The organism is Candidatus Kinetoplastibacterium galatii TCC219, assembly GCF_000340905.1.
In the GTDB taxonomy this organism is placed as follows: Bacteria; Pseudomonadota; Gammaproteobacteria; order Burkholderiales; family Burkholderiaceae_B; genus Kinetoplastidibacterium; species Kinetoplastidibacterium galati.
The window spans coordinates 288,358-519,043 of the sequence record NC_020284.1 but is presented as its reverse complement, the minus strand read 5'-3'; the positions used below and the strand labels follow the sequence as shown (position 1 = coordinate 519,043).

The 230,686-nt window shown below is 31.5% G+C and carries 208 protein-coding genes, 6 tRNA genes, 1 other RNA gene and 1 pseudogene (2 of these 216 running past the window's edge); 126 read left to right on the top strand and 90 right to left on the bottom strand.

All coding sequences use genetic code 11. The features are described 5' to 3' along the window. Nucleotides 1–1,275, bottom strand: partial view of an Rne/Rng family ribonuclease gene (locus ST1E_RS02410; protein WP_015389656.1) — the 5' portion only. 1,311 nt of this gene lie to the left of the window's left edge; only the first 1,275 of its 2,586 coding nucleotides appear in the window; it begins with the start codon at nucleotides 1,273–1,275; its stop codon lies off the left edge, out of view. A gap of 489 nt (nucleotides 1,276–1,764) precedes the next feature. Between ST1E_RS02410 and ST1E_RS02405 the strand changes: the two genes are divergently transcribed. Continuing rightward, on the top strand, nucleotides 1,765–2,688 hold the full coding sequence (locus ST1E_RS02405; RefSeq protein ID WP_015389655.1) for an RluA family pseudouridine synthase: 924 nt from the start codon (nucleotides 1,765–1,767) through the stop codon (nucleotides 2,686–2,688). Between the two features lie 4 nt (nucleotides 2,689–2,692). Here the strand turns inward: ST1E_RS02405 and ST1E_RS02400 are convergent, their stop codons facing one another. Both ST1E_RS02400 and ST1E_RS02395 read right to left on the bottom strand, forming a co-directional pair. Beyond that, entirely contained in the window at nucleotides 2,693–3,412 is a 720-nt protein-coding gene (locus tag ST1E_RS02400; RefSeq protein ID WP_015389654.1) for an SAM-dependent methyltransferase, read from the bottom strand. Further along, nucleotides 3,409–3,999 carry a Maf family nucleotide pyrophosphatase gene (locus ST1E_RS02395; RefSeq protein ID WP_015389653.1) on the bottom strand — a complete coding sequence of 197 codons (591 nt, stop codon included), beginning with the start codon at nucleotides 3,997–3,999 and terminating at the stop codon, nucleotides 3,409–3,411. Before ST1E_RS02395 ends, ST1E_RS02400 begins: the two co-directional genes overlap by 4 nt. A gap of 310 nt (nucleotides 4,000–4,309) precedes the next feature. Here ST1E_RS02395 and rpmF point away from each other — a divergent pair, with 310 nt between their 5' ends. The 13 genes from rpmF (at nucleotide 4,310) to recO (ending at nucleotide 16,511) form a co-directional block, all read left to right on the top strand. Next, nucleotides 4,310–4,492, top strand: a complete 183-nt coding sequence (gene rpmF / locus ST1E_RS02390; protein WP_015389652.1) for a 50S ribosomal protein L32 — start codon at nucleotides 4,310–4,312, stop codon at nucleotides 4,490–4,492. Nucleotides 4,493–4,536: 44 nt separating this feature from the next. Further along, entirely contained in the window at nucleotides 4,537–5,562 is a 1,026-nt protein-coding gene (gene plsX, locus ST1E_RS02385) for a phosphate acyltransferase PlsX (protein WP_015389651.1), read from the top strand. A 24-nt stretch (nucleotides 5,563–5,586) separates the two neighbouring features. Beyond that, nucleotides 5,587–6,561, top strand: a complete 975-nt coding sequence (locus ST1E_RS02380) for a beta-ketoacyl-ACP synthase III (RefSeq protein ID WP_041185969.1) — start codon at nucleotides 5,587–5,589, stop codon at nucleotides 6,559–6,561. Between the two features lie 32 nt (nucleotides 6,562–6,593). Further along, nucleotides 6,594–7,523 (top strand): ACP S-malonyltransferase, encoded by a 930-nt coding sequence (gene fabD, locus ST1E_RS02375; RefSeq protein ID WP_015389649.1) that lies wholly within the window; start codon nucleotides 6,594–6,596, stop codon nucleotides 7,521–7,523. Nucleotides 7,524–7,541: 18 nt separating this feature from the next. After that, on the top strand, nucleotides 7,542–8,276 hold the full coding sequence (gene fabG / locus ST1E_RS02370; protein WP_015389648.1) for a 3-oxoacyl-ACP reductase FabG: 735 nt from the start codon (nucleotides 7,542–7,544) through the stop codon (nucleotides 8,274–8,276). Between the two features lie 109 nt (nucleotides 8,277–8,385). Further along, a complete protein-coding gene (gene acpP, locus ST1E_RS02365; RefSeq protein WP_015389647.1) occupies nucleotides 8,386–8,619 on the top strand; it encodes an acyl carrier protein in 234 nt (77 codons plus the stop codon). Between the two features lie 118 nt (nucleotides 8,620–8,737). Next, a complete protein-coding gene (gene fabF / locus ST1E_RS02360; RefSeq protein WP_041185968.1) occupies nucleotides 8,738–9,967 on the top strand; it encodes a beta-ketoacyl-ACP synthase II in 1,230 nt (409 codons plus the stop codon). Nucleotides 9,968–10,123: 156 nt separating this feature from the next. Next, complete coding sequence (locus ST1E_RS02355) at nucleotides 10,124–11,602, top strand: Do family serine endopeptidase (protein ID WP_015389645.1); 1,479 nt, start codon at nucleotides 10,124–10,126, stop codon at nucleotides 11,600–11,602. A 54-nt stretch (nucleotides 11,603–11,656) separates the two neighbouring features. Next, nucleotides 11,657–13,450, top strand: coding sequence for a translation elongation factor 4 (lepA, locus tag ST1E_RS02350; protein ID WP_015389644.1), 1,794 nt, complete (start codon nucleotides 11,657–11,659; stop codon nucleotides 13,448–13,450). Nucleotides 13,451–13,464: 14 nt separating this feature from the next. After that, complete coding sequence (lepB, locus tag ST1E_RS02345) at nucleotides 13,465–14,286, top strand: signal peptidase I (protein ID WP_015389643.1); 822 nt, start codon at nucleotides 13,465–13,467, stop codon at nucleotides 14,284–14,286. A 5-nt stretch (nucleotides 14,287–14,291) separates the two neighbouring features. Beyond that, the gene (rnc, locus tag ST1E_RS02340) at nucleotides 14,292–15,014 is read left to right on the top strand and encodes a ribonuclease III (RefSeq protein ID WP_015389642.1); all 723 of its coding nucleotides are present in this window, start codon (nucleotides 14,292–14,294) and stop codon (nucleotides 15,012–15,014) included. Nucleotides 15,015–15,028: 14 nt separating this feature from the next. Further along, complete coding sequence (gene era / locus ST1E_RS02335) at nucleotides 15,029–15,925, top strand: GTPase Era (protein WP_015389641.1); 897 nt, start codon at nucleotides 15,029–15,031, stop codon at nucleotides 15,923–15,925. Further along, complete coding sequence (gene recO / locus ST1E_RS02330; RefSeq protein WP_015389640.1) at nucleotides 15,918–16,511, top strand: DNA repair protein RecO; 594 nt, start codon at nucleotides 15,918–15,920, stop codon at nucleotides 16,509–16,511. The genes era and recO overlap by 8 nt, the downstream gene beginning before the upstream one ends. 5 nt (nucleotides 16,512–16,516) lie before the next feature. Here the strand turns inward: recO and ST1E_RS02325 are convergent, their stop codons facing one another. From ST1E_RS02325 to ST1E_RS02315, 3 genes are all read right to left on the bottom strand, one after another. After that, nucleotides 16,517–17,227 (bottom strand): Bax inhibitor-1 family protein, encoded by a 711-nt coding sequence (locus ST1E_RS02325; protein ID WP_015389639.1) that lies wholly within the window; start codon nucleotides 17,225–17,227, stop codon nucleotides 16,517–16,519. A gap of 165 nt (nucleotides 17,228–17,392) precedes the next feature. After that, nucleotides 17,393–17,839, bottom strand: coding sequence for a DNA polymerase III subunit chi (locus ST1E_RS02320; RefSeq protein ID WP_015389638.1), 447 nt, complete (start codon nucleotides 17,837–17,839; stop codon nucleotides 17,393–17,395). After that, on the bottom strand, nucleotides 17,829–19,325 hold the full coding sequence (locus tag ST1E_RS02315) for a leucyl aminopeptidase (protein WP_015389637.1): 1,497 nt from the start codon (nucleotides 19,323–19,325) through the stop codon (nucleotides 17,829–17,831). Before ST1E_RS02315 ends, ST1E_RS02320 begins: the two co-directional genes overlap by 11 nt. Before the next feature lie 39 nt (nucleotides 19,326–19,364). Between ST1E_RS02315 and ST1E_RS02310 the strand changes: the two genes are divergently transcribed. Beyond that, nucleotides 19,365–20,477, top strand: coding sequence for an LptF/LptG family permease (locus ST1E_RS02310; protein ID WP_015389636.1), 1,113 nt, complete (start codon nucleotides 19,365–19,367; stop codon nucleotides 20,475–20,477). A 3-nt stretch (nucleotides 20,478–20,480) separates the two neighbouring features. On the opposite strand, the gene ST1E_RS02305 is transcribed toward ST1E_RS02310, so the two are convergent. After that, the gene (locus ST1E_RS02305) at nucleotides 20,481–21,092 is read right to left on the bottom strand and encodes a C40 family peptidase (RefSeq protein ID WP_015389635.1); all 612 of its coding nucleotides are present in this window, start codon (nucleotides 21,090–21,092) and stop codon (nucleotides 20,481–20,483) included. Between the two features lie 175 nt (nucleotides 21,093–21,267). On the opposite strand from ST1E_RS02305, the gene ST1E_RS02300 reads away from it, so the two are divergent. Together ST1E_RS02300 and acs are read left to right on the top strand one after the other, a co-directional pair. Next, nucleotides 21,268–21,678, top strand: coding sequence for a GlcG/HbpS family heme-binding protein (locus ST1E_RS02300; protein ID WP_041185967.1), 411 nt, complete (start codon nucleotides 21,268–21,270; stop codon nucleotides 21,676–21,678). 59 nt (nucleotides 21,679–21,737) lie between these two features. After that, nucleotides 21,738–23,714 (top strand): acetate--CoA ligase, encoded by a 1,977-nt coding sequence (gene acs / locus ST1E_RS02295; protein WP_015389633.1) that lies wholly within the window; start codon nucleotides 21,738–21,740, stop codon nucleotides 23,712–23,714. Nucleotides 23,715–23,719: 5 nt separating this feature from the next. Here acs and ST1E_RS02290 read toward each other — a convergent pair whose 3' ends face one another. Continuing rightward, complete coding sequence (locus ST1E_RS02290; RefSeq protein ID WP_015389632.1) at nucleotides 23,720–25,375, bottom strand: electron transfer flavoprotein-ubiquinone oxidoreductase; 1,656 nt, start codon at nucleotides 25,373–25,375, stop codon at nucleotides 23,720–23,722. A 369-nt stretch (nucleotides 25,376–25,744) separates the two neighbouring features. On the opposite strand from ST1E_RS02290, the gene pyrG reads away from it, so the two are divergent. From pyrG to eno, 3 genes are all read left to right on the top strand, one after another. Further along, entirely contained in the window at nucleotides 25,745–27,391 is a 1,647-nt protein-coding gene (gene pyrG / locus ST1E_RS02285) for a CTP synthase (RefSeq protein WP_015389631.1), read from the top strand. Next, on the top strand, nucleotides 27,392–28,234 hold the full coding sequence (kdsA, locus tag ST1E_RS02280) for a 3-deoxy-8-phosphooctulonate synthase (RefSeq protein WP_015389630.1): 843 nt from the start codon (nucleotides 27,392–27,394) through the stop codon (nucleotides 28,232–28,234). 106 nt (nucleotides 28,235–28,340) lie between these two features. Next, complete coding sequence (eno, locus tag ST1E_RS02275) at nucleotides 28,341–29,627, top strand: phosphopyruvate hydratase (RefSeq protein WP_015389629.1); 1,287 nt, start codon at nucleotides 28,341–28,343, stop codon at nucleotides 29,625–29,627. A gap of 26 nt (nucleotides 29,628–29,653) precedes the next feature. On the opposite strand, the gene ST1E_RS02270 is transcribed toward eno, so the two are convergent. Together ST1E_RS02270 and ST1E_RS02265 are read right to left on the bottom strand one after the other, a co-directional pair. Next, nucleotides 29,654–30,850: a THUMP domain-containing class I SAM-dependent RNA methyltransferase gene (locus tag ST1E_RS02270; RefSeq protein WP_015389628.1), complete on the bottom strand. Its 1,197-nt coding sequence runs from the start codon at nucleotides 30,848–30,850 to the stop codon at nucleotides 29,654–29,656. Nucleotides 30,851–31,023: 173 nt separating this feature from the next. Next, nucleotides 31,024–33,297, bottom strand: a complete 2,274-nt coding sequence (locus tag ST1E_RS02265) for an NADP-dependent malic enzyme (RefSeq protein WP_015389627.1) — start codon at nucleotides 33,295–33,297, stop codon at nucleotides 31,024–31,026. Nucleotides 33,298–33,919: 622 nt separating this feature from the next. On the opposite strand from ST1E_RS02265, the gene ST1E_RS02260 reads away from it, so the two are divergent. From ST1E_RS02260 to trpS, 4 genes are all read left to right on the top strand, one after another. Next, complete coding sequence (locus ST1E_RS02260) at nucleotides 33,920–36,787, top strand: 2-oxoglutarate dehydrogenase E1 component (RefSeq protein WP_015389626.1); 2,868 nt, start codon at nucleotides 33,920–33,922, stop codon at nucleotides 36,785–36,787. 45 nt (nucleotides 36,788–36,832) lie between these two features. Beyond that, nucleotides 36,833–38,035, top strand: coding sequence for a 2-oxoglutarate dehydrogenase complex dihydrolipoyllysine-residue succinyltransferase (odhB, locus tag ST1E_RS02255; RefSeq protein WP_015389625.1), 1,203 nt, complete (start codon nucleotides 36,833–36,835; stop codon nucleotides 38,033–38,035). Nucleotides 38,036–38,176: 141 nt separating this feature from the next. Beyond that, nucleotides 38,177–39,604 (top strand): dihydrolipoyl dehydrogenase, encoded by a 1,428-nt coding sequence (gene lpdA / locus ST1E_RS02250; protein WP_015389624.1) that lies wholly within the window; start codon nucleotides 38,177–38,179, stop codon nucleotides 39,602–39,604. Nucleotides 39,605–39,741: 137 nt separating this feature from the next. After that, nucleotides 39,742–41,100, top strand: coding sequence for a tryptophan--tRNA ligase (gene trpS / locus ST1E_RS02245; protein WP_015389623.1), 1,359 nt, complete (start codon nucleotides 39,742–39,744; stop codon nucleotides 41,098–41,100). A gap of 11 nt (nucleotides 41,101–41,111) precedes the next feature. Here the strand turns inward: trpS and bamD are convergent, their stop codons facing one another. Beyond that, entirely contained in the window at nucleotides 41,112–41,849 is a 738-nt protein-coding gene (gene bamD / locus ST1E_RS02240) for an outer membrane protein assembly factor BamD (RefSeq protein WP_148283598.1), read from the bottom strand. 20 nt (nucleotides 41,850–41,869) lie between these two features. Here bamD and ST1E_RS02235 point away from each other — a divergent pair, with 20 nt between their 5' ends. Continuing rightward, complete coding sequence (locus ST1E_RS02235) at nucleotides 41,870–42,835, top strand: RluA family pseudouridine synthase (protein WP_015389621.1); 966 nt, start codon at nucleotides 41,870–41,872, stop codon at nucleotides 42,833–42,835. On the opposite strand, the gene ssrA is transcribed toward ST1E_RS02235, so the two are convergent. The 3 genes from ssrA to ST1E_RS02225 form a co-directional block, all read right to left on the bottom strand. Then, nucleotides 42,814–43,180: a transfer-messenger RNA gene (ssrA, locus tag ST1E_RS03900) on the bottom strand. The two genes, ST1E_RS02235 and ssrA, sit on opposite strands and share 22 nt — an antisense overlap. A gap of 61 nt (nucleotides 43,181–43,241) precedes the next feature. Continuing rightward, nucleotides 43,242–43,907 (bottom strand): bifunctional 2-polyprenyl-6-hydroxyphenol methylase/3-demethylubiquinol 3-O-methyltransferase UbiG, encoded by a 666-nt coding sequence (ubiG, locus tag ST1E_RS02230; RefSeq protein WP_051026059.1) that lies wholly within the window; start codon nucleotides 43,905–43,907, stop codon nucleotides 43,242–43,244. A gap of 122 nt (nucleotides 43,908–44,029) precedes the next feature. After that, nucleotides 44,030–44,584, bottom strand: coding sequence for an OmpA family protein (locus ST1E_RS02225; protein ID WP_015389619.1), 555 nt, complete (start codon nucleotides 44,582–44,584; stop codon nucleotides 44,030–44,032). Nucleotides 44,585–44,955: 371 nt separating this feature from the next. Here ST1E_RS02225 and gyrA point away from each other — a divergent pair, with 371 nt between their 5' ends. The 13 genes from gyrA (at nucleotide 44,956) to rplS (ending at nucleotide 59,492) form a co-directional block, all read left to right on the top strand. Further along, nucleotides 44,956–47,520 (top strand): DNA gyrase subunit A, encoded by a 2,565-nt coding sequence (gene gyrA, locus ST1E_RS02220; RefSeq protein WP_015389618.1) that lies wholly within the window; start codon nucleotides 44,956–44,958, stop codon nucleotides 47,518–47,520. A gap of 69 nt (nucleotides 47,521–47,589) precedes the next feature. After that, nucleotides 47,590–48,720 (top strand): 3-phosphoserine/phosphohydroxythreonine transaminase, encoded by a 1,131-nt coding sequence (gene serC, locus ST1E_RS02215; protein ID WP_015389617.1) that lies wholly within the window; start codon nucleotides 47,590–47,592, stop codon nucleotides 48,718–48,720. Next, nucleotides 48,713–49,798 carry a prephenate dehydratase gene (gene pheA, locus ST1E_RS02210; protein WP_015389616.1) on the top strand — a complete coding sequence of 362 codons (1,086 nt, stop codon included), beginning with the start codon at nucleotides 48,713–48,715 and terminating at the stop codon, nucleotides 49,796–49,798. Before serC ends, pheA begins: the two co-directional genes overlap by 8 nt. An 8-nt stretch (nucleotides 49,799–49,806) precedes the next feature. Then, entirely contained in the window at nucleotides 49,807–50,922 is a 1,116-nt protein-coding gene (gene hisC / locus ST1E_RS02205) for a histidinol-phosphate transaminase (protein WP_015389615.1), read from the top strand. A 2-nt stretch (nucleotides 50,923–50,924) separates the two neighbouring features. Then, nucleotides 50,925–51,839 carry a prephenate dehydrogenase gene (locus ST1E_RS02200; RefSeq protein WP_015389614.1) on the top strand — a complete coding sequence of 305 codons (915 nt, stop codon included), beginning with the start codon at nucleotides 50,925–50,927 and terminating at the stop codon, nucleotides 51,837–51,839. Further along, nucleotides 51,832–53,169: a 3-phosphoshikimate 1-carboxyvinyltransferase gene (aroA, locus tag ST1E_RS02195; protein WP_015389613.1), complete on the top strand. Its 1,338-nt coding sequence runs from the start codon at nucleotides 51,832–51,834 to the stop codon at nucleotides 53,167–53,169. The genes ST1E_RS02200 and aroA overlap by 8 nt, the downstream gene beginning before the upstream one ends. 48 nt (nucleotides 53,170–53,217) lie before the next feature. Next, nucleotides 53,218–53,898: a (d)CMP kinase gene (gene cmk, locus ST1E_RS02190; RefSeq protein ID WP_015389612.1), complete on the top strand. Its 681-nt coding sequence runs from the start codon at nucleotides 53,218–53,220 to the stop codon at nucleotides 53,896–53,898. Between the two features lie 88 nt (nucleotides 53,899–53,986). Continuing rightward, nucleotides 53,987–55,699: a 30S ribosomal protein S1 gene (gene rpsA / locus ST1E_RS02185; RefSeq protein WP_015389611.1), complete on the top strand. Its 1,713-nt coding sequence runs from the start codon at nucleotides 53,987–53,989 to the stop codon at nucleotides 55,697–55,699. A gap of 18 nt (nucleotides 55,700–55,717) precedes the next feature. Continuing rightward, the gene (locus ST1E_RS02180; RefSeq protein WP_015389610.1) at nucleotides 55,718–55,990 is read left to right on the top strand and encodes an HU family DNA-binding protein; all 273 of its coding nucleotides are present in this window, start codon (nucleotides 55,718–55,720) and stop codon (nucleotides 55,988–55,990) included. A gap of 361 nt (nucleotides 55,991–56,351) precedes the next feature. Beyond that, on the top strand, nucleotides 56,352–57,278 hold the full coding sequence (locus ST1E_RS02175; RefSeq protein ID WP_015389609.1) for a histone deacetylase family protein: 927 nt from the start codon (nucleotides 56,352–56,354) through the stop codon (nucleotides 57,276–57,278). Between the two features lie 25 nt (nucleotides 57,279–57,303). Then, a complete protein-coding gene (locus tag ST1E_RS02170; RefSeq protein ID WP_015389608.1) occupies nucleotides 57,304–58,059 on the top strand; it encodes an electron transfer flavoprotein subunit beta/FixA family protein in 756 nt (251 codons plus the stop codon). Then, nucleotides 58,056–58,994, top strand: coding sequence for an electron transfer flavoprotein subunit alpha/FixB family protein (locus ST1E_RS02165; RefSeq protein ID WP_015389607.1), 939 nt, complete (start codon nucleotides 58,056–58,058; stop codon nucleotides 58,992–58,994). Before ST1E_RS02170 ends, ST1E_RS02165 begins: the two co-directional genes overlap by 4 nt. A 129-nt stretch (nucleotides 58,995–59,123) precedes the next feature. Then, nucleotides 59,124–59,492, top strand: a complete 369-nt coding sequence (rplS, locus tag ST1E_RS02160) for a 50S ribosomal protein L19 (protein WP_015389606.1) — start codon at nucleotides 59,124–59,126, stop codon at nucleotides 59,490–59,492. A gap of 9 nt (nucleotides 59,493–59,501) precedes the next feature. On the opposite strand, the gene rsgA is transcribed toward rplS, so the two are convergent. Beyond that, on the bottom strand, nucleotides 59,502–60,395 hold the full coding sequence (gene rsgA, locus ST1E_RS02155; protein WP_015389605.1) for a ribosome small subunit-dependent GTPase A: 894 nt from the start codon (nucleotides 60,393–60,395) through the stop codon (nucleotides 59,502–59,504). A 109-nt stretch (nucleotides 60,396–60,504) separates the two neighbouring features. Between rsgA and orn the strand changes: the two genes are divergently transcribed. After that, nucleotides 60,505–61,050: an oligoribonuclease gene (gene orn, locus ST1E_RS02150; protein ID WP_015389604.1), complete on the top strand. Its 546-nt coding sequence runs from the start codon at nucleotides 60,505–60,507 to the stop codon at nucleotides 61,048–61,050. Here the strand turns inward: orn and ST1E_RS02145 are convergent. Beyond that, on the bottom strand, nucleotides 61,045–62,430 hold the full coding sequence (locus tag ST1E_RS02145) for an MATE family efflux transporter (protein WP_015389603.1): 1,386 nt from the start codon (nucleotides 62,428–62,430) through the stop codon (nucleotides 61,045–61,047). The two genes, orn and ST1E_RS02145, sit on opposite strands and share 6 nt — an antisense overlap. Before the next feature lie 260 nt (nucleotides 62,431–62,690). After that, nucleotides 62,691–62,954, bottom strand: a complete 264-nt coding sequence (locus ST1E_RS02140; protein WP_015389602.1) for a type B 50S ribosomal protein L31 — start codon at nucleotides 62,952–62,954, stop codon at nucleotides 62,691–62,693. Nucleotides 62,955–63,201: 247 nt separating this feature from the next. Between ST1E_RS02140 and ispH the strand changes: the two genes are divergently transcribed. Then, entirely contained in the window at nucleotides 63,202–64,152 is a 951-nt protein-coding gene (gene ispH / locus ST1E_RS02135) for a 4-hydroxy-3-methylbut-2-enyl diphosphate reductase (RefSeq protein WP_015389601.1), read from the top strand. A gap of 7 nt (nucleotides 64,153–64,159) precedes the next feature. On the opposite strand, the gene ST1E_RS02130 is transcribed toward ispH, so the two are convergent. Beyond that, nucleotides 64,160–64,235 (bottom strand) — tRNA-Thr (locus ST1E_RS02130). A 599-nt stretch (nucleotides 64,236–64,834) separates the two neighbouring features. On the opposite strand from ST1E_RS02130, the gene ST1E_RS02125 reads away from it, so the two are divergent. From ST1E_RS02125 to ST1E_RS02085, 9 genes are all read left to right on the top strand, one after another. Beyond that, a complete protein-coding gene (locus ST1E_RS02125; protein WP_015389600.1) occupies nucleotides 64,835–66,112 on the top strand; it encodes a pseudouridine synthase in 1,278 nt (425 codons plus the stop codon). Between the two features lie 185 nt (nucleotides 66,113–66,297). Then, nucleotides 66,298–66,813, top strand: coding sequence for a ribosome maturation factor RimP (rimP, locus tag ST1E_RS02120; protein WP_015389599.1), 516 nt, complete (start codon nucleotides 66,298–66,300; stop codon nucleotides 66,811–66,813). Continuing rightward, nucleotides 66,810–68,282 (top strand): transcription termination factor NusA, encoded by a 1,473-nt coding sequence (nusA, locus tag ST1E_RS02115; RefSeq protein WP_041185966.1) that lies wholly within the window; start codon nucleotides 66,810–66,812, stop codon nucleotides 68,280–68,282. Before rimP ends, nusA begins: the two co-directional genes overlap by 4 nt. A 75-nt stretch (nucleotides 68,283–68,357) precedes the next feature. Beyond that, nucleotides 68,358–71,204, top strand: a complete 2,847-nt coding sequence (infB, locus tag ST1E_RS02110) for a translation initiation factor IF-2 (RefSeq protein WP_015389597.1) — start codon at nucleotides 68,358–68,360, stop codon at nucleotides 71,202–71,204. A gap of 19 nt (nucleotides 71,205–71,223) precedes the next feature. Then, nucleotides 71,224–71,592, top strand: a complete 369-nt coding sequence (gene rbfA, locus ST1E_RS02105) for a 30S ribosome-binding factor RbfA (protein WP_015389596.1) — start codon at nucleotides 71,224–71,226, stop codon at nucleotides 71,590–71,592. Between the two features lie 4 nt (nucleotides 71,593–71,596). Continuing rightward, nucleotides 71,597–72,310: a tRNA pseudouridine(55) synthase TruB gene (truB, locus tag ST1E_RS02100; protein WP_015389595.1), complete on the top strand. Its 714-nt coding sequence runs from the start codon at nucleotides 71,597–71,599 to the stop codon at nucleotides 72,308–72,310. A 27-nt stretch (nucleotides 72,311–72,337) separates the two neighbouring features. Beyond that, nucleotides 72,338–74,161: a translational GTPase TypA gene (gene typA / locus ST1E_RS02095; RefSeq protein ID WP_015389594.1), complete on the top strand. Its 1,824-nt coding sequence runs from the start codon at nucleotides 72,338–72,340 to the stop codon at nucleotides 74,159–74,161. A gap of 46 nt (nucleotides 74,162–74,207) precedes the next feature. Beyond that, on the top strand, nucleotides 74,208–76,916 hold the full coding sequence (gene polA, locus ST1E_RS02090) for a DNA polymerase I (RefSeq protein WP_015389593.1): 2,709 nt from the start codon (nucleotides 74,208–74,210) through the stop codon (nucleotides 76,914–76,916). Nucleotides 76,917–76,934: 18 nt separating this feature from the next. Beyond that, nucleotides 76,935–77,747, top strand: a complete 813-nt coding sequence (locus tag ST1E_RS02085) for a ZIP family metal transporter (protein ID WP_015389592.1) — start codon at nucleotides 76,935–76,937, stop codon at nucleotides 77,745–77,747. Between the two features lie 6 nt (nucleotides 77,748–77,753). Here ST1E_RS02085 and ST1E_RS02080 read toward each other — a convergent pair whose 3' ends face one another. Next, complete coding sequence (locus ST1E_RS02080) at nucleotides 77,754–78,431, bottom strand: epoxyqueuosine reductase QueH (RefSeq protein ID WP_015389591.1); 678 nt, start codon at nucleotides 78,429–78,431, stop codon at nucleotides 77,754–77,756. Nucleotides 78,432–78,485: 54 nt separating this feature from the next. Continuing rightward, the gene (gene rho, locus ST1E_RS02075) at nucleotides 78,486–79,742 is read right to left on the bottom strand and encodes a transcription termination factor Rho (protein WP_015389590.1); all 1,257 of its coding nucleotides are present in this window, start codon (nucleotides 79,740–79,742) and stop codon (nucleotides 78,486–78,488) included. A 639-nt stretch (nucleotides 79,743–80,381) separates the two neighbouring features. On the opposite strand from rho, the gene ST1E_RS02070 reads away from it, so the two are divergent. The 6 genes from ST1E_RS02070 to trmD all read left to right on the top strand — a co-directional run bounded on the left by ST1E_RS02070 (nucleotide 80,382) and on the right by trmD (nucleotide 86,350). Continuing rightward, nucleotides 80,382–81,380 (top strand): 2Fe-2S iron-sulfur cluster-binding protein, encoded by a 999-nt coding sequence (locus ST1E_RS02070; protein WP_015389589.1) that lies wholly within the window; start codon nucleotides 80,382–80,384, stop codon nucleotides 81,378–81,380. 357 nt (nucleotides 81,381–81,737) lie between these two features. After that, a complete protein-coding gene (gene alaS, locus ST1E_RS02065) occupies nucleotides 81,738–84,359 on the top strand; it encodes an alanine--tRNA ligase (RefSeq protein WP_015389588.1) in 2,622 nt (873 codons plus the stop codon). 7 nt (nucleotides 84,360–84,366) lie between these two features. Then, entirely contained in the window at nucleotides 84,367–84,651 is a 285-nt protein-coding gene (locus ST1E_RS02060) for a sulfurtransferase TusA family protein (RefSeq protein WP_015389587.1), read from the top strand. Nucleotides 84,652–84,727: 76 nt separating this feature from the next. Then, a complete protein-coding gene (gene rpsP, locus ST1E_RS02055) occupies nucleotides 84,728–84,985 on the top strand; it encodes a 30S ribosomal protein S16 (protein WP_015389586.1) in 258 nt (85 codons plus the stop codon). Beyond that, nucleotides 84,978–85,589, top strand: a complete 612-nt coding sequence (gene rimM / locus ST1E_RS02050; RefSeq protein WP_015389585.1) for a ribosome maturation factor RimM — start codon at nucleotides 84,978–84,980, stop codon at nucleotides 85,587–85,589. The genes rpsP and rimM overlap by 8 nt, the downstream gene beginning before the upstream one ends. Continuing rightward, complete coding sequence (gene trmD / locus ST1E_RS02045; protein ID WP_015389584.1) at nucleotides 85,589–86,350, top strand: tRNA (guanosine(37)-N1)-methyltransferase TrmD; 762 nt, start codon at nucleotides 85,589–85,591, stop codon at nucleotides 86,348–86,350. The genes rimM and trmD overlap by 1 nt, the downstream gene beginning before the upstream one ends. Nucleotides 86,351–86,398: 48 nt before the next feature. On the opposite strand, the gene ST1E_RS02040 is transcribed toward trmD, so the two are convergent. After that, nucleotides 86,399–89,272 carry a valine--tRNA ligase gene (locus ST1E_RS02040; RefSeq protein WP_015389583.1) on the bottom strand — a complete coding sequence of 958 codons (2,874 nt, stop codon included), beginning with the start codon at nucleotides 89,270–89,272 and terminating at the stop codon, nucleotides 86,399–86,401. 291 nt (nucleotides 89,273–89,563) lie between these two features. Between ST1E_RS02040 and ndk the strand changes: the two genes are divergently transcribed. The 26 genes from ndk (at nucleotide 89,564) to ST1E_RS01910 (ending at nucleotide 115,634) form a co-directional block, all read left to right on the top strand. Beyond that, nucleotides 89,564–89,998, top strand: coding sequence for a nucleoside-diphosphate kinase (ndk, locus tag ST1E_RS02035; RefSeq protein ID WP_015389582.1), 435 nt, complete (start codon nucleotides 89,564–89,566; stop codon nucleotides 89,996–89,998). Between the two features lie 23 nt (nucleotides 89,999–90,021). Further along, the gene (gene rlmN, locus ST1E_RS02030; RefSeq protein WP_015389581.1) at nucleotides 90,022–91,158 is read left to right on the top strand and encodes a dual-specificity RNA methyltransferase RlmN; all 1,137 of its coding nucleotides are present in this window, start codon (nucleotides 90,022–90,024) and stop codon (nucleotides 91,156–91,158) included. Nucleotides 91,159–91,279: 121 nt separating this feature from the next. Beyond that, nucleotides 91,280–92,545, top strand: a complete 1,266-nt coding sequence (gene ispG / locus ST1E_RS02025) for a flavodoxin-dependent (E)-4-hydroxy-3-methylbut-2-enyl-diphosphate synthase (RefSeq protein WP_015389580.1) — start codon at nucleotides 91,280–91,282, stop codon at nucleotides 92,543–92,545. Nucleotides 92,546–92,564: 19 nt separating this feature from the next. Continuing rightward, nucleotides 92,565–93,875: a histidine--tRNA ligase gene (gene hisS / locus ST1E_RS02020; protein WP_015389579.1), complete on the top strand. Its 1,311-nt coding sequence runs from the start codon at nucleotides 92,565–92,567 to the stop codon at nucleotides 93,873–93,875. Beyond that, the gene (locus ST1E_RS02015) at nucleotides 93,872–94,501 is read left to right on the top strand and encodes a YfgM family protein (protein ID WP_015389578.1); all 630 of its coding nucleotides are present in this window, start codon (nucleotides 93,872–93,874) and stop codon (nucleotides 94,499–94,501) included. Before hisS ends, ST1E_RS02015 begins: the two co-directional genes overlap by 4 nt. Nucleotides 94,502–94,588: 87 nt before the next feature. Further along, nucleotides 94,589–95,938 carry a ribosome biogenesis GTPase Der gene (gene der, locus ST1E_RS02010; protein ID WP_015389577.1) on the top strand — a complete coding sequence of 450 codons (1,350 nt, stop codon included), beginning with the start codon at nucleotides 94,589–94,591 and terminating at the stop codon, nucleotides 95,936–95,938. Between the two features lie 387 nt (nucleotides 95,939–96,325). After that, nucleotides 96,326–96,562, top strand: a complete 237-nt coding sequence (gene hfq / locus ST1E_RS02005) for an RNA chaperone Hfq (RefSeq protein ID WP_015389576.1) — start codon at nucleotides 96,326–96,328, stop codon at nucleotides 96,560–96,562. A 51-nt stretch (nucleotides 96,563–96,613) separates the two neighbouring features. After that, nucleotides 96,614–97,702: a GTPase HflX gene (gene hflX, locus ST1E_RS02000; RefSeq protein WP_015389575.1), complete on the top strand. Its 1,089-nt coding sequence runs from the start codon at nucleotides 96,614–96,616 to the stop codon at nucleotides 97,700–97,702. Further along, nucleotides 97,695–99,005: an FtsH protease activity modulator HflK gene (hflK, locus tag ST1E_RS01995; RefSeq protein WP_015389574.1), complete on the top strand. Its 1,311-nt coding sequence runs from the start codon at nucleotides 97,695–97,697 to the stop codon at nucleotides 99,003–99,005. The genes hflX and hflK overlap by 8 nt, the downstream gene beginning before the upstream one ends. 14 nt (nucleotides 99,006–99,019) lie before the next feature. Further along, on the top strand, nucleotides 99,020–99,961 hold the full coding sequence (gene hflC, locus ST1E_RS01990) for a protease modulator HflC (RefSeq protein WP_015389573.1): 942 nt from the start codon (nucleotides 99,020–99,022) through the stop codon (nucleotides 99,959–99,961). Between the two features lie 22 nt (nucleotides 99,962–99,983). Continuing rightward, nucleotides 99,984–101,141: an ATP phosphoribosyltransferase regulatory subunit gene (locus ST1E_RS01985; RefSeq protein WP_015389572.1), complete on the top strand. Its 1,158-nt coding sequence runs from the start codon at nucleotides 99,984–99,986 to the stop codon at nucleotides 101,139–101,141. Between the two features lie 44 nt (nucleotides 101,142–101,185). Next, nucleotides 101,186–102,478, top strand: a complete 1,293-nt coding sequence (locus tag ST1E_RS01980; protein WP_015389571.1) for an adenylosuccinate synthase — start codon at nucleotides 101,186–101,188, stop codon at nucleotides 102,476–102,478. A 348-nt stretch (nucleotides 102,479–102,826) separates the two neighbouring features. Next, nucleotides 102,827–103,039 (top strand): 30S ribosomal protein S21, encoded by a 213-nt coding sequence (gene rpsU / locus ST1E_RS01975; RefSeq protein ID WP_015238059.1) that lies wholly within the window; start codon nucleotides 102,827–102,829, stop codon nucleotides 103,037–103,039. Between the two features lie 22 nt (nucleotides 103,040–103,061). Next, entirely contained in the window at nucleotides 103,062–104,837 is a 1,776-nt protein-coding gene (dnaG, locus tag ST1E_RS01970) for a DNA primase (protein ID WP_015389570.1), read from the top strand. Nucleotides 104,838–104,970: 133 nt separating this feature from the next. Next, nucleotides 104,971–107,184, top strand: coding sequence for an RNA polymerase sigma factor RpoD (gene rpoD / locus ST1E_RS01965; RefSeq protein WP_015389569.1), 2,214 nt, complete (start codon nucleotides 104,971–104,973; stop codon nucleotides 107,182–107,184). A 48-nt stretch (nucleotides 107,185–107,232) separates the two neighbouring features. After that, nucleotides 107,233–107,311, top strand: a tRNA-Ile gene (locus ST1E_RS01960). Between the two features lie 208 nt (nucleotides 107,312–107,519). Beyond that, on the top strand, nucleotides 107,520–108,362 hold the full coding sequence (locus ST1E_RS01955) for a DMT family transporter (protein WP_015389568.1): 843 nt from the start codon (nucleotides 107,520–107,522) through the stop codon (nucleotides 108,360–108,362). A gap of 36 nt (nucleotides 108,363–108,398) precedes the next feature. Then, nucleotides 108,399–108,689, top strand: a complete 291-nt coding sequence (locus tag ST1E_RS01950; protein ID WP_015389567.1) for an exodeoxyribonuclease VII small subunit — start codon at nucleotides 108,399–108,401, stop codon at nucleotides 108,687–108,689. Then, entirely contained in the window at nucleotides 108,686–109,603 is a 918-nt protein-coding gene (locus ST1E_RS01945; RefSeq protein ID WP_015389566.1) for a polyprenyl synthetase family protein, read from the top strand. Before ST1E_RS01950 ends, ST1E_RS01945 begins: the two co-directional genes overlap by 4 nt. Nucleotides 109,604–109,635: 32 nt before the next feature. Next, the gene (dxs, locus tag ST1E_RS01940) at nucleotides 109,636–111,501 is read left to right on the top strand and encodes a 1-deoxy-D-xylulose-5-phosphate synthase (RefSeq protein ID WP_015389565.1); all 1,866 of its coding nucleotides are present in this window, start codon (nucleotides 109,636–109,638) and stop codon (nucleotides 111,499–111,501) included. A gap of 95 nt (nucleotides 111,502–111,596) precedes the next feature. After that, nucleotides 111,597–112,424 (top strand): GTP cyclohydrolase FolE2, encoded by an 828-nt coding sequence (gene folE2 / locus ST1E_RS01935; RefSeq protein WP_015389564.1) that lies wholly within the window; start codon nucleotides 111,597–111,599, stop codon nucleotides 112,422–112,424. Nucleotides 112,425–112,581: 157 nt separating this feature from the next. Then, complete coding sequence (rpsF, locus tag ST1E_RS01930) at nucleotides 112,582–112,956, top strand: 30S ribosomal protein S6 (RefSeq protein ID WP_015389563.1); 375 nt, start codon at nucleotides 112,582–112,584, stop codon at nucleotides 112,954–112,956. A gap of 14 nt (nucleotides 112,957–112,970) precedes the next feature. After that, nucleotides 112,971–113,261 carry a primosomal replication protein N gene (locus ST1E_RS01925; RefSeq protein WP_015389562.1) on the top strand — a complete coding sequence of 97 codons (291 nt, stop codon included), beginning with the start codon at nucleotides 112,971–112,973 and terminating at the stop codon, nucleotides 113,259–113,261. Nucleotides 113,262–113,383: 122 nt separating this feature from the next. After that, nucleotides 113,384–113,656, top strand: a complete 273-nt coding sequence (gene rpsR, locus ST1E_RS01920) for a 30S ribosomal protein S18 (protein WP_015389561.1) — start codon at nucleotides 113,384–113,386, stop codon at nucleotides 113,654–113,656. Between the two features lie 18 nt (nucleotides 113,657–113,674). Further along, entirely contained in the window at nucleotides 113,675–114,130 is a 456-nt protein-coding gene (gene rplI, locus ST1E_RS01915; RefSeq protein WP_015389560.1) for a 50S ribosomal protein L9, read from the top strand. Between the two features lie 142 nt (nucleotides 114,131–114,272). Beyond that, entirely contained in the window at nucleotides 114,273–115,634 is a 1,362-nt protein-coding gene (locus ST1E_RS01910; RefSeq protein WP_015389559.1) for a replicative DNA helicase, read from the top strand. Nucleotides 115,635–115,645: 11 nt separating this feature from the next. Here ST1E_RS01910 and pdxA read toward each other — a convergent pair whose 3' ends face one another. From pdxA to ST1E_RS01895, 3 genes are read right to left on the bottom strand one after another with little or no spacing between them, the layout of a single operon-like run. Beyond that, complete coding sequence (gene pdxA / locus ST1E_RS01905) at nucleotides 115,646–116,632, bottom strand: 4-hydroxythreonine-4-phosphate dehydrogenase PdxA (protein ID WP_015389558.1); 987 nt, start codon at nucleotides 116,630–116,632, stop codon at nucleotides 115,646–115,648. 31 nt (nucleotides 116,633–116,663) lie between these two features. Beyond that, complete coding sequence (locus tag ST1E_RS01900) at nucleotides 116,664–117,134, bottom strand: peroxiredoxin (protein WP_015389557.1); 471 nt, start codon at nucleotides 117,132–117,134, stop codon at nucleotides 116,664–116,666. Between the two features lie 4 nt (nucleotides 117,135–117,138). Beyond that, nucleotides 117,139–117,540: an Mth938-like domain-containing protein gene (locus ST1E_RS01895; RefSeq protein ID WP_015389556.1), complete on the bottom strand. Its 402-nt coding sequence runs from the start codon at nucleotides 117,538–117,540 to the stop codon at nucleotides 117,139–117,141. Between the two features lie 329 nt (nucleotides 117,541–117,869). Between ST1E_RS01895 and ST1E_RS01890 the strand changes: the two genes are divergently transcribed. After that, nucleotides 117,870–119,177 carry a homoserine dehydrogenase gene (locus tag ST1E_RS01890; protein ID WP_015389555.1) on the top strand — a complete coding sequence of 436 codons (1,308 nt, stop codon included), beginning with the start codon at nucleotides 117,870–117,872 and terminating at the stop codon, nucleotides 119,175–119,177. 30 nt (nucleotides 119,178–119,207) lie between these two features. Here ST1E_RS01890 and ST1E_RS01885 read toward each other — a convergent pair whose 3' ends face one another. Together ST1E_RS01885 and pepN are read right to left on the bottom strand one after the other, a co-directional pair. Continuing rightward, nucleotides 119,208–120,218, bottom strand: coding sequence for a class 1 fructose-bisphosphatase (locus ST1E_RS01885; protein WP_015389554.1), 1,011 nt, complete (start codon nucleotides 120,216–120,218; stop codon nucleotides 119,208–119,210). A gap of 10 nt (nucleotides 120,219–120,228) precedes the next feature. Continuing rightward, a complete protein-coding gene (gene pepN / locus ST1E_RS01880) occupies nucleotides 120,229–122,934 on the bottom strand; it encodes an aminopeptidase N (RefSeq protein WP_015389553.1) in 2,706 nt (901 codons plus the stop codon). 201 nt (nucleotides 122,935–123,135) lie between these two features. On the opposite strand from pepN, the gene tldD reads away from it, so the two are divergent. The 4 genes from tldD (at nucleotide 123,136) to purB (ending at nucleotide 128,538) form a co-directional block, all read left to right on the top strand. Beyond that, nucleotides 123,136–124,596 carry a metalloprotease TldD gene (gene tldD / locus ST1E_RS01875; protein WP_015389552.1) on the top strand — a complete coding sequence of 487 codons (1,461 nt, stop codon included), beginning with the start codon at nucleotides 123,136–123,138 and terminating at the stop codon, nucleotides 124,594–124,596. A gap of 100 nt (nucleotides 124,597–124,696) precedes the next feature. After that, a complete protein-coding gene (locus tag ST1E_RS01870) occupies nucleotides 124,697–125,770 on the top strand; it encodes a 3-deoxy-7-phosphoheptulonate synthase (RefSeq protein WP_015389551.1) in 1,074 nt (357 codons plus the stop codon). Between the two features lie 148 nt (nucleotides 125,771–125,918). Beyond that, a complete protein-coding gene (mnmA, locus tag ST1E_RS01865) occupies nucleotides 125,919–127,058 on the top strand; it encodes a tRNA 2-thiouridine(34) synthase MnmA (RefSeq protein ID WP_015389550.1) in 1,140 nt (379 codons plus the stop codon). 82 nt (nucleotides 127,059–127,140) lie between these two features. Continuing rightward, a complete protein-coding gene (gene purB, locus ST1E_RS01860) occupies nucleotides 127,141–128,538 on the top strand; it encodes an adenylosuccinate lyase (protein WP_015389549.1) in 1,398 nt (465 codons plus the stop codon). Between the two features lie 9 nt (nucleotides 128,539–128,547). On the opposite strand, the gene ST1E_RS01855 is transcribed toward purB, so the two are convergent. Both ST1E_RS01855 and ST1E_RS01850 read right to left on the bottom strand, forming a co-directional pair. Continuing rightward, nucleotides 128,548–128,624, bottom strand: a tRNA-Met gene (locus ST1E_RS01855). Nucleotides 128,625–128,725: 101 nt separating this feature from the next. Continuing rightward, a tRNA-Leu gene (locus ST1E_RS01850) sits at nucleotides 128,726–128,812 on the bottom strand. A gap of 69 nt (nucleotides 128,813–128,881) precedes the next feature. Here ST1E_RS01850 and rnr point away from each other — a divergent pair. The 4 genes from rnr to ST1E_RS01830 all read left to right on the top strand — a co-directional run bounded on the left by rnr (nucleotide 128,882) and on the right by ST1E_RS01830 (nucleotide 132,606). After that, nucleotides 128,882–131,134, top strand: coding sequence for a ribonuclease R (gene rnr / locus ST1E_RS01845; RefSeq protein WP_015389548.1), 2,253 nt, complete (start codon nucleotides 128,882–128,884; stop codon nucleotides 131,132–131,134). Nucleotides 131,135–131,216: 82 nt separating this feature from the next. Then, the gene (rlmB, locus tag ST1E_RS01840; RefSeq protein WP_041185965.1) at nucleotides 131,217–131,972 is read left to right on the top strand and encodes a 23S rRNA (guanosine(2251)-2'-O)-methyltransferase RlmB; all 756 of its coding nucleotides are present in this window, start codon (nucleotides 131,217–131,219) and stop codon (nucleotides 131,970–131,972) included. A 200-nt stretch (nucleotides 131,973–132,172) separates the two neighbouring features. Next, complete coding sequence (locus tag ST1E_RS01835; protein ID WP_015389546.1) at nucleotides 132,173–132,445, top strand: HU family DNA-binding protein; 273 nt, start codon at nucleotides 132,173–132,175, stop codon at nucleotides 132,443–132,445. An 85-nt stretch (nucleotides 132,446–132,530) separates the two neighbouring features. Further along, nucleotides 132,531–132,606 (top strand) — tRNA-Val (locus ST1E_RS01830). Between the two features lie 54 nt (nucleotides 132,607–132,660). On the opposite strand, the gene argF is transcribed toward ST1E_RS01830, so the two are convergent. Beyond that, the gene (argF, locus tag ST1E_RS01825; protein ID WP_015389545.1) at nucleotides 132,661–133,599 is read right to left on the bottom strand and encodes an ornithine carbamoyltransferase; all 939 of its coding nucleotides are present in this window, start codon (nucleotides 133,597–133,599) and stop codon (nucleotides 132,661–132,663) included. Between the two features lie 235 nt (nucleotides 133,600–133,834). Between argF and rdgB the strand changes: the two genes are divergently transcribed. From rdgB to ST1E_RS01770, 11 genes are all read left to right on the top strand, one after another. Continuing rightward, nucleotides 133,835–134,509: an RdgB/HAM1 family non-canonical purine NTP pyrophosphatase gene (gene rdgB, locus ST1E_RS01820; protein ID WP_326924009.1), complete on the top strand. Its 675-nt coding sequence runs from the start codon at nucleotides 133,835–133,837 to the stop codon at nucleotides 134,507–134,509. Between the two features lie 7 nt (nucleotides 134,510–134,516). Then, nucleotides 134,517–135,734 carry a radical SAM family heme chaperone HemW gene (hemW, locus tag ST1E_RS01815; protein WP_015389543.1) on the top strand — a complete coding sequence of 406 codons (1,218 nt, stop codon included), beginning with the start codon at nucleotides 134,517–134,519 and terminating at the stop codon, nucleotides 135,732–135,734. A gap of 90 nt (nucleotides 135,735–135,824) precedes the next feature. Continuing rightward, nucleotides 135,825–136,601, top strand: a complete 777-nt coding sequence (locus ST1E_RS01810) for a ferredoxin--NADP reductase (protein WP_041185963.1) — start codon at nucleotides 135,825–135,827, stop codon at nucleotides 136,599–136,601. A gap of 18 nt (nucleotides 136,602–136,619) precedes the next feature. After that, the gene (locus ST1E_RS01805) at nucleotides 136,620–137,006 is read left to right on the top strand and encodes a Rid family detoxifying hydrolase (RefSeq protein WP_015389541.1); all 387 of its coding nucleotides are present in this window, start codon (nucleotides 136,620–136,622) and stop codon (nucleotides 137,004–137,006) included. A 113-nt stretch (nucleotides 137,007–137,119) separates the two neighbouring features. Then, nucleotides 137,120–139,126, top strand: coding sequence for an ATP-dependent DNA helicase RecG (gene recG / locus ST1E_RS01800; RefSeq protein ID WP_015389540.1), 2,007 nt, complete (start codon nucleotides 137,120–137,122; stop codon nucleotides 139,124–139,126). Between the two features lie 302 nt (nucleotides 139,127–139,428). Continuing rightward, nucleotides 139,429–141,477 (top strand): carbon starvation CstA family protein, encoded by a 2,049-nt coding sequence (locus ST1E_RS01795; protein ID WP_015389539.1) that lies wholly within the window; start codon nucleotides 139,429–139,431, stop codon nucleotides 141,475–141,477. An 18-nt stretch (nucleotides 141,478–141,495) separates the two neighbouring features. Beyond that, nucleotides 141,496–141,705: a YbdD/YjiX family protein gene (locus ST1E_RS01790; protein WP_015389538.1), complete on the top strand. Its 210-nt coding sequence runs from the start codon at nucleotides 141,496–141,498 to the stop codon at nucleotides 141,703–141,705. A gap of 113 nt (nucleotides 141,706–141,818) precedes the next feature. Further along, nucleotides 141,819–143,276: an IMP dehydrogenase gene (guaB, locus tag ST1E_RS01785; RefSeq protein ID WP_015389537.1), complete on the top strand. Its 1,458-nt coding sequence runs from the start codon at nucleotides 141,819–141,821 to the stop codon at nucleotides 143,274–143,276. A gap of 29 nt (nucleotides 143,277–143,305) precedes the next feature. Then, a complete protein-coding gene (guaA, locus tag ST1E_RS01780; protein ID WP_015389536.1) occupies nucleotides 143,306–144,889 on the top strand; it encodes a glutamine-hydrolyzing GMP synthase in 1,584 nt (527 codons plus the stop codon). A 52-nt stretch (nucleotides 144,890–144,941) separates the two neighbouring features. Further along, nucleotides 144,942–145,223 carry a lipoate-protein ligase small subunit gene (lplB, locus tag ST1E_RS01775; RefSeq protein WP_015389535.1) on the top strand — a complete coding sequence of 94 codons (282 nt, stop codon included), beginning with the start codon at nucleotides 144,942–144,944 and terminating at the stop codon, nucleotides 145,221–145,223. Next, nucleotides 145,220–146,008 carry a lipoate--protein ligase family protein gene (locus tag ST1E_RS01770; protein WP_015389534.1) on the top strand — a complete coding sequence of 263 codons (789 nt, stop codon included), beginning with the start codon at nucleotides 145,220–145,222 and terminating at the stop codon, nucleotides 146,006–146,008. Before lplB ends, ST1E_RS01770 begins: the two co-directional genes overlap by 4 nt. A 9-nt stretch (nucleotides 146,009–146,017) precedes the next feature. Here the strand turns inward: ST1E_RS01770 and ST1E_RS01765 are convergent, their stop codons facing one another. From ST1E_RS01765 to ST1E_RS01735, 7 genes are read right to left on the bottom strand one after another with little or no spacing between them, the layout of a single operon-like run. Next, nucleotides 146,018–146,788 (bottom strand): TatD family hydrolase, encoded by a 771-nt coding sequence (locus ST1E_RS01765; RefSeq protein ID WP_015389533.1) that lies wholly within the window; start codon nucleotides 146,786–146,788, stop codon nucleotides 146,018–146,020. An 11-nt stretch (nucleotides 146,789–146,799) separates the two neighbouring features. Beyond that, on the bottom strand, nucleotides 146,800–147,855 hold the full coding sequence (locus ST1E_RS01760; protein ID WP_015389532.1) for a DNA polymerase III subunit delta': 1,056 nt from the start codon (nucleotides 147,853–147,855) through the stop codon (nucleotides 146,800–146,802). Between the two features lie 5 nt (nucleotides 147,856–147,860). Continuing rightward, a complete protein-coding gene (tmk, locus tag ST1E_RS01755) occupies nucleotides 147,861–148,478 on the bottom strand; it encodes a dTMP kinase (protein WP_015389531.1) in 618 nt (205 codons plus the stop codon). Next, nucleotides 148,468–149,559 carry an endolytic transglycosylase MltG gene (gene mltG / locus ST1E_RS01750; protein ID WP_015389530.1) on the bottom strand — a complete coding sequence of 364 codons (1,092 nt, stop codon included), beginning with the start codon at nucleotides 149,557–149,559 and terminating at the stop codon, nucleotides 148,468–148,470. Before mltG ends, tmk begins: the two co-directional genes overlap by 11 nt. 2 nt (nucleotides 149,560–149,561) lie before the next feature. Then, on the bottom strand, nucleotides 149,562–150,254 hold the full coding sequence (locus ST1E_RS01745) for a VIT1/CCC1 transporter family protein (RefSeq protein ID WP_015389529.1): 693 nt from the start codon (nucleotides 150,252–150,254) through the stop codon (nucleotides 149,562–149,564). A gap of 1 nt (nucleotide 150,255) precedes the next feature. Beyond that, entirely contained in the window at nucleotides 150,256–150,567 is a 312-nt protein-coding gene (locus tag ST1E_RS01740) for an RnfH family protein (RefSeq protein WP_015389528.1), read from the bottom strand. A gap of 1 nt (nucleotide 150,568) precedes the next feature. Next, complete coding sequence (locus ST1E_RS01735; RefSeq protein WP_015389527.1) at nucleotides 150,569–151,009, bottom strand: type II toxin-antitoxin system RatA family toxin; 441 nt, start codon at nucleotides 151,007–151,009, stop codon at nucleotides 150,569–150,571. A gap of 39 nt (nucleotides 151,010–151,048) precedes the next feature. Between ST1E_RS01735 and smpB the strand changes: the two genes are divergently transcribed. After that, nucleotides 151,049–151,498, top strand: coding sequence for an SsrA-binding protein SmpB (gene smpB, locus ST1E_RS01730; RefSeq protein WP_015389526.1), 450 nt, complete (start codon nucleotides 151,049–151,051; stop codon nucleotides 151,496–151,498). Between the two features lie 87 nt (nucleotides 151,499–151,585). Here smpB and ppsA read toward each other — a convergent pair whose 3' ends face one another. After that, entirely contained in the window at nucleotides 151,586–153,952 is a 2,367-nt protein-coding gene (gene ppsA, locus ST1E_RS01725; RefSeq protein ID WP_015389525.1) for a phosphoenolpyruvate synthase, read from the bottom strand. 169 nt (nucleotides 153,953–154,121) lie between these two features. Here ppsA and ppsR point away from each other — a divergent pair, with 169 nt between their 5' ends. Continuing rightward, on the top strand, nucleotides 154,122–154,958 hold the full coding sequence (gene ppsR / locus ST1E_RS01720; protein WP_015389524.1) for a posphoenolpyruvate synthetase regulatory kinase/phosphorylase PpsR: 837 nt from the start codon (nucleotides 154,122–154,124) through the stop codon (nucleotides 154,956–154,958). Here ppsR and rnhB read toward each other — a convergent pair. The 14 genes and pseudogenes from rnhB to rpsB form a co-directional block, all read right to left on the bottom strand. Further along, nucleotides 154,950–155,570: a ribonuclease HII gene (rnhB, locus tag ST1E_RS01715; protein WP_015389523.1), complete on the bottom strand. Its 621-nt coding sequence runs from the start codon at nucleotides 155,568–155,570 to the stop codon at nucleotides 154,950–154,952. The genes ppsR and rnhB overlap by 9 nt on opposite strands. Beyond that, nucleotides 155,567–156,751: a lipid-A-disaccharide synthase gene (gene lpxB / locus ST1E_RS01710; RefSeq protein ID WP_015389522.1), complete on the bottom strand. Its 1,185-nt coding sequence runs from the start codon at nucleotides 156,749–156,751 to the stop codon at nucleotides 155,567–155,569. Before lpxB ends, rnhB begins: the two co-directional genes overlap by 4 nt. 7 nt (nucleotides 156,752–156,758) lie before the next feature. Continuing rightward, complete coding sequence (gene lpxA / locus ST1E_RS01705) at nucleotides 156,759–157,550, bottom strand: acyl-ACP--UDP-N-acetylglucosamine O-acyltransferase (protein ID WP_015389521.1); 792 nt, start codon at nucleotides 157,548–157,550, stop codon at nucleotides 156,759–156,761. Beyond that, nucleotides 157,551–158,003 (bottom strand): 3-hydroxyacyl-ACP dehydratase FabZ, encoded by a 453-nt coding sequence (gene fabZ / locus ST1E_RS01700; protein ID WP_015389520.1) that lies wholly within the window; start codon nucleotides 158,001–158,003, stop codon nucleotides 157,551–157,553. Between the two features lie 49 nt (nucleotides 158,004–158,052). Further along, nucleotides 158,053–159,138, bottom strand: coding sequence for a UDP-3-O-(3-hydroxymyristoyl)glucosamine N-acyltransferase (gene lpxD / locus ST1E_RS01695; protein WP_015389519.1), 1,086 nt, complete (start codon nucleotides 159,136–159,138; stop codon nucleotides 158,053–158,055). 5 nt (nucleotides 159,139–159,143) lie between these two features. Next, entirely contained in the window at nucleotides 159,144–159,686 is a 543-nt protein-coding gene (locus ST1E_RS01690) for an OmpH/Skp family outer membrane protein (RefSeq protein WP_015389518.1), read from the bottom strand. A 34-nt stretch (nucleotides 159,687–159,720) separates the two neighbouring features. Continuing rightward, entirely contained in the window at nucleotides 159,721–162,012 is a 2,292-nt protein-coding gene (gene bamA, locus ST1E_RS01685) for an outer membrane protein assembly factor BamA (protein WP_015389517.1), read from the bottom strand. Between the two features lie 99 nt (nucleotides 162,013–162,111). Further along, on the bottom strand, nucleotides 162,112–163,320 hold the full coding sequence (gene dxr / locus ST1E_RS01680; protein ID WP_015389516.1) for a 1-deoxy-D-xylulose-5-phosphate reductoisomerase: 1,209 nt from the start codon (nucleotides 163,318–163,320) through the stop codon (nucleotides 162,112–162,114). Beyond that, complete coding sequence (locus ST1E_RS01675; protein ID WP_015389515.1) at nucleotides 163,317–164,159, bottom strand: phosphatidate cytidylyltransferase; 843 nt, start codon at nucleotides 164,157–164,159, stop codon at nucleotides 163,317–163,319. The genes dxr and ST1E_RS01675 overlap by 4 nt, the downstream gene beginning before the upstream one ends. Nucleotides 164,160–164,178: 19 nt before the next feature. Continuing rightward, nucleotides 164,179–164,919, bottom strand: coding sequence for a polyprenyl diphosphate synthase (gene uppS, locus ST1E_RS01670; RefSeq protein ID WP_015389514.1), 741 nt, complete (start codon nucleotides 164,917–164,919; stop codon nucleotides 164,179–164,181). A 72-nt stretch (nucleotides 164,920–164,991) separates the two neighbouring features. After that, nucleotides 164,992–165,552, bottom strand: a complete 561-nt coding sequence (frr, locus tag ST1E_RS01665) for a ribosome recycling factor (RefSeq protein WP_015389513.1) — start codon at nucleotides 165,550–165,552, stop codon at nucleotides 164,992–164,994. A gap of 16 nt (nucleotides 165,553–165,568) precedes the next feature. Beyond that, nucleotides 165,569–166,285: a UMP kinase gene (gene pyrH / locus ST1E_RS01660; RefSeq protein ID WP_015389512.1), complete on the bottom strand. Its 717-nt coding sequence runs from the start codon at nucleotides 166,283–166,285 to the stop codon at nucleotides 165,569–165,571. Between the two features lie 103 nt (nucleotides 166,286–166,388). Beyond that, nucleotides 166,389–167,260: pseudogene (tsf, locus tag ST1E_RS01655) on the bottom strand (translation elongation factor Ts). 60 nt (nucleotides 167,261–167,320) lie between these two features. Continuing rightward, nucleotides 167,321–168,061, bottom strand: coding sequence for a 30S ribosomal protein S2 (rpsB, locus tag ST1E_RS01650; protein ID WP_015389510.1), 741 nt, complete (start codon nucleotides 168,059–168,061; stop codon nucleotides 167,321–167,323). A 333-nt stretch (nucleotides 168,062–168,394) separates the two neighbouring features. Between rpsB and map the strand changes: the two genes are divergently transcribed. From map to ST1E_RS01635, 3 genes are all read left to right on the top strand, one after another. Then, nucleotides 168,395–169,207 (top strand): type I methionyl aminopeptidase, encoded by an 813-nt coding sequence (gene map / locus ST1E_RS01645; RefSeq protein WP_015389509.1) that lies wholly within the window; start codon nucleotides 168,395–168,397, stop codon nucleotides 169,205–169,207. A 181-nt stretch (nucleotides 169,208–169,388) separates the two neighbouring features. Beyond that, the gene (locus tag ST1E_RS01640) at nucleotides 169,389–170,069 is read left to right on the top strand and encodes a MarC family protein (RefSeq protein WP_015389508.1); all 681 of its coding nucleotides are present in this window, start codon (nucleotides 169,389–169,391) and stop codon (nucleotides 170,067–170,069) included. A gap of 60 nt (nucleotides 170,070–170,129) precedes the next feature. Next, nucleotides 170,130–170,612: a disulfide bond formation protein B gene (locus ST1E_RS01635; protein ID WP_015389507.1), complete on the top strand. Its 483-nt coding sequence runs from the start codon at nucleotides 170,130–170,132 to the stop codon at nucleotides 170,610–170,612. 94 nt (nucleotides 170,613–170,706) lie between these two features. Here ST1E_RS01635 and purF read toward each other — a convergent pair whose 3' ends face one another. The 8 genes from purF to ST1E_RS01595 all read right to left on the bottom strand — a co-directional run bounded on the left by purF (nucleotide 170,707) and on the right by ST1E_RS01595 (nucleotide 182,080). Further along, nucleotides 170,707–172,164: an amidophosphoribosyltransferase gene (purF, locus tag ST1E_RS01630; RefSeq protein WP_015389506.1), complete on the bottom strand. Its 1,458-nt coding sequence runs from the start codon at nucleotides 172,162–172,164 to the stop codon at nucleotides 170,707–170,709. Between the two features lie 42 nt (nucleotides 172,165–172,206). Continuing rightward, the gene (locus tag ST1E_RS01625; protein ID WP_015389505.1) at nucleotides 172,207–172,671 is read right to left on the bottom strand and encodes a CvpA family protein; all 465 of its coding nucleotides are present in this window, start codon (nucleotides 172,669–172,671) and stop codon (nucleotides 172,207–172,209) included. A gap of 253 nt (nucleotides 172,672–172,924) precedes the next feature. Continuing rightward, entirely contained in the window at nucleotides 172,925–174,196 is a 1,272-nt protein-coding gene (gene folC / locus ST1E_RS01620; RefSeq protein WP_015389504.1) for a bifunctional tetrahydrofolate synthase/dihydrofolate synthase, read from the bottom strand. 24 nt (nucleotides 174,197–174,220) lie between these two features. Continuing rightward, nucleotides 174,221–174,946, bottom strand: a complete 726-nt coding sequence (gene rph, locus ST1E_RS01615) for a ribonuclease PH (RefSeq protein WP_015389503.1) — start codon at nucleotides 174,944–174,946, stop codon at nucleotides 174,221–174,223. Nucleotides 174,947–175,014: 68 nt separating this feature from the next. Further along, nucleotides 175,015–179,007, bottom strand: a complete 3,993-nt coding sequence (gene purL, locus ST1E_RS01610; RefSeq protein WP_015389502.1) for a phosphoribosylformylglycinamidine synthase — start codon at nucleotides 179,005–179,007, stop codon at nucleotides 175,015–175,017. 253 nt (nucleotides 179,008–179,260) lie between these two features. Continuing rightward, on the bottom strand, nucleotides 179,261–180,076 hold the full coding sequence (locus ST1E_RS01605) for a TatD family hydrolase (RefSeq protein WP_041185958.1): 816 nt from the start codon (nucleotides 180,074–180,076) through the stop codon (nucleotides 179,261–179,263). 11 nt (nucleotides 180,077–180,087) lie between these two features. Then, nucleotides 180,088–180,777: an ABC transporter ATP-binding protein gene (locus tag ST1E_RS01600; protein ID WP_015389500.1), complete on the bottom strand. Its 690-nt coding sequence runs from the start codon at nucleotides 180,775–180,777 to the stop codon at nucleotides 180,088–180,090. After that, nucleotides 180,767–182,080, bottom strand: coding sequence for a lipoprotein-releasing ABC transporter permease subunit (locus ST1E_RS01595; protein ID WP_015389499.1), 1,314 nt, complete (start codon nucleotides 182,078–182,080; stop codon nucleotides 180,767–180,769). Before ST1E_RS01595 ends, ST1E_RS01600 begins: the two co-directional genes overlap by 11 nt. Before the next feature lie 65 nt (nucleotides 182,081–182,145). Here ST1E_RS01595 and ST1E_RS01590 point away from each other — a divergent pair, with 65 nt between their 5' ends. Together ST1E_RS01590 and recJ are read left to right on the top strand one after the other, a co-directional pair. Further along, the gene (locus ST1E_RS01590; RefSeq protein ID WP_015389498.1) at nucleotides 182,146–182,964 is read left to right on the top strand and encodes a hypothetical protein; all 819 of its coding nucleotides are present in this window, start codon (nucleotides 182,146–182,148) and stop codon (nucleotides 182,962–182,964) included. Between the two features lie 94 nt (nucleotides 182,965–183,058). Beyond that, a complete protein-coding gene (gene recJ, locus ST1E_RS01585; RefSeq protein WP_015389497.1) occupies nucleotides 183,059–184,768 on the top strand; it encodes a single-stranded-DNA-specific exonuclease RecJ in 1,710 nt (569 codons plus the stop codon). Between the two features lie 8 nt (nucleotides 184,769–184,776). Here the strand turns inward: recJ and ST1E_RS01580 are convergent, their stop codons facing one another. The 5 genes from ST1E_RS01580 to aceE are packed head-to-tail and all read right to left on the bottom strand — an operon-like array spanning nucleotide 184,777 to nucleotide 193,420. Next, nucleotides 184,777–186,393 (bottom strand): NAD+ synthase, encoded by a 1,617-nt coding sequence (locus ST1E_RS01580; protein ID WP_015389496.1) that lies wholly within the window; start codon nucleotides 186,391–186,393, stop codon nucleotides 184,777–184,779. A gap of 30 nt (nucleotides 186,394–186,423) precedes the next feature. Then, entirely contained in the window at nucleotides 186,424–187,626 is a 1,203-nt protein-coding gene (locus ST1E_RS01575) for a mechanosensitive ion channel family protein (RefSeq protein ID WP_015389495.1), read from the bottom strand. 52 nt (nucleotides 187,627–187,678) lie between these two features. Beyond that, complete coding sequence (gene lpdA, locus ST1E_RS01570) at nucleotides 187,679–189,403, bottom strand: dihydrolipoyl dehydrogenase (RefSeq protein ID WP_015389494.1); 1,725 nt, start codon at nucleotides 189,401–189,403, stop codon at nucleotides 187,679–187,681. Nucleotides 189,404–189,421: 18 nt separating this feature from the next. Next, nucleotides 189,422–190,708: a 2-oxo acid dehydrogenase subunit E2 gene (locus tag ST1E_RS01565; RefSeq protein WP_015389493.1), complete on the bottom strand. Its 1,287-nt coding sequence runs from the start codon at nucleotides 190,706–190,708 to the stop codon at nucleotides 189,422–189,424. Between the two features lie 9 nt (nucleotides 190,709–190,717). Next, on the bottom strand, nucleotides 190,718–193,420 hold the full coding sequence (gene aceE, locus ST1E_RS01560; protein ID WP_015389492.1) for a pyruvate dehydrogenase (acetyl-transferring), homodimeric type: 2,703 nt from the start codon (nucleotides 193,418–193,420) through the stop codon (nucleotides 190,718–190,720). Nucleotides 193,421–193,764: 344 nt separating this feature from the next. Here aceE and folD point away from each other — a divergent pair, with 344 nt between their 5' ends. Further along, entirely contained in the window at nucleotides 193,765–194,622 is an 858-nt protein-coding gene (gene folD / locus ST1E_RS01555; protein WP_015389491.1) for a bifunctional methylenetetrahydrofolate dehydrogenase/methenyltetrahydrofolate cyclohydrolase FolD, read from the top strand. Between the two features lie 169 nt (nucleotides 194,623–194,791). Here the strand turns inward: folD and ST1E_RS01550 are convergent, their stop codons facing one another. From ST1E_RS01550 to ST1E_RS01515, 8 genes are all read right to left on the bottom strand, one after another. Next, nucleotides 194,792–195,013: a hypothetical protein gene (locus ST1E_RS01550; RefSeq protein WP_015389490.1), complete on the bottom strand. Its 222-nt coding sequence runs from the start codon at nucleotides 195,011–195,013 to the stop codon at nucleotides 194,792–194,794. A gap of 78 nt (nucleotides 195,014–195,091) precedes the next feature. Next, nucleotides 195,092–195,472, bottom strand: a complete 381-nt coding sequence (locus ST1E_RS01545) for a MerR family transcriptional regulator (RefSeq protein ID WP_015389489.1) — start codon at nucleotides 195,470–195,472, stop codon at nucleotides 195,092–195,094. 55 nt (nucleotides 195,473–195,527) lie between these two features. After that, a complete protein-coding gene (locus tag ST1E_RS01540) occupies nucleotides 195,528–195,833 on the bottom strand; it encodes an integration host factor subunit alpha (RefSeq protein ID WP_015389488.1) in 306 nt (101 codons plus the stop codon). A 29-nt stretch (nucleotides 195,834–195,862) separates the two neighbouring features. Next, nucleotides 195,863–198,277 (bottom strand): phenylalanine--tRNA ligase subunit beta, encoded by a 2,415-nt coding sequence (gene pheT / locus ST1E_RS01535; RefSeq protein WP_015389487.1) that lies wholly within the window; start codon nucleotides 198,275–198,277, stop codon nucleotides 195,863–195,865. A 15-nt stretch (nucleotides 198,278–198,292) separates the two neighbouring features. Continuing rightward, nucleotides 198,293–199,315, bottom strand: coding sequence for a phenylalanine--tRNA ligase subunit alpha (pheS, locus tag ST1E_RS01530; protein ID WP_015389486.1), 1,023 nt, complete (start codon nucleotides 199,313–199,315; stop codon nucleotides 198,293–198,295). Nucleotides 199,316–199,375: 60 nt separating this feature from the next. Continuing rightward, nucleotides 199,376–199,729, bottom strand: coding sequence for a 50S ribosomal protein L20 (gene rplT / locus ST1E_RS01525; RefSeq protein WP_015389485.1), 354 nt, complete (start codon nucleotides 199,727–199,729; stop codon nucleotides 199,376–199,378). A gap of 17 nt (nucleotides 199,730–199,746) precedes the next feature. Beyond that, nucleotides 199,747–199,944, bottom strand: coding sequence for a 50S ribosomal protein L35 (rpmI, locus tag ST1E_RS01520; protein WP_041186010.1), 198 nt, complete (start codon nucleotides 199,942–199,944; stop codon nucleotides 199,747–199,749). Between the two features lie 192 nt (nucleotides 199,945–200,136). Further along, a complete protein-coding gene (locus ST1E_RS01515; RefSeq protein ID WP_015389483.1) occupies nucleotides 200,137–200,400 on the bottom strand; it encodes an accessory factor UbiK family protein in 264 nt (87 codons plus the stop codon). A gap of 289 nt (nucleotides 200,401–200,689) precedes the next feature. On the opposite strand from ST1E_RS01515, the gene ST1E_RS01510 reads away from it, so the two are divergent. Continuing rightward, a complete protein-coding gene (locus ST1E_RS01510) occupies nucleotides 200,690–200,938 on the top strand; it encodes a cold-shock protein (RefSeq protein WP_015389482.1) in 249 nt (82 codons plus the stop codon). Between the two features lie 145 nt (nucleotides 200,939–201,083). On the opposite strand, the gene ST1E_RS01505 is transcribed toward ST1E_RS01510, so the two are convergent. Together ST1E_RS01505 and xseA are read right to left on the bottom strand one after the other, a co-directional pair. Further along, nucleotides 201,084–201,665, bottom strand: a complete 582-nt coding sequence (locus ST1E_RS01505) for a superoxide dismutase (protein WP_015389481.1) — start codon at nucleotides 201,663–201,665, stop codon at nucleotides 201,084–201,086. Nucleotides 201,666–201,692: 27 nt separating this feature from the next. Beyond that, nucleotides 201,693–203,033 carry an exodeoxyribonuclease VII large subunit gene (gene xseA / locus ST1E_RS01500; protein ID WP_015389480.1) on the bottom strand — a complete coding sequence of 447 codons (1,341 nt, stop codon included), beginning with the start codon at nucleotides 203,031–203,033 and terminating at the stop codon, nucleotides 201,693–201,695. Nucleotides 203,034–203,374: 341 nt separating this feature from the next. Here xseA and lpxK point away from each other — a divergent pair, with 341 nt between their 5' ends. From lpxK to ST1E_RS01465, 8 genes are all read left to right on the top strand, one after another. Continuing rightward, nucleotides 203,375–204,451 (top strand): tetraacyldisaccharide 4'-kinase, encoded by a 1,077-nt coding sequence (gene lpxK / locus ST1E_RS01495; protein WP_015389479.1) that lies wholly within the window; start codon nucleotides 203,375–203,377, stop codon nucleotides 204,449–204,451. Nucleotides 204,452–204,492: 41 nt separating this feature from the next. Continuing rightward, nucleotides 204,493–204,663, top strand: a complete 171-nt coding sequence (locus ST1E_RS03895; protein ID WP_015389478.1) for a Trm112 family protein — start codon at nucleotides 204,493–204,495, stop codon at nucleotides 204,661–204,663. A 1-nt stretch (nucleotide 204,664) separates the two neighbouring features. Continuing rightward, on the top strand, nucleotides 204,665–205,468 hold the full coding sequence (gene kdsB, locus ST1E_RS01490; RefSeq protein ID WP_015389477.1) for a 3-deoxy-manno-octulosonate cytidylyltransferase: 804 nt from the start codon (nucleotides 204,665–204,667) through the stop codon (nucleotides 205,466–205,468). 44 nt (nucleotides 205,469–205,512) lie between these two features. Further along, entirely contained in the window at nucleotides 205,513–206,169 is a 657-nt protein-coding gene (gene adk / locus ST1E_RS01485; RefSeq protein ID WP_015389476.1) for an adenylate kinase, read from the top strand. A 133-nt stretch (nucleotides 206,170–206,302) separates the two neighbouring features. After that, a complete protein-coding gene (gene murJ / locus ST1E_RS01480; protein ID WP_015389475.1) occupies nucleotides 206,303–207,904 on the top strand; it encodes a murein biosynthesis integral membrane protein MurJ in 1,602 nt (533 codons plus the stop codon). 169 nt (nucleotides 207,905–208,073) lie between these two features. Then, nucleotides 208,074–208,343 (top strand): 30S ribosomal protein S20, encoded by a 270-nt coding sequence (gene rpsT / locus ST1E_RS01475; protein WP_015389474.1) that lies wholly within the window; start codon nucleotides 208,074–208,076, stop codon nucleotides 208,341–208,343. Nucleotides 208,344–208,426: 83 nt separating this feature from the next. Beyond that, nucleotides 208,427–209,218 carry an exodeoxyribonuclease III gene (gene xth / locus ST1E_RS01470; protein ID WP_015389473.1) on the top strand — a complete coding sequence of 264 codons (792 nt, stop codon included), beginning with the start codon at nucleotides 208,427–208,429 and terminating at the stop codon, nucleotides 209,216–209,218. Between the two features lie 3 nt (nucleotides 209,219–209,221). Beyond that, a tRNA-Ala gene (locus tag ST1E_RS01465) sits at nucleotides 209,222–209,297 on the top strand. A gap of 7 nt (nucleotides 209,298–209,304) precedes the next feature. Here the strand turns inward: ST1E_RS01465 and ST1E_RS01460 are convergent. Beyond that, nucleotides 209,305–210,819, bottom strand: coding sequence for an AMP nucleosidase (locus ST1E_RS01460; protein ID WP_015389472.1), 1,515 nt, complete (start codon nucleotides 210,817–210,819; stop codon nucleotides 209,305–209,307). 231 nt (nucleotides 210,820–211,050) lie between these two features. Here ST1E_RS01460 and gmk point away from each other — a divergent pair, with 231 nt between their 5' ends. The 4 genes from gmk to pyrF all read left to right on the top strand — a co-directional run bounded on the left by gmk (nucleotide 211,051) and on the right by pyrF (nucleotide 214,595). Further along, nucleotides 211,051–211,671 (top strand): guanylate kinase, encoded by a 621-nt coding sequence (gmk, locus tag ST1E_RS01455; protein WP_041186008.1) that lies wholly within the window; start codon nucleotides 211,051–211,053, stop codon nucleotides 211,669–211,671. 77 nt (nucleotides 211,672–211,748) lie between these two features. Next, complete coding sequence (gene rpoZ / locus ST1E_RS01450) at nucleotides 211,749–211,952, top strand: DNA-directed RNA polymerase subunit omega (protein ID WP_015389470.1); 204 nt, start codon at nucleotides 211,749–211,751, stop codon at nucleotides 211,950–211,952. Between the two features lie 15 nt (nucleotides 211,953–211,967). Beyond that, a complete protein-coding gene (locus ST1E_RS01445; protein ID WP_015389469.1) occupies nucleotides 211,968–213,545 on the top strand; it encodes a RelA/SpoT family protein in 1,578 nt (525 codons plus the stop codon). A gap of 183 nt (nucleotides 213,546–213,728) precedes the next feature. Next, entirely contained in the window at nucleotides 213,729–214,595 is an 867-nt protein-coding gene (gene pyrF / locus ST1E_RS01440; RefSeq protein WP_015389468.1) for an orotidine-5'-phosphate decarboxylase, read from the top strand. On the opposite strand, the gene ST1E_RS01435 is transcribed toward pyrF, so the two are convergent. The 5 genes from ST1E_RS01435 to ftsY form a co-directional block, all read right to left on the bottom strand. Beyond that, the gene (locus ST1E_RS01435; protein ID WP_015389467.1) at nucleotides 214,569–215,066 is read right to left on the bottom strand and encodes a phosphatidylglycerophosphatase A family protein; all 498 of its coding nucleotides are present in this window, start codon (nucleotides 215,064–215,066) and stop codon (nucleotides 214,569–214,571) included. The genes pyrF and ST1E_RS01435 overlap by 27 nt on opposite strands. Nucleotides 215,067–215,195: 129 nt before the next feature. Continuing rightward, nucleotides 215,196–215,630 carry a transcription antitermination factor NusB gene (gene nusB, locus ST1E_RS01430; RefSeq protein WP_015389466.1) on the bottom strand — a complete coding sequence of 145 codons (435 nt, stop codon included), beginning with the start codon at nucleotides 215,628–215,630 and terminating at the stop codon, nucleotides 215,196–215,198. A 30-nt stretch (nucleotides 215,631–215,660) separates the two neighbouring features. Then, nucleotides 215,661–216,143 carry a 6,7-dimethyl-8-ribityllumazine synthase gene (gene ribH, locus ST1E_RS01425; protein WP_015389465.1) on the bottom strand — a complete coding sequence of 161 codons (483 nt, stop codon included), beginning with the start codon at nucleotides 216,141–216,143 and terminating at the stop codon, nucleotides 215,661–215,663. Between the two features lie 95 nt (nucleotides 216,144–216,238). Then, complete coding sequence (ribB, locus tag ST1E_RS01420) at nucleotides 216,239–217,285, bottom strand: 3,4-dihydroxy-2-butanone-4-phosphate synthase (protein WP_041186007.1); 1,047 nt, start codon at nucleotides 217,283–217,285, stop codon at nucleotides 216,239–216,241. A gap of 99 nt (nucleotides 217,286–217,384) precedes the next feature. Then, on the bottom strand, nucleotides 217,385–218,488 hold the full coding sequence (ftsY, locus tag ST1E_RS01415; RefSeq protein ID WP_015389463.1) for a signal recognition particle-docking protein FtsY: 1,104 nt from the start codon (nucleotides 218,486–218,488) through the stop codon (nucleotides 217,385–217,387). Between ftsY and rsmD the strand changes: the two genes are divergently transcribed. Beyond that, nucleotides 218,487–219,044 carry a 16S rRNA (guanine(966)-N(2))-methyltransferase RsmD gene (gene rsmD, locus ST1E_RS01410; RefSeq protein WP_015389462.1) on the top strand — a complete coding sequence of 186 codons (558 nt, stop codon included), beginning with the start codon at nucleotides 218,487–218,489 and terminating at the stop codon, nucleotides 219,042–219,044. The two genes, ftsY and rsmD, sit on opposite strands and share 2 nt — an antisense overlap. A gap of 20 nt (nucleotides 219,045–219,064) precedes the next feature. On the opposite strand, the gene ST1E_RS01405 is transcribed toward rsmD, so the two are convergent. The 5 genes from ST1E_RS01405 to surE all read right to left on the bottom strand — a co-directional run bounded on the left by ST1E_RS01405 (nucleotide 219,065) and on the right by surE (nucleotide 224,771). Further along, the gene (locus ST1E_RS01405; protein ID WP_015389461.1) at nucleotides 219,065–220,996 is read right to left on the bottom strand and encodes a peptidylprolyl isomerase; all 1,932 of its coding nucleotides are present in this window, start codon (nucleotides 220,994–220,996) and stop codon (nucleotides 219,065–219,067) included. 84 nt (nucleotides 220,997–221,080) lie between these two features. Next, nucleotides 221,081–222,382: a 23S rRNA (uracil(1939)-C(5))-methyltransferase RlmD gene (gene rlmD, locus ST1E_RS01400; protein ID WP_015389460.1), complete on the bottom strand. Its 1,302-nt coding sequence runs from the start codon at nucleotides 222,380–222,382 to the stop codon at nucleotides 221,081–221,083. A 70-nt stretch (nucleotides 222,383–222,452) separates the two neighbouring features. After that, on the bottom strand, nucleotides 222,453–223,232 hold the full coding sequence (locus tag ST1E_RS01395) for a 3'-5' exonuclease (RefSeq protein WP_015389459.1): 780 nt from the start codon (nucleotides 223,230–223,232) through the stop codon (nucleotides 222,453–222,455). Next, on the bottom strand, nucleotides 223,229–223,978 hold the full coding sequence (locus ST1E_RS01390) for a peptidoglycan DD-metalloendopeptidase family protein (RefSeq protein WP_041185954.1): 750 nt from the start codon (nucleotides 223,976–223,978) through the stop codon (nucleotides 223,229–223,231). The genes ST1E_RS01395 and ST1E_RS01390 overlap by 4 nt, the downstream gene beginning before the upstream one ends. A 46-nt stretch (nucleotides 223,979–224,024) precedes the next feature. Further along, nucleotides 224,025–224,771 carry a 5'/3'-nucleotidase SurE gene (gene surE / locus ST1E_RS01385; protein WP_015389457.1) on the bottom strand — a complete coding sequence of 249 codons (747 nt, stop codon included), beginning with the start codon at nucleotides 224,769–224,771 and terminating at the stop codon, nucleotides 224,025–224,027. Nucleotides 224,772–224,870: 99 nt separating this feature from the next. Between surE and plsY the strand changes: the two genes are divergently transcribed. Beyond that, nucleotides 224,871–225,497: a glycerol-3-phosphate 1-O-acyltransferase PlsY gene (gene plsY / locus ST1E_RS01380; RefSeq protein ID WP_015389456.1), complete on the top strand. Its 627-nt coding sequence runs from the start codon at nucleotides 224,871–224,873 to the stop codon at nucleotides 225,495–225,497. Nucleotides 225,498–225,501: 4 nt separating this feature from the next. Here plsY and tsaD read toward each other — a convergent pair whose 3' ends face one another. Next, entirely contained in the window at nucleotides 225,502–226,536 is a 1,035-nt protein-coding gene (gene tsaD, locus ST1E_RS01375) for a tRNA (adenosine(37)-N6)-threonylcarbamoyltransferase complex transferase subunit TsaD (RefSeq protein ID WP_015389455.1), read from the bottom strand. A 192-nt stretch (nucleotides 226,537–226,728) separates the two neighbouring features. Here tsaD and trxA point away from each other — a divergent pair, with 192 nt between their 5' ends. Further along, nucleotides 226,729–227,055, top strand: a complete 327-nt coding sequence (trxA, locus tag ST1E_RS01370; protein ID WP_015389454.1) for a thioredoxin — start codon at nucleotides 226,729–226,731, stop codon at nucleotides 227,053–227,055. 65 nt (nucleotides 227,056–227,120) lie between these two features. On the opposite strand, the gene ST1E_RS01365 is transcribed toward trxA, so the two are convergent. From ST1E_RS01365 to queE, 4 genes are all read right to left on the bottom strand, one after another. Then, nucleotides 227,121–227,666, bottom strand: coding sequence for a YigZ family protein (locus ST1E_RS01365; protein ID WP_235043593.1), 546 nt, complete (start codon nucleotides 227,664–227,666; stop codon nucleotides 227,121–227,123). A gap of 68 nt (nucleotides 227,667–227,734) precedes the next feature. Continuing rightward, complete coding sequence (gene tadA, locus ST1E_RS01360; RefSeq protein WP_015389452.1) at nucleotides 227,735–228,214, bottom strand: tRNA adenosine(34) deaminase TadA; 480 nt, start codon at nucleotides 228,212–228,214, stop codon at nucleotides 227,735–227,737. A 17-nt stretch (nucleotides 228,215–228,231) separates the two neighbouring features. Then, on the bottom strand, nucleotides 228,232–228,675 hold the full coding sequence (locus tag ST1E_RS01355; RefSeq protein ID WP_015389451.1) for a 6-pyruvoyl trahydropterin synthase family protein: 444 nt from the start codon (nucleotides 228,673–228,675) through the stop codon (nucleotides 228,232–228,234). Further along, nucleotides 228,672–229,304, bottom strand: a complete 633-nt coding sequence (queE, locus tag ST1E_RS01350) for a 7-carboxy-7-deazaguanine synthase (protein WP_015389450.1) — start codon at nucleotides 229,302–229,304, stop codon at nucleotides 228,672–228,674. Before queE ends, ST1E_RS01355 begins: the two co-directional genes overlap by 4 nt. Before the next feature lie 331 nt (nucleotides 229,305–229,635). Here queE and prfB point away from each other — a divergent pair, with 331 nt between their 5' ends. Further along, nucleotides 229,636–230,686, top strand: partial view of a peptide chain release factor 2 gene (prfB, locus tag ST1E_RS01345; protein WP_015389449.1) — the 5' portion only. It continues 53 nt past the right edge of the window; the window shows 1,051 of its 1,104 coding nt (coding positions 1–1,051); it begins with the start codon at nucleotides 229,636–229,638; the stop codon falls past the right edge of the window.

The following is a 230,686-nucleotide window of genomic DNA, read 5'->3' as shown; positions in this document are numbered from 1 at the left end:
AATCAAACGTAGTATTTGTAATGCACTTGATTCTGTATCTCTAATTACTCCAGTTCCTGTACATCTTGGACACGTTTTATGAGAATCTTCATTTAATGCTGGACGTAATCTTTGACGAGATAGCTCTATTAAGCCAAATTTTGATATCTTGCCCATTTGTACTCTAGCTCTATCTACCCTTAAGGATTCTTTTAACCTTTGCTCTACTGATCTTTGATTTTTTGAATCATCCATATCAATAAAATCTATAACAATAAGTCCTCCAAGATCACGTAGTCTTAATTGCCTAGCTACTTCATCTGCTGCTTCCTGATTAGTTCGCAGTGCTGTTTCTTCAATATCAGCACCTCTCGTGGATTTTGCAGAATTTACATCTATCGCAACCAGTGCTTCTGTATGATCAATAACTATTGATCCTCCGGATGGCAGTTGTATCATACGAGAATATGCGGTCTCTATTTGATGTTCTATTTGAAATCTTGAAAATAATGGCACATCAGATTGATAATGTTTTACGCGTTGAATATTGTCAGGCATTACTATACTCATGAACGCAGTTACTTGTTTTACAATATCATCATTATCTATTAAAATTTCACTAATGTTAGGAGAGAAATAATCACGAATTGCCCTTATTACTAGACTTGACTCTAGATAAATAAGTACTGGAGATTGATTTTCTGATGATGCCTTATCTATCGCGCTCCATAGTTGTAATAAATAAGACAAGTCCCACTGAAGCTCATTTAAAGTACGTCCAATTCCAGCAGTACGAGCTATAATGCTCATTCCTTCAGGAACAGTTAATTGTTCCATGGTTTCTCGTAACTCTTGACGTTCCTCTCCTTCTATTCTACGAGATACTCCACCACCTCTCGGATTATTAGGCATAAGAACCAGATATCTTCCTGCTAAAGAAATGAAAGTAGTAAGTGCAGCTCCTTTATTACCCCGTTCCTCTTTTTCTACTTGTACTATTAATTCTAGACCTTCTGTTATAACATCCTGTATCCTTGCTCCTTTAATATCAACTCCTTCTTTGAAATAACTCTTAGTTATTTCTTTAAAGGGAAGAAATCCATGTTTGTCTTCTCCATAATTGATAAAGCATGCTTCTAATCCAGGTTCTACTCTTGTAATGACTCCTTTGTATATATTGCCTTTACGTTGTTCGCGACCAGCTGTTTCTATATCAATATCTATAAGTTTTTGTCCATCAACAATAGCAACGCGAAGTTCTTCTTGATGCGTTGCATTAAATAACATTCTTTTCATTATTGGTATTCTCCATTACCATATGCCCAAACAGGCTTTTAATTTCTATTTAATCTGATCTTTGCATTAAATATAGCTAGATAGGTATTCTGTGTATAGGTAGATTCAATTTACAAGTTACATCCAATCTTTTTAATATTTTGTAGGGTCCATTAGCCACTTTCAAAATTATGGTTACTAGTAACTGTTTAGATAAATACTACATTTAATCTGCCTTAAAATTTCTAGGAATGCTTTAGATCAGAAAAACTAACCGCTAACTATCTTACTACTAAAAGATAGAACTAGAATTTATAGCAAATCTAGGAATTAGTTATATATATAGTAAAATTTCAATATCATTTGATACTATAGAAACTTTAATTAATTTACACAATTCATTGTGCCTGTTATATTGAGATGCTCAATAACTAATTCATTAGATTATGTTGATTATATGTCGCTTTCTGATATGAGAAAAGAAACTTTATTAACTATGTCGGTTCTATTGTGAAAAATTTAACTATTACAGAAGATCTTTATGGGCAAAGACTGGACAATTTTTTATTAAAAATCTGTAAAGGTGTACCTAAAAGCCATATTTACAAAATGATACGTACCAAGTGCATAAAAGTAAACAATAAAAAAGTTGATGCAAACTATAAATTGCAATTGTCAGATATTGTGTCTATTTTTCAACTTAAAATACCTACTAGTAACGATATACAAAACAATAAAATATTACCAAGGGAATTTTCAGTAGCTTATGAGGATGATTATTTGTTGGTTATAGATAAGCCATCAGGTGTAGCTGTTCATGGTGGTAGTGGAATATCATTTGGTGTTATAGAACAAGTAAGAGAATTTTATAAAAATAATAATTTTCTAGAATTAGTTCATAGATTGGATCGTGATACATCTGGATTGCTCGTTATAGCTAAAAAACGTAGTGCGTTACTAGCAATGCATTCAATGTTAAGAGATAGATTAATTTATAAGAAATATATTGCTTTAGTTAACGGAAGGTGGCTAAATAAGCGCCAACATATTAAGTTTTGCTTATCCAAATGGCTAACAAAGTCTGGGGAAAGACGCGTTAGGGTTGATCCAAATGGTCAGGAAGCTCATACCGCAGTAAATTTGATAAAAAATTATGGTGATAGTTATAGCCTGGTTGAAGTTGATCTATATAGTGGTAGAACTCATCAAATACGAGTGCATCTGTCTTCTGTAGGTTTCCCTATTGTTGGAGACACAAAATATGGTATTGATTTATCAAATTGTGATAAGAAAATAAATTTTAAAAGATTATTATTGCACGCACATAGTTTAAAATTTACACATCCAAATACTGGCAAAGAGACTAAGATAGTGTCGAAATTACCAAGTGATTACAGTAACATAATATCAAAACTAAGTGACATGAACTATTAAAAAGTTATTTTATAAATTTTGCAAGAAATAAGAATATCGTTGGTTTTTTGTGCATAAAATCTGATTTCTTGCTTTTCCATTTGAGGATTGATAGTGTTTCTATATATTCACATTCCGATGTTATAGAGGAGGCCACACATAACAGAGTATCTTGATTTAAATTATCTAAAATTGATTTAAATAAGCGCATATTACGATAAGGTGTTTCAATCATAATTTGAGTTTGATTTGTATTTTTAGATTCTTTCTCCCAAGAGATTATTTTTTTTTTAAGATCATATGGTTTTATAGGTGGATAACCCCTGAATGTAAAGTTTTGACCGTTTAATCCACTAGCCATTAGACTTAGAAAAATTGAAGATGGTCCTGTCCATGGTTTTATTTTTATACCAATAGATTGAGCTATCAAAACAACATTTGATCCGGGATCAGCTATTGCAGGACATCCTGATTCTGATATCAACCCAACATCTTTACCTTCCTTAGCACAAGATAACCATTCTGTGATTTGGTATTTAGTAGTATTGTTTGAAAGTTGATATATTGTTATATTGCCTAATTGATGCTCTGATCCTATATCTTTTAAAAAAGATCTCGCTGCTTTAGCATTTTCTGCTATATATACTTCAATTTTTCTGGCTTGTTTTAGAGCTTCTTCTGGCATCCAAAAACCCATATTAGAATCACCTATTCTGACTGGTATAAGGTGTAACGTAGCTATCATTTTGTAGGTATAATGTTAAGTTTTATAAGGAAATCTGTAAGTTTAATTAGTGGCAAGCCTAATATTGCAGTCGGATCATCACTTTTTATATATTCTACCAAGGTTATACCAAGTTTCTCCATTTTAACACTACCTGCAGTATCATATGGTTTTTCCTTTTGCAGGTAATAGTCAATTGATGTATCACTGAGTATTCTGAATTTGCATTCAGTCGTAACTATTGACGATAAAGTATCTTTGCCATTTGTTATCGATATTGCGCTAATAAACAACACCTTTTTACCAGATATTAACTGTAGTTGTTTTTTTGCATTTTCAAAGCTACCGGATTTACCTATTTGCCTACCATCACATGAGCATATTTGATCAGCTCCTATTATAGTGTATCCCGGATTAGATACTGATACATGTTTTGCCTTTCTTATAGCTAGTCTTAATGCTGTTTCCTCGGCGCTCTCTTTTTGTAAAGGATTTTCATCTATATCAGGAGATATACTGATAAACGGAATATGTAATCTTGATAACAGTTCTCTGCGATATGCAGAACTAGAAGCCAAAATTAATTTTATTGATGTTTTGTTATTCATAATGATCCTGCTGTTTAATGATGTGTTAGAATCACGAATGATAACTCTAAGAATAACCTATAAATTCATGTTCTGTTATGCTTTTAGTTTTTTAGTAAATTGTTCTTTTTGTATATTCATATTAATAACAAACATCATTTAATGTATAGAAAGTTGATTAATCTATAGTCTCAAAATTATACTTATTAATCACGATATTTTCTTATTGGTGTTTTTTAAAATTTTATTTAATTGGTGGTATTTATTTAATTTTCGTTAATTATTATAATACTTTCGTATTTATTGGGTTAGATATTTTTAGGGAGTTATAATGGCAGTTCAGCAAAATAAAAAATCTTCTTCCAGAAGAGGTAAGCATCGTTCTCATGATTTCTTGTCATTGCCTTCCACGGCAATAGAGTCTAAAACAGGAGAAATTCATCTTCGTCATCATGTAAGTCCTACTGGATTTTATAAAGGGAAAAAGGTTATAGATTTAAAAAATGATGATTAAGACTATGGTGTTTTGTAATTATACTGTTAATTGAATCACAGCCAATGCGTATTGCTATTGATTGTATGGGTGGAGATGTTGGTTTATCTGTTACAGTGCCGGCATCTATTAAATTTGCTAATGATTATAGCGATGTCGATATAATATTAGTTGGTATTGAGCCTTTAATTAAATCAGCCATTAATCTTATTAATGGAGTACCTCTTAGTAGAATACATATAGTCAATACAGATGAAGTTGTGGCTATGGATGACTCTGTGGATATAGCACTTAGAAGAAAGAAAAAGTCATCTATGCATATTGCTGTTCAGCAGGTTAAAGATGGTAATGCTGATGCTTGTATTTCTGCTGGGAATACTGGTGCTTGGATGGCAATATCAAGATATACCCTAAAAACCTTAGATGGTATTGATCGCCCAGCTATTGCAGCTTCTCTTCCCACCAATGACGGTAGGTCTACAACTATGCTGGATCTTGGAGCAAATGTAGATTGTTCTGCTAAGAACTTATTACAGTTCTCTATAATGGGAACTGCTTTGTTACAGGCGGTTGAATATATTCAAAATCCTAGCATTGGGCTTCTGAATGTTGGGTCTGAGGTTATAAAGGGTAATGAGATTGTTAAAGAAGCAAGTAATCTTTTGTTATCTAGCCCGCTAAATTTTTATGGTAATGTTGAGGGACATGACATATTTAATGGCACTGTTAATATTGTAGTCTGTGATGGTTTTGTAGGAAATATTGTATTAAAGTCAGCAGAAGGTATTGCTAAGATGTTTTCCGGGGCTGTTAGAGAAGAATTTAGACGAAATTATTTTTCAATGATTACTGGTTTTATTTCCAGTCCGGTGTTAAAAAGATTAAAAAATAGATTAGATAATAGGAGATATAATGGAGCATCTCTATTGGGTCTAAGAGGCATTGTTTTTAAAAGTCATGGTTCAGCTGATATAAAATCTTTCTATTTTGCTTTGCAACGTTCTCGCGAGGCTATTATAAATAATCTTCTAGAAAGAACAATAGATAAGCTATATCAAATTAATCAACTACTTAGGTCAGCTAAAAACTGATCTATGCAAACTCTAGGAAGTTTTATGATATATACCAGAATTGTTGGTTCTGGTTCTTTTTTACCAACGACAGTTGTTTCTAATAATAGTCTAGCTAAGGACTTATTATCTAGAGGTATTCATACTTCCGATGATTGGATTGTACAACGTACCGGTATTAAACAACGTTATTTAGCCAAAGATGATATTAATACAAGTTATATGGCTGTTGAATCTGCTAAGATGGCATTAACTGATTCTGGGATTAATGCTTCTGATATTGATTTAATAATAGTGGCAACTTCTACTCCTGATTGTATATTTCCGAGCACTGCATGTATTGTTCAGTCTAAGCTGAATGCTAATCGTGCTGCTGCTTTTGACTTGCAGGCAGCTTGTAGTGGATTTGTATATGCTTTATCAACAGCTGAAAGTTTCATTTGTTCTAAAAAAGCCAAAAATGTTCTTATAATTGGATCTGAAAAATTTTCTCGTATCCTAGATTGGAATGATCGCAGCACATGTGTTCTTTTTGGTGATGGAGCTGGTGCTTTTGTGCTTACAGCTTCTTATGATTGTGGTATATTGTCGTCCTGCATATCTTCAGATGGCTCGATATCAGATATCTTGAGTGTTTCTGGACACTTTGAAAAAGGTGAAATAAAAGGTAGTCCTTTTGTAAAAATGGATGGACAATCAGTTTTTAAGAATGCTGTAAAGGTATTAGAAGAATCAGCTAGAGCAGTGTGTAATAAGGCATGTGTTGATATAAGTAATGTGAATTGGTTTATTCCACATCAAGCTAATATAAGAATTATAAAGATGTTAGGACGCAGATTAAATGTAAGTGATGATAAGTTTATTATAACTGTAGACAAGCATGCTAATACATCAGCTGCTAGTATACCTCTTGCTTTTAATGTTGCAAGGTTAGATGGTAGAATTAAAAATGGTGATCTTGTTCTAATTCAGGGTGTTGGTGGTGGATTTACCTGGGGATCGTCCTTAGTTCGCATATAGGACAATTTTAAAAAATAATTTATGAAATTGATATGAAAGTTGCTTTTGTTTTTCCTGGACAAGGTTCCCAATCTTTAGGAATGTTGGATTCTTGGGATAATGATACAGTAAATAGTGTTATTTTGGAGGCGTCTAGTATATTAGATCAAGATTTAGGCAGCTTGATATCAAAAGGTCCTTTAGAAAACCTAAATCTTACTGTTAATACACAACCAGTAATGTTGGCTGTATGCTTATCATTTTTTTTTGTATGGCGTGAACTTGGTGGTAGAAATCCTGATGTCATGGCAGGGCATAGTTTAGGAGAATATACAGCACTAGCTGCTTCTGGATCTATTTCTTTTAGCGATAGTCTGCGGTTAGTTCGTCATAGAGCAGAATTAATGCAATCTATTATTCCAGTTGGTGATGGAGCCATGGCTGCAATTATTGGCATAAATCAGGATGATATGATACTAATCTGTGATAGATATAGCAATGATGGTAACATTGTTGATATAGCTAATTACAATTCTCCAACACAAATTGTGATCGCAGGACATAAGGAATCTGTTATTAGCGCATGTAAAGAGGCAAAAACTTTTGGCGCAAAACGTACTATTATTCTCCCAGTTTCAGCGCCATTTCATTCCACAATATTAAAACCGATATCTAAGGATTTATTTAATTTTCTTTCCTGTATTGATATAAAAACACCGAAAATAGATGTTGTGAATAATGTAGATGTTAAAGTAGAAAAAGATCCTGTTTTTATTCGTGATGCGTTAGTACGTCAATCTTGGAATCCTGTACGTTGGGTAGAAACTGTGAAATATATGAAGAGTGCTGGTATAACTCATATTGTAGAGCTTGGACCTGGTAGTGTTTTATCTAACTTAATTAGGCGTATAGATTCAGAGTTAGTAACAATTCCTATTAAAGATTATAATTCATTAAAGGAAGCACTTGTGCTTATTAATTAATTCTTTGAGATTTGCTTTATGGAACTGAAAGGGAAGAATGCTTTTGTAACTGGAGCGACAAGAGGTATAGGTAGAGCAGTTGCAAAAGAATTAGCTTGTAGAGGTGCAAGTGTTGTAGGAACAGCTACTACTGAATCTGGATTAGAAATAATTAATGATGATTTAGGAAACTTTGGAGTTAAAGGTATAGTTTTCGATGTTAATAATATTGATAATTGTAAAATATCTTTAGATTGTCTCGTAAGTGATGGTTTTAATATTGATATTTTGGTAAATAATGCTGGTATCACAAGAGATATTCTCCTTATAAAAATGAAAAATGAAGATTGGAATAATGTGATTGATACTAATCTTAATTCTGTTTTTCATATTACTAAGTTTGTTTTACATAATATGATAAAAAAAAGATGGGGTCGTATAATAAATATTACTTCGGTTATTGGTTCTATGGGTAATATTGGTCAAACTAACTATTCGGCCTCAAAAGCTGCCATTTCTGGTTTTTCAAAATCTTTAGCTAAAGAGATAGGTCGTCGTGGGATAACTGTAAATTGTGTAGCCCCCGGTTTTATAGACACAAGTATGACAAGAGCTATAAGCAAAGAAAGAATTGATGCATTAGTAAAACAAATTCCATCAGGTCGACTTGGTTCTGAAGATGATGTTGCGTATGCTGTATCATTTTTAGCCAGCTCCAGAGCTAGTTATATAAATGGGACTACATTACATGTTAATGGAGGTATGTACATGTAGAATATTGTTCACATATTGATATATTCTTATAGAATTAATTGTAGTAAACCATTTGTAGTTTTATTAAGTGATATTTTTGTAATTTTGTTATTGTAATTTGGGGATATGCATGGATAGCATTGAGCAGCGTGTTAGAAAGATTGTATCTGAGCAATTAGGTGTTGGTGAGACTGATATAAGTAATGATTCATCTTTTATAGATGATCTTGGAGCTGACTCTCTTGATATGGTTGAATTGGTTATGGCGTTGGAAGACGAATTTGAGACTGAAATACCTGATGAGGATGCAGAAAAAATTACAACAGTTCAACAGGCTATAGATTATATCTCAGCCAACAAGTGATATTTTGGCATTTTTTGCTCTAGATAACTTGTAAATTATAATGCCAAATTAATTTATGTTTAGCCTTAATTTATAAGTTTATCTTAAGCAACCGTTTTTTCTAGTTAAGGAGCGTCAGTTGAAACGGCGAGTGGTTATTACTGGTCTTGGTATAGTTTCACCTGTTGGTAATAGTTTAAATACTGCATGGGATAGTATTGTTAACGGTGTTTCTGGTGTTGGATTAATTACTAAATTTGATCCGTCTGATCTTTCTGTTCATATAGCTGGAGAAGTTACTGATTTTGATATTACAAGTTATATTCCAGCTAGAGATGCTCGTCATATGGATACTTTTATTCATTATGGTATTGCAGCTAGTATACAAGCCTGGAAAGATTGTGGTTTAGAATTAAATGAAAATAATGCTAATAGAGTTGGTGTTATAGTAGGATCTGGTATAGGAGGTTTGCAGAAAATAGAGGAAACACAGACTGAAGTTCTAGAAAAAGGTTTGCGTAGAATATCTCCATTTTTTGTTCCTGCTTCTCTTATTAATCTAATATCTGGACATGTTTCGATACTTTATGGTTTTAAAGGTCCTAGTTATGCTGTCGTATCTGCTTGCACTACTGGATTACATTGTATAGGGGATGCATCTCGTTTAATAGAATACGGTGATGCTGATGTAATGTTAGCAGGAGGGGCTGAATCAACAGTTTCTCCACTTGGTGTGGGTGGTTTTGCATCTATGCGTGCTTTATCTATACGCAACGATGATCCTAAAACAGCTTCTAGACCTTGGGATAGAGACAGGGATGGATTTGTATTAGGTGAAGGAGCAGGCGTTGTTGTATTAGAAGAGTATGAGCATGCAAAACGTCGTGGTGCTAGAATTTATGGAGAGTTAGTTGGGTATGGCATGAGTTCTGATGCTTTTCATATTACATCTCCTAATAAAGAAGGAGCCTGTGCTGGTATGTTAATAGCATTAAAGAATGGCAATATTAATTATGATCAAGTAGATTATGTTAATGCTCATGGAACTTCTACTATTATAGGGGATAGGAATGAAACTAGTGCTCTAAAAATGGTTTTTAAAGATCACGCATATGATTTGGTGGTTAATTCAACCAAATCCATGACTGGTCATTTATTAGGAGCAGCTGGTGGCATCGAGGCGGTATTTACAGCTATGGCTGTTTATAAACAAGTATCTCCTCCAACTATTAATGTGTTTAACCAGGATAATGATTGTGATTTGGACTATTGTACAAAAAATGCTAGGGATATGAATATTAATATAGCTATTTCTAATTCATTTGGTTTTGGTGGCACCAATGGGACTATTATTATTCGAAAGATGTAGTTTACATAGATTTGATGGTATGTAATTTTCAGATTAGTTATTTGGTTTTTAAAAGTAGTTTCACTGGAATGATACTTGTAATTTTAGGTAATACACTTTTTCTTAATTAGTTATATTATTTTCTTACTTGTTATATTTTAAAATGAGGATTTATAAATGTTGGAAATTAAAGTATCTAAGTTTTCTAGCTCTAGGATATTTTTGTCAACGTTAATTATAATAAAATTGTGCATAGCTCAGTGCTATATTTCTTCCTATGCGCAAACTATAGTTGGTTTAACAAATAATCATTCTTTAAATTTACCAGATTTTACAAGTATTGTTGAAAAAGTAGAGTCCTCTGTTGTTAATATACGCACTATGACAAATATAACAAATAGAGATAGTAGTGGTTTTAATAATGATCCTTATGATTTTTTCAGATGGTTTTTTGGTCCACAATTACAACAACCTATTCCTATTTATCCTCCGCAGACTAATGAAGAGAAAACAATTCCGAGAGGAATGGGGTCTGGTTTTTTTATTTCTGATGATGGCTATATATTAACTAATAATCATGTTGTTATAGACTCAACAGAAATAATTGTTACTCTTGATGATGGTAAAGAGTTTACAGCGAAAGTTATTGGGGCAGATGATCGTACAGATATTGCTTTACTAAAAATAGATAGTAAGAATACTAAACCTGTGTCAATAGGAAGAGTTGACTTAGTTAAAAAAGGACAATGGGTTTTAGCAATAGGTTCTCCATTTGGATTGGATTCTACAGTTACTGCTGGTATTGTGAGTGCTATAGGTAGAGATACTGGTGAGTATTTATCATTTATACAGGCTGATGTAGCAGTTAACCCTGGAAATTCTGGAGGTCCTTTACTGAATTTAAATGGTGAAGTGATTGGAGTAAATTCTCAAATAATATCACGTAGTGGCGGATTCATGGGTATTTCTCTGTCTATACCAATAGATGAAGCTATGAGAGTTGCAGACCAATTACGATTGTCAGGTAAGGTTATACGCGGAAGAATTGGAGTACATATAGGAGAGATAAGTAAAGAAGTTGCTGATGCTCTTGGATTAATAAAACCTTACGGCGCCTTGGTTAGTTATGTTGAGCACGGTAGTCCAGCAGATATTGCGGGTGTTGTTGCTGGTGATGTTATCTTAAGTTTCAATAATGAGAATATAAAAAAATACACAGATTTACCTCGTATAGTTGGACAAGCAAAACCAGGAAGCAAATCTACCTTAATTGTCTTTCGTCATGGAAAAAAAATAATGCTAGACATTAAAATAGGAGAATTTCAGTTTGATAAAGCTTGTATTGTTGAAAATAATCATGAATTAGACAAAGATTCTGTTGTTTTTGATAATATTGGTCTGAAAGTCTCAAATTTACCTAACGATATTTGCTCAAGTTTACGCATAAATGGCGGATTATTAGTAAAAGGATCATTTGGAATATCAGCTTCTTGTGGCTTGAAACAAGGAGATATTATACTTGCCATTAATGAGTATTGTATAAATGGAGTTAAGGATTTTGAGAAACATCTTAAGGCCCTTAGTAAAAGCAAATCCATAGCTTTACTTGTAAGACGTGGTGAACAAACTCAATGGGTACCTATAAAATTTAAATAGAATTATATATTTTTAAAATTACATCTAATTTATAATATGAAAAGTATTTGATTTATGAAACACATTCGTAATTTTTCCATTATTGCACATATTGATCATGGCAAATCAACCTTAGCCGATCGTTTAATACAGAAATGTGGTGGCTTGGTAGAGAGAGAAATGTCTAATCAGATATTAGACTCTATGGATATAGAAAGAGAGCGTGGGATAACAATTAAGGCACAAACTGTCTGTCTGAATTATATTGCAAAAGATGGTATTACGTATAAATTGAATATGATAGATACACCAGGTCATGTAGATTTCTCATATGAGGTTAGTCGTTCTCTTTCTGCATGCGAAGGTGCTTTATTGGTTGTTGATGCATCTCAAGGTGTAGAGGCCCAGACTGTTGCTAATTGTTATATGGCTATCGATTTGGGTGTTGAGGTTTTTCCAGTGCTCAATAAAATTGATTTACCTCAATCTGATCCTGATAGTGTTAAAAAAGAGATTGAGGATTTCATAGGTATAGATTCTAAAGATGCTATTTCTATAAGCGCAAAAACGGGATTAGGAATAGATGATATTTTAGAGCTAATAGTTACAAAAATACCTGCTCCTAAAGGCTCTTTTAACGAACCTTTACAGGCATTGATTATAGATTCTTGGTTTGATAGTTATATAGGAGTAGTTGCTTTAGTTAGAATTAAAAATGGAGTTCTAAAACCAAAAGATAAGATTCTATTTATGTCTACTAATTGTACTTATATATGTGAACAAACAGGAGTATTTACACCTAAGACAGAATTAAGGAATTCTTTATCATCTGGTGATGTTGGTTTTGTCGTTGCTGGTATTAGAGATCTTCAACATGCTAGGGTCGGTGATACTATTACTACATATATTAATCCATCAACAGAGCCTTTGCCTGGATTCAAAGAGGTTCAATCTCAAGTTTTTGCTGGAATTTATCCAGTTGAAAATTCTGAGTATGAGCAACTACATATATCTTTAGATAAATTAAAGCTAAATGATGCTTCATTAATATTTGAGCCTGAAGCTTCTGAAGCATTAGGTTTTGGTTTTCGCTGTGGTTTCCTTGGTTTATTGCATATGGAAATTGTTCAGGAAAGACTAGAACGTGAATTTAATATGAATATAATTACCACTGCTCCATCTGTGGTATATCAGGTTGTGAGAAAAAATGGCACTGTGGAAATGATTAGTAGTCCTTCTCATATGCCAATACCTGGATCTCTGGAAGAGATTCGTGAGCCAATAGTCAGTGTTAAACTATTCATGCCTAAAGACTATGTTGGTGTGGTTATGACTTTATGCAATAGTAAGCGTGGAATTCAGGTAGATATGGTTTATTATGGTCGTCAGGTAAATATAACCTATGAGATACCATTAGCTGAAATTGTTTTAGATTTCTTTGATCGTTTAAAGTCTATATCTCATGGTTATGCTTCTATGGATTATGAATTTTTAGAGTATCGTACCGCTAATGTAGTAAAAGTTGATGTTATTATAAATGGTAATAAAATTGATGCCCTATCTATGATAGTTCATCGTGAAAATTCTCGTTTGCGCGCTCGTAATATGGTAATACGCATGAGATCTGTCATACCTAGACAAATGTATGATGTTGTTATTCAGGCCGCCATAGGTTCAGATATCATAGCACGCGAAAATGTTAAAGCACTACGTAAGAATGTATTAGCTAAATGTTATGGTGGGGACATAAGTAGAAAGAAAAAAATTATTAGAAAAACAAAAAGCAGGAAAAAAAGAATGAAAAATGTCGGTAATATTGAAATACCACAAGATGCTTTTCTAGCTGTTCTAAAAGTTGATGACAAGTAAAATTTATTAATCTTATGAGTCAATACTTCAATTTCTTCTTGTTTATTATATTAGTGTTAACAGGTATATTACGACTAATCGATATCTTATATTTGCAAGCAAGAAAAAATATTATAAAAAGGTCGGATAGTTTTTTTATAAAAAAATTCTTTCTTTTAACAAGCTACTCTATAAGTATTTTTCCTGTTCTATTAATAGTTTTCTTATTCAGATCTTTCATATGTGAGCCCTTTCGTATTCCTTCTGAATCTATGCTACCTACTTTGCAACCTGGTGATTTTATCATAGTAAATAAGCATAGCTATAACATAAAGTTACCATTTATAAATTATGATATTCTATCAATATCGAAACCTAAACGAGGAGATGTGATTGTATTTCATTATCCTTACTCCAAAAAAGTTGACTATATAAAACGCATAATAGGTCTACCTGGTGACAAGATAGCATATCATAACAAGATATTATCAATTAATGGTATTGAAATAAATAATAATAAAGACGGTTTTTATTATGATCATGACTCAATGCATTTTATTAACAAGTATAGTGAGTCACTAGATAATAATATTGTTTATAAAATTTTATCAAACGAAGGATATAATAGCCCCATCATTCCATGTTTTGATTTTCCTTTTATTGAAAATTTTAAATATCAAGATGGTAACTTTATTTGTGTAGTTCCTGATGATAATTATTTTGTTATGGGTGATAATAGAGATAATAGCTACGATAGTAGGTATTGGGGGTTTGTTCCGTATCATAATATCGTTGGTAAAGCATTTTTTATATGGATGAATTTTAATGATATTGGTCGTATAGGTTATTTAAATTAATTATTATGTCTTTTCTTGAATTGGAACGTAGTTTAGGATATAAATTTAGAAACAGTAATTTATTGGAACTTGCGCTTACTCACCGTAGTAATGGTTCTCCTCATAATGAAAGGTTAGAATTCCTTGGCGATTCGGTACTTAATTTTGCAATTACCATTTTTTTATTTGAGAAATATTCAGATGTTGATGAGGGAGGGTTGTCTCGTTTAAGGGCAAGTCTAGTTCAGCAGAACTCTTTAGCTACAATAGCTAGTGAGTTGAATTTATCAAGATACTTGAAATTAGGAGAAGGAGAGTTAAAAAGTGGAGGTTGCAATAGACCATCAATATTAGCTGATTGTCTTGAAGCTATATTTGGTGCCATCTTTAAAGATTCTAGTTTTAATGAGGTTAAAATTGTTATCGAGAAACAATTTGTTAAACTATTAAATAATCTAGATCTAAAAACTATGTGTAAAGATGCAAAAAGTTTACTGCAAGAGTTATTACAATCTAGAAAGATATCCTTACCTCGTTATTTAATAGTTAATATAAATGGGGCAGCACATAACCAACGATTTGAAATTGAATGTGTTATATCTGAACTAAATATAAAAACTAAATCTGTAGGTGATACACGTCGAGCTGCTGAACAATCAGCTGCTAAGATGGCTATAGATATAATAACATCGTCGAATTCAAATTATTTAGATTTTAATTTGTATAATTATAAAAGTATAAAGGCATAGTTTTTTAATTCATAATGAAAAATTCCATAGAAAAATATAAGTCTGGATTTGTTGCTATTATTGGTTGCCCAAATGTAGGTAAATCTACTCTAAATAATGCATTGATAGGAGAAAAGATTTCTATAGTTTCCAAAAAGGCTCAAACTACACGTCATAAAATTAATGGGGTTCTAACTAGAGATAATGAACAATTTGTTTTTGTAGATACTCCTGGTTTTCAAATAAAACATGTCAGCACTATGAATCGCATGATGAACAGATTGGTTAGTAAAGCTTTAGCTGATGTTGATGTTGTAGTACATGTTGTTGAAGCATGCAAGTGGACAAGTGAAGATGATAATTTGTTAGAGATAATCCCTAAAATTAAAGATGTATTGCTTGTCATTAATAAAATTGATTTGTTGAAAGATAAGAATTTACTACTGCCATTTATTGATCGTATAACTAAGTACTATCCTTACAAGTCTGTCATACCTATTAGCGCTTCTAAAAAATATCAACTTGAATCCTTATTAGATAATGTTGCTAAACTTTTACCGTTAAATGAAAAGATTTTCGATGATGATGTTCTCACTGATAGACCTACTAAATTCTTTGTTTCTGAAATAATAAGGGAGAAAGTTTTTAGGCTTGTTGGTGATGAGGTGCCTTATAAGTGTGCTGTTATCATAGAAAAATGGGATGAGAATTCAGATTTTGTACATATATATGCTTGTATAATTGTTGAACGTAGTACACATAGAGCAATATTATTAGGTTCACATGGTTTGCATATGAAACGTATTGCAACAGAATCTCGTCAAGATATAGTAAAATTACTAGATAAAAAGGTCTATTTGGAAATATACATAAAAATTTGTAACAATTGGTCTAATAAAAAAGAGTATCTGGAAAATATGGGATATGAGTAGATCTAAATCTAGTTACATAGAGGATGAATGTTACATTCTGCACAGTATTCCATGGAGAGAGACTTCATTAATTATAAAAATATTCTCTCGTAACTATGGTTGTGTTTCTATTGTTGCAAAGGGTGCTAAACGCCAATATTCTCAACTAAGACCAGTTTTATTATCTTTTCAGAATTTATTATTAGCATGGAGTAATAATAATTCTGATGTTAAAACACTAGCAAGAGCCGATTTAGGAAATATTTTACTATTGCCTAGTGATTCTTTAATGTCTGCCTGGTATATGAATGAATTAATTTTATATTCTTTAGCTGGGGAAGATGCTCATCCTGTATTATTTGATGAATATAACAAATCCTTGAAATGTTTGTGTAACAGGTCTAATAATAAAGCTAGTGTTTTAAGAAAATTTGAATGGATTTTGTTAAAAGAAACAGGTTATGGAATTGACAAAAACGAACCTGATTTTAATGATCAGAACTTAGAGCCTATTTTACGTTTACACTTACGAAAAAGAATGGAGACTATGTTAGGGGGCAGGGAGCTACTAACAAAGAAAATTCTACTTAATCTCCATTTAAATTGATTGAATTATTCTCTGTTGTTATTCATAAATCCTATAATTATCAACAGGTTGCTAAAAACATTATATATATCTAAATATATTGCCAAGGTTGCGGATATGTAATTGGTTTCTCCATTATTAACAACTCTTTGAATATCAATTAGAATAAAAGATGAGAATATTACAACTGAAATCATAGAAATAGTTAAAGTAAGTGCACTAATTTGCATAAACATATTGGCTATTGCTGCTAATAATATTACTACTGTCCCTATAGAAACCCATTTAGTAAAATTAGATAAATCACTCTTTGTAGTATTTGCTAAAAAATTCATGATGCTAAATATTATAGCTGTTCCTCCAAAAGAAATAGCTATTATTTTAGAACCGTTGTGCATTCCTATTATTATCCCCAATAAACGAGAAAGCATTATACCCATAAAAAAAGTAAACGCTAACAAAAAAAACACACCAAAAACATTGTTTTTATTTTTTTCTATGCAAGACATTAAGGTAAAAGCGCCAACAAAAAATACTATTGTTGATACACCTGGATTTGACAACATGCCATAATTTATTCCAGATACCATACCTATGATAGCTCCTAATACAGTTGGTATCAAAGATACAGCTAGCAACCAGTATGTATTACGCAAGACATTATTGCGTATAATTTCACCATTCTGGTCTATAACAACACTATTCGCTCTAAATTGAGATGATCGGTAATTGTTCATTTTTAACCTCTAGTTATTATTAGTTAACATATTTTACATTGAGGATTATATTGTTTAAAACATAAAAGCAAACCAAATTAATACTTCAAATTAATACTTTAAGTAAATATTAGAAGGCTATAGTAATCATCAAACACAAACGCCATTACTGGTTTCATTATTCAACTACTTCTCTTTAGGAGAGTCAAAATCATTAAAATGACAACCAGTCAACAAATGACCATCATTTTTATAGATACGCCATCTAGACCGAGCTTCATAGCGCTCTTGCTCACTCTCGGAAACTATTTCCACAACACCCTCGAAATCATTGTAACATAAAGGAATAATGTTTGACATATTAATTAATAACATTTCTTTACTTTTCATGTTGTTTGTTTTTTTACTAGTGACAATTATAAATTCTTCTTCACAATTATTATCTATCTTATAAAAAGAATGAGGTATAAAAGATACATCTTTGAAAGTCCATAGCATGCTATCTAATTTACACAATGCTTCATGTTCATTAGAATACACTAATAGATTTCTACTTGAAAGATAGTATTTGTTGATTACATGACAGATTGCATTCATTCTATTGGATACTCCAAAAATAAAATTAATTTGCATTATTAGTATCTATAAGGAATTTTGTTATTAATGAAACAGGTCTTCCTGTAGCCCCTTCGTTATTTTTTTTCCATGCTGTTCCAGCTATATCAAGATGTGCCCATTTGTAGTGTTCTGCAAATTCTGATAAAAAGCAACCAGCTGTTATTGCTCCAGCAGATGGTCCACCTGTATTTGATAAGTCTGCAAAGTTTGATTTTAATAAATCTAAATAAGACTTATCTAATGGCATTCTCCAAACTGGATCTCTAGAAGATTCTCCAGCATTTATAATTTTTGCCGCTAACTCATCATTATTTGAAAATAATCCGGTATAGATACTTCCAAGAGCAACAACACATGCTCCAGTTAGCGTTGCTATGTCTATTACAATATCAGGGTTAAATCGTTTAGCATAAGTTAATGCATCACATAATATTAATCTTCCTTCTGCATCGGTGTTTATAATCTCTATTGTTTTTCCAGACATGCTTGTTACTACATCACCTGGTTTGTTAGAATTTCCACTAGGCATATTTTCACAAGTTGGGATCAGCCCTATCACATTGTGATCTATATTTAATTTTGCAATAGCCCTTAATACGCCGAGCACGCTTGAGGCTCCACACATATCGTATTTCATTTCATGCATGGAATTAGATGGTTTCAATGATATTCCACCAGAATCAAATGTAATTCCTTTCCCTATTAGTACTATAGGAGCAGGTTTGCTATTTTTTTTACCACTATTGTATTGGATCTCTATAAATTTTAATGGTTCTTTCGATCCTTTAGCTACAGATGTAAATGCTCCCATTCCTAGCTCACATACCTGATCATGATCCATTATGTTTACGGTAATAGATTCAAATTCGTCAGCTAATTTTTTAGCTGTTTCTGCTAGAAAAGATGGTGTACATATATTGCTAGGCAAATCAGAAAGTTTCCTGGAAAGCAAGATTCCATCTGCTATACATTGCCCTTCATAGGCTCCGTTTTTTATTTCTTTTTGATCATGTTTATTCGTTATAATATTGAAATTAGTTATTTTTTCAATTTTTTTATTACAAAGATTTATTTCATCCATGTATCTATACGTTGTGTTTTTAATCGATATAACAGAATTCCTTGCGGCTATTGCTTTATCACTTACAGATAGACGAGTTATTAATGCAGAGCAGTATTCTTTAATATTATTAGAAATACATGTTTTTGCTAATGATTCTTCTGCTATCGTATAATTATCGATATCAAACTTTGATTTTTCTCCTAACCCTACTAGAATTATTCGTTTTACCAGCTTATTATTTAAATTATATAGAACTATATTCTTCCCTATATCTGCTTGAAAATCATTTTTTATAATTTCTATTACAATATTATTGTCTATATTTCTAATTATTTCTGGCATGCTTGTTAAATCTTCATCAGAGAATACACCAATACCTAAAGCTTCCGTTTTTATTTCATGTATTTTATTGATATTGTTTGATATGATAATTTCCATGTAGTATTCACCCCTATAATATTTTGTTTAACTACTTTGATGACTTCAATATTTAACCGTTTTACAACTAATGAAATCATTAATCGTTTTTTTAAGTTATTTTTAGTACTATCCCTAATCTGGATAGGTTTTTTGATTATCCGTTTAATTACTCATTTTCAAGTACTATCTTTAAAAGTAATTTGCAGTATATCATCACTATCTTTAATAACAGCATCTCCTATTATTATACAGGTTGCGATGTTTATTGCTGTTCTTCTTACTGTAATACGCAGTAGTACAGATAATGAAATGATTGTATGGCTCTCTAGTGGATTATCTTTAAAGAATTGGTTTAATCCTGTAATCAAAATATCAATTCCAATATCCATAGTTGTTCTAATTTTATCATTATTTATATCTCCATTGGCCTACCGTGAAATTGATACAATAAGTGACAACTATTCACAAGAAAATAAAGAAAATGTATATAAAAAGGCTTCAGGTAGATTTATAGAATTTAGAGATAATAATTCTATTTTTTTTGCTGAAAAGTGCAATGGAGATAGCTTGTCTTTTAGCAATGTATTTATTAATAAAATTATAGAAGATGGTTTTCTTTCAATAATAGTTGCGAAAGAAGTGAGTTTTGTAATTAATAAAGGAAATAATAGTTTTATTTCTATGTATGATGCTGACCGCTTTGATATACCAATTTCTAATACATCAGGACTAAATTCTCTCTTGTATCATTTCGATAATTATGTGATAAATTTTAATAATGAATTTACGTTAAAAAATAGCAAAACCAAGTCATTAAAATGTAGTTCTTTAGTAGATTTGATTGGTAATAATAGTTTAGAATCTATGGCTCATATAGCTTGGAGATTATCCTACTTCATGTTATCCCTAAACCTAGCCTTTTTAGCTGTACCGTTAGGTGTTTTAAATTCTAGAAAAGAAAGTTTTATAAAATTATTTCCATCATTATTAATATGTTTGTTATACATAAGTTTGACAAACTTAGTGCGTACCTGGATTATTTCTCAAAATATTAGTTTATATTCTGGTTTATTTATTCCTCATATATTAGTTATGTTAGTCAACTTATTTCTAATGACTCAGATATTAGACTTAAATTCATATATTAGGAGAAGTACAAATTTTTTATAGGTATTATTTTATAATCCTATGTGCTGCTATAAATTTTTTAGACCAATATATTTTTTTTAGGCTACTTATCTCCACATGTTTCCCTGTTCCAGGTGAGTGTATGAAAAAATCATCACATAAGTATATACCTACGTGTGAATATCTGTTCCTATTTATATTAAAAAATAGCAGATCACCCGTTTGCAATTTTTTTCTATTTACCGGTGTACTCATTGCTGCTATTTTTTTAGATGTTCTTGGCAAATTTATGTTTAATGCTTTTTTTGCACAATAATGAATCAGGCCACTACAGTCAAACCCATCTCGTGGATTTTTTCCTCCAAAATTATAAGGCTTACCTAAATTATTTAATGCCTCATTGACAAATGAATAGAGTTTTTTTATTTTATTTTTAATGATAGATTTTTTAAGGCTATTTTTTACGGTAGAATGTAACTCTTTCTGGTCTAGTATTCTATTATAATACTGCTTCGTTTTATTTCGCCCATCTAATGTGGAGCATCCAGTAACTATAGATAATAAAAAAACTATTGCTATAGTCGAAAGAATATTTAAGATAAGTTTTGCTATTTTTATATCTAATTTTAGATTATTATTTATTTCTATATTTTTCATATTAATAGATCAAGTATAGTAGACTCTTTATATAGATTAATTGTCTCATTTTTTATTTAAGTTAATATTAGCGTGTTGCAAGTGTACTATTTTTTATATCTAATCATAGATTAGAATGTTTATATTGTTAATGCTTTAACTTAATGTTTGAGTTATGTTTTATAAAGGAGTTATTATGAAGACCAAATACTTTCTTACAACAGAAGATGTAAAACTTATAATAAAATCATCTGAGGCCTATTCTTTAGATAAAAAATTGAGTGTATCAATATCAGTGGTAGATGATGGTGGACATTTGCTAGGAATGCTACGTCTTGACGGTGCACCAGCAATATCATCACATATATCATTAGCTAAAGCAAAAACTTCAGCTTTGGGTAGAAGAGAATCGTTAGTATATGAAGAAATCATAAACTCTGGGCGCTATTCATTTTTATCAGCCCCAATGCTGGAAGGAATGTTGGAAGGGGGGGTCCCAATTATTATAGAAAATAATATTGTTGGTGCTATTGGTGTATCAGGGGCAAAATCAAACGAAGATGCTGATGTAGCTAAGGCAGGTATATCTGCACTAACATTAATATAGTGAATAGTAAAAATCAGTATTTACAAAAATCTAAAAAATAATTAATCGGAGATAGCATTATGCCTAATGCGATCCAGTCATTCTTGACAGATAATAAGGTATCAAATATAAATTATAATGTGTCAGGAGACTCGATTCCTAGTTATGACTCTTACAAGAAATTATGTTTAGAAGCCGAGAATAATTTCGAGGAGTTTTGGGGGGGATATGCTACTAAGCTCTTATCCTGGTCTAAGACCTTTAGTAAAGTATTAGATGATTCTAATAAACCACACTATAAATGGTTTATAGATGGATCAATGAATGTAACTGTTAACTGTTTGGATATTCATTTAACAAATGGAAATTCAAATAAGAATGCTATTATATTTGAATCTGATGATGGTGATGTCTCAAAAATAACTTATAAAGATTTGTTTGTAAGAGTTTGTAAGTTTGCCAATGGGCTAAAGAATTTAGGATATAAAATTGGAGATAGATGCATAATATACATGCCAATGTCTATTGAAGTAATAGTAGCTATGCATGCATGTGCTAGGCTTGGAATTATTCATTCTGTAGTTTTTGGTGGATTTTCGTCTAAAAGTTTGCATGAGCGCATATTGGATATTGGAGCGTCTTTAATTATCACATCCGATTACCAAAAAAGGGGAGGAAAACAGATACCATTAAAATCAGCTGTTGATGATGCTATTAGCTTAGGAAACTGTGACAGCATAACAAATGTTATTGTCTATAAAAGAACCGGTAGTAGCATTAACTGGTTAGATGATCGTGATTTATGGATGGATGATTTAGAGAATAATCAATTAGATTATTGTGCACCTGTGTTTGTCGATGCAGAGCATCCTTTATTTGTTTTATACACATCAGGATCAACTGGAAAACCTAAAGGTATACAACACTCATCTGCAGGATATTTATTATGGTCTAAAATGACAATGCAATGGACATTTGATACTCGTGACGATGATATTTTCTGGTGTACCGCTGATGTAGGTTGGATAACTGGACATACTTATATTGCTTATGGTCCTTTATCTTTAGGGTTAACTCAAGTAATTTTTGAAGGAATACCAACTTATCCTAATTCTGATAGATTCTGGAAAATGATTGAGAATCACAAAGTAAGTATTTTTTATACTGCTCCTACTGCTATACGTTCTTTGATAAAATCATCATGCATTGATCCAAGTGTACATCCAGATAATTTCGACCTTAGTAGTTTACGTGTAATAGGATCCGTTGGTGAACCTATTAGTCCAGATACATGGAAGTGGTATTATAAAAATGTTGGTAAAGAAAACTGTCCTGTTGCTGATACATGGTGGCAAACTGAAACCGGTGGACATATGATAACACCGTTGCCTTGTTTAAATTATTTAAAACCAGGTTCTTGCTCTTTACCTCTTCCTGGAATATTCGCTTCTGTAGTTGACGAATCTGGGGAAGAGGTACCTAATGCGACTGGTGGATTCTTAGTAATCAAGAAACCATGGCCTGGGATGATACGTAATATATGGGGTAATACTGAACGTTTCAGAACAAGTTATTTTCCAGAAGAACTTAAGGGCTATTATCTAGCTGGGGATGGTGCACAGCGTGACAGTGATGGTTATTTCTGGATTATGGGCAGAATTGATGATGTTCTAAATGTTTCAGGACATAGATTGGGTACAATGGAAATTGAATCGGCTTTGGTCTCTCACAGTAAAGTTTCAGAAGCAGCTGTTATAGGACGATCTGATGACACTACTGGTGAAGCTGTGGTTGCTTTCATAGTTATGAAAGGAGATAAACCTTCTAATGAAGATGCTGTTAATATAGCAAAGGAACTGCGTAATTGGATTGCTTGTGAAATAGGACCTATAGCTAAACCAAAAGATATAATATTTGGAGATAGTTTACCAAAGACAAGATCAGGTAAAATAATGAGAAGATTATTAAGATCTATAGCTAATGGAGAAAATATTAATCAAGACACTTCGACTATAGAAAATATATCTATTCTTGATAAATTTTCTATATCTTTTTAATAAGGCTACATACCATTATAAACAGGACCACTACCTCCTTGAGGTGGTGTCCAGGTTATATTTTGAGTAATATCCTTTATGTCACATGTTTTACAATGAAGACAGTTATCTGAGTTAATATGTATCTTATATCTACCATTCTCATCTTTAATAAATTTATATACTCCTGCCGGGCAATATCTAGATTCAGGTCCAGCATAATCTCTTAGGTTTATAAGTACTGGCGTTTCTTTATTATTAATTTTCAGGTGTATTGGTTCATTTTTTTCGTAATGAGTATTTGATAAAAAAACGGAGCTCTCTATATCAAATGTTATCTTATTATCTGGTTTTTGGTAGATTATCTGATCAATAGAATTAGCTTGTTTAAGAAAACAATTATCTGGTTTTTTTGAACATAAGTTCCAAAAAAAATATCCCATAAGTATTTTTTGTTCTAATATTGTCATTAATAATGCAATTAATTTATATTTACTACTCCATTGCTTGAAATTTCTAGATTTATTTAATTCTTTATGAAGAAATGATTTTTTAAATTTTTCATGATAAATAACTAATTCATTATTTTTCATATTAGAATTGCCAAGTAATATACTTTCCATAATTGATTCAGCCGCAATTATTCCACTTTTCACGGCAGTATGTATACCTTTTAAGCGAGATGAATTTAAAAATCCAGCATCGCATCCTACTAATATCCCACCTTTGAAATATAATTTAGGCAAAGATAACAATCCTCCCATTGTTATAGATTTAGCCCCGTAAGATAATCTTTTTCCATTTTCTAAAATATTATGTATCACATCATGAGTCTTATAACTTTGAAATTCTTTGAATGGAGATAACCATGGATTACTATAGTTCAGATCGACAATCATACCTACAGATACTAAATCATTGTTCATATTATATAGAAAAGCTCCACCATTTGCTTTATCACATAAAGGCCAACCAATTGTATGAATTACAAGTCCTGGTCTTGATTTACTGTGATCTATTTTCCATAGTTCCTTTATTCCAATAGCATATCTTTGTTGATTTTTACCTTCATTGAGATTAAAGTGCTCTATAACTTTTTTACCTAAGTTTCCTCTAGATCCTTCTGCTAATACAGTATTCTTAGATAGTATATTCAATCCAGGTTGAAAATAATTTGTCTTTTCTCCCTCCCTATCCAAACCGAAGCTTCCAGTTTTTATTCCACAGACCTCATTTTTATCATTGTACAATAAATCTGTAGCAGCAAAACCAGTGAAAATATCAACACCTAAAGCTTCTGCTTTGTTTCCCATCCATTTAACTAAATGTCCAAGTCTAGTTATATAACAGCCATCATTTTTTAGGCAATTCGGTAAAAGAAAATTTGGAATATTAAAATATTTATTTTTTTTAAAATATAAAAATCTTTCTTCATTCACTATTGTAAATAACTCTGATTCTTCAAATGGGCAATTAGGCAATAACTCTCTGATAGCTGTTATGTCTACAATTGCTCCTGATAAAATATGATCCCCTAATGATCGACTTTTTTCTATTACACAGATTTTTATATCAATTTTTTTATCTATGGCTAATTGTTTAAGTTTAATGCTGGTTGATATGCCAGAAGGTCCAGCTCCTACTATAACTACATCATAATATACAGATTCTTCTTGATGCATATATTTCCCGTATTCTTTGTTAAGTTGCCATAATTTAAAGTTAAATTTAATATAACTTATTAATCTTATAATTCACTATGTATAGATGTAAGGATATAGTCAATTATAGATTTCTATTTGCAATCATTAGTAGCTCGTAACTGTTTTTGATAAATTTAAAAACAATAAAACTCATAATATTTCTACATTTTATGTTATCTTGAACAATATATATGTATATAAAATAAAGATTACTATAAAATTTCTCAAGGACGTTATTATATTAATGTGTTTTTAATGTCAGATATTTTTTACTGCTGATAATTTTCTATTTATTGCACTTAGTTAAATGCTTAGTGCACTATTATTTCAATTTACCATTAGAATGCAATGATTAAGTATATATTTATTACCGGTGGAGTAGTTTCTTCTCTAGGGAAAGGGGTTACTGCTGCTTCATTAGCAGCTATTTTAGAGTCACGAGGTCTTCGTGTAACTATGTTGAAACTAGATCCTTATATTAATGTAGATCCTGGTACTATGAGTCCATTCCAACATGGGGAGGTATTTGTTACAGAAGACGGTGCAGAGACTGATTTAGATTTAGGTCACTATGAACGTTTTATATCTACTAAAATGACAAGATTGAATAATTTTACTACAGGTCAAATTTATGATTCTGTAATTAAAAAAGAACGTCGTGGTGACTATCTTGGTAATACTGTACAAGTTATTCCGCATATTACAAATGAAATACAAGAGTTTATTGTTAGAGGAGCCAATAATAGTTTTGAAGGGAATGCGGATATTGCTATTGTGGAGATAGGTGGTACCGTAGGTGATATAGAGTCTTTGCCGTTCCTAGAAGCAGCAAGACAAATGAGCTTATCACTAGGCAGAAGTAATTTTGTTTTTATGCATCTCACATTGGTGCCATCAGTATCTTCATTCAGTGAATTAAAAACAAAGCCAACACAGCATTCTGTGCAAAAATTACGAGAAATAGGAATATTTCCTGATGTAATCCTTTGTCGTGCTAGTCGTCGTATTTCTAGCGAAGAGCGTGCTAAAATATCAATGTTTTCAAATGTTCCAATAGAATCAGTAATATCAGTCTGGAATGTTGATTCAATATATAAGGTTCCATCTGTACTACAAGAACAAAGAGTAGATGATATAGTTTGTAGTACTATGTTAATTAATCCAGAACCTGCTGATCTTTCTATTTGGAGAAAATTGGTAGACCGCATTGAAAATCCTAGTTGTGATATCGATATTGGCATGATTGGAAAATATACGGATTTTACTGAATCATATAAGTCTTTGATTGAGGCTATTGCACATGCTGGCATACATACAAATTCTAGAGTTAATATCAAATACATAAACTCAGAAGATATAGAGAAAAATGGAACAGACTTATTAAAAAATTTAGATGGGATCCTAGTTCCTGGTGGTTTTGGTAATAGAGGCATAGAAGGTAAAATTATGGCAATCAATTATGCCAGAGAGAATAAAATACCTTTTTTGGGCATATGTTTAGGTATGCAACTTGCTGTAGTAGAATTTGCTAGAAACGTAGCTGGTCTAAAAAATGCAAACAGCACAGAGTTTGATGCTAGTACAGAATTTCCTGTTATAGCTTTAATTAATGAATGGAAGGATATTAGCGGACAAATAGAACGGCGCAGTATTAATTCTGATAAAGGAGGAACCCTTAGAAAGGGCGCTCAAAGTATTTTTGTGATGAAAAACACAAAAACCCATAGTATATATGGAGACAGTCTTTATGAAAGGCATCGTCATAGATATGAAGTTAATAATAATTATTTAAAATGCTTAATCGATTCTGGACTTATTGTGAGTGCAAGTACTTCGTCAGAGAATCTAACAGAGGTTATTGAGATAAAAGATCATCCATGGTTTATAGGGGTGCAGTTCCATCCAGAATTCACTTCTACACCGCGTAATGGTCATCCATTATTTATAGATTATGTTAGGGCTATTATAAATAAGAAATTTATTAAAAGTATTTAAATGAGATTATTAGATTTTGATATTGGTATAAATAAACCGCTATTTTTAATAGCTGGGCCCTGTGTTATTGAATCAAGTGAAATTGCTTTTGAGACCGCTAAAGTACTGAAAGACATAACTGATTGCATGAATATAAATTTTGTTTATAAAAGTTCATTTGATAAAGCTAACAGGTCATCTGATAGTTCTTTTAGAGGAGTTGGTATAGACAAAGGATTGCAGATTTTATCTGACATAAAAGAGAAATATAACATTCATGTTACTACTGATGTGCATGATATATCTCAGGTCAAAATCGTTTCTTCTGTAGTAGATATTTTACAAACACCAGCACTCTTATGTAGACAGACAGATTTTATTAAATCATGTGCTGCAACATTAAAACCAGTTAATATCAAAAAGGGACAATTTTTGTCACCATATGATATGACTCAAGTAGTTAATAAAGCTAAAAATGCTATATTGGAAGCTGGTGGGAATACTGATAGTATTATGGTCTGTGAGCGTGGATCCTCTTTTGGATATGGAAATCTTGTGGTAGATATGAGATCATTGTCAATCATGCGTAATACTACTAATTGTCCAGTTATTTTTGATGCTACACACTCAGTTCAATTGCCTGGTTCTAAGGGATCCTCTTCAGGAGGAGAGATTAGTTTTGCTCCAGACTTAGCCCGTGCTGCAGTTGCAGTAGGTATTTCTGGTTTATTCATAGAAACACACCCTAATCCATTGGAAGCAAAGTCTGATGGTTATAATTCTATTCCGTTAAACAATGTAAAGTCATTATTAAAATCTTTGTTGGAGATAGATAATACTGTTAAGAGAAATAAATATATTTGATCTGGAAAAGTATTTAAATATTGGTTATTGAATAGTATGGTGTGTATTTTCATGTTTTACTGATGAAGTAATTTTCTATCTTTTTATTGTTTTAGGATAATCTGTTATGAGTACAATTGTTGATATTTTGGGTAGAGAGATACTTGATTCTCGCGGTAATCCAACAGTAGAGTGTGACGTTATTTTAGAAACTGGTGCTGTTGGCAGAGCATCAGTCCCGTCAGGAGCTTCTACTGGGACACGTGAAGCGATTGAGCTTAGAGATGGTGATGCTAATCGTTATTCTGGAAAGGGTGTTTTAAAGGCCATTGAGAATATTAATACAGAAATAGCTGAATCGTTGATAGGGCTTGAAGCTTGTAATCAATCTTATATAGACCGCATAATGATAGAATTAGATGGTACTAGTGATAAGGGGAGATTAGGAGCCAATGCCATTTTAGCTGTAAGTATGGCTGTTGCTCGTGCTGCTTCTGATGATTCAGGTTTACCTCTTTATAGATACTTAGGAGGTAGTGGTTTGATGAGTATGCCTGTTCCAATGATGAATGTTATCAATGGTGGAGCTCATGCTAATAACAATTTGGATATACAGGAATTCATGATATTGCCAGTTGGTGCTAAAAGCTTCAAAGAGGCTTTACGTTGGGGATCTGAAGTTTTTCATACATTAAAAAAAATAATTAGTCATAATGGTATGTCTACAGCCGTTGGAGACGAAGGTGGATTTGCTCCAAATATAAGTAACCATGAAGAGGCTATAAAACTTATTCTAGAATCTATTAGTGAAGCTGGATATGAACCAGGAAAGCATATTTGTCTTGGTTTAGATTGCGCCAGTTCTGAGTTTTATAAAAATGGTTCTTACATACTACAAGGTGAGGGTAACGTTTCTTTAAGCTCTAACGAATTTTCTGATTTTCTTGCTTCTTTGTGTGATAAATATCCTATTATATCTATTGAGGATGGCATGGCTGAAAATGATTGGGATGGTTGGAAAATTCTCACAGACAAGTTAGGAAATGATATTCAATTGGTGGGAGATGATTTGTTTGTAACCAACACTAATATTTTAAAAGAAGGTATAAACAATGGCATAGCTAACTCTATTCTTATAAAGATTAATCAAATAGGCACTATTACAGAAACTTTTTCTGCTATCGAAATGGCTAAGCGTTATGGTTATACTTCTGTTGTTTCTCATCGTTCTGGTGAAACTGAAGATTCTACTATTGCTGACATAGCTGTTGCTTCAAATTCTATGCAGATAAAAACAGGTTCGTTATCAAGGTCTGATCGTATGGCTAAGTATAATCAACTATTGAGAATAGAAGAGGAATTAGGTGATATGGCCAGTTACCCTGGTAAAGATGCATTTTACAATATAATATAAAAGATTATTTAAAAAAGATATAAAAGCTATAGTTTTTCTTTTCTATAGCTTTTTTCTACAATTTCAAATTGAAATAGTCTGCAATCTAATTTGCCATTAAACAATGGTATTTTTCTTTTTGGTTTTAATCTTAATTTTTTAGGCAAATCCAAATCGCTCGATATAATATTAACTTTCCAGTCAAAAAAATATTGTTTTAAATTTTTTGAAAAAGTTTGCCATAGTTCAATATCATTATCATTCTCGACCCTTTCTCCATAAGGAGGGTTTGTTATAATATGTCCACTTGGCATGTGTAATTTTTCTATGTGATTTGCATCTTTTTGAATAAATCTTAAATTATTTACATGCAATCCTGATGTTTTTAAATTATTAATAGATGCTTCTATAGCTTCACGATCTATATCATATCCTAATATTTCAGTTTCTATATTTTCTTTGATATTAGATATTGATTCTTTTCTTAGATCATCCCATTTTTTCTTATCATGAAGATTAATTTTTTCAAATCCAAAGGATCTAAGAATTCCTGGTGGAGTATTTGATGCTATTGATGCTGCTTCTATAAGAATAGTCCCACTTCCACAAAATGGATCTAGCAAATTGTATTTAGGATTCCATTCAGATAAAGCTATTATACCTGCTGCTAGATTTTCCTTTAATGGAGTTTCTCCTTTTTTTATTCTCCATCCCCTTTTAAATAATGATTCCCCTGAAGTATCTAGGTAAATAGTCACAGAGTTTTTTTCAATAAATAAATGTATCCTTACATCAGGGTTTTTAGTATTAACATTAGGTCTTTTGGAAAAAATTTTCCTAAATCTGTCACAAATACCATCCTTCACTAGTAGATTGCAATATTGTTGACTATTAAAACTACTGTTTATCGAAGAAGTATCTACTCTTATTGAGTATTCTGGCCTAAACCATCTTTCCCATTCTACATTATGCGATATTTCTAGAATTTCTTTCTCATTTTTTATATATGGCGCATACGCTACTTGTAGTAGTACTCTATTAGCAAGTCTAGAGTTTAGATTTATATACTCTATATCGCTCCATGACACTTTGATATAACAACCAGATTTATTAGTTTGAATAACTTCTATACCGAATGATTTTAATTCTTCGAATAATTTTGACTCTAGTCCTTGTGGACAAGAAATAAAAGCATCAAACACCTTGTCTTTATTAACTTTAATATTTCTGTTGTTATTTTTCATTTATAGTAGTTATTCAGTAATCATTAATTACAATCAGTAGTTTATAGAATTTGTTTTATATCTACAGGTGCTGTATTTATATATTTTTTCAGAAATTGTTGTAGATATATGCTAGGCAGAATCATAAAATGCTACCTAGCATGCTACACATCTTAATAAGAAAACAAGAAAATTTAATTTTCTTGTTGAGCATCTACAACTGCTAGTGCAGTCATATTAACTATCCTTCTTACTGTGGTGCTATTTGTTAATATATGCACAGGCCTATTAGATCCAAGAAGTATTGGACCCATAGCTACTCCTTTGCTTCCTGTCATCTTAAGAAGATTGTATGCGATATTACCTGAATCAAGATTAGGCATGATCAATAAATTCGCAGTATCTTTAAGATTGCTATCAGGATAAGAAGACTTTCTAATCTTATTTGATAAAGCAGAATCTGCATGCATCTCACCATCCACTTCAAGATCTGGTGCTATTTCCTTTATTATTTTTACAGCTTCCGACATTTTTTTGGAGGACTCAGTAACTCTACTTCCAAAATCAGAATGAGAAAGCAATGCTATTTTTGGCACAAATCCAAACCGCAACATCTCCTTAGCTGATTGTATTGTTATATTTGCAATTTCTTGAGCAGTAGGGTTCTCATTAACATGAGTATCAGCGATAAATAAGGTCTGTTCTGGAAGCATTAATACATTCAGAGCAGCGAATGTTTGATTTTCTTTTTTGCCTATAACATCACTAATATATTTAAGTTGATTATCGTATTTGCTTGTAACACCGCAAAGAAGGGCATCAGCTTCTCCTCTTTGTAGAAGCATAGATCCTATTAATGTATTGTGCTTTCTGAGCATAGATTTTGCAATTTTTGGTGTTACCCCATCCCTACATTTTAATTTGTAGTAATGTTTCCAGTTTTTTTCCAAAAGTTTCTCATCTTCTGGATCAATCAGTTGAATATCTTTTCCTATTTGAATCCTTAGACCAGCCTTTCTTATATTTTCTTGTACTATAGAATTGCGACCTATCAGTATTGGATATGCTAATTTCTCATCTACAATAGTTTGTACTGCCCTTAAAACTATCTCTTCTTCACCGTCTGTATATATAACTCTTTTTGGCTCTTGTTTTGCTTGAACGAACAATGGATCCATGAGTTGGCCTGAATGATATACATACGAATTAAGTTTTTGTCTATAGGACTCTAAGTCTTTAATAGGTCTTGTAGCTACCCCAGATTCTTGTGCTGCTTTAGCTACAGCTGGTGCAACATGAGATATTAATCTTCTATCAAAAGGTTTAGGTATAATATAATTAGGACCGAAGCTTAGATCTTCACCTACATATGCCGATGCAACTTCATCATTCTGTTCTGCTTTTGCTAGGTCTGCTATTGCAGTTACACATGCGAGTTTCATTTCTTCCGTTATAGAGGTAGCACCACAATCAAGTGCTCCACGGAATATAAATGGGAAACATAATACGTTGTTAACTTGATTTGGGAAATCTGAACGACCAGTTGCAATTATGCAATCAGGTCTGACTGATTTAGCTAGTGATGGTAGTATCTCTGGTTCTGGATTAGCTAAGGCTAATATTAGAGGGTTTGGAGCCATAGTTTTTACCATTTCTGGAGTTAAAACCTTAGCAGCAGAGCATCCCAGGAAAACATCAGCATCTTTTACAACATCAGATAAAGTCCTTGAATTAGTTTTTTGTGCATATCTGCGTTTATTTGTTTCCATGTTTTCATCACGTCCTTCCCATATAACACCACGTGAATCAACAACAAATATATTTTCTACTTTAACTCCAAGTCTAACTAACAAGTCTAAACAAGCAATAGCAGCAGCTCCTGCTCCTGAGCAGGCTAGTTTTACTTTACCTATGTCTTTTTTTACTACCTCAAGCCCATTAAGGATAGCAGCTGATGATATTATGGCTGTACCATGTTGATCATCATGAAAAACTGGTATTTTCATCCTTTCTCTTAGTTTTTTTTCTATATAAAAACATTCAGGTGCCTTTATATCTTCTAGATTTACTCCGCCAATAGTAGGCTCTAAGGCTGCTATTATATCTATTATTTTGTCAGGATCATTCTCAGCAAGCTCTATGTCAAATACATCAACACCAGCAAATTTTTTCAATAAGCAACCCTTTCCTTCCATTACTGGCTTAGATGCTAAAGGTCCTATATTGCCTAATCCGAGTACTGCAGTTCCATTTGTTATAACGCCCACAAGATTAGATCTCGAAGTGTATCTAGAGGCAGCAGAATCGCCTTCATGAACTATTGCCATACAAGCCGCAGCTACTCCAGGAGAGTAAGCCAAAGAAAGATCATCTTGATTATTTAATGATTTTGTTGGTGTAACAGATATTTTTCCTGGAGTAGGGAATTCATGGTAATCTAGTGCGCGTTGATTTAAAGTATCATCCATGGTCTTATATTAGTTGGAAATGTTATAGCAAAGAATATTTTGTCCACCATATTAGCTAGCGGATCTTTTGAGTTTTTGTGATTTTCACTTTATCCGTTTTTACTCAAAGTAATATTCACCATTAATGTACACTACCACAAAATTTAAAACTAATTCATATTTGTGTTCTAAATATTCGAAATTCTTTATTTTTTTGTAATAAAGTCAACTAATAGAGATTGTTATAACTAGCATCTGAGAAGAATTTTAATTTTCTGATAGTTTTTAGTGATAACTATTATTGAGCATAATATTAGTTATTTATCAAAATATTTAACATAACCCATATTATCTTGCTATACACTTTTAGCTTATTAAGGTTTAAATTGTTATAATTATCGAGTCGATGTTATATGTAGGTAGTGTTACATATAACTATAATAGTGTTGTATTATAGCAAGATACTTTTAATTTTAGAGAGTTGTAATACAATACGTATTAAAGGCCAATATGGCTTAAATATTTTAGGTTTTTTTGCACGTGCCTTCTGCCCATTGCTATCCGCTGAACGGGAAGTCCGTGTCGCGGAAGGTTTTATCCCCTGCATCGTGTCGGCGAAATGCTCGAAAAGGTGAAGCGAATTATGTCTTCGAATAAAGAATCACTGTCAACATCTTATTTATCTGGCGGAAATGCGCCATATATAGAGGAACTTTATGAGGCCTATCTTGATAATCCAGGATCTGTAGATGATAACTGGCGTCAATATTTTGATAAATTACAACACTCTCCAGCTGTAGATGGTAATGATAGCACTAGGGATCAGGCTCATGCTCCTATAGTTGAGTCATTTGCTCAAAGAGCAAAAACAAATTCTTTTGTTAAATCACAATCTGTACCTGATTTATCTATTGCATCTAAACAAGTTTTTGTACAATCAATAATAGCTGCTTATAGAACTCTAGGTCCTAATTGGGCTGATCTTGACCCTTTAAAGAGAAGGGAACGTTTGGAAATACCAGAGTTAAATCCTTCTTTTTATGGACTAACAGAGGCTGATTTAGATCAGACTTACTCTGCAAGCAATACTTATTTTACCACATCAAGCACAATGACATTACGCGAAATTATTAAGGCTTTGCGTGATACTTATTGTGGCACCATTGGTGTTGAATTTATGCATATTTCTGATCCAGCTTCCAAAAGATGGATTCAGGAACGCATGGAATCAAGTCATGGAAAAGACCTTTTAAGCTCTGAAAACAAAAGACATATCTTAAAACAATTAACTGAAGCAGAGGGGCTAGAGAGGTTTTTGCATACTAAATATGTAGGACAAAAAAGGTTTTCCTTAGAGGGTGGTGAAAGTTTCATAGCTTCTATGGATTCTGTTGTCATGCATTCATCGTTATTAGGTATCCAAGAAATCATAGTTGGAATGGCCCATCGTGGTAGATTAAATGTGCTCATAAATATTCTTGGTAAAACTCCAAGCGATTTGTTTGCAGAGTTTGAGGGTAAGCATTCTCAAGCCTTAAGCGATGGTGATGTAAAATATCATAATGGTTTTTCTAGTGATCTATCAACAGATAGTGGCCCTGTGCATCTTTCACTAGCTTTCAACCCTTCTCATCTAGAGATAGTAAATCCTGTAGTGGAAGGTAGCGCTAGAGCTAGACAGGAAAGACGTCATGATAGTAAAGGTAAGCAAGTATTGCCAGTCCTTGTACATGGTGATTCTGCATTTGCTGGTCAAGGTGTTGTCATGGAGACCTTAAACCTAGCTCAAACTAGAGGTTATGGCACTGGTGGTACTTTACACATCGTTATAAATAACCAAATTGGTTTTACCACTTCTGATCCTAGGGATGCACGTTCCACTATTTATTGTACAGATGTAGCAAAAATGATAGAAGCACCAGTCTTTCATGTAAATGGAGATGATCCTGAAGCTGTAGTATTTGTTACAAAATTGGCTCTAGATTATAGGATGAAATTTGGTCGTGATGTTGTTGTTGATATAGTATGTTTTCGTAAGCTTGGACATAATGAACAAGATACTCCTGCATTAACTCAACCTCTTATGTACAAAAGCATAACTAATCATCCAGGTACCAGAAAGTTATATGCAGATAAGCTTGTAGCGCAGAATATCCTAACAGAAGAAGAACCAGATGAGCTGGTAAGGGAATACAGGAAGCTTCTAGAAGATGGCCACAAAACTACAGAGCCAGTTCTTACAGATTACAAGAGTAAATATGCAATAGATTGGGCCCCATTTTTAAATTCCAAATGGACCGATTACGCTGATACAGCAATCCCTGTTTCCGAGTTAAAACGTATTGGGGATATTATAACTAAAGTTCCAGAGGGATTTAATCCACATCCTTTAGTTACTAAGGTCTTAAATGATAGACGAAGTATGGCTAACGGTGATTTAAATTTAGATTTTGGTATGGGAGAACATTTAGCTTATGCTACTTTATTAGCTTCCGGTTACTCTGTACGTATAACTGGACAAGACTCTGGTCGTGGCACCTTTACTCACAGACATGCTGTATTACATGACCAGAAGAGAGAGCGTTGGGATGATGGTACATACATTCCATTGCAGAATGTATCAGATACACAAGCAAAGTTTACGGTAATAGACTCTGTTTTGTCTGAAGAAGCGGTTTTAGGATTTGAATATGGTTTTTCTTCTTCTGAACCAAATACCTTGACAATATGGGAAGCTCAATTTGGAGATTTTGCTAATGGTGCACAGGTAGTTATAGATCAGTTTATAAGTTCCGGTGAAGCTAAGTGGGGTCGTCAATCAGGTTTAGCAATGATGTTGCCTCATGGTTACGAGGGTCAAGGTCCTGAACACTCCTCTGGTAGAATAGAAAGATTTTTGCAGTTATGTGCTGACAATAACATACAAGTTATACAACCAACTACTGGCTCTCAAATATTTCATGTATTGCGTCGCCAGATGATAAGACAGTTTCGTAAGCCATTAATCATATTTACACCAAAGTCTTTGCTGCGTAATAAAGATGCAGCTTCTCCTCTCTCTGACTTTTCCGATGGTGTGTTTAAGATGGTTATTGGAGAAACGGACGAGTCAATAAATGCAAAATTAGTTAAACGGGTATTAGTATGCTCAGGTAAAGTTTATTATGACTTATTGCATGCGCGTCGTGATCGTTCAATTAATAATGTTGCAATTATACGTATTGAGCAACTATATCCTTTTGCTCATAAGTCATTTGAGGCCGAATTGCAAAAATACCCAAATGCAACCGAAGTTATATGGGTTCAGGATGAACCGCAAAATCAAGGTTCTTGGTCATATATTCAGCATCATTTGTATGAAAATATGTCACACGGTCAGAAGTTGGGCTATGCTGGGCGTAATGCCTCTGCTTCTCCTGCTGTTGGCTATATGGCAAAGCATCAAGAGCAGCAAAAAGCATTAATAGAACAAGCATTTGCTCAAAAATTCAAGGTTATGTTGATTAAGTAAGCAGATTATTTTATAGATATTTATTAAATTACGGAATTTATCATTATGGCTATTCAAGAAGTAGTTGTGCCGCAGTTATCTGAGTCTGTCTCGGAAGCTACGATGTTGTCCTGGAAAAAGTCAGTTGGTGCTTTTGTAGAATCTGGTGATATTCTGATTGAAATAGAAACAGATAAAGTTGTTCTAGAAGTCCCAGCTCCTTCTTCAGGTGTTTTAGTAGAAATAGTGATGGGTGATAATAGCACAGTTGTTTCTGGCGAGTTAATCGCAAAGATAGATACCGATGCAAAGCCATCTGTTAATGATCAAAAAATAAATAACCAGGTTCAAGGTAATAATAGTGCTGAAGAAAAGAATCAGCATAAAGATTTAAAAGGGGTTGCTTCCCCATCAGCCTCAAAGATTTTATCAGAGAAAGGTGTAGAGCCTTCTTTAGTAAAAGGTACTGGAAGGGATGGTCGTATAACAAAAGCTGATGCGTTAGTATATGATCAAAAGATGTCAGTCAAAACAGAGGAATTTACGCAGTCTTCATTATCTCTGGATGGACGTTCTGAGCAACGTGTACCTATGAGCAGATTACGTGCTCGTATTGCTGAGCGTTTAATACAATCTCAACAGGAAAATGCTATTCTGACTACATTTAATGAAGTCAATATGCAAGCCGTTATAGATATTAGAAAGCAGTATAAAGATAAATTCGAGAAGGAACATGGTGTTAAGCTTGGATTCATGTCTTTCTTCGTCAAGGCTGCTGTTTCTGCATTAAAAAAATATCCTTTAATAAATGCTTCTATAGATGGTAAAGATATAATATATCATGGCTATTTTGACATAGGTATAGCTGTAGGTAGTCCTAGAGGACTTGTAGTTCCTATACTTCGTAATGCTGATCAATTATCTATTGCTGATATAGAAAAATCTATTGTTGATTTTGGAAAAAGAGCAGCAGATGGCAAGCTTGGTTTAGAAGAAATGATGGGTGGTACTTTCTCTATATCAAATGGTGGAGTATTTGGCTCTATGTTATCGACTCCTATAATTAATCCTCCTCAATCTGCTATTTTGGGTATACATGCTACTAAAGAGCGTGCTGTAGTAGAGAATGGTCAGATTGTTATTCGCCCAATGAATTATTTGGCTTTATCTTATGATCATAGAATAATAGATGGTAGGGAAGCGGTTCTAGGATTAGTTGCTATTAAGGATGCTTTAGAAGATCCTCAGCGTCTTTTATTAGATTTATAGGTTTTCTATATGACTTAATCGGTCATTGTTGCACATAATGACCGATTGTTATGTGTTACTTGAATTATTAATGGACTTTTATTTCAAATCAAGTGTTAGTATTGAACATCTATATCTAACATTATTTTTTATATGTGAATTATGTCTAAACAATTTGATGTGGTCGTCATAGGTGCTGGTCCTGGTGGGTATATTGCGGCAATAAGAGCTTCTCAATTAGGTATGTCAGTAGCATGTGTAGATGCCTGGAGTAATCATTTAGGTGAGGCAGCTCCTGGTGGAACTTGTACAAATGTTGGGTGTATCCCTTCAAAAGCTTTGTTACAGTCCTCAGAACACTTTGAGCAAGCTGGCAGTCACTTTAAAGATCATGGTATTGATATTGATAATATATCTTTAAATCTTAAGAAATTAATTTCTCGAAAAGAAACTGTAGTTAAGCAAAATAACGAAGGTATCCTTTATTTGTTTAAGAAAAATAATATTAGTTTCTTCCATGGATTTGGATCTTTTTCTGGTCAAACAGAGGGTGGCTGGTGTATAAAGATAAATGATTCTTCTAATACAGACATTATTGCTAAGCATGTTGTGATAGCTACAGGATCTTCAGCTAGAGAATTTCCAAATCTACCTTTCGATGAAAAGTTAGTTTTATCAAATGATGGGGCTTTAAGGTTAGATAGTGTTCCTAAGAAATTAGGAGTTATTGGAGGGGGTGTCATAGGATTAGAAATGGGAAGTGTCTGGCGTAGATTGGGTTCCAATGTCACAGTGCTAGAAGCTATGCCTAATTTTTTAATGTCAGCTGATTCTCAAATAGCCAGAGAAGCCTTGAAAGTTTTTACAAAACAAGGACTAGACATTCAAGTTGGCGTTAATATAGACAGCATCAAGATTATCGGTGATTCTGTATCTATAAATTATAAAGATAGTAAAGATGTACATAAAGAATTGATAGTAGATAAACTTATAGTTTCTATTGGTCGTTTACCTTACACCGATAAATTGAATTATTCTTTAGTTGGATTAAAAGTTGATGATAAAGGTTTTATAGGAGTAGATGCTGATTGCAGGACTAATCTTCCTAATGTTTGGGCTATAGGCGACGTAGTAAGAGGTCCTATGTTAGCACATAAAGCTGAGGAAGAGGGTGTTGCTGTTGCTGAGAGAATAGCTGGACAACATGGGCATGTAAATTTTGATACTATACCTTCTGTTATATACACATCTCCTGAGATTGCATGGGTTGGTAAAAACGAACAGCAACTTAAACAAGATGGTCGTGATTTCAGAGTTGGTACTTTTCCATTTCTAGCTAATGGTAGAGCAAGAGCTTTGGGAGATACTACAGGTTTTGTTAAGGTTATTGCAGACACAAAGACTGATGAGGTTCTAGGTGTGCATATAATAGGCCCTATGGCTTCTGAGCTTATATCTGAGGCAGTGACGATAATGGAATTCAGAGGTTCTGCTGAAGATATAGCAAGAATTTGCCATGCTCATCCAACGCTTTCAGAGTCCTTGAAAGAAGCTGCCTTAGCAGTTGATAAGCGCTCTTTAAATTTTTAATCTAAAAAACTATAATGCATTAGTGATTGTTTTTTATTTTCCTAGTGCATTATTTATAATATCTTTGAATAAAGTATTATTCAGCATATTTGATTTTTTATTTTTATTCATTAATTCCATATTATAGTAATTGTTTCATGAACAATCGTGTTGTAACTGGCATCACCACATCAGGTACCCCTCACTTAGGCAATTATGCTGGGGCTATTCGTCCAGCAATACAGGCTAGTCTTGAGCCTAGTGCTGATTCGTTTTTTTTTCTTGCTGACTATCATGCTTTGATTAAGAATCAAAATCCTTCAAGATTATTGAGTTCCAGGCTAGAAATAGCAGCAACTTGGTTAGCTGCTGGCTTGGATATAGATCGTGTTATATTTTATAGACAATCAGACATACCGGAAGTAATGGAACTTTCTTGGATTTTAACTTGCGTTACTTCTAAGGGATTAATGAATAGGGCTCACGCCTATAAGTCCATTACAACTCAAAATCTTACAAAAGAAATAGATATTGATGATGGCGTTACTATGGGATTATTTTCTTATCCAATACTAATGGCCGCAGATATACTAATGTTTCAAGCAAATAAGGTTCCTGTTGGTCATGATCAGATTCAGCATTTAGAAATGGCTAGAGATATAGCACAAAGATTTAATTACACATACAAGAATAATTTTTTTGTGTTACCAGAGGCTGTTATTGATAGGAATGTGGCTACTTTACCTGGCCTTGATGGTCGTAAAATGTCTAAAAGTTACAATAATACCATTACTCTTTTTGATAATGAATCAAAGACCTTGCAATCATCTATAATGAAGATAGTTACTGATTCTAGTCAGTTAAATGAGCCTAAAAATGCTGATGAAAGCCACATATATTTACTATATCGTGCATTCTCAAGTGAAGAAGAGTCCGAAGATTTTAAATTAAAATTAAAAAATGGATTAGCTTGGGGCGAAGCAAAGAAAATTCTATATGATAAAATAGAGCATGAACTGGCTCCTATGCGAGAAAAATACAAAAAACTTATTAAAGATCCAGAATATATAGAGAAAATTTTAATTGATGGCTCTTATAGAGCTCGTAAAATAGCAAAACCTATTATTGAGGAGATAAGAGAAATAATAGGAATTAGGAGTTTAGGAAAATATTCTTCTAGTAATAATAAAAAATTACTAGGTATCAAGAATAGAAAATCTCGTCTTTTAATCTATAAAGATTTAGGAAGTAAATTTAAGTTCCGAATTATTTCAAGCGATGGTAATGAAATTATTAAATCTGATTTATTGTTCAATAGCCATAATGAAATCATATCACTTCTAAAAAAGATTAAGATAGATCTTATAGATAATATTAAAACCGTTAATTTTGACTATATTGAATTTTTTAAGATGCATTCCGTAGATATTTGTGATAAATGTAAAGAATCTAACAATGAAAAAAATGGATCCTTTATTTCAATGATTATTAGTTTGTTAGACTCTATAAAAATATAATACAATTTAACTTATGAACTCATGTGATCATTATTTATTATATGATATGATTCTTCAATGATCTTTGAAGCTTCTTCGTGATATAAGTTATTTGGCTGTTCTATTATTTCTTTAGCATGATTTATTGCTGCTAAGAAAAGTTTATTATCATAATAATACTTTGCTATATTTAGCTCGTTCTTTGATAACAAGTTATTTAGTATTTTTATATATTTTCTTGAATGTGCTGAATATTTACTATCAGGAAATTTTTCTATAAGTTCATTGAAGTCCTTTATAGCTGATAATATTTTTTTATTGTCTTTTGTAAATGATATTTTTCTTTTGCCAATAAAATTAAATATAAATTTGTCTGATGTGGAATTTATAAGTCCTCTTATATAAAGTAAGTAGTCGATCCTTGGATTTCTTGGATATATTTTTGTAAAGCTTGAAATTTGCGATAAAGATTCGTCAAGTTTTCCTTCTTTCCAGCTAATATATATAAGATCAATTAACGCATCTTGATAAACAGTTTTCGTATTAAAATCCGCAGTTATTTTTTTTATATAATATTTTGCTGCTTCCCAATTTTTCTTATTTATTTCTTTTTTCGACAATTCATACAATTGCTCTATACTATAATCCTCAATAGATATATTAATTTTATGATCATGTAATGCACAACCGTTTATTTGTATTATTATTAACAATACAAATAAGAATTTAATTTTTTTGAAAAAATTATTAAATAAACATTTTTTAATCATCGTAGTTTTATATAAATAATATGTCATTAGTTGATAATAAGTCATTTTACAAACAAATTAAAGTTCCAGAACACTATAAAAAAGACAGACTAGACAAGGTTCTAGCATCTTTAATGCCACAATATTCGCGAGAAAGATTAAAAACTTGGATAAAAGATAATTATGTTTATGTTAATGGAACTGAGGCAAGAATTCGCCAAATAGTGAATCCTAATGATATTATTTGTGTAAATGAACAACCTTCGCCCGAATCAATATCATTCAAGCCGGAAGATATTGAAGTTGATATTATAGACGAAAATCAGGATTGGATAATAGTAAATAAATCTCATGGATTAGTAACTCATCCTGGTTCTGGCAATTGGAATGGAACACTTTTAAATGCTATCTTGTATAAATATCCAGAATTATCAGCTGTTCCTAGGGCAGGTATAGTACACCGGTTAGATAAAAACACTTCTGGACTTATGGTTATTGCTAGGAATGAACTTTCACAAACTTATTTCATAAGAAATATGCAAGCTCGTAATATAATGAGAATATATGTAGCAATTGTACATGGACATTTACCAAGTTTTAGAACAATTAATATGGATATTGGTAGAGATCCAGTGAACAGAACAAAGATGAGTGTGACTACTAATGCAATAGCAGCTAGAAGTGCTGTGACGCATTGTAATCCTATTAGGAAAGGGATTCTGAATGGATCTTATAAAGTTACTCAGGTAATTTGTAAACTAGAAACTGGAAGGACACATCAAATAAGAGTACATTTGTCCAGTATAGGTCATCCTGTGGTAGGAGATACATTGTATGGAGGAAAGGGTATATTAGGAACAGATCGTCAAATGTTACATGCTTGTTTTTTATCTTTTCCCGGCTTGGATGGCAAAGAACAGAATTTTTTTATAAAACCATCAGAAGATATTTTAAATATTCTACAAAATATAAATAATACGGTTAGTGGTGGAGCCGGGGGGATTTGAACCCCCGTCCGTTAATCTTCTAATGACATTTCTACATGTGTAGTCAATCTATTGGATTTAACCTTATAATCAGCCAATTGACAGGCCTTTAATAAGGCGATTCACTTTTATATTCAATTTGCATATCGTGAAAATATTGCAAACATATTTCTTGTATATGACGTTGCTATGATACAAGTATCATCTGGCCCAAGAAAAAAACCAGTGCAACGGTCAGAGCTCTAGGCTGCTAACTTGAAACGCGAATTGTTGGCGTTTATATTTTTTCCAGTGGATTATCGAGCTAACTGGTGCTCGACATGCTATGATCTATCTTCTAATCAACGTCGAATCCTAATCGGCCCCGATCTTCCCTTATTATATTACTTATTATTGCATTAGATCAATATAAATGTGATTGCTTCCTTTATATTAATATATTTTTTCTAAAAGATATAAAGTAATTTATGTCTACATTATTTGATAAGGAAAATTTTCCATTAATCGGATTATAAGATAATCCGATTAAATCTATAAGTTCAAGCCTAAATAGTCTTGAATAATTTATTAGCTCACTAGGTTTGATGAATAACTTATAATTATGTGTACCAATAGGGAGTAATTTTAATAGATACTCAGCGCCAATAATGCTGAATAAAAATGATTTCAAATTTCTATTTATTGTTGAAAAAAGAACAGTGCCACCATCTTTAACTAAGAGAGAACAAGATTCTATTATAGAAACTGGTTCTGGAACATGTTCTAGCATTTCCATGCATACTACTACATCATATTTTTCTTTTTCTGATCTCGCTAATTCCTCTGCAGATATAGTTATATAATTAATATCAAGCAAATTTCTTGATCTATGATAATTAGCTATTTTAATTAAATCCTCAGCTAGATCTATTCCAGTAACGTTAGCTCCTAATACTGATAAACTTTCTGAAAAAATACCACCTCCACAGCCTACATCTAATATATCTCTATTTTTAATAGAGGAGCATACACTTAATACCCACTCTAAACGTAAGGTATTTATCTCATGAAGAGCCTTCATGCTTCCATTTTTATTCCACCATTCCTGAGACATTTTATTAAATTTTTCGATCTCACAACGATAGACATTATCTTCTTTCAATGTATTAAATTCCTATTTAATAAAAATCTTAAACAGTATCTATGTAATGCAATTAGATACTGTATAGTCATAGGCTAGTTTTTGTTTTTTTCTGAGATAATCTCTATGTCTACTCTGCGATTTTTACATCTTCCTTCTGAGGTTTCGTTAGAAGCGATTGGGTTCTTTGATCCAAGCGAATAAATTTCTAATTTCTTAGAATCTACACCATTTTCTATTAAATATTTTCTTGCCTCTTTAGCTCTACGTTCAGACAAGTTTTGATTATAAGATTCCTTTCCAGTAGAATCGGAATTACCAGTTGAAGTGATTTTATTTATATGATTTTTCTTATTCTTATAGTAATCAATTGTTTCGTTGAGTACAATACGACTTTCTGGTTTAATATTTGAACTATCGAAATCAAAAAATATGCTTCTTTTGATTATAGTTTTGTCTATAGACAGTTTAAAAGAATTTTTTTGTTGATCTGTTATATTATTTTTCCAGCATAGTTCATTTGTTCCATTTTTTATTTTATTTCCAAACGGACCATACCAACAGTTGTCTATTTCTTGTGCGTAAGCACTGCCTGAGGAAGCAATGGTAGCTAGAGCAATAAATATAGCTAACTTAGATGATCTATTCATGTTTTTCCTCTTTTTACTAGTATTAGCAATAAAATCAATTGTTATTCAATAATTAACGAACAAATACAAAATTCTTGATTGAGTATAGCAATTTAAATGAATTGTTTATAGTTTTTAATATCAATTATAAAAAATTGCATAAATAATATCGCTTATGTTGTGTTAGAAAGACACATGTTAGCAAGCCAATTTTGGTAGTTTTTATTAAAAACAGATTTGCAATGAGCTTGTTACGAATGACAAGTAAACTTAGTATCTCACCTAATTATTTTACATTTCGATCGTTAGAATGTAAACTTTTACTTTATTATAGGTTGTAAACATTTTGTATATTTATTAATAGATTTGCCTTATTAGGTGTATTTTTAACTATGAATTCCTTTGCTGTAGAAATGCTTCCAGTTTCTCTGGAAGAGGAGATGCGTCGTAGTTACCTCGATTACGCTATGAGCGTTATCGTTGGGCGTGCATTACCAGATGTTCGTGATGGTCTAAAGCCTGTTCATAGACGTGTCCTTTTTGCTATGCATGAGCTTAGTAATGATTGGAATCGTCCTTATAAAAAATCTGCCCGTATTGTAGGCGATGTGATAGGTAAGTACCATCCACATGGTGATCAATCAGTATATGATGCCATTGTTAGAATGGCTCAAGATTTTTCCATGCGTTATGTTCTTGTCGATGGGCAAGGAAACTTTGGATCTGTTGACGGCGATAGTGCAGCCGCTATGAGGTACACAGAGATTCGTTTATCTAAAATATCTCATGAATTGTTGGCAGATATAGATAACGAAACAGTCAATTTTGGTCCAAATTATGATAACAGTGAGCAAGAACCCTTAATATTACCGTCCAGAATCCCCAATCTTTTAGTAAATGGTAGTTCTGGCATTGCTGTAGGAATGGCCACTAATATTCCTCCACATAATTTAAGAGAGGTTATTAATGGATGTTTGTTTTGTTTAAAAAACCCAGATTGCTCTATAGAAGAAATTATCGATTTAATACCAGCACCTGATTTTCCAACAGGAGGAATAATACATGGGCTGTCTGGTGTAATAAATGGTTATAAGACAGGCAGAGGGCGTGTTATTATAAGGGCAAAAGTTCATTTCGAAGAAAGCAAAGAGAACAAATCAAGGATAGTAGTTGATGAAATACCTTATCAAGTTAATAAGAAAAGTTTACAGGAAAGAATAGCTGAGTTAGTTAATTCAAAAAAAATAGAAGGCATTGTTGACATAAGGGATGAATCTGACAAGGATGGTATGCGCCTCGTTATTGATTTGCGTCGAGGAGAGTCCCCTGAAGTTGTCTTGAATAATTTATATAAGAATACTCAACTACAGGATTCAATTGGAATGAATTTAGTAGCCTTGGTTGATGGTCAGCCAAAATTACTGAATCTAAAACAAATTATTACTTATTTTTTACAACATCGCAGAGAAGTTGTTACCAGAAGAACTGTATTCAGGCTTAACAAAGCGAGAGCAAGGGGACATATTTTGGAGGGTCTTGCTGTAGCATTGGAAAATATAGATGAATTTATCTTAATAATTAAGTCAGCTGCTACTCCTAGTATAGCACGTCAAAATCTCATGAACCGTTCTTGGTCTTCTTCATTAGTAAATGAGATATTAGTCAGAGTAGATGTGTCTTTAAGACACATCTATAGGCCTGATGGCGTGAGTTCTATCTCAGGATTAAATAATAATGGATTATATTATCTAAGTGAATTGCAAGCTCAAGAAATTCTTAACATGAGACTGCAACGCTTAACTGGTCTTGAACAAGGCAAGATTCTAGACGAGTACAGGGAGGTTATGGACACGATTTCTGACTTATTGGATATATTAGCTAAACCAGATCGCGTTACTAAAATTATACATAATGAGTTAGAGATAGTTAGAGAAGAATTTTCTTCACTTAAAGATGACAATAGGAATTCTCAGATAGAGATTGATGTTACTGAGCTAAATACCGAGGATTTAATAACACCAGCGGACATGGTAGTTACCTTAACACATAATGGTTACTTAAAAAGCCAGCCTTTGTCAGAGTATAGATCTCAAAAAAGAGGTGGGCATGGAAAACAGGCTACCATTATTAAAGATAATGACTGGATTGATTATTTGTTTATAGCTAATACTCATGATTATCTTTTATTTTTCTCAGATCTTGGAAGAGTATATTGGATGAAAGTCTGGGAGACTCCGCAAGGCACAAGGGGATCAAGAGGTAAGCCGGTTGTAAATATGTTTCCATTGGATAGTAATGAAAAAATAACTGTAGTATTACCGGTTAAAGAATTCACAGACGATTTATATATTTTTATGGCAACAGCCAGAGGTATTGTTAAAAAGACGCCACTGTCTGATTTTTCAAATCCTAGAAGGAGTGGGATTATAGCAGTTGTTCTTGGGGAAGGAGATTATTTAATCGGAGCAGAGCTTACTGATGGAAAACATGATGTAATGTTATTTTCTGATTCTGGCAAAGCTGTACGTTTTTACGAAAATGATGTTCGATCCATGGGGCGTAATTCGCGTGGAGTGCGTGGGATGAGTATGGACTCTAAACATAGAGTAATATCTCTATTAGTAGCAAATGATGAAAATAAGAGCGTCCTTGTTGCCACAGAAAATGGATTTGGTAAGCGAACATCCATTAAAGAGTATACTCGTCACAATAGGGGAACAAAAGGAATGATCTCAATACAAACTAGCGCTCGTAATGGTAGAGTAGTTGGCGCTGTTTTGGTAAAACCTGATGATGAGATTATGCTTATAACCAATGGTGGCGTATTAGTCAGGACAAGAGTATCAGAGATTAGACAGATGGGACGTGTAACTCAAGGTGTAAAGTTAATGAACGTTGATGGTAGTCTTTTATCAGGTGTCCGTCGAGTTGTTGAGTCTGATGTAATATATGAATAATAAAACATCTGGATTTTGATTATTAATAGCGACAGTTTTTATACCCCATTCTCTTAGGGAGCTCTTCATTTGGCGCGTTTCTGGAATTTTTCTGCTGGTCCTTCAATGCTACCGTATGATGTACTAAATCAAATATCTATTGATGTATTAGACTGGAACTCTACTGGAATATCTGTAACCGATATTAATCATCGAAGTAAGTATTTTGAAATTATATATAATCAAGCAGAAAGTGATTTGCGTGCGCTATTGGGGCTTTCTTCTGATTATTGTATATTATTTATTCAAGGCGGTGGTCAGGGCGCTAATGCAGTTGTCCCGATGAACATGATTGGTATGAATGGTATTAATAGGGCTGATTTTATCATTTCAGGATATTGGTCATATAAATCATATCTTGAGGCTTGTAAATACGGCGATGTATCTATAGTTGCGGATAATGGATATACAACAAAAATTGATTGCAATGATTATGGTCCCTACACATGGTTTCCAGAAAACAAATCTATAAAAACAAGAGAAGGTTCTTCTTATTTACAATTTTGCAGCAATGAGACTATAAATGGAGTAGAGTTTGTAGACTGGGGGGATATTGCAAATTCTATAAATAAGGATGCAGTATTAGTTGTTGATGCATCTTCAAATTTCCTGACAAGAGTGCTAGATATAGATGATACAGGTGTTGTCTTCGCATGTGCTCAGAAAAATGCAGGCATATCTGGTGTTACTATTTTTATTGTTAGGAAAGATCTAATTGGCAATGCACTGAATATATGTCCTTCTATATTTGATTACATGAATTTGTTTCATGGACATTCTCGGTACAATACACCACCTGTTTTTGCTATTTATGTTTCAGGATTAGTGTTTAAATGGTTAAGAAGAAATGGTGGAGTAAAAAAAATGGAGTCTAATAATTTGGAAAAGTCACGAATGTTATATGATTTTATGGACTCAACATCTTTTTATATTAATAAAATACACCCAAGTGTACGGTCTAGAGTTAATATACCATTTCACCTAAAAAATGATCTTCTTACTAATATTTTCATAGAAAAAGCGGAGAATCGTGGATTAATGAATATAAGAGGGCATAGGAGTGTAGGTGGTTTACGTGCATCTATTTATAACGCTATGCCCATTGATGGTGTAATGGATTTAATTAATTATATGAGAGATTTTGAGTGTTATTATGGATAATGTATTGTTGTCTAGATTGGCGCCATTAAGAGATAAGATAGACTATATAGATGAGCAAATATTAGATTTGCTTAACAGAAGATCTAAAGTGGTAGTGGAAGTTGGCAAAATTAAACACTGTATGCATATTGACAGCCCTGTTTTGCGACCAGAAAGAGAATCTCAGGTAATAGACAAACTAAAAAAAATTAATAAAGGCCCTTTCCAGAATAAATCTATAGAGTCAGTATGGGTTGAGATTATGTCAGCATGCCGTAATCTTGAAAAACCAATGACTGTGTCTTATCTTGGTCCTAAAGGCTCATTCTCGGAGCAAGCTGCTTTTGAGCATTTTGGTCATACTATAGATTGTTTGCCTTGTTCATCATTTGATGATGTTGTACATGCAATTGAAATAGGTAATGCTGATGCCGGCATGATTCCTATAGAAAATTCTATAGAAGGGGCTGTGAATCGAAGTTTGGATTTATTGCTTAACACGAACTTAAAGATTATGGGGGAACGTTCTCTTATAATAAATCATTGTTTGTTAACTAAAAACGGTAACATGGATGGTGTTGAGAAAATTATGGCCCATCCTCAAGCATTGGCTCAATGTCAAATGTGGTTGAACAAGAACTACCCTGGATTAGTTAGAATAGCAGCTTCTAGTAATTCTGAAGCTGCTAGCATAGCATCAAAAGATTATAAAGTTGCTGCCATAGCTGGAGAAGTTGCATCTAGAGCATGGGGGCTATCTATAGTTCACTCTAAGATACAAGATGACTCTAATAATCGCACTCGTTTTGTATCTCTAGGTAATATTGAATCACTACCAAGTTCTAGAGACAAGACTAGTCTTATACTTTCTGTTCCTAATAGAGCATGTGCTGTTTATGAAATGATAGAGCCATTTGCTTCCAATTCTGTTTCTATGACTCGTTTTGAATCAAGACCTGCGCGCACAGGCCAATGGGAGTATTATTTTTATATCGATATATTAGGACATAAAGATGAGCCTAATGTTTTAAAGGCCTTGGAGAAACTAAAGTCTAGCGTTGCATTTTTCAAATTATTGGGATCTTATCCTGCACAGTGAGTTCGAACATGGATAGTAATAAATTATTATATGTGCCTAGTTATGTTAAGGAAATGTCTCCATATCAGGCAGGTAAACCTATAGAAGAGTTGGCTCGCGAATTTAATATAGAAGAGAAAAATATTATAAAGTTGGCTTCAAATGAGAATCCTTTAGGAGTATCAGAAAGGGTTACAAAAGCTATCGAAAAATACTCAAATAGTATTTTTCGTTATCCCGATGCAAATGGCTTTAATTTGAAGATTGTTTTATCAGACAAATATAATGTTCCAGTTGAATGTATTGCCCTAGGTAACGGATCTAATGATATATTAGAAATGATAGCCATGACATTTTTAGATAGAGAATCATCTGCTGTTTATTCAGAATATTCTTTTGCTGTTTATAAATTAGCTACGCAAGCTAGGGGAGCTAGGCATATTGTTGTTCAGTCAGTTAATTACGGTAACAATCTAGAATCTATGTTTAATTCTATAGAATCTGATACAAGATTAATTTTCATTGCTAACCCTAATAATCCTACAGGAACTTTTGTTAAAAAAGAAGAAATTATAAATTTTTTGAATAATGTCTGGGTAAGATATGGTAAAAGTGTTTTAGTAGTTTTAGATGAAGCATATAGCGAATATCTTGATGATGATCTTTGCTTTGATAGTTTTAATCTAACAAAACAATATCCAAATTTAATTGTATGTCGTACTTTTTCTAAAGCATATGGTCTTGCAGGACTACGGGTTGGTTTTTCTGTAGCTGATAAAGACATTACTAATTTTCTAAATAGAATTAGACAGCCATTCAATGTTAATTTATTAGCTCAGATTGCTGCTATTGCCTCGTTAGAGGATAGAGAGTTTCTAGAAAGAAGTCGATTGTTGAATAAGCTTGAAAAGAAAAAAATATATAATGCATTTGAAAACTTGGGTCTTGAGTATATTCCAAGTTATGGAAATTTTGTTCTTGTTCGTGTAGGTGATGCCAAATCTATTAATCACAGTTTGTTGAAACTTGGAGTGATTGTTCGCCCAGTAGATTCCTATAATTTATCAGAATGGCTACGTGTAACAATTGGGCTACCTGCAGAAAATGATTTTTTTATTAAAGCTTTAAGCGAGATTATTAAATAGTGATGAGCAAGTCTATTAATTATAAAGAATCACCATGTTATGCAAATTGTTTTTCCACCATAACTATAGTTGGTGTAGGACTTATAGGCGGTTCTTTTGCGCTAGCTGCTAGAAAATCTGGTTTTGCCAAGAATATTATAGGGGTTGGTCGTAATAAAGATTCATTAATGAGAGCTTGTGATTTAGGAATAATTGATGATTTCATGCCTATAGATAAAGCTACTGTCAAATCCGATTTAATTTTATTATCTACCCCAGTAGGTTTTTTATCTGATTTGTTGAAATCAATCAAGCCTTTTTTAGGAGCTGATACTATCATAACCGATGTTGGTAGCACCAAATTAGAAGTAATAAACATAGCTATTTCTATTCTAGATAAACAGATCAATCAATTCATACCAGGTCATCCTATTGCAGGCTTGGAAAAAAGTGGTCCAGATGCTGCTATAGATAATTTATTTAAAGATCAGAATGTAATTCTTACTCCTTTAGATAGCAATTCTGATAAAGATATTAATCTAATTTCTCACGCTTGGGAGTTATGTGGATCTAATGTTATCCTCATGAATGCCAAAACTCATGATCATTTGTTGTCATCTGTTAGCCATATACCTCATTTTTTATCTGCAATGTATATGTACCAAGTAGCTAGTTCAGAAGATTCTGAGTTGCGTTTAAGATTAGCTGGTAGTGGTTTCAGAGATTTTACACGCATTTCTGCTGGCTCTGTCGAAATGTGGTTAGATATTTTCTTCTCTAACAAACAATTTATTATAGAAGAGTTATCTGGGATTCGTGAAGTTATAAACCATGCTGAGAAAGCCATTGATTGTAATGATAGAAATTCTTTAAGAGTTATATTAGAAAGAGCAGCAGAAGCTCGTCGTAGTTGGACTAAGGATAATTTTCATGAGTGAGACTTTGCAACCTTATTTATATTTGAATAGATCTTATGGGGCTAGAGGTAATGTGATCTTACCTGGCTCAAAAAGCATTTCAAATCGTGTATTATTAATATCTGCACTATCAGATAGTTATGTTACAGAGATTAAAGGTTTATTAGATTCTGATGATACAAAGGTAATGATAGATGCTTTAATAGATTTAGGTATTAAAATATCTTATAGAACTGAAGACTGTATAGAAATTATTGGCAGAAATTATTTCAATGATAAGTGTGATAATTTGTTTTTAGGTAATGCGGGTACTGCTTTTCGCCCCATGGTTGCTGTATTAGCATTTATGAGTGGAAATTATATTATTTCTGGTATACCTAGAATGCATGAACGACCTATCGCCGATTTAGTGGATTCACTTAGATCTTTAGGTTGCAATATAGATTATATTGGAAATGAAGGATACCCTCCTTTAATGATAAAGCCATTTACCCATAATGGTTCAAAACATGTATTTATTAATGGTTCTGTTTCTAGTCAATTTCTAACTGCTTTATTATTAGCTTCTCCTGTTATAGTTAAGAAAATCAATAGTTCATTAACCATAGATATAGCAGGTAAATTGATTTCCAAGCCCTATATAGATATAACCTTAAATCTTATGCGTAGATTTGGGGTTGATGTAAAAAGTGATTCGTCTAATAGGTTTGTTATAGACCAATTATCTAGTTATAAAAGTCCTGGCAAAGTTATTGTAGAAGGAGATGCTTCGTCTGCATCATATTTTCTTGCCCTTGGAGCTATAGGTGGAGGTCCTGTTCGTGTTAATGGAATTGGGAATAATAGTATACAGGGGGATGTAGCTTTTTCTCAAGTGTTAACAGAGATGGGAGCTAATATTAGATTTCATGATAGTTATATTGAATCATCAGGCATTCTTGTTTCTTCTGGTAAAAAGTTAAAGTCATTTGATATAGACTTTAATATGATACCAGATGCTGCTATGACCGCGGCAGTTTTAGCTCTGTACGCTGATGGCAAATGTTTCTTGAGAAACATAGGTAGCTGGAGGGTAAAAGAGACCGATCGTATTCATGCTATGCATACAGAACTAAGTAAATTTGGTGTTAAAGTAGATTCTGGTGAAGACTGGATTTCTATAGATCCTATAGAAATATCTAAATGGCCTGAAGAAATTAGTATTGATACATGGGATGATCATCGTATGGCTATGTGTTTTTCATTAGCGACCTTTGGTAATACGAATGTCAAAATTATGAATCCTTCTTGTGTTAACAAGACATTTCCTAATTACTTTAATATTTATAATGAAATTATATATGCGCAATGATAAATTCTATCTGTTCGTTATATAAAATAAACATTTTGGTGAGTTAAGTTGATTGTTGAATTACCACCCATAATTACTATAGATGGTCCAACTGCTTCTGGAAAAGGAACTATTGCAAGAATAATAAGTAATAAATTAGGATGGTTATTACTTGATAGCGGTTCTATATATAGAGCTTTGGCTTTTGCAATTATAAACAGCGATATATCAGTTAGTGATTTTGATAGTATTGAAACACTAGCAAGCAATCTAGAAATATCTATTAATGATGGAAATGTATATCTTGGCGGTTTCGATATTAGTGAAAAGATTCGTACTGAAGAGATTAGTAGAGTATCTTCTGTTATAGCTAGTGATTATAATGTTAGAAAAATCTTGCTAGACAAGCAAAGAAGTCTTTTATCCTACCCTGGTCTAGTGGCAGATGGTCGTGATATGGGAACAATTGTCTTTCCATATGCCGCTTTAAAAATTTTTTTAACAGCAGATATATCTATAAGAGCACAAAGAAGATATAACCAGTTGATTAACAAAGGTAATGTTGTTAATATCACTAGTATAATGGATAATATACGCGAGAGAGATGAGCGTGATGCTGATCGCTTGTATTCACCCCTCATACCAGCTTCGGATGCGCATATTTTGGATAATTCCGTCTTGGATATTGAACAAACATTAAGTATTATATTAGATTTATATAAATATAAATTTGGCCCTAGTTATAATTAACAATTTAGATTTTTTATTATTAGGTATTTTAAACCACCGTTTTAATCGGTTTTTACTTTGGCCATATGGCCATATGGATTAACAACCCATGTCATCATTTTCCTCAACCACATTTGGCAGAGAAAGTTTCGCTGATTTATTTGCAGAAAGTCTTAAAAAACAAGACATGAAATCAGGTGAAGTTATCAGTGCTGAAGTTGTGCGTATTGATCATAATTTTATTATTGTAAATGCAGGTCTCAAATCAGAGGCTCTTATCCCTATAGAAGAATTTCTAGATGATAAGGGAGAGCTGGAAGTAAGTCAGGGAGATTTTGTTTCTGTAGCCATTGACTCTTTAGAGAATGGTTATGGTGATACCGTCTTATCACGTGATCGTGCAAAACGTTTATCTGCTTGGTTAAAATTAGAACAAGCTTTAGAGAGTGGAGAGTTGATCACTGGATCTATTACAGGTAAGGTCAAGGGAGGCCTAACTGTTATGACTAACGGGATTCGTGCTTTCTTGCCTGGTTCTTTAGTTGATTTACGTCCTGTTAAGGATACTACTCCATATGAAGGTAAAACTATGGAGTTTAAGGTTATAAAACTTGATAGAAAGAGGAATAATGTAGTTTTATCTCGCCGTCAAGTTCTAGAAGCCAGTATGGGAGAAGAGCGTCAAAAACTCTTAGAAAATTTATATGAAGGAGCAGTAGTTAAGGGTGTTGTTAAAAATATTACTGACTACGGTGCTTTCATAGACCTGGGAGGAATAGATGGTCTATTACACATTACTGATATGGCTTGGCGCCGTGTAAGACACCCTTCTGAAGTTTTGCAAGTTTGTCAAGAAATAGAAGCCAAGGTATTAAAATTTGATCAAGAGAAAAATCGTGTCTCTCTTGGAGTCAAACAATTAGGTGAGGATCCGTGGGTAGATCTAGCTCGTCGTTATCCTCAAGGAACTCATTTGTTTGGAAAAATTACTAATCTAACTGATTACGGTGCATTTGTAGAGGTTGAGTCCGGAATAGAAGGATTAGTTCATGTTTCAGAAATGGATTGGACTAACAAAAACGTTGATCCGCGTAAAGTAGTGACCCTAGGTGAAGAAGTGGAAGTTATGGTGTTGGAGATAGATGAAGATAGACGCCGTATATCTCTTGGGATGAAGCAATGTCGTCCTAACCCTTGGGAAGAGTTTGCAGTAAACTTCAAAAAAGGCGATAAAGTCAAAGGGGCTATTAAATCCATAACAGATTTTGGTGTTTTTGTTGGTCTACCTGGTGGAATTGACGGTTTAGTACATCTATCAGATCTATCATGGGTAGATAATGGCGAAGAAACAGTCAGGAATCTTAAGAAAGGAGATGAGATAGAAGCAGTTGTTCTTGGTATAGATACAGCCAAAGAACGCATATCCCTAGGAGTTAAACAACTTGAGGGCGATCCTTTCCAAAATTTCGTATCATCTCATGATAAAGGATCAACTGTACATGGTACAGTAAAATCAGTAGAGTCTAAAGGAGCCGTTATAAATCTTTCTTTAGATGTTGATGGTTATCTACGTTCTTCTGAAATTTCTTCTGGGCGTGTTGAAGATGCAACTTCAATGTTAAAGGTCGGTGATACTATAGAGGCTATTATTGTTAATGTGGATAGGAAGACTCGTTCTATACAATTGTCAGTTAAAGCTAGGGATACTATTGATACTGCTGATGTGATTCAGAGAATGTCAGATGCTAGCGCATCTTCAGGTACTACTAACCTTGGGGCATTGCTAAAAGAAAAATTAGATCAACAACGTAATGACGCTTGATTATTTAAAAAAAAAGATTTGGTAAATGCTTTATATAGCAGATTAGACCATATATCTGTTAATGATTTGGAACGAGCAGTGAAAGTAATGCTTGAGGTATTTGAAGATTGTTTTGCTTCAGGAAAACGTATTGAGATACGTGGATTCGGAAGTTTCTTCATATCAAGAAGATGCTCTAGAACTGCTCGTAATCCAAGATCTGGAGATATGGTTCTCGTTTCTGATAGATTAGTACCGTGTTTTAGACCAAGCAAGCTTTTAAGGGAAAAACTAAGTATATCTAAAAAATAAATCTGTAATAACATTTATAGTATTACTTATATTTTATAACACACAGTCTTCATATAGGTTAGGGGTCTGTGTGTTTTTATTTATTATAATTAACTAAATTTCTGTAATAATAAATTATCTATATTTATGTATACATTATCTATTTTATTAAAATAATATGGACGTTTTTTGTATATATTACATATTGGATCATGTTTCGATGAATTTCGCACCATGTAGATATATTTATCGGAAAATATATGAAAATATATGTGATATCTTTATAAGATGAATTTGTCTTGTTGCTGGAAATGTATCATATGTCTAATACTAACTAAGGTTTTATAGTAATATCTTATAAATTTAATAGAAATATATACTTATGGATACGATGTATATCACTCATCCTGCTAGTCACTTACATGAAATGGGCGCTTTACATCCTGATAGCCCGAAGAGAATTGATGCGATTTCTGATCAATTAATTATGAGTGGTCTTATGCCATATATAGATAATTGTCATAGCTCTTTAAGAGCCTCGGATGAAGATATTCTTAGGGTTCACACTATGGATTATCTAAATTATTTACGTAATCATATACCTAAAAAAGGCAGCTATCACACCATAGATATGGATACTATTATGAATTCATATACTTTGGATGCTGCTTTTTATGCAGCTGGTGCTGGTTTATTAGCAATAGACTCGGTATTTAATAAACAAGTTAATAATGCATTTTGTGCAACTAGACCTCCTGGACATCATGCTTGCAGCAATAGAGCTATGGGTTCTTGCTTTTTTAATAACATTGCTATAGCGGCAAAATATGCTATTAGTAGGTATAACCTGAAAAGATTAGTTATTGTAGATTTTGACGTACATCATGGTAATGGAACAGAAGAGATATTTGCTAATGATTCATCTGTATTAATGTGTAGCTTTTTTCAGCATCCATTTTATCCTGATACAGAGCTAATTTGTAGTCAAAATATGTGTAATATTCCTGTTAAAGCTTACGCTGATGGTTCATTTATAAGGAATATAGTAACTAGCAGATGGGTTCCATCTATAAAGTTGTATAGACCAGAGTTGATATTGATATCTGCTGGTTTCGATGCTCATATAGAAGACGATATGGGACAGCTAAACCTTAATGAATCTGATTATAAATGGATTACCGATGTATTAGTAGATATGGCTGAAAAATACTCTTCTAGTAGAATAGTAAGTTTTTTAGAGGGAGGATACGATTTTTCATCCTTAGGTCGTAGTGCTGTTATGCACATGCGTTCTTTAGCTAGACTATAGCTGGTCATTTGTATAAGGTATATTGATGAAAGTATTAGTAGCTGTTAAATCTGTAATTGATCATAATACTAAAGTAGAAATTAACAATGATTGTTCAAAAATTAATTTAGAAAATTCTAAACTGTCTATAAATCCTTTTGATGAGGTTGCTCTAGAAGAAGCGATAAATCTTAAAGAAAAAGGATTTGTTAATGAAATTGTGGCCTTATCTTGCGGGAATATTAATAGTAAAGATGTTTTAAAGACTGCTCTGGCTATGGGTGCAGATAGAGGTATCCTAATAGAATCTGAATTTAACTTACAACCACTATCTGTAGCAAAAGCAATAAAGCATATTGTTGATAAAGAACTCCCTAAAATAGTTATTTTAGGAAAACTAGCCATCGATGATGACTCATGTCAGACAGGTCAAATATTAAGTAGCTTATTAAGCTGGCCTCAAGTTAATTTTGTGAGCAATATTAAAATTTGTGTTGACGATTTAATCGCTAGGAGAGAATTAGACAATGGTACTGATGTAATTAGCGTGAAGTTACCAGCTGTTGTGATTGCTGATCTTAATTTAAATAAACCAAGGTATATTACATTACAGAATCTATTAAAATCCAAGAGTAAACGAATAGAAACAATCAATTTAAAAGATATTTGTACTGATTATTTACCTCGTATAGAATTATTGAAAATTGAAGAATCAAAACATGAGAGAAAGAAAATATTTGAAAAAGATGTTCTTGCTTTATCAGAGATTATTAGATCAGAAATTGGGGTATTAGAGAAATGATACTTGTTATTCCAGACCATAATAATAAATTTTTTGATATTTCAACCTATAATCTTTTAACTGCTGCTTCTAAGTTTAATTTAGATATACATGTTTTAATTATTGGGAATCATATTAAAGATTTAGCTGTTCAGATAAGTAAACTAAAAAATGTTTCTAAAGTATTTATTGCTGAGTCACCTAATCTTGTTGATATGTTGCCAGAAAATCATTCTTATCATATTTTAAAAATAGCAAATAATTACACTCATATAATATTTAATGACTCCTTTTATGGAAAATCTATTGCCCCTAAAATTGCTGCTAAGCTAGATGTTGCCCCCATATCTAATGTAATAAAAATTATATCTGATAATATATTTGTTCGTACTATGTACTCTGGTAGCATTATTGCTAATGTTAGATGTTTAGATCCTATAAAAATTTTAACTTTACGAAGTTGCTCTTTTAGTAATGAATATATCAAAGACAACATGAATAATTGTGCTGATATAGAAAATATTACTATTTCTGATAACTTAGGATTATCAAAATTATTGAAAGAAGAAAGAATAGTTAGTACTGATATTGATATAACAGAAGCTAGTGTTATAGTTTCTGGTGGCCGTGGCTTAGGAAGTAAAGAAAATTTTAATAACTTGTTGGTGCCTCTAGCAAAAAAATTGGGGGCTGCAATTGGCGCTACCCGCGTTGCCGTTGATGAAGGTTATGCTCCTAATAGCTGTCAAATTGGCCAGACAGGGAAGATAGTATCACCAAGATTATATTTAGCAATAGGTATCTCTGGATCTATGCAACATTTAGCTGGTATTAAAGATTCAAAGACAATAGTAGCGATTAATAACGATATTAATGCTCCTATATTTAATGTTTCAGATTACTGTTTGTGTGGTGATTTGTTTGATATAGTTCCAAAGTTATTGAATTATTTATAAGCTTGATTTTATATTACATATCCTAGTACAATTAGGGACCTAATTTTTTAACATCATCCTCTTTTGTATTAATAAATAAAATTTTTAATTATAAAGTATAATACATTAAAAGATGGACCAGGAGTTTGTATGAATTTAATTGCTATATTAGAGCAAGAAGAAATAGATAGACTTAGTCATAATAAGAATATTCCAGTTTTTTCACCAGGAGATACTGTTACAGTTAGTGTAAATGTAATAGAGGGTACAAGGAAGAGAATTCAGGCTTATGAGGGTGTAGTAATAGCTAAACGTAATAAGGGGCTTAATTCTTCATTTATTGTAAGAAAAATTTCTTCCGGAGAAGCAGTAGAAAGAACATTTCAACTTTATTCTCCGCAGATAGAAAAAATAGAAGTTAAAAGACTTGGTAGCGTGCGAAGGGCTAAGCTATATTACTTACGCTCTCGTTCGGGCAGGTCTGCTAGAATAAAAGAAAAGCTAATATCAAGGAAATAATTTGATATATTAATTATGGGTAAGTATATACTTACCCATAATTTTTTTGTATAAACAATATATCCTTTCATCTATCATGCCGCTAATTTTGGATTCTATAATACCACATCCAGGTTCGTGACAATGAGTACAGTTATAGAATCTGCATTTATTGGTAAAATTATGAAATTCTGAAAATGGTTTTATTACATCATCAAAATTTAGATGATGTAGGCCAAAATCTTTGAATCCTGGAGAATCTATGATATAGCTATTCTCAATTGGTAGATTATATAGCTTAGTGTAACTCGTAGTATGTTTGCCAGTATTTAAAAATTTCGAATATTCTCTGGTTGTTGCATGTGCTTCTGGTATAAATAGATTTATTAATGTCGATTTTCCCATACCACTTGGGCCAACTACTAATGTAACTTTGCCATTTAGGATATCAATAATAGATCTTTCTCCTGATTCTGGATATTTTGCGCTTATTTCTAGTAAAGGTATTCCTAAAATTTCTGCAAAATAAAGCTTTTCTCTGGCAATTTTTATAGATTCCTTTAAATCTTTTTTATTAAGAACAATAGTAATTTTTGTATTACATCTCACCGCTTCAATAATAACTTTGAATATTAATTCAATACAAAAATCAGGCTCAGCTGCCACTATTAGCATAACATGATCTATGTTTGCAGCTATTTTTCTTGATTTTGTTGCATCTGATCTTAGAAATAGATTGTTTCTTTGGATAATTTCAGTGATAACATAATAACTATTAGATTTGTAATCTATTTTGACAAAATCTCCAACAACAGCTTCATTTTTTTTCCCCTTAGGGAAACATCTGACAACAGATTCATTATAACTAATTATATAATTCTGCTTGTATAAGCCTACAACTCTTCCGATGATATTTTTTTTCATTTGAAATTGCTAATTTTATAGTTGTGTGAAATAGTATACGATTATTTTTAATAATTAGTATATTTAGAATAATTAAAATTTATTTGTTTATATAAGGAATGATTAAATAATGAATCTAGATAGCAATAAATTAGTATGGTTAGATATGGAGATGAGTGGACTTGATCCATCAAAAGATAGAATTCTAGAGGTTGCTGTAGTAATTACAGATGATAATTTAGATGTAATAGCAGAAGGTCCTGTTATAGCAATTCATCAAACTAACGAACTATTAGAATCCATGGATAAATGGAATAAATCAGTTCATGGGAAAAGTGGATTGATTAATAGAGTTTTATCTTCAGATATTTCAGAAAAGGAAGCGGAAGATAGTATTTTGTTATTTCTGAAAAATTACATCAGCCCAGATAAATCTCCATTATGTGGTAATACGATCGGTCAAGATCGTAGATTTATGAATGTATACATGCAAAGACTAGAAAAATTTTTTCACTATAGAAATATAGATGTTAGTTCTATAAAGGAGCTTGTAAAAAGATGGTACCCTAGTATGTATAAAAATTTTTCTAAAAATAGTAAACATCAGGCTCTTTCAGATATACATGATTCAATAAATGAATTACGTTATTATCGTAAATATTTTTTTAAATTATAATAGTTTTTTAATTACTTTTTCTTTATATAAAATGTATAGAGAAAAAGCAGATATCCCTAATCCACTAGTTGACATTATCCACATGCTGCTAGCGCCTATTGGAGCACCTATAAATAAAATGTCATGTATGGGTTTATATGTTTGCATGCCCGGGCCAAATCCAAACCACCATCCACCACCTAAACCAACAACTCCAAGTGCCATTGTCTGTAATATAAAAGGCAGTGCTGTAATGTTATAGGCTCTAAGTATATAGGAGTTAAAACATTGAATAGAATCAACAATTAGAAAGAACGGTACTATAAACATCATATTATAACACGTTATACTTATGGACAAATCATTTGTATAAAGTATTGGAAGTGTTTTACTGAAATAATATATTGCTATGCAGCTAATAATAGCTATTAACATGGTTAGTCTTATTCCTATCTTACCTATTTGTACAGCAATATCATTGTTTTTAGCACCTAAGAACTGAGCTGTCATTGAAGAAGTTGCTAAACCAAGAGATATAGGTACTATGTAACATACAGACACTATATTAGTTATAATTTGATGAGCACCTACGGCAATTATTCCTTCTCTTGTTATAAGAATTGTCATGAATGAAAAAGTTAAAACCTCTACCAAATATGACCCTCCCATTGGTAGTCCTAGTTTCAATATCTCTTTTATCTTTGGTATGTTTGGTTTTTTAATACGTATATTGAATTGTTTATAAAAATTATCAGTATATATAATTAATACACCTATAAACAAGCTAATCCATGATACTATCATGGTAGATATACTGGCCCCAGTTGATCCCATAGCTGGAATTTTTAAGCAACCATAAATAAGAACATAGTTTAATGAAGCCTTGCATATTACCGAAACCATGCTAACTATTATCATAACTCTTGACTTAGATAATGCGGCGCAAAGGTTATATATAGTTCTAAAAATAAGTGCTGCTGGTAAGGCTATTATCAATATTTTTAAATAAATTATAACTTTGTTATATACATCTAGATCTATATTCCCAATAAAGTAGAACCATATTTCAGAAAAGAACAATGGTATCGCCCCGATTATTGATAGTGCTATAGATACCCAAAATCCTTGTCCCCAGTACTCACCAATCTCGGCATTATTACCACTGCCAAAGTTTTTTGCTATTATTGGTACTAGTGCGTTTATTACTCCAAGCAATCCGACGAATATTATCACATATATGGATGTTGCTAGCGAGACGGCTGCTAAATCATTCTTATTGGTGTGTCCTGTCATTATAGTATCAAGCAAACCAAATGATATGCCAGCTAACTGGCTAACTAAAATAGGAAAAGATTGTTTAGTTAGTTTTCTAAAAATCTCTAAATTTGATAATTTGCTCATATATTAGGGTATATAAAATACTTATGAATTTTTATTTCAGTTAGTTCAGTTAGTTTTGCAATTTTAATTAATAATTTATATCTTTTAGAATGAGCTTATATACATTTATTGATTCGATAATGTATTTTATATGCCATGTATGATAACTATCAAATATCTGTTCATTAAATGATCTAAAACAAAAATACCAAACACACATACTTAATCTCAAAATCAGAATGATTTAGAAAACTATACACTATGTGTATTGGTATTTATTATTATTTATTCTTGTTTATACCTTTTATGTTAGAAAAGCGAGCACGGAATTTTTCTACACGTCCAGTCTCAACTATCCTTGTTTGTGCACCTGTGTAAAAAGGATGGGATTTTGATGTTACATCACATTTAAACAATGGGTATGTCTTATTATCGATATCTATAGTTTCTCTGCTTTGTACTGTAGATCTTATGATAAATTTATGATTTGTTTGAACATCAAGAAAAACAACTTCTTGATAATTTGGATGTATTTCAGATTTCATAACTATTTTCCAATAAAATTTTCATGGTAGTTTACTAAAGGGCCATTCTATCACGGTATTAAAACATATACTTATAATTTGATGTTATAGATTCGTCTTAATAAATTTTATTGCAACATTTTCGACAGTGGCCTGTATATTAGTGGGAACATATTGCACAAGTTATTATGATTTAGCATTATATAATTTAAGTTAACGCTATTAAAGAATCAGTTAGATTAATTATTTATAACTTTTAAGATACCAAATGGAATTCAAAATATCAATAAGCAAGAAAGATATAACATTGGCTGCACCTAGGGGTTTTTGTGCTGGAGTAAAAAGAGCTATAGCTATAGTTGAGAAAGCTATAGCTCTATATGGGCCTATAGTATATGTGAATCATGAAATTGTTCATAATAAGCATGTGATAGATTATTTCAAGGATAAAGGTGTGATTTTTGTAGATAATATTATTAACGTGCCAGATGGAAATGTTATAATTTTCTCTGCTCACGGTGTATCAAAGGATATGATAGCTATAGCCAATAAGAAAAAACTACGTATTGTAGATGCTACTTGCCCGCTTGTGACTAAGGTTCATCTTGAGGTGCTTAAAATGCGTAGGGAAAATAGAGAAGTTATAATTATTGGTCATAAGGATCATCCAGAAGTTAATGGAACACTAGGTCAAGACGTTAGTGGGATATATGTTGTTGAAAATATCAGCGATGTTTCTCGATTAAGTATTAATGACAGCGAATTACTTGGATACGTGACACAAACAACCCTGTCACTTGATGATATTTCTTGTATAGAGGAAGCATTGAGAAATAGATTCCCTAAGATAGTTGGTCCTAAAAAGAGTGATATTTGCTATGCTACGCAAAACAGACAAAACGCACTTAAATATATTGTTAAAGATTGTGATTTAGTATTGGTAGTTGGGAGCAATAATAGTTCCAATTCAACTCGATTGTTAGAGTTAGCAAGAAGAGGTGGTGTAGAGTCCTATCTTATTGATGGATTTGATTCTATAGACTTGAGCTGGTTAAACGGTAAAAAACATATAGGCATAACATCAGGTGCTTCTGCTCCAGAGATTATAGTAGAGCAAGTAATAGAATTCTTGAAAAGAAATGGATTTGATGATAGCTTTGTTAATCTCATATCTGTTACAGAAGAAAATGTATCATTTCCTTTGCCAAAATTTCCTTAAAAGATTTTGGTGCCGACAAGAGGAATCGAACCCCCGACCTTCGCATTACGAATGCGCTGCTCTACCTTCTGAGCTATATCGGCGTTTATTGTATATTGTTTGATAAACAGTGTTGTTTCTATAATACAGGGAAATATATAATATGGACATACCAGTAAGCAAGCGTTTTTTATTATCAACTACGTTGTTATTTGTTAAATGATACAATGATCATTTATTTATTTAACTATTTACATAATGTTAATTAATTATTTTTCCTAATTTAAGTTTGCAGAGTATATTTCCCTGGAATATACTGCACTTCTATGGGAGTATTGCTTTTATATTAAATTTCTGGTTGTTAATCAAATTATCTTATTGATAAGCACTATTATTTCTTTTGTATAATTATTTCTGTATTTTGGATTATTTATACCTGGCTACTAAAATACTTTATTTATATTAATTTACTGAATTCGTAATTTGGAGTTGTCTTGGTGAAGGCAAGTAAAACTGTTAGAGAGAATTTACATGATTCAAAAAATATTGTGAGTTCTAATAAAAAAACATAGTAGAAGAGAAGGTAGGATCCTCATCTCGTAATAATAAGTGGCGTAAGTTACGTACTCCTTTTAGGAGAAGAAGAGTAGACAATGAAGAAATTGTTGACTACTCAGAAGATTCTGCTCGGAAAGATAAAGTATTGAAAGAGCATAATCCTAAACGTAGTAGTGATGAATCTCAGTATGAGAAAATCATATTCCCCTATTTACATAAATCAAGTAATCTAGCGGAAATCAACTTAAAGAAATATTTAAACGATGATGTAGTTCCTAAATTACATAAAGTTTTAGCTGATCTAGGTATAGGCTCCAGAAGAGAAATGGAGGAGCTTATAATTTCTGGAAGGGTATCTGTTAATGGAGCCCCAGCTCATATTGGCCAGAGGGTTAAAGATACGGATCTAGTAAGGCTTAATGGTAAAATAATACAAAGAACAGACATAAAAAAAATTCCTCGCATTATTGTATACCACAAGCCATCTGGTGAGATAGTAAGTCATAATGATCCGCAAGGTAGGGATAATGTTTTCTCTACTTTGCCAAAAATTAGCCAAGGAAAATGGATATCTATAGGTAGACTGGATATTAATACTGATGGTTTACTAATTTTTACAAACTCTGGAGATTTGGCGAATCATTTTATGCATCCTAGAAATGAAATTGAGCGTGAATATGCTGTAAGAATATTAGGGGAGCTGAATGATAATCAAAAATCTAAATTGATCGATGGTGTATTGCTTAGTGACGGCCCAGCTTCTTTTAGCTCATTGTCTTATCTTGGTGGTGAAGGTATTAATAAATGGTACAAGTTAGTAATTAAGGAAGGTCGTAATCGAGAAATTAGAAGGGTATTTGATAGTATTGGCATTACTGTTAGCAGATTGACGAGAATTCGTTACGGTGAGATATTTCTTCCTAGAAACTTGCATCGCGGAAAGTGGATGGAATTAGATGAGTCCATAGTCCTAGCGATTATGGCAAAAAATGGGTTATCAAAAAATACTTTAGAGAAAAAGAGCATAAGTCCCGTCAAGCCCGAATATTCTAAATCTTATGGTAAGCGTTCCAGGAATTTAGATGACTGCTGTAAGAATAATTCTACTATAGTCAGAAAAAATTTAGATCATAATTTAAAACCAAATAATAAAATCATTAAAACTAATTCTCATAGTATTAGTAACAACAACTCAATTTTACAAAAAGATAAAATTAATAAACCTTGGTTAGTTTCAGAAATAGAAGATAAGAAAGGTAAGAGTAATGTTATTAATGCAGCTTCTAAGAAACATATAGATATTAAGCATAGATCAAAAATTAGCAGTAAAACTAATAATGTTAATCATGATCGTCAGCCAAATAATCCTAATGCTCATGAATCTCATCTTGGATTTTTAACAAGAAAGAAAAGGACTTTTTAACTCATTAAAATGGTTATTTCTGTATTAATTTTTAGAAATGTCTGTTAAAATTAAAAATTAGCTATGATTATGTATTATATGGACTCATTAGTCTCTAATTGATAATGTACTATAGTATAGTTAGATTTTGAATCCTTGTTTTTATACAAGGTATTTCTCTTTATTTTTTGTATTTATAATGGTATATGGTAGATTTATTTGCATTGATTAAAAATTCTTTGCTTGGAATTGCAAATGATATTGAGATTGTTGATATCGAAAGACTCCCGTCAGGAGTTTTGCGTGTCATTATTGATAAAACTGGTGGGGTGTGTATAGATGATTGTGAGATTGTGACTCGTCATCTATCTTGTGTACTTGCTGCAGAAAACATTGATTATAGACAGTTGGAAATTAGTTCACCTGGTATAGATCGTCCCTTGCGCAGGGAATCTGATTTTATTCGTTTTGCAGGAGAACGTATTGTTTTAAAATTAAACAATCCATTGGATGGACAGAAGGTTTTCCACGGAATTCTTCGCATGCAAAATTCTTTATCACTAACTGATGATAGTGTTATACATCCGAGCAATACTGTATTTAGTATTGAATCTGATGATAACGAAAAGAAAAATAATTTAAAGGTAATCAATTTTAATATTAATGATGTTTGTTATGCAAAATTGGACCCAGTTCTCGATTTCAAGGGCAGAAAGCAATGAGTCGTGAAATTCTTATGTTAGTTGACGCCTTAGCGCGAGAAAAAAATGTTTCTCGTGATGTCGTTTTTGAGGCGCTAGAGAGTGCATTATCGTTTGCCATGAAAAAAAGATTTAAAGAAGATGCTGATATACGCGTCCTAATAGATCGAAATAGTGGTAAATATGAAGGTTTTCGTAGATGGTTAGTCGTTCCAGATGAAGATGGTTTACAAGAACCTGACAGGCAAGAACTATTATCTGAAGCAAAAGAAATAGATTCAGGAATAGATGTTGGTGGTTATATAGAAGAACCTTTAGATCCTGTGGAGTTTGGTAGAATTAGTGCTCAAACCGCTAAACAAGCTATTTTGCAAAAAATTCGTGATGCTGAAAAAGAGCAAATATTAAATGATTTTTTAGATAAAAATGACAAGATTTTATCAGGTCTAATTAAAAGAATTGATAAAGGTGATGCTATTATAGACATAGGGAAAATTGAAGCCAGATTGCCTCGTTCTGAAATGATACCAAAAGAAAATTTAAGAATGGGTGATAGAGTAAGAGCTTTATTCCTTAGAGTAGAGCATAACGCTCGAGGTAAACAAGTAATTCTGTCTAGAACTTCTCCAGATTTTATTAAATACTTATTCGAGAATGAAGTTCCTGAGATTGAGCAAGGTTTATTAGAAATAAAAGCTGCTGCTCGTGATCCTGGAATAAGAGCAAAAATAGCTATAGTTGCCTACGACAAAAGAATAGATCCAATAGGAACTTGTGTTGGAATGAGGGGATTGCGTGTCACAGCAGTTCGTAATGAATTAGGTGGTGAACAGATAGATATAGTTCTGTGGTCTGAAGATCCTGCTCAGTTTGTTGTTAGTTCATTATCTCCAGCAAATGTGATTTCTATATTAGTAGATGAAGATAGTCACTCAATGGATGTTGTTGTCGACGATGAGAATTTATCTAAAGCAATAGGGGCAAAGGGACAAAATGTCAGGCTAGCTTCTGATTTGACTGGATGGAAGATTAATATAATTACTTCAGAGGAAAGTATTAATCGTCATCAAATGGAAAGAAGATCTTTACATGAGGATTTTATTAAAAAATTAGAAGCAGATGAATTGATTGTAAATAAATTAATAGATGAGGGTTTTACTGGAATCGAAGAGATTGCGTATATACCAATACAAGAGTTGTTAGATATAGATGGGTTTGATGAGGATATAGTTAATGATTTACGATCAAAGGCAAGAAATTCTCTATTAACCGATGCCATTGTTAAAGAAGAAAATATTGAAGTGGAGAATGAACTGCTTGATATTAGTGGGATTAGTAAGGAGATAGTTCTAAAGTTAGCAGATAGAAAAATTTTTACAAAAAATGATCTGGCTGAGTTAGATGCTGTGGAGTTATCTGAAATATCAGGATTGAGCGAGGATGAAGCAGCTAGTATTATAGTCTCAGCTCGAGCGCACTGGTTTGAGTAATGTGGTAAGTTAACAATAATTTAATTTTATTGTTTTGTAACTGTTAGTTAGTCTCTATATGGGGAAGAAATCTTAATGTCGAGTGTTACCGTAGCTCAGTTTGCTGTTGAGCTTAACATGCCTTCTGATATTTTATTAGATCAGCTAAAATCAGCTGGAGTAAATGTTAAAACAATAAAAGATTTTGTCACAGATAGCGACAAGTTAAAGTTATTAGGATCTTTACGTCGTGCTAACGGTGAAGGCAATAAAAAAGATCAAAAAATTGTTTTAACGAAAAGAAAAACTACCGAAATTTATCAAGCAGATGCCAAAGGCAGGTCAAGGACAATCCAGGTTGAAGTTTTAAAAAAACGTACTTTTATAAAGAAAGATTCATCTAAAAATCAATCTGATGAAATTAATAATGGTTCTGTAAAACTTCAATCAACGAAAGACTTAAAATATGATAATACTGTTAGATCGTCTAATTTAAATATTCTTGATGAGTTAGATAGCACTTCCAATGGAAAAAGTGCCATCATTAATCAAAATAATGAAACTACAGTTAATTTAATAAAAGATGATATAAATGCCACCAGTAGTCATATAAGCGATATATCATCAACAATAGAAAGTAAAGCACAAAATTCTAATAAAGAGTCAGACAAATCGACACTTATTTCTAGATCTCAAATTATGAAAAATTCTAAAAACGAAACAAATTTTCGTCGTTCTTCTTCACAAACTAATAACATTAAACCCAAGAATGAAAAATCATTAGATAATACTAATAAAGATGAAGCTAGGAAGGTTGTGGAGAATGAAGCTGCTGCATTACGTGAGATGTTGACTCGTCCTCGCAAGGTATTGCGCTCAAATGATTCTGTTTCAGATAATTTTTCTAATACTAGATCAACTAGTAAGAAAAATTTAACTAATAAAAAAGAATCTAAATCTTCTACTCCTTTAAAAAAGACATCTAAATCTTCTGATATTTCCTCTAGCTGGAGCGATGAGAATCACCGTAAGAAGTCTCTTGAAAGAGATAGGAAATCTGGTGTGCATGGAGATTCTGAAGAATGGCGAGTTGTTGGAGTAAAGTCCTCTAAGATAAATGGAGGAAAATCTTCTCGTTCTACGCAAAACAGCAATAAAAACAATGTTATTAATCAATCACAGGAATTTATTTCTCGTATAATTAATGTCCCAGAAACTATAAGCGTAGCTGAATTGGCTCATAAAATGTCAATAAAAGCTGGTGAGGTTATCAAAAACCTAATGAAATTAGGACAAATGGTTACAATTAACCAAGTCTTGGATCAAGAAACAGCGATGATTGTAGTTGAGGAATTCGGACATACAGCAATAGCTGCTAAGATAGATGATCCAGAAATTTTTTTGGACACTTCATCAATATCTAATGCTGATAGTATGCACAGAGCACCTGTTGTTACTGTTATGGGACACGTTGATCATGGCAAGACATCTTTGTTAGACTATATAAGAAGAACAAAAGTTACTAATAGTGAAGCTGGTGGCATCACACAGCATATAGGAGCTTATAACGTTAAGACTGATATTGGTTCCATTACTTTTTTAGACACCCCTGGTCATGAAGCTTTTGCAGCTATGCGTGCTCGTGGTGCCAAATTGACAGATATTGTGGTTTTAGTAGTTGCTGCTGATGATGGCGTTATGCCTCAAACCCGTGAGGCTATAAATCATGTGAAGGTAGCTAATGTGCCTGTCATAGTGGCTTTAACTAAAGCTGACAAACCTTCTGCTAATTTAGATAAGGTTAAGCAAGAGTTAATTGCTGAAGAGATTATCCCGGAAGAATATGGTGGCAGTGTTCCTTTTATACCAGTGTCAGCAAAAACAGGCGAAGGTGTAGATATTCTTCTAGAAAATATCATTCTCCAATCAGAAGTTCTCGAACTAAAAGCTCAAGTAGATACTAATGCGAAAGGAATTGTAATAGAAGCTAGTTTAGATAAAGGACGTGGACCAGTTGCAACTGTGCTTGTTCAAAATGGAACATTAAAGAAAGGTGATGTTATTTTAGTAGGAGCAACTTTTGGTCGTGTTCGATCTATGCTAGATGAAAATGGATTTTCTATAGAAAAAGCAGGGCCTTCGATACCGGTTGAGATACATGGACTTACGGATGTTCCCTCAGCTGCTGATTTTCTAGTTGTTTTATCAGATGAACGTAAAGCTAGAGAAATAGCTCTTTTTAGACAAGGTAAATTCCGAGACTCTAAGTTAGCACGCAAGCAGGCAGATAAATTAGAATCTATCTTTGATAATATTACTGATAGTTCGGTCCAGGCTTTATCTATAATTATTAAATCTGATGTTCAGGGATCTCAAGAAGCTATAGCTTCTTCTCTACTAAAGCTATCTAATAATGAGATTTGTGTGAAGATAGTACATGCAGCAGTTGGTGGTATTTCTGATAATGATATTAATTTAGCTATAGCTTCTAATGCTGTAATAATAGGTTTTAATGTCCGTGCTGATTCTATAGCAAAAAAGAATGCGGAATTAAACAATATTAGTATACGTTACTACAGCATAATATATGACGCTATTAATGATATAAAACAAGCCATGTCTGGAATGTTGATTCCAGAGAAAAGGGAAGAAATAATTGGTTTAGTAGAAATTCGTGAAGTATATAGCATATCTAAAATAGGTAAAGTAGCTGGTTGTATGGTTCTTGATGGCATAGTAAAGAAAGATTCTAGAATACGCTTAATCAGAAATAATGTAGTTACTTGGACAGGACAAATAGAATCCTTAAAAAGATTTAAGGACGATGTCAAAGAAGTCAGATCAGGTTTTGATTGTGGTATCACCCTGAAGGGCTATTCAGATATTATGAACAATGATCAACTAGAGGTATTTGAAGTTAAAGAAATTGCAAGAACAATGTAATTTCTATTCGTAACAGACTATGAAAAATAATTCTACATCTAATCGTAACATTCGAATTGCAAAACAAATTCAAAAAGATTTGTCTGAGATCATAAGGAAAACCTATAGTTTAAATCAAGTTGGTGTGTGTACTATATCCAGGGTAGAATTATCTGTAGATTATGCGCATGCAAAAGTGTATTTTACAGTATTTGGTTTAGATCATTTTGAAGTAGAGTGTTTTCTTAATAAAAAATCTGGATGGCTGCATTCTTGTCTATATAAAATATTAAAGATTCATACTGTTCCTAATATACAGTTTTTATATGATAGTCAATTTTATGAGACGGATAAGTTGTTAGATTTAATTAAACAAGCTAATTCCTCTGATAATCAATTTATCAATTAGATTTATGGATCTGTATCAACTTGATGGTTTTTTCTTATTAGATAAACCTGCAGGTATTACGAGTAATTTAGCCTTACAAAAAGTAAGGCGTTTTTTAAATATAAAAAAAGCAGGTCACACTGGAACTCTTGATCCTTTTGCTACTGGACTTTTAGTTTGCTGTTTTGGTAAAGCAACAAAAAAATCTAATATTTTCCTTAATGCTTCTAAATCATATATTGCTACTATAAAACTAGGAGAAGAAACAGATACTGGTGACTTAACTGGCAAGGTAATAAAAAAATCTTCTGATTTTAAATTTATTGATGCTTCATCTATAGAAAAAGCGCTTATTTCTTTTATAGGAGAGATAGATCAAGTGCCGCCGATGTATTCAGCCATAAAATTTAATGGTATTCCTTTGTATAAATATGCGCGCACTGGTGTAGATGTATATAGAGACTCAAGGAAAGTCACGATATATAATATTAATTTGATTAATTCTACTGATGATATTTTTGAGATAGAACTTTCATGTAGTAAAGGTACTTATGTTAGAACACTCGCTCAAGATATAGGAAGAAAGCTTGGTTGTTTTGCGCATTTAATAAAATTAAGAAGAACAAGAGTTGGTCCATTTCTCTTAGAAAATTCGATCACTCTGGAAAATTTATTCAACAGATCAAAATCTCTTGATGAGTTGTTATGCAATGAAGAGATATATAAAGATTTCATTTAACAATATAAATATTTTTAAGGATTACATATGACTCGTGCTTTACGCAATGTAGCCATAATAGCACACGTTGATCACGGTAAAACTACATTAGTTGATCAATTATTAAAGCAATCTGGTATTTTTAGAAAAAATCAAAATATCGTTAAACGTGTTATGGACTCTAATGCTTTGGAAAAAGAAAGAGGTATAACCATTTTGTCTAAAAATTGTGCAGTAGAATATCAAGGTGTACACATAAATATTATAGATACTCCTGGACATGCCGATTTTGGTGGTGAAGTTGAACGTGTTTTATCCATGGTAGATGGTGTTTTATTACTTGTGGATGCCGTAGAAGGTCCTATGCCACAAACAGTATTCGTTACTAGAAAAGCCTTGGCTTTAAACTTGAAACCAATTGTTGTTGTCAACAAAATAGATAGGCCTGGAGCTCGTCAAGATTTTGTTATTAACGAAGTATTTGACTTATTTGATCGCTTAGGAGCTACAGAAGAACAGTTAGATTTTCCAATAGTATATGCTTCTGGATTATCAGGTTATTCTGGTGACACACCTGATGTTAGATCGGGTGATATGAGTGCATTGTTTAATGCAATTTTAAAGTATGTGCCTGAACATAATAATTCCTCTGACGGCCCATTCCAGATGCAGATAGCTTCTATAGATTATAGTTCTTATGTCGGCAAGATTGGAATAGGAAAGATAAATCGTGGTATTTTATATCCAGGCATGGATGTTGTTATGAAGCTAGGGCATGATGGAATACCTGAAAAATCTCGTGTCAATCAAATATTAAAATTTTCAGGACTTGAGAGAATTTCTGTAGACAAAGCAGAGGCTGGTGATATTGTTCTTATAAATGGAATTGAGAATATAGCGATTGGCACTACCTTGACTGATATTAATCACGTAGAAGCATTACCAGTGTTACATATTGATGAACCTACTTTAACAATGAATTTCATGGTTAACACTTCTCCCTTAGCTGGGAAAGAAGGTAAATTTGTAACTAGTCGACAGATATTTGATCGTCTATCATTAGAGCTAAAATCTAATGTTGCGTTACGCGTTTCTACGACAGATGATGATACTGTATTTGAGGTTTCGGGTAGAGGTGAACTGCATCTCACTATTCTACTAGAGACAATGCGTAGAGAAGGTTATGAGCTTGCCGTTTCCAGACCAAATGTAGTTTATAAAGATATTGATGGCGTAAAAAATGAGCCTTATGAAGATTTGACAATATATGTTGATGACATTTACCAAGGTAGTGTTATGGAAGAATTAGGTCGACGTAAGGGTAATTTACAAAACATGTTGCCTGATGGATTAGGGAAGACCAGATTAGAATATATAATATCAGCGCGTTCACTAATTGGATTCCAGAATGATTTTATGACACTAACTCGTGGTAATGGCATAATGAGCCATGTTTTTCGAGAATATGCTCCGGTTAATGATGTTTCTAACTGTGGTAGACGTAACGGTGTCTTAATTAGTCAATATCCTGGTACTGCTGTGGCTTATGCTTTATGGAAATTACAGGATCGAGGAAGAATGTTCGTCAATCCTGGTGATGTATTATATGAAGGAATGATAGTTGGAATACATAGCAGAGATAATGATCTAGTAGTTAATCCTACTAAAGAAAAACAGTTAACAAATATACGTGCTTCTGGAACAGATGAGGCTATACGTTTAATACCTCCAGTTCAGTTGTCTCTAGAATATGCTATTGAGTTTATAGAGGATGATGAATTAGTTGAAATTACACCAAAGTCTATTAGATTAAGAAAACGTTATTTACAGGAACATGAGAGACGCAAGGCTAGTCGTGAGCGTAATAGTTAAACATTATTCTTTTATCAATTGTTATTAAATACCTAATTTGTAAATTATGTCTGAAAAGCTATTATTATTAGACGGTTCTAGTTACTTGTATCGTGCTTTTTATGCCATGCCTGATTTGCGTAACTCAATGGGCGAGCCTACAGGAGCTATATATGGTGTTACTAATATGGTTCGTAAACTAATTTCTGATCATAAGACAAATTATATTGCTTGTGTTTTTGATTCTTCAGAACAAACTTTTAGAAAAGATATATTCCCTTCTTATAAGGCAAATCGTGTATCTATGCCTGAAGATTTAGTTAGACAAACAAAGCATATTTATAAAATAATAGAAGCCCTAGGGTTGCCTATTTATTATTCAAATAAGTTTGAAGCAGATGATATTATTGGATCTATAGCCACAAAAGTCTTAAAAATATCCAACTTTGACATTATGATATCATCTGGTGATAAAGATTTATCACAGTTAGTTAATAATCGGGTATCTATAGTTAATACCATGAATAATGAAATTTTAGATGAAAATGGGGTAATAAGGAAATTTGGTGTTCCTCCTCATCTAATTGTAGATTATCTTATGTTAATTGGTGATTCTGTAGATAATGTGCCAGGTGTTAAAAATATCGGACCTAAAACTGCTGTAAAGCTTTTGAATAAATATGGATCTTTAAATAATATTATATTGAATATTAACGAGATACATGGATTGGTAGGCTATAATTTACGTAATTCAATAGATAAATTTGAAATAACAAGGAAATTATTAACAGTAAAATGTGACTGTAATTTAGCTCCAGATGTAAACTCAGAAGAAGATTTTTTAATAAAATCTGTAAATAATAATATATTAATAGATCTTTATGCTAGATTCGAATTTAGTTCATGGTTAGATGATATAAAGAAAGAGCATTCTAATAGCGCTAGTATTAACGTAGAAATATCATCTATGGATTATTCATTAAGAAATATTGAGATTGTTGATAGCGTGAATTCTTTAGAATTATTTTTGTGGAATTTAAATAATTCTGAAACAGTTGCTGTTGATTTTATCTTTACTTCAACAAAAGCTATGCTATCAAAATTAGTTTCTATTTCTTGTTTTCTAAATAAAAAATTATTTTATATTCCGATGATAAATCATAAATCATCGGTCAAATACTTACAAAAGAACTATGTATTATCTTTACTTAAACCATGGCTAGAAGATTCTACTAAACAGAAGATAGTACATAATGCTAAAAGTTGTTTCCATGTTCTATATAATGAAGGTATTGAGCTAAAAGGAGTAACAGATGATGTTATGTTACAAGCATACGTCATTAACTCACATAATAATGTATCTATAGATAAGTTATCAGAGAAATTCTTGCAAGAAAAACATATCTCATATAAAGAATTATATGGAAAATGTATAGATTGCGATGATTTCACTAATTTTAGCATTATAGATGCTGCTAATTTTTCTGCTAAAAACTCTTTAATTATAATGGAGTTATATAGTGTTTTTTCTAAATTACTATCAAAAGAATCTAGTTTAAATCTAATTTATGATTTAGAAATGAAAGTATCAACTGTTCTTAGTGCTATTGAAATAAATGGAGTAGCTATAGATTCAAATAAGCTTAGAGAACATGGTATTAATATATCTGATAAAATTTCAAACTTGGAACTAGAGATATATAAAATAGTTGGTAAGAAATTTAATATAAATTCTCCGAAACAGTTGGGTAATATTTTATTTGATTTAATGAAATATCCTATTGTTAAAAAAACATCTGCAGGTATCCCATCTACTGATGAATCAGTATTAAAGAAATTATCTAATGATTTTCTATTGCCAAATATACTTCTTGATTATAGATCCTTAACTAAATTAAAATCCACTTATACTGATAAATTACCTAGTATGGTTAACATCAACACAGGTAGATTACATACTACATATTCACAGATAGGAGTAGTTACTGGTAGATTATCATCCTCAGATCCTAATTTGCAAAATATACCTGTTCGTACAGAATTAGGCAAGATGATAAGACAAGCTTTTATATCCAGAGAAGGGTATTCATTAGTATCTGCTGATTATTCACAGATAGAGCTAAGAGTTATGGCTCATGTTTCTGGCGATAACAACCTGAAGATTGCTTTTTTAGAAGGACAAGATGTGCATTCTGTGACAGCTTCTGAGATTTTTAATACAGAAGTATGTAATATTACTCAAGAGCAACGTAGGGCAGCGAAAGCAATAAATTTTGGTTTGCTTTACGGGATGGGGGTTTTTGGCTTATCGACAGCTCTAAAGATAAGTAGAAATAATGCAAAACAGTATATCGATCAATATTTTTTCCGTTACCCACTTGTAGCAAATTACATGGATGATATATGTAAAAAAGCAAAAAAATATGGATTTGTTGAAACAATATTTGGTCGTAGAATATACATTCCAGAAATATCTAACTCTTCGATACATGATCGTCAATCATCCGAACGAGCCGCTATAAATGCTCCTATTCAAGGTGCAGCAGCAGATATTATGAAAATGGCCATGGTATCTGTTCATAATTGGCTATTACAAAATAATATGAAAACCAAGATCGTGATGCAGGTTCATGATGAATTAATATTTGAAGCTCACGATACTGAAATCCTAAAACTAAAAGAAGTCTTACCTTCTTTGATGTGTGATATAGTTAGCTTTAGCGTACCACTAGTAATAGAGATTGGTATTGATAAGAATTGGTCTCAAGCACATTAAGCATAATTTATTTTAAGTATGATAATTATATATATATTGATAACTACAATTTCTAGTGGTTTGATAGCCGTATGCATGGCTAATTGGTTAACCTATAATATACTTTCAAAGTACTTACATTATATGGTTAGTTCATCGGTAGGAGTTTTCTTATCAGTATCTTTTTTGCATTTATTGCCGGAGGCGTTTAGTGATATTCCTGAACATTCTGACAAATTGTTATTGGCAATGCTAGTGTCAATAGTATGTTTTTTTATTTTAGAAAAAATATCTCTAATTAGACATAATCATCATTATGAGGGTGATGGTCATGGTCATATGCATGGTCATGATAGGCATGATGCAGGTAAGGGTGGCGTGATAATTTTGATAGGAAGTTCGTTACATAATTTTTCTGATGGTGTATTAATTGCGGCTTCTTTCATAGCATCCCCTTTGTTAGGTATTCTAACAGCCTTATCTATTATTACCCATGAAGTTCCTCATAAATTGTGTGATTTTGTGGTTCTAAGAAACGCAGGATTCAATAGGAAACGAATTTTTTGCATGATTCTTGCCTCTAGTTTCTGTTCATCTGTAGGTGGCTTATTTGGATATTTAATCCTGCAGCATGTACAGCAAATAACTCCATATGTCTTGATAGTGGCTGCTAGCAGTTTCATATACATATCTATATCAGATCTGATACCGAGAATGCATGAACAGGAATATCCAACAGAACATATTCCTCAATTAGCTTTTGTAATATTCGGAATCTTTATAACATACTTAATTACTAGTTTTAGTCATAATCACCTAGGTCAATGTAATTGTTTTATTTGTATAGCATAAGTATTTTTAGTATTTTTTATGATTTTCCATATCATAAAATTTAGTGCCAATTTGTATTCTTTCTGATCCGCGAGATATTCTATGTTTATTAGTATCTCTTAAAGAGTAAACGCATCCACAATACTCTTGTTGATAGAATTTTTCTTTCTTGCTGATTTCTATCATTCTTTGTGAACCACCTTTTTTTCTCCAATTATAAGTCCAGTAGATTAAATTTTCATATCTTGAAGCTGCTCTTATGCCTGAAAAGTTAATCTGATTCATATCTTTCCATCTGGAAATTCCCAAAGAACTTGTTATAGTATCAAAACCATTTTCATGAGCATATAAAGCTGCTCTTTCAAATCTCATATCAAAACAAACAGTACATCTTTCTCCTCTTTCCGGAGAGTTTTCTAAGCCTTTTACTCTGCTGAACCAATTATCAGTATCATAATCAGCATCTATAAAATTTATATTATTTTTCTCAGCAAACCTAATATTTTCCATTTTTCTTATTTCATATTCTTTTTTTGGATGAATATTTGGATTGTAAAAAAATATCTCATAATATATAGATGATGAAGTCATTATCTCCATGACTTCACAAGAACATGGAGCACAACATGAGTGCAGAAGAACTTTTTTAGAATTATCAGGTAATTTAATAATTGGTCTTTCTGATATTTTTGTAGTATTCGACATATAATATTATCCAAAAATATTTATGTTGTAAGTTTATATATTTGTAGTATTTTTTTACTTTTTCATCATTTCAAAAAAGTCGTTATTATTCTTTGTATTACGCATTTTATCGAGTATAAACTCCATAGATTCTATTTCATCCATATCATGAATAAATTTTCTTAAAACCCAAACTTTTTGTAAAATATCAGGTTTAATTAATAATTCTTCTCTTCTCGTTCCTGATTTATTTAAATTTATAGCAGGATATACACGTTTTTCTGCTATACGTCTTTCTAAATGTATTTCCGAATTACCTGTTCCTTTAAATTCCTCGTAGATAACTTCATCCATTCTACTACCTGTTTCTATAAGAGCAGTTCCCAAAATAGTAAGTGATCCTCCTTCTTCTATATTTCTAGCAGCTCCAAAAAATCTTTTAGGACGTTGCAAGGCATTGGCATCTACACCTCCAGTTAAAACTTTCCCAGAAGATGGAACAACAGTGTTATATGCCCTTGCTAATCTTGTTATAGAGTCAAGAATAATAACTACATCTTTCTTCATTTCGACTAATCTTTTTGCTTTTTCTATGACCATTTCAGCAACTTGTACATGTCTTGTCGCTGGCTCATCAAATGTTGAGGCTACTACTTCTCCCTTAACAGTACGTCTCATTTCCGTGACTTCTTCAGGTCTTTCGTCCACTAATAATGCTATTAACACAGCATCTGGGAAATTAGATGCAATAGCGTGAGCTATATGTTGCATCATTATAGTTTTTCCTGATTTTGGACTTGCAACTATTAAACCTCTCTGTCCTTTACCTATTGGAGAAAATACATCTAGTATCCTACCAGTGAGGTTTTCTTCGCTTTTAATATCTCTCTCTAGGCGCATATGTTGGCAAGGATGTAGAGGGGTCAAATCCTCAAACATGATTCTATGTTTAAGTAATTCAGGAGCCACGCCATTTACTTTATCAACTTTCACTAATGCAAAGTATCTCTCTCCATCTTTTGGTGTACGAACTTCTCCTTCTATTGAATCTCCTGTATGTAGATTTATTCTTCTTATTTGAGATGGAGACATGTATATATCATCAGTGCTAGCTAGATAAGATGTTTCAGGTGATCTCAGAAATCCAAATCCATCTGGCAAGACTTCTAGTACACCATCACCAAAAATTTGTTCTCCTTGTTTTGCTCGTTTTTTCATTATTGCAAACATTAATTCCTGTTTGCGTAAGCGGTTAGCATTATCTATTTCTAAGCTCAAAGCTATTTCTAGCAATTGTGAAACATGTAGCGTCTTTAGTTCGTTTAGATGCATTGCGATTATTATTTTTGATTACATATGATCATGAACTATAAATGTTATTTTTCTAAATATTAGAAAAAATTTCATCCAGCATGGTCATTAAATGGTTGATTTAACAAGTGATGTGAAAACGACATAACATAATCATGAGAGTCGTATATTTTGTAGTTGCGACTAATACTTAATCGAGTTTATCAGTAATTCATTCGGAGTCAATAATGATTATAATTTTTCAATATTTGTTATTTAATACGAAATTATGTATTTTTAGCTCAGCATTTCTTTATTTTTGCCAACCAATTTTGTATGTGCAATTACAAAATACCGCCAATTGCTAATTAATTATTAGGTTTTCTTATACATGATAATTTTTCTAAAAAATTAATTTTATTGAAATATTCTACTTAATTTTACAAAAAACCATTAAGATAGTTTTGATTAAATGTTGGTTTTTTACAAATTATCTTGGTAATTAATATGAAAGAAATGTTATTTATACAATATAAGTTTTGAATGTAATTCACAGAGCAGATTGTTTTTATTGAAGATTTTAATAAAAATCAAATCTTGATGATCGAATGCTAATTCTTCGTGCTCTATGAAAATACATCCTATTTTTAATAACATTAAATAAATTTAAATAGGGGAGTCATGAGTTTTAGTATTATTGTAAAACCAAATAATGAAAAATTTATTGCAAAAGCTGATAAATCTATATTGGAGTCAGCAATAGAATCTGGGGTATATATTCCACATGGTTGTAAAATTGGTAACTGTAATAGATGTAAATGTAAAGTTTTATCAGGTTCTTTTGAAATAAAAAATTGTTTAACAAAGGTTCCTGATGAACAGGGTAATATACTTGCTTGTAGAACGTATCCATTGTCTAACATAGTTATAGAGTGTAATGCAGTTAACCATTCGCAAAAACACAAAGGAAAAATTATATCAATAGAAAAAGTAGCAGATGACATTATTTCTTTGGATATTAAGTTGTTAAGTAAGAGCCCTTTTATTTTCCAAGAAGGGCAGTATGTAGACATGGTTTTTGATAACAATATTAGAAGAAGTTATTCAATAGCAAATTCTCCACGTATAAACAACACTGTAAATTTCCATATTCGTCATTTACCTGGTGGTTATTTTACCGATAAATTATTTGGATATAATTCTAAAGTTCTATTTCATGTAAATGATCTTATAAATCTAGAAGGACCATTTGGTGATTTTACCCTAAGGAAAAATAGCAGTAATCCAATTATATTTTTGGCTGCTGGAACTGGTTTCGCGCCAATTAAATCTATGATTGAATATATATTAAATTTTAAAAAATGGAGGCCAATATATTTATATTGGTGCGTAAGAAATATTAAGGATATATATATGAATGATCTCGTGAGTAACTGGATTCAGTTAATACCTAATTTTCACTATACTCCAGTTATTTCGAATAGTTTTTTGATAAGTGGTACTTGGAATGGTAAAATTGGTAATGTTCATGATGTGATTATGGAAGAAATACCTGATATGATAGAATATGAGGTATATGCAAGTGGATCTCCAGATATAGTTGAGTTTGCCAGGGTAAATTTTATTTCACGGTGCAATTTAATAGATTCTAATTTTTTTGCTGATCCTTTTTATACATAGATTACTAATTTTATTAATTTTGTAGAAATTTACTGTTTTATTTATTATAAAAAATAATTATGGAGTGGTAAATATTACTTTAATTCTGTTTATTCTGTATTGTTGGTACTAAATAGTTATTTTTACAATTAAATAATTAGTTAATGTGTTTATTTATGGCTTTTTTATTTTCTAGTATTATATTTAATCTAGATTATTGATTTTTTACAGTTATGTTTTGCCCTAAGAAGTTATATGTTTCTAGTATAACTACAGTAATTTTGCTAATAATTTAGTTTTTGTTTAAAGTATTTTCATTTAAACAAAATTAATGACTTGGCTCTTTAAATTTAACTTCTTTATTTAGCTAGTCTTTTAATGAAAACATCAGATATACGTATTAAGTTTTTGAAATTCTTTGAGTCGAAAGGTCATACTATACTACCTTCTTCTTCTCTTGTTCCAACAAATGATCCAACTTTGTTATTTACAAATTCAGGTATGGTTCAGTTTAAAGATATTTTTACTGGAAATGAGATTAGTAATTATAAAAGTGTTGTTACAGCTCAGCGTTGTTTTAGAGCTGGAGGAAAGCATAATGATCTAGAGAACGTTGGTTATACTGCTAGGCACCATACATTTTTTGAAATGTTGGGTAATTTTAGTTTCGGAGAGTATTTTAAGAGAGAAGCTATACATTATGCATGGGAGTTATTAACTACAGTTTATAACATACCGAAAGATAAGCTGCTTGTAACAGTATATTATGATGATGATGAAGCTTATGAAATTTGGAATAAAGAAATTGGATTAAATCCGGATTTAATTATAAAAATAGGTGATAACAAAGGATCTAAATATGCCTCTGATAATTTTTGGCAGATGGCTGATGTTGGTCCGTGTGGACCTTGCTCAGAAATATTCTATGATCATGGACCTGATGTATACGGAGGACCTCCAGGATCTGATAATGCTGATGGCGATAGGTACGTTGAGATATGGAATTTAGTTTTTATGCAATTTTATATCGATAGCAATGGTAATATTACTCGTTTAACTACGCCATGTATCGATACCGGAATGGGACTGGAAAGAATCGCTGCTGTTTTGCAAAGTGTGCACTCTAACTATGATATAGATCTTTTTAAAAACCTAATTAAATCTTCTGCTAACCTAATAAATATTAATGATTTTTCTAACAGTTCATTAAAAGTTATAGCTGATCACATTAGAGCTACCGCTTTTCTTATAGTTGATGGTGTTCTACCAGCTAATGATGGTCGTGGTTATGTTCTGAGACGCATAATCAGAAGAGCCTTAAGGCATGCTTACAAATTAGGAAAAAACAAAGTTTTTCTTTACAAATTAATTCCTGATTTGATAAAAGAAATGGGTGATGCTTATCCGGAAATAATAGCAGGTTCTGAATTAATAGTTCGTGTATTAAAACAGGAAGAAGAGAGGTTTATAGAGACATTATCAAATGGCATGAGGATTTTAAATAATAATCTAAATCATATGAAGTCCGGAGATGTGCTTAGCGGTGAGATTTTATTTAATCTATATGATACATATGGTTTCCCAGCAGATTTAACAGCAGATGTTTGTCGAGAACATGGTATTAGTGTAGACATAGATTCTTTTGAAATAGCAATGTCTAAGCAAAGAGATCTAGCTAGATTGGCTGGTAAATTCAAGAATCTAAATAATTCAATAAATTATTATGGTCCTGCTACAATTTTTGACGGGTATAAAATTTTTGATTTGTCAGCTAAGGTGGTCGCTATCTATATTAAAGGTAAATTTGTAAACAGTATAGGAATAGAGGATAGTGCTGACATTATCTTAGACAGAACTCCTTTTTATGCTGAATCCGGAGGTCAGGTCGGGGACAAAGGGTTTTTAATTAGTGACACTTCTAATTTTTATGTTAATAATACTACTTTGCATTCTAATGTTTTTATACATCATGGGTATTTGGAGTCAGGTTTTATTAGAGTAGGAGATATCCTAAGAGCTTCTATAGACATAGAGAATCGTAAAAATATTTCAAGAAATCATTCTGCAACACACATTATGCATAAAGCTTTACGTAATGTTTTGGGTACGCATGCAGTACAGAAAGGATCTTTAGTTGATTCCGAGAGAATTCGTTTTGATTTTGCTCATGATTTTCCGGTTAGTTTTGATCAAATAAAAGAAATAGAAAAAATTTCTAATGAGGAAATATTAGCTAATAGTGTAGTAAATATAAGGAATATGGACTATCATGATGCTATAAATAGTGGTGCCGTCGCTATGTTTAGTGAGAAATATGAAAATAGCGTCAGAGTTGTAAATATAGGTTCATCTTTGGAACTATGTTGCGGGACACATGTAAATAGAACTGGAGATATAGGTTTTTTAAAAATAATTTCTGAAAGTAGCGTTTCTTCTGGAATAAGAAGAATAGATGCAGTTACTGGGAACAATACCATTAAGCTCATTCAGTCTCAACAAGATATATTTTTAAGACTATCTTCTTCTTTAAATACAAATACATCTAATATAGTAACGAAAGTAGATAACCAGATTAATTATATTAAAAATCTAGAGAAGAAAATCTCCTTATTAGAGAAAAATATAGCTAATGTTATTGTTGATAATTTTGTTATAGATACTATTAAATTGATAAAAGATGTTAGTGTGTTAGTGTCAATAGTTTATGATATGGAATACAGTATTTTATGTAATATAGTAGATTCAATGAAATCTCGCTTTCAAAAAACTATAGTCTTATTAGTTGCTGTTTTACCAAATGATAAGATCAATGTTGTTTGTGGTGTTTCAAACATTATTACAAATTTGGTAAGTGCTAAAGATCTTATAAATTTAGTATTGGCTAAAACTAATGGTAAAGGTGGTGGACGTCAAAATATGGCTACTGGCAGTGGTAATAATGATGTTAGACTTCAGCACATATTAGATAATATATTTGATTTTATAAAAGAAAAAATTTAGGTCTTTTATGGAAAAGGAAAAATTCGATAAAAATAGTAATGATGATATGCATTATTATGATGATATTTTGGATGTTACCAAATTATCATGCCCAATTCCTATATTAAATACGAAAAAAGCATTATCTAAAATGGATAGTGGTAAAATTTTGCGTATTACCATTTCCTCTAATGTTGATTCATTAAATGATTTTATAATTTTTGCTAAGCAAACTGGTAATTCTATAGTTTTGAAAGAAAAATATAAAGAGAACGGATTAGAGTATACAGTAATCTATATTAGAAGGCGTTGATTTTTATTTTTTGTAATTTATACTGAATTACTGGTAGAATTAAAGGTTTTATAATTTATTAAATTTTGGAATTATTATGGTTATTATTCGTTTAGCTCGTGGTGGTTCAAAGAAGAGACCTTTTTATAGTCTGGTTGTTACAGATTCTAGAAATCGTCGTGATGGAAGATTTATAGAACGTTTAGGTTTCTATAATCCAGTCAGTTCTTCGATAGAGAATAAATTGAAGGTGTCGTTAGACAGAGTAGAATTTTGGAAAAATAATGGCGCTTGTCTATCTCCGGTTGTTGAAAGATTAGTTTCAGAATATTCAAAGAATATAAATTGTGCCTAATTACTCAGAGTCTCTTAATACTCCTAGTGATTTAGTGGATTTAGGCCGTATTGTTTCTTCATACGGCGTTAATGGCTCATTGAAAATATATCCTTATTCTGAAGATAAAAGCATTTTATTAAATATACATGATTGTTGGATTTTCAATAATAAATCTAAATCATGTGCTATAAATGATGTTAATAGTGGATTCATTTTTCATCACTACAGTATTGTAAGTGCTAAGACACATGGTAGATTTATCATAGCTAGATTTAGTGAAGATTTAAGTCGTGAAGATGCTAATGCATTACGTGGATATACAGTTTGCGTATCTAGGAGTTTATTCCCTGCTGCGAATGATGATGAGTATTATTGGATAGATTTAATTGGTTGCATGGTACACGGATATTTGGGTGAAATACCATGTTCTATAGGAGTTGTTAGCAATATTTTTGATAATGGAGCGCATCCTGTATTAATAGTTACATCTGAAAGTATTATTCAAAAGAATCATAAGAATAAATTAAACACAAAAGATATTTTGATCCCATTTGTAAAATCACACATAATTAGTGTAAATTTAGCAGACCGTTGTATTTTTACCGATTGGCAAATAGATTAATGCGTTTAGACATAATCACTTTATTTCCAGAGATTTTTGATTTTATTAAAGATATTGGGGTGGTTGGTAGAGCTTACAAAAACAAAAAATGGGAATTAAACACCTGGAACCCTCGTGATTTTACTAATAATAAAAACAGGAGAGTTGATGATAGCCCATATGGTGGCGGCCCAGGAATGGTTATTTCTGCTGAGTCTTTAGAAAATACTGTTAACTCTATAAAAGATAGACACAAGTTATCTGGACTTGATGAGGCGCCTGTTATATTGTTTTCACCAATCGGTGATACCTTTAATCAAAATCATGCTCTTAGATTATCTAGCAGTTCTGGAGTAATATTGGTTTGTGGTCGTTATGAAGGGGTTGATAAGAGGTTTATCAGTCGTTGTGTTACTCAAGAAATATCTATCGGTGATTTCATACTTTCAGGCGGAGAGATTGCTGCGCTAGCATTAATAGATGCTGTGGTAAGACTATTGCCTAATGTTCTTGGAAATAATAATTCTAAACTTTATGAATCATTTGATATAAACAACTCTGGATTATTAGATGATCATCCATACACTAGGCCAAGATCATTTAGAGGAGAGAAAGTTCCAGATATTTTACTAAATGGTAATCACAAGGACATAAACAAATGGCGCAGGGAACAATCTTTGACCATAACTTTCACACGTCGACCTGATTTAATTATAAAAGCTCGTAACCAAGGATTACTCACAAAGGATGACGAGCTTTTTATATCTAATTTAAAGAAGTAAGTGATAAGTTTATCTTAAAATTAATCATAATAGTTCCTATATGTAATTCTATTCAATAACTTCTATCTCAATGCACTTATTTCTAATACTTATCAATGTATTCTCTAGTAAATCAAGTTTAGTTTTTTCTTTTTCTACTATTTCTACTGGTGCATTTTTCAGAAAACCAATATTTCCAAGTTTTACTTTAGATTTTTCAATTTCTTGTGAAATTTTTAGTAATTCTTTATTTAGTCTAGATAGTTCTTCTTTTGGATCTATTTTTACATTTAGCATTATATGTGTTGATCCAACTACTTGTAGTGGAGCATTAATTTTAGGTAAGTCATCAACAATTTCTATTTTATCTAATTTAGCAAAATAAATTAGATAAGGTGAATTTATGCTCAATTCTTTTTTATTCCCTTTAGCTATCAGTGGTACTTTCAGTGATGGTGGTATATTCATTTTACCCCTTAATGCTCTTATAGACTCTATTTGTAATTTTAAATCTAAGAATCTATTTTCTATGTCTTGGTCCACTTCATTTATATTTACTTTTGGATAAGATTGAATACTTATACTAGTTTCATTTAAAGAAGGCATTTGTATTTTCTGCCATAACTCTTCAGTTATAAATGGCATAATAGGATGGAGTAAACGCAGAATTGTCTCGAGCACATTAAATAATGTTATCTTGGTAGCATTCTTTTGTGAATCTGTAGATTTCTGTAAATTCACTTTAGCCATTTCTAAATACCAATCACAAAACTCATCCCAGACAAATCTGTATATCGATGTTGATATGTTATCTAAACGATATTCTGAGAATCCTTTTTCAACCTCAAGAATAGTATTTTGCAATCTTGATCTTATCCACTTATCTGCGAACGAAAATTCTACATTGTCATCTATTGCTGAATGATTTTTTGCGTTCATAAGAACAAAACGAGAAGCATTCCATAACTTATTGCAGAAATTGTTATATCCCTCGCATCTTTTAATATCGAAATTTATATCGCGACCAAGTGTTGCATAAGAAGCCATAGTAAATCTTAAAGAATCTGTACCTAGGCCAGTTATGCCACTCGGAAACTGTTTTCGAGTATTTTTCTCTATACTGATAGCTTGCTTGTTATTAAACAACCCAAATATTCTTTTTTCAACTAATTTTTCTAAATCAATTCCGTCTATTATATCTATAGGATCGAGGGTATTTCCTTTAGATTTACTCATTTTTTGACCATCAGAATCACGAACAAGACCATGTATATACACATCTCTAAATGGTATTTTCCCGGTCAAATATTTTGTTAACATGATCATTCTGGTTACCCAAAAAAATATAATATCAAAACCAGTCACTAATATGCTAGAGGGGAGATATTTATTTAAATCTAATGTATCATTAGGCCATCCTAAAGTTGTAAAAGGTACTAGTGCTGACGAAAACCACGTGTCTAGAACATCTGGATCTTTTGTTAAAATTCCTGTTACTCCTAAACTCAAGGCTTCTTTATATGCTTCCTCTTCACTTCTGGCTACAAAAATCTGACCATCTTCAGAATACCAGGCCGGTATAGAATGCCCCCACCAAAGTTGTCTAGATATACACCAATCTTGGATATTATTTAACCATTGTCTGTAAGTATTTTTCCAATTCTCTGGATAGAATTTTATTCTGTTGCTCTCTACCTCTTCAAGCGCTATTTGAGCTAAACTCTTGTTATTAAAAACTTCATTATTGATATTTTTGCTAACAGAAACAAACCATTGATTTGTAATCATTGGTTCTAGAATGGCGCCAGATCGATCCCCCTTGGGGATCATAATTAAATGTTCTTCTTCTTTAACTAAAGAATTTGATTTTTTTATATCCTCAACAACAATTTTGCGAGCTTGTACACGCTCCAATCCTCGATATTTTTCTGGAACATTGTTGTTTAGATGAGCATTTTTAGTGAATATTTCTATTATAGGTAAATTGTGCCTTACTGCACATTCATAATCACTGAAATCATGAGCAGGGGTAATCTTCACACAACCAGTGCCAAAATCCATATCAACAAAATCATCAGCAATGATTGGTATTTTTTTATTTATTAAAGGAATATTAACTGTTTTACCTACAAGATTAATATATCTGTGATCTTTTGGATTTACACATATAGCAGAGTCAGCAAATATTGTTTCAGGTCTTGTCGTGGCTACTATTATTTCTTTAACTTCATGATCATGATTTTTAATAAATTCTTTTGATAATGGATAAGATATGTACCACATATAGCCATTTACTTCTTCTGTAACTACTTCTAAGTCTGATACAGCAGTAAGTAAATGTGGATCCCAATTAACTAAACGTTTTCCTCTGTAAATTAATCCATCCTTGTACAGCCTAACAAATGCCTCTATAACCCCTATGGACATTTTATTATCCATAGTGAAATATTCTTTGTCCCAATCTGCTGATACACCAAGTCGTTTTACTTGATTAGTTATAGTATTTCCAGATTGGTTTTTCCATTTCCAAATTTCTTCTATGAATTTTTCTTTACCCAAGTTAGAACGTGATATGTTCTTCTTGTCTAGTTGTCGTTCTACAACCATCTGTGTTGCTATTCCAGCATGATCAGTTCCTGGAATAAATACTGTATTGTCTCCTGACATTCGATGATATCTAACAAGACAGTCCATAACTGTTTGATTAAAAGCATGGCCCATATGTAAAGTGCCTGTTACATTAGGAGGTGGAAATTGAATTACAAAATCTTCAATATTTTTATCAGTTTTTACATATTGACCAGATTTAAAATATCCTTTTTCTTCCCACTTGGAATACCATTTTTTCTCTATAGAACTTGGGTCAAAACTCTTTGAAAAATTATCTTCATCGTTAGATAAAATATCTTTTTTCGTATATTCATTTAATACCGACTTATTCATCGAATTTAATTCCAGAAATGCATTTGAAGTGTTTTAGATATAAAATAATATCCAGTGCTTGATTTTTCTTATGTTGTTAATAAGTATTAATTAACACATATTTTCCGTATTTGTCTACGGTAATTCTTTTATAATAAACAAATTAGGCTATATATTTTATCAAATACTTGTCTTTTTTAGTATAAAAAAATAAAGTTTCTTTTGTTAAATTAACTTGATTATTCAGTTAGAATATTAGTCTATGTTTAAAACACTACTATATTATTATAAAATTTTATTGGATTAATTTTTATGTCTAAACAACGCACCTTGTCAATAATAAAACCTGATGCAGTACGTAAAAATGTTATTGGAAAGATAATAAATCGTTTTGAGGAAGCAGGATTGTATATAGTTGCTGCTAAATTTAAAAAATTATCACGTCATGAGGCGGAAAATTTTTATTATATACACAAAGACCGTTCTTTTTTCAAGGAATTAGTAGATTTTATGGTTTCTGGTCCATCATTTATCCAGGTCCTTGAAGGAGATGATGCTGTCCAAAAAAATAGAAATATAATGGGAAATACTGATCCAAAGAAAGCTGATGTTGGTACTATTAGAGCTGATTTTGCCGATAGCATAGACGCTAATGCAGTACATGGCTCTGATTCTTTAGACAATGCATCTAAAGAGATTTCCTTTTTCTTTTCTGAAATAGAAATTTGCAGTAAGGAATATGATTAATACAGAGATCACAAAATACTTTTATGAAAAATAATTCTCTTGTTAATCTAATGGGTTTGGATTATAAGTCGTTGAGTTTGTTTTTAGAAGAAAATTCTATCAAGAGCGGTTTTCGTACTGGCCAGTTGCAGCAGTGGATTCATAAATTCTCTGCTGATTCTTTCGATGTCATGACAAATATTTCTAATCAATTAAAAAACAAATTAAAAGAAATATCAAAAATAGAGGCTATGCCAATTAAAAGCGAATCCTTTTCTAAAGATGGAACAATCAAATGGCTATTTGATGCTGGAAACAGCAATGCTATTGAAACAGTTTTTATTCCTGAAAAGAATAGACGTACTCTTTGTATATCTAGTCAGGCTGGCTGTGCTGTCAATTGTGCATTTTGTGCTACTGGACGACAGGGTTTCAACAGAAATCTTAGTGCTAGCGAGATCGTGGGTCAATTATGGTCTGCTCAAAAGTCTATCAATAATAATTCAATAAAGAATGAGGATTTAGAAAATAAAAGTATAATTAAATCTAGCAATGACCAGATAACAAACATAGTTTTTATGGGGATGGGAGAGCCATTGTTAAACTATACTCAGGTTTTAAAATCAATAAAATTACTACTTGATACAAACGCATACGGTTTTTCGAGAAGAAAAGTGACGGTATCAACATCTGGGGTAGTACCTATGATTGATAAATTAGCAAGAGATTGTCCTGTCGCTCTTGCTGTTTCTTTACATGCAGCTAATGATGTTCTACGAAATAAACTAGTCCCAATAAATAAAAAATATCCTTTAAGCGATCTAATTGAGTCATGCAAAAGATATATAATGAAAGCTCCCAGAGATTTTATAACGTTTGAATATTGTATGTTGTCTGAAATCAATGATACCGATAATCATCTCAGAGAACTGATAAATCTTGTGTCGCAAATCAAATGTAAGATTAACTTAATACCATTCAATTCCTTTGCAAATTCTGAATTTAAAGCTCCAAAAATTGAGAAAATTAATTCTTTTGCTAATAAATTACTTAATAGTGGTATTATAACTACGGTGCGAAAAACTAGAGGTGATGACATATATGCAGCTTGCGGACAGTTGGCTGGTAATGTTAAAAACATAACTAAAATAGCGAAACACATTCCCCTAAAAACAATATAGTTTTTTATAAGTTATTTAGGTAAAGATTTTTTGTTTTTCTTATTGTTTTTTGTATAGTACTGAATATAGTCCAGATAAATATTTTGTTTCTATATTTTCTTTAGTTTACTTTTAATAAATAATGTCTATGACAGAACCACTAGAATACTATAATTTGAATCGTAAAAAAACCAATGCTGTTAAAGTATCGTGGAATGATAAAACTGTTATCATAGGCGGTGGATATCCTATAGTCATACAATCTATGACTAATACCGGAACAACTAATTATATTGAGACTTCTCTGCAGATTAAAGAATTATTTTTGTCTGGAGCTGAGCTGGTTCGTATAACCGTTAATTCATCAGAGGCAGCTAAATCTGTTATAAATATTAGAAATCAATTGGATAAAATTGGAATCTATGTCCCCTTAGTAGGAGATTTCCATTATAACGGTCATAAGTTATTATCAGATTTTCCTGATTGTGCCAAAGCTTTATCTAAATATAGAATAAATCCTGGAAATGTTGGTTCTGGGCATTACAAGGATGATAATTTTAGTAAGATTATAGATATTGCTTGCAAATATGACAAGCCAGTTAGAATTGGAGTAAATTGGGGAAGCATAGATAAGGATTTATTGTCCCTAAATGTAGATGAAAATAATAAACTCAAGGGAAACCAGCTAGACTATAAATTAGTAATGTTAGATACATTAATAGAATCAGCTCTAAATAGTGCTAAACAAGCAGAAAGATTGGGACTTGATAGTAATAAGATAGTTATATCTTGTAAAGTAAGTCAAGTTAGAGAACTAATATATGTTTATAATTCTCTTTCGAAGTCTTGTAATTACCCTTTGCACCTTGGTCTTACTGAAGCTGGAGTAGGTGATAAAGGAATAGTTTCATCTACATCTGCGCTATCGATATTATTGAATCAAGGAATAGGGGATACTATACGTGTTTCAATAACACCAGAAGGCAATAATCCAAGATCAAGAGAGGTTCTTATAGCAAAAGAAATTCTTCAATCTTTAGGGATTAGGTTCTACTCCCCATCAGTTATTTCTTGTCCTGGTTGCGGTAGAACTAATAGCAATTTTTTTCAAAAACTAGCCAGTGATATTGATATTTTTTTAAAAGAACATATGCCAATTTGGAAAGATTTATATCCAGGTGTAGAGAGAATGAATGTGGCTGTTATGGGTTGTATAGTTAATGGTCCTGGGGAAAGCAAAAACGCCGATATTGGTATTAGCTTGCCAGGGGATGGGGAGCTTCCTGTTGCGCCAGTGTTTATAGAAGGAAATAGAGTTACTACCCTAAAAGGTGATAGCATATCATCAGAATTTAAGGTTATAGTAACTAACTATGTTGCTACTCGCTACGGTAGATTTTCTCCATAAAAATTAAAAAGAGTTCAGTATGTCTAATAACAATAATATTTTAAATAAAATTCTAGCTATTCGTGGCATGAATGATATTCTTCCTCCTGATAGCGCCAACTGGGAATATATGGAAAGAACAATAATAGATTGGCTCCATAGTTACGGTTATATGAATTTGCGTGTTCCATTAGTAGAACATACTAGGTTATTTGAGCGCGGTATAGGATCTGTCACTGATATTGTTGAAAAAGAAATGTATTCTTTTGTGGATAGCTTAAATGGAGAATGTTTAACGATACGTCCAGAAATAACTGCTGGAATAGTTAGGGCATCTATAGAGCATAATTTTGCGTATGAAAGACCTAGAAGAATTTACTCTATAGGATCAGTCTTTAGACACGAGAGACCACAGGCTGGTCGTTACAGACAATTCAATCAAATAGATGTTGAAACTATTGGTTTTTCTGATCCTGATATTGATGCCGAATTGATTATTATGGCTTCGAGTTTATGGAAAAAACTTGAAATAAATAATATACGCCTTGAATTAAACTCAATAGGTCTACCTGAAGATAGAACGATATACAAACAAGAATTAGTTAGTTTTTTGAAAAAAAATATTGGTTCTTTAGATAAGGTGAGCATAAACAGAATGTATTCTAATCCATTAAGAATATTGGATAGCAAGAATCCTGAAATGCAAGATTTAATAAATAATGCGCCGAATTTATTTGATTTCTTATCTACAAGTGCAAGGAATCATTTTGAGAAAGTTTGTTCGTTTTTAGATAAATCAGAGATAAAATACAATATCAATAATCGCCTAGTTAGAGGATTGGACTATTACAATTTAACCGTTTTTGAATGGATTTCTAGTGATTTAGGGGCTCAAGGAACAGTTTGTGGTGGTGGCAGATATGATGGACTAATAGAGTCGCTTGGTGGTAAAAGAATTCCTGCTGCTGGGTTTGCAATAGGATTTGAGAGGCTGATAGAAATATGGAAAAAATCAAATATTAACAACAATCACAGTAAGAGTGAGTGTGATATTTATATCATCCATGATAGTTTAAAAAATCAGTTGGTTTCATTAAAAATTAGCGAGCAGTTACGCAATTTAGGTTTTTCAGTTATCTTACACAGTGGTAGAGATACTTTTAAACGTCAATTTAAAATGGCTAATTCTTGTGGAGCTCTTGTTGCTGTTATATTTGGAGAAGATGAAATAATAAACAATTCGGTTAGCATAAAGATTTTACGCAATAATTCTGATGAGGTTTTTGAGGAACAAGAAATTATTCCAATTGAAAGCTTGGTATCTTTTTTTAAAACAAGGTTTAAAAGATGAGTGATCTGACACAAAAAAATTATTTTTTAAATAGTTTTATTGGAAATAAGATTGTAAGAATATCTATTATATGTTTTCTTCTTATCGCCGTAATTTCTTCATTTGCATGGAAATCTCACTCTAAAAAAAGACTAGAAAGATCAATGGAATACTTTGAGGTCTTAAATAAAAATCTAAATCTAGATACTGTTGATGTAAATAAAGTTAAATATATCATGAATATGTTGCGTGATAAGTACCCTAATACTAATTATGCATATCTTGGAAGTCTATTAGTAGCACGCGCTTTACATGATAACGGTGATTCACAAGGTGCTTACGATGAATTAAAATGGATTCATGATAATTCTAATAGCATATTGATGAAATCTATCTCCAGCTTGCGAATCTCTTGTTTATTGCTAGATCAATGTAAATATCGTGAGTCTATTGCGTATCTGGAGAATCCTATCGACTCTTTTTTTACTTTATTCGCTGATAAAAAAGGTGATGTTTTTTTTGCGCAGAATAACATTAATGATGCTATTTATTGGTGGTCAAAAGCAATGGAATCCATAGAAGAAAATGATCCTTTATTGCCTATAATTCAATCAAAAATTGATTCGGTGGGTTTTTACAATTCTTGAAGTTTAACATACTTATTTCTTTATATAGATTAGTAATTATATTATTCTAGTATTTAATTTTGAAATATATTTTATAAAGTTTTTATCGTGTATTATAAGCCAGTAATTGTTTTAGTAGGAAGACCAAACGTAGGAAAATCTACACTTTTTAATCGTTTCACCAAATCTAAGGATGCTTTAGTAGCAAATTTTTCTGGGTTAACAAGAGACAGGATTTATGGTGATGGTACATTTGGTAATCATGAATTCATTATAATAGATACTGGTGGTTTTGAACCATCATCTAAAGATCAAATGTATGTAAAAGTAGCTAATCAAACTAATCAAGCTATCTTAGAAGCTGATATAGTGATTTTTTTGGTAGACGGTAAAGATGGTTTATGCAGTACTGATTATGATATTGCTAATTTTTTGCGAAAATTGTCTATAACTAATATATTGCTTGTGGTTAATAAATCAGAAGGGAAAAATATTAGTGCAATGGCTAGCGAGTTTCATGAACTAGGTTTCGGATCTCCATTTTTGATTTCTGCTTCTCATGGTGATGGTGTAGGTCTACTTATAGAAAGTATTTTTGAATCCAAATTAAATTTTATTGACTATAAGAATGATGATGTTCTCCAGAATGACAATTTGGACAGAAAAATAAGACTATCTATAGTTGGCCAGCCTAACGTAGGCAAATCTACTCTAATTAATAGTATGCTAGGAGAGGAACGTTTGATTACCTTCGATTCTCCTGGGACAACTCGTGATTCTATAAATGTTGATTTTGGTTTTTTGGATAGATCATATGTATTGATAGACACAGCTGGTTTAAGAAGGCGCAGCCGTGTTTCTGATTACATAGAGAAGTTTTCTGTTGTTAAAACTCTTCAATCTATAGAAAAAAGTAATGTTGTTCTGCTATTGTTAGATGCTAATATAGGCATTTCAGATCAAGATGCACGTATAGCAAGTTATATATTAGAATCGGGGAAAGCAATTGTTATAGCTATTAATAAGTGGGATTCTATATCAGTAGATAGTCGTTCTACCGTAGAAAAAGAATTTAAGAGAAAATTACATTTTCTGTCATTTGCAAACATGCATTTTATCTCAGCATTAAGAAAAACCAATATAAAAAGATTATTGTTTTCCGTAAATGATGCTTACGATGCTGCATTTGCTAAATTACCAACGCCAAAAGTAACTAGAGCTTTGCTAAATGCTATAAAGCAACAACCACCACCTAAAAAGGGCATATTTGTTCCGAAATTGCGTTATGCTCATCAAGGTGGGCATAATCCGCCTGTAATCGTTATTCATGGTAATTGTTTAACAAATATACAAGACTCATACATAAGATATTTGGAATCTTGTTTCCGTAGAGAATTTAAGTTATCAGGAACTCCTCTTCGTATTGAATTTAAATCATCTAAAAATCCTTATGTTTAGCTTTTATTTAATAACAATTGTATGAGTAAACAATGGTAAATTATAAAAAATATATTTTTGAAAAAATTTATACTTAATCTGATTATCATTTTTTTCGTTTATGTTTATATTAATTAATAAAATTTACGACTCGAAAAATTATATGATTTTATATTTAAAATAATGTTTCTGATAACTAAACATTATTCTTAAATCCAAATTTGGATGATAATATTAAAATATAAAGACTTTAGTTGATTTCTAAATTATTGTTTAATTTATATGTCTGTAAAATAAGAAATATATATCTAAAATTGCAGCTTTATTTTCGTTTTACTATTAGAATTGATAAAAGTTTTTAAAACTATAATAAATTTATGTTTATAATAAATATACGGGATACTACTAATGAATAATAAAGGACAAATGCTTCAAGATCCATTTTTAAATATATTGCGTAGAGATCATGTGCCAGTCTCAATATATTTAGTTAATGGCATTAAACTTCAGGGTCAAGTTGAAGCTTTTGATCAATATGTTGTACTGTTACGTAATACAGTCACTCAGATGATATATAAGCATGCTATTTCTACTGTTGTCCCTTCCCGTATTGTAGACCTACAATATAATTCTGACTCAGAGTAGTTTTTTAATTTGATTAAATTTTATTAATGAGTATATTTTTTAATTAATCTTATGCGTGCATTAGTTATTGGTGTTAATTTAAATAACAATAATTTTCAGTATGATATTGAAGAGTTCAACATGTTGGCACAATCAGCTGGAGCTGATATCGTACATGTTGAGTTGTTTAAGAGAGATGTGCCAGATAATAAGTTTTTTATAGGATCTGGTAAAGTTCAAGAAATATTATCATTGATAAGTGATTTATCTGTAGAGATTGTTTTGTTTGATCATGCGCTATCACCTTCTCAACAAAGAAATCTTGAAAAAATATGGGGAATAAGGGTAGTTGACCGAGTATCATTGATCTTAGATATTTTTGCGTTAAGAGCAAAAAGCCATGAGGGCAAATTACAGGTTGAGCTTGCACAATTGCAACATCTATCAACTAGGCTAACTAGATTATGGACTCATTTAGAGCGTCAGAGAGGTGGTATAGGCATGAGAGGTCCAGGTGAATCTCAGCTAGAAATGGATCGTCGTATAATAGGATCAAAAGTAAAGATTCTAAAGGAGCGTATAAAGAAGATTAAATCGAGAAGGTTTTCTCAAAAAGGATTACGCGAGCGCAATGGTGCATTCTCTGTGTCTTTGATAGGATATACAAACTCTGGGAAGTCTACTATTTTTAATGTTCTTGCTAAAGATAAAGTCTACGTAGCTAATCAATTATTTGCCACTCTTGATATTACTTCTCGACGTATATGGGTAGGAAATAATGTTAATAAAGATATAATCTTATCTGATACTGTAGGCTTTATAAGAGATTTGCCGCACTCCATAGTGGAAGCATTTCATGCTACTCTTGAGGAAACAGCTAGCGCTGATTTGCTGTTACATGTTGTAGATTCGTCTAGCAAAGATATGTATGATCAAATTGAAAATGTAAATAAAGTTATTAAGGAGATAGGGGCATCAAATATACCCACTGTTTTAGTGTACAATAAAATTGATAAATCAGAAATTGCCTCCAAGATACTGTATGATAATTGTACAGGACTTGCGGCAAAAGTTTTTATAAGCGCAGTAAGTCTTGATGGTATGGATCTCTTAAGAAATGTAATATCGGATGCTAGTAGGGTAATGAGGAATAATGTCTAAGATTCTATTAAATCTAAACGATCCAGGCTGTGATCGTAAACAAGATATGGAAGGAAAAATGAACAGCCTGTCAAATAGTTCAGTAAATAAAAATATCAATGAAGGTCCTCCTGATTTATCTGAAGTATGGGATACTTTCAATAAAAAAATTAACAGCATCTTTGGTAAGAAGAGCAACAACGGTGAACCTAATAACTTTGGACGTAATGGATTTAGCAATAAAAACACCTTTAATATTTTAGTAATATCATTTATTTTATTATTCATCATATGGATAGCTAGTGGTTTTTTTGTTGTCAAAGAGGGTCAAGTTGCTGTTATTACCAGATTCGGAAAATATTTAAAAACAACTCATGCTGGTTTTAGCTGGATATTTCCAGCGCCGATTGAGAGACATGAAATTGTAAATATTTCACAACTAAGAACATTTGAGGTTGGTTCTAGAGGTGGTTCTAGAAATAAGGTTTTAACAGAATCGTTAATGTTGACAACTGATGAAAATATAGTAGATATGCAGTTTGTGGTTCAGTACAGACTGAATTCTGATGGAGCTCCTAATTATTTATTTAAAACAAGAGATCCTGATGAATCAGTTCGTCAAGCAGCAGAGACATCAATGCGAGAGATTGTTGGCAGAAAAACAATGGATTTTGTTTTATATGAAGGCAGAACATTGGTGGCTTCTGAAGTTCAAAATCTTATGCAAAAAATATTAGATAATTATAATACTGGTATTCAAATAACAGCAGTAGCTATACAAAATGTTCAGCCGCCAGAACAAGTTCAGGATGCCTTTGATGATGCTGTCAAAGCTGGTCAAGATCGAGAGAGGCAAATAAATGAAGGTCAGGCATATGCCAATCAAGTTGTACCTTTAGCTAGGGGGCAGGCTTTTAGAATTATAGAACAGGCAGAAGGTTACAAGGCAAGAATAATAGGAGATGCTAATGGTAATGCCTCTCGTTTTATTAGTGTTCTGACCGAATATGAAAAATCTCCTGATGTAACTAAGGATCGTTTATATCTGGAAGCAATGAAAGATATTTTCTCTAGTGTTAGTAAGATTATGATAGATTCTAGTAATAATAGTTTTATGATTTTACCATTAGATAAAATGATACAAAATAATTATTGTAATGATAATTACAAGTCAAATATAAACTCTGAGTCACTTAATTATCAAAATAATAATTCTCAGTTTATAAATAAAAAACAAGATATTATTAGCAAGCAGACATATTCTGAAAACCAAAAAAACGACTTATCTGTTTCTGAATTGAATAAGTTACAACGCAACCGTTAATATTATATAAAATTATGCAACGTATATTTTTAATTTTATCTGGGATATTTCTATTAATATCGATTATTGGTTCTACATTGTTCATTGTGCGTGAACAAAATTACGCACTGGTATTTTCTCTGGGAGAGTTGAGGAGAGAAATTAGTGAGCCTGGTTTGTACTTTAAATTACCATCACCTTTTCAAAATATTGTTTTTCTTGATAAAAGAGTTTTAACTATAGAATCTAAGGACGCTGAAAGGATACAAACTTCAGAAAAAAAGAATTTATTGATAGATTCTTTTGTTAAATGGAAGATAGCAAATCCAAGATTGTTTTATGTTACTTTTGAGGGTAATGAAAGAGCAGCACAAGAAAGATTACAGGCCCAAATCAGAGATGCATTAAATGCTTCTGTAAATATTAGAACTGTTAAAGAAGTTGTTTCTGTAGAGAGGGCTAAAATAATGTCTGAAATATTAAATAATGTTGCTAATAGAGCTGGCCCATTGGGAGTGGAAATTGTTGATGTAAGATTACGTCATATAGAATTTGCTCCTGAGATATCAAAATCTGTTTATATGCGCATGGAGGCTGAGAGAACTCGTGTGGCAAATGAACTAAGATCTATTGGAGCAGCCGAAAGCGAAAAAATTAGAGCGGAAGCTGATAGACAACGTGAAGAGATATTAGCTAAAGCAAATGTTACAGCACAGGAAATTATGGGTAATGCAGATGCATCTGCCAGTTCTATATATTCCTTATCTTATGGAAAAAATAAGGATTTTTACAAATTTTATAAAAGCCTTGATGCTTATAGAGCTTCATTCTCGACAAAAAACGATGTTATGATTGTAGATCCGAGTTCAGAGTTTTTTCAATTTATTAAAAACCCTCAACAAGATAGTGAACTTATTTTTAAAAAATTTAACGATATAATAATACCTGATTTATTATTTATATTTTATACTTATTAATTATTGCCCAAAGGTCATTATCATGAGTAATTGGTTGCTTCCTGAAAATCTTGCAGATGTTCTTCCTATGGAGGCTAGGCAAATAGAAGACTTGCGTCACAGGTTGTTAGACTTATATAGGAAATATGGTTTTGAGCTTGTGTGTCCACCTTTAGTAGAATATATAGATTCCTTATTATCAGGAACAGGTAGTGACCTAAATTTACGCACTTGTAAACTTATAGATCAACTATCTGGTAAAACTATGGGTATTCGTGCTGATATGACTCCACAGATTAGTCGTATAGATGCTCACTTACTAAATCGTAGCGGGGTTACTAGATTATGTTATTGCGGCAATGTTTTCCATGCTCGCCCAACAGATTCTCTATCTAGTAGGGAATTTCTTCAAATTGGAGCTGAGATATACGGACATGCTGGAGTAGAAGCTGATCTGGAAATTATTCAGATGGCTTTAGATACAGTTAATGCTGCTGGTATAAATCTACCTATATTAGATTTGTCACATCCTGGGGTAGTTAGAAGCATATTAGAACTAGATCATAATGCTTCCAGTAACTCAGATCTAGTTGTTTCTTTGCTAAGAGAAAAAGATGTTACTGGCATATCTGAATTAACGAAAAAATTTATAAGACCAGATACTATAAAGATGCTGCAATCAGTATGTTCTTTATATGGAAATGTTGATGACGTAATGTTAAATGCTCGAAAAATATTACCATCTGTACCAGGAATTATATCTGCTCTAGATTCATTGCAGATTTTGATAGATGCTTTGTTGCCAAATGTACAATTAAGTATTGATCTTGCTGATGTTTGGGGTTATGGTTATCATTCTGGTGTTAAATTTGCCCTTTATGCTGACGGTTGGAGGGAAGTGTTAGTTACTGGTGGTCGTTATGATAATGTTAGTTTAGCCTTTGGTAGAGCTAGACCAGCTACTGGTTTTAGTCTGAATTTGCGTTCATTAGCGTCTGGATTAAAATTAGCAAAGTCTAAAGCCATATTAGCTCCATGGGGTCGAGATCATGTATTGTTAGAAACAATTCGTGATTTACGTAAGAAGGGGGAGATAGTAGTTCAAATACTACCAGGTGATTATCCTGATCAAGATGAGTTTTTGTTTGACCGTAGATTAGTTTTATTTGAAGGCATATGGCAGGTTAGCTATATCTCTTAGTAGTATAAGAGATATACATATAAACTATTAAATTTAAATATGATATGAGCAAAAATATAGTAATAATTGGCACTCAATGGGGTGATGAGGGTAAGGGTAAGATTGTTGACTGGTTAACAGAATCTGTCAGTGGTGTTGTCCGCTTCCAGGGAGGTCATAATGCAGGACATACTCTTTGGATAAATGGCTCCAAAACAGTGCTAAGATTGATTCCATCTGGGATAATGAGACCACATGTTACTTGTTTTATAGGTAATGGTGTTGTTCTTTCTCCAGATGCTCTCTTAAAAGAGATTTCTGAGCTCGAATCAGTTGGAATTGATGTTAGATCCAGACTGCAGATTTCCGATATATGTCCACTAATATTACCTTATCACATCGCCATAGATAATGCTCGTGAATTACGTAGGGGCAAAGAAAAAATAGGCACAACTGGCAGAGGAATAGGACCAGCTTACGAAGACAAAGTTGCAAGGAGAGCATTAAGAGTACAGGATTTGTTTAACGAATCTTATTTTAAAGATTTATTACATGAAAATTTAGAGTACCATAATTTTGTCCTAAAGAATTACTTTCAGGCTGATGTATTGGATTTTCAAGCAATACTAGATCAATCTTTAAGTTTTGCTCCTTTGCTAGCACCAATGGTTCATGATGTCTCTACAAATTTATTTAATATGCAGCAATCAGGTAGTAATTTGTTGTTTGAAGGAGCTCAAGGAGTTCTTCTAGATGTTGATCATGGAACTTATCCTTATGTTACCAGTAGTAACTGCATTGCAGGTTCTGCTTCAGCTGGATCTGGTGTAGGTCCGCAGGCTATAAATTATGTATTAGGTATAACTAAAGCATATACAACGCGTGTTGGATCGGGGCCTTTCCCTACTGAGTTGTCAAATGATTTGGGACTACATATTGCCACTGTTGGCAAAGAATTTGGATCAGTGACAGGTAGACCAAGACGTTGTGGATGGTTTGATGGAGCAGCTCTAAAAAGATCAGTAAGATTAAATGGGATTTCCGGTCTTTGTATTACAAAACTTGATGTGCTTGATGGTTTAGAGATTGTTAAATTGTGTGTTGGCTACCGTTCTGAGGAAAAATTTTACGATGTTTTACCATACGGATCTCATGCTGTTTCTAAATTAGAGCCAGTATTGGAAGAGATGCCAGGATGGAGTTCTTCAACCGCAGGAATAAAAGAATTTGATAAACTGCCCATTGAGGCTAAACATTATTTAGGTAGGATAGCGGAAGTTTGTGGTGTGCCTATAGACTTGGTGTCTACGGGTCCTGATCGCACTGAAACCATAGTGCTCCGTAATCCTATTAGCTAATATAGCTTTTTGCATATTTATATTTTATAAATGCAGAAAGTGGTCAGATATATCAGTATTTTAATAATTTATCTGACCATTTTTATTTTTATGTATTTAATTAATGATATTTTTACACATTAGTTATAAATTTCTTGATATTACGATACTACTGTAAATGTACTATAGTGATACTTTTATGAATGAAAATTTTTCTATAGATTCATTGATTAGATTTATTAATAGTTATTCTAAAATAGTGTTATAATTAGAAGTTATGTAACATGAGTGCAATGTGAATTTTGTTATTTTTATCTAGCATGTTGCTTGTGATCCAAATTTTAATAATTTTTTGAGTGTATTATTTCTATGCCTATTGTTAGACTTAAAGAAAATGAACCGTTTGAATCAGCTATGCGTCGCTTTAAACGTACTATCGAAAAAACTGGTTTGCTTACAGAGCTAAGATCCAGAGAGTTTTATGAAAAACCAACAGCAGAGCGCAAACGAAAACTAGCTGCTGCTGTAAAAAGACATTACAAGCGCATTCGTAGTCAGCAATTACCACCACGCATGTATTAAAGTCAATTTATTAGTCAGATAGTTGATACCAAAGTCTTTTATCCAAGATTTATTGACTCGTGTAGATATTTTAGATGTTATATCTAAGTATGTACAATTAAGGAAAGCTGGCTCTAATTTTGTTGGACTATGTCCGTTTCATAATGAGAGAACTCCTTCTTTTACAGTTAATAGAGTAAAAAAAACCTACCATTGTTTTGGTTGTGGAGTTCATGGAGATTCTATATCTTTTCTTATGAGTCATTTGGGATTGAGTTTTACTGACTCTGTGAAATCACTTGCTTCACAAATTGGACTGGTAGTACCAATGCTTGATAATAATAACTTTCAAGACGAGTATAAAAGAGAGAAGATATATTTAGATTTAATGATTAGAGCTCAGTCTTATTACTCTGATTTATTAAATATTTCATCTGCGGCTATTTCTTATTTAAAAAAAAGAGGAATAAGCAATGATTTTATAAGATTTTTTAATTTGGGGTGGTCTGATAACGGATATAAATCTCTATCTAATATATTTGCAGATTACTACAATAATAGCTATCTGATTGATGTTGGGTTAGTTATTAAAAAATCTGATGAAAATAGATATGATAGATTCAGAGAACGTATAATGTTTCCCATAAGAAATCAATATGGAGCTGTAGTTGGTTTCGGAGCTAGAACAATCGCTAATATTCAACCTAAGTACTTGAACTCACCTGAAACAGTAATTTTCTCTAAAGGTAGAGAGCTTTATGGTTTATGGGAATCAAGAACTAACATAAAATCAAAAGGAGTGGTTATTGTAGTAGAAGGATATATGGATGTCATTAGTCTAACCCAGCATGGTATAAATAATGTGGTGGCTGCATTAGGAACTTCTATAACAAAAGATCAGATAAGAAAACTATTAAGTGTTAGTGAAAAAATAGTATTTAGTTTTGATGGTGATATAGCAGGAAAAAATGCCGCCTGGAAGGCTCTCTTACTATGTATTTCAGAAATAAAAGATAGTAATGAAATTCGTTTTTTGTTTTTAAAAGATGGATATGATCCTGATTTATATATTAAAGAGAATGGTAAGGATGCTTTTGAAGATTGTTTAAAAAAATCTATACCGCTATCAAAATTATTAATAGACAGTTCTGTTAGTAAATATTCCATTAATGAAGCAGAAGGTAGAGCTGCTTGTTGGACAGAAATCAGTAAAGTATTAAAACATATGCAAAATTGCCCTATGTTAAGAATTCAGATTGAGAAAGAAGCTTTACAACTTCTTAATTTTAGCAAAAATGACTTAAGATATTTGACAGATAATAGAGGTTTATACACAAAGAAACTATCATATTCTGACAACGTGAATAATAAATATACAAGAGACACAAAGTTTAAGCCATCTTTCACGAAGAAGCTATTTTATCTATTGCTATCCAACCTGGATTTAGTTGATCATATTGGAGACCAGCAATTAGAAATTTTGGATAAAAATCCAGATCTAAAAATAATTAGAGATCTTATTTTGTTAGCAGAAAATACAAACTCCAAAGATTTTGAATCCATTAAGGAAATCATAACACCTAATTCTGAATTAGGAATGGCTATAAATAGTTTTATAAAGGAGGATCAGATTTATAAAAATAAATTACCGGATCCTTTAAAAGAATGGGAAGATTCTCTTTTGCTTATAGAGTATCAGTCTATAAAAGATGATATGAAGCTTCTTGTTGAAAAAGGCTTGTCCGAAAAAGAAGATGTGGAAAAATATAAAGACTTATCAAAAAGAATAATATCTATTAAAGCAATAAGTAATCTATGATTATATATTTTTTTAATAGCTACTAGTTCTAAGTTATATTCTTTATGCGGTAGTATTTTGTTTGAAGTTTGTATTACATATGTTAAATATCTATTCTATTTGTTCATAATAATTTTAATATCACGGAAGCTATATGAGCCTTACTAAATCTAATGAGAAAAATATTTCGAGGATCCGTACATCTAGAAAAAAAGATAAAAAACCTATTAATAATTATAGCCTAGATGAAGAAAGCAATAATTCTGATGATATTTTTCTAGAGCAAAATAAAGATAGTGATAATTCTAGAGATTTTTTGATTGGCAATGATAGTCTAGATGATCAATTTTTTGATGCTGATTCTTCTAAAGATAATTCTAAAAAAATCATTAATAATCCAGATGATAGTGATAATGATTCTTTTGATGAAATAGAAGAAAATGATGTTGATATTCTTCCATATTTAAAAGTTCAAAAAAGGATTAGTAGAAAGAGAAAAAATGAGCAAAAAGATTTAGTTTTAAATAGAAAACCTATCTCTCAAGAAGAGTATGAAGAGCGTCGAAATATTCTTAAGTCTTTAATTAAGTTAGGTAAAGACAGAGGATATCTTATATATAGCGAAATTAATGATAGTTTACCAGATGACTTGGTGGATGCTGAAGCTATTGATAGTATAGTTAGCACGTTTGGTGATATGGGAATTACCGTCTATGAACAGGCACCAGATGTAGATACGCTACTTATGAATGAGAATGCAGCGTTAGTTTCTAATGATGATGATGTTGAGGATGAAGCAGAAGCAGCTCTAACAACCGTCGATTCTGATTTTGGAAGAACTACTGATCCAGTAAGAATGTATATGCGAGAAATGGGTATAGTAGAACTATTAACTCGTGAAGGTGAAATAGAGATAGCAAAAAGAATAGAAGATGGCTTGAAACATATGATTATGGCTATTTCATCTTGCCCGATAATAGTGGATGATATTTTACAAAATATAGAAAAAATTCATAATGAGCAAGTTTCAATAGATGATGTTGTTGATGGATTAATTGATCCAGAAGATGGTGAAGAGTATGCTGGTATTGGGGTTGCAGATAATAATAATTTTGATGATCCTGTTGCTGGCGGGATGTCTATTAAGCAATTAGAAGAATTAAAAACAAAGAGCCTAATAAAGTTTAGCAATATTTCTAAAATTTATAAAAAAATGGAAGAGGATTATAATGAAAAAGGCTATCGCTCTGAAGAGTATTTCATTATGCTTAAATCCATACAAGAAGAATTACTTGGCGTTCGTTTTACAGCAAAAATAGCAGAAAGACTTGCTGATTACATCAGATCATATATTGATAAAATAAGACAAATAGAGAGAGCAATTTTAAATATTTGCGTAGATAAAGCTGGCATGTCAAGAGATTATTTCATAGGATCATTTGTTAACAACGAAGTAGATTTGAATTGGATCATTAATGAAATAAATATCAATAATAATTATTCTGAATCATTGAGAAATTATGTCCCAATGATACAAGATTTGCAAAAAAAACTAGTTGATATTCAAAATGAGATTCTTTTGCCAATTAGCGAATTTAAAGAAATTAATAAAAAAATGACCATGGGTGAAGCCATGGCAAGAAAAGCAAAAAGAGAAATGATAGAAGCTAATTTGCGTCTAGTAATATCCATAGCAAAAAAATATACTAACAGGGGCTTACAGTTTTTAGATCTTATACAGGAAGGTAATATTGGCTTAATGAAAGCAGTTGATAAATTCGAATATCGCCGTGGTTATAAATTTTCCACCTATGCCACATGGTGGATTCGTCAAGCAATAACAAGATCTATAGCAGATCAAGCTAGAACAATTCGTATTCCTGTGCATATGATAGAAACTATCAATAAAATGAATCGTATCAGTCGTCAAATCTTACAAGAGACTGGTTTTGAGCCCGATCCATCTGTTATATCTCAGAAAATGGATATACCTGAAGACAAAATTAGAAAAATATTAAAGATTGCTAAAGAACCTATATCTATGGAAACTCAAATTGGTGATGATGATGATTCCCATTTGGGTGATTTTATAGAAGATACAACAACATTAGCTCCTTCTGATTCTGCTTTACATGGATCAATGAAGAATATTGTAAAAGAAGTTTTGGATTCTCTTACTCCCAGGGAAGCAAAAGTACTTCGCATGAGATTTGGTATAGAAATGAATACAGATCAAACTTTAGAAGAAGTTGGAAAACAGTTTGATGTTACTAGAGAAAGAATTAGACAAATAGAAGCCAAGGCGCTAAGAAAATTGCGTCATCCTAGTAGGGCAGATAAACTTAAGAGCTTTTTGGATAATAAATAAAAACACCTTTTATTTAATTTGTTTTTATATTATAATTGCACAATGTTTGGGCCTCTAGCTCATGCCTGGTTAGAGCAGCGGACTCATAATCCGTTGGTGCCGAGTTCGACTCTCGGGGGGCCCACCATTTAAGATAATAGACGGAGCTTATGAGTGTCTGTTTGTTGTTTTGAATTAACATCCATCATAATAAGTATTAATAGAAATTATAGATCAGTTTTATTAGTACTAAATCCTTTGATAAATAAAAAATTAATAAATAATAAGTTTTCTGTTTATAGTACTATTGAATAATGCTATATTTGGTAAATAATTTTTAATTTGAATCATGTAAAATGCAATCTCTATGGATGTTGTTAGCCTCTGTTTTTTTTTCATTCATGGGAATGTTTATAAAAATTTCTTCAGATAATGGTGCTAACTTATCGCAAATAATGATATTTAGAGGTTTGCCTTCTGTTATTTTAATACTGGCGACAGCTTTTTTTTTCTCTAAAAGAGTAATTCCAATTAGCTACGGTTTGCATGCACGGAGGAATTTATATGGTGTTTTATCTTTATGGCTAAGTATTTATTCGATAGCTAATCTCCCTCTTGCATTGGCGACTTGCCTTAATTATACAGGACCTTTGTTTATAGCTGCCTGGATATTTATATATGAAAAAGATCATAAAAATATCTTCCAATTACTTGCTGTTTTGTTAGGGTTTATTGGTGTAATAATAATTATTAGTCCTGGTAAATTTAGTGATTATCAATTAATTTATATTTTTTTAGGATTGATATCCGGTGCATTATCTGCACTTGCGATGATGCAGATTAAAGAACTAGGCAAGTTAGGAGAATTAGAATGGCGTATTGTTTTGTATTTCTCAATAACCATAACAATATCTGGAGTTTTGGCTTCTCCTATTGATTCTTGGAGATCAATAAATAAAACATCTTATTTATATTTAATTGGGATAGGTATTTCTGGATTATTCGGGCAATTATCTTTGACCAGAGCTTTTGCTTCTGGGTCAACATTTTTAACGGCAACATTACAATACACCATTATAATTTTTTCAAATATTATTGCTGTGATATTTTTTCTAGAGCGCCTAGAAATAAAAAATATTATAGGGATGATTATAATCATAATAGCTAGCATAGCTTCCGGCTATTCACTTAGAAGATAAATTTTTATAATTGTAAAAATTTAAAAAATCACTTAAATGAATCTATTAAATTTGGAGTCGGTATTGACTATTAACACAAAAAAAAAGAAATCTATTTCTAAAATAGATTTTGAAACTGCTATTTCTGAATTAGAAAAAATAGTGGCCTCAATGGAAGAAGGCGATATAACTTTAGAGAACTCTTTGATTCTATACCGTCGAGGAGTTGATCTCGTACGCTTTTGTCAAGATCATCTATATAAAGCAGAGCAGGAAATAAAGTTTTTAGATGAGGAAATATTAAAACCATTAGATGATAATTTATTAAAAGAAGATAAATTACAATGAATAAAAATAATTTATCATTTTCTACATGGATTTCAAACAATATAAAAAATATAAATGATAATCTAGAAAAAATATTACAAAACCATCAAGATGCAAAATTATCTGTATTACAGGAAGCTATGAAGTATTCGACTTTATCTGATGGTAAGAGGATAAGGGCTCTACTTGTTCACGCTTCATTTCTTGCGGCTCATGGTTGTTTAATGGAAAAAGATGATGTTTTACTTTCTATAGATAAAGCAGCTATTGCTATAGAACTTATTCACTCTTATTCTTTGATTCATGATGACCTTCCTGTTATGGATAATGATTGCATGAGAAGGGGAAAACCTTCTAATCACATAGTCTTTGGCGAAGCTATTGCTATATTAGCTGGAGATTCGTTACAATCACTAGCTTTTGAATTGATTACATGTATCCCAATCTCTTACGAGATAAGAATAAATCTTATAAAAAATCTTGCTGAATCTGCTGGTTACCTAGGGATGGCTGGAGGACAAGCAATAGATTTGACTAATATGGGTAACAATATCTCTTATGAAGAATTAAAAAATATGCATTCGATGAAAACGGGAGCAATTATAGCATGTAGCATAAAGTTTGGTTACATATTAGCAGGTGCTAATCAAGTAGTGAAATGTATACTTGATGAATTTGCATATCATCTAGGTATAATATTTCAGATAGTTGATGATATCCTTGATGTAACTTCTGATGATAAACAACTTGGCAAAACTGCAGGTAAGGATTCTAAATATAATAAGCCCACATATGTCTCTATGTTTGGAGTTATGAAATCAAGAAAAATGTTGGAAAAACTCAGAGATAAAGCAATAAATATAATAAAACCATTAGGTTTATCTAATAATAGATTGTTGGAAATGCTTGATCTAATAATTTACAGAAATTATTAGAGATCAAATAAACATAAATATAAGAGTTTTAAATGGCTACTAATTTACTGGATAGTATTTCATCTCCTTGTGATTTAAAAAAATTTAATATTATAGAGCTTAAAAAACTCGCAAAAGAACTAAGACAAGAGATTTTAGAACTAGTTTCTAAAACTGGTGGCCATTTATCTTCTAATTTAGGAGTAGTAGAATTAACATTAGCTATTCATTATATTTTTAATGCTCCAGAAGATCGTATTGTATGGGATGTTGGACATCAGTCATACGCTCACAAGATACTAACAGGACGCCGTAAGTTGATGGGCACATTACGACAGTTTAATGGTATCTCTGGTTTTCCTAGCAAGACAGAATCTTGTTATGATGCTTTCGGTACTGCTCATTCCTCAACATCTATTTCTGCTGTTTTAGGTATGGCAGTAGCAGCTAGAGAACTGAATATGGATAGGAATAATATTGCTATTATTGGTGATGGGGCAATCTCATCAGGGATGGCATTTGAGGCTATAAATAATGCAGATAATATAAAAGATATAAACTTAACAGTTATATTAAACGATAACCATATGTCTATTTCACAGCCAGTTGGTTCTTTAAATAATTACTTTTCTCAATTAATGGATGGGCGTTTTTATGCAAAGGCTAAAAATGTTGGCAAGGTTGTTCTGCAACATATACCATCAGTATTGAAATTGGCTAAATCTTTCGAAAGCCATGCTAAAGATATAATAAAAACAACAATTCTTTTTGAGGAATTTGGTTTTAAATACTTTGGCCCAATAGATGGACATAGTATAGATGATTTAATATCAGAGCTAAATAAAGTCAAATATTATCCAGGATTAAAGTTCCTGCATATTGTTACAAAAAAAGGGAAAGGTTATAAATTAGCTGAAAAAAACCCAATTCTTTATCATGGACCTGGTAAATTTAATATTAATACAGGTGTTAAATTAGCAGAAAAGAATATTCCTAAAACATTCACTAACATATTCAGTGAGTGGATCTGCGACATGGCTCGTATTGATCATAGACTGATTGCCATAACTCCAGCAATGAGCGAAGGAAGCGGATTGGTTAAATTTGAAGAGTTATTTCCTGAAAGATACTTTGATGTTGGAATATCTGAGCAACATGCTATTACTTTTGCTGCAGGCATATCATGCGATGGATTAAAACCAGTAGTTGCTATCTATTCAACTTTTTTGCAAAGAGGTTATGATCAGTTTATACATGACGTTGCTATTCAGAATTTAGATGTTACTTTCGCTTTAGACCGTGCAGGAATAGTAGGGGCTGATGGTCCAACTCATGCTGGAAACTATGACATAGCATTTCTCCGTTGTATTCCTGGCATGGTTATAGCAACTCCTTCTGATGAAAATGAGGAAAGGATACTATTAAATACTTGTTATAAATATCAGGGACCTGCCTCTGTAAGATACCCCAGAGGAAACATAATTGGAGTTGATATCGATATAAATTTAAATACTGTTGTAGAAATTGGTAAGGGAGTCGTGAGGCGAACAGGAAAAAATATAGCTATTTTATGCTTTGGCACTTTATTGCAAAAGGTACTAGATGCTGCAGATCGTCTAAATACTAGCGTAGTAGACATGAGGTTTGTTAAACCAATTGATCATGAGATTATATTAAGTATAAGTAAAGATCATAAAGCTATAGTTACAATAGAAGATTCTTCTATAATGGGTGGTGCTGGCAGTGCTGTATTAGAAACATTACAGAAATTTAATTTATTAATACCTGTTTTACAACTTGGAATACCAGATAATTTCATTGCTCATGGGGATATAAATATCTTAATGTCTAGTATCGGTTTAGATGTATATGGAATTGAGAATTCGATACGTTCTCGTTTTTATAATTTGATTGATTAAGTAAACACATATTTTATTGTATATGTATTTTATTTTTTCAATAAAGTGTATATTAGTTTACAACTTAGTTAAAACCATATTAATTTTATCAAGAAATGAAAACAATTAAATCAAATTTAGAAAATATTTCAGAAATACCTGATATACAGGATTTAGTAGATACTAGGTGTATTCCTATTAACAGAGTAGGTGTCCACAATGTACGATTTCCTATAACTATTTTAGATAAGAATAATAACATTCAACACACTATTGCTAACTGGACTATGACTGTATCTTTACCTGCTAATAAAAAAGGTACTCATATGTCTCGTTTCTTGGTTTTACTAGAAAAATTTAAGGGCAAATTAATGAATTTATCTAGTTTCTCAGAAATGAATGCTGATATGTTATATTTATTAAATTCAGAAAATGGTGATATTAGCGCTTCTTTCCCTTTCTTTTTAGAGAAAAAGGCACCTGTTTCTAATGTAGCAAGCCTAATGAATTATGATGTTCAAATAAATATAAGTACTTGTAATAACAAAACTGAATTAGAGATTGTAATTACTGTACCAGTTACAAGTTTATGTCCTTGCTCAAAAGCTATTTCTGAATATGGTGCGCATAACCAGAGGTCTAATATAACGTTATCTGTAACTTCTAATAAAATATTAAGTCTTCACATCGAGGATCTCATAAATCTAGTAGAAAAAGAAGCATCTTGCGAGCTTTGGAGTATACTAAAACGCCCTGATGAGAAATATGTTACAGAATATGCCTATAATAATCCAAAATTTGTAGAAGATTTAGTACGTGATTTAGCTTTCCGTATAGATACTGTTTTTCCTAATATAAGCAAATACCGCATAGAAGCAGAAAATTTTGAATCTATACATAATCATTCTGCATATGCAGTAATAGAAAAAACAATTAATAATTAAGCAAAGAAAAATACATGCATATTACATAAATATTGTATATAATGTCCGTTGATGTTTGTTTTTTATTTTCTTGCCAGACTAATGATTTAGCTGGCTTTTTTAGTTTGATTTTAAATTTTCTAAAAAATCTGTCTAAATTATCCATGAGGAGTTAATTATGCGTAATTATGAAGTTGTTTTTATTGTACATCCTGACCAGAGCGAACAGGTTCCTGTTATGCTTAAGAAGTATCAATCACTTGTAACGGAGCAAGGTGGCTTAATACATCGTACAGAAGATTGGGGACGTCGCACTTTAGCTTATCCAATACAAAAACTAGTTAAAGCTCATTATATATGTATTAATATAGAATGTGGTCATAGCACATTAGCTGAGTTAGAGAATTCATTTCGTTATAATGACGCTGTATTAAGATACTTACTTATCAATACTAAAAAACCTCATACCAATCCTTCTATCATGATGAAAACTGTAGAAAAAGAAATAATATCTAAAGATTCTGCAGAAAACTCTGATAATGAAGATGAATAGTTTATTCCTATAGAATGAATAATTTGGAGATTGATGTAACTTTTATAGAAAATAAAGGGTTGCGTTATACTAGGACTGGAGTTCCAGTTTTGGAAATGGTATTGGAAAATTATTCAAAGGTTATAGAATCAGGTATTGAGCGGGATATTAGATTTCATATACTATCCATCGCTATAGGTCAGATAACAGATGATTTAATTATTATGCCTATAGGTTGTAAATTTAGCGCTAGAGGTTTTATTGCTCCTGCTTACAGAGGTTCTGCATTGTTAAAATTTCATTTACAAGAAATTTATAATACATAAGTAAAATATATAAGATATACTGCAAAAACTGACATTTTAATACTAGCATAGATTAAATGCTTTATTAACAAAAATGTTTTAGTGGATGATAGTAGTTTTCATAAAAATAGAAGGTGTAGGAAATGTCATTCTTTGGAAACACGAAAGAAAAACGTAAATTTGTACAACAAAATCCTTTGTTTAAACGTCGTAAATTTTGTAGATTCACAGCAGCAAAAGTTGATGAGATCGATTATAAAGATATAGATACACTGAAGGATTTTATACAAGAAAATGGAAAAATAATTCCATCTCGTCTTACAGGTACCAGGGCAATTTATCAGCGCCAGTTGAGTTTAGCTATTAAACGAGCTCGTTTTTTAGCTTTATTACCTTATACAGATAACCATAACTAATTAAGAGAGCTAACTAAAATGGAAGTAATTTTATTAGAAAAAGTTTCTACTCTGGGAAATTTAGGCGATATAGTTCGTGTCAAAAACGGTTACGCTAGAAATTTTCTAATACCAAATAAAATAGCCAAAAGAGCTACTAAAGAAGCTATAAAAGAATTTGAGAACAAAAGGGCTGAATTAGAGAAAAATCAATTAAAGAAATTGAATGATGCTAAGGAACTTTCTGATAAGCTGGATGGATTTGTGCTGCAAATATCTCAAAAAGCTAGTGTAGATGGTAAACTGTTCGGTTCTGTTAGTAACATAGATATAGTATACAATCTAAAGAAATTTGGATTTGACTCTATAGAAAAATCACAAATTTACTTATCTGATAATCATATAAAAACTATTGGTGAATTTGTAGCTAAAATAAAACTTCATTCTGATGTAGAAAAAGAAATTTCAATAGTTGTTACTAGAGAAGAATTATAAAAAAAAGAAGTCGGTATCACTGACTTCTTTTTTTAGTGTTTTTTAATTACTTTGATTTAGTATTTTTTTTGCTTATATAATCTGAAGTGCTCTTAGGCGTTGTTTTATCAACTAAAGTAGTGCTTATATTGTTCAATAAAATATGACTACTAACGATAATAAATTAGACTATTTGCGAACACCACCAAATTCTATTGAAGCAGAACAATCTGTGCTTGGTGGTTTGCTAATCGATAATAGTACTTGGGATAAAATAAGTGGAGTTATAACGGCTGAAGATTTTTATAGGCATGAACATCGTATTATATGGAAACATATAGATGCTTTAATAAATTTAGATAGACCAGCAGATGTAATTACTGTAAATGATTCTATAGTAAATTCTGGAAAAACAGATGATGTCGGTGGCATCAGTTACCTGAATGCCTTGGCGCATAATACTCCATCAGCAGCCAATATAACAAGATATGCTGAAATAGTTCGTGAACGTTCTATTTTAAGAAAATTGGTAGCTATCTCTGATGAAATTTCAGAGATAGCCCTAAATCCAAAAGGTAAAGAAGCAAGACAAATATTAGATGAGGCTGAAGCTAAAGTTTTTAAAATAGCACAAGATAAATCTTCTAATTCTGCTGGTTTTCAAGAAATACAACCGTTACTAGCTCAAGTAGTAGAAAGGATGGATGAGCTATACCATAGAGAAGGCGATACTGATATAACAGGCGTTCCAACTGGCTTCATAGATTTAGACAAAATGACATCTGGATTACAGCCTGGTGAATTAATTGTTGTTGCTGGCAGGCCATCTATGGGTAAAACAGCTTTTTCTATGAATATAGGCGAATATGTTGCCATAGAACATGGTCTTCCAGTAGCTGTTTTTTCTATGGAAATGGGAGCCACTCAGCTTGCTATGAGAATGCTTGGATCTATAAGCAAAGTTGACCAGCATAAGATGCGTACTGGTAAATTATCTGAAGCAGATTGGCCTAAGATCACAGATGCAATTCAAGCAATGCAGGATATTCAGTTGTATATAGATGAAACTCCAGCATTAAATGTAATTGAAGTTAAAGCCAAAACAAGAAGACTTTCTAGGCAATGTGGTCAATTAGGATTAATAATCATAGATTATATGCAGTTAATGTCTGGAAGCGGGGAAGAAAACAGAGCTACCGAAATCTCTGAAATTAGTAGATCATTAAAAAGCTTAGCAAAAGAATTAAATTGTCCATTAATAGCTCTATCACAGCTGAATCGTAGCTTAGAGCAAAGGCAAAACAAGCGGCCAGTTATGAGTGATCTTAGAGAATCTGGCGCTATAGAACAAGACGCTGATCTTATACTATTCATATATAGAGATGAGTTCTATAATCAAGACTCTCAGGAAAAAGGAACAGCCGAGATAATTATAGGAAAACAAAGAAATGGTCCTATAGGAACAGTGAAACTTACATTTCAAGGAAACACAACTAGATTCTTGAATTATGCAAGTAGTATGTAAATGACCAGATTTCAGCTATAAAAATTGCTAGTCATTTTTATTGCTGAAACTAAAGAAGAGTGGTCTGCTTTATTTCTCCACGAAATATCAAAAGCAGTGCCGTGATCAACACTTGTCCTAATAAAAGGTAACCCTATTGTTACATTTACACCATGATCAATTCCTAAATATTTTATAGGAATTAATCCTTGATCGTGATATTGTGCCACAACCATATCAAATTTACCTAATCTAGCCATCATAAATACAGTATCTCCAGGTAATGGGCCAGAAAGATATACACCTTCGTTACGAACTATTTCAATAGCTGGTTTTATGACATCTATTTCTTCTGTTCCTAGTACTCCATTCTCTCCAGCATGAGGGTTAAGTCCAGCAACAGCAATATGAGGATTTTCTATTTTCATCATCTTACAAGCCTCATATGCTAGTCTGATAGTATCTATTTCTTTTTCTAAGGTAATAATATTAGAGATTTTTGAAATAGGAACATGTATGGTAACTAACATTACTTTAATCATGTCATTCACCATCAACATTGCATATTTTTTTGTATTTGTTAATTCTGCTAATATTTCAGTATGTCCAGGATATTTAATACCAGCTTTAAATAATGCTTCCTTGCTTATAGGCGCTGTTACTATAGATCCTATTTTCTTATTAAGTGCATCTTTTATAGCAGTTTCAATATAAATATAAGAATGGTAGCCAGCTATTGCGCTAACTATTCCTGGATGGAAATCTTTACTGCTAATGGCGTCACAGCAGTTTATAACGTATAAGCAATCATTATAAGAAGATATGTTTTTTATATCATCAGAATTTATTGTACTTATATTTATACTTTGACCTAACATCTTCGAAGCCATAGACAATATATACTTATCGCCATAAACTACACAAGACGTCAAATGGTTTTTTAGATAGGCTCTAATTATAATTTCAGGACCTATGCCAAAAGGGTCTCCCATTGTAATACCGATCGGCAAATTATGCATAACTAAGCTTGATATTATATATTAATTATAACTATCCAAGATTTATTTTATTTAAAAAACTTAAAACATCTTGAACATGATTATTTACTTTCACAGATCTCCATTCCTGGATAATAAAACCTTCTTTATTTATTAAAAATGTTGTTCTATCTATACCTATGTAAGTCTTACCGTACATCTTTTTTTCTTTAATTACATTATATAAATTACATACAACTCCATCTTTATCTGAAATTAAAGGAAAAGTTAGATTAAGCTTATTGATAAAATTATTATGAGATTCAATAGAATCTCTAGATATACCAAAAACTAGCGTATTTTTTGTTAAAAAATCTTGATAATATTTCTGAAAATCGATATTTTCTCTTGTGCAACCCGAAGTGTTATCTTTTGGATAAAAAAATAAAACTATGTTTCTTTTATTTATATAATCTTGCAATTTAAAAATACCACTAGTACTTTTAGATTCAAATACAGGAGCCAATTTTTTTAAATAATCCATAATTTTAATCTCTAATTATTAGTGCTGTTAATACTTGTCTGTCTTGCATTAACATAGCATTATATGTATATATGGCTGATGATGTTTTCATTATTTCAATTCCTATACCTAGGACTGGTATGCTGTTTATTATAAAATCATTTCTCGCAACATATTTACTGCCAGCTCCTATCAATATAAATTCTACTGGTTTTTGCAAGATTTCTTGGTATCGGAGAGATTCAAGCATATTAATGAGAATCTTACAATCTATGTCAAGTACATTTACTATATCCCATTTCAATATTTTGCCGCTATTACTAAACAATATATTATCTGTGTAAGCGATTCCATTAATATTTATCGAGCCTTCTTTGTAAGAATTTATAACATTGTTAGATGTATAATCTTCAGAATGTAACTTCAAGCATATTTCCTTAAAAAGGTTAAAATACTAATACTTATATGTTTCTCGTGATATTATAAGAACGTAGATGATATTTCGAAAATGCATATATTAGAAATTGATCGCATGTTAAAAGATATAGTTTCCGTGAATGAATATTGTACGCTTATTGTTACTAAATATTAAAAGTAAATTATATGAATTTTTATTTATAATATTTTATAGGTAAAACTAACAGTTAGATATATGGATTCTAAATATCTATAGATTTGTAATCATGTTTTTTTATGATTTTCATATTATGTAGCATATTTTGCCTTAGAGTATTTTATAAAGGATAGGTATATTAAATGAACTCTGTTAAAGTTGGTCTACTTGGTATGGGTGTTGTGGGTAGTGGCACATGGACTGTTTTAGAAAGAAATGCAAAAGAAATAGCCCGTCGCGCTGGTAGTACTATAGAAATAACTAAAATCGCTGCGCTGAATGTTGAACATGCTAAATCACTAGTCAATAATAAAGCAATAATAACTAAAGATGCATATGAAATAATAAAAGATCCAGACATAGACATAGTTGTTGAATTGATTGGAGGTGACGGAGTAGCTCTGGATCTAGTTATGGCTGCTATTGATAATGGAAAACATGTTGTTACCGCTAACAAAGCTTTATTAGCTAAGCATGGTAATAAGGTTTTTGCTAAGGCATCAGAACATGGGGTGATGGTTGCTTTTGAAGCAGCAGTGGCTGGTGGGATTCCTATTGTTAAATCAATAAGAGAAGGTCTAACAGCTAATCGTATAGAGTTTGCGGCAGGTATTATAAATGGCACGACAAATTTTATTTTATCAGAAATGCGTTCTACAGGATTACCTTTTAAAGAAGTTTTAAAACAAGCCCAAGAACTAGGATATGCTGAAGCTGATCCAACATTTGATATTGAAGGTGTAGATGCTGCTCATAAATTAACATTACTAGCGTCTTTGGCTTTTGGTATTCCAATACAATTTGAAAAAGCATATATAGAAGGCATTTCAAATTTATCTTCAGATGATATAATTCATGCAGAAAAATTGGGTTATCGTATAAAATTATTAGCAATTACTAAGCGCAGAGAAGACGGTATAGAACTTAGAGTTCATCCATCTCTTATTCCTTCAGGATGTTTGTTGTCTAATGTGGAAGGGGCTATGAATGCAGTACTTGTAAAAGGTGATGCTGTTGGTCCAACGTTATACTACGGTCAAGGAGCTGGCGGAGAGCCAACTGCTTCTGCAGTAGTTGCTGATTTAGTAGATATCACAAGGTTACATACTGCTGATCCTGAAAATAGAGTTCCACATTTAGCATTCCAGCCTGAGTCATTATGCAACATACCTATATTGCCAATTGAAATGGTATCCACCTCTTATTATTTACGCATGAGGGTTAAAGATAGGCCAGGGGTATTGGCAGACATATCTAAAATATTGTCAGATCTTAATATATCTATTGGGTCAATGATACAACAATGCTCTGATAAGGATAGTGAAGCTGATATCATATTCATAACACACGATTCTATTGAAAAAAACATAAACATATCCATCAAGAAAATTGAATCTTTAGAATTTATGTGTTCTAAGATTACTCGCATAAGAATAGAGGATATTAGCTAATCAATTATAAACACCTACTTATATTAATATTTAGTAGGTGTTTATATAGGAAATTAGTAATTTACTAACTTCGTCACTAGATCCTAATATTACGCTAGTGCGTTGATGTAATTCTTTTGGAACAATTTCTAAAATCCTTTTACTCCCATTAGAGGCAATTCCTCCTGATTGCTCGACCAAAAATCCCATAGGATTTGCTTCATACATTAGTCTTAATTTTCCAGGAATACTAGGATTTCTGGAATCCCATGGATATAGAAAAATACCACCTCTAGTCATAATTCTATGGACATCAGCAACCATCGATCCTGTCCATCTCATATTATAGTTTTTTGATAAAGGACCATCAGAACCTTTTAGACAATCTTGTACATAGTTATATATGCATTTATCCCAATATCTTGAATTAGATGAATTTATAGAAAATTCATTTGTATACTTAGGTATTTTCATGAATTCATTGGTAAGAATCCATTCGCTTGTTTCTTTATTAAGGGTAAAATTATGCACACCCTTACCTAAGGAAATTACAAAATTAGTTTGTGGTCCATATATAGCATAACCTGCTGCTATCTGTTTTATGCCTGGCTGTAAAAAATCATTAATAATTATTTCCTTATTATTAATTTTTCTATTAATTTTCAATATAGAAAATATTGTCCCTACGGAGATATTGACATCTATATTTGATGATCCATCTAAAGGATCAAACAATAGCAAGTAATCACCAGTTTTATAGTTATCTGGTATTTTATAAAAAGCCTCCATTTCTTCTGAAGCTAAGCCAGAAAGACTACCTATGCAATTATTTTCATGTATGATAATATCATTAGCTATAATATCTAGCTTTGTTTGTGTTTCCCCCTGAACATTTATTTTGTTATTTTTCCCAAAAATATCGTTCAAGTTTCCTTTGTCTAATATACTACTAATTTTTTTACAAGAGATTGCTATATTTTTTATTAAATTAAACAGCTGATGGTTATTTATTAGCGATATGTATTTTTCAGACAAGAATTCTAGAAGCAAATTATTATTCAAATCACTCTCCTCATTTAATCTTTAATGATTTCTCAACTATTTCAAAAACATTTCTAGACATATCATTCCTATTATAAATCTCTAAGAGAAATGTTTGTGCTTTATCTTTTAGATTAGGAACCAAACGTGACCAATTATCCAAAGCTCGAACCAATCCAGATGATAATTCTTGATTTAAAGAATCAATAATTATCACTTGATCTGACCAAAAATTATATCCTGAACCGTCTTGATTATGCATTCCTCTTGTATTGTTCATGCAAAATTGAAATATTAAAGAACGAACTCTGTTTGGATTTTTATATGTAAAAGATTTATTAATCATGAGTTCTTTAATATCATTTAAATTTTTCTTCCTAGAAGAAGCCTGAACTGAGAACCATTTGTCCATTACAAGATTATTTGTATACCATTTATTATAGAAAAAAGACAATGCTTTATTGGATATGTCTGAATCACTAAAATCTACAATATTTGACAACAATTCAATACAATTTGTCATGTTTTTAGATTTATAAAAATCTTTTTCAAGAATATTACAAATATCAGAGGCTTCACTAGCCATTATGTATTTTATAGCTAAATTTTTTAACATTCTCTTATTGTATAAATCTATAGAGTACGAACCGTCATGATCTTGATTTTCCGTGAATATTTTTATCCATAAAGGTAAAAGATGTTCTCCTATTTTCTTAATCAAGAAATCACGAGCTAAAGCTATAGCAGATGGATTAATGATAAGTAAACGCTCTGCAATCGTTTTCTCATTCGGAATAGTTAATATTTTTGCTTTATAACCATGATATAAATTTTTATTAACCAGAATTTTATTGTATACGTTTATAAACTTGCTACTAATCTTTAAATCTAATCCACGATTAATTTGATCTAATAAATTCATCACCTGAATCATAGATAATTCTTGGAAAGCTTCCCATTTTGAAAAATAGTCATTATCATGCAAAGATAGAATCTCAAGATCATTATATTTATAGTCATATTCAACTTTTACAGGGGCTGAAAAATTTCTTAATAGTGATAAAATAGGTAAATCAGATATTTCTTCGAAAATCCATTTTTGTTTTTTTTGAAATAACTTTAAGGTAATAGTCTCATTATTTATAGATAAATTTTCACCTTTAGAGATAACTTTATATGAAATACCATTTTTATCAAGTAAAGAAATAGAGAATGGTATAAAAAAAAGGCTCTTTTTCTTTATTTTTTCTTTTTCAGATCCTACCTTTTTACAATGCTGCGATAGGGTTATAGAACAAGTTTTCAATTTGTAGTCATAATTCATTGTTACCTTGACAATAGGTGTTCCAGCTTGTGTATACCAATTCTTAAATCTTTGAAAAGAATTGTCATGATTATCTATATGGTATATCGATTCTACTATATTAATAAAATCGTCACATGTAACTGCTTTACCATCATACAACTGAAAATATTTATCCATTGCTAGAAAGAACTTTTCATTTCCTAGCAAAGTGTGCTGCATCCTTATTATTTCAGCTCCTTTTTCATATACAGTTGAAGTATAAAAGTTACTTATTTCTTTATAACTATCTGGTCGGACAGGGTGAGCCATTGGCCCTGAGTCTTCTGGGAACTGATTCGAACGTAAATATATAACATCATTTATACGTTTTATAGCACGTGCACTATCTGATTTTCCACCACTCAAGTTTCGAGATATCATATCAGAAGTGAACTCTTGTTCTCGAAATACTGTTAAACCCTCCTTAAGGCTAAGTTGAAACCAGTCCCTACAGGTAACTCTATTACCGGTCCAATTATGAAAATATTCATGGGCAACAACAGATTCTATATTATTATAATCAGAGTCTGTCGATATTTCATTGCTTGATAGAATATATGAGGAATTAAATATATTTAATCCTTTATTCTCCATAGCTCCCATATTAAAATCACGCACAGCTACTAACATAAATCTATCAAGATCCAATTCTAGATTATATTTTTCTTCATCCCATTTGATGGCATTTATTAGTGATTGCATAGCCCATTCTGTATAGCAGATTGGTTCTTCGCTATATATTTGCAAGTCAACGCTACGGTTACTTATGGTTCTTATATTAGTTTCTCTAATATTGAAATTACCAACTGCCAGAGCAAATAAGTAACTAGGCTTTGGAAAAGGATCTATCCATTTTGCCTCAATTGTATTATGACCAATATTTTTTTTATATAATAAATTACCATTTGATAGCAGTGTTGAATATTTTTTGTCTGCTCTTAGCGTAACAGTATATCGTGACATAACATCTGGTCGATCAGCAAACCAGGTTATTCTTCTGAATCCTTCTGGTTCACATTGAGTAAAAAAATTACCGTTTGATGTGTATAATCCCATCATTGAAAAATTCTTATCAGGAAAACATTCGCTTGTTATCTTGATAAATGATTTGCTTGGGATATTCTTAATTATCAATATATTTTCTCTAATAATGTATTGATTATCGTCAAGAATTATATCATTAACAGATATATCTAATAATTTTATTTCTTCTCCTTGTAAGATTATATTATTGCAATCTTCGAACCCAGATTTACGTTCTACATACATTGTATTTATTACTTTAGATACTTTTAAATTTAGATCAAATTGTAAATCTATTCGATCTATTAAGTATGGGTATGGTTTGTAATCTTTTAAATTTACTGTACAAAAGGATCTATGATTATTCATTTTTAATAGTTATTATTTCTACTGTTGGTTATAAGTAATACTTCAAATTCTATTTATTAAATATGTAATTTATTTTGTTTTTCTCATATTACATACATAATTGACGAGTATCATGATAAAAACATAAGAAAATCACTATAATAATTCCTTACATAATTTTTATAATAACATTTACTATTTAACAGGCTATTAAATTTTAATATGAATACAAGTAGCGCTAATGAATCATTAAATATAGCAAAATCTAAATTATTAGAGCCATGGAATATAACAGAAAATATAATTACTAATGCTATTAATAACATAATAACTAAGAATGTTGATTATGCGGACATGTATTTTCAACATACATCTCAGGAAAGCTGGAGTTTGGAAGAAGGTATAGTAAAAAATGGTAATTTCTCTATAAACAACGGAGTCGGCATACGAGCATTAAGTGGCGAAAAAACTGCCTTTGCTTACTCTGATTCGTTATCTTATGAAGATATAATAAATTCAGCAAAAACTGTACAAGCAATAACAAATTCTGGAACAAATGGCTCAAGGATATATATTCCTCCTTCAAATGGATACAATCCTAATAAGTTATATAGTAATCACAATCCAATTGATAGCATGAAAACTAGCCAAAAAATTTCTTTATTAGAAAAAATCGAAAAAATGGCTAGAAAAATGAGTTCTAATGTTTCTCAAGTTATGGCTAGCTTATCATCTGAGATAGACATAGTAGTAATAGCTGGTAGTGATGGTCGTTTTATTTCTGATATAAGACCATTAGTAAGAGTTTCAATTACAGTAATAGCAGAAAGCAATGGTAGAAGAGAAGTAGGTAGATCCGGAGGTGGAGCCAGAACTGATCTTTTATATTTTTCTGATGAAATTTTAATGGATTACGTTAAACAAGCTGTTCATGAAGCTTTAATAAATTTAGAAGCTATTCCAGCCCCAGCAGGAGAAATGACAGTAGTCCTGGGTAATGGGTGGCCCGGAGTATTATTACATGAGGCTGTAGGTCATGGATTAGAAGGAGACTTCAACAGAAAAGGATCAAGTATATTTTCTGGACGCGTAGGGGAGAAAGTAGCTTCTAAGGGAGTAACTGTAGTAGATGATGGCACGATTCCAAATCGTAGAGGATCGCTTAATATAGACGATGAAGGAAATATAACAAAGAAAAATATTTTAATTGAGGATGGCATATTAAAAGGGTACATGCACGACATAATGAATTCTAATCTGATGGGGGTGCTCCCCACTGGTAATGGTCGTCGTGAATCATTTGCTCATATTCCATTACCAAGAATGACAAATACTTATATGCTCGGAGGCATGAACGATCCGAAAGAAATTATCTCTTCTGTAAAAAAGGGATTGTATGCTGTTAATTTTTCTGGCGGTCAGGTTGATATAACTAGTGGAAAATTTGTTTTTTCAGCATCTGAAGCATATATAATAGAAAATGGTAAAATAACTAATCCTGTTAAAGGGGCAACTATTATAGGGAGCGGTCCTGATGTTATGCAACAGATATCTATGATAGGTAATGATTTATCACTAGACTCAGGGGTTGGTGTTTGTGGTAAAGATGGCCAGAATATACCTGTCGGTGTTGGTATGCCTACTGTGCGCATAGATAGACTAACAGTAGGAGGAACAGGTTAGTTTATAAAAAATTTAATTTAATTTTCTAAAGAATTTACTCATGTGCTAGAATTAGTTAGAGAAATTTTAAAATATTGTAATTATATCATGGAGCAATATAGTGTCTCATAATACAGATGACCTTCGTATACGTGAAATTAAAGAATTAAATCCTCCTGCCGCTGTAATGAAAGAATTAGAGTGTACAAAGGAAGCATCAGCGGTAGTGCACTCAGCAAGAGAGGCCATACATAAAATATTGTATGGTATGGATGACAGATTAATAGTTGTAGTTGGTCCTTGCTCTATACATGATGAGACATCTGCTTTAGATTATGCTAAAAGATTAAATGAAGTTAGAAAAAAACTTAAGAAAGAATTAGAAGTTGTGATGCGAGTGTATTTTGAAAAACCTCGTACTACTATTGGATGGAAAGGTCTAATCAACGATCCGGATTTAGATGATAGTTTTAATATAAATAAAGGCATACGTATAGCAAGAAGATTATTGTTAACAATAAATGGTTTTGGATTGCCAGCAGGTTGTGAATACTTAGACATGATAACTCCACAATACATAGCTGATCTTGTTTCTTGGGGAGCTATTGGAGCAAGAACTACTGAAAGCCAATCTCACAGAGAATTAGCCTCCGGTTTATCTTGTCCTGTAGGTTTTAAAAATGGTACAGACGGTAATATAAAAATAGCAATTGATGCAATAAAAACCGCTTCACAACCTCACCATTTTTTGTCAGTGACCAAAGGAGGTCATTCTGCAATAATATCCACAGAAGGTAATGAAAACTGTCATATTATCTTAAGGGGAGGCAAAAAACCTAATTATGATGCTGAAAGTATTCAAAACTCATGTGAAGAACTCGGGAGAGCTGGTCTTGCTTCTAGAATTATGATAGATGCCAGTCATTCTAATAGCAATAAAAATCATAACAATCAACCCATAGTAATAGAAAATATCTCTAAACAACTAGAAAACGGAGAGTCAAGAATAGTTGGTGTTATGATAGAAAGTTTCATTGAGTCAGGAAGACAAGATATGAGTAATGTACAGGATCTTGTTTATGGAAAAAGTGTTACTGATGCTTGTATTGATTGGGATACGACCGTTAGTGTCCTAGAACGTCTAGCTAAAGCTGTTAAAACTCGTAGACAAGTTTTAGCGCATGAACATGATTAATAAAATATATAATATAGATTAATAACTTGTTTTTATATAAGTGTTATTTATGAGTTTTAATGTAATTATTTTGCTTTTGTTTAAATCATTTTCGCTAGAATATTACTGGAATGTAGAATTTATTATGTTGTAATTATAAAAATAATTTATGAAGAATAATATTGATATGTTTCTTTTAAATAATGCAGATAACATTAAAAATAAGTTAGTAATAGTAGGGATGTCTGGAGGAGTGGATTCTTCTGTTGCAGCTTGGATTCTTAAACAAAGTGGCTGTAAGGTTGTTGGTTTGTTTATGAGAAACTGGGAGGATAACGAGTCATCTAATTGTACATATAAAGATGATTTAATAGATGCAGCCAGTGTAGCTGATAAAATAGGTATAGATTTTGAATATATAAATTTTTCTAAAGAATATAAAGATAAAGTTTTCTCGATTTTTTTAGAAGAGTACTCATTAGGCAGAACTCCAAATCCAGACATATTGTGTAATTCAGAGATAAAATTTCGAGTATTTCTTGACTATTGTTTGCAACTTGGAGCTCAATACATAGCTACTGGTCATTATGCTCGCATAAGAAAGATGGGTTATAAATACCATCTATTAAAAGCAATAGACCTAAAAAAGGATCAAAGCTACTTTTTATATAGACTAAATCAGGAACAATTATCTCGATCCATATTTCCTCTAGGAGAAATGGAGAAAACAAAAGTTCGAGAAATCGCTAAAAAAATAGGGTTACATAATTTCAACAAAAAAGATTCTACTGGCATATGTTTTATTGGAGAAAAATTATTCTCAACATTTTTAGAAAAATTTATCCCGACAAGAAAAGGAGATATTCTAACTATTGATGGAAAAAAAATAGGGACCCATAAAGGAGTTCATTTCTACACTTTAGGTCAGAGAAAAGGCCTTGGCATAGGCGGAATAAAAAATTATACCTCCTTACACAACTTTGATGCTGGTGCTTGGTATGTAGCACGTAAAGATTTAAAAAATAATATAATTTATGTGGTTAGGGGTAGAGAACATCAATTATTAAACTCAAGTCGATTACAGGCTGCTAATGTCCATTGGATAGATGAGTCGATGCCAGCTATAAAGAACATTACATATCATGCTAAGACTAGATATAGACAAACAGACTCAGAGTGTAAATTATTAAACTTAAACAATGATGAATTAGAAATGGTTTTCACAGAAAAACAATGGGCTATAACACCAGGCCAGTCAGTTGTGATTTATGATGATAATATTTGCATGGGAGGAGGGATAATTTATTAATTCCCGTCTATTAATGTTTTTTATAAATTCTAATAAAATAACTTAATGAATTTAAATATTCTAAGATATAAGGGTAGGCAATATGGATATTTCAAAACAACTTAATGCAATTTCTCCATTAGATGGTAGATACTCTTCGTATGTAGATATTCTTAGACCACTACTTTCAGAAGCAGCTTTTATGGCTCATAGAGTTGAGGTAGAAGTTGCCTGGTTGATTAATTTGGCAGATTCAAATCTTCCAGGACTAAAATGTTTTTCTGAACAATCTAAAGAAAAGTTAAATTCTTTAGTGAATAATTTTTCACTAAAGGATGCTGAAAAAATAAAATCTATCGAGAAAACAACTAATCATGATGTTAAAGCTGTAGAATATTGGTTGAAAGAACAGATAATTAATTCCGGTAATAAGGAATTGATAGATGCTATAGAATTTATTCATTTTGCTTGTACATCAGAAGACATTAATAACGTATCTTATGCGTTAATGTTATCTAGAACACGTGACAATGTTATATTGCCAACAATAAAAAAATTAACCGATAAAATCGCTAATATAGCAAAATTATATAGTTCTCAACCAATGTTATCTAGGACTCATGGTCAACCGGCTAGTCCAACTACAGTTGGAAAAGAATTAGCGAATGTTGTTGTAAGATTATGTCACGCAATTGAAAAAATAAAAAATGTAGTTATATTGGCAAAACTTAATGGAGCAACAGGTAACTATAATGCTCATATAGCTACATATCCAAATATTGATTGGAAATTTTTAACTAAAAATATAATAAAAAAATTAGGGCTTACTCAAAATACCCACACTACTCAGATAGAACCACATGACTGGATAGCAGAATTGTTTGACTCAATATCTCGCGTGAATACGATTATATTAGATCTAGATAGAGATATTTGGGGGTATATATCTTTGGGGTACTTTAAGCAAATACCTAAAGAAGGTGAAGTTGGTTCTTCAACAATGCCTCATAAAATAAACCCAATAGATTTTGAGAATTCTGAAGGCAATATAGGACTTGCTAATTCGTTGCTAAGGCATATGTCTGATAAATTACCGGTATCTAGATGGCAAAGAGATTTAACAGATTCTACGGTATTGCGTAATATAGGAGTAGCTATAGGTTACTGTATTATTGCATGGGAAGCATGTCTGAGAGGTTTAAATAAATTATCAATCAACAAAGATTCTATCGATAATGATTTAAATAACTCATGGGAAGTTTTGGCAGAACCAATACAAACAGTAATGAGAAGGTATGGGATAGAAAAACCGTACGAGCAACTTAAGGAATTAACGAGAGGAAAGAGAATTAATAAAGATGATTTACGTGTTTTCATTACTAAGTTGAATATCCCATCAGAAGCAAAAGAATATTTAATATCTCTCGAACCAAGATCATATATAGGATTATCTGAAGGACTTACCTTGGATTTGGATAATGTTTTGGGAAAGATTAAATAAAAGGGACAGTGGTGGCGCATCCCTGACTCGAACAGGGGACCTGCGGATTATGATTCCGTCGCTCTAACCGACTGAGCTAATGCGCCACTTTCACGACAATTCGATTCTAACATAATTATTTGAATGTATAATAATAATTTTACAAATAAAAATAATAAATATTAAAAATATAATATAGAAAACTCTATGGTGCCCAGAAGAGGACTTGAACCTCCAAGTCATTAAAGACACATGGACCTGAACCATGCGCGTCTACCAATTCCGCCATCTGGGCAAGTTTGAATAATTAGAACAAGCTATCAAACAAAACCTAAGCGATAAATTATATACGGAAATACTAACATTGGCAAAATTAAAAGATACAAAATTAAAAGATATTAACTATACTAATACAAAAACATTACCATATTCTAATAGCATTTGGGCAGATCCACATGTTCCAAGTCGCGAAGATATTTTATCAGTCATAAGAGAAACTGGAGTTATTGTTAAATCGGAACTAATAAATATTTTTTCTATAAAGGATGAAACAACCTTATTAGGAATAGATAAACGTTTATTTGCTATGGAAAGAGATAGTCAAATTACTATAGATAAAGATGTTCTAAGAGAAAATAAAAAAACTAAATTCATATATGGTCAAGTAATATATACAAAATCTGGAAATGGGTTCTTAAAACAAGATATTAACAAAAAAAACAACCTATATATTTCACCAAAAGAAATGATGAAAGTTTTTCACGGGGATTGGGTAAATGTTAAAAAGAAAGTGAACTCAAAAACAAAAAAAAATGAATTTATTATAGTTGAGGTTGTAAAAAGATCCACAAGCAGACTATTAGGGAAAACTATAATAGAAGAAGGTTTATCTCTATGTATCCCTATAAATAATAATATTAATAGAAAAATAATCATAACTAATTCTAGTGATTTTAACTTAAAAAATGATTGTGTGGTTTGTATAAAAATTACCAGACAGCCATCACAACAATTCCAACCACTTGGCGTTATAACAAGTTTTATTGGAGATATACACGAAAATCAAATAGAAAACAAAATAGCTATAGAAAATTTTAATATTCCTAATCTTTTTTCAAAAGAAACTATCAATCAGTCTGAACTTATATCAAGCGATATAACAGAGTATGATTTAAAGACTAGAACCGACCTACGCAATTTGCCATTTATAACCATAGATGATGATAATGCTAGAGACTTTGATGATGCTATTTATTGTGAAGAAATATGTGTTAATCAAGGCAACAGAAAAAAAACCTCATACAGACTATTTGTCGCAATTGCTGATGTTAGTCATTACGTTAAAAAAGATAGCGTTTTAGATAAAACAGCTTTAGAAAGAGGTACTAGTATTTACTTTTCGAATGAAGTGATACCGATGTTGCCTGAAAAATTATCTAATGATATATGTTCATTATTGCCTAGAAAAGATAGATTAGTTTTAGTATGTGAGTTATTAATTTCACCAAAATCATCAGATAAAGAAATCAGAGATAACTGTAAATTTTATGAAGCAATTATAAATTCAAAAGAAAGATTAACTTACAATAAGGTTTTAGATATCAGAAATGGTGTAGATATTACACAAGATGCCTTAATTAATAAAAATATTAATGATCTAGGCAAATTATTTAATATTCTAATAGAGAAACGCATTGATAGAGGCGCAATCGACTTTAATATACAAGAAACTCAAATTTTATTTGATAATAGCGGAAAAATTTCTGATATAGCGCTCAGAAAAAGAAATGACGCTCATCGGATTGTTGAAGAATGTATGTTGTTGGCTAATACTTGTGCTGCTTATTTTATAGAAAAAAATAAATTTGAGTGCATCTATAGGATACACGATAAACCTTCTAGAGAGAGTATAAAAAATCTAAAGATATTCCTAAATCACATAGGAATAAATGTATCAAATAATCTTAACAAACCAAAACATTATCATAATTTACTTGAATTAATATCCAACCATCATAAATTTAACATATTACAGACACTATTACTGCAATCACTACAGACTGCTACTTATAGTGTTGATAATATTGGACATTTCGGACTTTCATATGATTTATACACTCATTTTACTTCTCCTATAAGGAGATATCCTGATTTAATTAATCATCGCATAATAAAAAACATAATTTATCATCATGATAGATGCTCTAATTTAAATAAAACACAACCTGTTTATTCATATGATGAGTTAGAGGTGATAGCAAGTCTTACATCATCTTATGAAAGAAGGGCTTTTGAGGCATCAAGATATGCTGATAATTGGTTGAAATGTGTTTTTGCTCAAAAATTTGAAGGTGAGTCATTTTATGGTGTAATTTCTGCTGTAGTAAGCACTGGTATTTTTGTTACTATAGATTCTTTAAAAATAGATGGTTTTGTACCTATAATAGAATTAACAAATAAATTTAAACTTAATAAAGTATTAAAATACATAGAATGTGATATATCTAATAAACGTTATCAGATCGGCGATACTGTACAGGTAAAAATAAATAAAGTTGTCATTGAATCAGGACAAATATATTTATGTATCTTGAAAGATTTCACTGATAATAAATAGCTTGATTATGTAAAGATTATAGCGATAATTGACATGTTTAGAATAATTCTAATGCATTCTATAAATTTTAGGATTTAAATATATGTCTTCCACGCAAACTATGATTGGTTTCCATTCTGTATTAATGAGATTAAATCAAGACCCTGCTTCTATAAGAATAATATATATAGATAGTAAACGAAAAGACAAAAGGACCTTAGATCTTATTAAAAAAGCTGAGGAAAATAAATGTGAACTATGTTACGTTGAGTCAGATAGGCTAAATAATTTATCTAATGGTGTAAAAAATCAAGGTGTTGTGGCAGCTTGCATCAAGTCTAATACGAAAATCGCAAGTATAGAAGATGTGCTTGATTCTAATAGTGAAAATCCTTTGTTATTAATTCTTGATGAAATAACAGATCCACACAATTTGGGATCATGTTTTCGTTCAGCTAATGCATCAGGGGTCGATGCTATAATATCCCCTCGCGATCGTTCAGCGAATATTACTAATCCAGTAGTAAGTAAAGTGTCTTGTGGTGCCTCTGATACGGTGCCCTATATATCAGTGACAAATCTTGCAAGAACTATGAGATTACTTAAGGATTATGGAATAACACTAATAGGAACTGATAGTAATGCTTGTAAAAGCATATATGAAGTAAATACAAATAGACCAATAGCCTGGGTTGTTGGTTCTGAAGGTAAGGGAATGCGCCGGTTAACAAGAGAAACGTGTGATGAAGTTGTCAAAATTCCTATGATTGGTAATGTAATGAGTCTAAATGTAGGAGTTGCTACAGCCATCTGTCTGTATGAAACAGTACGTCAAAGAAAATTTATAAATATATTGTAACAATTTAGCTAAATAAATATCAAAAACAACATTTTAAATTTATTTATGCTTGACATCGTTATTAGTAACAATGCCTAATAATGGTTATAGATCTAAATTGTGATATTTAAATTTCACATGCAGTATGCATGTTAATGTTTAGTTGAGATTGTAATCAAGCTTCAATACTCCAGTCTTCAAATTTTTAAAGGATAATATAAATGAATAAAACAGAACTCATTGATCACATTGCTGTTAATGCCGGTATATCAAAAGCATCAGCTAATAGAGCTATAGATTCTTTTCTAGATGCTATTAAAAACACAATGAAAAAAGGTGATACTGTAACATTGGTAGGTTTTGGTTCTTTTGCTGTATCAACTAGAGCAGAAAGAACAGGACGTAATCCACGTACCGGTGAAACAATAAAGATCAAAAAAACCAGAGTTCCTAAATTTAAGCCAGGCAAAGCCTTAAAGGAAGCAGTAAATTAATAAGTATTGAAAAATATGCTTGCTATTTTATAGATTAAGTGTAGAATGTGATGTTATCTTGAGTTGTGGCCTTGATTGAGAATTAGGGTGCTTAGCTCAGTTGGTAGAGCGGCGCCCTTACAAGGCGTAGGTCACAGGTTCGAATCCTGTAGCACCCACCAAACAAGAATAAAAATGCCTATAGTTCTTTCATTGAATATAGGCATTTTTATATATTAAAGTTTCCCTAGTATAAGAAATTCCATTAATGCTTTTTGTACATGCATGCGATTTTCTGCTTCATCCCATACGACACTCTGAGGGCCATCTATAACACTTGCGGTTACTTCCTCACCTCTATGTGCCGGGAGACAATGCATAAATAAAGCATCACTGTTTGCCATGGACATCATACTATCATCTACTATCCAATCAGCAAAAGCTTTCGATCTTTTTACATTTTCGGATTCATAACCCATGCTTGTCCAGACATCGGTCGTCACGAGATCAACATCTCTACATGCTTCTCTAGGGTCATTAAATTGCTTTAAATAAGAACTTGAAACATTTCCTACTATGGAACTATCCATCTTGTAGTCGGCAGGAGAGGAAAAGTGTAGTGTAAAACCAAGAATTTCAGCTGCTTGCACCCATGTATAAGACATATTATTAGCATCGCCGATCCATGCTATTTTTTTTCCAACTATAGAGTCTCTATGTTCTAAGAAAGTAAATATATCAGCTAAAATTTGACAAGGATGGAATTCATTAGTCAAACCATTGATAACTGGTACACGTGAATGTTTAGCAAATTTCTCAATTCTAATCTGATCAAAAGTTCTAATCATTACTATATCAACCATTCTAGATATAACTTTAGCTGTATCTTCAATCGGCTCTGATCTTCCAAGTTGAGAATCATTATTTGTTAGATTGATTACGGATCCTCCCATTTGATACATTCCGGCTTCAAAAGAAACTCTAGTTCTTGTACTAGCTTTCTCAAAAATCATAGCTAGTGTACGATCATGCAAAGGCATGTGTGTTTCATAATTTTTGAATTTTGATTTAATCAAACTAGCACGCTTTAACACATAAAGAATTTCTTCTTTTGTTAGATCTTTTAATTGTAGAAAATGACGTATATTGACGTTTTTACAAGAATGTTCTTCCATAGTTATATTACCATTAATAAATAATTACATCTTGCATACTGTTATAAATAATAATAAGTTAAAATGACTCAACAGATTATTAATTAGAATACTATAAATATATACATAAAAAATTATTATAATATTCAATAATATTAATTATACGTAACAAAATATTTTTAATAAAGGATAATAATCTAATGGAATTAGAAACTATTCTTGGAAATAGAGCATGTGATATTATTAAGTAGTTTTAATAATTAGTATAAGATTAATAAAAATTAATAGAAAATTATATTTTCTGCAATCAGAAGAAGTTTTAGATGGAATTAAAAAAATTAACAAATTAGTTTTAGCTTCTACAAACCCTAACAAGATTAAAGAGTTTGTAGATATTTTTTCAAAAAATACCATAGATATAATACCTCAAAGCAAATTTGGTATTAATGCTACTAACGAAAAACATATTACTTTTATAGAAAATGCAATAGAAAAAGCTAGACATATTTCTAGATTAACTAATCTGCCAACAATAGCAGAGGATTCTGGTTTATGTGTTGATGCTTTAAATAATTATCCTGGAATATTTTCAGCTAGATATGCTTTATTAGATAAACCGAATAGCAGGATTTCTAATAATAATTTATTAATACGAAATTTAAATAATATAGATAATCGTAAGGCTTACTATGTAAGTGTTATTGTTTTCCTAAATAATCCCGACGATCCTACTCCATTGATTTCTGAAGGAAGATTGTATGGAGAGATAGTAGATGAGCCGTCAGGAAATAATGGATTTGGCTATGACCCACATTTTTACTTACCAAAATTTGGAAAGACAATAGCGTCAATGACCATGAAAGAAAAAAATTTGATAAGCCATAGATCTATTGCAGTAGGCAAATTAATAAATAAAATTATGCATGCATAGTAACTTCATGATTACAATTCCTATAAAAATAGAAAAGAAAAATAACAATATAAATTCTGATAATGATATTTTTATAAAAACTCTCCCGCCATTATCTATTTATGTACATATCCCGTGGTGTGTTAGCAAATGCCCATATTGTGATTTTAATTCTCATAGTAAAGATCCAAGTAATATTGACGAAACAATATTTCTAGAATCTTTACGATGCGATTTGGAGCAATCACTGGCACTGATATGGAATAGATCTATTATCTCTGTTTTTATTGGTGGAGGAACTCCTAGCATTTTATCAGTTAAAACTATAGATAAAATACTAGAAATGCTAAGAACATATCTAAAGATCTTACCAAATGCTGAATTAACTATGGAAGTAAATCCTGGTACAGTTGATTCATTAAAAATGAAGGGATTTAAAGAGAGCGGTATAAATCGTTTTTCTATAGGTGTACAAAGTTTTGATAACAATAATTTAAAAAAAATAGGAAGAATACATGATAGACAAGATGCATTAAACTCAATTTCTTGTGCACAGAATTTAGTGGAAAATGTAAATATTGATATAATGTTTTCATTACCTGGTCAGACTATTGATAATTTTGTAAATGATTTAAATTTAGTGAAATCATTCAATACTAAACATCTTTCTATATATCATCTTACAATAGAACCTAATACATTTTTCTCAAAAAAACTACCAATAGATCTACCTGCTGAGGATACCTCGTCTGATATGGAGGATTTAATAGAATCAGAATTGGGAGAAATAGGAATGAAGAGGTATGAAATATCAGCTTACTCAAAGGACAGATTCAAATCAATACATAATGTAAATTATTGGACATTTGGTGATTACTTAGGTATAGGTCCTGGTGCGCATAGTAAAATATCTTTTCATAATAAGATAATAAGACAGAAAAGAATTTATAATCCTAGTTTATGGATGAATAAAGCTATGAAAATGAATAATAGCCATATCATTGATAGCATTTATATTTCAAATGAGGAACTTCCTTTTGAGTTTATGTTAAATGTTTTAAGACTAAAAGACGGTGTCAGCAAACAATTATTTAAATTTCGTACTGGGTTGTCTGTTGATATAATGAAAGAAAAGCTGAATATAGCTTATGAAAGAAAGTTATTATCTAAAAACAGTGAAAAATTTATAGCAACACCTCTTGGATGGAAATTTCTTAATGACCTTCAAGCAATTTTTATAAGATAAATACAAATACAATATAAGTACACTATTACTTAAAATTATATTTTATAATCGAATTATAGTTATAAATCTTATATGAAATATGAAATTGCAATGAATAATATAAATATTGAAAAAATTATAGATGTCCATCATTGGAGTGAGAAACTCTTTTCTTTCAGGACAACTAGAAACAGATCATTCAGGTTCATCAATGGACATTTTGTTATGATTGGATTAATGCTTAATGACAGGCCATTAATGAGAGCTTATAGCATAGCTAGTGCTAATTATGAGGATTATTTGGAATTTTTAAGCATAAAAGTCCCCAATGGACTATTAACATCTAAATTAAAACAATTAAAAACTGGTGATGAAATATTTGTGAGCAATAAGTCTGTCGGCACTTTAGTTACTGATAACTTAAAACCAGGAAAAAGATTGTTTCTATTTGCAACAGGAACAGGACTAGCTCCTTTTTTAAGCATAATAAAGGACTACAAGATTTACGAGATTTTTGAAAAAGTAATTCTTATACATTCAGTAAGATCTATAAATGAATTAGCCTATAAACAAATGATAGAAGAACAATTACCAAACAATGAACTGATTGGTAGTGAGGTAAAAGAAAAATTAATTTATTATCCTACTGTTACCAGACAAGATTTTTATAGCAATTCTAGGATAACTAATTTAATAAATTCTGATGAATTCTTTAATAAGACAGGACTATCAAACATAGATTGTAAAACCGATCGTGCTATGATTTGCGGTAGTCCTCAAGCTTTGATGGATATAAGCAAAATCTTAGATGAACTAGGCTTCAAGGCTTCTTCAAATGTAAATGGAGTTGGTGATTATGTAATAGAAAGAGCTTTTGTTAATAATTAATTTTTAAGGTAAATTTTTATGAATAAACAAATAATTCACACTGATAAAGCGCCAGCTGCTGTAGGACCATATTCTCAGGCAGTATCCTGTTCTCCTAACAAAATGGTATTTTTATCTGGACAAATAGGCTTAGATCCAAGCACAGGAAAACTTGAAGACAGAAGCTTTGATCTACAAGTTAAACAAGCTTTTAAAAACATGATATGTGTTATAGAGGCTTCAGGAGCATCTTTAGATAATATTATTAAAACTACTTTATATTTAACTGATTTAAGTAAATTTGAAACAGTTAATAGTATAATGTCTGATTTGTTTCCAAAACCGTTCCCAGCTAGAACTACTTTAGAAGTATCTAGTTTACCAAAAGGTGCGAAATTTGAGATTGAAGTTATACTATCAATGTAAATATAGAGTAAATTATTTCAAGTATTTTTGTAATCCAATATATTGATATTTATCATAAATTGAGTATTATATGGCTATTAAAAGTACTGGAACATATTTAAATCTTAAGAAAAATGGGATTAAATGAACAAGATAGTTTAATTCTTCATATGCCGTTTCGTTATGAAAATGAAACGGCTGTGACAAAAATAGAAACATTACAAAAAAACTCTTATTCTATTGTTGATGGAATTATTAGAGATGTCTATATAAAGTATCATAATAAAAAAAAGAATCTAATTATTATATTGACAGATGGAAGTGGAGATTTGCAATTAAGGTGGTTTCACTTCCATGAATCTTATTTCAAGAATTTTATCGTCGGTAATAAAATAAGAATTGGTGGTGAGATAAGAAAAAACTTCTTAACTACTGAAATTATACACCCTAAAATATACGACCGTCATAAAGATTTATCTAAGTTTTTAACTCCAATATATCATTCAATTAAAGGCATGAGTCAGTTAAAAATTAGAAAAAAGATAGCAGATTTAATTAATAAGCAAAATATATGTGACACTTTACCAGAAAATATAATTAAATCATTTAACTTGATGACTTTTTCTAGTGCTATAAGAGCTATACATAGTCCATCTATAAATATACCAATTAATTCACTATTACAAAAAACACATCCAGCTTGGTTCAGGATAAAATTTGATGAATTATTAGCAAATCAATTGTCTTTAGAAATCTCGCGAAATATAAGAAAAAAAAACAAAGCAAGATCCCTACAGGCAAATAAAGAATTCTGGAATAATGTAAAAAATCTTATAAATATAACTGGTATTGATTTAACAAAAGCACAAAAAAGAGCTATAAAAGAAATATCTTTTGATTTAACTCATGGCTATCCTATGTATCGTTTATTGCAAGGAGATGTTGGTAGCGGTAAGACAATAGTTGCTGTTATTGCTGCCTTACAAGCTATAACAAACAAAACACAAGTAGCTATAATGACTCCTACTGAAATATTAGCAGAACAACATTATTCTAAAATAAGCCTGTGGTTTTCTAGACTAGGAATAAATACAGAATTAATTACAAGCAGTAAATCTATTAGAGAAAGAAATATTATTAAAGACAACGTATTAAATGGGAATATTAGCCTAATTATTGGAACACAGTCCTTAATACAAGAATATATAAAATTCAAAGAATTAGGGTTATCGATAATAGATGAAGAACATCGTTTTGGGGTAGAACAAAGATTATCTTTGTATAAAAAAGGAGCTGAAAAAGAAAATGAAACTATATATCCTCATTTATTGTCAATGAGCGCAACACCAATACCTAGAACGTTGGCCATGGCATTTCTATCAGATATGGAGATTTCTATTATAGACGAGCTTCCTCAAAACAGAAAACCAATAACTACAAAATTAATATCAGATGATCGTCGTGAAAAAGTATTAATGCATGTCGCATCATCAGTTAGAAATGGAAATCAAGCTTACTGGGTTTGTCCGTTAGTGCACGATACAGAGAAAAATGATCTACAAAATGCAGTTAATACTTTTAATCATATAAAAGATAGATTTACAGATTTAAATATTGGATTAATACATAGTCAAATATCTGGCCAAGAGAAAGTGAATACAATGAAATCATTTCGAGATGGCGATTTAGATATCTTAGTGGCTACCACTGTTATAGAAGTTGGTGTTGATATTCCCAATGCCTCTATAATGATTATAGATCATGCAGAAAGATTTGGATTAGCTCAACTCCATCAGTTACGTGGTAGAGTCGGTAGAGGAGATGTTGAGTCCACATGTGTTTTATTATATAAAAATCTTTTATCAACTATTGCAAAATACCGATTAAAGGCAATGTTTGAAACATCTGATGGATTTGAAATAGCAAGCCGTGACTTAAAGATACGTGGACCTGGAGATTTTCTTGGAACCAAGCAGTCTGGAATTAGTCTACTAAAATTCTGCGATTTAGACAATGATGTTAGAATTATAGAACTAGCCCATAGGGCTGCTGACATTATATACAACAAATATCCAGAATTTATGAAAAAACATTTAGATAGATGGCATAAAAGCGTAATCGATTCACAAACAAATAAATAATATATCTTTGTATAAACATTATAACAATAATTTCAAAAATTCCGTGCATTCGACAACACAGTACCATATAATTCTTCAATATTCATTGGAAGTTTTATTATGGGAGAAAGATATTATAGACAATCAAATAGATATCCGTAGGTTTTAAAATAGACTTAATTAATATGGTTTCATAAAGTTTCTTAAATTTTATGAAAGTATTTTATTATATCCTTGTAACAACACACCCCTCTGAGAAAAAATTACTCTTCTCAGAATCTAAGCCTCGTAGGAATTATTTCGTGCGAGAGGAGTCAATTATTATGCAAAGTAGTAGGAGGAGCTTTAGTAAGCACCTAATCTGGATAGCCATTTCAATTCTAGGCGCATCTTCTCTGGGAGTTATTGCTTTAAATCGCGGTGAAACTATAAATGCTTTGTGGCTTTTAACAGCTTCTGTGTGCGTATATTTAATAGCTTATAGATATTACAGTAAGTTTATTGCTGAGAAAGTTTTCCAGTTAAATCCCAAGCGTCTAAGTCCAGCTTGGAGATTTAACGATGGAATAGATTATGTTCCAACCAATAAACATATACTATTTGGTCATCATTTTGCAGCAATAGCAGGTGCTGGACCATTAGTAGGACCAGTATTGGCTGCACAAATTGGTTATTTACCAGGAATGTTATGGATTCTTGCTGGTGTGGTTTTTATTGGAGCTGTTCAAGACTTTATTGTTTTGTTTATTTCAACAAGACGTGATGGTAAATCATTAGGTGAAATCATAAAATCAGAGTTAGGTCCAGTACCTGGATTAATAGCTCTATTTGGTACATTTATCATAATGATTATAATATTAGCTGTATTAGCACTTATAGTTGTTAAAGCTTTAACACACTCTCCTTGGGGAGCTTTTGCTGTATCATCAACTGTTCCGATTGCTCTGTTTATGGGAGTTTATTTACGCTACATTAGACCAGGAAAAATTGGTGAAATATCAATTATTGGGTTTGCCTTGCTAATGGGAGCAATAGTATTTGGGCAAGAAGCCATGACTAATCAAACATTGTCATATATATTTGATTGGGATGGAAAAACTCTTACATGGATATTAATTGGTTATGGTTTCATAGCATCTGTATTGCCTATATGGTTATTACTTGCCCCTCGTGATTACTTATCAACTTTTTTAAAGATAGGAACAATACTAGGTTTGGCTGCAGGTATAATTATTGTAGCACCAGAGATCAAAATGCCTGCATTTGTACCACAATTTGCTGATGGCAACGGTCCTGTTTGGTCTGGTAAATTATTTCCATTCTTATTTATTACAATAGCATGTGGCGCAGTTTCTGGGTTTCATGCCCTGATAGCATCAGGCACTACTCCAAAGCTAATAGAAAACGAGGTTCAAACAAGATATATTGGTTATGGAAGCATGGTGATGGAATCTTTCGTCGCTATCATGGCTTTGATAGCAGCTTGTATAATAGATCCAGGTGTGTATTATGCAATGAATAGTCCAGCTGCTTTCATAGGAACAACTCCAGAAGAAGTTGCACAAGTTGTCTCAAATTGGGGTTTTGTGATAAGACCAGATGAATTAGTACAGATTGCTCAAAATGTTGGTGAGCCAACTATTATTTCAAGAGTAGGTGGTGCTCCTACTTTAGCTGTTTGCATGGCTCATATTTTTCATCAATTAATTGGTGGTCCTTCTATGATGGGTTTCTGGTATCACTTTGCTATATTATTTGAAGCATTATTTATATTAACCGCAGTTGATGCTGGAACTAGATCAGGTAGATTTATGTTGCAAGATCTTCTAGGAACATTTGTCCCTTCATTGAAGCGTACTGACTCAATTTTTGCAAGCATATTAGCAACTAGCTTTTGTGTGGCATCATGGGGATATTTTTTATATCAAGGTGTAGAAGATCCTTTAGGTGGTATAAATACTTTGTGGCCATTATTTGGAATGGCAAATCAGATGTTAGCAGCTATAGCTTTGATAATGAGTACAGTTATTTTGTTTAAGATGAAACGAGACAAGTATGCATGGGTAACAATAATACCAACTGTATGGTTATTGATATGTACGTTATGTGCTGCATGGCAAAAATTATTTGACATTAATCCTAATGTTGGTTTTATATCTCACGCAATGTTATATAAAGAAGCAATTACTCAAGGAAATATATTATTTCCAGCTGGATCAATTTCAGAGATGCAAACAATAATTACCAATGACTACGTAAATGCTACCTTATGCTCTCTATTTATGCTAGTTGTTATAAGCTTAATGTTTTACGGAGTTAAATCTATATTAGAAGCAAGGAGAAATATTAATCCAACATGTATAGAATCTTAGACTATAGGGAAAATTTAAATGTTATTTGATTTTGGTAAAAAGGCTGTGACAGCTAGCAAATACCTTGGTGATACTCTTAGGTTAATGGTTGGAATTCATAGTTATGAAAACTATGTTAACCATATCAAAAAAACGCATCCAGATAAAGAACCGATGACATATGAGGAATTTTTCAAAACATGTCAAGATTCTAGATATGGGTCTAATGGTAATGTTAGATGTTGCTGAAAAAATAATAATTTAAATATTACAGAAGAAAAAGCGTGGCTTTTTAAAGTCACGCTTTTTTATTGGTAATTTATAAAGTACAATTTCAAGAATATAATTTTAAAGTACTTACGATGCGTATATCTAAAAAAGCCCTTACATTTGATGATGTTCTATTAGTACCATCATATTCTGAAATTCTACCAAAAGATGCTTCTTTGTTAACTATGTTAACTAAAAATATTAGCCTTAATATACCACTAGTATCTGCTGCAATGGATACTGTTACAGAATCCAGTCTAGCAATAGCACTTGCTCAAGAAGGGGGAATAGGAATAATTCATAAGAATTTAACAATAGAAGAACAAGCTAAAGAAGTATCATGTGTTAAAAGGCATGAGTTTGGTATAGTTATAGATCCAATAACAGTAACTCCAGAAATGAAAGTAGGGGATGCCATATCTTTGCAAAAAAAATTTGGTATCTCGGGATTGCCTGTAGTAAATAACGATGTTGTTGTTGGTATCATCACAAATCGTGATCTAAGATTTGAAGATAATCTTAATCAGCCACTTAAAAATATCATGACCCCGAAAGAGCGTCTCATAGTCATGAAAGAAGGAGCTACTTTAGACGAAGCTAAATCCCTAATGCATAAGCATAGACTTGAAAGGGTACTTATAGTAAATGATGATTTTAAACTGCGTGGTCTAGCTACTGTTAAGGACATAGTTAAAAATACTGAACATCCAATTGCTAGTAAAGATTCTAGAGGTCAATTAATAGTTGGAGCTGCTGTAGGTATTAATCCGGGCACAGAGGAAAGAATTGAGTCTCTTGTTAATTCGGGTGTAGATGTTGTAATTGTAGATACAGCACATGGACATTCTAAAGGAGTCCTGGATAGGATTAGATGGATAAAAAATAATTTTCCTGATCTGGATATAATAGGAGGTAATATTGCTACTGGAGTTGCTGCAAAAAGCCTAATAGAACAAGGAGTAGATGGTATTAAGGTTGGTATCGGCCCAGGATCTATTTGTACCACCAGGATAATATCTGGAGTTGGAATACCTCAAATAACTGCAATATCAGATGTCTCTAAGGCTATAAAAGGGTCTAATGTTCCTATAATAGCAGATGGTGGGATCAGATATTCAGGAGATATAGCTAAAGCTATAGCTGCTGGCGCTTCTTCATGTATGATGGGAAGTATTTTTGCAGGAACAGAAGAAGCCCCTGGGGAAGTTACAATATTTCAAGGAAGAACCTATAAATCTTATAGAGGCATGGGTAGTATTGGCGCTATGGCAAATGGCTCTGCAGATAGATATTTTCAAAGCAATAAAAACACTGATAAATTAGTGCCAGAAGGAGTAGAAGGAAGGGTTGCTTATAAGGGCAGTGTCATATCAATAATATATCAACTTATAGGCGGTTTACGTGCTTCAATGGGCTATTGTGGTTGCTCTTCTATAAGAGATATGCAAGAGAAAACAGAATTCGTTGAAATTACATCGTCTGGGATATACGAGTCTCATGTGCATGATATAAATATCACAAAAGAAGCTCCTAATTATAGATCAGATTAATAGAAAGTTATAAACAGATAAATTAATATATGAACGAACATATTTTAGTAGTTGACTACGGCTCACAAGTTACACAACTTATAGCTAGAAGAATAAGAGAAATAGGTGTTTACACTGAAGTTGAATCTAATGATATCAGTGAAAAAACTTTACAAGAGCATATAAATAAGGGATTAAAGGGTATTATTTTATCTGGTAGTTTTGCCTCTGCTCATGAGGAAGATTTGAAATTAAAATTACCGCCTTCTATATTTCAGCTTGGTATTCCGATACTTGGAATATGTTATGGAATGCAAGCTATGGCTATGGAATTAGGTGGGATGGTTAATAGTTTAGAAAACAGAGAATTCGGCTACACAGAAGTAATAAATTGTGGAAATAGTCAATTGTTAGGTGATCTCAGTGATTTTACAGAAGACAATCAAAGAATACTAAAAGTATGGATGAGTCATGCCGACACGGTAACTATTTTACCAAAAGGTTTTGATAAAATATCTTACTCTAAAACCACATCATCTATAGCAGGAATGGAAAATACAGATAGAAAACTATATGCTTTACAATTTCATCCAGAAGTTACTCATACTGCAAAAGGATCTGAAATATTAAAAAGATTTGTTATCAATATATGTGGATGTAATCTGAAATGGAATATGCCTGATTATGTTGATAAAAGCATAGAAGAGATAAAATCTTTAGTTGGGAAAGATAAGGTAATATTAGGCTTATCCGGTGGAGTGGATTCTTCAGTAGCAGCTATACTAATACATAAGGCCATAAAAGATCAATTGACATGTATTTTTGTAGATAATGGCTTAATGCGTCTTGAAGAACTGAATCAAGTAAAAAAAATGTTTTCTAATAATATGAAAATGAATATTATTTACGTAGATAGCTCTAAAACATTTATAGATAAATTAGCAGGTATAACTGATCCAGAAGCAAAAAGAAAGATTATCGGAAATGAATTCATCGATATATTTCAAAAAGAAGCCAATAAAATCAAAGATGTACGCTGGTTGGCTCAAGGTACCATATATCCTGACATAATAGAATCATCTCACGGAAAAAAAGTCATAAAATCTCATCACAATGTAGGAGGGCTACCGGAAAAAATGAGTTTAAAGCTTTTAGAGCCTCTTAAACATCTATTTAAAGATGAGGTAAGACGATTAGGAAAAGAACTGGGATTGGATGACGAAATGCTTTTCCGTCATCCTTTCCCTGGTCCTGGTCTAGGTGTTAGAATTATAGGAGAAGTAAAATCAGAATTTTTAAAGCTTCTTAAAAAAGCTGATAATATTTTTATAGAAGAGTTAAAAAATAATATAAATAAAGAAACAAATAAATGCTGGTACGATTCTATATCACAAGCATTTGCCGTTTTTCTACCTATTAAATCTGTTGGTGTAATGGGAGATAATCGTACATATGAGTATGTTATCGCTTTAAGAGCTATAAAAACTAATGATTTTATGACTGCAGATTGGTTTCACTTGCCATTCGATTTGTTGTCGAAAATATCATCGAGAATAATAAATGAGGTTCATGGTATTAATAGGGTTGTATACGACATATCTAATAAACCACCAGCAACAGTAGAATGGGAATAATTTTCCTATGCGTATAATGTATATTATGTAAAATTTTAAGACAGGTATCATTGTGATTCATATTGGATATAAAGTTCCTAATGGAAAGTTAGTAGAAATTGATTTTGAAATAACTGAAGATAAAAAATTTAAAAATGTGCAGATTAGTGGAGATTTTTTCTTAGAGCCTCCAGAATTTTTAGAAATTATAAATAATAAATTGAATGGGTTATCTACATCATTGAACGAACTAGACATAGAAAATATAATAGAGACATCCCTCAATAAAAATGTTGAAATGTTTGGATTCTCACCTATAGATATTGCTATAGCAATTAAAAGAGCTATTGTATGAATAAAGTAAAGAGTCTAGAGGACTGTGAGTGGCAATTAATTCACACTATACCACAAAGCCCAAATTTGCATATGGCGCTTGATTCTATAATTACAGAAGAAGTTAATAAAGGTATACGTTTACCAACTATTAGAATATGGGAATGGGATTCCAGTGCTGTAGTGTTAGGTAGATTTCAATCATTTAGGAACGAAATTAATGAAGAAGCTGCAAAAAGACACAACGTACAGATAGTTAGAAGAATAAGTGGTGGCGGAGCCATGTTTGTAGAGCCAGAAAATTCTATCACCTATTCTATAAGTATTCCAAAATATTTAGTTTCTAACCTTAATTTTCAAGAATCTTATCAATTGCTAGATAGTTGGATAGTGGAAGCACTAAATAGTATTGGAATAGAAGCAATCTATAAACCCATAAATGACATCATACTTACTTCTGGTCAAAAAATTGGTGGTGCTGCTCAAGCTAGATTTTCAAATGCCATTTTACATCATGTAACAATGTCATATAAAATGAATACTAGTAAAATGGTTGAGATATTGAGAATTGGCAAAGAGAAAATATCTGATAAAGGTATAACTAGTGCTAAAAAAAGAGTTGCTGAAAATGGCATAAGTAAAACTGGTATATCAAGGTCCAGTTTTATTAATCATATGATCAATGTTTTTTCAAATAAATATAAATTAATCAATAATATAGATATATCAGAAGATACTATTTATAATGCCAACAAGCTTTGTAAGGAAAAATTTGACAACCACGATTGGTTACATATAGTTAAATAATCATTAGAGTTAAGGAGATATTTTAAACAGATCAAAAAAATTCTTTGTTGAGTGTTTACCTACTTCTTCAATATCTATATTACGTAATTCAGAAATTTTTTTTGCAACATAAATAACATTAGATGGATCATTTAACTTGCCCCTATAAGGTTCTGGTGATAAATAAGGAGAATCGGTTTCTATTAGTAATTTATCCAAGGGAACTTTTAAGGCTAATTCATGAACTGCAAAAGCATTCTTAAATGTAACAATGCCTGATATAGAAATAAAAAAATTTAGGTCGATCGCCTCTTTTGCGACATCCCAACTCTCTGTAAAACAGTGCATCACACCACCTACTTCATCTGCTTTTTCTTCTTTTAATATCTTTATTGTATCAATAGCCGATGATCTTGTGTGTACTATTAACGGAAAACCTAAAATCCTAGCAGCACGGATATGTATACGAAATCTCTCTCTTTGTAATTCTAAATAATCTTTACATTTATAATAATCAAGACCAGTTTCTCCTATCGCTACTATTTTTTTATTTAAAGATGCAATACTACATATCTCATCTATTGAGAATTCTTCATCCACATCATACTCCGGATGGGTTCCTATAGAAGCTAACAAATTATTATGTTTTGATACCAAGCTAATTAAAGAATCAATACTTTTTTTCCCAACGTTAGCAACAAGTGCATGTGTTACTCTGTTAATATGCATAGAATCTTGAATAAGATCGATCTTATTAGAAAGTTCTGGAAAATTAAGGTGACAATGAGAATCTATAAACATATTTATAATTTTTAATTAACCTGTGTCATTATTTTTTGTAATAATACATTAACTAACAGTCTAGCATTAATATTATGATTATTATCAATTAATAGCTTTTTGTTATTCAAATAAAGTATCATCTCTATTATATTGTGCTTTTCTATTTTTTTGGATATGTCGGAAATAGTATCCTCTATTTTTATAAAATATCTAATACTATTATTGAATTTTATTAACATCAAATCAAAATATAATTTCTGAAAAAAATCAATCCATTCAAACAACGATATTTTATCAAAATTATCATCTAAAAAAGAATATAATTTAAAATCTCTTTTTCCAGAAATATGATCAAGAAATCCCATTATCCAAAAAGGACATGGCTCACTCAAGTTATTCTTAATAATAAAAAAAGATTTTAAAGGAGCTCCTCCAGTAAAAGTTAACCATTTTTCAATATCTAATAAATCTAATTTTGTAACATTTCGTAACCAATCTAAAGAAATATTTTTTTTAGGTATTGGTAAATGTATTAATTGACAACGAGATATAATAGTAGGCAATAATTTATGTAGATTATTTGTAACTATCAGAAACACAACTCCTAACGGAGGCTCTTCCAATATTTTTAACAAAGCATTAGAGGAAATTTCATTTAAACAATTAGCAGAGTAGATAATTATGATCTTCTTTTTTCCTCTATGCGAAGTTACATTTAACCAAGGTAATAAATCACGTATTTGTTGAACACGAATTTCTCTAGAATAATTATTGTTTTCTATTATATCTATATATCTAAAGCCCTCTCCTTCTAAAGACATTTCAGATTTATTCATATTCATAGATTCTGGATATATAAGCTTCAAATCAGGATGATTATTTTTCTCAATCAGATTACAAGAAGTGCAACCACCACATGCAATAGTATTATGTTCTGATTCACAAAGTAAGGAAGCGGCATAGGAAAAAGCAAATTCAAATTTCCCGATCCCATTCGAGCCATGTACTATACTTGTATGAATTTTATCTTTATTTTTTAGGTATATCTCAGCTAATTCTAATTGCCAAGGAAGAAAGAATGACATTTTTATTATAAAGATCCTAAAAAATTATCCATTACGCCACTTATACAAAACTGAGTATGTTTTAGATCTCGAGAGGAATCAATTATTTTTACTCTATTAGGATTATTTCTAGCTATTTCCAAATAAGAATTTCTCACTTTATTAAAAAAAATACCATTGTTTTTCTCAAAGCGATCTAATTTTTTTATAAGGGAGATTCGTTGAGTCATTAAATCAAATGGTATATCAAATAATAATGTCAGATCAGGAACTATATTTGTAATTAATAAATCTTCTAAAGTTTTAATAAGATTTGCACTAACACCTTTACCTGAGCCTTGGTATGCGTAAGTAGCATCTATAAATCTATCGCATATTACCCATATATTATTTTTTATTGCTGGCTGTATAATTTTTTTAAAATGTTCAAATCTAGCGGCAAAAATTAACATAGTCTCCGTTTCAGATAACATTTCATTTTCTAAGATGAGATAGCGTATCTTATCACCTAATTCTGTTCCTCCAGGCTCTCTAGTATTTATGACATTTATACCCTTAAAGCGCAGCATATCTGCCAGCCATAAAGAATTAGTACTCTTTCCTGCCCCATCAATTCCTTCTAGGGTTATAAATTTACCTAACAAAATCAAGACCTCTTTTTATAAGAAAATTATATACTTTAGCGTTATGTGACAATAAATCCTCTGAAAAATCGGTAGTACCATCTCCTCTGGATACGAAATAGATATAATTATGTTTTTCTGGATGTAGCGCTGCTATCATAGAACACATACTAACTGATGATATAGGAGTTAAAGGCAAACCTACTCTAGTATATGTGTTCCAAGGGGTATCATTCTTTAAGTCAATATTTTTTTCTTTACTATCAAATAGATCCCCCATACCGTATATAACTGTAGGATCAGATTGTAAACGCATACCTAATTTCAATCTGTTAATAAAAACACCACTTATAATACCGCGTTCATCATTAATACCAGTCTCTTTTTCAATAATAGATGCAAGAATTAAGGCCTCATAAGGAGTATTTATTGGTATATCCTTTTGGCGATTTTCCCATAAACTAGTAATAATCATTTGATTTTTTTTATAAGAAGTCTTTAGTATATCCAAATCAGATAGTCCAGGTGTTACATGATATGTATCAGGATAGAATAACCCTTCTGGGCATAAAATATCAGAACCAATCATTTTCATCAGATCATTATCACTAATATCAATTATTGTTTGTTTGATAATTGGATTATTCTTAAGTTCTTCGCGAAATTGATTAAATTTCCATCCTTCTATAAAAACTACTCTGAAATTATCATTCTGTATACAATCTCCATTAACCAATTTTCTCATTAAAAGAACAGGACTATCAAAGGCTGAGATTTTATAAATACCAGCTCTAAAAATTTTATCAAGTCTAAAAATATAAGAAATATATAAGAATTTATCTTCAGGTATATAGATGCCAGTATCTCTGATGGATTTTATGATATCTCTAGTAGTATCTCCAAATTTAACAACAAACTCATCACTAGTATTTTGATTAATATCTAATGGTTTGATAAACCAAACAAAAGAATCTACTATTAAACAGAAAAAAAGAATAAAAAACAGTAAAAAAAATATAGTGATACTATAAAAAATTCTTTTTAAAAACATTATAAACATTGCTTGATAATATAAAAACATATCTAGCTCAGAAATTAGCATTCCTAGTTTCCAAGAACTCCAAACAACGAACCAGTGCTTGAAACAAACAACATAGATATTGCTCCAAGTATAGTGATTCTTTTAACAGCAGGCCATATATATGCGCCACCGGTTTTTGCCGAAATAGCACCTAATACTCCGAGACTAACAACTGAACTTATTATAATAGTTGGGATAAAAAATTCTATAGAAGCAAACAAAGAAACAGATAGTGGAACCATCGCTCCTAGAGCAAAAGATACTGCTGATGCCAGAGCTGCCTGTAATGGTCTTGCTCTATTATGTAATGAGATACCTAATTCATCCCTAGCATGAGCATCGAGAGCATTATGGTTAGTTAATTCCATAGCAACTTCTTTTGCTAACTTGTTAGAAAGACCTCTGTGTATGTAAATCTGTGCTAATTCTTCTAACTCATCATCATAATTTTTCTTCAAAGAATGCTGTTCCATTTGTAAATCTGCAAATTCGATATCTGACTGTGATTTTACTGAAACATATTCTCCGACAGCCATAGAAAGAGCTCCGGCTATTAAACCAGATAGACCAGCACTCATAATCGAATAATAATCACAATTAGCTGCGGCAATACCAGTCATCAAGCTAGCAGTGGATATTATACCATCATTCGCTCCTAAAACTGCTGCTCTCAGCCAACCTGACCTAAAAATTCTATGATGTTCTTTTGCTGGCATTTTAGCCTATCTTTCTTAAATGTTTAATGTTTTTCTTTTTTCTTTGAATAATACTTTTAATTCTTCTAGATTTTTTTGGATCATTCAATAATGATCTGTAGATTTCTACCCTATCACCATCAGATAATACAGTTTCTATTGGCTTTATTTTACCAAAAATACCAACATTATTCTGATAATAATCAACATCTAAAAAATAATCGCTAAATTTAGAAAGAACTATAGCTTCATTAATGGTACACCCAGTATGCACAGTCAAATTTTTTAGAAAATATTTTCCATCGTTTCCTATATAACATATGGATACAGACATACTAATCTTTTTTTCCATATATATGATTTGCTCTTTCTTGAAACTTACAAATAAAACTATTTGCTATGTGACTAAACACTGGAGATATTACCATGCTTAATAACTTACTAGAAAAACTATATTCAAGTTCAAACTCAACTACACATGAATCTTTCATTTTTTCTGTAAAAGTCCAACCCCCTGATAAATATGAAAATGGTCCATCAACTAATTCAATATCAATTTTATTTGGATATTTATATCTATTTAAAGTTGTAAAACTATTACTAATACCATATATAATCATAATTATTGAGGCTTTTGTTTGGATGTCATCGTGATATTCTATCTTTGATCCACCGCACCAAGGCATAAACTCCTGATATTTGTCAATATTAGCTACTAGATCAAACATCTGATTAGCACTATAAGGAAGTATGGTAGATTTATATATTTTATGCATAGAATGTACACAACACAATAATATATTTTTAGAAAAATTATGAAAATAGCTGACAACAAGAAATTATATCACGATTATTTTATTGAAGACAAATATGAAGCAGGTATAGTACTTTACGGATGGGAAGTGAAATCTATTCGAAATAAACAGGTTCAGATAAGAGATGGGTATATAGTAATACGGAACACAGAATTATTTATTATAGGGATGAATATAACGCCATTGATAAGCGCTTCTAATCATGTAAATATAGATCCTTCTCGCAGTAGAAAATTACTCATGAAAGCTGATGAGATAAAAAGATTGATAGGAAAAGTAGAACAAAAAGGTTACTCTTTATTGCCTTTAAATCTACACTACAAGAAACATTTAATAAAATTAGACATAGCCTTAGGAAAAGGAAAGAAATCATATGATAAACGACAAACTATTAAAGAAAAAGAGTGGGAAAGAGAAAAAGAAAGAGCAATGAAGTATAAACTAAAATAGATAGAAATAAAAACTAAAACTTATGATACCACCCACAAAACCAAAGATCTTGTAGATGGTATCTCTTAACACATTGTTTTTTACTTTCTACTTAGAAGCTAAACGCTGCCAAGTATCAACAACAGTATCAGGATTTAAAGATATTGATGATATTCCTTCATCATGTAACCATTTAGCAAAATCAGGATGATCACTAGGTCCTTGTCCGCAAATTCCAATATATTTATTAGATTTTATACATGATTGTATAGCTCTATTTAGCATAAACTTAACCGCTTCATCTCTTTCATCGAAATCAGCAGCAAGTAATTCCATCCCAGAATCTCTATCAAGACCAAGAGTTAGTTGAGTCATGTCATTAGATCCTATGGAGAATCCATCAAAATACTCTAGAAATTTTTCTGCCAAAATAGCATTACTAGGCACTTCACACATCATTATTATTCTTAGTCCATTCTCCCCTCTTTTTAAACCATTCTCAGCTAATAAATCTATAACCTTTTTAGCCTGATTAACAGTTCTAACAAAGGGAACCATTATTTCAACATTAGTTAATCCCATATCATTGCGAACTTTCTTAAATGCTTCGCATTCCATGAGGAAACAATCTTTAAAATCTTCTGAAATATATCTAGAAGCCCCCCTAAAACCTAACATAGGGTTTTCTTCTTCAGGCTCATATCTCGATCCACCAATTAGTTTCCTATATTCATTTGATTTAAAATCAGATAAACGAACAATAACTGGTTTTGGCCAAAAAGCAGCAGCGATAGTTGAGATACCTTCTGACATTTTTTCCACAAAAAACTTACGTGGACTAGAATAACCCCTGGCAGAAGACTCTACTGCCTTCTTTAAATTACTGTCAACATTTGGATAATCTAAAACAGCTTTAGGATGAACTCCTATATTATTGTTTATAATAAATTCTAAACGAGCTAAACCAACACCACTATTAGGTAATTGTGAAAAATCAAAAGCCAGCTGTGGATTACCAACATTCATCATTATTTTTATATCTATACTTGGCATTTCTCCACGACATACATCTTCAATTTCAGTTTCTATTAATCCATCATATATATAACCCTCATCACCTTCTGAGCACGAAACTGTGACGCTCTGGCCGTCTTTAAGAATACTAGTGGCATCACCACATCCAACAACAGCTGGAATACCAAGCTCTCGAGCTATTATAGCAGCGTGGCAAGTTCTTCCTCCTCTATTTGTTACAATTGCCGATGCTCTCTTCATCACCGGTTCCCAATTAGGGTCAGTCATATCCGTAACTAATACATCACCTGCCTGAACTCTATCTATTTCAGAAGTATCAAAAACTACTTTTACCGGACCTGATCCTATTTTTTGTCCTATAGCTCTACCACTTATCAATACTTTACCAGTAGCCTTTAATTTATAACGTTGCTGTACATCTTTATTAACTTGCTGAGATTGTACTGTTTCAGGACGAGCTTGTAATATATATATCTTACCATCAACTCCATCCCTACCCCATTCGATATCCATAGGCCTACCGTAGTGACGCTCGATTATAACAGCATATTTTGCTAGCTCAGTGACCTCAATGTCATTTAAAGAATATTTATTTCTATCAGATAAACTAACATCAACAGTGCGAACTGCAGAACCATCACTGCGATCATCATTAAATTCCATCTTAATTAGCTTTGAACCAATACGACGACTTACGATAGAATCTAAACCATTTTCTAAAGAAGGTTTAAATACATAAAACTCATCTGGATTTACAGCCCCCTGCACAACCGTTTCACCTAAACCATATGAAGAGGTTATAAACACAACATCAGAAAAACCAGATTCAGTGTCTATTGTAAACATAACACCAGCACTTCCTTTATCTGATCTAACCATTTTTTGTATACCTGCAGATAAAGCAACATCAGTATTATCGTACCCCTTATGAACTCTATAAGATATTGCTCTATCATTATACAAGGAAGCAAACACATGTTTTATTTTTTCTAAAATATCTTTAATACCTACCACATTAAGAAAAGTTTCTTGCTGTCCAGCAAAAGAAGCATCTGGTAGATCTTCGGCGGTAGCTGATGATCTAACAGCAAATGAACCATTTCCATCCACGTCTAATTTCTTAAAAGCATCCCTTATATCTCTTTCAAACTCTTCAGAAAAATCTGTACTCATTATCAAGTCACGAATCTCAGAACCAGCTTTAGACAATTCATGTATATCATCTGGATTTAGATTACGTAATTTTTCAGATATTTTTTTATCTAAATTAGAAGAACTTAAAAAATCCCTAAAAGCATGTGCTGTTGTAGCAAAACCACTAGGAACTCTAACCCCGGCATCTGACAACTGACTGATCATTTCACCCAGAGAAGCATTTTTGCCGCCTACTGAAGCCACATCTGACATGCGTAACTTCTCAAATGGAATTATGTAAGACATTTAAATCACCTATAAAATATAAAAATAATATGATTAACAAACTAAAACTATTAATACGTTTATCATATGATTCTAATAATAATGTCCATTATAATGAAAATTTATAAACTATCACTATTTAAGATCTAAATATAATATGAGATCGCATTTTTTAAAAGGATTTAAATAAATGAATCAAGAAATAATAGAAAGAACTGTGTATCTTGTTTCAGACAGCACAGGTATAACAGCCGAAACATTCAGTAATGCTGTTTTGTCACAGTTCGACGATACCATTAAATTCAAACAAATACACTTACCATTCATATTTTCTATAGAAAAAGCAAAAGAAGTAGTTAGCAGAATTAATCAAAATGCACTTGATACTGGCAATCAACCTATCGTATTTAGCACATTAGTAAATCATGAAATAATGAATACAGTACGCAGTGCGAACGGAATATTTTTAGATATATTTGGCACATTTGTAAGTAACATAGAGCAGCTTATCGGTCATAAATCTAATAATTCTATTGGGAGATCTCATAATGTAACAAATACGGAAAAATATCGTAACAGAATAGATGCCATAAATTTCAGCTTATCGCACGATGATGGTCAATTCGTACATCAATTAAATCAAGCTGATGTTATTTTAATAGGAGTTTCACGTTGTGGGAAAACCCCAACTAGTCTATATCTAGCTATGCAATATGCAATAAAAGCTGCAAATTTTCCATTAACACCAGATGATTTTGAAAGAAATACTTTACCCTCCACAATAATTCCGTATAAGAATAAACTTTTTGGTTTGTCAATACATCCAGAGAGACTATCTGAAGTTAGAAATGAAAGACGTCCTAATAGCTCTTATTCAACTATAGAACAATGTCGTTATGAAGTTACGGAATCAGAAAAAATGATGAGAAGAGATGGTATACCATGGTTATCAACAACTACAAAATCAATTGAAGAAATAGCCACAACTGTTTTACAAGAAATTGGTCTAAATCGTAGATTAGCGTAAGTTAATACTTGTAAAATTGGTAAAATTCTTTATTGGAGAAAAACTTTTTCTATGTTCTTTACATGGCCCATATTTTTTTAATAAAGTAATATGTTCTTCCGTTCCATATCCTTTATGTTTATTAAACAGATAATGTGGATATAGACAATGTAAATTTAACATTTCTCTGTCCCTTTCTGTTTTTGCTAATATGGAAGCTGCAGATATAGCAGGTACGAGATTATCTCCATTTACTATTGTTAGTACTTTATATTCTAACTCTGGAGTTTGATTGCCATCAATTAGAACAATATCTGGCAATATTTGCAATTTTAATACTGAGTTCTTCATAGCAGACATAGTTGCTTGCAAAATATCTAAATTATCTATCTCGCTAGCCTCAATACTAGAAATACTCCAGCACAATGATTTCTGTTTTATTAATTTAGATAAATATTCACGTTTTTTGGGAGAGAGTTTTTTAGAGTCAGCCAAACCTTCAATAGGGGATCTTTCATCTAATATAACAGCTGCAGCATATACCGGTCCAGCCAATGCACCTCTACCAGCCTCATCAACACCAGCAATAATATGTGAAAAATTACTTATATCACTTAATTTATAACAAGTCATTTATTTAAAAGATCTAATATAGTTTCTGATATTAATTTCGGAGTATCTCTTTTTAACTGATGATGGATAAAAATAAAATTACTAATAACTTTATTACGATAATTCTCGTCTGTTAATGCTTTCCAAGTAGCTTTACATAAATTTTCAGGGCTAGCCTCTTCCTGTAGTAATTCTGGTACTAAAAAATCACTAGCTAAAATATTAGGCAATCCAACCCATGGGGTATAAGGATGCTTCTGACCTGCTTTCCATGACATTATTTTCTTGTTTAGTGGTGACAAGACATAAGAAATAACCATGGGCTTTTTAAATAGAGCACTCTCTAATGTTGCTGTTCCACTTGCTAACAAAACCGCATCACTAGCTTCAATAGCATACCAAGATATAGGCTTTCCTGCAGAATGTTCACTTATATCTCTATCACTCAGGCATCTTATATTGGGTACCGAGAATTTCTGTAAAATCTTTTCAAATTCTAATCTTCTTAATTCATCTACCATTGGTACTATAAATTCCAATTTATTATCTTTTTTATGTAACAATCTAGCTGTTTCTAGAAATCTAGGGGTTAGATATTTTATCTCTGATGATCTGCTACCTGGCAATATTGCTAAAACATTTTTACTAGCATTAATATTCAAAATTTTCCTAGCTTCATTTTTATTTGGTTTTAGAGGAATTTCTGAAGCTAAAGGATGACCTACATAAGTTACAGGGATACCTTCTTTCTTATAAATACATTCTTCAAAAGGAAAGACTACTAACATGTGCGATACTGCTTCACGAATTTGATTTATTCGATTATAACGCCATGCCCATATAGATGGGCTTACGAAATGTACCGTAGGAATACCTGATCTCTTAAGTATGTTTTCTACTCTTAGATTAAAATCAGGCAAATCAATACCAAGAAAAATAGAGATAGGATCTTTAATCCATCTGTTTATTAGACTTCTATATATATAATATATTTTAGGAAATCTTATAAAAGCATCAAAATACCCAAAAATAGATAAATTTTCCATTGGAAAAACTGTTTTAAATCCTAAATCTTTTAAATTTTTACCACCGATGCCATCATAAGAAACATTATTAATGTATTTGTGCATATCTCTAAATATACGACTAGCTAATAAATCTCCAGAAGGCTCACCGGTCACAATACCAACTCTAAGAATCATTCTTTTTTTACCTAATAATACCTCTATTTGAATTATTCAAAAAATCTAAAATTATCTTTAAATAAAGAGAGTATTCTGTAGAATTTTCATAAAATGACTGTAACCTTGATTTGGCTTCAATTAAAGACAAACCCTGACGATAAATTGTTTTATATGCTTTTTTGATCTCAAGTATTAAATCTTCTGAAAAATTTCTACGTTTTAATCCTTCTATATTTATACCAACAGGTCGAGACGGATTTCCAGCACATAGCACAAATGGTGGAACATCCTGAATCAAAGAACTATTACCACCCACCATAACATAAGCCCCTATCTTAGAAAACTGATGAATGCCTGTTAATCCACCTATTGTTGCCCAATTGCCTATATTTACATGGCCTCCTAATTGTACTGAATTTGCTAACGTTATATTATTTCCAATAAAACAATCATGAGCAATATGAACATAGGCCATTATCCAATTATCATTACCAATAGTAGTCCTAGATCTATCTTGAGCAGTACCAATATTAAAAGTTGTAAATTCTCTTATTGTGTTACGATCGCCTATTATTAGTTCTGTAGATTCTTTTTTATATTTTTTGTCTTGAGGAACTCCTCCAATTGAACAGAATCGGTACAATACATTATCTTTTCCTATGGTAGTATTTCCATCAATAACACAATGATCCCCTACTATTGTTCCAGAATCTATGCTAACATTAGGTCCTATTACTGTATATGGTCCTACAACAACAGAACTATCGATATTAGCTGAAACATCTACAATAGCAGTAGGGTGTATATTTCTATTCATTTAATTGTCAAGTTTACGAATTGCACACATTAATTTAGTTTCAGCTACAATTTTAGAATCTACCAGAGCGCGTGCTTTGTATTTACAAATAGAACGACTTAAACGTTCAGCATCTACTTCTAAACGTAACTGATCACCTGGAACAACTGGGCGTCTAAAACGAGTTTCATCAATACCTACTAAATAATAGGCTGTATTTATATCAATTTTCCCAAGATTTCCATCGTCAATAAAAGAAAATAAAGCTGCTGATTGTGCCAATGCCTCTACGATTAAAACTCCTGGCATAACAGGAAAATGTGGGAAATGGCCATTAAAAAAAGGTTCATTGATTGACACATTTTTAATAGCTACTATGGATTTTCCTGGAATCATCTCGATTACACGATCGACTAACAACATGGGGTAACGATGTGGTAAGCGTTTCATTATATCTTGTATGTTTAATTCCATTTATAAAATCCTAAAATTTTCTAAGGCAAAGTTGCTAATCATATATCTATCATTTCTTAAAAAATGATTTAATGAGTTTTCTTATTTTTGATAATTTTGAAATAATAGGAGCATTATGCTGCCATTCAGAATGGGTAGAGTATGGATAAATACCTGTATAGCGACCAGACTTCATAATATTTGATATAATTGCAGTAGCTCCAGATATGTGAACATCATCCACAATAGTTAAGTGACCAGAAATCATAGCAGCTCCAGCTATAGTGCATCTTTTTCCTATCTTGGTTGATCCAGCTATACCAACGCAAGCAGCTATAGCTGTATCATCACCTATTATCACGTTATGCCCTATCATGATCTGATTATCTAGTTTCACACCATTACCGATAATAGTATTATCTAAAGCCCCTCTATCTATAGTAGTATTAGCCCCTATTTCAACATCATTACCAATTTCAACATGACCAAATTGATATATTTTATTCCAAACAAAAGTATTGTCATATTTATCTAAAGCATATCCAAAACCATCAGCACCTAATACAACTCCACTATGGAAACATGATCTAGAACCAACTATAGTATTAGGATATAGCGTGACACCGGAGTATAACAGGCAGTTATCACCTATCTCTGAGTTGTTATCTATAACACATCTAGACCCTATTCTAGTGCCTGTTCCAATAATAACACCGCTGTTGATTATACAATAAGGCCCTATCTTTACATTGTCAGCTATAATTGTATCTTTCGATACTATGGCAGAGGGATGGATGCTATAGTCTATATTTCTAGATAATTTACTATTGAACCACTGAGATACTCTCGCATATAATAAATATGGATTGTCGCATACAATAAAATTGCAAACTGGAATACCTTTTATTAAAAATTCTGAATAAATTTTGTTGCTAACAATAACTGCTGAAGCATTGGTATTATTTATATACTTTATGTAACTAATATCATTTAAAAAAGAAATATCACCTACGATAGCTTTAGATAAATTGGCTATTCCTCTTATCAATACAGAAGTATTTGTTAATCTTAATTGCCAATTTATGTTAGATGTGTCAACCAAAGACAATAATTCTTCCAGATTTATAGATTGGTCTTTATCTAATAAAGTGGGCATAAATATTATTTATTTAAACTACTAATAACTTGATCAGTAATATCAATTCTAGGATTTACCGCGATAGCGTCCTGTAATATCAGATCAAAACCATCTTGCTCAGCAATATTCTTAATACTCTCATTTATCATAGAAATCACAGAAGAGAATTCTTCATTTCTTCTTCTATTAAAATCTTCTTGGAATTCACGACGCTTACGTTGCAAATCTACATCAAGGTTATTTAAGTTTCTTTGTAGATGTATCTTATCATTCTCTGATATTACCAAAGATTCCTTATCAAATTTCTCAATCTGAGAACGCAAGCTTAAACTTAGTTTTTGTAGTTCCTCATCTCTTTTTTTAAATTCTATTTCAATTTTCTTTTGAGATGACTTAGCAGGATTAGACTCTTTTAAAACACGATCGGTATTTACAAAACCTATTTTTATTTCTTCAGCAAAAGAATAAAAGGGTGTTATGGAAATAAAAACAAAAATAAAAAGAGTTGTAAAAGTCAGTTTATTTATTATATATCCAGAAAATTTATCAAACGCAAAGTTAAACATAATATCACTCTTAATAAAATAAAAATCAAAGTATTTAAAAACTAGTTCCCATTTGTATCTGTAGATACTGTATATCATCACCCATATGTCTATTCAGAGGCATTCCATAAGAAATTTGCATCATACCAACAGGAGATCTCCATGAAGCCCCTAGACCAGTAGAATAACGCCACCCACAATCAATAGAATCATTGTATTTTTTAATGCTTTTATTAAAAACCCTGCCAGCATCAATAAAGATAAAAGGTCTTAAAACCTTATCTATAGAACTATCTGGAAGAGGTATGTAGAATTGAGCATTAGCTAAAATACGACTAGATCCTCCAATATATTCTCCAGTAAGAAAATCCTTTGGACCTACAGAGGAAGCCCTATAGCTACGAACACTACCTATACCACCAGCATATATATTTTTTATATACGGATAATCTTTACTACCGTAACTTACTCCATAATCAATTAATCCATTAACAGATAATAAATACTTGTCAGCAAATAGTAGATAACGTTGATAATTAGCAGTTACAAGGACATACTTCAAATCAATAAACGAAAAATCTAATTTTGCTCCTTTAAACGATCCAGATCTAGGAAAAATATTACTATCAAGAGTGTCATCTGAAAGCCCTAAATTTATATTAATTGATTTTGTATTGCAACCATACTGATCTAAAAACCTATTGTACACTGATGATAACTTGTTAAAAGAAATAATATTATTATTCTCTAGCGAAAAACCAAAGGATAAAGAACTTGACTCTGAAACTGGGATCCCTAGAATCACCCCTTGCTTCAAAGATTTAATCTTACAATTATTACATTCTCCATGCTGATTATTAATTTTATAGTCAAGCATTGCAGTACTTCTAATTTTCTTATCTAGAAAATAAGGATCCGTATATGATATTGTAGCCGAGCTACTTTCTCTGCTACGATTTAACTGTAATCTTAGATCAGAGCCATTCCCAAATAGATTGTCATCACTTACAACAGCAGAAAACACAATCTTATCCGAGGATCCATATCCAAAGCCAACGTTAAAAACGCCTGTTGGCTTCTCTTCAACATTTATATTTATATCAACAAGATCATTCGAATCAGGGAATTGATTAAATTCCATCGAAACCTTATTAAAAAAACCTAATCTATCTAGCTTTTCTTTAGATAATTTAATTTTTTGATAATTATATATAGATGATTCAAACTGACGAAGCTCTCTTCTTATTACTTTATCTAGTGTGTAAGAATTACCTGTAATATTAATTTTGTTAATATAAACAATATCTCCAATATCCAAACTAAAAACAATATCAACCAAAGATTCTTCTTTAGTTTCTATTAAAAAATTTATATCAGCTAATGCAAATCCCAAACTGCCCAAATATTCTTTTATTGAAATAATTGCATTATTTATATTAGATATAGAGTAAATATCACCTTTCTTAATATTTATTAAATCAAGAGTTTTTTTATAAAATTCATATGAATTACATAGCAATTTTACATTATTAATTTTGTATAACTTTCCTTCATCTATAGTGATCAATATATCAACCATATCTTTATCAAAGGAAAAAACAATTTTTTGATCATGTAATTTAAAATTAGCATAACCATTATCCATATAAAAAATACGTAATTTATTTAAATCAGATTCTAAAATTTCTCTTATAAATACATCATTCTTTGTATACCAAGAAAATATATTTGTAGGACTCGATTTGAATAATTTTAGTAGTGATTTTTCTGAGAAACTTTTATTACCTATTATATTAATACTTCTTATCTTTGCTATCGGTCCCTCATTAATATTAAAAGTTATATCAACAAGATCATCAGAAACAATGGTTTTATCTAAAGATATATCTATACAGTGTATACCTTTCGTAGAATAATTAAGTGTTATTTCATTTTTAATATTGTTTAGAGAGTCTTTGTTAAAAAAAGATCCCTGAGTAATACCAAATTTATTTAACATATTAAGCATATGTTCTTTACTAAAAACATTAACTCCATTAAAACTCACTGAGCGCACAATAGGCATTTCTTTAACACTAATCAATGCAATATCATTTACTATCTTAATAGAAACATCATCAAAAAACCCCATAGCATATATATCGCTTACAACTCTCGATAAATCTTTTTCTGATATCTTTTCTCCTATTTGAAACGGTAATTTTTCAATAATCATAGACTTGTCAATTTTATTAATTCCATCAATACGTATATCATGTAAAATAAAACAACTAGAAGAATATGAGATCCCAGGAATTAAAAATACAACAAATGCTATTAATAATATATTTAATCTAAAGAAAGACATCTTAAGCCGGTCCTAATATGTTAAAGAATGTTAGTAATTATCATAATATTCTCTTAAAAACAAAAAATTTCTAGAATATAAGCGCGATACTGCGATACTTTATTTCATAATAGACGACAAATTTTTATAAGCAAAACTACGAGAAACCATATCTAAGTGCAATATATCATCTAAATTATTTAATAAGTAAGGAGTTTTCTTCTCATACCAATTTATAGATTCTTCTATTATTTTTGGAATACTTGTATATTTTATAGAATCGTTAAGAAAGGCCTCTACTGCTACCTCATTCGCTGCATTTAAAACGATACAATGTGCCTGTCCTAATTTTAACGCATCAAAAGCTAATGATAAACATGGAAATTTCACAAAATCAGGCTGGTAAAACTCAAGCTTCATAAGATCTTTGAAATCTATAAATCCAACTTCATTTTTTGTTCTCTCTGGAAAACCCAAAGCATAAGATATAGGAATACCCATATCAGGTTTGCTTAACTGTGCTATCACTGAACCATCGATATACTCAACCATAGAATGTATTATACTTTGCGGGTGTACCAATACTTCAATTTTTCTTATAGGAATATTAAATAACCAGTAAGTCTCAATAACTTCAAATCCCTTGTTCATCATAGTTGATGAATCTACAGATATCTTGCGACCCATACTCCATTTTGGATGCAAACATGCTTTTGCAGGAGTTATATCTTGCAAACTATCTGTACTATATTCAAGGAACGGACCTCCCGAAGCTGTTAATAGTATACGCCTAACATTATTTTCTATTTTTTTAAAATTAATACTATTTGCATTACCGTATAGACATTGAAAAATAGCACTGTGTTCACTATCTATGGGAATTAGTTCTGCTTTATAATAAGAAACGTATTGCATAAAAAGATCTCCTGCCACTACCAGGACCTCCTTATTTGCCAATAAAATACGCTTCCCAGCTCTAGCTGCAGCTAGAGCTGATGGAAGTCCTGCTATGCCTACAATTGCAGCGATGACCGTATCATAACTGTTGTCATAGGCTATATCCACAAGAGATTGAGAGCCAACCAATAATTTAGGAATAGGATTATCACTAGTCCATTTTTCATAAAAAAGTTCTTTAGATTGAGTACTGGGAACAATAACTACTTTAACCCTATATTTAATGGCCTGAGCAACTAAACAATCTATTCTGCTATAAGCACTAATACCAAAAACCTCAATATCTTCATGAAAATTATCAATAACCTCAAGGGCTTTTTTACCAATTGATCCGGTAGATCCAAAAATAAAAACTCGACGAGATGTACTCAAAACAATACCTCTGATAATAAAAACGCCGTAGGAACAACTGAAATTATCGTATCAAACCTATCATAGACACCACCATGACCAGGTAGAAGATTACTTGAGTCTTTAATTCCTGAATTTCTTTTTAGTAAAGACTCGAATAAATCACCGAATATGGCAATAAAAGATAATACTATTGAAAATAATAATGCTAAAAATAATGACCATCTATCTATTAGAATACTTGAAAAGCTACCGTCAATGAAGCTGCTTATATAAAACCATATAAAAGAAGCACAGATACCTGACACTGCTCCAACAATGGTTTTATTTGGACTAATCTTATACGCTAATTTCTTTTTTCCAATAGATCTTCCTATAAAATATCCAAAGACATCTACTGAACATATAAAGACTAAAAGAGATATCATAAACCATGAGCTGTAACTAATATAGTAGAACACTATAACAAACCAGGCTGAAAAACACAAAAAAACAGAGAAGATAGATATAAATAAACGCTCTGCATTAGAGAATACTCTAGCAAAAAATACAGAGGCAAAAGATAAAAATAACCAGATTATGTTAACAACTAATATTGTCTTATATATAATGCTCTTATATTTGATAATACTACTTGCGCTTATAGACGCTAATGATACTAACACAGCAAAAAAAATATTGGTACTAGAATGCAATTTTTTTGAAACATAAGTAGGAATAGACATCATGAGCCATTCCCACAAAACAAATGATACTATAACAGATAGTAATATTATGAAGTCCTCTTCATGTCTTGATAACAAAGATAAGGCAAAAATTGATATTAGCATTATCGCAGTTAGAATTCTAAGTTTCAGCATTCGATAAACCCACTTTATTTTATTGCCTCAGATCTTTCTCTAGTTGGGCACTCGTCCTTCCGAATCTACGCTCCCTTGTACGATACCATCGAAATGCTTCTTCCAATTCATTAGAACCAAAATCAGGCCAACAAATATCAGTAAAATATAATTCTGTATAAGCTAATTGCCATATCAAGAAATTGGATATACGTATTTCTCCACCGGTACGTATTAATAAATCTGGTTCTGGAGCCCAAGACATAGATAAATAGCGAGATAAAATATCTTCATTTATACAATCTATATTATCTAAGATATCAGATTCTTTTCTTAACATCTTCTTTATAGCCTGTAATATATCCCATCTTCCGCCATAATTCGCTGCTATTGTAAGATAAAGATTATTATTATTAGATGTCTTATAAATAACGCTATTTATTAAATTTTGAAGTCGGTTATTAAATACAGTAATATCTCCAATTATACGTAAATTTATCCCTTTATCTACTAAACTATCTACTTCGTTCTCTAAGGTTTTTATAAATAAATTCATTAGATATTCGATTTCATCAGCAGGTCTGCGCCAATTTTCTGAACTGAATGCAAACAAAGTAAGATACCGAATATCTAGTTGAATAACTCTATCTATGATTTGACCAACAGAACGCACCCCTTTAAAGTGACCTGAAGATCTTGGTAGAAATCTTTTATTTGCCCAACGACCGTTACCATCCATAACAATCGCAACATGCTGCGGAAGATGTTTATTAATCAACATGACTTATATAACAAACCATTACAAACAATAAAGTTTAAAATAGCATCACAAAAAATTTTTATGACGTACTTACTATATGGCCATAACCTCAGTTTCTTTTTTAGATATTATTTGACCTATTAATATTATTTTCTGATCTGTTATTTTTTGTATAGAATCTTGAGATCTTTTTTCTTCATCTTCTGATATTTCTTTATCTTTAACCATTTTTTTTAGAAGATCATTAGCCTCACGTCGAATATTTCGTATAGCTACTTTTGTTTCTTCACCTTCAGCTTTTACAACCTTAACCAAGCTTTTGCGACGCTCTTCCGTTAACGGAGGCATAGGTACCTTAATACTATCACCGAATGAAATTGGGTTAAGTCCTAAATCAGATTCTCTTATAGCCTTTTCTATTATGTTAATCATATTTTTTTCATAAGGCACAACCTGTATATTCCTAGCATCTAATAGATTAACGTTAGCTATTTTATTTATTAAAGTAGAAGAGCCATAATAGTCAACAGAAATATGATCTAGAATACCAATATGAGCACGACCTGTACGAATTTTTGCTAAATTAGACACTAACACATCAATAGATTTAGACATTTTGCTTTCAATAAAACAACGAATTTCATCTGTACTCATAAAAAAATTTATCCTATTAAAGATGAACCAATGTGCCTTCATTCTCACCTATCACAACACGTTTCAAGGCACTAGATTTATATATAGAAAATACATTTATCGGTAATTTTTGATCACGGCAGAGCGCAAAAGCGGTTGCATCCATAACCTCAATTCTACGTACAATTACTTCATCAAAACATATGTGCATATATCTGGTAGCAGTAGGATCTTTTTTTGGATCAGCACTATATATACCATCAACTTTAGTAGCTTTTAATACAATTTCAGCACCTATTTCGGCACCACGTAATGCAGCTGCAGTATCAGTAGTAAAAAAAGGATTGCCTGTACCTGCAGCAAAAATTACCACCTTTCCTTCTTCTAAGTATCGTAGAGCCTTAGGTCTTATATAAGGCTCTACTACCTGATCTATATTTAAAGCAGATTGTACACGAGCATCTATACCGAAACATTTAAGAGAATCCTGTAAAGCAAGAGCATTCATGATAGTAGCCATCATGCCCATATAATCAGCAGTAGCACGATCCATACCCTGAGCTCCTGGAGCAACGCCACGGAAAATATTACCACCGCCTATTACAATAGCTAATTCAACACCTAACTCAATAACCTTCAATATCTCTTCAGTGATACACAAAATGGTTGATCTATTTATTCCAAAGGAATCATCACCCATAAGTGCTTCACCAGAAAGTTTCAACAAAACTCTTTTATATTGTTTATTGTACATGCTTGAAATTCCGATGATTTACATACCAGTAATATACAACTCAACAATCTAACCAACCAAAAAAATAAATTAATAAAACTAACTTTTAGTAATGATAGATAAATTACACAGAACTAACAGCTGCAACTTCTGCTGCAAAATCCACCTCTTTTTTTCTATACCATCTCCAACAACATAAAACACAAAACTATCAACTGATGATGATTTTTCATCAAGCATTTGTTTAACAGTTTGTTTTTCATCTTTTACAAAAGTCTGAGACATCAATGTAACTTCTTTTAGAAATTTTTGTACTGATCCCTCAACAATTTTTTCTATTATGTCACTTGACTTGCCAGATTTTTTTGCTTTTTCTAGAGCAATTGAACGCTCAGTATTAATTTCATCTATGCTAACGCCAGAAGAATCTACAGATTTTGGTTTAGCTGCTGCTATATGCATGGCAACATCTTTACCAACATCCTCATTCCCTGAATGATCTACTAATACACCTATACGACCATTATGACTATACCCAGATAAAGATCCATTTGCAGCTATTCTAGTAAAACGACGGATAGAGATATTTTCACCAATTTTACCAATCATAGATCTTCTGGCACTATCAACAGTATCAGTATCAAAAATTAAATTGCTAAGTTCTAATAAATCAGCTGGATTATTATTTGCTACTATTTCTGCAAGTTTGCTTACAAAAGAAATAAAATCTTTGTTTTTAGCAACAAAATCAGTCTCACAATTAACTTCGATTAAAGCTCCTGATTTCAAATCTTCTGAAATATACAAACCGATCAAGCCTTCAGCAGCTACACGAGATGCTGCCTTATTAGCTTTATTTCCTAACTTTATTCTCAAAAGACCTTCTGCTTTTTTTATATCACCATCAGACTCGATAAGTGCTTTTTTGCATTCCATCATAGGAGCATCAGTCTTTTCCCTTAATTCTTTTACGAGAGCTGCGTTAATATTGGACATATTATTCCTAAAATACCTAAAAATTATGAGTTTTCATCTAATAAAAAACTAAAAACAATATTAAAGATCTACTTCAACAAAGTCTTCTGTGGTTTCTTTAATGACATCAACAATATCATCTACATTTTTTTTGCGGCCTTCTAACACTGCGTCTGCTATCCCTTTGCAATATAAAGAAATCGCCTTAGCTGAATCGTCATTCCCTGGAATAACATAATCAACACCATCAGGAGAATGATTAGTATCCACAACAGCAACAACTTTTATACCTAAAGCTCTAGCCTCTGATATAGCAATTTTATGATAACCAACATCTATAATAAATATTATATCTGGAAGATTATTCATATTTTTAATGCCACCAATAGACTTATTGAGCTTATCTAGCTCTCTATGGAATAATAATCCTTCCTTTTTGATCATCTTATCGGCATTGCCACTAGCAACAATACTTTCCATTTCTTTCAATCTCTTGATAGAAGATTTTACTGTTTTAAAATTAGTAAGCATTCCACCAAGCCATCTAGAATCTACATAAGGCATATTACATCTACTAGCTTCACTAGCTACAAATTCACGAGCTGCTCTTTTTGTTCCAACAAATAAAATATTGCTACCGCTAGATGAAGATTTTTTAATAAATTTTAATGCTTCTAGATACTTCTCTACAGTTTTCTCAAGATTAATTATATGTATCTTATTTCTTTGACCAAAAATATACTGGGACATTTTAGGATTCCAGTATCTTGTCTGATGTCCAAAGTGTACACCGGCCTCTAACATTTCTCTCATAATAGACATTAAAATCTCCAAGGGTTAATTTCTTACAATACGTAAGCATCTAACTAAAAAGACACCCCTGACAACGTATTGTGCGATTTAAAAATTTACACTCAATTATATATTATTTAATATTTCTAGCTGACAATTATACACAAACAAGATAAATATGGCTTCAAGAATTACAATAATAGTTAATTTATTTTATATAAATGAGAATTATTTATTATTATTTGTAAGTAAAACAAAATAATCATTGCAATCAATAATATTGGGATTTAATATCAACTCGTGCGGTTAAAAAATAATTATTACATTAAATCGATGTAAAAATAAAATTTTTAAAAATAGAAAATGGGTATTATTAAAAATAAAAATGATCTGAATAAAATGAGATCTGCTTGCCAAGATGCAGCAAAAATATTAGATTTTATAACAAGTTTTGTAAAACCAGGCGTTACGACTGGATATCTGGATAAATTATGCAAGGAATATTTAACAGATGAGCTGAAGGTAAAATCAGCAACTGTTGGTTATGCTCCACCCGGACATTCACCATTCCCAGGAGCTATATGTACTTCCGTAAATCATCAAGTATGTCACGGGATTCCTGGTAATAGAATTCTAAAGAACGGAGACTCATTAAATATAGATGTTACAATAATAAAAGACGAGTGGTACGGAGATACTAGCAGAATGTATCATGTCGGGGATCAGTCTATACAATCGTTAAGACTATCGGAAATAGCATATGAATGCATGTGGAAAGGCATACAAAAAGTAAAGAATTACGCCAGATTAGGAGACATAGGACATGCCATACAAAAACATGCTGAAGAAGCAGGTTTCTCTGTAGTAAGGGAGTTTTGCGGCCATGGAATTGGGAAGAACTTTCATGAAAATCCACAAGTTCTTCACTATGGAAAACCTAATACTGGTGAATTACTAAAGACTGGTATGTTAATTACAATAGAACCAATGATAAACGCAGGAAAGAGAGGAGTAAAACAACTGTCGGATGGATGGACAATAGTCACATGTGATCATAGTCTATCTGCCCAGTGGGAGCATACAATTTGTGTAACTGATATTGGATATGAAGTTCTGACAGTGTCATCAGGGACACCCAAACCACCATCATTTATTGATAATCAAGATATATTTTAAATAAATCTGTTATAATGTAGTCGTCATGTTAGGTGACTTGGTTAGATTTTGAATATGCAAAATATTTTAAGAGTGGGGAGAAATTATCACCATGTATTCTTTCTAGAATTTTAACTAATTCGCAATTAGCACGATATCCAACGAGACCAAATATTCATTTAATTTTCAATTTACTTAAATTATGCTACTTCCAGAATTCTTATCTCCTTTGACAAAAAGTTTTTTATTCACTTTTGGAACATTGCTTCCTTTTTTAAATCCACCAGCAATTGCTCCGATATTTCTTTCTATGACAGAAAATGCATCACCAGATACAAGATTAATGCTAGCAAAAAAAGTTGCTAGCAATGTAGCTATAATGCTAATAGCTACACTGTTAATAGGTAATGCAATATTAGCCTTGTTTGGAATATCTTTACCAATTGTAAGGCTAGGTGGTGGTACATTAATAATATTTAGCGCTTGGAGTCTAATAACTTCTTCAGACGAAGATAATGATAATGATAGTGACAAACAGGAACTAATGAGTTTAGAACAAGCAAATTCTCGTGCGTTTTATCCTCTGACATTCCCTGTGGCTTTTGGGCCAGGTGCTATATCAGGAGCGATAGCAGTAGGAATTTATCTAATTGATAGCACCAATATCAATGCAATGACCCTAAAATTCTCAGGATCTGTTTTAGCTATACTTTTACTATCATCTATACTTTATATATGTATGAAATTTGCAGCGCAAATGTTAAACAAATTAGGAGAAAGCGGTACTGCTGTATTTATGAAACTTTCTTCTTTTATCATGCTTTGCCTTGGCGTTCAAATTTGTTGGGCTGGCGTGAATGAACTAGTTAGAACTTTTCTGTAATTTAAAATTTTATATTAAGATGATTACTTATACCAAGACTAAGATTTTATAGAGCCCATCATGCAAACAACTTATCGTAATAGATTATTTATTTTGGTTTCTATACTTTGCTTCACTTCAATATCTGCGGCACTTATATCTCAGCATGTGTTTGATATGAAGCCATGTTCTTGGTGTATCGTACAACGTCTAATTTTTTTTATAATAGGAATTGTTTCATTTGTAGGTTATTACATAAGAAGCGATATATTGTCTAGAATAATAGCAATAGTTATATCAATATTAAGTATATTTGGCATATTTGCTGCATATATGCAAAAAGTATCTTATTCAGAAAGTCTGTCATGTATGACGACGCCTGCTGACACAATAATCAGCAGCACAGGATTTGATTCATCAATTCCCTGGCTATTTAACGTATACTCATCATGTGCAGACGACCCTGTTTTCTTATTCGGAGTTGAGTATTTTGTATGGAGCTTATCTCTATTTATAATACTAGCAGTTATAGCAATATCAGCTGCTATAAGAAATACCAACTAATTAGCTAGCATTTTGCTTATTTTATTGTTCTTGTTATGTTTGAATACTCAGAAGAGAGGCAGTATGTCACAGCAAAGACATACTGCCTCTTTAATTAAGATACTCTACTATTACTTAGATTAGATAGGTAATCAGAATCTATATCGCCAGTTATATATTTCCCATCAAAACAAGAAGCATCGAAACTTGTAAGAGAATTATTTATATCAGTAATAGATTTTTTCATGTCATCAATATCTTGATAAATTAACGCATCTGCTCCTATAAATTTTGCTATTTCCTCATCTGTTCTATTAGCAGCTATAAGCTCACTCTGAGTAGGCATATCTATACCATAAACATTTTGATACTTTATTTGAGCCGCAGCTGAAGCAAAATAAACCTTATTTGCACCAGATGAACGTGCCATGTCTACAATTTCCTTGCTAGTAGTACCACGAACAATAGAATCATCTACTAATAAAATATTTTTATTCTTAAACTCAATATTTATAGTATTTAATTTTTGTCTTACTGATTTCCTACGCATAGCCTGGCCAGGCATAATAAAAGTTCTTCCTACATATCGATTTTTTATCAGACCTTCACGATAATTAAGATTCAGAGAATGAGCTAATTGCATTGCTGCAGGACGTGAAGAATCTGGTATTGGTATAACTACATCTATATCTCCAGCTCTTACATATTTAGTTAATTTCTTAGCTAAATATTCCCCCATTTTTAATCTTGCATCATATACAGGGACTCTATCTATAAAAGAATCTGGACGTGAAAAATATATGTACTCAAAAATACATGGTGATAGTTTAGGATTATCTGCACATTGCTTACTAAATAAATTACCATCTAAATCAATAAATATAGCCTCACCTGGATCCACATCACGAATAAAGGTAAATCCATTACCCTCTAGAGCCACTGATTCTGACGCAACCATCCACTCAGTACCTCTATTTGTTTCTTGTCTTCCAATACATAATGGACGTATACCATTAACATCACGGAAAGCAACTAAACCATAACCTGAAATAATTGATACAACAGCATATGCCCCTCTTACCCGTCTATGTACCCCTGATATAGCTTGAAAGATTGAATTTTCATCAAGCACAACTCCATGAACAGCCGACTGTAATTCATTAGCAAATACATTTAGCAGAACTTCTGAGTCAGAATTAGTGTTTATATGTCTCAAATCAACCCTAAACAAAGATTCTCTTAATTCTTGCCAATTAGTCAAATTACCATTATGAGCAAACATGATACCAAAAGGTGCATTAACATAAAATGGTTGTGCCTCTTGTTCACTAACATTAGATCCTGATGTAGGATATCGTACCTGTCCTATACCGCAATAACCTGGTAGAGAAAGCATATTATGAGTACGAAATACATCCCTGACAAGACCATGAGATTTATGAAGATAAAACTGCCTATTATCAGATGTGGCTATGCCTGCTGCGTCCTGCCCCCTATGTTGTAAAAGTAACAAACTATCATATAACAGCTGATTTACTTGACTGCGTCCAACGACACCAACTATTCCACACATAAATAATTCCTAATGATATTAAGATCATTACTATTTGAATCATTAAATCTCTGTAAATAGCAATTCCTTAATTTTATAAACTAAATCCATAGTTGGCTTTACGAGAACTGAATCCATAAACCAACACTCTGTGGACAACATGCTACAGCATAATAATACTAACAATATTAATAATAAACCACGCAATGCTCCAAAAACAATACCTAATGTACGGTCAATAGATGACATTCCAGTCTTAATAATAAAGAATGATACAAACATATTAATAAAAAAACATGCTAATAGAACAGCAAAAAACACTATTAAATACGATAAACAATTACTCAATAATGCAGAATCTATATGTCTTTCAATAAAATAATTTACATCTGGAGCAAGCAATATAGTTAATAAAAACGATATAAGATAAGAAAAAAGAGAAAATAACTCTCTCGCAAAACCACGAAAGTATCCAATAATGCAAGAAGCCAGTAATACACCAACGAAGATATAATCAAAACAATTCACTTTCTTACCAAATAAATATACATAATTAATTTATGAGTATGTGCATAAGATCCAATCTTATCGATAAATACTAAATTAATTAATTTAGTAAAATTTTAAAATTAAAATTATAAAAATATAGTTTTAAAATTCAAAAATATAACCTCAATTGTAAGATAACAGAATTTACATAATTAAACTAGATACCCCAGGTTATAGCAAAAAATATATGTTGTTGCTAATACTTTAAATTATAATGTACTGTCTAAAAACACTAGCTCAAATACAATTGATAAACATCACTAACAGTTAAAAAAGATCCGAATACCAGTATACGATCATTCTGATTAGAATTTTTGAGTGAAGTATTAAATGCATTGACTACACTAGAGCAACAGATTACATTTGCTGATTTTAAATTATCTTTAATAATATCAAACAACAAATCTGAAGATAAACCTCTGGGTCCTAGAGTACTACAGCAATACCAATAATCAACATAAGGATCTAATATTTTCACAACCTCCGATATATTTTTATCCTTTAACATTCCTATAACAGCATGTGTCTTAGAAAAAATATTATTGCCTGCTAGATTTTCCGCTAAAGAAATAGCAGCATGTGCATTGTGAGCAACATCTAAAATAATGGTAGGGTTTTTTTTAATAATTTGAAATCTGCATGGCAAAAAAGAATTTAATATCCCCTCGCATATATTCTTATATGAAATATTTAATCTATCACTGACCGATTCTATTGCAATCAAAGCTGTTGAGGCATTTAGTAACTGATACTTTCCTAGCATTTTAGGATACGGTAATTCATCAAAATTACTATACTTACCACGATAGGACCAAGTATCATTGCTATTAATTGAGTATTTAAAATCACTATTAACCAAAAGCAAGTCTGCTCCTATTTCATTAGCATAATCTAATAAAGACATTGGAGGATTTATATCACTGCAAATAGCTGGTTTATTTTTTCTATAAATATGAGCTTTTTCGAATCCTATAGAATCTCTAGATTCGCCCAACCATTCAACATGGTCAAGTCCAATACTTGTAACAATTGAACAATCAGAATCTATAACATTAACGGCATCTAAACGCCCTCCCATTCCAACTTCAAATATTAAAACCTCTAATTTTTTAATTGAAAACAAATAAATAGCAGCTAAAGTAGTGAATTCAAAGTAAGTTAAGGAAATATCACCTCTCACTTTATCTATGAAATATAGAGAATCGATAATATCATTATCACTTACATTAATGCCATTGATTCTGAATCTTTCATTAAAAGAAACAATATGTGGAGAAGTATACAATCCAACAGTATATCCAGCTTTTAATGAGAAGCTTTCTAGAAAGCCACAAGTTGAACCTTTTCCATTTGTGCCACCGACAGTAAATACTACTCCATCCATTTTTATATTTATAAGTGAAGCGACTATTTTAACTCGATCTAGATTTAAATCTATACTAATTGGATGAATTGACTCTATATACTTCAACCAATCAGACAATGATGAATTCTTTTTATTCACTATAGAAATCTTATAAGGATTAAATTAATTAAAACATTCTTTTTGTATATTAATAAGTTTTGATATACCTTCTTGTGCCAAATCTAGCATTGAATTTATATCGTCCCTAGAGAGTAATGATTTTTCTCCAGTAGCTTGGATCTCTATAAACCTACCTTTAGAATCCATAACTACATTCATATCAACATCACAATTACAATCTTCTAGATAATCCATATCTAGCAATAATTGCTTTTTTGATTTTCCAACAGAAACAGCCGCTATATTATTACAAATAGGATTTTTACTTATAAGACTATTATTAAGCAAATAACTCACGGCGTCAAAAGCAGCAACACAAGATCCAGTTACACTTGCACATCTAGTTCCACCATCTGCTTGTATAACATCACAATCGAAGTGAATAGTTCTTGCACCCAGTAAACGTAAATCGAACATAGATCTAATACTTCTACCTATGAAACGTTGTATTTCTTGTGATCTTCCTGTTTGTCTACCATAAACAGATTCTCTATTAGATCGAATTTTTGTAGCACTAGGTAACATACTGTATTCTGCTGTAACCCATCCACAATCCACATGTTTTTTTACAAAATCAGGCACATTTTCAACTATAGTAGCAGTACATAAAACATAAGTATTACCTGCTTTAACAAAAACTGAACCAGCAGCTTGATTGGTAAAATTTCTTATAATCTCAAAATCACGTAGTTGATTAAAAGAACGATTAGAAACACGATTAAATTTCATATTATTTTCGTTAAAATAAAACATCTATCTAAAAGCTCATTAAAAAATTAATGAGCTTTCTTTAATTACTAATCTACCCAAGCACGAGCATTGCTGAACATTCTCATCCAAGGGCTATATTCATAATTTTTGATCCATTCGGATGGAGCCCATGATAGTGTTACATTCCTTAATACTCTTTCTGGATGAGGCATCATAATAGTGCAACGACCATCTAAAGATGTCACAGCAGTAATACCTTCAGGACTACCATTGGGGTTAAATGGATAATTCTCTGTTTTGTTCCCATAATTATCTACAAAACATGCAGATACATATGTGTTTTTTTGATTACCTGATTTCGAATAATCTGCATAGCCTTCTCCATGAGCAATAACTATAGGTATTCTAGAACCGTCCATACCATTGAAAAATATAGAAGGAGATTTTAATATTTCTATAGTTGATAAACGAGACTCGTATCTCTCTGATTTGTTTCTAGTAAAACGTGGCCAATCTGTAGCACCTGGAACAATAGAAGATAATGCTGATATCATTTGACAACCATTGCATACTCCCAAAGAAAAAGTATCTTTTCTAGAAAAATATTCAGAGAATTGATCGTACATTAAATTATTAAATAATATAGTACGAGCCCAACCTTCACCAGCACCTAATACATCACCGTAACTAAATCCTCCAACTGCAACTAATCCCTTAAATGAAGATAAATTAACACGACCAGACAATAAATCAGTCATATGAACGTCAACAGCACTAAAACCAGCTTTGTTAAAGGCCCAAGCCATTTCTACATTACTATTACAACCTTGTTCTCTAAGTATCGCAACTGGAGGTCTGGAAGCATTAGAAATAAATGGAGCAGATATATTATCTCCCATATCGAATGATAAGAATGGATTTATACCAGGATCAGAAACATCATCCCATGTGTCAAATTCTAACTTAGCACATAACGGATTATCTCTTCTTTTAGAAATATTAAAGCTTACTTCACTCCAGATCTTTCCTAAAACAGAAAGCTTCTCAGACCATATTAATTTATTTTGATAATTTATATGTATATTATTATCTGCATTTATGCTGCCTATAATATGAGAAGAAGAGCTTAAATCAAATTTTCTTATATGGTCGATAACTTCATTTTTATAGTTACTAGGTATCTGAATAACAGCTCCTATCTCTTCTGAAAACAAAACTCTTATCAATGTATCATTCAAACTTTCATTACTGAAATTTTCTTTATTAGGTATAATAGAATCCAGATTTATAGATAAACCAGAATGACTAGCTAAAGACATCTCAATCAGAGTAGTAATCAAGCCACCATCAGAACGATCATGATATGACAGAATCATATTTTTGCTAGATAGAACACTTATGAGATTAAAAAAAGAAGCTAATTTATCAGGTGATATATCAGGAGCCTCATTACCAATTTGATTATATACTTGAGCTAGAATTGAACCACCCATACGATTTTTAAAATCACCAAGATCAATAAATACCAGTAAACTATCAATATCATTAACAAGATGTGGAGTTAAACTCTTGCGTACATCGTTAATTGTTGCAAATGCTGTTACTATAAGTGATACTGGTGAAACAACCTGTTTTTTCTTATTATTAAAATCAAAAATAGTCTTCATGGACAATGAGTCTTTGCCTACTGGTATAGATAATCCAATGCATTTACAAAACTCACTAACAGCTTCAACAGTGTCATACAAATCTGCATCCTGCCCATCAAAGCCACATGCTGCCATCCAATTTGCTGATAATTTTATATCATCAAATTTATCTATCCCTGCAGGTATCAAATTAGTAATAGCTTCTGCTAATGCCATACGACCAGACGATGGTGCATTAATTACAGCGATAGGAGAACGCTCTCCTATCGCCATAGCTTCTCCAGAATGTTTTTCATAATCTGACACTGTAGCAGCAAAATCTGAGACAGGAACCTGCCAAGGACCAATCATTTGATCTCTACATACCATTCCGCCAACACTACGATCACCTATAGTAATCAGAAAAGATTTACTGGATACTGTAGGATGCCTTAATACCCTAGGAATTGCTTCTCTAATTAAAATATTATCAAGAACTAATTTTTCGTTCACTCTAATACTTCTATTAATGGTACGCTGTAATTTAGGTGGCTTGCCCAAAACTATATCTAAAGATATGTCCACAGGATTATTTTTTAGAGAAACAGCTTCACTAGGAAGATCATCCATTTCTATTTCTTTGTCAACATCAACAACTTTAAGAATACGATCATTAGTAGAAACCCCAACCACTGAGTAAGGGCAGCGCTCTCTATTTGCTATATTGTCAAATAAAGTTAAATCTTTCTTTTCAATTGCAAGAACATATCTCTCCTGTGACTCGTTAGTCCATATCTCAGATGGTGACATACTATGTTCTTCTATAGGAATTCTTCTAATATTGAAAATAGCTCCCATTTTTGAATCATTCACCAATTCTGGAAAAGCATTTGAAAGACCCCCAGCGCCAACATCATGAATAGATATAATTGGATTATTATCAGCTAATTGCCAACAACGATCTATCACCTCTTGTGCTCTTCTCTCTATCTCAGGATTTCCTCTTTGTACAGAATTAAAATCAAGGTCCTCGGAATTGCTACCTATATCAGTGCTAGAAGCAGCACCACCACCTATCCCTATACGAAAACCTGGTCCACCAAGTTGTATTAATAAAGCGCCATCTGGAATATTTTTTTTGTGAGACAAGCTGTCATTAATAATACCAAAACCACCTGCTAGCATTATAGGTTTATGATATCCCCAATGAATATCATGTATTTTTTGTTCAAAAACTCTAAAATAACCTAAAACATTTGGTCGACCAAATTCATTATTAAAAGCAGCCCCACCTAACGGACCATCTATCATAATAGAAAGAGGTGAAGAAACTCTCTTTGGAGTATCTTCATAAGAAGATTCCCAGGGTTGAACTGAATCACTAAGTCTTAAATTGGAAACAGTAAAACCAGTTAGACCTGCTTTAGGTTTGGATCCGCGTCCAGTAGCTCCCTCATCACGAATCTCTCCTCCAGCGCCAGTAGAGGCCCCTTGAAAAGGAGCTATTGCTGTAGGATGATTATGTGTTTCTACTTTCATCAAGATGTTTATATCAACATCTGAATTAACATATTCAGCTATTCCATCCTCATTAGGTATTTTAGGATAAAAAAGTGAAATATTTCTACCAGTCATGATAGCAGCATTATCAGAATAGGCTACAACTGTTCCCTTAGGCTGAGCTAAATGAGTAGCTTTAATCATTTCGAAAAGAGAATAATTTTTTCTATCTCCATCAATTACCCATGAAGCATTAAATATTTTGTGCCTACAATGTTCGCTGTTAGCTTGAGCAAACATTATTAGCTCAACATCAGTTGGATCCCTACCAAGAGTACTAAAAGACTTACTTAAATAATTTATTTCTTCATCTGACAAAGCTAGACCTAGATTATTATTAGTTTCTTGCAGAGCACTAATTCCATTTGACATTAAAGGAATAGTTACAAGATCTGAAACACCAGAAGTTTTGAATAATAAACTGATATCGAAATCGTTTTTAATTATAATCTCAGTCATTCTGTCATACAAAAGACTATACAGCTTATCTAAATCTTTTTCATTAAAGATAACTTTTCGATCTGTTTCAATTATAAAATGAATTCCACGTTCTATACGATTTACTTCATAAAAACCACAGTTATGAGCTATTTCTGTTGCTTTACTAGACCAAGGAGAAACGGTGCCTACTCTAGGGATAACTGTTAATTCTAATATATTTTTATCATTATCTATGGAATTTCTATCAAAAATATTACCTCCATATGTCAACAATTCACTAAGTCTAGATAATTTTTTAGCATCGAGAGCTCTCTCAATACAAACAAAATGATCATAGTAAGATGAAATATTAGATACACAAAGATCAGAATCTTTGAATCTATTTAAAAGCTGATCTATACGAAAACTTGAAAGAGCAGCAGAACCTGGAAAATATTGTACTGTTGACACGATATAATTTTCACCTTCTTGTAAAATTATAAAATAATATCCCTACAACGAATTATTCTATCAGCAAAATCTATGCATGACTCATAGAATGATATAATAACAAGATATAAAATACCTCATTATTGCCTTTTATTGTATATAAAAAGCACTAAATACTAGAATAAAATTGACAAAAATTAGTAATTTCGAAAATCGATAATTTATTAAACAACGAAACTGAATTATAAATACTTGATAAAAAATATAATAAAAATTACTTATCTATGTAATTTAAATAATTTAATTTAGGTATTAAATTAACCACATTTTTAGTAGTAGAGCTTGCAATTTCACCAATACTACAGTTACGTAATCTTGATAAAACTAACGCTATGTCAACTATCTCACATGGAGTATTAAAAATATCTTTATCATTAGTAAGCCAACTTGGTAACATGTAAGGAGAGTCTGTTTCTAATACTATGGAATCCAGAGGTAATGAGCTTGCATTATGACGTACTTTTGTGTTTCTTTTATATGTGATGGATCCGCCGAAACCAAGTAAAAAACCAAGATTGATAAAACTAATTGCTTGCTGATAACTACCACTAAAAGAATGAATAATTCCGCCACTATTATGTCTTTTTTTTAAGAGACTAAGCACAATATCTTGTGATTTTACCGAGTGTATGATTAAAGGTAAGCTAAATTCTTCGGCTATTAAAAGTTGCTTAACAAAATATTCTTTTTGGAAATAAATATTGGCATCATCATAAATTTTACGAAAATCCAATCCTATCTCTCCAACACCTATAAATTTTTTATCGCTAATAACATTGCTTATGGTTTTATATAATAAATTTAAATCACTATGAGAATTTAGATTTATACTTAACGGATGTATGCCAAGAGAGTAAAAAACACCTTCGTAATTATGAGCTAAATTTTTAATGATATCGAAATTATTGATATTTGTAGAAGGCGCAATAATAACCTTCACTCCAGAAGATTGCGCTCTTTGATAAATTCGGCTACTAACAGATCTGAATATAACATCATCCAAATGACAATGTGTGTCTATTAAAAACATTTGATGTGGTTCTAAATAAAAGATAAGTTTCCATATTCCAAGCACATTTTTCTATCAGCCATAGAAGCAAGATCCAAGTCATGAGTTGCCATTATAAATGAGGTACCATATTCATTTTTCATTTCTAGAAAATAATCAAACATTAACATAGAAGTTTTTTTATCTAGGTTTCCAGTCGGCTCATCAGCAATAACACAATTTGGTCTAGTAATCAAAGATCTTGCTAGAGCAACTCTTTGTCGTTCTCCTCCTGATAATTCTCCTGGAGATTTTTTCTCTTTACCTTTTAATCCAAGTTTATCTAGTAAATCTTTAGCAAGTTGACGAGATTCCTCGTATGAATTATTGCGAATAATTACAGGTAAAGCTACGTTATCTAATACATTAAACTCTGATAACAGATGATGAAATTGATACATGAAACTAATATTATAATTATGAATCCCATCTCTCTCACTTTTAGAAAAGTTAGCCGTATCAAGACCGTTTATGATCACAGAACCAGAATCTGGCGAATCTAAAAGACCAATTATATGCAATAAAGTACTTTTCCCTGAACCAGAAGAACCAATAATTGCTACTACTTCAGACTTATATAATGAAAAATTAATATTGCTCAAAATATTAATTTTATCATTATGATCACTATAAGATTTACATAAATTGATTACACTTAAAATACAATCATTTTTATTTAACACGATTTAACACTTTTGCAGGTTGTAATCTAGACGCTCTATAACTAGGCAAAATAGTTGCAAATAGGGACAATAAAATAGATAAGCAAGCTATTGCGAATATGTCATTAATTCTAATATCAACAGGAAATTTGTTAATAAAATATACATCCGACGGTAAAAAATCTACTTTCATGATACTCTCAATAAGGTTAACACAAAAATCCAAGTTTTGTAGTATAAGAATACCTGAAACAATACCTATAAACGTACCAATTAAACCAATAATCAATCCTACTAAAGTGAATATAGTTAGTATTTTGGAGGCGCTAATACCTATAGTCCTCATAATAGCTATTTCACTCTCTCTATCTTTGACAACCATAATCAAAGATGAAAAAAGATTAAAGGCAGCTACAGTAATAATCATAGATAAGATTATAAACATCATACGTTTCTCTGTCCGAATCGCAATAAATAAGTTCTTATTACTATAAGACCAGTCTTGTACTAAAAACTTCCAGTCTAAACTATCTCTAATTTTCTTGCTTATATATGGAGCAGTTTGTATATCATCTAAGAGTATTCTTATCCCACATCTACAATTATCTGAGAATAATTCATAAGCATTACTTATATCTATAAACACAACATTTGCATCATAATCATAATATCCAGATTTAAATATACCTGTCACAAGGAACTGTTTCGTCTTTGGAGTAAAAGAATTAATATTAGATAAAAAATCTGGTGATAAAATGCTTAGCTTATCTCCTAAACCTAAGTTCATTATCATGGCAAGCTCATTGCCAATAATAATGCCATTAGATTTGTCTAATTCAAGATCATTTGAATCACCAAAGATAATACTTTTCCCTAAATCAGATACATTACAATAGCTTTTAAAATCTATGCCAGTAACTTGAATACCCCTAGCTTTAGATAATCCTGATACTGATAATATAATAGCTTGGGATGATATAAAAGAGGAATATGCAGATATACTATTATATGAACTTTTGCCAAAAATCTTATTCATAAAATCATTCTTCAAATCATTATACTGAGACTTACTAGAAGAAATTTCTACATGAGATGTTACAGAAAGAATCCTATCTTTTATTTCTTTCTGAAAACCATTCATAACGGAAACTACTACCAATAATGCAGCAACTCCTAATGATATACCTATCACTGAAGAAACAGAAATAAATGAAATAAATTTATCATCAGTTTTTTTTATTATTCCAACATACTTTGCTGCTATCCATAACTCATAAGGCAATCTGAACACAATATGCTCACCACTAAGTAAATAAGATATCACAAAGCAATATAAAAACTAAACTTTGTGATAATGTAATAAAAGTCATCAATAATATTTTACTAAAAATGAACATTATAATACCAGGGTTTATTATTCCTAAAGAAATGCATATTAAATTTTCAGAGTTAATCCAAACTTATGCACCTAATTTATATAAGTTTATAAATGAATCATATGTTAAATCAAATTTATCTAATTTTATAGAAGAATATGGATGCACGGCATTTGAATCATGGAAATTAAAAAATTGTGGTTTTAAGAATGAAAAGAACAAGTTATTTTCATCAGGTTTAGGACCTCTTCTAGCTGAAACAGAACCAAGTGATAATTGCCCAGTTTGGATACTAGAATTAGTTCATTTAGATATTGGTATAAATGGAGCAATGATTTCAAATCCAACCATAAACCTAGACAAGAAAGAAAGTCTCTCTTTGCTTGAAAGCATACTACCTACTGTAAGCAAATCAGAATTTAGAATTGAATTTATATCTGCAGAAAGATGGCGTCTATTCTCATCAAATAATATTGATATTAAATCATTTAGCCCAAAAGCAATAGCAGGCAGCAACATAAATAATTTTCTGGATTATACGTATAAGCTAAGTAGTTGGAGAAAATTATTAAATGAAATACAAATTATATGGAACAAACATATTGTAAATACTAATAGAACTAATAAAGGTATAGATACAATAAACTCATTATGGTTATATGGTGGAGCAAAGTCATGGGATTTTAAGAAACATGGCAGCATAATATTAGATGATCTGGAAAACATAAAAATATATAATAATATTGAATTATGGATAGAAAAACTAGCAAATATTGATCTTTCCCTAAAAAGTTATTTTCTTGACAAGAATAATAAGAAAAAAAAGACATAACACTAACTTTATTGGGTACAAATAGATGTATTGAAATATCTCCACTAAGAGATTTTAATATACTTAAAAAAATAATTTATGGCAGAAAAAATAAATGGCAATATTACCTAGAATAATAATAAGATCAACAGAAAAAGAGCCAATTAGCATTTTAGAAAGCTTTGGAATACATCCTTTGTTAGCAAAGTTATGGACATCCAGAGGAATTAATAATATAAATCAAATTAAGTATGATTGGATATCACTGATACCACCAAATTATTTAAATCAAATAGATAATGCCGCTAGACATTTAACTGATGCCATTACAAAAAATAAAAATATATTAATAGTAGCTGATTATGATTGTGATGGAGCAACAGCATGTGCTGTAGGAATCAGAGCAATGCGAGCAATGAAGGCGAATGTTGATTTTATAGTCCCTAATCGATTTAAAAATGGCTATGGCCTATCTACAGACATTATCGAACAAATATTATTAAATAGAAAATATAAACCAGACATAATTCTCACAGTAGATAATGGAATATCGAGTATTGATGGAATAGAATATGCAAACGAGAATAATATTCAGGTTATAGTTACAGATCATCACCTTCCAGGAACCAGGCTTCCTAATGCATTATCCATAGTTAATCCTAATCAACCTAACTGTAATTTCCCATCTAAAAATTTATCAGGTGTAGGTGTAATATTTTATCTAATGATAGCACTCAGAGCGGAAATGCGTAGACGAAATATATATCACAATAATACAGGACCTAAGTTAAATGAATTAGTCGACTTAGTAGCATTAGGAACCATTGCAGACTTAGTAAAACTAGATGCTAATAATCGTTTAATGGTAACACAAGGATTAAATAGAATAAGGAGCGGTTATACTAAACCAGGCATAAAGGCATTATTTAAAATAGCAAATAGAAAAATAGATAATGCTGACAGTTGTGATTTAGGATTCTATATAGCACCACGTCTTAATGCAGCTGGACGTTTATCTGATATGAGATTAGGAATATTGTGCTTAATAACAGATGAATACGATGAAGCAATAAGAATAGCAACAGAACTAGATAGTATTAATAAATGTCGTAGATCTATAGAAAATAAAATGAACGAAGAGGCATTATTAGACATAACAAATAATGAGTTCGAAGAAAAAAACACAATATGTATTTATGATGAAAAATGGCATAGTGGTGTAGTTGGCTTGGTTGCTTCAAAATTAAAAGAAAAATTTTGGAAGCCAACAATAGTATTTGCAGACTCTGGGAATAATGAAATAAGAGGATCCGCAAGATCTATAATAGATTTAAACATAAGAGATATATTAGATACAATAGCTAATAACCATAATAATTTAATAAAACAATTTGGCGGACACGCAATGGCTGCAGGGTTAACATTAAATAGTAATAACTACACTGCATTTAAAGAAATATTTGAAGATACAGTAAAATCAATAACTAATAACAGTAAAATGATTCCTACAATTGAAACAGATGGCTCTCTTGAAATTGAATATGCGAATTTGGAAATTTCTCGTCTATTAAGAATGCAAGTATGGGGATCAGGTTTTCCTTCACCGATATTTATTGATACTTTTAAAGTGATTTCACAAAAAACAATTAAAAACGCTCACAAAAAATTAATAATAAAAAGAGAGGGAACAGAATTTGATGCTATCTGGTTTAATCATACAAATAATTTGCCAAACAATATAAAAGTGGTATACAGAGTTGATGAAAATACATGGAATGGCAAAAATTATTTGCAATTATTAATCGAATACATATATCCATTATGAAAGGATATCTATCCAGAAAACTTATTTGTTATTGGATATCTCCAATCCTTACCGAAAGAACGTTCACTTATCCTTGTTCCAGGTGGTGATTGATAACGCTTGTATTCACTAGATTTTAATAAACTAAATATTTTTAAAACAACATCTTCACTATAACCTAAATCTATTATTTCTTTTTTAGTTTTATAATTTTCAATATGCAGCATCAATATCTTATCTAAAATATCATAAGGAGGTAAACTATCCTGATCAGTTTGATTAAATTTTAATTCAGCAGTTGGAGCTCTCGATATAATTCTGCTAGGTATGATTTCTTTATTCCTATTACACCATCGAGCCAAGCGATACACCATTCCCTTAGAAACATCCTTAAGAACAGAAAAACCTCCTATCATGTCACCATAAATAGTACAATAACCAACACTGGTTTCAGATTTGTTACTAGTACTTAGCACTAACTTACCGCTAGAATTAGATATTGCCATTAGTAAAACGCATCTAATACGAGCTTGTATATTCTCATACGTAAAATCTTCCGTTGCATTATTAGATGGAGCTAAGCATGATAAAACCCTAGTAAAAGATGAAACTATATCATCGATATTGATTACCTTATAATCTATTTTTAGATTATAAGCTAAGGATGATGCATCTTCTATGGAAATTTCTGATGTATATAAAGATGGCATCATAATAGCGCTAACTTTGTCATAACCAACAGCATCTACCGCTATTAAAAGAGCTAATGCCGAATCTATACCACCTGACAATCCCAATAATACCCCAGGAAATCCATTCTTATATATATAATCCCTAAGACCTAAAACCAAAGCATTCCAAATCATATATTCTTCAGAATTTTCGGTAATAGAAGAAATAGTTTTTGTAACCCCTAATTCATAATAACCATAATCTTCATGCCAAGAACGTAGTTTCTTTAAATAATCACCTTTGCTGTTAATTATAAAAGAAGACCCATCAAAAACTAATTCATCTTGACCTCCTACACTATTAGTATACACAATATCGCAATTTAATTCCTTGGCAGATTTCTTAGCAACATCAATTCTTTTATTTTCTTTACCAATATCAAAAGGAGAAGCATTTAGCACAGTTAAAACGTCAATCTGCATACTTTTATACATTCTTATAACATCCGGCGACCATAAATCTTCACATATAATCACCCCTATTCTAATACCTTTAATAATAAATGTAGAAGGTATATCACCATTACTAAAATATCTCTTTTCATCAAATACCGAATAATTAGGTAAAGCACACTTATAGTAAGTAGATATTAAATTACCTTGATATATTAATGACGCTGCATTATATATTGATTTAGAGATTAAGCTCACGTGACCGACTAATAAATATAGTTCCTTAAATTTTTTTGATTCATTTATTAATCTATTTAGAGCTCTATTCTGACATTCAATGAAATCAATGTTAAATAACAGATCTTCAGGAGGATAACCTGTAATTACCAATTCAGGAGTAACTAACAAGTCAACATTGTCATTAGAAGCAGAACTAGCTGATAATATAACCTTATTCGTGTTTTCTTCAATATCTCCAACACAAGAATTTATTTGTGCTATTGCGATCTTAACTGTACTCATAAATTACTCTGTTCTTGGTTAAATAAAAAATCAAATAACTCCAGAAGGTTTTTGATATATTAGCAAATTAAACTTAGGTAAAATAGTAATTAGATGATCAAAAACATCTCCTTGTATGCGTTCATGTTCGATCCAAGCTGTTAGCGAGGTAAAACAATATATTTCTAATGGAACACCTTCAGGTTTCGGCTCCAGCATACGTACGACCATAGTCATGTCTTTACGTAATTCATGATGTGACTTTAGAAAGGCTAGTGCATAATATCTAAAAACACTAATATTGGTTATATTAGTATTAATACTTTCAGATTTACAGTCAAGTAAATCTGATCCATGTATTTTGGAATTAAAGTATCCATCTAGTAATTTAAAACACATTAAGGAACTAAGTTCATTGATGCTCAAAAATTTTATACTATTAATATCAATGTTTATACTTCTTTTTATACGTCTGCCTCCAGACTCAAACATTTGTCTATAATTTCTATAACTTTCAGAAAATAATTTATAGGTTGGGACTGTAGTAAATGTATTATCCCAATTTTGAACTTTAACAGTATGCAAAGCTATATCACGCACAAAACCATCAGCGTTAGATTGGGGCATTTCAATCCAATCACCTATTCTTAGCATATCATTACTTATAAGTTGAGTGCTAGCTACTAATGACAATAGAGTATCTTTAAATACTAACAACAATACTGCCGACAAAGCTCCTAAACCAGAAATCATTAGCAAAGGAGAGCGATCTATCAATATAGATAAAACTAAAATAATACATATAACGGCAAGTAATAATTTTCCTATCTGTATATAACCTTTAATAGAACGAGTCTGAGCCATCGTACTAAAAGAATATCTGTCTTGTACTACGCTTAAAATACCTCCTAAAACCAAGAAAAAACATAGACAGACAGATGATCTAGCTAAACGACCTACAAAATCAGCCAACTTATCTATATGAGGAATTAAATCTATACCTCCTGAAACAACAAAGAATGGCACTGAATATCTTATATACTTGTATACATTATATTTAGCCAGTGCATTATTCCAATCCTCATACCCACCAAGCACTAATAGCCTATTAGCAATTGATAAGACTAAATACCCCACAAGTATCTGTAAAAATAACGATACTATTGTCAATATCAAAATACCAAGAATACTTTGAACCCAACAATGCTGAGGAAGATAATATCCAAAAAACTCAAAAAAACTATTTAATTCCATCAGAAGATCTTAATGATATATGATTCTAAAAATTCCAATAATTGCTATAAAACTATTTATTAACTGATAATGGAGGCAAATCGGTACAACATCCAATAGCAGATTCAGCAGCCATACCAATAGATTCAATTAGAGTAGGATGTGGATGAATTGTTTTTGCTATATCAAAAATATCTGCTCCCATCTCAATTGCTAAAGCCACCTCTCCAATTAGATCACCAGCGTGAGACCCAACAATACCTCCACCAATTATACGTTCACTTTCATAGTCAAAGATTAATTTTGTTAATCCTTGTTCAGCACCCATGGATATAGCTCTACCAGAAGCACCCCAAGGAAAAACACCTTTCTTTATCTTTATCCCTTTTTTCTTAGCATCATCTTCAGTTAAACCAACCCAGGCTATTTCTGGATTAGTATAAGCAACAGAAGGAATAGCTCTTGCATCAAAAAATACGTTTTTTCCAGAAACATTTTCAGCCGCGATATGGGCCTCATGGACTGCTTTATGAGCTAACATGGGATTACCAGTTACATCACCTATAGCAAAAATATTATCCACATTGGTGCGCATTTGATTATCTACTACAATAAAACCATGATCATTTATAACAACACCAATTTTTTCTAAACCAATATTAGAACTATTTGGTTTTCTACCAATTGCTTGTAAAACAAAATCATAACAATTACTATTTTTGGCATCTTTACCATCAAAATAAACTTTAATACCTTCTTTTGTAGACTCGGCACTTATGACCTTGGTATTTAACATGAGACTATCAAAACGATTGGAGTTAATTTTATACCATGCATTTACTAGATCTCTATCTGCTCCAGTCATTAAACCATCAGATATTTCAACTAAATCAACCCTAGATCCTAATGATGAATAAATAGTACCCAGCTCAAGGCTTATTATACCACCACCAATTAATAACATTTTTTTAGGAATATTTGATGATAATTTTAAGGCTCCAGTAGAATTTACTATTCTGTCATCTTTTGGAAGAAAAGGTAGACTTATCGGACTACTACCGGTAGATATTATTGCATACTTAAAACGAACTATAGTTTCAGGAGATTCATCATTAGATTTAACACGCAAACTTTTTGAGTCAATAAATTCTCCTATACCATTAATTACACGAACTTTTCTCATTTTTGACATGCTAGTCAATCCATCAGAAAGTTTTGATACAATAGAGCTAGTATAGGTATTTAATTTTTCTGTATTTACATTTATTTTTCCAATATTAATACCCATATCGCTTAAATGCTTTGTGCTATCTAATAAAGAAGAACTATGTAATAAAGTTTTAGTAGGAATACAACCAACATTCAAACAAACACCACCTAAGGAAGAATGTTTTTCTACCATAACTGTTTCTAGCCCTAAATCTGAAGCACGAAATGCTGCAGAATAACCTCCTGGACCAGAACCTAGTACTAATACATCACAATCTATTTTAGAAATATCATGAATATTATTATTGATCAATGAATTAATATTTTCATTTTCAGAATCAATATTTTGATCGATAGTAATTTCCATGAAATCAGTACCAGCTTTAACTATATCTCCATTCTTTACTTTTATGTCTCTGACAATCCCTTTGCAGGTAGATGGCACACCCATCACTGATTTCTCAGATTCTAAAGTTATCAGGTCCTGTCCATTATCTATGGATTCACCTATCGAAACTAAAACCTCTACTACATGTGCTTCAGTTATATCGCCCAAACTTGGCACTTTTATTGTATAAATATTGCTCATATTAATTTAATATATTGTTTACAAAAATACACGACGAAAATCGTTCAGAAGACTGCATAAATAAACATTAAATCTAGCAGCCAGCGCTCCATCAACAACTCTGTGATCATAGGATAATGATATTGGCATTATTAACTTTGGAATAAACTGATTTCCATCCCATATTGGCTTAATAAAGGCTTTCGAGACACCAAGTATAGCTACTTCAGGTGCATTAATTATTGGAGTAAATGAAGTGCCACCAATCCCACCCAGCGAAGAGATAGAAAAACACCCTCCCTGCATTTCTGCAGGCAATAATGTCCCATTACGGGCTTTTTTTGATAATGATGTGATATCTGAAGATATCTCAAGCAAGCCTTTTTTATCGGCATCGCGAATTACAGGAACTACTAATCCATGATCAGTATCAACTGCTATACCTACATTATAGTAATTTTTTAATATAATATTATCTCCATCCAGAGAAGAATTCATATCTTGGAATTTTTTCAATGAAGCTACAACAGCTTTTACTATAAATGGAAGCAACGTAATCTTTGTAGCACAACCATTATTACAATTTTCCTGGTTTATTTTCTTGCGAAATAATTCTAGATCAGTTATATCGGCTTCATCATTATTAGTAACGTGCGGTATGCTAACCCAATTACTATGTAATCTTGATGCAGATATTTTTTTAATACGACTCAATGGCTTAATATTAAAATCACCGAACTTTGAAATATCAACTTTAGGTACATTAAAACTTGTTGATGAGATATTATTAGTACTCTCTTTATCAAATTTGTCTCTTATGATGTTATTAATATCTTCATGTAGAATCCTGCCTTTCTTCCCCGAGCCAATAACATTAGAAATATCTATCTTCAAATCTCTAGCTAGTTTTCTAACAGAGGGAGAGGCGTAACTAATAGTATTTTTATTATTTTCAAATGAACTTATCTGCTTATTTATAGCATTATCATGATTGAGATTAATATTATTGGTGATTTGCGTTGAGGATTTATGTAGATCATTTACATTAATAAAATTATCACTAGAAGTTTTTAAATTTTTACTAGACTCTACTTCCAATGATAAAATGGGAGAATTCTCTGATATTTTATCACCAACCTTAACAATAATAGATTTAACTATACCTTCTATATTAGAAGGAACCTCCATTGAGGCTTTTTCTGATTCAACAGTGATCAAACCCTGTTCTATACAGACTTTGTCCCCGACTGAAACCATTACCTCTATTACCTCAAAATCTTTAGAATCGCCAATATCTGGCATATTAAATTGTATAACTTCACTCATATTTTTATCCTAGACCCTATGAGGATTAATTTTATCAGGATTAATACCATATTTCACAATAGCCTTACTTGGTATATCAGATCCTATTTCTCCATTATAAGCTAATGCTTTTAAAGCGCTTAGAACAATATAGTGGCGATCAATTTCAAAATAATCTCTCAATTTAAAGCGGAAATCTGATCTACCAAAACCATCAGTACCAAGCACGTAATAATCTCTACCTTTAGGAATAAATGATCTTATTTGATCGGCAAAAGATTTCATATAATCTGTAGAGGCTATAATAGGACCTGATGAATCTAAAAGTTTTTCTGTCACGTAAGGAATTTTATGAGAATCTAGTGATTTTTGTAATAAATTATAACGTTCTACATCTAAACCATTACGTCTTAATTCTGTAAAACTAGTTACACTCCAAACATCAGAAGAAACACCCCACTCTGATTCTAGTAAATCTTGAGCAGCAATAGATTCTCTTAATATAGAACCTGATCCTAGCAATTGAACTCTATGTTTAGAAGATCCTACTGATCGGAACTTATACATTCCTTTCAATATACCATCCTCATCACCATCGATCAAACCTGGTTGCTGGTAATTCTCATTCATTAGGGTGATGTAGTAGTATATATCCTCCTGATTCTCTACCATGCGCTTTAGACCATTGTGAATAATAACAGCTAATTCATGCGCGAAAGTAGGATCGTATGATATACAGCTTGGTATTGTGGATGATATTATATGACTATGGCCATCTTCATGCTGCAACCCTTCCCCATTAAGGGTAGTTCTACCAGAGGTTCCTCCTAGTAAAAATCCTCTTGCCTTCATATCTGCAGCCGCCCATGCTAAATCACAAACTCTCTGAAATCCAAACATAGAATAGTAAATAAAGAACGGAATCATTGCGTAATTATTTGTAGAATATGAAGTAGCAGCAGCAATCCAAGAACTCATTGCTCCTGCCTCATTAATACCTTCCTGCAGAAGCTGTCCATCACTAGTTTCTCGATAATACATAACTTGATCTTTATCAACTGGTTCGTATTTTTGACCACCAGGTGTATATATTCCTAGCTGTCTAAATAAACCTTCCATCCCAAATGTTCTAGATTCATCCGCTAATATAGGAACAACTCTTGGTCCTATATCTTTACTACGTAATATGCTATTCAAAATACGAACAAAAGCTTGAGTGGTTGATATCTCACGACCATTAGAAGTAGGATCAAGTACAGGTCTAAAAGTTTCTAGAGATGGGATTTTTGGGATATCATCAGATTTTTGACGTCTGCGCGGAATATAACCGCCAAGAGCTTGACGATGATCTCTCATATATTTCATTTCGGGAGAATCTTCTGGTGGCCTGAAGTATGGTAAATCTGCTAATTTTTCATCAGGCACAGGAATACCAAAACGATCTCTAAATTCACGTATAGATTCTAAATCCAACTTTTTATGCTGATGAGTTGCATTTCTAGACTGACTGAAGTGACCTACTCCGTATCCTTTTATAGTTTTAGCTAGTATTATGCTAGGCTGTCCTAAATGTTTGTAAGCAGCATTAAAAGCGGCATAAACTTTATTAGGATCATGTCCTCCTCTGTTTAATCTCCATATTTCACTATCACTCATATGTGAAACAGCTTCTAATAATTTCGGATGCTTTCCAAAAAAATTCTCTCTTACAAACTTACCATCATTGGCTTTATAAGCCTGATACTCCCCATCAACAGTTTCTTGCATTACTTTTCTAAGTATCCCGTCTTTATCATTATCTAATAAAGAATCCCAATATCCACCCCAAATCAGTTTTATAACATTCCATCCTGCACCGACAAATATTCTTTCTAGTTCTTGAATTATTTTTCCATTACCACGTACTGGTCCATCTAAACGTTGAAGGTTACAATTTACTACAAAAATTAAATTATCTAGATTCTCTCTCGATGCTAAAGAAATAGCTCCTAAAGATTCTGGTTCATCCATTTCCCCATCGCCACAAAAAACCCAAACTTTTCTATCACTGGTATCAAGAATACCTCTGGCATGCAAATATTTCAGGAATCGAGCTTGGTATATTGCCATAATTGGACTTAAGCCTACAGAAACTGTAGGAAATTGCCAAAAATCTGGCATTAATCTAGGATGAGGATATGATGGGAGGCCATTCCCATCAACTTCTTGACGAAAATTATCCAGATGGTGCTCGGATAAGAATCCTTCCAAATAAGCTCTACTGTATATACCAGGAGAAGAGTGTCCTTGGAAATAAACTAAATCACCGCATTTTTCTGCGTTATCAGATTTCCAGAAATGATTATATCCGCAAGCAATCATAGTTGCTAAAGAAGCAAACGATGATATATGTCCACCCAAACTACCACCGTCTTCTGGATTATGACAATTTGCTTTAACAACCATTGCCATAGCATTCCAACGTATATAAGCATTTATTCTAGACTCTATTTTTAAATTGCCAGGATGAATAGACTGTAAATGAACTGGTATTGTATTGACATAGTCAGTATTAAATGAAATTGGTGTTTTTATACCGAGACTACGTAATTTTTCAACTAAACTATCTATTAAATTACGAGCTTGTTCTGGCCCCTTATTATTCAAAACAGCTTCTAATGATTCTAACCACTCTTTCCGTTCTTGATCATTATCGTCTTCTGTTTTATCTGAATTTTGATACAAAGAGGACATGCTATATATCTCCAGGTTTGATTAGTATATCAAACAAAATAATAATTTAAAAAATAACACTAGTGATAACAATCTTATGTTTGAGTTATCACTCAATGATAAAAACATTAATAAAACAAAACTTTAAATAAAAATATAATTTCACATAATTATATATCTTTAAGTTTAATTGTACTCATAAATCAAAATCTATTTTTAAATTTAATTTAAAATAAGAAAGATGCTATATTATCTGAAAGCTATCTAATATTTACAATATTTACAATATTTTAAATAAATACTTATACCAAATAAACTTAACTTAATAAATGTATAATTTAATTCAACCAAATAGGTTAATAAGCATGGAAACTAAAATCATAGATGGTCTTGCATTATCAAAACAAGTATATGTTGATCTAAAAAACAGAATAAGAAAACTAAAAAACATTGGAATAACACCAGGTCTAGCTGTAATACTTGTTGGCGAGAGCAGTGCCTCTCAAATATACGTTAGAAACAAAGTTAAGGCGTGCGAAAAAATTGGAATAATATCCAAACAAGAAAATTACCAAGAGAATATAGTAGAGAGCGAATTGCTAAATCATATTTACAGACTAAACAAGGACACTAGTATAAATGGAATTTTAGTGCAACTACCACTACCAAAACATATTGATACTCACAAAGTAATAGAAGCAATAGATCATAATAAAGATGTAGATGGGTTTAATGTTATAAATGCAGGACTATTGATGACAGGTAATCCATTATTTTGTCCATGTACTCCGTATGGGATAATGCAGATCCTAAAAAATGAGAATATTAATATACGAGGATCAGAAGCTGTTATAGTCGGGGCAAGCAATATAGTAGGGAAACCTATAGCAATGCTTATGCTTCAAGCAGGAGCAACGGTAACAATATGTAATTCAAAAACAAAAGACCTTAAATCACATACCAAGAGGGCTGACATACTTATAGTAGCTGTTGGAAAACCAGGAATGATAAATGGATCAATGATTAAACCTGGAGCTGTATTAATAGATGTTGGCATCAATCGAGGCTTAGATAATAAGATATGCGGAGATATAGACCTTCCATCAGTCAAAGACATTGCTGGCTATATTACTCCAGTTCCAGGAGGAGTTGGGCCCATGACAATAGCAATGCTTTTAACAAATACCGTTGAATCTGCAGAGAGATCGATTAAGGACCAATAAATATCTACTACTATGCATAAATCAATCGTTGCATACAGCGTATTTATGCATAGATATAGAATCCCTATAAAATATATCAACCAAATCTATAATCAAAAAAACACTTGAAATTTAAAATATATTAGCTGCTATAGAATTTTTTCAGAATCTTCTCTGCAAAAATAAATTGTCAATTATTTGTAATTAGATTTTCATCTATCCATTTATTAGCAAATATTTCTGCTAGGCTAACTGCTTCATATAAAGAATCGCAATCTCCTAGATAGGAGAAAACATTATCAATCTCAGAACCACTATCTGATGTTATTGTTAGAAATACACCATAACCACCAGTATCCATAGCAGCAGTCGATATATCTACTAATATGTCGTCTTGGCTGTAAAAACACATAACATGACCACCTCAACTATAAATAAAAGACTAGCACAGAATTCTTTACAATATCTTGCATAAAAAAACATGATTTAACTATTCAGAATCTATAATTGTATCTTTTAATAAACAAATAATACCCTCTATTTCTTTATTCAATATATTTAATTCAGAACCAGTTAAACTCACAGCATAGTTTAAATTATAATAAGAACAGTCTTTCACTTTGGATAGTAAATTCTTTACTCTATGAATAGTAAATCCTTTATTATAAAGTAGATCTCTGATGCGTCTTATCAAGAATAATTCACTCCTATTATAATATCTTCGATTAAATTTTTTATTTCCTGATTTAGATGGCATAAACTCTCTATCCCAGTACCTTAGAACATGTTGTTCAATTCCACATAAATCTAAAACTTCCCTTACCGTATAATAAGGTTTTAAAGGAATAGATGGTAAATTTCCTGGCATCATACAAAACTCAAATAAAATAAATGTTAATTAACAGCTACAATTGTAAATAGAACAACTATAATCCATTTTTATGATTTATATTTTTCTTTAACTTATTGCTAGCGCGAAAAGACACGACCCTGCGAGCAGAAATATTGAATTCTTTACCAGTTTTTGGGTTTCTTCCAGGACGTTGCGGTTTGTCCAATAAGTTGAAATTACCAAAACCTGATAATTTGACATTGTATCCATTAGATAGAAATCTAACCATTTCATTAAAAAAAAAATCTACTATAAATCTTGAATCACGCTTTGTTAATCCCGTTCCCTCAAATAGTAAATCAACTAGTTTGGCTTTAGTTAAAGTGTTAAATTCTGACACTATAACCTCCTTCTTAACTTAATGAATTATTATGCACGCTGGCTAACATTAAAAACCTGAATAAGCTTATTTAATATAAGACTCATGCATAAAGAAATTCTTGCTTCATCTAAAGTAGACACATCTTGCATATAAAAACGCATGGTAATACTCTTTTGTTTTTTGGCTGGATCTTTAACATCGTTCCATATATCGAATACTATAAAATCTTTAATGATCGAAATATCATCATTAGTTTCTATTAACTTATCAATTTCATCTTTAATTGATCGGAATTCAATAGCGTAATCCAGCCATATAGATAAATCTCTTGTTACCACTGGCTGCCTAGAATATTGTTTAAAACAAGGTAACTTTCTTTTCATCAAATATTTCAAATCAATCTCAAAAACAATAGGAGGAGTTACCAAGCCAGCATCAAAAGTTATTTGAGGATTTATCTCTCCAATCCAACCAATAACGCTACTATCTTTTAGAACTAAACTAGCACTACGACCAGGATGTAATGCATTATGAAAAGATTTCTTAAATTCTATATCTAAATATATATTTCCAAATAAGGACTCAACATCAGACTTAACATCATAGAAATCAACTAATCTTTTCTTTAATCCCCACTGTTCTTCAAAAACAGAACCCCAAACAGCACCAGCTAGAAATACTGATTGACGAATTCCTTTTATGTTTTCATGACTATCACTTACAGAATCATCTCTAAAAAAAACTCTACCTATCTCAAAAACCCTAGCACGAGTTAATTGTCTATTAGCATTGTGTATTATATTGTTAACTATTCCAGCAATTAAACTAGATCTCATAACAGATAAGTGGCTAGATATTGGATTAAGTATCTTTATCGGATCTAGATTATTACAGTAAACACGCTCCCACTCAGAATCCACAAAGCTGTAATTTATAACTTCTTGATAACCTCTATCAACCATTAAATGGCTAAAATAATGTCTATCTAGTTTTCCTTCAGGAGCAGGTAGCATTTTTACAGAGGCTAATGGAGGAGAAGTTGGTATGTTTTCATAACCATACATTCTTGCTACCTCCTCAATCAAATCTTCTTCTATTGAAATGTCAAATCTATAAGAAGGAGGATTTACGGTAAAAACATCATTACATTCCTTGAAGTCAAAACCTAATTTTGTAAATATAATGCAAATTTCTTCGCAATTTATATTTATACCCAGCACTATCCTACAACGAGATAATCTCATCTCCACAGGATCTCTGCTAGGAATCTCTTTAATAATACTAGAAACGGGACCAACGACACCACCGCAAATTTCTACTATTAGACCAGTTAAAGTGTGAAGAAAATCTAATACCCTAGAATAATCAATACCACGTTCAAATCTATATGCTGATTCAGAGTTTATTTTATATGATCTGGATTTCCCTGAAATAGCATTAGGAAACCAAAAAGCAGATTCAAGAAAGATGTTCTTAGTATCTCTGCGAATAGATGTATTTTTATTACCCATTATTCCTGCTAAACAGATAGGGCCATCATTATCACTCACAACACCTATTTTCTCATCAAGAATTATATTCTTACCGTCTATTAGATTTATGCTCTCGCCATTTTTAGACCAGCGAATATTTAAACCGCCATTTATAGAATCTAGATCATAGATGTGGGATGGTATTCCAAATTCTAGCATTAAGTAATTAGATATATCTACTAATACAGAGACACTTTTCTGTCCGGAATTTTCTAGCCTAGCTCTTATCCAAGCAGGAGTATCCACATTCGAATCTACATTGCGTATTACTCTACCTGAGTAATGTCCACATAATCCGTCAGAAGATATATTGACTGGCAAAAAATCATCTATAGATTCTGATATAGATTTATATTTCGGTATATTAATACTAGCATTAGTTATAGCAGAGACCTCTCTAGCCAAACCAAGAATAGAAAGGCAATCAGCTCTATTGGGAGTTAATTTTATTGTAAATATATTATCTATATTTAGTATGTTATTTAGATCAACCCCTGGAACAAAATTTTTATCCAGTGTCAGTAGGCCGTCAACATTATCAAAAACCCCTACCTCCTCAGAAGAAGATATAATTCCATTAAACTTTATATCAAGCGATAGGGGTTTATATCTATTGAAAATAGGAGAATCTGAATCTATGTAAAACATAGGAACAACCATTCCAGATCTAACTGAAGAAACATGACAAATAGCATAACAAATGCCATATGAAGAGCCACAATCTACTTTATATATATAGAAATCATCATGATTCTCTGACAAATCAATCAGATCTAATATTTTAACAGATATAACTTTGTTTGAGAAAGTCTTTGCAGAGTGAGATATACTCTCAACCTCTAGACCATTCATTGTTAGTTTTTCAGCTAGATCATTGCTTGTAATATCAGGATTAACTATAGATCGTAGCCATGATTCTGGAAATTGCATTATAAAAAACCAATTTTAATATCTAATTTGACGCAAAAAACGTAGATCATTTTCATAAAAACAACGTAAATCACTAATACCGTAGCGCAACATTGTAAGACGTTCCAAACCAGAACCAAATGCAAAACCCATATAATATTCAGGGTCTAAGCCAAAATTACGAATTACATTTGGATGAACCTGCCCAGAACCTGATATCTCTAACCATTTTCCACGATTAGCTCCGGTATTAAACATCATATCTATTTCTGCTGATGGCTCGGTGAATGGAAAGAACGAAGGACGAAATCTTATTTTCAAATCATCATCCTCAAAAAAACATTTTAAAAAACTAGTATAAACACCCTTGAGATCAGAGAATGATATGTTTTTATCTATCCATAATCCCTCTACTTGATGAAACATAGGCGAATGGGTGGAATCACTGTCTACCCTATATGTTTTACCAGGTGATATAATCTTTATTGGAGGCTTATTAATGCTAGAATGTCTGACTTGCATAGGACTTGTATGGGTTCGCAAAAGAAGCTGTAAATTATTTTTGTCTTTCAAGTCTATGTAAAAAGTATCTTGCATTGAACGTGCTGGGTGTCCTAGTGGACTGTTTAATGCTGTAAAATTATTCCAATCATTCTCTATCTCTGGACCATCAACAATATCAAAACCTATTGAATGGAATATTCTCTCAACTCTTTCCCAGCTGCGCATTATAGGGTGTATAGAACCAGTGCCAAAGCCTCTGCCTGGCAATGTAACGTCAATAGCCTCAGAAGATAAACGAAGTTCTAATTCTTTATTTAGTAATCTGTCCCGACACTGAGAAAGCAAAAATTCTACCTTCTTTTTAGCAGAATTTATAATAGCGCCATAATTTTTTCTATTCTCTGAACTTACGGTACTAATCTCCTTAAACAAAGAAGCAAAAACACCATTCTTTCCCAAGAAATGAGCTTTAGCCTTATCTAGGCTACTAGAATCTTTAGCAGATTCAAATGCATCCTCAGCCTGTTTAATAATATTATCTAGTGATAAATTCATTTGATAAGCACTTTGCCCCTGTAAATATAACAAAAAATATATTTGCAAGGGAGCATTAATTTATAAAATATCTTTTACCTTCTGAACCAAGAAAGAAAACCCTTTTTTATCGTTTACAGCCATATCTGATAAAACTTTACGATCAATCTCTATCATGATTCTCTTTAGGCCAGCCATAAATGTGCTGTAATTTAGATTATGTTCTCTTACTGCTGCATTTATACGGGTAATCCACAATGATCTAAATGTACGTTTTTTATTTCTACGATCACGATATGCGTATTGTCCAGCACGCATAACTGCTTGTTTAGCTACTCTAAAGACATTACCACGGCGACCAAGGTAACCCTTAGCTGCCTTTATTACTTTTTTATGACGAGCGTGTGCAGTAACACCACGTTTGACGCGAGGCATATTAGTTCTCCATTAATTTAAGCGTAAGGCATCATGGCTCTAACTAGGGCCACGTCTGAATTATGAACCGCTGCAGATCCGCGTAACTGACGCTTTACTTTAGCATTTTTCTTTGTAAGAATATGACGCTTAAAAGCCTGTGCCCTCTTTATGGAGCCGCTACTGCGAAACTGGAAACGTTTTGCTGCGCCTCTTTTAGTTTTCATTTTAGGCATAATTGTCCCTAAAAATATTGTTGTTATATAGCAAGATTGGTGACCATATATTAAAATTAAAACTTTAATAATCAAAAATGGAACTTTAACCAAATTGCCACTTATAAAAAAACAAACACTTAATCGTTATCAACTAAGTGCTATCCTATTATAGCATGATCATTATAAAAACTATATGAATATGAGAAAAATCTATTTATTGTTTTCCAATTCTTCTATGCGTAATTCTAAGTTAGCAACTAATTGATTTAATTTAGATATCTCTTCTCTAACAATATCTAAAATTTCTATTTGTGACTCTAAATCTTCATTCGTAACTAGATCTAATTTAGATACGGCATTATTTACTAAAAGACTTACCCCATTTTCTATATCTTTTTTTAAACTAGAAGCACCACTAACAATACTATTCCCTATATTTTCTTGTAACTCCTCAAACCATTTATTTTTTTTCATAACATTAAATCCTAAGAAAAATAAAAAATTTATGAACGTTTAAAATATAAAACAAATATCAATAAATGTTGTAAAAATAACCTTAAATGTTGGAATAACGATATAATTATTAGAAAATTATTACAAGTATTGCTTAGTCTATTGACTAGATAAAGGAAAGAGTAGCATTATCACAATGTTGGAATGTTTAATATTGCTAGTTAGATTGTTGCATGCGTAACAATCTCCTGGCTTTCTATTCATTTCTATTTTTTTATCTGCAAGCATGTGATTTAAAGAGGCAGTCTGCATGTCTAGTACAAACGACACATTTAATACCGATCGTAACCAATCTAAATCAACAGGAACCGTAAAATGGTTCAATGATGCCAAAGGTTTTGGTTTTATTACTCCAGATAATGGTGGAGAGGAGATATTTGCTCATTTCTCATCAATTCAAATGGATGGTTTTAAAACATTAAAAGAAGGCCAGAAAGTATCTTATGAAACTGTTCAAGGTCCTAAAGGAAAACAAGCACTTAATATTACATCGGCATAAAACAACACGGGTAATCTCCTAGTTGTTATATTAATTAGATATTTATTGAAATTTTGTTTTATTATTTTTAATAATTGTTTAATAATGAAAGGACGACAGCATTAGTTTGTTGACGTCCTTTTCTAGTTAATAAAACACAACTTGTCTAAACAGCAAAATTAGAATCCACGAATTCCCAATTTATTATTTTCCAGAAATTATCTAAATATTTAGCTCTAGCGTTGCGATAGTCTATATAATAAGCATGTTCCCATACATCACAAGTTAAAAGGGCCTTATTATCAGTAGTGATAGGGCAATTTGCATTGCTTGTATTAATTATTTCTAAAGATCCGTCTGTTTTTTTGACTAGCCAAGTCCATCCAGATCCAAAATTACTTAATGCCGATTTGGTAAAAGCTTCTTTGAAATTTTCAAAACTACCCCACTTAGAATCTATTGATTTTAATAAAGAGTTAGAAGGTTGCTGATTAAAAACAGGGCTAAGACTATTCCAATAAAAATTATGATTCCATACTTGAGCGGCATTATTAAATATAACACCAGTAGATTTCTTAATAATTTCTTCTAAAGTTGATCCTTTTAACTCATTGTTAACAATGAGATTATTAAGGTTATCAACATATGCCTTATGATGCTTCCCATAATGAAACTCTATAGTTTCTTTAGAAACATACGGTGATAAAGCGTTTACATCATAAGGTAAAGGTGGAAGATTATAAATCATAGCTATAAAAACTCCATTTAAAAAACTTTATTTAACTTTACTACTATGCACTATGGTTTCTATAAAACCATCTAATACTTGAATCTCTAGTTTCTGCCCTTGTGACACACAATCATAATTTCTAATAACATTGCCATAAGTGTCACGAACAACAGAATAACCTTTAGATAAAATGTTCTCTGGATTTAAAGCATGAAGACCAACTATAACAGAATGAACTGCTGCTTGTTTTGAAGAAAGGTATCCACTATAAACCCTTTTAAGTCTATCTGCCAACATCAAAAATCTCTTTTCCTCAATACTAATGTTTGGGGTATTAAAATGCAAACTATTTGCAATTAAATTAAACATCGACCAATTATTAGATAAATTACTCCTAGAACAAGAAATTAACATTTTTTTTAATAGATTAACCTTTTCTAGGTTAGTATTGATATTTGTTAAAGGCGACAAAACTTTCCTAGATAATATGTCTAAAGATTGGAAATAATTATTTATTATATGTCTTTGAGATTTACTTAGGCGCTTCCAGCAAAACTGAATTTTACTCATCAGGTCAAGAATATTAGGACAAGAAAGCTCAGCAGCGGCTGTGGGTGTTGTAGCTCTTATATCTGAAGCAAAATCAGCTATAGTAAAATCGGTTTCATGACCAATTCCACTTATTATAGGAATGTAACTATTAGCTATAGTGCGTGCTAAAGACTCATCATTAAAACACCATAAATCCTCTAAGCTGCCACCGCCTCGAACTAATAAAAGCGTATCAACTTCTAGTCTATTATTGGCGATAGTAATTTGTTCTAATATTTTTTTCGCAGCATCTACTCCTTGCACAGGAGTATTGTATATAACAATTTTAACATAAGGGGCTCTTCTTTTTAACGAAGACAGAACGTCTCTAAGAGCAGCAGATCGTAGAGACGTTATTATCCCAACGGATATAGGTATTAATTTTGGTTTACGATTTGCTTGATTAAAAACACCATCTTCGGATAATTTATTTTTTAGTTCCAAAAATTTTTCATATAATCCACCAACCCCAGATTTTCTTATAGAAATAGATTGTAATTGATAATCACCTCTAGGTATGTATAAAGAAGCATTTGCACAAATCTCTAGTTCATCACCGTCTTTTGGTATCTGTTTTATTGTGCTAGTTCTGCCTTTGAACATAACAACCCTTACTGAGGCGGCACTATCTTTTAGGGTAAAATACCAATGACCAGAGTTAGCAATAATAAAATTAGAAACCTCTCCCCTAACCCATACTAAAGAAATTTCATTCTCAAGCAATAAACTAATTTTTTTATTTAATTCCGAAACAGTGAAGATATCATCTAAATCACTATCGCTATCATTTTTCATTTAATTAACCAATTATAACTATCCACAGGGCAATACAATATATAAATATCGTATATATCCTAACAAAAAATAATTAAATAATCTTAAGAAGCAAATAAACATATCGTATCTTATTGATAAATATAATTATTTCACAAAACTGTATAATTATTGTACAAACCACTTGAATAATAAGCAACACAATCCATTCGCAAAGTTAATAACAGAATTATCCACAAAATCTGTGGATATATTCTTTATATAAATTTCTATATACAATAGTTACGTAATTTGTCAGATATTTTCAGTATTTATTTTCATTTTAGGCAACAAAAAATATCTTTAATTTAATTATGAGCTCTATGAATTATAATAAAGTGAATGAATATATACATAAACAGTGGATGAGAAAAGGCTTACTAAGCAATATTCTATATCCAATTTCACAGACAATAAAGTTCTTATTATTTATTAAAAATTATCTATACAAGTCAAAAATACTAAAAGTTTTTAGAGCTAGAATACCTATTATCGTTGTAGGAAATATATACATAGGAGGAACTGGGAAAACACCAGTTGTGATATCAATAACCAAAGAATTAAAAGCTAAAGGCTGGAATCCAGGTATTATAAGCAGAGGTTATGGTGTCAGGATTGGAAATACTGCAAAAGTAGGCTATAAAGATGTAGATTACTCAGAATTCGGTGATGAACCAACATTAATTACAAAAAAAACAGGAGCTCCTATTTCAGTTCATCCTAAAAGATGTATTGCAATAAAATCACTGTTACATAATTTCCCAAATATTGATATTATTATCTCGGATGACGGATTGCAGCATAGTTCAATGGAAAGGGATTTTGAGATCATAGTTCAAGATAATAGAGGGATAGGAAATGGGAGATTAATACCATCTGGACCATTAAGAGATTCTGTGCTAAGACTTGATCAAGTAGATCTAATTGTAAGCAATAGAATAAATTGTAAAGAAATGATTAATAAGAGTATTTGTCTTGAAAAGAGTAAACCTTATCATATAGATATGTATCTGAGACCTGAGTTTGCTTTTAATATAAGCGGGTTAAAAAATAATCGCCCAATAAGCTATTTTAATCGCAATAACTATCATAGAAAAATTGTTGCAATATCAGGGATAGGAAATAATGAAAGATTTATTAAGACTCTTAATGATTGCATGATATACCCTTCGTCACACATAAAATTAATGGACCATTGTAAACTTAATAACTTTTCATTTTGTGATATATCAGCCGATGCTATTTTAATAACATCAAAAGATGCTGTTAAATATTCTGGTAGTAAAGATCCCAGGATTTGGGAAATAAGTGTAGCCGCAGAATTTTCAGACAAAGATTTTTTTAGTTATTTATCAAATCAAATGCATCAAGCCAGCATGAAATTAAAAGATCATTTATAATATGCAGAACAATTCAAATAAATAATTTAAAATAACTCATTATGAAAGATAACTTTATCGATGTGCTTATTTGCCCTAAATGCGGTGGGAAACTAGTTTATAATAAAATTAAAACTGAGCTTATTTGCAATGCTGATGCAATAGCATTTCAGATACGTGACGGTATCCCAATAATGTTGTGCGACCAAGCTAGATCAATTCAAGACATATAACATGGTTATTAAAGAATCAATTAAAAATAAGTCAATAGCAGATTTAAATAATGATTTTATAGTGATTATACCTGCTAGGATGTCTTCTACTAGACTACCTGGTAAGCCACTAAAAGATATATGTGGCCTACCGATGATTGTCAGAGTAGCTCAACAATCATCATTATCTAAGGCTAGAGAAATCTACGTTGCAACAGATAGTCAACAAATTTATGATACCGTTAATAAATATGGCTTTAAGAGCATAATAACATCACAGAATCATCAATCTGGAACAGACAGATTATCGGAATCTGTAAAAGCACTAAAACTAAAAAATAAAGAGATAATAGTAAATGTACAGGGAGATGAGCCATTAATAGAACCAGAAATCATTAACTCCGTTGCAAAAAAACTAAAAAATTCTAGTTCAGCCAATATATCGACATGTGCCTTTAAAATTAACGATGAAAAAGATATGCTAAATAAAAACATTGTTAAAGTAGTTTGTGATCTATCAAATAACGCACTATACTTCTCAAGGTCAGGTATACCATGGATTAATCGAGAACTGGATAATACATATGGGTATAGACATATCGGAATATATGCTTACAAAGTATCTTTTTTAAAAAAATATCCATTTATGAAAAAAGGGAAATTGGAAAGACTAGAATCATTAGAACAGCTAAGAGCTTTAGAAAATGGTTATAAAGTAACAGTTGATATTGTTAATAGAGAAATATATTCAGGAGTTGATACTCTTGAAGATTTAGAAAAAGTAAGAGATATATTTAGTAGGAAAATGCAAATATATTGCCAATAGTTTTTATATTTTATAATAATTTATATTAAAATTCAGGAGTATTCATGCGTCTAATATTGCTCGGACCGCCAGGAGCCGGCAAAGGCACCCAAGCAGCTTTTTTAACAAAGCAATTTAATATTCCTCAGATATCCACTGGGGATATGTTACGTACAGAGATTAGAGCTGAGACAGAATTCAGTATTGAATTAAAGAAAATAATAGACTCCGGGAGATTAGTGCCAGATGAAATCATTATCGAATTAGTAAAATCTCGTCTTAAGAATCAAGATTGTGCAAATGGCTATTTATTAGATGGTTTTCCTAGAACTATTCCGCAAGCAAATGCTTTAAAAAATGCAAAAATAGAATTGAACTATGTAGTAGAAATCCAAGTTCCTGAGAGTAGTATAATAGAGAGGATTAGCGGAAGAAGAGTACATGTCACAAGTGGTCGCAGCTATCATATAACATTCAATCCTCCAGTAGTACCAGAGAAAGATGATATCACAGGAGAGGACTTAGTACAGAGAGAAGATGACCGTGAGGAAACTGTTAAACACAGATTAGAAGTATATAAAAAGCAAACTAGACCATTGGTTGAATATTATTCGGAATGGTATGAAAATGATCCATACAATGCTCCTAAATATGTAAGAATATCTGGGATTGGATCAGTTGAGGAAATTAGCAAAAGAATTTTTTCTTGCATAGTTGAATAAATATTCAACTATGCTTTTAGCAAGTTTTGATTAAATAAGAACAAATTATAGTTATATGGAATTAATTAAAAAAGTCTGTATTAATAACCTGTATTATTTAATGCAATATTTAAATTAAAGATAACTTTGGATTATGATTTTGAAAGGAACACTACGATCTATAATAACTGTAAGTGTTTTTACATTACTATCACGTATAACTGGACTTGCTCGTGACATAGTAATAGCAAAAAACATAGGAGCAAATTCTCTAAGTGATGCTTTTTGGATAGCTTTTCGAATACCAAACATGCTCAGAAAGATTTTTGCAGAAGGTTCATTTGCTCAGGCATTTATACCTACGTTGAGTCTAGCGAGAAGCGAGTCAAAAAGTGAAAATAGTTTAAGCGAAAATATTCACAATTTGATCACTAGAATGGCGCTTTTACTTACAACTTCTTTAATAGTAATTACTATACTTGGCTTAATCTTCACTCCTTTAATAATTAAAATATTTGCTAGCGGAATATGCAAAAATACCAATGATACCAATCAGTTCAATGCAACTGTACTAATGACAAGAATAATGTTCCCATATGTTATTCTTATTTCTCTAACAGCATTTGCCTCTTGTATATTAAATACTTGGAAGAAATTCTCTGTACCTGCTATTACACCAGCATTACTTAATATTTCAATGGTTCTGACTTGCTTAATATTTGCAAAGGAAACAATCCAACCAATATATGCTTTATCCATAGGAGTAATAGTAGGAGGCATTGCACAACTTTCTATACAATGGATAGCTATATCAAAAATAAATTTACAACCGTCTGTGTCATTTGATTTTGCTAGAGCATATAACGACAAATATGTAAAAAATATAATAAGAAAAATGATGCCTGCATTAATTGGTGTCTCTATATCTCAAATTTCTCTTTTAATAAATACAAATATAGCTACCTGGCTAGCACCAGGTAGCTTAACATGGCTAACTTTAGCAGACAGAATAGTAGATTTACCAACTGCATTAATAGGATTGGCATTAGGTACAGTAATGCTACCTGATCTATCAAGATCATATGTCAGTAAAAATCAAGATAAATATAATTTATTAATAAATAATAGTCTTAAAATAATATTGTTATTTGGAGTTCCTTCGATGGTATGCATGGTAGCAATACCAAATGGATTAGTAACTGTGTTATTCCATTATGGAGAATTTAATCAAATAGATGTATGTAATACAAAATCAGCTGTTCTAGCATATTCGATAGGATTGCTAGGAATGATGACTATTAAAATATTATCTTCTGCATTCTATGCGATGCAAGATACCTTAACACCTACTAAAACTGCATTGATATCGTTGTTTCTTGCGCAAACATTAAATATATTCCTTGTGCCATTATACTCTCATATAGGTATAGCTATTTCTTACAGCGTTGGTGCTACATTGAATTCTATATTTATGCTATTTCTTTTAAAAAGAAATAATGTATTTAAATCATATAAAAATGGATGGATAATTATCCTATTGCGTTTAATACCAGCATCAATTCTAATGGGAGTTTTTCTGAATTTCTTTGATCATAAAATTAACTGGATTGAGCTACAATCGAATGTAATACAAAGATTTTCGATACTATCATCTATACTAATAGTAGGATTTATAATATATGTTGCCTTATTATTTATATGTGGCATGAGATCGAAAGATTTTTTTAATTTATTTATCACAAAAAAAGAATATTAAAATACTTGTATTTTAATATAAAAATAAACATATAATTATAATATTTAATAATTGAATAATTATTAAACATTATAAAATATTTTTTATAAGCAAAAAATATTTTACTTAAATTATAAAAACTTTATAATTGACTACTTTATAACTTTAAATTAAAAAGAATTAAGGAAAAATGGCTAATACATCACAAGCTCGTAAACGTGCACGTCAATCAGTAGAAAGAAATAAACATAATTCTAGTTTAAGATCAATGTTACGTACTGCTATAAAAAGAGTAAATCAATCTATTGAATCGAAAGATAAGAGTACATCTGAGAATATTTTAAGAAAAGCGACAAGCATAATAGATAGAATAGCAGATAAAGGTATAATTCATAAAAACAAAGCTGCGCGTCATAAGAGTCGTCTAGCAACGTCTGTTAAAAACATGTTATTAAGCTAGTAATAATCTTATAAATTTTTAATCATATTTTAAATATCTGTCATTTGTTGTTATTTTATGACATGCCGTATGGTTATTTTTATATGAATATAGCAACCTGGAATGTTAATTCTTTAAAAGTACGTTTAGAACAGGTATTAAATTTTTTAGTTCAGAATGATATTGATGTTCTATGTCTACAAGAAACAAAAATTACTGACGATAAATTTCCATATGAATCATTTAAGAGCTTAGGCTACAAGAGCTATTGGCTTGGGCAAAAAACATTTAATGGCGTAGCTATCGTCAGCAGATATCAATCCACAAAAACTTCATATAATCTATACGGCAATATTGAAGAACAAAAAAGATTAATATCCGTAACTATTTCATCAGAAATTGGAAAAATTTGTGTTGTGTGTGTATATTGCCCTAATGGTCAAATGATAGACAGCGAAAAGTATGAATATAAAATTAAATGGTTTGATAAATTAGCTGATCTAGTAAAAAATGAATTACTAAAAAATGACCATCTTATAGTGCTTGGTGATTATAATGTAGCTCCTAAAGATGATGATGTTTATAATTCAGAGATTTGTAAAGACCAGATATTAACATCCAGTACTGAGCGCAAATCATTCAATAAACTTATACAGCTAGGTTTAGTAGATGCCTTTAGATTATTTAAACAACCTGAAAAATCCTATAGTTGGTGGGATTATAGAAGATTATCTTTTAAACGTAATATGGGATTCAGAATAGATCACATATTACTATCATATTCCTTGAAAGAATTTTGTAAGACTTGCAAAATAGACAAATCGTTACGTGGATTTGAAAAACCATCAGATCATGCGCCAGTTATTGCTGTAATTAGCAATAACCTATATGAATGAAATGGGGCGGTAGCTCAGTTGGAAGAGCGTCGCGTTCGCAATGCGAAGGCCGGGAGTTCGATCCTCCTCCGCTCCACCATTAAATATTATTGAAAAGCAGTTTCCATAAACGTTCTCAATTTTCTAGAGTGCAGCTTCTCCGATGGCATATCCCTTAAATACTCAAGAGTTCTTACACCTATTTCTAAGTGTTGGCTAACCTGTTTTAAATAAAAATCACTAGCCATACCAGGTAATTTCAATTCCCCATGTAATGGTTTATCTGAAACACATAATAAAGTACCATAAGGAACGCGTAAGCGAAAACCATTAGCTGCAATAGTTGCTGATTCCATATCAAGCGCTATCGCGCGTGATTGAGCAAAACGTTTTACAACCTCAAGCTGATCATGCAATTCCCAGTTTCTATTATCAATAGTAACCACTGTACCTGTTCGCATGATACGTTTTAGATCCCATCCCTGTAATCCAGATATTTCTGCAACAGCCTTTTCTAATGCTACTTGGACTTCTGCTAATGCTGGAACAGGAACCCATAAAGGCAAGTCTTCATCTAAGACATGGTCATCACGTACATATCCATGTGCCAACACATAATCACCCAAGCGCTGTGAATCACGTAAACCTGCACAATGACCTAGCATTAGCCAAACATGTGGTCTTAACACGGCAACATGATCAGTTATAGTTTTAGCATTTGAAGGCCCTACTCCAATATTTACCAACGTGATTCCTGAATGATTAGGTCTAGTCAAGTGATATGCAGGCATTTGAGGAGTTCTTATACTCAAATTTTGATTCTGATCAGATCCATCATTGCTAGTAATGATGTTTCCAGGCTCTACTAATGATGTATAACCACCTGTGCCATCCATTACTAACTTCTTTGCCATTTCACAAAATTCATCAACATAGAATTGATAATTGGTGAATAAAACATAATTTTGAAAAAAATGAGGAGCAGTAGCTGTATAATGCTGTAGACGCTGCAGAGAGTAGTCTATACGGGCAGCAGTAAAAGGAGCCAGGGGTTTTATATTATCCCCTTCCTTTTCTCTCCATGTACCATTAACAATAGCATCGTCAGTAACTGAAAGATCTGGAACATCAAATATATCTCTTAATGGTCTATTTATGGACTTAGTATCACTATACTTAACATGAGCCCCTTCTGAGAAGGCAAAGTGCAATGGTATTGGAGAGTTAGACTCGCCAACACTAACAGGAACACGATGATTATGGAGTAATTGATTAACTTGATCCACTAAATAAGATCTAAAAAGCTTTGGCCTAGTAACAGTAGTTTGGTAAATGCCTGGCTCAGCAACATGTCCATAAGAAAATCTAGAATCTATAGAATCATGAGTACTAACTTGTATCCTTATAGCTGGATAGCAGGATCTCACACGATAATCTATATTGTTGCCCTGCTGATTAATTAATATATTACTAAATTCATCACGTAAGAATTTAGTATTGCGTTCGTATATTTCGATTAATCGATCAACAGCCAACTCGGCATCCTGAAAAGTGTCGAATGGGAAGCGCTCCGGAATTTTGAAATCTTGCTTCTGCATATTTTCCATAAAAATTGAGTCCATGTAACCTACCTAAATTTAAAGTAATTTAAATACAATAAGCAATAAGCTAAAAATATTATAAAAAACAACTGCAATAATTCAACAAATTAGTTATGTTATAAATTATAAATACAAAACTATAAAGTACATATTTAAATATAACATAACTCCTATAATTGTTTTGTATAATATGAAATAATTATGGAAGCTAAAACCCAGATTAATAAAGATTATAGAATAAAATTAATTTATATGAGCAATAACAATTTATTTATTGTAACAGCACCTAGTGGTTCTGGAAAATCTAGTTTAATAAAAGCATTGCTGAAAGATAATAAATCGATATCACTTTCCGTATCTTATACAACAAGAAAACCTCGAGTAGGCGAAAGAAATGGGGTTGATTATTATTTTGTAACAATAGAAGATTTTTTAAAAATGCGTAATAACAACGAATTTGTAGAATGGGCGGAAGTGCATAATAATTTCTATGGGACGCATAAATCTTTTGTGAATAATAGAGATGTTAAAAATAATGACATTGTAGTGGAAATAGATTTTCAAGGCTCAGATCAAATAAAAAATTATTACCCAGATGCAATCAGGATTTTTATCCTTCCACCATCAATAGAGGAGCTAAGAAATCGCTTAATTCTTCGTGCACTAGATTCTATGGAAGTTATAGAAAGAAGATTATCTGTAGCTAAAAGTGAAATCATGCATGCTAAAGATTATGATTATGTTATAATAAACTCTGATTTCAATTTGGCATTATCAGAAATAAACTATATCATCAAATCAACAAAATTGAGATTTCAATATCAGTATCTTAAAAATAAGAATTTGTTTAATAAACTAGGCATTGCTTATTAGCTTAATAGATGACAGGATTGTCTTATATTATTTGAAGTATAGAGTCATATATTTAACAGTAGAGGCGAACTAAAAAAATGGCGCGTATAACAGTAGAAGACTGCTTAAAAAATATAAATAATAGATTTGATCTTACATTAGCAGCAGCATACCGTGCTCGTGAATTAGCACAGGGCCATGCTCCAAAATTAGAAAGCAAGGATAAGCCTACAGTTCTGGCTCTGCGTGAAATAAGCAGAGGACTTTCAGGACTGGAAATGCTATCTAAAGTCCCTGGTTAACTTTAATGTTCAATTATGAGTTCAAATGAATTCAGGACTATTTCCAGTAACTTATTAAGATTTTTTAAGTTTCTGAATTTTTGGAATAAAGATTACTTCAAGTTACAGAGCAATCTTGGTCATTTTTTACTTATTAAAAATAATTCTTTCTTATCTTTACTTAAAAAACTAAAATTACATCTGTCTAAAAAGGACTTACAATTAGTTTGTGAGGCTTTCATTTTTGCTGACAAAGTACACTCTGGTCAAAAAAGAGACAGTGGTTCTCCTTACATATCACATCCTGTAGCTGTAGCCGAGATATGTTCGCAATGGAAACTAGATAAAGACGCAATGTCTGCAGCATTATTACATGATGTTATGGAAGACCATGGTATATCAAGATTAGAATTAGAAACAAGATTTGGTAAAAATGTGGCATCATTAGTTGATGGATTATCAAAATTTGACAAAATAAATTTCAATAATAAACTTGAGCAACAAGCCGCAAATCTACGAAAGATTTTAATAGCTACAAATAAAGATATTAGAGTAATTCTTATAAAAATAGCTGATAGATTACACAATATGCGTACTATAAATGCTATAACTAACCCAGATAAAAAAAGAAGGGTTGCTACTGAAACATTAGAGATATATGCCCCAATTGCTTATAGACTTGGTTTGAGCATTACGCATAAAGAATTACAAGATTTAAGTTTTGCTGTAATTTATCCGTGTAGATTTAAGATAATGTATAAAGCTTTATTATTTGAGAGACAAAAACACAACAAGTTAAGCGATAAAATAAAGTATGATATTTATAAAGAAATATCAAAAAATAATCTAAGTATTGAAATCAGGAATGGTAATGCGGATTCATTGTTCAGTATTTATAAAAAAATGTCATCACACAGTATTCCTTTTTCTGAGATTACCAATACATACCGCTTCAATATTACCACCGATAAGGTATCAGATTGCTATTTAGCAATGGGGATTATACATCAATCATATAGGCCAATACATGGAAAATTTAAAGACTATATAGCTATGCCAAAAATAAATGGATATCAATCCTTACATACTACTGTAATTAATTCAAATGGTATAAAAATAAAATTTCAAATTAAAACCAAAAACATGGATAATTTAGCTGAAAATGGAATCACTAATTTTTGGATACAAAAACGAGATAATATTGAATCTAAAGGCCAACCAGAAAATTGTAAATTTCAATCTATATTCAATATAGAAGATAAAATATATAATCCAAAAGAGTTTTTAGAATATGTGAGAATTGACCTTTTTCAAGATTCTATAAATGTTTTTTCATCATCAGGAAAGATCGTTACTTTACCAAAAAATTCTACTGTCATAGACTTTGCATATGCTATTAAAATTAGCCTTGGTAATACATTGTTGATTGCTAAAATTAATGGAAAATGGTGTTCACCTTGCAAAAAATTAAATAATGGCGATATAGTAGAAATAGTAACATCAGAACAATCTAATCCTGATATCAAATGGCTTGAATATATAAAATCTAGAAGAGCTATTTATGAAGTTAGAAGATATTTAAGGTCAGTTGAACATGATGAAGGAATACATTAATAACTATCACTTGTTAATAAAAATTAATACATCTGTCTATAGAAACCTGTAAAATTATTAAAAACAAATCTAAAATTTAACTAAATATACATTTATTAAATTAATAGCATACTTTTTAAAATTAATAAATCTTACTTTAATTTTGAAGTTAAAATACTAATAAATCCCAGCTAGCCCCTTAAAATGAAATTCATAAAAAAAATTGAACAATCCTGCGATAGAAATAATTCACTATTGCAAGTCGGATTAGACCCTGATCCAAAACGTTTTCCTAAAGAATTAGCAGGAAATAAAAAATCTATATTTGAATTTTGCAAAGGTATAATAGAAGCAACCGCAGAATACATATCTAGTGTTAAGATGCAGATCGCCTATTTCTCTGCTTATAGGGCTGAGGAAGAGCTAGAAGAAATATGCGCATACATAAGGAGTAATTATCCTTATTTACCTATTATTTTAGATTCAAAACGAGGAGATATTGGCGATACATCAGAAAAATATGCAATTGAAGCATTTGAAAGATATAAAGCTGATGCATTAACAGTAAATCCATTTATGGGATTAGATTCTATAGAGCCATATTTAGAGTGGGAGGATCGCGGCGTGTTAGTTCTTTGTAGAACTTCTAATCCAGGTGGGTCTGACTTCCAATCATTAAAAATAATCGATGGAACTCCTCTATACCTACACATAGCAAGAGTAATATCAGAAGAATGGAACATAAACTCACAATTTGGGTTAGTGGCTGGTGCTACATTTCCGAAAGAATTAGCTTTAATAAGAAAAACTATTGGTGAAGATATGCCAATACTTGTACCTGGAATAGGAGCTCAGGGCGGAGAGGTATATTCTACGGTAGTATCTGGCACGAATAATAATTGTTCTGGAGCAATGATAAGTTCATCTAGAGCAATAATATATGCATCTAATAATGATAATTGGAGAGAAGCATCCTCAATAGCTGCAAAGAGATTTAGAGATGATATAAACCTATCCAGAAAAAAGAAAATGCATTTAATAAGATCAAAACTTATAGACAAAAGCAACTAATGCTATCGTATAAAATGCAGCTATCAAATCATCCATCATTATACCTATTCCACTGCTAACTTCTTTATCTATTTTATTTATAGGATATGGTTTCACAGTATCGAAAAATCTAAAAATCATGAAAGAAATAAACTGCACATGAAAAACATTGGGAACAACCAATAAAACTATATTAAAAGAAACAATCTCATCCCATACTATACCTACATGGTCGTGAGCTCCTAATTCATTATCAACTCGTTTGCAAGCAATACAACCATATATAAACCCTAATAACACAATTGAAAATATTGCATAATTACTCATCAAATGCCAAGGAATTATATACCATAATAACCAAGCAAAAACGGTACCCCATGTGCCAGATCCAGGTCTGATTAAACCACTACCAAACCCGAATGATACTAGCCTTTCAGGCTTCTTACAAATCCAAGAGAAGTTTGGAAAACCTACAGAATAACGATTTTTCATAATATAAAAACAAATCAAGTAAATATAACAAATTAAAATAATTATAGAAAAATGTAAATTAGAAATTGATTATATATCAAATAAAAGACAGGGAAATAAATTAAGGTATTACAATCGCAATTAAGTTAATTAACTATTTCTAATATCACTAGCTAATTTATCTAAGACACTATTTATAAATTTAAAACCATCGGTTCCACCGAATGATTTTGCTAATTCAACTGCCTCATTTATGGTGACTTTATATGGAATCTCAATGTGATTTATTAACTCAAAACTACCCATCAATAAAATTGCATATTCTACCGGTGATATTGAATCTAAAGATCTATCTATATAAGGAGTAAATTTTTCGCATAGCAAATCATGATTATCTAAAACGCCATTTATAAGAATTTTAAACCAATCATTGTCGATTAAATTACTTTTGCCATTATCATGTATATCGTCATGAATTTCATTAACATTTTTATATTTATTTCCAGATAAAAGCCAAGCATAAATACCTTGAAGAGCAAGTTCACGAGCAAGACGACGAGCTCCTTTATGATGAGCATTACGCATATAATCCAACCTCTTTAATTAGTTAAAAATTTACTCATCTTCATATTTTTGATCAGCTCTAAGTTTTATTATAAGATTAGACATCTCCACTGCAGCTCTAGCACAATCATAACCTTTCTTAGCAGCCCTTATATTTGCTTGCTCCTCAGAATCAACAGTAAGAACCCCGTTAGCTATTGGTACACCAGTACTTAATGAAACATTATTTATAGCAGATGACATTTCATTACTAACAATCTCGAAATGAAAAGTATCGCCTCTAATAACAGCACCCAAAGCAATCATCGCATTAAAATCATACGTTTCTAACATATGTGATAATGCAACACCTATTTCCAAAGCTCCAGGAACTGTAACTAGTACAATATCATCACTAGAGACTCCTAAATTAGTAAGTTCTTCAATGCAATAGTCCAATTCAATTTGGCTGATATCACCATTAAATCTTGATCTAACTATACCAATGCTAAGACCTTTACCATTTAAATCTGGATCAATGCTGTAAATATTCATGATATAAAATACACCCAATAATTAAAATTTATAAACAAAAACCATCTATGTAATCTACATGATTAAGATCGTTTTTAATGAACATTAAATACAGATCAGATAATATTTTTCATGTTTTTGACACCTATGTCACGTAAAATCTGATCACTTATACCACAACTATACGAATCAAGGCTATTAATATTTACATTATTAGCATCTTCTGAATTTAATATTTTATTAATTTGCTCTGATATATTATTGTTATCTATTGATTGGCAATTTATTAACACCAGTACTCCTGACAAAGAATTAGATATATTTTTCAGAGCATTATTAAAACTTAATGGTTTTTCATTAACATCCATAATATCTACTATGGAGATTGATTTATAAATGTAAACCAATGTTTCATGGGTTTCCCTAGGATCTCCGCTAATTAAAGCAATATGCAAGGATTTGTCATGAAATAAATCCTTATAAAAAACTAATTTAAAAGTTCCTTGAAGAGTTTTTATATTACGATGCCCTATTCTGCTTATTATAGACTCATTCTTAATTCTGTATTGTACTAAATCATATATAGTGCCTATTTTTATATTATGTTTTTGCGAAAAACTTATTAAATCTGGGAGTCTGGCCATTGTCCCATCGTCATTTAAAATTTCACAAATTACAGATGATGGTATTAATCCAGCTATTGATGTTAGATCACAACCAGCTTCAGTGTGGCCTGCTCTAACTAGTACTCCACCAGGTACAGAACGAACAGGAAATATATGACCTGGCTGCACAATGTCATCAGGAGTTGTATCTGATGATATGGCAACTTTAATAGTATGTGCACGATCCGCAGTAGAAATTCCAGTATCAATACCACATGCTGCTTCAATAGATTGAGTAAAGTTTGTGCCATATCTTGATCTATTTCGATCCGACATCATCGTCAAACCTAACTTATTACAATACTCATTTGTTAGCGTGAGACATACTAAACCTCTACCATACTTCACCATAAAATTAATAGCATCTGCAGAAACAAATTCCGATGCTATAAGTAGATCTCCTTCATTTTCTCTATCTTCTTCATCTACTAATATAATCATGCGTCCTGATCGTAATTCATGAATAATCTCTACAGTAGAGGATATATGTAAACTCATCTCATCTCTCTTTCGATTTAAGTATATCGTGTGATTAGATAATAAAACAATAAAATGACTTCTAGAAATATTATTTATAAAAACCATGATAATAAAAAATTAATTCAACAATGCATCAACGAACTCAACAGCTTTAAAGTCATATAAATCAGATATGCCTTCACCTAAACCTACCCAATATACAGGTATAATTTTTTCATTATTTTCAAACATATCAGATATAGCAACTAATATTCCACCTTTGGCAGTGCCATCTAGTTTAGTAATAATCAATCCACTTAAATCAACTATATTATTAAAAGACTCTAGCTGCGTCAAAACACTCTGGCCCATATTACCATCCACTATCAAAATAGATTCATGAGGAGCATCCCTATCTATCTTAGAAATAACTTTTTTGATTTTGCCCAACTGAGACATTAAGTTTTGATTAGAAGCTAGGCGGCCTGCTGTATCTATGATAATGACATCAATATTTTTTGATTTGCCATAATGTATACTATCGAACACAACTGAAGATGGATCGGAAGAATCCGTATGAAAAACCGGTATATTGTTTTTATCTCCCCAATTTCTCAATTGCTCACAAGCTGCGGCACGAAATGTATCAGCAGCCACAAGCAAAACAGATAAACCTCTACTCTTAAAATAATATGATAATTTCGCAATAGAAGTTGTTTTTCCCACTCCATTAGAACCAGAAGTTAAAATTATAAATGGTTTCTTGTCTATGTTAATTATGCCCTCTAAAGGCTTCAATTGATCTATCAAAATAGTCCTGAGTAAATTTTTAATATGTACAGGATCTGATATTCTTTCTTTCTTTACCTTATCTTTTAATTTTGATAAAATTTTTTCCGTGGTTCTATAACCAACATCAGATGTTATTAATATATCTTCTAAATTTTCAAATAAATCTTCATTATCCTTAAAATTATAAAAAATTGTACTTAATTTCTTGCTAGTATTAGATAAACTTTTCTTCAAAATACCAAACCAACTATTATTAAGATTCGAATATTCTAATTCTTTTACTAATATCTGTTTATCATCATCTGTATGATTTAAACTATTATTCTTAATAGTGCTCTCGTGGTTATCGCTACTATCTTGTTCTTTTTCTAAATAATTATTTGAATCAGTACAATCTGGTAATTCTTTATTACTAACTTTAAATGATTTTTTTTTAAAAAACTTAAACATGATCAAAAACTCTACTCGTATTATATCTGGACAATATAAGAATACTAAAGTTACATTCCCAACTATGCAAGGACTAAGACCAACGCCAAACAAAGTAAAAGGTACTTTGTTTAACTGGATAAATAATCATTGGGATAATAATTTCACAGATAAGAATGTTCTTGACTTGTTTGCAGGAAGTGGATCATTGGGATTTGAGGCTGCTTCCAGAGGAGCTGGTTTTATACAAATGGTAGATAACAATAAAGAAACCATCATGTTTATAAAGAAAACAATTAAAAAAATCAAAGCTGAAAATATAAATGTTTATTACGGCGAAGCTATTGATTTTATATGCAAAAAAAACACAAAACAATTTGATTTAATATTATTAGATCCTCCTTTTAATAAAAATATTTTAAACAAACTATGGGAGCTGATACCTGTAGCTATAAAAAAACATGGGCTAATATACTCGGAATCAGAATTAGACTTAATAATCCCAGAAAAATTCAAATTATTGAAAAGCAGTAAAAGCGGCATAGTGCATTCAAAATTAATGCTTTATAACAGTTAAATATGATAAAAAATCTTTATTTAATTATTAATAACATCATCAACATGATCAAGCAATTTTAACTTATACTTATTTTTAAGAAATCTTAATGTCGCAAGCCATTCAGATTTACCGGTGGAATGTATCAATGAGTCGCTTATTTGTTTATCTATTAAAGGGTCATCATTTTTTTTGTTTAAAATATTTTCTAAATAAACTAATAAAATACCTGAGTCTACATTAACCTTGCCATAATACGGTAAGCTACTTGTTGGCATAGACATTACAGCATTTACTAATTCTTTTGGCAACCTAAAATCTGATTCAAATCTAGATATTTCAATTTTTTCAGAAAACTTACTTTTATCAAATTTATTATTTTTAGAAACACTCTCTATGTATCTATTAACATCATCCATGGCAAGAACTCTGACTTTATCTTCCAAAACAAGAGATCTTATTTTACCAGAAACCTCAGACAATGAAAAAATAGAGGAAGCATTATACTTTAATACCTTTACTACTATAAAAACTGATGGTGATACTTGAACTAATCCAAAATAATTTTTATCAAGTGAGGCTTCATTAGAAAAAATTACGCTTAAAACTTGATAATTATTTAAATAATTATTTTTTACAATACTCTGATATTTGTCATCAATAGCTACTCCATTCTTTGTTAATCCTCTTAAAGAAGAAACTTTTACCCCTATATCTAATGCAATAGATTCAATGTCATAATCTTCGTTGTATATTAATTCCCTTACACGATCAATTTTCTCACAAAAACATTTATGTCTATAATCTTGTTGTATTTCAATGATTATTTTGTTCTTAGCATCTTTGAACGGTAACACACGAGGTAAAGATATTTCATTTAATCTAAATATATATAAACCACATGAGGTCTCCAATAATTTTGAATGCTGTCCTTTAGCTAATTTTAAAATAGCATCTTTAGCTTCTTGACCTAATGCTTCTAATATTTCCTCCTCTGTACTTAAATCATAATTTGTATAAACAAAATTTGAATTAGAGCTGTCTTTAGAAAAAAGTATACAATCTGGGTTTCCGTCTAGCTTGTTTAGAACAGTTTTGGCTTCATTAAATAAATCTAACTTTTCTTCATTTGTCTTAATATCATCAAAAGAGAAAAAAATACTTTCAAAAGAAAATTTCCCTGGCACAGTGAACTTATCAAGATTTTTTTTATAAAAAGACTTAGCCTCACTATCGTCAATATCTAAGTCTTCATTACAGTTAACCTCATCTATTACTATGTATTCAATATCAACATTCTCTGGTTTTTTAAAAAAATCTTTATTTTTTAGATACCATGAATTAATTTCTTCTGGGCTAATGTCAACAAGAGATTTATAGCTATCAAAATTGTACATTCTAGTACGTATTACTCTTTTCTGTGTCATGCTATCTAAATATTTATTTAATATAACTTTTGAAGCTATGCCAGAAGAAGCAATAGAATCTGTAATTTGTTTAGCAGAAAGAAATTTTCTTTGGTTGTATTCAAACTCAGCAGGAGTCATCCCGTAGTTCGATAATACTTTTACATAATTATCATTTGAGAAATTACCTTTGCCATTACCCCAATCTAATGAGGATATATAGTCTCTAAGCCTCTCATCAGTCACAGATATATTCATGTCTGAGGATACTAGGCTTAGCAATTTAGTATTGATCAACTCCTCTAGAAATTGTTCTCTCATCTCAGGAGTATCAATCATATTCATATCTGTACAATTTCTTACATTTGAACGCAATTGATCCAAGAATCCAGAATATGCAATATTAAATTCTCCAAGAGTAATATAAATATCTCCAAACTTAGCAATTTTAGGATCATCTTGTTCATATTTATAATTAAATACTCCTGAAAAAAATATAGCAGGAGTTATTAAAAAAAACAAAATTAAAAGTATGAAACGGCTCTTATTACGAATAAATTCAAACATAAAATATTTTGATATACCAAAACTATAAAATCGACTCTATAAAAATAGCTGCGTCGTTCTAAGAATACAATAAAGCTACAAAAACTATAAATCAAATACAGTTATAGATTCTACATGGCTAGTATGAGGAAACATGTTAATAATACCAGAGCATACAACTCTATAGCCGCCATTAATAACCAATACAGATGAATCACGAGCCAGAGTATGAGGATTACATGATACATAGACTATCCTGCGAGGCTTTCTACTTTTATCCAAACTGGCTATTAATCTAACTACCAGATTAGCCCCACTTCTTGGAGGATCCATGAGCATTATATCAAAATGATCTAGTCTATTAAAAAAATCATTATTCAAGGAAAACAAATTTATCTTTATGAAATTAACAATCCCACTCATCCCGTAATTTAAAGCAATATCACGTGCCCTACATATTAAGCTATCATCTATGTCAATACCAATAACTTTATTGGCTATTTTTGCCATTGGAAAGGTAAAATTTCCTAACCCACAGAACATATCCAGTATATTATCATACGGCCCTATCTCCATTAACCCTATAACTTTTGATACCAATATGCTATTAACATTATGATTAATTTGAGTAAAATTTTTAGGCCTAAAAGGTATTGAAATCCCGAATTCTGGTAGAGAATAGCTAGTATCTTTATACTTACTATCACCAACTCTATAGATACTATTGTTAGATGAGTGTAACCATACATCAACAGAATTAATCACGCCGAAATTAACTATGCTCATTATATCACACTTAGAAGGACTGTATGAATTATATATAAGTAATGATACGTTGTTATCACCAACGGCAATTTCCACTTGAGATATAAGTTTTCTTATAGTTAGTCTATAAATCATTTCTCTTATAGGATTTAATATTGTATTAATTTTTTCTGATAGCACTGGGCAATCTAAAATATCAATAATATGATTACTTCTTTTTTCATAAAAACCTAGTATCACTTTATCATTATTTTGCAAAAACTTTACAAATAAACGAGACCTTTGCCTATAATGCCATGGTTCACCATATACAGGACTAAATAAGAAATTTGGTTTTATTTTTCCTATATGATAAAAACTATCTTCTAAAACACGTTGCTTTATTGCTACCTGTGCCCTATCGTCTATATGTTGTATAGAACAACCACCGCAAACATTAAAATGCTTACAACGCGGAATTACTCTATATGGTGAACTAGATAATATTCTTGTTAGAATAGCAATATCATAAGATGACTTTCTTCTAAAGATTTCGAATTGTACTAATTCACCTGGCAAGACACCATCTATAAAAATCACCTTACCGCTTTCGTCATGTGATATACCCATTCCTTTAGCATCAATAGATTCAATAAGTAACACTTTCTTCAAATTATGTTCCAATAATATTATTTACATTTATTTTTATAATGCTCAGCTTGATAGATTAATTTTAATTATCCCAGGAATTAAGAAATGATCTCCAATGATCACCATCAAGTGATGATATTTTGTTTTTTGCTATACTAATTTCATTTTTATAAGATTCTTTATTTAGATGACCTCTAAAGAGACAAAATCTACAATACAATAACCATGTATTAATAACATCTGTTTCACAGTAAGAACGTATCTCAGAAATTTTATTATCAGACCAATAGTCCCAAACCTTGCTACCATCCATTCCAATCTTTCCTGGGAATTTGCATAATTTTGCCAATTCGTTCATTGAAACACCAGAACGTCCATTGTATTTAGATAAAACATCCATCAAATCTAAATGCATACTATGATAACGATTGATATAATTATTGAACTTTAAATTGCGATCGTTGTTATCACCAGTATCCCAATATCTAGGAGCAGAGATACAATTTATCATACTTCTGTAGTGTATTACTGGAAGATCAAAACTTGTGCCATTCCAACTAACTAACCTTGGAGAATACTTATCGATAATAGCAAAAAAGAACTCTAAAAGCTTGCTCTCATGATCAGAATGCTTGCCTAGGGTTTTTACATAAAAGTCTTTATTGTTCCTAAAAACACAGCTAATAGCAACTATTTTATGCAAATGCAGCGGTACGAAATTATTACCGCACAATTCTATACGTTTAGCGGTAAACGAATCCAAAACTTGCTGATCAGATAAACATGCATCATACACACCTATTTTTTTTATAGATTCAATATCAGGAATAGTTTCTATATCAAATACTAAGACAGGGATCATTTTTTAGGAAGATAATTCAGAGGATCAACAGGCAAACCATTTTTACGAATCTCGAAGTGCAATTTTGGATAGTCAGAATCACTATCTCCTATTTCAGCTATCTTATAGCCTTTTGTAACTTCTTGGCCATTATAAACAAATAGCCTGCTATTATGAGCATATGCTGTTATAAAACCTTGATCATGACTCAAAATTAGTAATTTTCCTAATCCACGAACGCCGCCGCCGCTATATACAACTTTACCACTAGCAGCAGCAAAAACTGGTTCTCCTATAGTACTAGATATATCTATACCTCTATTCTTTAAATTAAAATACTCTTTGATTATTCCATCACAAGGCCATTCCCAAAGTATTTTAATATTTGTGTTGGTCTTGGAGATCGGATTCTCAATTTTCCTTATATTAGTGCTATTTGTAACAATTGACTCCTCATAAGAGTTATCTACTGATGGTATATATAACAAACTACCAGTATTAAGCTGACAAGAGCTATCAAGATTATTAACTTTTTTTAGCAAATCAACATCTATATCGTAAAGTTTTGATATTTTATATAAACTATCACCTTGTTTAACTATATAAGCATTTATAGATTGTCTCTCATTAATAGAAACTTCAAATATAGGAGCACATTTGAATTTAATAACTTCCTTACTGCATCCAGAAATTAGCAAAACCAACGATAATGCACTAAAAAATAAACGTCTTGTTAATATGTTTATAATACTTAACATATAAATCATTAAATATCTCATGTGAATACAACTAGTGGAGTTCTCATAATTATTTTCAAATATTTATGGCCCATTCATTTATTTTATCTAAGCTATTCATTACAGTTAAATCAATTCCTAATGGCGTAATAGAGACAAAATTATTTGATATGGCATTGAAATCGGTTCCATCAGATTTGTCAGAAATCTCTCCTACTGGTCCTATCCAATACACAATTTCATTACGAGGGGTTTTATGTTTTGTAGATAATTGTGATGGATGTCTCTTACCTATTCTCGTAGCTTTTATACCATTAATATGGTTTATGCTGATATTAGGAATATTAATATTCCATAGAAATGGTTCTTGAAAAGGGTTTTTAATAAAATTAACCACTATGTCATGTAAAATCATAGTAGCTGATTCTAAATTTTCCCATCCTTTTTCAACTAAAGAAACAGCAATCGATGGAATACCAAACATGTAAGCCTCTCTAGCTGCCCCAACAGTACCTGAGTAAAGAACATCACTACCAAGATTAGCTCCATTATTAATACCTGAAATGACAAGATCAGGTAACCTATCTAACAAACCAGTCATAGCTAAATGGACACAATCAGTTGGAGTGCCATTTATAATCATGTAATTATCTGAATCAAAATGAACATTCAGCGGCCTACTAAGAGTAATAGAGTTTGAAGAGCCACTGCAATTTGACTCAGGGACAACTACTGTTACATCTGCTATACCAGCCAATGCATTAACTACAGCCTTCAGACCAACTGAAGAATAACCATCGTCGTTAGAAATTAAAATATGCATTAAAATTTTATCCTAAGAAATAGTATAATTGATACGTTGATATTTGATATCAATATATCTTATATACTTAAATCAGAATTATAGATCAAAAACATTATTATGATAGACAACAACTACATAAATATTCATTTTCTTATAATAGCTATTTCTTCCTATATAATTGGATCAGTACCATTTGCAATTTTAATAAGTAAGTTTCTAAAATTAGAAGATCCTAGAAACTTTGGATCCAGGAATCCTGGAGCTACAAATATGCTAAGAACAGGTAATAAAACAGCAGCTATAATAACATTGTTAGGAGACATGGCAAAAGGATTAATAGCTCTAAAGATAACAAACATAATTTATGGGGGATGTTATTCAGAATTAGTCGGCATCTCTGCTGTATTTGTAATATTGGGGCACATATATCCAATTTTTGCTAATTTCAAAGGAGGAAAGGGAATAGCAACATTTTTTGGTATAATAATTGCGACAAATCCTTTATTATCAGTATATTGTGCAATATCTTGGGTATTAATAGCTTATATATGGAGATATTCTTCTCTAGCTTCTATTGTGACTGTTACTTTATCTGTAATATACAATATATTCGCATATGAGTTAGGCAATGTGGATTGCGCAATACTGGTATCTACCATAATATTAAGTACAATACTAATCTACAAGCATAAAGAAAATATTAAAAAACTAATAAATGGCACAGAAAATCGTATAATCATCTAATTTATCATTTATTAATATCCTCAATACTCCATCTTGATCTAACCTGGTTGTAATCAGAAATATTTGTAAAATCCACCAGACCAAATTTTATTTTATATGCAGCAGTGAATGCTATCATCGCTGCATTATCAGTGCATAACTCAATGCTTGGCAAATAAACATTACCACCTAGATTACTTAGCGCATAAATCAATTTACTTCTTAAGACCTTATTAGCACTGACACCACCAGAAATAGTTACGTTGGTTACTCCAGTCTTTTTGACAGCAAGAATTACCTTGTGGACTAGTATATCAGTTATAGCATCCTGTACAGATGCAGCTATATTCGCTTTTGTTGAATAATTGAAATTATCATTTGATTTTAGTTTTTTTATTCTTAACATAACAGATGTTTTCAATCCACTAAAACTAAAATTAAAATCATTGGTTTTTATCATTGGTCTTGGCAAATCAAAATAACTACCATCACCATCATCTGCTAACCTCGATAATTCTGATCCGTTACAAGGAGTTAGACCTATTAACTTAGCAATTTTATCAAAAGCTTCACCAGCCGCATCATCCAATGTATCACCAATCACGCAATAATTACAAAAACTCTTAACTAGAACAATCATTGTATTTCCACCAGACACCAATAAACTGATAAAAGGAAATTCCAAATCTTGATTTGTGATTAAAGGAGATAACAAATGCCCTTCAAGATGATTTATTGGTATAGATGGTATGCTTAAGGACCAGGCAATAGACTTAGCAAAACTAGATCCAACTAGTAAAGATCCTAACAAACCTGGTCCAGCCGTATAAGCTATAGCATTGATATCGCTGAAATCTAAATCCACATCACTCATAGCTTTCTTGGTTAGTCTTACTATATGGCTTAGGTGGTCTCTGGATGCTAATTCAGGAACTATTCCACCATAATCAATATGCGTATCCTTTTGAGTATGAATAACGTTAGAAATTAATCCCAAACTCGTTGAGAAAATCGCAACGCAAGTATCATCACAAGAACTTTCAAAACCAAGAATTATCATTTCATCATCTTATAATATCAAATATTTTCAAATAACAAACAAACTTAATAAATATAATAGCATCTCAAAAGTATTTTATATCACTGTACATAATACTATATAAAACTATCTCAATAAGTAAATAGCATAATAATATTTGGTGATATTAATATATAATGAAATATTATTATTTTTATAAAAAAGGATATATAAATGAGCGTAATAGAACTAAACAAAAAAATATTTAATGAAACCATAGAAAATAATGACACAGTAGTTATAGATTTCTGGGCTCCTTGGTGTGGTCCATGTAAGAGCTTTGCCCATGTATTTGAAAATGCAGCACAACAGAATGATTCAGCTTTATTTGCAAAAATAAATGTAGATGATGAAAAAGAACTGGCTTCAGAACTTAAGATCAGCGCAATACCAACTATAGTAATATTTCATAAGAAAAAACAAGTTTATGCAAAACCAGGGTCTATAAGTATCAATAAAATTAATGAGCTTATTCAAAACGCGCAAAACGAAAAATACTAAACTACACTTACATGATTTTATGTAAAAATCTATCAATTGATATTTAAATTTTTTCTTGGAAATATCTAAAGGCAACATAGTAATGCACTGCCTTTAGATATTTTATTAATCGTATTCTTCAGAGAATCGATTTTATCTTTTTGAACTTCGATAATAAATTCACAATTACTGTTATTGAAGTGATTAGATACTATACTTACACTATTGTCTAAATTATAGATAATGTGCATATCTTTAACTGCTATCGTACATTTTATTAGTAATGTATCCTTTATTTCAATAAAATTACTATGAGATAAACAACCTGTGACAGAAGCTTTATAAGCTCTCATAAGGCCACCTTTTCCTAACTTTATGCCTCCAAACCATCTAGTAACTAATACAGCAACCATGTTGAGATTTAATTCATCTATTGCCTGAAGTATTGGTCTACCTGCAGTACCATGCGGCTCATTATCATCAAAGTAACGATATGAATCGTTTATACGATAAGCCCAACAATTATGATTTGCAAGATTATTCTCATTATAAGAAAAAAAAACATTGGCTTCAGAAATACTACTGACAGGAACGGCTTGAACTAAGAAACGACTCTTTTTCACTATATACATATACCTATAGCTGGTATTAATGGTTCTCATAATTATAAGTTATTATGTAGCTGTTAATAATTTAGTCGTTATTTACTCTTTTTTCTGCGTAAATCATAAAAAAAATTTTTCATTATGTAACCACAATCATTTAATGAACTGCCATCAAAAACAGTTGTATGGTGATTAATTTCCTTGATGCTTGTTATGTCTAGAACCCCACCACAAGAGCCAGTTTTAAAATCTCTAGCTCCATAAACAACTTTAGATAATCTAGAATTTAAAATAGCACCCATACACATTACACACGGCTCTAAAGTTACATACATACTCATGCCATTTAATCTATAATTACTGATCTTATTAGATAATAGTCTTATAGCAACAATCTCAGCATGTGCTGTTGGATCGTTATCTGTTATTGTTCTATTATATCCGAAAGAAACGGGAACATGATTACTATTAACTATAACAGCACCAACAGGAACTTCTCCTTTACAATAAGCTATTTCCGCTTGCCTCAATGCTAAAGAAAGCATTGATTTATCAAAATCATTTAATAAAATCACAATATGTTAAGCCTATATTATTCAATATACTCTGACCAGCAATTAGGGGTTTCATAAAGGCAAACTTTTTTTAAACTTAAGTTATTCCTATAGTGCTTACTATAAACTGGTTTCAATTTCTTGAAAGAAATAATTGCCAAGTTTTCAACAGTAGGTACCTTGTCCAAAATTACAGTTTTATGGTTAGGTAGAGATTTTAGTAGATTTAAAATCTCATAATCATCGTAAGATACTAAAAATGCATGATCCCAAATATTTATGATATGTTCTAGGGCTAAAAGCTTAACATCAGCAAAATCCATTAACATCCCATGGTCGCTACTCGAGGATTCTTTAGAAACCTCACCTTCCAGTGTAACTATTAACGAATATCTATGTCCATGAATATTACTACATTTTCCATTATGATTTGGTATCCTATGTCCAGCATCAAATTCTAATTTTCTTGAGATTGAAATCATGGTATTCCTATGTATTTATGTGTCTGAAGACTTAATCTCCACTTTGGATTATTTTTACAATAATTAACAGCTAAATCAATATTTAATGCTAAATAATCGCTATACATTGGTTGTAAATAAAAATGCTGGAAATTCATATCAACAAAATTATCTGGACAAATATCATTTTGAGGAAAAACTAATTTTAACTCATTACCCTCTCTTAAAATCATACGATTTAAGTCTTTTGGACTAACACAAATCCAATCCACATTCTTAGGAGGAATAATACTTCCATTGGTCTCGATACCAACTTCAAATCCATTGTTATGTAACTCGCTTAATAGAGCACTATCTAACTGTAATAATGGTTCTCCTCCAGTTAATACAACATAACGGCCAAAATATTCTTCTCCCCATATTCTGGATATTTCTCTAGCAAGCAGGCTAGCAGATCTAAATTTACCCCCATTACATCCATTTATACCAACAAAATCAGTATCGCAAAATTTACATACCGCATTAATACGATCTAAATCATTACCATTCCAAAAATTACAACCTGTAAATCTACAGAATACAGCAGCCCTTCCTGTATAGAATCCTTCACCTTGCAATGTTTTGAAAATCTCTTTTACAGAATATGTCATTAAATACCCGCTAGAATAAACTTGGTGGTTGAATTTATTTAAAACAAAATATAATTCTTAATTATCAGATAAAGAATTCATATGTTTCTTATTATTTATTTTAGATATACAAATAAATTTTATTTTATTAAAAAATCAATTCTATAATTAGAATGTAAATTATAGAATTAATAATTAAATTGTTAATTATTGTAATGAACAAGATTATAAACTTAAAAATAACAGAATAATATGACACGGCATTATAAAGAAACCTATCTATTAAAACATGTATAACATCTGTAATATATTACTAATTAATAAATACCTATAATAAATGGAGTTTAATATAATGAACATAGAAAATAAAAATCAGGTCATTACAAACCTTAAAGACTATGAGCAAAGAGAATTAGATCTTCGGAGGTATCTTGAGTACGATAAAAAAATAGAAAGATTGCATATCATAAATGCTGAACTAGAAGATCCTAATTCATGGAACAATATTAGTTGTACTCAAAATTTAAATAAAGAGAAAAAATATTTAGAAAACATTATAAATACTCTAGAATTACTACACAACGAAATAAATGACTCCATAGAACTATTTTATATAGCTGAAACGGATAATGATTTTAAAACAATAAAATCTATAGAAAATAGTATGTGTGTACTTGATAGCAAAATAAAAGAGATGGAATTTTGCAGAATGTTCGTCAACAAAACTGATCAGCTAAATTGTTTCTTGGATATACAATCAGGAGCAGGAGGAACAGAGGCACAAGATTGGGCGTCGATGCTATTAAGGCAATACTTAAGGTATTCTGAAATAAAAGGTTTTAGCTCTGAGATTATATCAGAATCATCAGGTGAAGTTGCTGGAATTAAATCGGCCACAATTAGAATTGTAGGAGAATATGCTTTTGGTTATTTAAGAACTGAGACAGGGGTACATCGCCTTGTCAGAAAAAGCCCGTTTAACTCTTCAGGTGGAAGGCATACTTCATTTGCAAGTGTATTTGTATACCCAGAAATAGACGATTCTTTTGATATTGTCATTAATCCTTCTGATTTAAGAATAGATACCTATAGAGCAAGTGGAGCTGGAGGACAACATATTAATAAAACTGATTCTGCCGTACGTATTACACATAATCCTACTGGTATAGTTGTTCAATGTCAAAATGATAGATCTCAACATAGAAATAAATCAGAAGCTATGCAAATGCTAAAATCCAAACTATTTGATTTAGAGATGAGAAATAGATTAGTTGAACAAAAAAAACTGGAAGACTCAAAAACAGACGTTGGATGGGGAAATCAAATACGTTCATACGTATTAGATAAGAGCAGAATTAAAGACCTAAGAACAAATGTAGAAGTATCTAATGTGCAAAAGATAC

Excerpts from the sequence above, each read along its gene's own strand:
- ST1E_RS01980 (WP_015389571.1), top strand. The coding sequence starts at position 101,186 with ATGAGCAAAAATATAGTAATAATTGGCACTCAATGGGGTGATGAGGGT.
- ST1E_RS02235 (WP_015389621.1), top strand. The coding sequence starts at position 41,870 with ATGTCATTAGTTGATAATAAGTCATTTTACAAACAAATTAAAGTTCCA.
- ST1E_RS01810 (WP_041185963.1), top strand. The coding sequence starts at position 135,825 with ATGAATAATATAAATATTGAAAAAATTATAGATGTCCATCATTGGAGT.
- lepB (WP_015389643.1), top strand. The coding sequence starts at position 13,465 with ATGAGTCAATACTTCAATTTCTTCTTGTTTATTATATTAGTGTTAACA.
- ST1E_RS01395 (WP_015389459.1), bottom strand. The coding sequence starts at position 223,232 with ATGATCCCTGTCTTAGTATTTGATATAGAAACTATTCCTGATATTGAA.
- gyrA (WP_015389618.1), top strand. The coding sequence starts at position 44,956 with ATGAATTCCTTTGCTGTAGAAATGCTTCCAGTTTCTCTGGAAGAGGAG.
- ST1E_RS02060 (WP_015389587.1), top strand. The coding sequence starts at position 84,367 with ATGGAAAAGGAAAAATTCGATAAAAATAGTAATGATGATATGCATTAT.
- rplT (WP_015389485.1), bottom strand. The coding sequence starts at position 199,729 with ATGCCTCGCGTCAAACGTGGTGTTACTGCACACGCTCGTCATAAAAAA.
- lpxD (WP_015389519.1), bottom strand. The coding sequence starts at position 159,138 with ATGCCCACTTTATTAGATAAAGACCAATCTATAAATCTGGAAGAATTA.
- xseA (WP_015389480.1), bottom strand. The coding sequence starts at position 203,033 with ATGAAAAATGATAGCGATAGTGATTTAGATGATATCTTCACTGTTTCG.
- rbfA (WP_015389596.1), top strand. The coding sequence starts at position 71,224 with ATGAAAAATAATTCTACATCTAATCGTAACATTCGAATTGCAAAACAA.
- ST1E_RS01900 (WP_015389557.1), bottom strand. The coding sequence starts at position 117,134 with ATGGATTATTTAAAAAAATTGGCTCCTGTATTTGAATCTAAAAGTACT.
- rpmI (WP_041186010.1), bottom strand. The coding sequence starts at position 199,944 with ATGCCTAAAATGAAAACTAAAAGAGGCGCAGCAAAACGTTTCCAGTTT.
- rplS (WP_015389606.1), top strand. The coding sequence starts at position 59,124 with ATGAATTTAATTGCTATATTAGAGCAAGAAGAAATAGATAGACTTAGT.
- hisC (WP_015389615.1), top strand. The coding sequence starts at position 49,807 with ATGGATAGTAATAAATTATTATATGTGCCTAGTTATGTTAAGGAAATG.
- ST1E_RS01835 (WP_015389546.1), top strand. The coding sequence starts at position 132,173 with ATGAATAAAACAGAACTCATTGATCACATTGCTGTTAATGCCGGTATA.
- ST1E_RS02040 (WP_015389583.1), bottom strand. The coding sequence starts at position 89,272 with ATGAATAAGTCGGTATTAAATGAATATACGAAAAAAGATATTTTATCT.
- ST1E_RS01510 (WP_015389482.1), top strand. The coding sequence starts at position 200,690 with ATGTCTAGTACAAACGACACATTTAATACCGATCGTAACCAATCTAAA.
- ST1E_RS01580 (WP_015389496.1), bottom strand. The coding sequence starts at position 186,393 with ATGAGTACAGTTAAGATCGCAATAGCACAAATAAATTCTTGTGTTGGA.
- purF (WP_015389506.1), bottom strand. The coding sequence starts at position 172,164 with ATGTGTGGAATAGTTGGTGTCGTTGGACGCAGTCAAGTAAATCAGCTG.
- ST1E_RS01765 (WP_015389533.1), bottom strand. The coding sequence starts at position 146,788 with ATGTTTATAGATTCTCATTGTCACCTTAATTTTCCAGAACTTTCTAAT.
- pheT (WP_015389487.1), bottom strand. The coding sequence starts at position 198,277 with ATGCAATTTCCAGAATCATGGCTACGATCTATAGTTAATCCTGATATT.
- ST1E_RS02015 (WP_015389578.1), top strand. The coding sequence starts at position 93,872 with ATGAGTGATCTGACACAAAAAAATTATTTTTTAAATAGTTTTATTGGA.
- rlmB (WP_041185965.1), top strand. The coding sequence starts at position 131,217 with ATGTCTTCCACGCAAACTATGATTGGTTTCCATTCTGTATTAATGAGA.
- ST1E_RS02395 (WP_015389653.1), bottom strand. The coding sequence starts at position 3,999 with ATGAATAACAAAACATCAATAAAATTAATTTTGGCTTCTAGTTCTGCA.
- ST1E_RS01955 (WP_015389568.1), top strand. The coding sequence starts at position 107,520 with ATGCAATCTCTATGGATGTTGTTAGCCTCTGTTTTTTTTTCATTCATG.
- pyrF (WP_015389468.1), top strand. The coding sequence starts at position 213,729 with ATGAAATTCATAAAAAAAATTGAACAATCCTGCGATAGAAATAATTCA.
- lepA (WP_015389644.1), top strand. The coding sequence starts at position 11,657 with ATGAAACACATTCGTAATTTTTCCATTATTGCACATATTGATCATGGC.
- rho (WP_015389590.1), bottom strand. The coding sequence starts at position 79,742 with ATGCATCTAAACGAACTAAAGACGCTACATGTTTCACAATTGCTAGAA.
- recO (WP_015389640.1), top strand. The coding sequence starts at position 15,918 with ATGAGTAGATCTAAATCTAGTTACATAGAGGATGAATGTTACATTCTG.
- frr (WP_015389513.1), bottom strand. The coding sequence starts at position 165,552 with ATGAGTACAGATGAAATTCGTTGTTTTATTGAAAGCAAAATGTCTAAA.
- ribB (WP_041186007.1), bottom strand. The coding sequence starts at position 217,285 with ATGAGTTTACATATATCCTCTACTGTAGAGATTATTCATGAATTACGA.
- nusB (WP_015389466.1), bottom strand. The coding sequence starts at position 215,630 with ATGCGTAATGCTCATCATAAAGGAGCTCGTCGTCTTGCTCGTGAACTT.
- ST1E_RS02085 (WP_015389592.1), top strand. The coding sequence starts at position 76,935 with ATGATAATTATATATATATTGATAACTACAATTTCTAGTGGTTTGATA.
- acpP (WP_015389647.1), top strand. The coding sequence starts at position 8,386 with ATGGATAGCATTGAGCAGCGTGTTAGAAAGATTGTATCTGAGCAATTA.
- ST1E_RS01460 (WP_015389472.1), bottom strand. The coding sequence starts at position 210,819 with ATGGACTCAATTTTTATGGAAAATATGCAGAAGCAAGATTTCAAAATT.
- ST1E_RS01605 (WP_041185958.1), bottom strand. The coding sequence starts at position 180,076 with ATGTTTTTAATAGACACACATTGTCATTTGGATGATGTTATATTCAGA.
- argF (WP_015389545.1), bottom strand. The coding sequence starts at position 133,599 with ATGGAAGAACATTCTTGTAAAAACGTCAATATACGTCATTTTCTACAA.
- ST1E_RS01690 (WP_015389518.1), bottom strand. The coding sequence starts at position 159,686 with ATGTTTAACTTTGCGTTTGATAAATTTTCTGGATATATAATAAATAAA.
- rnc (WP_015389642.1), top strand. The coding sequence starts at position 14,292 with ATGTCTTTTCTTGAATTGGAACGTAGTTTAGGATATAAATTTAGAAAC.
- ST1E_RS02325 (WP_015389639.1), bottom strand. The coding sequence starts at position 17,227 with ATGAACAATTACCGATCATCTCAATTTAGAGCGAATAGTGTTGTTATA.
- guaB (WP_015389537.1), top strand. The coding sequence starts at position 141,819 with ATGCGTATATCTAAAAAAGCCCTTACATTTGATGATGTTCTATTAGTA.
- hflC (WP_015389573.1), top strand. The coding sequence starts at position 99,020 with ATGCAACGTATATTTTTAATTTTATCTGGGATATTTCTATTAATATCG.
- fabD (WP_015389649.1), top strand. The coding sequence starts at position 6,594 with ATGAAAGTTGCTTTTGTTTTTCCTGGACAAGGTTCCCAATCTTTAGGA.
- nusA (WP_041185966.1), top strand. The coding sequence starts at position 66,810 with ATGAGTCGTGAAATTCTTATGTTAGTTGACGCCTTAGCGCGAGAAAAA.
- ST1E_RS01805 (WP_015389541.1), top strand. The coding sequence starts at position 136,620 with ATGAATAAACAAATAATTCACACTGATAAAGCGCCAGCTGCTGTAGGA.
- rpsF (WP_015389563.1), top strand. The coding sequence starts at position 112,582 with ATGCGTAATTATGAAGTTGTTTTTATTGTACATCCTGACCAGAGCGAA.
- lpdA (WP_015389494.1), bottom strand. The coding sequence starts at position 189,403 with ATGAGCAATATTTATACAATAAAAGTGCCAAGTTTGGGCGATATAACT.
- ftsY (WP_015389463.1), bottom strand. The coding sequence starts at position 218,488 with ATGTTTAAGTTTTTTAAAAAAAAATCATTTAAAGTTAGTAATAAAGAA.
- lpxA (WP_015389521.1), bottom strand. The coding sequence starts at position 157,550 with ATGAATAGAAATATACACCCTACTGCTATTGTAGATGTTTCAGCTAAT.
- recG (WP_015389540.1), top strand. The coding sequence starts at position 137,120 with ATGGGATTAAATGAACAAGATAGTTTAATTCTTCATATGCCGTTTCGT.
- kdsB (WP_015389477.1), top strand. The coding sequence starts at position 204,665 with ATGGTTATTAAAGAATCAATTAAAAATAAGTCAATAGCAGATTTAAAT.
- ST1E_RS02290 (WP_015389632.1), bottom strand. The coding sequence starts at position 25,375 with ATGCATCAAGAAGAATCTGTATATTATGATGTAGTTATAGTAGGAGCT.
- trpS (WP_015389623.1), top strand. The coding sequence starts at position 39,742 with ATGAACAATCGTGTTGTAACTGGCATCACCACATCAGGTACCCCTCAC.
- hflX (WP_015389575.1), top strand. The coding sequence starts at position 96,614 with ATGCGTGCATTAGTTATTGGTGTTAATTTAAATAACAATAATTTTCAG.
- ST1E_RS01565 (WP_015389493.1), bottom strand. The coding sequence starts at position 190,708 with ATGAGTGAAGTTATACAATTTAATATGCCAGATATTGGCGATTCTAAA.
- ST1E_RS01515 (WP_015389483.1), bottom strand. The coding sequence starts at position 200,400 with ATGAAAAAAAATAAATGGTTTGAGGAGTTACAAGAAAATATAGGGAAT.
- ST1E_RS01770 (WP_015389534.1), top strand. The coding sequence starts at position 145,220 with ATGAATAAAGTAAAGAGTCTAGAGGACTGTGAGTGGCAATTAATTCAC.
- trmD (WP_015389584.1), top strand. The coding sequence starts at position 85,589 with ATGCGTTTAGACATAATCACTTTATTTCCAGAGATTTTTGATTTTATT.
- ST1E_RS03895 (WP_015389478.1), top strand. The coding sequence starts at position 204,493 with ATGAAAGATAACTTTATCGATGTGCTTATTTGCCCTAAATGCGGTGGG.
- mltG (WP_015389530.1), bottom strand. The coding sequence starts at position 149,559 with ATGCTAATTTCTGAGCTAGATATGTTTTTATATTATCAAGCAATGTTT.
- ST1E_RS02080 (WP_015389591.1), bottom strand. The coding sequence starts at position 78,431 with ATGTCGAATACTACAAAAATATCAGAAAGACCAATTATTAAATTACCT.
- rpoZ (WP_015389470.1), top strand. The coding sequence starts at position 211,749 with ATGGCGCGTATAACAGTAGAAGACTGCTTAAAAAATATAAATAATAGA.
- pheA (WP_015389616.1), top strand. The coding sequence starts at position 48,713 with ATGGATAATGTATTGTTGTCTAGATTGGCGCCATTAAGAGATAAGATA.
- trxA (WP_015389454.1), top strand. The coding sequence starts at position 226,729 with ATGAGCGTAATAGAACTAAACAAAAAAATATTTAATGAAACCATAGAA.
- rplI (WP_015389560.1), top strand. The coding sequence starts at position 113,675 with ATGGAAGTAATTTTATTAGAAAAAGTTTCTACTCTGGGAAATTTAGGC.
- hflK (WP_015389574.1), top strand. The coding sequence starts at position 97,695 with ATGTCTAAGATTCTATTAAATCTAAACGATCCAGGCTGTGATCGTAAA.
- ST1E_RS02310 (WP_015389636.1), top strand. The coding sequence starts at position 19,365 with ATGACTTCAATATTTAACCGTTTTACAACTAATGAAATCATTAATCGT.
- lpdA (WP_015389624.1), top strand. The coding sequence starts at position 38,177 with ATGTCTAAACAATTTGATGTGGTCGTCATAGGTGCTGGTCCTGGTGGG.
- ST1E_RS02175 (WP_015389609.1), top strand. The coding sequence starts at position 56,352 with ATGGATACGATGTATATCACTCATCCTGCTAGTCACTTACATGAAATG.
- tldD (WP_015389552.1), top strand. The coding sequence starts at position 123,136 with ATGAATACAAGTAGCGCTAATGAATCATTAAATATAGCAAAATCTAAA.
- ndk (WP_015389582.1), top strand. The coding sequence starts at position 89,564 with ATGTCTAAACAACGCACCTTGTCAATAATAAAACCTGATGCAGTACGT.
- pdxA (WP_015389558.1), bottom strand. The coding sequence starts at position 116,632 with ATGCATAATTTGCCGATCGGTATTACAATGGGAGACCCTTTTGGCATA.
- typA (WP_015389594.1), top strand. The coding sequence starts at position 72,338 with ATGACTCGTGCTTTACGCAATGTAGCCATAATAGCACACGTTGATCAC.
- rpsA (WP_015389611.1), top strand. The coding sequence starts at position 53,987 with ATGTCATCATTTTCCTCAACCACATTTGGCAGAGAAAGTTTCGCTGAT.
- map (WP_015389509.1), top strand. The coding sequence starts at position 168,395 with ATGGGTATTATTAAAAATAAAAATGATCTGAATAAAATGAGATCTGCT.
- bamD (WP_148283598.1), bottom strand. The coding sequence starts at position 41,849 with ATGATTAAAAAATGTTTATTTAATAATTTTTTCAAAAAAATTAAATTC.
- pepN (WP_015389553.1), bottom strand. The coding sequence starts at position 122,934 with ATGAATAATCATAGATCCTTTTGTACAGTAAATTTAAAAGATTACAAA.
- plsX (WP_015389651.1), top strand. The coding sequence starts at position 4,537 with ATGCGTATTGCTATTGATTGTATGGGTGGAGATGTTGGTTTATCTGTT.
- ST1E_RS01435 (WP_015389467.1), bottom strand. The coding sequence starts at position 215,066 with ATGAAAAATCGTTATTCTGTAGGTTTTCCAAACTTCTCTTGGATTTGT.
- ST1E_RS01760 (WP_015389532.1), bottom strand. The coding sequence starts at position 147,855 with ATGTCATTCTTTCTTCCTTGGCAATTAGAATTAGCTGAGATATACCTA.
- ST1E_RS01365 (WP_235043593.1), bottom strand. The coding sequence starts at position 227,666 with ATGTATATAGTGAAAAAGAGTCGTTTCTTAGTTCAAGCCGTTCCTGTC.
- hfq (WP_015389576.1), top strand. The coding sequence starts at position 96,326 with ATGAATAATAAAGGACAAATGCTTCAAGATCCATTTTTAAATATATTG.
- rpsB (WP_015389510.1), bottom strand. The coding sequence starts at position 168,061 with ATGTCTATTATGAGAGAAATGTTAGAGGCCGGTGTACACTTTGGACAT.
- rph (WP_015389503.1), bottom strand. The coding sequence starts at position 174,946 with ATGAAATTTAATCGTGTTTCTAATCGTTCTTTTAATCAACTACGTGAT.
- ST1E_RS01735 (WP_015389527.1), bottom strand. The coding sequence starts at position 151,009 with ATGCATAAAATATATAAATCTACCATACTTCCTTATAGTGCTAATCAG.
- ST1E_RS01890 (WP_015389555.1), top strand. The coding sequence starts at position 117,870 with ATGAACTCTGTTAAAGTTGGTCTACTTGGTATGGGTGTTGTGGGTAGT.
- rpsP (WP_015389586.1), top strand. The coding sequence starts at position 84,728 with ATGGTTATTATTCGTTTAGCTCGTGGTGGTTCAAAGAAGAGACCTTTT.
- uppS (WP_015389514.1), bottom strand. The coding sequence starts at position 164,919 with ATGTTGATTAATAAACATCTTCCGCAGCATGTTGCGATTGTTATGGAT.
- aceE (WP_015389492.1), bottom strand. The coding sequence starts at position 193,420 with ATGTCCTCTTTGTATCAAAATTCAGATAAAACAGAAGACGATAATGAT.
- ppsR (WP_015389524.1), top strand. The coding sequence starts at position 154,122 with ATGAATCAAGAAATAATAGAAAGAACTGTGTATCTTGTTTCAGACAGC.
- hisS (WP_015389579.1), top strand. The coding sequence starts at position 92,565 with ATGTCTAATAACAATAATATTTTAAATAAAATTCTAGCTATTCGTGGC.
- ST1E_RS02170 (WP_015389608.1), top strand. The coding sequence starts at position 57,304 with ATGAAAGTATTAGTAGCTGTTAAATCTGTAATTGATCATAATACTAAA.
- recJ (WP_015389497.1), top strand. The coding sequence starts at position 183,059 with ATGGCAATATTACCTAGAATAATAATAAGATCAACAGAAAAAGAGCCA.
- ST1E_RS01590 (WP_015389498.1), top strand. The coding sequence starts at position 182,146 with ATGAACATTATAATACCAGGGTTTATTATTCCTAAAGAAATGCATATT.
- ST1E_RS02320 (WP_015389638.1), bottom strand. The coding sequence starts at position 17,839 with ATGCAAATTAATTTTATTTTTGGAGTATCCAATAGAATGAATGCAATC.
- ST1E_RS02315 (WP_015389637.1), bottom strand. The coding sequence starts at position 19,325 with ATGGAAATTATCATATCAAACAATATCAATAAAATACATGAAATAAAA.
- guaA (WP_015389536.1), top strand. The coding sequence starts at position 143,306 with ATGAACGAACATATTTTAGTAGTTGACTACGGCTCACAAGTTACACAA.
- ST1E_RS01635 (WP_015389507.1), top strand. The coding sequence starts at position 170,130 with ATGCAAACAACTTATCGTAATAGATTATTTATTTTGGTTTCTATACTT.
- ST1E_RS01355 (WP_015389451.1), bottom strand. The coding sequence starts at position 228,675 with ATGATTTCAATCTCAAGAAAATTAGAATTTGATGCTGGACATAGGATA.
- rsgA (WP_015389605.1), bottom strand. The coding sequence starts at position 60,395 with ATGAAAAAAAATATCATCGGAAGAGTTGTAGGCTTATACAAGCAGAAT.
- infB (WP_015389597.1), top strand. The coding sequence starts at position 68,358 with ATGTCGAGTGTTACCGTAGCTCAGTTTGCTGTTGAGCTTAACATGCCT.
- ST1E_RS01675 (WP_015389515.1), bottom strand. The coding sequence starts at position 164,159 with ATGCTGAAACTTAGAATTCTAACTGCGATAATGCTAATATCAATTTTT.
- ST1E_RS01745 (WP_015389529.1), bottom strand. The coding sequence starts at position 150,254 with ATGCCAGCAAAAGAACATCATAGAATTTTTAGGTCAGGTTGGCTGAGA.
- ST1E_RS01740 (WP_015389528.1), bottom strand. The coding sequence starts at position 150,567 with ATGTCTGTATCCATATGTTATATAGGAAACGATGGAAAATATTTTCTA.
- pyrH (WP_015389512.1), bottom strand. The coding sequence starts at position 166,285 with ATGTACAATAAACAATATAAAAGAGTTTTGTTGAAACTTTCTGGTGAA.
- ST1E_RS02140 (WP_015389602.1), bottom strand. The coding sequence starts at position 62,954 with ATGAAATCTGAAATACATCCAAATTATCAAGAAGTTGTTTTTCTTGAT.
- ST1E_RS01505 (WP_015389481.1), bottom strand. The coding sequence starts at position 201,665 with ATGATTTATAATCTTCCACCTTTACCTTATGATGTAAACGCTTTATCA.
- rpsU (WP_015238059.1), top strand. The coding sequence starts at position 102,827 with ATGCCTATTGTTAGACTTAAAGAAAATGAACCGTTTGAATCAGCTATG.
- ispG (WP_015389580.1), top strand. The coding sequence starts at position 91,280 with ATGTCTATGACAGAACCACTAGAATACTATAATTTGAATCGTAAAAAA.
- ST1E_RS01445 (WP_015389469.1), top strand. The coding sequence starts at position 211,968 with ATGAGTTCAAATGAATTCAGGACTATTTCCAGTAACTTATTAAGATTT.
- ST1E_RS01945 (WP_015389566.1), top strand. The coding sequence starts at position 108,686 with ATGAATAAAAATAATTTATCATTTTCTACATGGATTTCAAACAATATA.
- ST1E_RS01950 (WP_015389567.1), top strand. The coding sequence starts at position 108,399 with ATGAATCTATTAAATTTGGAGTCGGTATTGACTATTAACACAAAAAAA.
- ST1E_RS01925 (WP_015389562.1), top strand. The coding sequence starts at position 112,971 with ATGAATAATTTGGAGATTGATGTAACTTTTATAGAAAATAAAGGGTTG.
- rpsT (WP_015389474.1), top strand. The coding sequence starts at position 208,074 with ATGGCTAATACATCACAAGCTCGTAAACGTGCACGTCAATCAGTAGAA.
- pyrG (WP_015389631.1), top strand. The coding sequence starts at position 25,745 with ATGATTAAGTATATATTTATTACCGGTGGAGTAGTTTCTTCTCTAGGG.
- ST1E_RS01545 (WP_015389489.1), bottom strand. The coding sequence starts at position 195,472 with ATGATGCCAGGAAATTTACCATCTATTCCTTTAAAACCTTATTATACG.
- hemW (WP_015389543.1), top strand. The coding sequence starts at position 134,517 with ATGATTACAATTCCTATAAAAATAGAAAAGAAAAATAACAATATAAAT.
- ST1E_RS02305 (WP_015389635.1), bottom strand. The coding sequence starts at position 21,092 with ATGAAAAATATAGAAATAAATAATAATCTAAAATTAGATATAAAAATA.
- era (WP_015389641.1), top strand. The coding sequence starts at position 15,029 with ATGAAAAATTCCATAGAAAAATATAAGTCTGGATTTGTTGCTATTATT.
- gmk (WP_041186008.1), top strand. The coding sequence starts at position 211,051 with ATGAGCAATAACAATTTATTTATTGTAACAGCACCTAGTGGTTCTGGA.
- folD (WP_015389491.1), top strand. The coding sequence starts at position 193,765 with ATGGAAACTAAAATCATAGATGGTCTTGCATTATCAAAACAAGTATAT.
- ST1E_RS02070 (WP_015389589.1), top strand. The coding sequence starts at position 80,382 with ATGAGTTTTAGTATTATTGTAAAACCAAATAATGAAAAATTTATTGCA.
- ST1E_RS01790 (WP_015389538.1), top strand. The coding sequence starts at position 141,496 with ATGTTATTTGATTTTGGTAAAAAGGCTGTGACAGCTAGCAAATACCTT.
- eno (WP_015389629.1), top strand. The coding sequence starts at position 28,341 with ATGAGTACAATTGTTGATATTTTGGGTAGAGAGATACTTGATTCTCGC.
- purB (WP_015389549.1), top strand. The coding sequence starts at position 127,141 with ATGGATATTTCAAAACAACTTAATGCAATTTCTCCATTAGATGGTAGA.
- lpxB (WP_015389522.1), bottom strand. The coding sequence starts at position 156,751 with ATGATTCTTAGAGTTGGTATTGTGACCGGTGAGCCTTCTGGAGATTTA.
- rimP (WP_015389599.1), top strand. The coding sequence starts at position 66,298 with ATGGTAGATTTATTTGCATTGATTAAAAATTCTTTGCTTGGAATTGCA.
- xth (WP_015389473.1), top strand. The coding sequence starts at position 208,427 with ATGAATATAGCAACCTGGAATGTTAATTCTTTAAAAGTACGTTTAGAA.
- rlmN (WP_015389581.1), top strand. The coding sequence starts at position 90,022 with ATGAAAAATAATTCTCTTGTTAATCTAATGGGTTTGGATTATAAGTCG.
- folE2 (WP_015389564.1), top strand. The coding sequence starts at position 111,597 with ATGAAAACAATTAAATCAAATTTAGAAAATATTTCAGAAATACCTGAT.
- ST1E_RS02260 (WP_015389626.1), top strand. The coding sequence starts at position 33,920 with ATGTCTTCGAATAAAGAATCACTGTCAACATCTTATTTATCTGGCGGA.
- lpxK (WP_015389479.1), top strand. The coding sequence starts at position 203,375 with ATGAATTATAATAAAGTGAATGAATATATACATAAACAGTGGATGAGA.
- kdsA (WP_015389630.1), top strand. The coding sequence starts at position 27,392 with ATGAGATTATTAGATTTTGATATTGGTATAAATAAACCGCTATTTTTA.
- acs (WP_015389633.1), top strand. The coding sequence starts at position 21,738 with ATGCCTAATGCGATCCAGTCATTCTTGACAGATAATAAGGTATCAAAT.
- fabZ (WP_015389520.1), bottom strand. The coding sequence starts at position 158,003 with ATGGAATTAAACATACAAGATATAATGAAACGCTTACCACATCGTTAC.
- dxs (WP_015389565.1), top strand. The coding sequence starts at position 109,636 with ATGGCTACTAATTTACTGGATAGTATTTCATCTCCTTGTGATTTAAAA.
- ST1E_RS02165 (WP_015389607.1), top strand. The coding sequence starts at position 58,056 with ATGATACTTGTTATTCCAGACCATAATAATAAATTTTTTGATATTTCA.
- ST1E_RS01910 (WP_015389559.1), top strand. The coding sequence starts at position 114,273 with ATGACTACTAACGATAATAAATTAGACTATTTGCGAACACCACCAAAT.
- surE (WP_015389457.1), bottom strand. The coding sequence starts at position 224,771 with ATGCATATTTTAATTTCTAACGACGATGGTTATTCTTCAGTTGGTCTG.
- ST1E_RS02145 (WP_015389603.1), bottom strand. The coding sequence starts at position 62,430 with ATGAGCAAATTATCAAATTTAGAGATTTTTAGAAAACTAACTAAACAA.
- ST1E_RS02200 (WP_015389614.1), top strand. The coding sequence starts at position 50,925 with ATGAGCAAGTCTATTAATTATAAAGAATCACCATGTTATGCAAATTGT.
- rpsR (WP_015389561.1), top strand. The coding sequence starts at position 113,384 with ATGTCATTCTTTGGAAACACGAAAGAAAAACGTAAATTTGTACAACAA.
- fabG (WP_015389648.1), top strand. The coding sequence starts at position 7,542 with ATGGAACTGAAAGGGAAGAATGCTTTTGTAACTGGAGCGACAAGAGGT.
- ST1E_RS01985 (WP_015389572.1), top strand. The coding sequence starts at position 99,984 with ATGAGTAATTGGTTGCTTCCTGAAAATCTTGCAGATGTTCTTCCTATG.
- ribH (WP_015389465.1), bottom strand. The coding sequence starts at position 216,143 with ATGAATATTTACAGCATTGATCCAGATTTAAATGGTAAAGGTCTTAGC.
- ST1E_RS02300 (WP_041185967.1), top strand. The coding sequence starts at position 21,268 with ATGAAGACCAAATACTTTCTTACAACAGAAGATGTAAAACTTATAATA.
- ST1E_RS01640 (WP_015389508.1), top strand. The coding sequence starts at position 169,389 with ATGCTACTTCCAGAATTCTTATCTCCTTTGACAAAAAGTTTTTTATTC.
- ST1E_RS02400 (WP_015389654.1), bottom strand. The coding sequence starts at position 3,412 with ATGATAGCTACGTTACACCTTATACCAGTCAGAATAGGTGATTCTAAT.
- ST1E_RS01795 (WP_015389539.1), top strand. The coding sequence starts at position 139,429 with ATGCAAAGTAGTAGGAGGAGCTTTAGTAAGCACCTAATCTGGATAGCC.
- ST1E_RS02265 (WP_015389627.1), bottom strand. The coding sequence starts at position 33,297 with ATGGATGATACTTTAAATCAACGCGCACTAGATTACCATGAATTCCCT.
- bamA (WP_015389517.1), bottom strand. The coding sequence starts at position 162,012 with ATGTCTTTCTTTAGATTAAATATATTATTAATAGCATTTGTTGTATTT.
- rpmF (WP_015389652.1), top strand. The coding sequence starts at position 4,310 with ATGGCAGTTCAGCAAAATAAAAAATCTTCTTCCAGAAGAGGTAAGCAT.
- ST1E_RS01405 (WP_015389461.1), bottom strand. The coding sequence starts at position 220,996 with ATGTTTGAATTTATTCGTAATAAGAGCCGTTTCATACTTTTAATTTTG.
- odhB (WP_015389625.1), top strand. The coding sequence starts at position 36,833 with ATGGCTATTCAAGAAGTAGTTGTGCCGCAGTTATCTGAGTCTGTCTCG.
- ST1E_RS02270 (WP_015389628.1), bottom strand. The coding sequence starts at position 30,850 with ATGAAAAATAACAACAGAAATATTAAAGTTAATAAAGACAAGGTGTTT.
- orn (WP_015389604.1), top strand. The coding sequence starts at position 60,505 with ATGAATCTAGATAGCAATAAATTAGTATGGTTAGATATGGAGATGAGT.
- polA (WP_015389593.1), top strand. The coding sequence starts at position 74,208 with ATGTCTGAAAAGCTATTATTATTAGACGGTTCTAGTTACTTGTATCGT.
- rsmD (WP_015389462.1), top strand. The coding sequence starts at position 218,487 with ATGATCAAAAACTCTACTCGTATTATATCTGGACAATATAAGAATACT.
- pheS (WP_015389486.1), bottom strand. The coding sequence starts at position 199,315 with ATGAATTTATCACTAGATAATATTATTAAACAGGCTGAGGATGCATTT.
- aroA (WP_015389613.1), top strand. The coding sequence starts at position 51,832 with ATGAGTGAGACTTTGCAACCTTATTTATATTTGAATAGATCTTATGGG.
- murJ (WP_015389475.1), top strand. The coding sequence starts at position 206,303 with ATGATTTTGAAAGGAACACTACGATCTATAATAACTGTAAGTGTTTTT.
- mnmA (WP_015389550.1), top strand. The coding sequence starts at position 125,919 with ATGAAGAATAATATTGATATGTTTCTTTTAAATAATGCAGATAACATT.
- ubiG (WP_051026059.1), bottom strand. The coding sequence starts at position 43,907 with ATGTCTCAGGAATGGTGGAATAAAAATGGAAGCATGAAGGCTCTTCAT.
- ST1E_RS02380 (WP_041185969.1), top strand. The coding sequence starts at position 5,587 with ATGATATATACCAGAATTGTTGGTTCTGGTTCTTTTTTACCAACGACA.
- ST1E_RS02355 (WP_015389645.1), top strand. The coding sequence starts at position 10,124 with ATGTTGGAAATTAAAGTATCTAAGTTTTCTAGCTCTAGGATATTTTTG.
- plsY (WP_015389456.1), top strand. The coding sequence starts at position 224,871 with ATGATAGACAACAACTACATAAATATTCATTTTCTTATAATAGCTATT.
- ST1E_RS01390 (WP_041185954.1), bottom strand. The coding sequence starts at position 223,978 with ATGATTTATATGTTAAGTATTATAAACATATTAACAAGACGTTTATTT.
- queE (WP_015389450.1), bottom strand. The coding sequence starts at position 229,304 with ATGACATATTCTGTAAAAGAGATTTTCAAAACATTGCAAGGTGAAGGA.
- smpB (WP_015389526.1), top strand. The coding sequence starts at position 151,049 with ATGAAAATAGCTGACAACAAGAAATTATATCACGATTATTTTATTGAA.
- alaS (WP_015389588.1), top strand. The coding sequence starts at position 81,738 with ATGAAAACATCAGATATACGTATTAAGTTTTTGAAATTCTTTGAGTCG.
- ppsA (WP_015389525.1), bottom strand. The coding sequence starts at position 153,952 with ATGTCTTACATAATTCCATTTGAGAAGTTACGCATGTCAGATGTGGCT.
- adk (WP_015389476.1), top strand. The coding sequence starts at position 205,513 with ATGCGTCTAATATTGCTCGGACCGCCAGGAGCCGGCAAAGGCACCCAA.
- ST1E_RS01550 (WP_015389490.1), bottom strand. The coding sequence starts at position 195,013 with ATGTGTTTTTACAGCCAAGACGACATATTAGTAGATATATCGACTGCT.
- rpoD (WP_015389569.1), top strand. The coding sequence starts at position 104,971 with ATGAGCCTTACTAAATCTAATGAGAAAAATATTTCGAGGATCCGTACA.
- ispH (WP_015389601.1), top strand. The coding sequence starts at position 63,202 with ATGGAATTCAAAATATCAATAAGCAAGAAAGATATAACATTGGCTGCA.
- rnhB (WP_015389523.1), bottom strand. The coding sequence starts at position 155,570 with ATGACTTGTTATAAATTAAGTGATATAAGTAATTTTTCACATATTATT.
- truB (WP_015389595.1), top strand. The coding sequence starts at position 71,597 with ATGGATCTGTATCAACTTGATGGTTTTTTCTTATTAGATAAACCTGCA.
- tsaD (WP_015389455.1), bottom strand. The coding sequence starts at position 226,536 with ATGATAATTCTTGGTTTTGAAAGTTCTTGTGATGATACTTGCGTTGCG.
- ST1E_RS01575 (WP_015389495.1), bottom strand. The coding sequence starts at position 187,626 with ATGGAATTAAATAGTTTTTTTGAGTTTTTTGGATATTATCTTCCTCAG.
- ST1E_RS02225 (WP_015389619.1), bottom strand. The coding sequence starts at position 44,584 with ATGAATAGATCATCTAAGTTAGCTATATTTATTGCTCTAGCTACCATT.